The sequence below is a fragment of the Streptomyces sp. NPDC026246 genome (assembly GCF_055567995.1).
The window spans coordinates 113,242-337,684 of the sequence record NZ_JBVHPJ010000002.1; the positions used below are offsets into that span (position 1 = coordinate 113,242).

Annotated in this window: 204 protein-coding genes, 4 tRNA genes, 1 other RNA gene, 3 pseudogenes and 1 riboswitch (1 of these 213 cut by a window edge); of the genes and pseudogenes, 121 read left to right on the forward strand and 91 right to left on the reverse strand. The window is 73.2% G+C overall.

Features of this window, described 5'->3' with window-relative positions; genetic code table 11:
• A protein-coding gene (gene efeU, locus ACZ4M5_RS04585) for an iron uptake transporter permease EfeU (RefSeq protein ID WP_467733054.1) crosses the window boundary here: on the forward strand, positions 1-665 show its 3' portion. It extends 169 nt beyond the left edge of the window; the window shows 665 of its 834 coding nt (coding positions 170-834); its start codon lies off the left edge, out of view; its stop codon occupies positions 663-665.
• 50 nt (positions 666-715) lie between these two features.
• On the opposite strand, the gene ACZ4M5_RS04590 is transcribed toward efeU, so the two are convergent.
• Positions 716-1,153: a DUF6892 domain-containing protein gene (locus tag ACZ4M5_RS04590; RefSeq protein ID WP_467733056.1), complete on the reverse strand. Its 438-nt coding sequence runs from the start codon at positions 1,151-1,153 to the stop codon at positions 716-718.
• A 91-nt stretch (positions 1,154-1,244) separates the two neighbouring features.
• Here ACZ4M5_RS04590 and ACZ4M5_RS04595 point away from each other — a divergent pair, with 91 nt between their 5' ends.
• Positions 1,245-2,237 carry an SCO2278 family lipoprotein gene (locus ACZ4M5_RS04595; protein ID WP_467733058.1) on the forward strand — a complete coding sequence of 331 codons (993 nt, stop codon included), beginning with the start codon at positions 1,245-1,247 and terminating at the stop codon, positions 2,235-2,237.
• A 49-nt stretch (positions 2,238-2,286) separates the two neighbouring features.
• Here ACZ4M5_RS04595 and ACZ4M5_RS04600 read toward each other — a convergent pair whose 3' ends face one another.
• Positions 2,287-3,021: a bifunctional DNA primase/polymerase gene (locus tag ACZ4M5_RS04600; protein ID WP_467733060.1), complete on the reverse strand. Its 735-nt coding sequence runs from the start codon at positions 3,019-3,021 to the stop codon at positions 2,287-2,289.
• Positions 3,022-3,229: 208 nt separating this feature from the next.
• Here ACZ4M5_RS04600 and ACZ4M5_RS04605 point away from each other — a divergent pair, with 208 nt between their 5' ends.
• Positions 3,230-4,111: a glycerophosphodiester phosphodiesterase gene (locus ACZ4M5_RS04605; protein ID WP_467733062.1), complete on the forward strand. Its 882-nt coding sequence runs from the start codon at positions 3,230-3,232 to the stop codon at positions 4,109-4,111.
• Here ACZ4M5_RS04605 and ACZ4M5_RS04610 read toward each other — a convergent pair.
• Entirely contained in the window at positions 4,090-4,755 is a 666-nt protein-coding gene (locus tag ACZ4M5_RS04610) for a TetR/AcrR family transcriptional regulator (protein ID WP_467733064.1), read from the reverse strand. The two genes, ACZ4M5_RS04605 and ACZ4M5_RS04610, sit on opposite strands and share 22 nt — an antisense overlap.
• 104 nt (positions 4,756-4,859) lie before the next feature.
• Between ACZ4M5_RS04610 and ACZ4M5_RS04615 the strand changes: the two genes are divergently transcribed.
• Positions 4,860-5,087, forward strand: a complete 228-nt coding sequence (locus ACZ4M5_RS04615) for a DUF6243 family protein (RefSeq protein ID WP_467733066.1) — start codon at positions 4,860-4,862, stop codon at positions 5,085-5,087.
• Between the two features lie 148 nt (positions 5,088-5,235).
• On the opposite strand, the gene ACZ4M5_RS04620 is transcribed toward ACZ4M5_RS04615, so the two are convergent.
• The 3 genes from ACZ4M5_RS04620 to ACZ4M5_RS04630 form a co-directional block, all read right to left on the reverse strand.
• Positions 5,236-6,249 (reverse strand): small ribosomal subunit Rsm22 family protein, encoded by a 1,014-nt coding sequence (locus ACZ4M5_RS04620; RefSeq protein WP_467733068.1) that lies wholly within the window; start codon positions 6,247-6,249, stop codon positions 5,236-5,238.
• A 71-nt stretch (positions 6,250-6,320) separates the two neighbouring features.
• A complete protein-coding gene (locus ACZ4M5_RS04625) occupies positions 6,321-7,517 on the reverse strand; it encodes a serine hydrolase domain-containing protein (RefSeq protein WP_467733070.1) in 1,197 nt (398 codons plus the stop codon).
• The gene (locus tag ACZ4M5_RS04630) at positions 7,442-8,767 is read right to left on the reverse strand and encodes a multidrug effflux MFS transporter (RefSeq protein ID WP_467733072.1); all 1,326 of its coding nucleotides are present in this window, start codon (positions 8,765-8,767) and stop codon (positions 7,442-7,444) included. The genes ACZ4M5_RS04625 and ACZ4M5_RS04630 overlap by 76 nt, the downstream gene beginning before the upstream one ends.
• 85 nt (positions 8,768-8,852) lie before the next feature.
• Between ACZ4M5_RS04630 and ACZ4M5_RS04635 the strand changes: the two genes are divergently transcribed.
• Positions 8,853-9,887 (forward strand): Gfo/Idh/MocA family protein, encoded by a 1,035-nt coding sequence (locus ACZ4M5_RS04635; protein WP_467733074.1) that lies wholly within the window; start codon positions 8,853-8,855, stop codon positions 9,885-9,887.
• On the opposite strand, the gene ACZ4M5_RS04640 is transcribed toward ACZ4M5_RS04635, so the two are convergent.
• The gene (locus tag ACZ4M5_RS04640) at positions 9,874-11,514 is read right to left on the reverse strand and encodes an alkaline phosphatase D family protein (RefSeq protein ID WP_467733076.1); all 1,641 of its coding nucleotides are present in this window, start codon (positions 11,512-11,514) and stop codon (positions 9,874-9,876) included. The two genes, ACZ4M5_RS04635 and ACZ4M5_RS04640, sit on opposite strands and share 14 nt — an antisense overlap.
• 134 nt (positions 11,515-11,648) lie before the next feature.
• Between ACZ4M5_RS04640 and ACZ4M5_RS04645 the strand changes: the two genes are divergently transcribed.
• Entirely contained in the window at positions 11,649-12,407 is a 759-nt protein-coding gene (locus ACZ4M5_RS04645) for an SDR family oxidoreductase (RefSeq protein WP_467733078.1), read from the forward strand.
• 328 nt (positions 12,408-12,735) lie between these two features.
• On the opposite strand, the gene ACZ4M5_RS04650 is transcribed toward ACZ4M5_RS04645, so the two are convergent.
• Positions 12,736-13,062 carry a nuclear transport factor 2 family protein gene (locus ACZ4M5_RS04650; protein WP_398111308.1) on the reverse strand — a complete coding sequence of 109 codons (327 nt, stop codon included), beginning with the start codon at positions 13,060-13,062 and terminating at the stop codon, positions 12,736-12,738.
• A 161-nt stretch (positions 13,063-13,223) separates the two neighbouring features.
• Between ACZ4M5_RS04650 and ACZ4M5_RS04655 the strand changes: the two genes are divergently transcribed.
• Genes ACZ4M5_RS04655 through ACZ4M5_RS04665 form a run of 3 tightly spaced genes read left to right on the forward strand, consistent with a single transcriptional unit; the run spans position 13,224 to position 15,426 of the window.
• The gene (locus tag ACZ4M5_RS04655; RefSeq protein WP_467733080.1) at positions 13,224-13,781 is read left to right on the forward strand and encodes a DoxX family membrane protein; all 558 of its coding nucleotides are present in this window, start codon (positions 13,224-13,226) and stop codon (positions 13,779-13,781) included.
• Positions 13,782-13,825: 44 nt separating this feature from the next.
• Complete coding sequence (locus tag ACZ4M5_RS04660; protein WP_467733082.1) at positions 13,826-14,182, forward strand: MazG-like family protein; 357 nt, start codon at positions 13,826-13,828, stop codon at positions 14,180-14,182.
• Positions 14,179-15,426, forward strand: coding sequence for an NADH:flavin oxidoreductase/NADH oxidase family protein (locus ACZ4M5_RS04665; protein ID WP_467733084.1), 1,248 nt, complete (start codon positions 14,179-14,181; stop codon positions 15,424-15,426). The genes ACZ4M5_RS04660 and ACZ4M5_RS04665 overlap by 4 nt, the downstream gene beginning before the upstream one ends.
• 4 nt (positions 15,427-15,430) lie before the next feature.
• On the opposite strand, the gene rnpB is transcribed toward ACZ4M5_RS04665, so the two are convergent.
• The 4 genes and pseudogenes from rnpB to ACZ4M5_RS04685 all read right to left on the reverse strand — a co-directional run bounded on the left by rnpB (position 15,431) and on the right by ACZ4M5_RS04685 (position 18,181).
• Positions 15,431-15,833: RNase P RNA component class A (rnpB, locus tag ACZ4M5_RS04670), an RNA gene on the reverse strand.
• A 115-nt stretch (positions 15,834-15,948) separates the two neighbouring features.
• A pseudogene (locus ACZ4M5_RS04675) lies at positions 15,949-16,728 on the reverse strand (DMT family transporter); the annotation flags it as partial.
• A gap of 19 nt (positions 16,729-16,747) precedes the next feature.
• Entirely contained in the window at positions 16,748-17,578 is an 831-nt protein-coding gene (locus ACZ4M5_RS04680; protein WP_467733086.1) for an AraC family transcriptional regulator, read from the reverse strand.
• Positions 17,579-17,602: 24 nt separating this feature from the next.
• A complete protein-coding gene (locus ACZ4M5_RS04685; protein WP_467733088.1) occupies positions 17,603-18,181 on the reverse strand; it encodes a Uma2 family endonuclease in 579 nt (192 codons plus the stop codon).
• A 166-nt stretch (positions 18,182-18,347) separates the two neighbouring features.
• Between ACZ4M5_RS04685 and ACZ4M5_RS04690 the strand changes: the two genes are divergently transcribed.
• From ACZ4M5_RS04690 to eda, 4 genes are all read left to right on the forward strand, one after another.
• Positions 18,348-19,106 carry a MerR family transcriptional regulator gene (locus ACZ4M5_RS04690; protein WP_467733090.1) on the forward strand — a complete coding sequence of 253 codons (759 nt, stop codon included), beginning with the start codon at positions 18,348-18,350 and terminating at the stop codon, positions 19,104-19,106.
• Positions 19,103-19,684, forward strand: a complete 582-nt coding sequence (locus ACZ4M5_RS04695) for a hypothetical protein (protein WP_467733091.1) — start codon at positions 19,103-19,105, stop codon at positions 19,682-19,684. The genes ACZ4M5_RS04690 and ACZ4M5_RS04695 overlap by 4 nt, the downstream gene beginning before the upstream one ends.
• A 43-nt stretch (positions 19,685-19,727) precedes the next feature.
• The gene (gene yaaA / locus ACZ4M5_RS04700; RefSeq protein WP_467733093.1) at positions 19,728-20,510 is read left to right on the forward strand and encodes a peroxide stress protein YaaA; all 783 of its coding nucleotides are present in this window, start codon (positions 19,728-19,730) and stop codon (positions 20,508-20,510) included.
• 75 nt (positions 20,511-20,585) lie between these two features.
• Positions 20,586-21,239, forward strand: coding sequence for a bifunctional 4-hydroxy-2-oxoglutarate aldolase/2-dehydro-3-deoxy-phosphogluconate aldolase (gene eda, locus ACZ4M5_RS04705; RefSeq protein ID WP_467733095.1), 654 nt, complete (start codon positions 20,586-20,588; stop codon positions 21,237-21,239).
• Here eda and ACZ4M5_RS04710 read toward each other — a convergent pair.
• The 3 genes from ACZ4M5_RS04710 to ACZ4M5_RS04720 are packed head-to-tail and all read right to left on the reverse strand — an operon-like array spanning position 21,214 to position 24,413.
• Positions 21,214-22,800 carry a bifunctional RNase H/acid phosphatase gene (locus ACZ4M5_RS04710; RefSeq protein WP_467733097.1) on the reverse strand — a complete coding sequence of 529 codons (1,587 nt, stop codon included), beginning with the start codon at positions 22,798-22,800 and terminating at the stop codon, positions 21,214-21,216. The two genes, eda and ACZ4M5_RS04710, sit on opposite strands and share 26 nt — an antisense overlap.
• An 18-nt stretch (positions 22,801-22,818) precedes the next feature.
• Complete coding sequence (locus tag ACZ4M5_RS04715; protein WP_467734231.1) at positions 22,819-23,562, reverse strand: zinc ribbon domain-containing protein; 744 nt, start codon at positions 23,560-23,562, stop codon at positions 22,819-22,821.
• Complete coding sequence (locus ACZ4M5_RS04720) at positions 23,559-24,413, reverse strand: Nif3-like dinuclear metal center hexameric protein (RefSeq protein ID WP_467733099.1); 855 nt, start codon at positions 24,411-24,413, stop codon at positions 23,559-23,561. Before ACZ4M5_RS04720 ends, ACZ4M5_RS04715 begins: the two co-directional genes overlap by 4 nt.
• Positions 24,414-24,612: 199 nt before the next feature.
• On the opposite strand from ACZ4M5_RS04720, the gene ACZ4M5_RS04725 reads away from it, so the two are divergent.
• The 3 genes from ACZ4M5_RS04725 to ACZ4M5_RS04735 all read left to right on the forward strand — a co-directional run bounded on the left by ACZ4M5_RS04725 (position 24,613) and on the right by ACZ4M5_RS04735 (position 27,690).
• A complete protein-coding gene (locus ACZ4M5_RS04725; RefSeq protein WP_467733101.1) occupies positions 24,613-25,962 on the forward strand; it encodes a hypothetical protein in 1,350 nt (449 codons plus the stop codon).
• Between the two features lie 97 nt (positions 25,963-26,059).
• Positions 26,060-26,224: a hypothetical protein gene (locus ACZ4M5_RS04730; RefSeq protein ID WP_467733103.1), complete on the forward strand. Its 165-nt coding sequence runs from the start codon at positions 26,060-26,062 to the stop codon at positions 26,222-26,224.
• A 257-nt stretch (positions 26,225-26,481) separates the two neighbouring features.
• Positions 26,482-27,690 (forward strand): polysaccharide pyruvyl transferase family protein, encoded by a 1,209-nt coding sequence (locus ACZ4M5_RS04735; protein WP_467733105.1) that lies wholly within the window; start codon positions 26,482-26,484, stop codon positions 27,688-27,690.
• Between the two features lie 27 nt (positions 27,691-27,717).
• Here ACZ4M5_RS04735 and ACZ4M5_RS04740 read toward each other — a convergent pair whose 3' ends face one another.
• Together ACZ4M5_RS04740 and ACZ4M5_RS04745 are read right to left on the reverse strand one after the other, a co-directional pair.
• Positions 27,718-28,464, reverse strand: a complete 747-nt coding sequence (locus tag ACZ4M5_RS04740) for a class I SAM-dependent methyltransferase (RefSeq protein ID WP_467733106.1) — start codon at positions 28,462-28,464, stop codon at positions 27,718-27,720.
• Positions 28,465-28,706: 242 nt separating this feature from the next.
• On the reverse strand, positions 28,707-30,158 hold the full coding sequence (locus ACZ4M5_RS04745; RefSeq protein WP_467733108.1) for an MFS transporter: 1,452 nt from the start codon (positions 30,156-30,158) through the stop codon (positions 28,707-28,709).
• Positions 30,159-30,376: 218 nt separating this feature from the next.
• Here ACZ4M5_RS04745 and ACZ4M5_RS04750 point away from each other — a divergent pair, with 218 nt between their 5' ends.
• The 6 genes from ACZ4M5_RS04750 (at position 30,377) to ACZ4M5_RS04775 (ending at position 35,764) form a co-directional block, all read left to right on the forward strand.
• A complete protein-coding gene (locus ACZ4M5_RS04750; protein WP_467733110.1) occupies positions 30,377-32,116 on the forward strand; it encodes an MFS transporter in 1,740 nt (579 codons plus the stop codon).
• Between the two features lie 88 nt (positions 32,117-32,204).
• A complete protein-coding gene (locus ACZ4M5_RS04755) occupies positions 32,205-32,855 on the forward strand; it encodes a class I SAM-dependent methyltransferase (RefSeq protein ID WP_467733112.1) in 651 nt (216 codons plus the stop codon).
• 107 nt (positions 32,856-32,962) lie between these two features.
• Positions 32,963-33,250: a hypothetical protein gene (locus ACZ4M5_RS04760; RefSeq protein ID WP_467733114.1), complete on the forward strand. Its 288-nt coding sequence runs from the start codon at positions 32,963-32,965 to the stop codon at positions 33,248-33,250.
• A gap of 62 nt (positions 33,251-33,312) precedes the next feature.
• Positions 33,313-34,281 (forward strand): N-acetylmuramoyl-L-alanine amidase, encoded by a 969-nt coding sequence (locus tag ACZ4M5_RS04765; RefSeq protein ID WP_467733116.1) that lies wholly within the window; start codon positions 33,313-33,315, stop codon positions 34,279-34,281.
• Positions 34,282-34,439: 158 nt separating this feature from the next.
• Positions 34,440-35,291, forward strand: coding sequence for a hypothetical protein (locus ACZ4M5_RS04770; RefSeq protein WP_467733118.1), 852 nt, complete (start codon positions 34,440-34,442; stop codon positions 35,289-35,291).
• A 182-nt stretch (positions 35,292-35,473) separates the two neighbouring features.
• Positions 35,474-35,764 carry a hypothetical protein gene (locus tag ACZ4M5_RS04775; protein WP_333930833.1) on the forward strand — a complete coding sequence of 97 codons (291 nt, stop codon included), beginning with the start codon at positions 35,474-35,476 and terminating at the stop codon, positions 35,762-35,764.
• A gap of 75 nt (positions 35,765-35,839) precedes the next feature.
• Here the strand turns inward: ACZ4M5_RS04775 and ACZ4M5_RS04780 are convergent, their stop codons facing one another.
• Genes ACZ4M5_RS04780 through ACZ4M5_RS04790 form a run of 3 tightly spaced genes read right to left on the reverse strand, consistent with a single transcriptional unit; the run spans position 35,840 to position 39,086 of the window.
• Positions 35,840-36,910, reverse strand: coding sequence for a prenyltransferase (locus tag ACZ4M5_RS04780; RefSeq protein ID WP_467733120.1), 1,071 nt, complete (start codon positions 36,908-36,910; stop codon positions 35,840-35,842).
• Complete coding sequence (locus tag ACZ4M5_RS04785) at positions 36,907-37,656, reverse strand: class I SAM-dependent methyltransferase (protein WP_467733122.1); 750 nt, start codon at positions 37,654-37,656, stop codon at positions 36,907-36,909. The genes ACZ4M5_RS04780 and ACZ4M5_RS04785 overlap by 4 nt, the downstream gene beginning before the upstream one ends.
• Positions 37,650-39,086 carry a glycosyltransferase family 4 protein gene (locus tag ACZ4M5_RS04790; RefSeq protein ID WP_467733124.1) on the reverse strand — a complete coding sequence of 479 codons (1,437 nt, stop codon included), beginning with the start codon at positions 39,084-39,086 and terminating at the stop codon, positions 37,650-37,652. Before ACZ4M5_RS04790 ends, ACZ4M5_RS04785 begins: the two co-directional genes overlap by 7 nt.
• A gap of 211 nt (positions 39,087-39,297) precedes the next feature.
• Here ACZ4M5_RS04790 and ACZ4M5_RS04795 point away from each other — a divergent pair, with 211 nt between their 5' ends.
• The 6 genes from ACZ4M5_RS04795 to ACZ4M5_RS04820 all read left to right on the forward strand — a co-directional run bounded on the left by ACZ4M5_RS04795 (position 39,298) and on the right by ACZ4M5_RS04820 (position 45,830).
• A complete protein-coding gene (locus tag ACZ4M5_RS04795; RefSeq protein WP_467733126.1) occupies positions 39,298-39,963 on the forward strand; it encodes a TetR family transcriptional regulator in 666 nt (221 codons plus the stop codon).
• A gap of 71 nt (positions 39,964-40,034) precedes the next feature.
• Positions 40,035-40,122, forward strand: a riboswitch (adenosylcobalamin-variant (AdoCbl-variant) riboswitch).
• A gap of 121 nt (positions 40,123-40,243) precedes the next feature.
• Entirely contained in the window at positions 40,244-41,473 is a 1,230-nt protein-coding gene (locus tag ACZ4M5_RS04800) for a prenyltransferase/squalene oxidase repeat-containing protein (RefSeq protein WP_467733128.1), read from the forward strand.
• Positions 41,470-42,123, forward strand: coding sequence for an SCO2322 family protein (locus ACZ4M5_RS04805; protein ID WP_467733130.1), 654 nt, complete (start codon positions 41,470-41,472; stop codon positions 42,121-42,123). Before ACZ4M5_RS04800 ends, ACZ4M5_RS04805 begins: the two co-directional genes overlap by 4 nt.
• Positions 42,116-43,210 carry a CbiQ family ECF transporter T component gene (locus tag ACZ4M5_RS04810; RefSeq protein ID WP_467733132.1) on the forward strand — a complete coding sequence of 365 codons (1,095 nt, stop codon included), beginning with the start codon at positions 42,116-42,118 and terminating at the stop codon, positions 43,208-43,210. Before ACZ4M5_RS04805 ends, ACZ4M5_RS04810 begins: the two co-directional genes overlap by 8 nt.
• The gene (locus tag ACZ4M5_RS04815; RefSeq protein WP_467733134.1) at positions 43,207-44,919 is read left to right on the forward strand and encodes an ABC transporter ATP-binding protein; all 1,713 of its coding nucleotides are present in this window, start codon (positions 43,207-43,209) and stop codon (positions 44,917-44,919) included. Before ACZ4M5_RS04810 ends, ACZ4M5_RS04815 begins: the two co-directional genes overlap by 4 nt.
• The gene (locus ACZ4M5_RS04820) at positions 44,916-45,830 is read left to right on the forward strand and encodes an ECF transporter S component (RefSeq protein ID WP_467733135.1); all 915 of its coding nucleotides are present in this window, start codon (positions 44,916-44,918) and stop codon (positions 45,828-45,830) included. The genes ACZ4M5_RS04815 and ACZ4M5_RS04820 overlap by 4 nt, the downstream gene beginning before the upstream one ends.
• Before the next feature lie 212 nt (positions 45,831-46,042).
• Here the strand turns inward: ACZ4M5_RS04820 and ACZ4M5_RS04825 are convergent, their stop codons facing one another.
• Entirely contained in the window at positions 46,043-46,300 is a 258-nt protein-coding gene (locus tag ACZ4M5_RS04825) for a DUF397 domain-containing protein (protein WP_467733136.1), read from the reverse strand.
• The gene (locus tag ACZ4M5_RS04830) at positions 46,281-47,108 is read right to left on the reverse strand and encodes a helix-turn-helix domain-containing protein (protein ID WP_467733138.1); all 828 of its coding nucleotides are present in this window, start codon (positions 47,106-47,108) and stop codon (positions 46,281-46,283) included. Before ACZ4M5_RS04830 ends, ACZ4M5_RS04825 begins: the two co-directional genes overlap by 20 nt.
• A gap of 93 nt (positions 47,109-47,201) precedes the next feature.
• On the opposite strand from ACZ4M5_RS04830, the gene ACZ4M5_RS04835 reads away from it, so the two are divergent.
• The gene (locus ACZ4M5_RS04835) at positions 47,202-47,603 is read left to right on the forward strand and encodes an ATP-binding protein (protein WP_467733140.1); all 402 of its coding nucleotides are present in this window, start codon (positions 47,202-47,204) and stop codon (positions 47,601-47,603) included.
• Between the two features lie 15 nt (positions 47,604-47,618).
• Here ACZ4M5_RS04835 and ACZ4M5_RS04840 read toward each other — a convergent pair whose 3' ends face one another.
• The gene (locus ACZ4M5_RS04840; RefSeq protein ID WP_467733142.1) at positions 47,619-49,661 is read right to left on the reverse strand and encodes a bifunctional glycosyltransferase 87/phosphatase PAP2 family protein; all 2,043 of its coding nucleotides are present in this window, start codon (positions 49,659-49,661) and stop codon (positions 47,619-47,621) included.
• A gap of 394 nt (positions 49,662-50,055) precedes the next feature.
• On the opposite strand from ACZ4M5_RS04840, the gene proP reads away from it, so the two are divergent.
• Both proP and ACZ4M5_RS04850 read left to right on the forward strand, forming a co-directional pair.
• Positions 50,056-51,438: a glycine betaine/L-proline transporter ProP gene (gene proP / locus ACZ4M5_RS04845; protein ID WP_467733144.1), complete on the forward strand. Its 1,383-nt coding sequence runs from the start codon at positions 50,056-50,058 to the stop codon at positions 51,436-51,438.
• A 151-nt stretch (positions 51,439-51,589) separates the two neighbouring features.
• Entirely contained in the window at positions 51,590-52,261 is a 672-nt protein-coding gene (locus ACZ4M5_RS04850) for an O-methyltransferase (protein WP_467733146.1), read from the forward strand.
• Positions 52,262-52,304: 43 nt separating this feature from the next.
• On the opposite strand, the gene ACZ4M5_RS04855 is transcribed toward ACZ4M5_RS04850, so the two are convergent.
• The gene (locus ACZ4M5_RS04855; protein WP_369197271.1) at positions 52,305-52,697 is read right to left on the reverse strand and encodes a hypothetical protein; all 393 of its coding nucleotides are present in this window, start codon (positions 52,695-52,697) and stop codon (positions 52,305-52,307) included.
• An 89-nt stretch (positions 52,698-52,786) separates the two neighbouring features.
• Between ACZ4M5_RS04855 and ACZ4M5_RS04860 the strand changes: the two genes are divergently transcribed.
• Complete coding sequence (locus ACZ4M5_RS04860; RefSeq protein ID WP_467733149.1) at positions 52,787-53,194, forward strand: DnaJ family domain-containing protein; 408 nt, start codon at positions 52,787-52,789, stop codon at positions 53,192-53,194.
• An 18-nt stretch (positions 53,195-53,212) separates the two neighbouring features.
• Here the strand turns inward: ACZ4M5_RS04860 and ACZ4M5_RS04865 are convergent, their stop codons facing one another.
• Positions 53,213-54,004 (reverse strand): hypothetical protein, encoded by a 792-nt coding sequence (locus ACZ4M5_RS04865; protein WP_467733151.1) that lies wholly within the window; start codon positions 54,002-54,004, stop codon positions 53,213-53,215.
• A 5-nt stretch (positions 54,005-54,009) separates the two neighbouring features.
• Positions 54,010-54,714 (reverse strand): hypothetical protein, encoded by a 705-nt coding sequence (locus tag ACZ4M5_RS04870; protein WP_467733153.1) that lies wholly within the window; start codon positions 54,712-54,714, stop codon positions 54,010-54,012.
• A gap of 169 nt (positions 54,715-54,883) precedes the next feature.
• Between ACZ4M5_RS04870 and ACZ4M5_RS04875 the strand changes: the two genes are divergently transcribed.
• Positions 54,884-55,375 carry a GNAT family N-acetyltransferase gene (locus ACZ4M5_RS04875; protein WP_467733155.1) on the forward strand — a complete coding sequence of 164 codons (492 nt, stop codon included), beginning with the start codon at positions 54,884-54,886 and terminating at the stop codon, positions 55,373-55,375.
• A 68-nt stretch (positions 55,376-55,443) separates the two neighbouring features.
• On the opposite strand, the gene ACZ4M5_RS04880 is transcribed toward ACZ4M5_RS04875, so the two are convergent.
• Positions 55,444-57,507 carry an MFS transporter gene (locus tag ACZ4M5_RS04880; protein ID WP_467733157.1) on the reverse strand — a complete coding sequence of 688 codons (2,064 nt, stop codon included), beginning with the start codon at positions 57,505-57,507 and terminating at the stop codon, positions 55,444-55,446.
• A gap of 885 nt (positions 57,508-58,392) precedes the next feature.
• On the opposite strand from ACZ4M5_RS04880, the gene ACZ4M5_RS04885 reads away from it, so the two are divergent.
• Together ACZ4M5_RS04885 and ACZ4M5_RS04890 are read left to right on the forward strand one after the other, a co-directional pair.
• The gene (locus ACZ4M5_RS04885; protein ID WP_467733159.1) at positions 58,393-59,418 is read left to right on the forward strand and encodes a peptidoglycan-binding domain-containing protein; all 1,026 of its coding nucleotides are present in this window, start codon (positions 58,393-58,395) and stop codon (positions 59,416-59,418) included.
• Positions 59,419-59,542: 124 nt separating this feature from the next.
• Positions 59,543-60,018 (forward strand): annotated as a pseudogene (locus ACZ4M5_RS04890) (phosphotransferase-like protein).
• 183 nt (positions 60,019-60,201) lie between these two features.
• Here ACZ4M5_RS04890 and ACZ4M5_RS04895 read toward each other — a convergent pair.
• Positions 60,202-60,861 (reverse strand): HAD-IA family hydrolase, encoded by a 660-nt coding sequence (locus tag ACZ4M5_RS04895; RefSeq protein ID WP_467733161.1) that lies wholly within the window; start codon positions 60,859-60,861, stop codon positions 60,202-60,204.
• A gap of 199 nt (positions 60,862-61,060) precedes the next feature.
• Entirely contained in the window at positions 61,061-61,642 is a 582-nt protein-coding gene (locus ACZ4M5_RS04900; RefSeq protein ID WP_467733163.1) for a TMEM165/GDT1 family protein, read from the reverse strand.
• 390 nt (positions 61,643-62,032) lie between these two features.
• Here ACZ4M5_RS04900 and ACZ4M5_RS04905 point away from each other — a divergent pair, with 390 nt between their 5' ends.
• The 5 genes from ACZ4M5_RS04905 (at position 62,033) to ACZ4M5_RS04925 (ending at position 67,337) form a co-directional block, all read left to right on the forward strand.
• A complete protein-coding gene (locus ACZ4M5_RS04905; RefSeq protein WP_398111354.1) occupies positions 62,033-62,677 on the forward strand; it encodes an HNH endonuclease family protein in 645 nt (214 codons plus the stop codon).
• Between the two features lie 81 nt (positions 62,678-62,758).
• Positions 62,759-64,399: an alkaline phosphatase D family protein gene (locus tag ACZ4M5_RS04910; RefSeq protein WP_467733165.1), complete on the forward strand. Its 1,641-nt coding sequence runs from the start codon at positions 62,759-62,761 to the stop codon at positions 64,397-64,399.
• Between the two features lie 230 nt (positions 64,400-64,629).
• On the forward strand, positions 64,630-65,082 hold the full coding sequence (locus ACZ4M5_RS04915; RefSeq protein ID WP_467733167.1) for a DoxX family protein: 453 nt from the start codon (positions 64,630-64,632) through the stop codon (positions 65,080-65,082).
• 245 nt (positions 65,083-65,327) lie between these two features.
• Positions 65,328-65,924 (forward strand): DedA family protein, encoded by a 597-nt coding sequence (locus ACZ4M5_RS04920; RefSeq protein ID WP_467733169.1) that lies wholly within the window; start codon positions 65,328-65,330, stop codon positions 65,922-65,924.
• Positions 65,925-66,053: 129 nt separating this feature from the next.
• Positions 66,054-67,337 carry a phosphatase PAP2 family protein gene (locus ACZ4M5_RS04925; RefSeq protein WP_467733172.1) on the forward strand — a complete coding sequence of 428 codons (1,284 nt, stop codon included), beginning with the start codon at positions 66,054-66,056 and terminating at the stop codon, positions 67,335-67,337.
• A 13-nt stretch (positions 67,338-67,350) separates the two neighbouring features.
• On the opposite strand, the gene ACZ4M5_RS04930 is transcribed toward ACZ4M5_RS04925, so the two are convergent.
• Positions 67,351-67,581 carry a DUF2277 domain-containing protein gene (locus ACZ4M5_RS04930; protein ID WP_467733174.1) on the reverse strand — a complete coding sequence of 77 codons (231 nt, stop codon included), beginning with the start codon at positions 67,579-67,581 and terminating at the stop codon, positions 67,351-67,353.
• A 104-nt stretch (positions 67,582-67,685) separates the two neighbouring features.
• Between ACZ4M5_RS04930 and ACZ4M5_RS04935 the strand changes: the two genes are divergently transcribed.
• Both ACZ4M5_RS04935 and ACZ4M5_RS04940 read left to right on the forward strand, forming a co-directional pair.
• On the forward strand, positions 67,686-68,591 hold the full coding sequence (locus tag ACZ4M5_RS04935; protein WP_467733176.1) for a ketopantoate reductase family protein: 906 nt from the start codon (positions 67,686-67,688) through the stop codon (positions 68,589-68,591).
• 51 nt (positions 68,592-68,642) lie between these two features.
• Entirely contained in the window at positions 68,643-68,996 is a 354-nt protein-coding gene (locus tag ACZ4M5_RS04940) for a hypothetical protein (RefSeq protein WP_467733178.1), read from the forward strand.
• A gap of 10 nt (positions 68,997-69,006) precedes the next feature.
• Here ACZ4M5_RS04940 and ACZ4M5_RS04945 read toward each other — a convergent pair whose 3' ends face one another.
• Together ACZ4M5_RS04945 and ACZ4M5_RS04950 are read right to left on the reverse strand one after the other, a co-directional pair.
• Entirely contained in the window at positions 69,007-69,633 is a 627-nt protein-coding gene (locus ACZ4M5_RS04945; protein ID WP_467733180.1) for a DUF305 domain-containing protein, read from the reverse strand.
• Positions 69,634-69,726: 93 nt separating this feature from the next.
• Entirely contained in the window at positions 69,727-70,143 is a 417-nt protein-coding gene (locus ACZ4M5_RS04950; protein WP_467733182.1) for a DUF6153 family protein, read from the reverse strand.
• Between the two features lie 182 nt (positions 70,144-70,325).
• Here ACZ4M5_RS04950 and ACZ4M5_RS04955 point away from each other — a divergent pair, with 182 nt between their 5' ends.
• Entirely contained in the window at positions 70,326-70,865 is a 540-nt protein-coding gene (locus ACZ4M5_RS04955; protein ID WP_467733184.1) for a hypothetical protein, read from the forward strand.
• 63 nt (positions 70,866-70,928) lie between these two features.
• Here the strand turns inward: ACZ4M5_RS04955 and ACZ4M5_RS04960 are convergent.
• Positions 70,929-71,000 (reverse strand) — tRNA-Val (locus ACZ4M5_RS04960).
• A gap of 198 nt (positions 71,001-71,198) precedes the next feature.
• On the opposite strand from ACZ4M5_RS04960, the gene ACZ4M5_RS04965 reads away from it, so the two are divergent.
• Together ACZ4M5_RS04965 and ACZ4M5_RS04970 are read left to right on the forward strand one after the other, a co-directional pair.
• A complete protein-coding gene (locus ACZ4M5_RS04965; RefSeq protein WP_467733186.1) occupies positions 71,199-72,050 on the forward strand; it encodes a DUF4097 family beta strand repeat-containing protein in 852 nt (283 codons plus the stop codon).
• A gap of 74 nt (positions 72,051-72,124) precedes the next feature.
• A complete protein-coding gene (locus tag ACZ4M5_RS04970) occupies positions 72,125-73,525 on the forward strand; it encodes a coiled-coil domain-containing protein (RefSeq protein WP_467733188.1) in 1,401 nt (466 codons plus the stop codon).
• Positions 73,526-73,544: 19 nt separating this feature from the next.
• Here ACZ4M5_RS04970 and ACZ4M5_RS04975 read toward each other — a convergent pair whose 3' ends face one another.
• From ACZ4M5_RS04975 to ACZ4M5_RS04985, 3 genes are read right to left on the reverse strand one after another with little or no spacing between them, the layout of a single operon-like run.
• On the reverse strand, positions 73,545-74,714 hold the full coding sequence (locus ACZ4M5_RS04975; protein ID WP_467733190.1) for an amidase domain-containing protein: 1,170 nt from the start codon (positions 74,712-74,714) through the stop codon (positions 73,545-73,547).
• A gap of 47 nt (positions 74,715-74,761) precedes the next feature.
• Positions 74,762-76,060 carry a polysaccharide deacetylase family protein gene (locus ACZ4M5_RS04980; RefSeq protein ID WP_467733192.1) on the reverse strand — a complete coding sequence of 433 codons (1,299 nt, stop codon included), beginning with the start codon at positions 76,058-76,060 and terminating at the stop codon, positions 74,762-74,764.
• 55 nt (positions 76,061-76,115) lie between these two features.
• On the reverse strand, positions 76,116-78,239 hold the full coding sequence (locus ACZ4M5_RS04985; protein WP_467733194.1) for a transglycosylase domain-containing protein: 2,124 nt from the start codon (positions 78,237-78,239) through the stop codon (positions 76,116-76,118).
• A 303-nt stretch (positions 78,240-78,542) separates the two neighbouring features.
• Between ACZ4M5_RS04985 and ACZ4M5_RS04990 the strand changes: the two genes are divergently transcribed.
• Both ACZ4M5_RS04990 and ACZ4M5_RS04995 read left to right on the forward strand, forming a co-directional pair.
• A complete protein-coding gene (locus ACZ4M5_RS04990) occupies positions 78,543-78,767 on the forward strand; it encodes an FmdB family zinc ribbon protein (protein WP_467733196.1) in 225 nt (74 codons plus the stop codon).
• Positions 78,768-78,826: 59 nt separating this feature from the next.
• The gene (locus ACZ4M5_RS04995; RefSeq protein ID WP_467733198.1) at positions 78,827-79,633 is read left to right on the forward strand and encodes a DedA family protein; all 807 of its coding nucleotides are present in this window, start codon (positions 78,827-78,829) and stop codon (positions 79,631-79,633) included.
• Here the strand turns inward: ACZ4M5_RS04995 and ACZ4M5_RS05000 are convergent.
• The 3 genes from ACZ4M5_RS05000 to ACZ4M5_RS05010 all read right to left on the reverse strand — a co-directional run bounded on the left by ACZ4M5_RS05000 (position 79,554) and on the right by ACZ4M5_RS05010 (position 84,228).
• Positions 79,554-80,366: an HAD family hydrolase gene (locus ACZ4M5_RS05000; protein ID WP_467733200.1), complete on the reverse strand. Its 813-nt coding sequence runs from the start codon at positions 80,364-80,366 to the stop codon at positions 79,554-79,556. The genes ACZ4M5_RS04995 and ACZ4M5_RS05000 overlap by 80 nt on opposite strands.
• The gene (locus ACZ4M5_RS05005) at positions 80,363-82,951 is read right to left on the reverse strand and encodes a phosphoribosyltransferase (RefSeq protein WP_467733202.1); all 2,589 of its coding nucleotides are present in this window, start codon (positions 82,949-82,951) and stop codon (positions 80,363-80,365) included. Before ACZ4M5_RS05005 ends, ACZ4M5_RS05000 begins: the two co-directional genes overlap by 4 nt.
• A 110-nt stretch (positions 82,952-83,061) precedes the next feature.
• Positions 83,062-84,228 (reverse strand): HpcH/HpaI aldolase/citrate lyase family protein, encoded by a 1,167-nt coding sequence (locus tag ACZ4M5_RS05010; protein ID WP_467733204.1) that lies wholly within the window; start codon positions 84,226-84,228, stop codon positions 83,062-83,064.
• Between the two features lie 227 nt (positions 84,229-84,455).
• Between ACZ4M5_RS05010 and ACZ4M5_RS05015 the strand changes: the two genes are divergently transcribed.
• Positions 84,456-85,346: a TerD family protein gene (locus tag ACZ4M5_RS05015; protein ID WP_467733206.1), complete on the forward strand. Its 891-nt coding sequence runs from the start codon at positions 84,456-84,458 to the stop codon at positions 85,344-85,346.
• A 30-nt stretch (positions 85,347-85,376) separates the two neighbouring features.
• On the opposite strand, the gene ACZ4M5_RS05020 is transcribed toward ACZ4M5_RS05015, so the two are convergent.
• The 6 genes from ACZ4M5_RS05020 to ACZ4M5_RS05045 form a co-directional block, all read right to left on the reverse strand.
• The gene (locus tag ACZ4M5_RS05020; protein WP_467733208.1) at positions 85,377-86,111 is read right to left on the reverse strand and encodes a TerD family protein; all 735 of its coding nucleotides are present in this window, start codon (positions 86,109-86,111) and stop codon (positions 85,377-85,379) included.
• A 131-nt stretch (positions 86,112-86,242) separates the two neighbouring features.
• On the reverse strand, positions 86,243-87,388 hold the full coding sequence (locus ACZ4M5_RS05025; protein ID WP_467733210.1) for a DUF475 domain-containing protein: 1,146 nt from the start codon (positions 87,386-87,388) through the stop codon (positions 86,243-86,245).
• A 125-nt stretch (positions 87,389-87,513) separates the two neighbouring features.
• Positions 87,514-88,089: a TerD family protein gene (locus ACZ4M5_RS05030; protein WP_467733212.1), complete on the reverse strand. Its 576-nt coding sequence runs from the start codon at positions 88,087-88,089 to the stop codon at positions 87,514-87,516.
• Positions 88,090-88,208: 119 nt separating this feature from the next.
• Positions 88,209-88,784: a calcium homeostasis/redox stress adaptation protein gene (locus ACZ4M5_RS05035; protein ID WP_369197241.1), complete on the reverse strand. Its 576-nt coding sequence runs from the start codon at positions 88,782-88,784 to the stop codon at positions 88,209-88,211.
• Positions 88,785-88,931: 147 nt separating this feature from the next.
• Positions 88,932-89,390 carry a peroxiredoxin gene (locus tag ACZ4M5_RS05040; RefSeq protein ID WP_467733215.1) on the reverse strand — a complete coding sequence of 153 codons (459 nt, stop codon included), beginning with the start codon at positions 89,388-89,390 and terminating at the stop codon, positions 88,932-88,934.
• Positions 89,391-89,499: 109 nt separating this feature from the next.
• Complete coding sequence (locus ACZ4M5_RS05045) at positions 89,500-89,937, reverse strand: DUF3052 domain-containing protein (RefSeq protein WP_467733217.1); 438 nt, start codon at positions 89,935-89,937, stop codon at positions 89,500-89,502.
• Between the two features lie 417 nt (positions 89,938-90,354).
• Here ACZ4M5_RS05045 and aceE point away from each other — a divergent pair, with 417 nt between their 5' ends.
• Both aceE and ACZ4M5_RS05055 read left to right on the forward strand, forming a co-directional pair.
• Positions 90,355-93,102 (forward strand): pyruvate dehydrogenase (acetyl-transferring), homodimeric type, encoded by a 2,748-nt coding sequence (gene aceE, locus ACZ4M5_RS05050; RefSeq protein WP_467733219.1) that lies wholly within the window; start codon positions 90,355-90,357, stop codon positions 93,100-93,102.
• 84 nt (positions 93,103-93,186) lie between these two features.
• Complete coding sequence (locus tag ACZ4M5_RS05055) at positions 93,187-93,921, forward strand: potassium channel family protein (protein WP_467733222.1); 735 nt, start codon at positions 93,187-93,189, stop codon at positions 93,919-93,921.
• 103 nt (positions 93,922-94,024) lie between these two features.
• Here ACZ4M5_RS05055 and ACZ4M5_RS05060 read toward each other — a convergent pair whose 3' ends face one another.
• Both ACZ4M5_RS05060 and ACZ4M5_RS05065 read right to left on the reverse strand, forming a co-directional pair.
• Positions 94,025-94,333 carry a small hydrophobic protein gene (locus ACZ4M5_RS05060; RefSeq protein ID WP_467733224.1) on the reverse strand — a complete coding sequence of 103 codons (309 nt, stop codon included), beginning with the start codon at positions 94,331-94,333 and terminating at the stop codon, positions 94,025-94,027.
• Positions 94,334-94,598: 265 nt separating this feature from the next.
• On the reverse strand, positions 94,599-96,221 hold the full coding sequence (locus ACZ4M5_RS05065; RefSeq protein WP_467733226.1) for an MFS transporter: 1,623 nt from the start codon (positions 96,219-96,221) through the stop codon (positions 94,599-94,601).
• Between the two features lie 117 nt (positions 96,222-96,338).
• Between ACZ4M5_RS05065 and ACZ4M5_RS05070 the strand changes: the two genes are divergently transcribed.
• From ACZ4M5_RS05070 to ACZ4M5_RS05080, 3 genes are all read left to right on the forward strand, one after another.
• Positions 96,339-96,971, forward strand: coding sequence for a TetR family transcriptional regulator (locus ACZ4M5_RS05070; RefSeq protein ID WP_467733228.1), 633 nt, complete (start codon positions 96,339-96,341; stop codon positions 96,969-96,971).
• A gap of 73 nt (positions 96,972-97,044) precedes the next feature.
• Positions 97,045-98,253 carry an alpha/beta hydrolase gene (locus tag ACZ4M5_RS05075; protein WP_467733230.1) on the forward strand — a complete coding sequence of 403 codons (1,209 nt, stop codon included), beginning with the start codon at positions 97,045-97,047 and terminating at the stop codon, positions 98,251-98,253.
• 66 nt (positions 98,254-98,319) lie between these two features.
• Positions 98,320-99,180 carry a DUF4429 domain-containing protein gene (locus ACZ4M5_RS05080; RefSeq protein ID WP_467734233.1) on the forward strand — a complete coding sequence of 287 codons (861 nt, stop codon included), beginning with the start codon at positions 98,320-98,322 and terminating at the stop codon, positions 99,178-99,180.
• 84 nt (positions 99,181-99,264) lie between these two features.
• Here ACZ4M5_RS05080 and ACZ4M5_RS05085 read toward each other — a convergent pair whose 3' ends face one another.
• Entirely contained in the window at positions 99,265-100,278 is a 1,014-nt protein-coding gene (locus ACZ4M5_RS05085) for an aldo/keto reductase (protein WP_467733232.1), read from the reverse strand.
• Positions 100,275-100,739 (reverse strand): MerR family transcriptional regulator, encoded by a 465-nt coding sequence (locus ACZ4M5_RS05090; RefSeq protein ID WP_398111385.1) that lies wholly within the window; start codon positions 100,737-100,739, stop codon positions 100,275-100,277. Before ACZ4M5_RS05090 ends, ACZ4M5_RS05085 begins: the two co-directional genes overlap by 4 nt.
• Positions 100,740-100,865: 126 nt before the next feature.
• Between ACZ4M5_RS05090 and ACZ4M5_RS05095 the strand changes: the two genes are divergently transcribed.
• Positions 100,866-101,681, forward strand: a complete 816-nt coding sequence (locus ACZ4M5_RS05095) for a serine hydrolase domain-containing protein (RefSeq protein WP_467733235.1) — start codon at positions 100,866-100,868, stop codon at positions 101,679-101,681.
• Between the two features lie 175 nt (positions 101,682-101,856).
• Here the strand turns inward: ACZ4M5_RS05095 and ACZ4M5_RS05100 are convergent, their stop codons facing one another.
• Positions 101,857-102,525, reverse strand: a complete 669-nt coding sequence (locus ACZ4M5_RS05100) for a pirin family protein (RefSeq protein WP_467734235.1) — start codon at positions 102,523-102,525, stop codon at positions 101,857-101,859.
• A gap of 62 nt (positions 102,526-102,587) precedes the next feature.
• Between ACZ4M5_RS05100 and fasR the strand changes: the two genes are divergently transcribed.
• The 5 genes from fasR to fabF all read left to right on the forward strand — a co-directional run bounded on the left by fasR (position 102,588) and on the right by fabF (position 107,516).
• Positions 102,588-103,793, forward strand: coding sequence for a fatty acid biosynthesis transcriptional regulator FasR (gene fasR / locus ACZ4M5_RS05105; protein WP_398111387.1), 1,206 nt, complete (start codon positions 102,588-102,590; stop codon positions 103,791-103,793).
• 89 nt (positions 103,794-103,882) lie between these two features.
• Positions 103,883-104,812: an ACP S-malonyltransferase gene (locus ACZ4M5_RS05110; RefSeq protein ID WP_467733237.1), complete on the forward strand. Its 930-nt coding sequence runs from the start codon at positions 103,883-103,885 to the stop codon at positions 104,810-104,812.
• Between the two features lie 15 nt (positions 104,813-104,827).
• Positions 104,828-105,829 (forward strand): beta-ketoacyl-ACP synthase 3, encoded by a 1,002-nt coding sequence (locus ACZ4M5_RS05115; protein WP_467733239.1) that lies wholly within the window; start codon positions 104,828-104,830, stop codon positions 105,827-105,829.
• An 80-nt stretch (positions 105,830-105,909) separates the two neighbouring features.
• Complete coding sequence (locus ACZ4M5_RS05120) at positions 105,910-106,158, forward strand: acyl carrier protein (protein ID WP_003989952.1); 249 nt, start codon at positions 105,910-105,912, stop codon at positions 106,156-106,158.
• A gap of 86 nt (positions 106,159-106,244) precedes the next feature.
• Positions 106,245-107,516, forward strand: coding sequence for a beta-ketoacyl-ACP synthase II (gene fabF, locus ACZ4M5_RS05125; protein WP_467733241.1), 1,272 nt, complete (start codon positions 106,245-106,247; stop codon positions 107,514-107,516).
• A 157-nt stretch (positions 107,517-107,673) separates the two neighbouring features.
• Here fabF and ACZ4M5_RS05130 read toward each other — a convergent pair whose 3' ends face one another.
• On the reverse strand, positions 107,674-108,168 hold the full coding sequence (locus ACZ4M5_RS05130) for a DUF3145 domain-containing protein (RefSeq protein WP_467733243.1): 495 nt from the start codon (positions 108,166-108,168) through the stop codon (positions 107,674-107,676).
• A gap of 256 nt (positions 108,169-108,424) precedes the next feature.
• Here ACZ4M5_RS05130 and ACZ4M5_RS05135 point away from each other — a divergent pair, with 256 nt between their 5' ends.
• Together ACZ4M5_RS05135 and ACZ4M5_RS05140 are read left to right on the forward strand one after the other, a co-directional pair.
• Positions 108,425-109,312, forward strand: a complete 888-nt coding sequence (locus ACZ4M5_RS05135; protein WP_467733245.1) for an SGNH/GDSL hydrolase family protein — start codon at positions 108,425-108,427, stop codon at positions 109,310-109,312.
• A 326-nt stretch (positions 109,313-109,638) separates the two neighbouring features.
• Complete coding sequence (locus ACZ4M5_RS05140) at positions 109,639-110,871, forward strand: pyroglutamyl-peptidase I (RefSeq protein WP_467733247.1); 1,233 nt, start codon at positions 109,639-109,641, stop codon at positions 110,869-110,871.
• On the opposite strand, the gene ACZ4M5_RS05145 is transcribed toward ACZ4M5_RS05140, so the two are convergent.
• Complete coding sequence (locus ACZ4M5_RS05145; protein WP_467733249.1) at positions 110,822-111,649, reverse strand: EI24 domain-containing protein; 828 nt, start codon at positions 111,647-111,649, stop codon at positions 110,822-110,824. The genes ACZ4M5_RS05140 and ACZ4M5_RS05145 overlap by 50 nt on opposite strands.
• A gap of 191 nt (positions 111,650-111,840) precedes the next feature.
• On the opposite strand from ACZ4M5_RS05145, the gene ACZ4M5_RS05150 reads away from it, so the two are divergent.
• Positions 111,841-112,986, forward strand: a complete 1,146-nt coding sequence (locus ACZ4M5_RS05150; protein ID WP_467733251.1) for a serine hydrolase domain-containing protein — start codon at positions 111,841-111,843, stop codon at positions 112,984-112,986.
• A 69-nt stretch (positions 112,987-113,055) separates the two neighbouring features.
• Here ACZ4M5_RS05150 and ACZ4M5_RS05155 read toward each other — a convergent pair whose 3' ends face one another.
• Together ACZ4M5_RS05155 and ACZ4M5_RS05160 are read right to left on the reverse strand one after the other, a co-directional pair.
• The gene (locus tag ACZ4M5_RS05155; RefSeq protein ID WP_398111396.1) at positions 113,056-113,475 is read right to left on the reverse strand and encodes an organic hydroperoxide resistance protein; all 420 of its coding nucleotides are present in this window, start codon (positions 113,473-113,475) and stop codon (positions 113,056-113,058) included.
• 96 nt (positions 113,476-113,571) lie between these two features.
• Positions 113,572-114,594 (reverse strand): NADP-dependent oxidoreductase, encoded by a 1,023-nt coding sequence (locus ACZ4M5_RS05160; protein ID WP_467733253.1) that lies wholly within the window; start codon positions 114,592-114,594, stop codon positions 113,572-113,574.
• A gap of 102 nt (positions 114,595-114,696) precedes the next feature.
• Here ACZ4M5_RS05160 and ACZ4M5_RS05165 point away from each other — a divergent pair, with 102 nt between their 5' ends.
• Positions 114,697-115,164: a MarR family winged helix-turn-helix transcriptional regulator gene (locus tag ACZ4M5_RS05165; protein WP_467733255.1), complete on the forward strand. Its 468-nt coding sequence runs from the start codon at positions 114,697-114,699 to the stop codon at positions 115,162-115,164.
• Between the two features lie 832 nt (positions 115,165-115,996).
• On the opposite strand, the gene ACZ4M5_RS05170 is transcribed toward ACZ4M5_RS05165, so the two are convergent.
• Entirely contained in the window at positions 115,997-116,848 is an 852-nt protein-coding gene (locus tag ACZ4M5_RS05170; RefSeq protein WP_467733257.1) for an SCO2400 family protein, read from the reverse strand.
• Between the two features lie 247 nt (positions 116,849-117,095).
• Here ACZ4M5_RS05170 and ACZ4M5_RS05175 point away from each other — a divergent pair, with 247 nt between their 5' ends.
• The 11 genes from ACZ4M5_RS05175 to ACZ4M5_RS05225 all read left to right on the forward strand — a co-directional run bounded on the left by ACZ4M5_RS05175 (position 117,096) and on the right by ACZ4M5_RS05225 (position 130,522).
• Positions 117,096-118,259: a mandelate racemase/muconate lactonizing enzyme family protein gene (locus ACZ4M5_RS05175; RefSeq protein WP_467733259.1), complete on the forward strand. Its 1,164-nt coding sequence runs from the start codon at positions 117,096-117,098 to the stop codon at positions 118,257-118,259.
• Between the two features lie 64 nt (positions 118,260-118,323).
• Positions 118,324-119,328 carry a zinc-dependent alcohol dehydrogenase gene (locus ACZ4M5_RS05180; RefSeq protein WP_467733261.1) on the forward strand — a complete coding sequence of 335 codons (1,005 nt, stop codon included), beginning with the start codon at positions 118,324-118,326 and terminating at the stop codon, positions 119,326-119,328.
• A gap of 165 nt (positions 119,329-119,493) precedes the next feature.
• The gene (locus ACZ4M5_RS05185) at positions 119,494-120,462 is read left to right on the forward strand and encodes a glycosyltransferase family protein (RefSeq protein WP_467733263.1); all 969 of its coding nucleotides are present in this window, start codon (positions 119,494-119,496) and stop codon (positions 120,460-120,462) included.
• 141 nt (positions 120,463-120,603) lie between these two features.
• On the forward strand, positions 120,604-121,716 hold the full coding sequence (gene chvE, locus ACZ4M5_RS05190) for a multiple monosaccharide ABC transporter substrate-binding protein (RefSeq protein WP_467733265.1): 1,113 nt from the start codon (positions 120,604-120,606) through the stop codon (positions 121,714-121,716).
• 46 nt (positions 121,717-121,762) lie between these two features.
• Positions 121,763-123,313 (forward strand): multiple monosaccharide ABC transporter ATP-binding protein, encoded by a 1,551-nt coding sequence (gene mmsA, locus ACZ4M5_RS05195; protein ID WP_467733267.1) that lies wholly within the window; start codon positions 121,763-121,765, stop codon positions 123,311-123,313.
• The gene (mmsB, locus tag ACZ4M5_RS05200; RefSeq protein ID WP_467733269.1) at positions 123,310-124,551 is read left to right on the forward strand and encodes a multiple monosaccharide ABC transporter permease; all 1,242 of its coding nucleotides are present in this window, start codon (positions 123,310-123,312) and stop codon (positions 124,549-124,551) included. Before mmsA ends, mmsB begins: the two co-directional genes overlap by 4 nt.
• A 55-nt stretch (positions 124,552-124,606) precedes the next feature.
• Positions 124,607-125,755 (forward strand): aldose epimerase family protein, encoded by a 1,149-nt coding sequence (locus ACZ4M5_RS05205; protein WP_467733271.1) that lies wholly within the window; start codon positions 124,607-124,609, stop codon positions 125,753-125,755.
• A 197-nt stretch (positions 125,756-125,952) separates the two neighbouring features.
• A complete protein-coding gene (locus ACZ4M5_RS05210; protein WP_467733273.1) occupies positions 125,953-127,752 on the forward strand; it encodes a pyridoxal phosphate-dependent aminotransferase in 1,800 nt (599 codons plus the stop codon).
• Between the two features lie 329 nt (positions 127,753-128,081).
• Complete coding sequence (locus tag ACZ4M5_RS05215) at positions 128,082-128,756, forward strand: DUF4097 family beta strand repeat-containing protein (RefSeq protein ID WP_467733275.1); 675 nt, start codon at positions 128,082-128,084, stop codon at positions 128,754-128,756.
• A 12-nt stretch (positions 128,757-128,768) separates the two neighbouring features.
• Positions 128,769-129,734 (forward strand): ATP-binding cassette domain-containing protein, encoded by a 966-nt coding sequence (locus ACZ4M5_RS05220; protein WP_467733277.1) that lies wholly within the window; start codon positions 128,769-128,771, stop codon positions 129,732-129,734.
• A complete protein-coding gene (locus ACZ4M5_RS05225; RefSeq protein WP_467733279.1) occupies positions 129,731-130,522 on the forward strand; it encodes an ABC transporter permease in 792 nt (263 codons plus the stop codon). Before ACZ4M5_RS05220 ends, ACZ4M5_RS05225 begins: the two co-directional genes overlap by 4 nt.
• Before the next feature lie 86 nt (positions 130,523-130,608).
• Here ACZ4M5_RS05225 and ACZ4M5_RS05230 read toward each other — a convergent pair whose 3' ends face one another.
• On the reverse strand, positions 130,609-131,163 hold the full coding sequence (locus ACZ4M5_RS05230; RefSeq protein ID WP_467733281.1) for a YciI family protein: 555 nt from the start codon (positions 131,161-131,163) through the stop codon (positions 130,609-130,611).
• A 64-nt stretch (positions 131,164-131,227) separates the two neighbouring features.
• Between ACZ4M5_RS05230 and ACZ4M5_RS05235 the strand changes: the two genes are divergently transcribed.
• Positions 131,228-132,019, forward strand: coding sequence for an alpha/beta fold hydrolase (locus ACZ4M5_RS05235; protein ID WP_467733283.1), 792 nt, complete (start codon positions 131,228-131,230; stop codon positions 132,017-132,019).
• 66 nt (positions 132,020-132,085) lie between these two features.
• Here the strand turns inward: ACZ4M5_RS05235 and ACZ4M5_RS05240 are convergent, their stop codons facing one another.
• Together ACZ4M5_RS05240 and ACZ4M5_RS05245 are read right to left on the reverse strand one after the other, a co-directional pair.
• Entirely contained in the window at positions 132,086-132,742 is a 657-nt protein-coding gene (locus tag ACZ4M5_RS05240; protein WP_398111412.1) for a DUF4360 domain-containing protein, read from the reverse strand.
• Between the two features lie 408 nt (positions 132,743-133,150).
• Positions 133,151-133,609, reverse strand: a complete 459-nt coding sequence (locus ACZ4M5_RS05245; RefSeq protein WP_398111413.1) for an RrF2 family transcriptional regulator — start codon at positions 133,607-133,609, stop codon at positions 133,151-133,153.
• 127 nt (positions 133,610-133,736) lie between these two features.
• On the opposite strand from ACZ4M5_RS05245, the gene ACZ4M5_RS05250 reads away from it, so the two are divergent.
• Positions 133,737-136,622: a glycoside hydrolase family 35 protein gene (locus ACZ4M5_RS05250; RefSeq protein ID WP_467733286.1), complete on the forward strand. Its 2,886-nt coding sequence runs from the start codon at positions 133,737-133,739 to the stop codon at positions 136,620-136,622.
• Positions 136,623-136,637: 15 nt separating this feature from the next.
• Here ACZ4M5_RS05250 and arfA read toward each other — a convergent pair whose 3' ends face one another.
• Positions 136,638-138,152, reverse strand: coding sequence for an arabinosylfuranosidase ArfA (gene arfA, locus ACZ4M5_RS05255; RefSeq protein WP_467733288.1), 1,515 nt, complete (start codon positions 138,150-138,152; stop codon positions 136,638-136,640).
• A 236-nt stretch (positions 138,153-138,388) separates the two neighbouring features.
• Between arfA and ACZ4M5_RS05260 the strand changes: the two genes are divergently transcribed.
• The 3 genes from ACZ4M5_RS05260 (at position 138,389) to ACZ4M5_RS05270 (ending at position 141,839) form a co-directional block, all read left to right on the forward strand.
• A complete protein-coding gene (locus ACZ4M5_RS05260; RefSeq protein ID WP_467733290.1) occupies positions 138,389-139,000 on the forward strand; it encodes a toxin-antitoxin system, toxin component family protein in 612 nt (203 codons plus the stop codon).
• Positions 138,997-140,226 carry an MAB_1171c family putative transporter gene (locus ACZ4M5_RS05265; RefSeq protein ID WP_467733292.1) on the forward strand — a complete coding sequence of 410 codons (1,230 nt, stop codon included), beginning with the start codon at positions 138,997-138,999 and terminating at the stop codon, positions 140,224-140,226. Before ACZ4M5_RS05260 ends, ACZ4M5_RS05265 begins: the two co-directional genes overlap by 4 nt.
• A gap of 212 nt (positions 140,227-140,438) precedes the next feature.
• Entirely contained in the window at positions 140,439-141,839 is a 1,401-nt protein-coding gene (locus ACZ4M5_RS05270) for an NAD(P)/FAD-dependent oxidoreductase (protein ID WP_467733294.1), read from the forward strand.
• A gap of 24 nt (positions 141,840-141,863) precedes the next feature.
• Here ACZ4M5_RS05270 and ACZ4M5_RS05275 read toward each other — a convergent pair whose 3' ends face one another.
• Complete coding sequence (locus ACZ4M5_RS05275) at positions 141,864-142,727, reverse strand: SMP-30/gluconolactonase/LRE family protein (RefSeq protein WP_467733296.1); 864 nt, start codon at positions 142,725-142,727, stop codon at positions 141,864-141,866.
• Positions 142,724-143,497: an IclR family transcriptional regulator gene (locus ACZ4M5_RS05280; RefSeq protein ID WP_398111420.1), complete on the reverse strand. Its 774-nt coding sequence runs from the start codon at positions 143,495-143,497 to the stop codon at positions 142,724-142,726. Before ACZ4M5_RS05280 ends, ACZ4M5_RS05275 begins: the two co-directional genes overlap by 4 nt.
• A 221-nt stretch (positions 143,498-143,718) precedes the next feature.
• On the opposite strand from ACZ4M5_RS05280, the gene ACZ4M5_RS05285 reads away from it, so the two are divergent.
• Complete coding sequence (locus ACZ4M5_RS05285) at positions 143,719-145,764, forward strand: TerD family protein (protein ID WP_467734237.1); 2,046 nt, start codon at positions 143,719-143,721, stop codon at positions 145,762-145,764.
• A 39-nt stretch (positions 145,765-145,803) separates the two neighbouring features.
• Here the strand turns inward: ACZ4M5_RS05285 and ACZ4M5_RS05290 are convergent, their stop codons facing one another.
• Both ACZ4M5_RS05290 and ACZ4M5_RS05295 read right to left on the reverse strand, forming a co-directional pair.
• Positions 145,804-147,048, reverse strand: a complete 1,245-nt coding sequence (locus tag ACZ4M5_RS05290; protein ID WP_467733298.1) for a PucR family transcriptional regulator — start codon at positions 147,046-147,048, stop codon at positions 145,804-145,806.
• Positions 147,049-147,051: 3 nt separating this feature from the next.
• Entirely contained in the window at positions 147,052-147,204 is a 153-nt protein-coding gene (locus ACZ4M5_RS05295) for a hypothetical protein (protein WP_298572590.1), read from the reverse strand.
• Positions 147,205-147,419: 215 nt separating this feature from the next.
• Here ACZ4M5_RS05295 and pgfA point away from each other — a divergent pair, with 215 nt between their 5' ends.
• From pgfA to ACZ4M5_RS05345, 10 genes are all read left to right on the forward strand, one after another.
• The gene (gene pgfA / locus ACZ4M5_RS05300) at positions 147,420-148,415 is read left to right on the forward strand and encodes a cell envelope lipid trafficking protein PgfA (RefSeq protein ID WP_467733301.1); all 996 of its coding nucleotides are present in this window, start codon (positions 147,420-147,422) and stop codon (positions 148,413-148,415) included.
• A gap of 236 nt (positions 148,416-148,651) precedes the next feature.
• Complete coding sequence (locus ACZ4M5_RS05305) at positions 148,652-149,803, forward strand: glycosyltransferase family 4 protein (RefSeq protein WP_467733303.1); 1,152 nt, start codon at positions 148,652-148,654, stop codon at positions 149,801-149,803.
• Positions 149,804-150,126: 323 nt separating this feature from the next.
• A complete protein-coding gene (locus ACZ4M5_RS05310; RefSeq protein WP_467734239.1) occupies positions 150,127-150,837 on the forward strand; it encodes a class I SAM-dependent methyltransferase in 711 nt (236 codons plus the stop codon).
• Positions 150,834-155,006 (forward strand): alpha-(1->3)-arabinofuranosyltransferase domain-containing protein, encoded by a 4,173-nt coding sequence (locus tag ACZ4M5_RS05315; protein ID WP_467733305.1) that lies wholly within the window; start codon positions 150,834-150,836, stop codon positions 155,004-155,006. The genes ACZ4M5_RS05310 and ACZ4M5_RS05315 overlap by 4 nt, the downstream gene beginning before the upstream one ends.
• Complete coding sequence (locus tag ACZ4M5_RS05320; RefSeq protein ID WP_467733307.1) at positions 155,003-156,250, forward strand: condensation protein; 1,248 nt, start codon at positions 155,003-155,005, stop codon at positions 156,248-156,250. Before ACZ4M5_RS05315 ends, ACZ4M5_RS05320 begins: the two co-directional genes overlap by 4 nt.
• Entirely contained in the window at positions 156,247-156,987 is a 741-nt protein-coding gene (locus ACZ4M5_RS05325) for a class I SAM-dependent methyltransferase (RefSeq protein ID WP_467733309.1), read from the forward strand. The genes ACZ4M5_RS05320 and ACZ4M5_RS05325 overlap by 4 nt, the downstream gene beginning before the upstream one ends.
• 15 nt (positions 156,988-157,002) lie before the next feature.
• Positions 157,003-157,908 carry a hypothetical protein gene (locus ACZ4M5_RS05330; protein WP_467734241.1) on the forward strand — a complete coding sequence of 302 codons (906 nt, stop codon included), beginning with the start codon at positions 157,003-157,005 and terminating at the stop codon, positions 157,906-157,908.
• On the forward strand, positions 157,905-158,126 hold the full coding sequence (locus ACZ4M5_RS05335; protein WP_467733311.1) for a Trm112 family protein: 222 nt from the start codon (positions 157,905-157,907) through the stop codon (positions 158,124-158,126). The genes ACZ4M5_RS05330 and ACZ4M5_RS05335 overlap by 4 nt, the downstream gene beginning before the upstream one ends.
• Positions 158,123-158,950, forward strand: a complete 828-nt coding sequence (locus ACZ4M5_RS05340) for an FkbM family methyltransferase (protein WP_467733313.1) — start codon at positions 158,123-158,125, stop codon at positions 158,948-158,950. Before ACZ4M5_RS05335 ends, ACZ4M5_RS05340 begins: the two co-directional genes overlap by 4 nt.
• Positions 158,916-159,524, forward strand: coding sequence for a hypothetical protein (locus ACZ4M5_RS05345; protein WP_467733315.1), 609 nt, complete (start codon positions 158,916-158,918; stop codon positions 159,522-159,524). The genes ACZ4M5_RS05340 and ACZ4M5_RS05345 overlap by 35 nt, the downstream gene beginning before the upstream one ends.
• Before the next feature lie 24 nt (positions 159,525-159,548).
• Here the strand turns inward: ACZ4M5_RS05345 and ACZ4M5_RS05350 are convergent, their stop codons facing one another.
• The gene (locus tag ACZ4M5_RS05350) at positions 159,549-160,919 is read right to left on the reverse strand and encodes an MFS transporter (RefSeq protein WP_467733317.1); all 1,371 of its coding nucleotides are present in this window, start codon (positions 160,917-160,919) and stop codon (positions 159,549-159,551) included.
• A 55-nt stretch (positions 160,920-160,974) separates the two neighbouring features.
• Positions 160,975-161,865 (reverse strand): ATP-grasp domain-containing protein, encoded by an 891-nt coding sequence (locus ACZ4M5_RS05355; RefSeq protein WP_467733319.1) that lies wholly within the window; start codon positions 161,863-161,865, stop codon positions 160,975-160,977.
• 304 nt (positions 161,866-162,169) lie between these two features.
• Here ACZ4M5_RS05355 and ACZ4M5_RS05360 point away from each other — a divergent pair, with 304 nt between their 5' ends.
• The 9 genes from ACZ4M5_RS05360 (at position 162,170) to uppS (ending at position 171,072) form a co-directional block, all read left to right on the forward strand.
• Positions 162,170-163,615: an acyl-CoA synthetase gene (locus ACZ4M5_RS05360; RefSeq protein WP_467734243.1), complete on the forward strand. Its 1,446-nt coding sequence runs from the start codon at positions 162,170-162,172 to the stop codon at positions 163,613-163,615.
• Positions 163,608-164,948: a carboxyl transferase domain-containing protein gene (locus tag ACZ4M5_RS05365; protein WP_467733321.1), complete on the forward strand. Its 1,341-nt coding sequence runs from the start codon at positions 163,608-163,610 to the stop codon at positions 164,946-164,948. The genes ACZ4M5_RS05360 and ACZ4M5_RS05365 overlap by 8 nt, the downstream gene beginning before the upstream one ends.
• A gap of 57 nt (positions 164,949-165,005) precedes the next feature.
• Positions 165,006-165,245 (forward strand): hypothetical protein, encoded by a 240-nt coding sequence (locus ACZ4M5_RS05370; protein ID WP_467733323.1) that lies wholly within the window; start codon positions 165,006-165,008, stop codon positions 165,243-165,245.
• A gap of 169 nt (positions 165,246-165,414) precedes the next feature.
• Positions 165,415-166,452 carry a rod shape-determining protein gene (locus ACZ4M5_RS05375; protein ID WP_467733325.1) on the forward strand — a complete coding sequence of 346 codons (1,038 nt, stop codon included), beginning with the start codon at positions 165,415-165,417 and terminating at the stop codon, positions 166,450-166,452.
• 306 nt (positions 166,453-166,758) lie between these two features.
• On the forward strand, positions 166,759-167,451 hold the full coding sequence (locus tag ACZ4M5_RS05380; RefSeq protein ID WP_467733327.1) for an ANTAR domain-containing protein: 693 nt from the start codon (positions 166,759-166,761) through the stop codon (positions 167,449-167,451).
• Between the two features lie 96 nt (positions 167,452-167,547).
• The gene (locus ACZ4M5_RS05385) at positions 167,548-168,054 is read left to right on the forward strand and encodes a hypothetical protein (RefSeq protein WP_467733329.1); all 507 of its coding nucleotides are present in this window, start codon (positions 167,548-167,550) and stop codon (positions 168,052-168,054) included.
• A gap of 217 nt (positions 168,055-168,271) precedes the next feature.
• A complete protein-coding gene (locus ACZ4M5_RS05390; protein ID WP_467733331.1) occupies positions 168,272-169,036 on the forward strand; it encodes a cytochrome c oxidase assembly protein in 765 nt (254 codons plus the stop codon).
• A 10-nt stretch (positions 169,037-169,046) separates the two neighbouring features.
• The gene (locus ACZ4M5_RS05395; RefSeq protein WP_467733333.1) at positions 169,047-169,181 is read left to right on the forward strand and encodes a hypothetical protein; all 135 of its coding nucleotides are present in this window, start codon (positions 169,047-169,049) and stop codon (positions 169,179-169,181) included.
• Between the two features lie 130 nt (positions 169,182-169,311).
• Positions 169,312-171,072: a polyprenyl diphosphate synthase gene (uppS, locus tag ACZ4M5_RS05400; protein ID WP_467733335.1), complete on the forward strand. Its 1,761-nt coding sequence runs from the start codon at positions 169,312-169,314 to the stop codon at positions 171,070-171,072.
• Positions 171,073-171,163: 91 nt separating this feature from the next.
• Here the strand turns inward: uppS and ACZ4M5_RS05405 are convergent.
• The 3 genes from ACZ4M5_RS05405 to ACZ4M5_RS05415 form a co-directional block, all read right to left on the reverse strand.
• A tRNA-Ile gene (locus tag ACZ4M5_RS05405) sits at positions 171,164-171,240 on the reverse strand.
• Between the two features lie 189 nt (positions 171,241-171,429).
• Positions 171,430-171,502 (reverse strand) — tRNA-Asn (locus ACZ4M5_RS05410).
• 5 nt (positions 171,503-171,507) lie between these two features.
• A tRNA-Asn gene (locus ACZ4M5_RS05415) sits at positions 171,508-171,580 on the reverse strand.
• 158 nt (positions 171,581-171,738) lie between these two features.
• Between ACZ4M5_RS05415 and ACZ4M5_RS05420 the strand changes: the two genes are divergently transcribed.
• The 4 genes from ACZ4M5_RS05420 (at position 171,739) to ACZ4M5_RS05435 (ending at position 177,455) form a co-directional block, all read left to right on the forward strand.
• Positions 171,739-172,044 (forward strand): YtxH domain-containing protein, encoded by a 306-nt coding sequence (locus ACZ4M5_RS05420; RefSeq protein ID WP_467733337.1) that lies wholly within the window; start codon positions 171,739-171,741, stop codon positions 172,042-172,044.
• Positions 172,045-172,193: 149 nt separating this feature from the next.
• Positions 172,194-173,648 carry a xylulokinase gene (locus ACZ4M5_RS05425; RefSeq protein ID WP_467733339.1) on the forward strand — a complete coding sequence of 485 codons (1,455 nt, stop codon included), beginning with the start codon at positions 172,194-172,196 and terminating at the stop codon, positions 173,646-173,648.
• A gap of 145 nt (positions 173,649-173,793) precedes the next feature.
• Positions 173,794-175,527, forward strand: coding sequence for an ABC transporter ATP-binding protein (locus ACZ4M5_RS05430; RefSeq protein ID WP_467733341.1), 1,734 nt, complete (start codon positions 173,794-173,796; stop codon positions 175,525-175,527).
• Entirely contained in the window at positions 175,527-177,455 is a 1,929-nt protein-coding gene (locus ACZ4M5_RS05435; RefSeq protein WP_467733343.1) for an ABC transporter ATP-binding protein, read from the forward strand. The genes ACZ4M5_RS05430 and ACZ4M5_RS05435 overlap by 1 nt, the downstream gene beginning before the upstream one ends.
• 96 nt (positions 177,456-177,551) lie before the next feature.
• Here ACZ4M5_RS05435 and ACZ4M5_RS05440 read toward each other — a convergent pair whose 3' ends face one another.
• From ACZ4M5_RS05440 to ACZ4M5_RS05460, 5 genes are all read right to left on the reverse strand, one after another.
• On the reverse strand, positions 177,552-178,880 hold the full coding sequence (locus tag ACZ4M5_RS05440; RefSeq protein WP_467733345.1) for an RNA polymerase sigma factor: 1,329 nt from the start codon (positions 178,878-178,880) through the stop codon (positions 177,552-177,554).
• 146 nt (positions 178,881-179,026) lie between these two features.
• Positions 179,027-180,943 (reverse strand): DNA primase, encoded by a 1,917-nt coding sequence (dnaG, locus tag ACZ4M5_RS05445; protein ID WP_467733347.1) that lies wholly within the window; start codon positions 180,941-180,943, stop codon positions 179,027-179,029.
• 29 nt (positions 180,944-180,972) lie between these two features.
• Entirely contained in the window at positions 180,973-182,238 is a 1,266-nt protein-coding gene (locus ACZ4M5_RS05450; RefSeq protein WP_467733349.1) for an NAD(P)/FAD-dependent oxidoreductase, read from the reverse strand.
• A gap of 248 nt (positions 182,239-182,486) precedes the next feature.
• Positions 182,487-183,764, reverse strand: a complete 1,278-nt coding sequence (locus ACZ4M5_RS05455) for a deoxyguanosinetriphosphate triphosphohydrolase (RefSeq protein WP_467733351.1) — start codon at positions 183,762-183,764, stop codon at positions 182,487-182,489.
• Between the two features lie 135 nt (positions 183,765-183,899).
• Complete coding sequence (locus ACZ4M5_RS05460) at positions 183,900-184,646, reverse strand: sirohydrochlorin chelatase (protein ID WP_467733353.1); 747 nt, start codon at positions 184,644-184,646, stop codon at positions 183,900-183,902.
• A gap of 213 nt (positions 184,647-184,859) precedes the next feature.
• Between ACZ4M5_RS05460 and ACZ4M5_RS05465 the strand changes: the two genes are divergently transcribed.
• Together ACZ4M5_RS05465 and ACZ4M5_RS05470 are read left to right on the forward strand one after the other, a co-directional pair.
• On the forward strand, positions 184,860-185,549 hold the full coding sequence (locus ACZ4M5_RS05465; RefSeq protein WP_451877148.1) for a SanA/YdcF family protein: 690 nt from the start codon (positions 184,860-184,862) through the stop codon (positions 185,547-185,549).
• A 107-nt stretch (positions 185,550-185,656) separates the two neighbouring features.
• A complete protein-coding gene (locus tag ACZ4M5_RS05470; protein ID WP_467733356.1) occupies positions 185,657-188,245 on the forward strand; it encodes a molybdopterin oxidoreductase family protein in 2,589 nt (862 codons plus the stop codon).
• A gap of 30 nt (positions 188,246-188,275) precedes the next feature.
• On the opposite strand, the gene ACZ4M5_RS05475 is transcribed toward ACZ4M5_RS05470, so the two are convergent.
• A complete protein-coding gene (locus ACZ4M5_RS05475; protein WP_467733358.1) occupies positions 188,276-189,922 on the reverse strand; it encodes a M4 family metallopeptidase in 1,647 nt (548 codons plus the stop codon).
• 139 nt (positions 189,923-190,061) lie between these two features.
• Here ACZ4M5_RS05475 and ACZ4M5_RS05480 point away from each other — a divergent pair, with 139 nt between their 5' ends.
• Positions 190,062-190,478 carry a gamma-glutamylcyclotransferase family protein gene (locus ACZ4M5_RS05480; RefSeq protein WP_467733360.1) on the forward strand — a complete coding sequence of 139 codons (417 nt, stop codon included), beginning with the start codon at positions 190,062-190,064 and terminating at the stop codon, positions 190,476-190,478.
• A gap of 106 nt (positions 190,479-190,584) precedes the next feature.
• Here ACZ4M5_RS05480 and ACZ4M5_RS05485 read toward each other — a convergent pair whose 3' ends face one another.
• On the reverse strand, positions 190,585-191,199 hold the full coding sequence (locus ACZ4M5_RS05485; RefSeq protein ID WP_467733362.1) for an NADPH-dependent FMN reductase: 615 nt from the start codon (positions 191,197-191,199) through the stop codon (positions 190,585-190,587).
• Positions 191,200-191,463: 264 nt separating this feature from the next.
• Here ACZ4M5_RS05485 and ACZ4M5_RS05490 point away from each other — a divergent pair, with 264 nt between their 5' ends.
• Both ACZ4M5_RS05490 and ACZ4M5_RS05495 read left to right on the forward strand, forming a co-directional pair.
• Positions 191,464-191,985, forward strand: coding sequence for a hypothetical protein (locus ACZ4M5_RS05490; RefSeq protein WP_467733364.1), 522 nt, complete (start codon positions 191,464-191,466; stop codon positions 191,983-191,985).
• A gap of 129 nt (positions 191,986-192,114) precedes the next feature.
• Entirely contained in the window at positions 192,115-192,777 is a 663-nt protein-coding gene (locus tag ACZ4M5_RS05495) for a class F sortase (protein WP_467733366.1), read from the forward strand.
• 75 nt (positions 192,778-192,852) lie between these two features.
• On the opposite strand, the gene ACZ4M5_RS05500 is transcribed toward ACZ4M5_RS05495, so the two are convergent.
• Together ACZ4M5_RS05500 and ACZ4M5_RS05505 are read right to left on the reverse strand one after the other, a co-directional pair.
• The gene (locus ACZ4M5_RS05500; RefSeq protein WP_467733368.1) at positions 192,853-193,095 is read right to left on the reverse strand and encodes a hypothetical protein; all 243 of its coding nucleotides are present in this window, start codon (positions 193,093-193,095) and stop codon (positions 192,853-192,855) included.
• 162 nt (positions 193,096-193,257) lie between these two features.
• Positions 193,258-194,040: a sulfite exporter TauE/SafE family protein gene (locus tag ACZ4M5_RS05505; protein WP_467733370.1), complete on the reverse strand. Its 783-nt coding sequence runs from the start codon at positions 194,038-194,040 to the stop codon at positions 193,258-193,260.
• Positions 194,041-194,198: 158 nt separating this feature from the next.
• Between ACZ4M5_RS05505 and ACZ4M5_RS05510 the strand changes: the two genes are divergently transcribed.
• The 5 genes from ACZ4M5_RS05510 to ACZ4M5_RS05530 all read left to right on the forward strand — a co-directional run bounded on the left by ACZ4M5_RS05510 (position 194,199) and on the right by ACZ4M5_RS05530 (position 200,340).
• Entirely contained in the window at positions 194,199-195,413 is a 1,215-nt protein-coding gene (locus ACZ4M5_RS05510) for an NAD(P)/FAD-dependent oxidoreductase (RefSeq protein ID WP_467733372.1), read from the forward strand.
• Positions 195,413-198,019: a nitrite reductase large subunit NirB gene (nirB, locus tag ACZ4M5_RS05515; RefSeq protein ID WP_467733374.1), complete on the forward strand. Its 2,607-nt coding sequence runs from the start codon at positions 195,413-195,415 to the stop codon at positions 198,017-198,019. The genes ACZ4M5_RS05510 and nirB overlap by 1 nt, the downstream gene beginning before the upstream one ends.
• A complete protein-coding gene (nirD, locus tag ACZ4M5_RS05520) occupies positions 198,016-198,366 on the forward strand; it encodes a nitrite reductase small subunit NirD (protein ID WP_467733376.1) in 351 nt (116 codons plus the stop codon). Before nirB ends, nirD begins: the two co-directional genes overlap by 4 nt.
• Positions 198,367-198,550: 184 nt before the next feature.
• Positions 198,551-199,708, forward strand: a complete 1,158-nt coding sequence (locus ACZ4M5_RS05525; protein ID WP_467733378.1) for an alkaline phosphatase PhoX — start codon at positions 198,551-198,553, stop codon at positions 199,706-199,708.
• Positions 199,709-199,821: 113 nt separating this feature from the next.
• A complete protein-coding gene (locus ACZ4M5_RS05530; RefSeq protein ID WP_467733380.1) occupies positions 199,822-200,340 on the forward strand; it encodes an NUDIX hydrolase in 519 nt (172 codons plus the stop codon).
• Between the two features lie 175 nt (positions 200,341-200,515).
• Here ACZ4M5_RS05530 and ppdK read toward each other — a convergent pair whose 3' ends face one another.
• Positions 200,516-203,263, reverse strand: coding sequence for a pyruvate, phosphate dikinase (ppdK, locus tag ACZ4M5_RS05535; RefSeq protein ID WP_467733382.1), 2,748 nt, complete (start codon positions 203,261-203,263; stop codon positions 200,516-200,518).
• 407 nt (positions 203,264-203,670) lie between these two features.
• Positions 203,671-204,897, reverse strand: coding sequence for an ROK family protein (locus tag ACZ4M5_RS05540; protein WP_467733384.1), 1,227 nt, complete (start codon positions 204,895-204,897; stop codon positions 203,671-203,673).
• 478 nt (positions 204,898-205,375) lie between these two features.
• On the opposite strand from ACZ4M5_RS05540, the pseudogene ACZ4M5_RS05545 reads away from it, so the two are divergent.
• Both ACZ4M5_RS05545 and ACZ4M5_RS05550 read left to right on the forward strand, forming a co-directional pair.
• Positions 205,376-205,954, forward strand: a pseudogene (locus ACZ4M5_RS05545) (glycogen debranching N-terminal domain-containing protein); the annotation flags it as partial.
• A gap of 146 nt (positions 205,955-206,100) precedes the next feature.
• A complete protein-coding gene (locus tag ACZ4M5_RS05550; protein ID WP_467733386.1) occupies positions 206,101-207,951 on the forward strand; it encodes a sulfatase-like hydrolase/transferase in 1,851 nt (616 codons plus the stop codon).
• Here the strand turns inward: ACZ4M5_RS05550 and dusB are convergent, their stop codons facing one another.
• The gene (gene dusB, locus ACZ4M5_RS05555; protein WP_467733388.1) at positions 207,952-209,085 is read right to left on the reverse strand and encodes a tRNA dihydrouridine synthase DusB; all 1,134 of its coding nucleotides are present in this window, start codon (positions 209,083-209,085) and stop codon (positions 207,952-207,954) included.
• A gap of 78 nt (positions 209,086-209,163) precedes the next feature.
• Here dusB and ACZ4M5_RS05560 point away from each other — a divergent pair, with 78 nt between their 5' ends.
• Both ACZ4M5_RS05560 and ACZ4M5_RS05565 read left to right on the forward strand, forming a co-directional pair.
• Entirely contained in the window at positions 209,164-210,615 is a 1,452-nt protein-coding gene (locus tag ACZ4M5_RS05560; RefSeq protein ID WP_467733390.1) for an MFS transporter, read from the forward strand.
• Positions 210,616-210,773: 158 nt separating this feature from the next.
• A complete protein-coding gene (locus ACZ4M5_RS05565) occupies positions 210,774-210,980 on the forward strand; it encodes a hypothetical protein (RefSeq protein WP_467733392.1) in 207 nt (68 codons plus the stop codon).
• A 21-nt stretch (positions 210,981-211,001) separates the two neighbouring features.
• On the opposite strand, the gene ACZ4M5_RS05570 is transcribed toward ACZ4M5_RS05565, so the two are convergent.
• The 5 genes from ACZ4M5_RS05570 to ACZ4M5_RS05590 all read right to left on the reverse strand — a co-directional run bounded on the left by ACZ4M5_RS05570 (position 211,002) and on the right by ACZ4M5_RS05590 (position 215,794).
• A complete protein-coding gene (locus tag ACZ4M5_RS05570; RefSeq protein ID WP_467733394.1) occupies positions 211,002-211,868 on the reverse strand; it encodes a GNAT family N-acetyltransferase in 867 nt (288 codons plus the stop codon).
• Positions 211,869-211,960: 92 nt separating this feature from the next.
• A complete protein-coding gene (locus ACZ4M5_RS05575) occupies positions 211,961-212,548 on the reverse strand; it encodes a TetR/AcrR family transcriptional regulator (RefSeq protein WP_467733396.1) in 588 nt (195 codons plus the stop codon).
• A 26-nt stretch (positions 212,549-212,574) separates the two neighbouring features.
• Complete coding sequence (locus ACZ4M5_RS05580; protein WP_467733398.1) at positions 212,575-213,579, reverse strand: aldo/keto reductase; 1,005 nt, start codon at positions 213,577-213,579, stop codon at positions 212,575-212,577.
• Positions 213,580-213,662: 83 nt separating this feature from the next.
• Complete coding sequence (locus ACZ4M5_RS05585) at positions 213,663-214,277, reverse strand: LysE family translocator (protein WP_467733400.1); 615 nt, start codon at positions 214,275-214,277, stop codon at positions 213,663-213,665.
• 134 nt (positions 214,278-214,411) lie between these two features.
• On the reverse strand, positions 214,412-215,794 hold the full coding sequence (locus tag ACZ4M5_RS05590; RefSeq protein WP_369195737.1) for a glycine--tRNA ligase: 1,383 nt from the start codon (positions 215,792-215,794) through the stop codon (positions 214,412-214,414).
• Positions 215,795-215,965: 171 nt separating this feature from the next.
• Between ACZ4M5_RS05590 and ACZ4M5_RS05595 the strand changes: the two genes are divergently transcribed.
• The 4 genes from ACZ4M5_RS05595 to ACZ4M5_RS05610 are packed head-to-tail and all read left to right on the forward strand — an operon-like array spanning position 215,966 to position 219,093.
• Positions 215,966-216,928 carry a metal ABC transporter substrate-binding protein gene (locus ACZ4M5_RS05595; protein WP_467733403.1) on the forward strand — a complete coding sequence of 321 codons (963 nt, stop codon included), beginning with the start codon at positions 215,966-215,968 and terminating at the stop codon, positions 216,926-216,928.
• A 20-nt stretch (positions 216,929-216,948) separates the two neighbouring features.
• Entirely contained in the window at positions 216,949-217,716 is a 768-nt protein-coding gene (locus tag ACZ4M5_RS05600) for a metal ABC transporter ATP-binding protein (RefSeq protein WP_467733405.1), read from the forward strand.
• Entirely contained in the window at positions 217,716-218,618 is a 903-nt protein-coding gene (locus ACZ4M5_RS05605; protein ID WP_467733407.1) for a metal ABC transporter permease, read from the forward strand. The genes ACZ4M5_RS05600 and ACZ4M5_RS05605 overlap by 1 nt, the downstream gene beginning before the upstream one ends.
• 58 nt (positions 218,619-218,676) lie before the next feature.
• Positions 218,677-219,093: a Fur family transcriptional regulator gene (locus ACZ4M5_RS05610; protein WP_333930676.1), complete on the forward strand. Its 417-nt coding sequence runs from the start codon at positions 218,677-218,679 to the stop codon at positions 219,091-219,093.
• 26 nt (positions 219,094-219,119) lie between these two features.
• Here the strand turns inward: ACZ4M5_RS05610 and ACZ4M5_RS05615 are convergent, their stop codons facing one another.
• From ACZ4M5_RS05615 to ACZ4M5_RS05640, 6 genes are all read right to left on the reverse strand, one after another.
• The gene (locus ACZ4M5_RS05615) at positions 219,120-219,860 is read right to left on the reverse strand and encodes a YoaK family protein (protein ID WP_467733409.1); all 741 of its coding nucleotides are present in this window, start codon (positions 219,858-219,860) and stop codon (positions 219,120-219,122) included.
• Between the two features lie 132 nt (positions 219,861-219,992).
• Positions 219,993-221,393, reverse strand: coding sequence for an MFS transporter (locus ACZ4M5_RS05620; protein ID WP_467733411.1), 1,401 nt, complete (start codon positions 221,391-221,393; stop codon positions 219,993-219,995).
• A 93-nt stretch (positions 221,394-221,486) separates the two neighbouring features.
• Positions 221,487-222,314, reverse strand: a complete 828-nt coding sequence (locus tag ACZ4M5_RS05625) for an isoprenyl transferase (RefSeq protein WP_467733413.1) — start codon at positions 222,312-222,314, stop codon at positions 221,487-221,489.
• Between the two features lie 45 nt (positions 222,315-222,359).
• Complete coding sequence (gene recO, locus ACZ4M5_RS05630) at positions 222,360-223,106, reverse strand: DNA repair protein RecO (protein ID WP_451877170.1); 747 nt, start codon at positions 223,104-223,106, stop codon at positions 222,360-222,362.
• A gap of 46 nt (positions 223,107-223,152) precedes the next feature.
• A complete protein-coding gene (locus tag ACZ4M5_RS05635; protein ID WP_467733416.1) occupies positions 223,153-223,368 on the reverse strand; it encodes a hypothetical protein in 216 nt (71 codons plus the stop codon).
• Positions 223,369-223,766: 398 nt separating this feature from the next.
• A complete protein-coding gene (locus ACZ4M5_RS05640; protein ID WP_467733418.1) occupies positions 223,767-224,270 on the reverse strand; it encodes a protein-tyrosine phosphatase family protein in 504 nt (167 codons plus the stop codon).
• Positions 224,271-224,443: the final 173 nt, after the last annotated feature.

Sequence of the window (224,443 nt, forward strand, 5' to 3'; positions counted from 1 at the left end):
AATTCGGCTCCCAGGAGCTGACGTTCCAGGCGCAGGAGGCGCTCGGCGGTTCCCTGTCGATCCTCGCCGTGGGCCTGGTGACGTGGATGGTGTTCTGGATGCGGCGCACCGCCCGGCACCTGAAGTCGGAACTGCACGGCCGGCTGGACGCCGCCCTGGCGATGGGCACCGGCGCGCTGGTCGCCACCGCGTTCCTCGCGGTCGGCCGGGAGGGCCTGGAGACGGCCCTGTTCGTCTGGGCCTCGGTGCACGCCGCGAGCGACGGCACCCCCAGGCCGCTGCTGGGCGTCGCCCTCGGCCTGCTGACGGCGGTCCTGCTGGGCTGGCTGTTCTACCGGGGCGCCCTGCGCATCAACCTGGCGAAGTTCTTCACGTACACCGGCGGCATGCTGGTCGTCGTCGCGGCGGGCGTCCTGGCCTACGGCTTCCACGACCTGCAGGAGGCCGACTTCCTGCCCGGCCTCACCGACAAGGCCTTCGACATCTCCGGCACGATCCCGCCGGACAGCTGGTACGGCACCCTGCTGAAGGGCGTCTTCAACTTCCAGCCCGATCCCACCACCCTCCAGGTCGCCGCCTGGCTGCTGTACCTGATCCCGACCCTGGCCCTGTTCCTGGCACCGGCCAGGACGGCCAAGGAGCCGGTGGCGGACCGGGCGGCATGACCGGGGCGGGCCCGCGCCCGCGGCCCACCCCGGCCGCGCCGGGCCCGCGTTCAGAAGCGCGCGGTGATGCCCCTGGCCGCCAGGACCTCGAGGGAGCCGGGCATCATGTACTCCAGCGCGCTGCCCCCGGTGAAGAGCTTGAGGTTGGGCAGCAGGTCCAGGTCGTCGAGGCTACGCAGGTCGAAGAGGTCGTCCTCGCCGTCCCAGACCGGCGCGCATTCCATGAAGACCTGGTGCCCGCCGTCGAAGGTCAACTCATCGACAGTGGCGAGAAGTTCCTCCGGGATCTCCAACTGCGAGAAGTAGGCGCGCGGTTCGTCGAGCACGGTGTACTCCAGAGCGTTGTCCCGGACGTACGCGTCGAGGTCCTGAACCCCGCGAGCCCGCATGTGCTCCCTCAGACTGAACGCCGGTGTCAGCGTCTCGTCCCAGTACATGAGCTTCTCGACCACGAGCAGCTTGAAGTTGAAATCACGGAAGGCGGTCATCGTCCACGTATAGCAGTGCCCCGCCCCCGCCGAACCGCCGGAGGGCACCCGGTAGGGTTCGCCTCCGGAAAGGGGAAGGTGAAGGAACCCGATGAGCAGGGATCGCGACCCTCGAACGCTCCGCAGGCCCGCCCGGAGCGCCCTCATAGCAGCCTCGCTGACCGCTTTGTCACTGACGGCGAGCGGATGCGTCGTCGTGCACGGCGAACGGGAGGTCCTGCCGTCCACCACCCGGGCCGAAGCGGCCGAGGCGCTGCGGGAGTTCACCGCCGCGTACAACGAGGCCGACGCGGCCTACGACGCTTCCCTGGACGCCGACCGCACCACCGGAGCCCTCGCCGACATCGACGCGGCCCGGCTCGAGGCCGGCAAGGTGAACAACCCGGACGGCAACCCGAACCACACGCCGCTGAAGCTGACGGACGCGAAGTTCACGATCCCGAAGAAGGCCGGCTGGCCCCGCTGGTTCCTCGCCGACGCCGCCGGCAACAAGGGCGGATCCGCCCGCTGGCTCCTGGTGTTCACCCGCAGCAGCCTCGACGACCCCTTCCAGGTGGCGTACCTGACGCTCGTCGCCCCGGCCGCCGTCCCGCGGTTCGCACAGGACGCGGACGGCTGGGCCGAGTCCGTGCCCGTGGGGGCGAAGGACCTCGCGACGGCGCCCGGCGAGCTGAGCCGGACGTACACCACGTACCTCAAGAGCGGCGGGAAGGCGTTCACCGAGGGGCCGCACACCAGCCGGTGGCGGGCCCTGCGGGAGAAGAACGGCAAGCGGCCGGGCATGGTCACGCAGTACATCGACGAGCCGCTCGCCGGCGGCGACTACACGCCGCTGGGGCTGCGCACGGAGGACGGCGGTGCGCTGGTGTTCTTCGCCACGCGGCACTACGAGAAGCAGACGGCGCACGCGGGCACGTCGGTGCCGACGCCCAACAAGGCCGTCCAGGCGCTGACCAAGGGCGAGATCAAGCAGACCCTGACGATGGAGTTCGTCTCCAACGAGGTCGCGCTGGACCCGAAGGGCCCGGGCAAGGTGACGGTCCTGGGACGCATCCAGGGCCTGACGGCGGCACAGGGCTCCTAGAAGACGTCCCCCGGGGCATGCGACGCAGGGGTCGGCGAGGTCGGGCGCCTTAGTGCCGCAGGGGCCAGGCCGTACCGGCGGGGTCGCTCTCCTGGCCGGCGTAGCGGGTGCAGACCTCCGTGAGCACCTCCAGCAGGCTCAGCGGGTCGGGCAGCGCGTGCTCCGGGCCGCGCACCCACCGCACGGCCTGCCCCTCGCCGGGCAGCCGCGCCGGCGGGATGAGCACGTAGGAGCCGCGGCAGTGCCAGCGCAGCCCGGGGTGCTCGTCCGCCGTCTCGGGGTGGCAGTCCAGTTCGCAGGGCCACCACTCGTCCTCGTCCTCGGGCGTGCCGCGGGTGAGGGTGAAGAACAGCATGCGCCCGTCGTCGCTCTCGGCGACCGGTCCGACCTCGACGCCCTCGGCGAGCAGCCGCTCCAACGCGTCGCGACCGGCGTCGAGGGGCACGTCGAGGACGTCGTGCACCATGCCGGTCGCGGTGATGAAGTTGGCCTGCGGCTGATGGCGGGCCCAGCGCTCGATCTGGCCGCGGTCGGTGGTGGACTGCGTCTGCCAGGCGAAGGACACCGGGTGACGGGCCGGGGTGGGACACCCCACGCGGTCGCAGGAGCAGCGGTATCCGGCCGGATGCGCGGCGGGCGCCAGGGGCAGTCCCGCATCGGCGGCGGCGAGCAGCAGGTCCTCACGGCCGCCGTCCCCGGCGGCCTCCTTCGGCCGGCGCCCGGCGCGCAGCCACTGGGTGAGTTTGCCCTGCAGGCCGCTCCGGCCGCCGAACTCCGCGCTCATCTATCTCCTCGCCTCGCCGTCGTGCCGAACAGCATGCCTCATCGTCCCATCTTTGCGCGCACCGGGGGCCCAGAGCCCACATCCGGGGCAGGACGGCCGAGACGGGTACCGGTGGGACGAGGCATATGCCGCCGGGATGATCGGCACTCCTCATATGATCCGGTGTCATTGCCCGCTTTGCCAGGACATGGCGCCCTACCGTAACGCCATGGTCACTTGGATCGCGCTGACGGGTCTGGCCTCCGCGGCATCCATGGTCTCGCTGACCCTGACGGGACCCGCCGGCGCCGCCCCGGTCCCGCTGGAATGGGGCACGGGCCACCTCACGGCCGCGGCACTGCCCCGGATCACGTACGTCGCCCATCGCGGCGGCGCCCGGGAGGTACCGGAGAACAGCATGACGGGCCTGATGGCCGCCTACGCCCGGGGGACGGCGCAGGTGCTGGACTTCGACACCCGGATGCTGCGCGACGGCACACCCGTGGTGTTCCACGACGAGACGCTGAACCGCACCACCGCCCTCGGCGGCGAGGTGCGCGGCCTGGACGCCGGGGAGTGGCAGGGCGTCCGGCTGCGCCCGAGGGACCGGCTGCCGGGGAGCTGGCGCCCGGAGCGGCCGCCGACGGTCGCCGAGGTGCTGGATCGTTTCGGCGGGCGGATCGTGCTGATGCTGGAGGCGAAGGACCCGCGCAGCCTGGACCGGCTGGCCGGTCTCATCAAGGCCCGCGAACTGACCCGCTCGGTGTTCGTGAACTCCAACGACCCGGCGGTCGCACTGCGGGTGCACCGGCTCGGTCTGCTGACGCAGCTGTGGCGCTCGGCGCAGCAGTTGCGCACCGACCGGCCCGAGCGCTGGCGGTCGTTCGTGGACCTGCTGGACGTGGACCACCGGGCGCGCGACGCGGACCTGCTGCGGGCGGTGCGGTCGGGCATTCCGCGGGTGTGGGCGCACACGGTGGTGACGGACGCGCAGCGCGACCGGGTGCTCCGGCTGGGCTGCGACGGCGTCATCACGGACGCCCCGGGGCGGCTGGCCCGGGCCGCCCGGCGGGTCTCTCAGCGGGTCTCTCAGCGGGGCGCGAGGCCGTGAAGGGCGTAGTCGACGAGCGTGTCCGTGTACGCGTGGGAGATCGGGCCGGTGTGCTGGAGCCAGCGCTGGGCGAGCGGGGAGACGAAGAACTCCAGGGCGATGCGCGGGTCGATGTCGTCGCGGATCTGCCCGGCGTCCTGCGCGGCGCGCAGCCGGCCGATGTAGAGGTCGAGTGAGGGCTGCAGGAGCTTGGCCACCAGTTCCCGCCCGAGCTGCTCGTTGACGACGCCTTCGGCGGCGAGCGCCCGCGAGGGCGCCTCGAAGCGGGGGTCGCGCAGTTCGTCGACGGTGGCGCGCAGGACCGCCTTGAGGTCGGCGGCGACGTCCCCGGTGTCGGGGAAGGTGTGGGGCGCGGTCCCGGCCTCCTCGGTGGACCGCTCGGCGAGGTCGAGGAAGGCCTCCATCAGCACGTCCGCCTTGGACGGCCACCACCGGTAGATCGTCTGCTTGCCGACCCCGGCCCGGGCGGCGATGCCCTCGATGGTGGTCTTCGGGTAGCCGGCCTCGACGACGAGCGCGAGGGCGGCGTCGTAGATGGCACGACGGGACCGCTCGCTGCGGCGGGTGGAGTCGGGGGCGGGCTTGCCGGCGGCGGGGTGGCCGGGCTTGCGGGGAACGGGCTGGGTCGGGTTCTGGGCGGCCATGGCCCGAACTTATCAGTTGACAAGACGGTCCGTCTCGCCGACAGTGGAACACATCGATTGCGAGACGATACGTCTCGTTCACTGGAGCGAGAGGGGAGTCCGACATGTCCCGAGGCGGGGCCGGAAACATGCTGGGGGTCGGCGGTGCGCGCAGGAACCTCGGCCGCGAGGCCCTGCGGGGCGCGGGCAGGGCGGGCCGGGTCGGCGCTGGACGCGACGCGCAGGCCCAGAAGCGCGAACTGCTGCGCAAGCTGCAGGAGAGGCGACAGCAGCGAGGGGAGGGCGACGCCGCTACGGACCGGGCCACCGGGGATCGGACCTCGGCGGAGTAGACGCTGCGGTGTTGGACGGGCCGGGGGTGGGCCGAGCGGAGGGCGTCCCCGGCCGCCGGCCGGACCGGGCGGGACCCCTCCAGACAGCCGGATGGCTCGGGGTCAGGGAGCCGGATGGCACCAGATCAGGGAGCCGGGCAGCGCCGGGTCAGTCGGTCGGGCCGGAGGGCGAGGTGGGGGCGGCAGCGGGCCAGGGGTCGCCCCAGTCGGCGTCGCGGGCGGCCTTGTAGAGGTCGCCGTGCCGCTTGGTGACGGTGGCGCGGCGCAGGGACGGTTCCTTCTCGCACAGGTCGAGCAGCACCTGGCCCTTGCGGATCTGCGGGCGCCGGACGATGCGGGAGGGCGCCGGTGCGGCGGGGAGGCGGCTCGCGGCGACGTAGCTGAACTTCTCGTCCTCGTACGCGAGCGAACCGCCCTTGACCTGGCGGTGCAGGGAGGAACGGCTGACCCGGGCGGAGAAGTGGCACCAGTCCGTGCCGGGGACGATGGGGCAGGCGGCGCTGTGCGGGCAGGGCGCGGCGATGTGGAAACCGGCGGCGATCAGGCGGTCCCGGGCCTCGATGACACGGGCGTAACCGTCCGGGGTGCCGGGTTCGACGATCACGACGGCCCCGGCGGCGGCCGCGGCGGCGTCGACGAGGGCGGTGCGGTCGGCGGGCGTCAGCTCGTTGAGGACGTAGGAGACCGTGACGAGGTCGGTGCTCTCCAGGGTGAGCGCCGCTCCGATCCGGGAGCGCTGCCAGTGTGCGTTCCGCAGGGCGGGGTTGGCCCCCGCGATCTCCCGCCCGAGGGCGAGGGCGGGCTCGGCCCAGTCGAGCACGGTGACGGGCCGCTCCCCGTCCCAGGTCGCGCTCACCGCCCACGCGGCGGCCCCGGTCCCGCCGCCGACGTCGGTGTGCCCGCCCGGCGCCCAGGAGGGCACGGCCTGCGCGAACGCCTCCAGCGCGGAGCGCACCGCTTCGAAGGTCGCGGGCATCCGGTAGGCGGCGTAGGCGGCGACGTCGGCCCGGTCGCGGAGGATGGGGGCGTCGGTCGGGGTGGCCCCGCGGTAGTTGGCGATCAGCCGCTCCACGGCCTGCGCGGCCTGCCGGGGCGGAAGACCGTCGAGCAGGCCGGCAAGGGCGGCGCGGAGATTCTCGGCCGGGAGTACGGGGACGTTCACCCGGCGATTCTACGAGGCGCGGCGGGGGGCCGGAGCGGCACTCCACAGCGGGACCAGCACCGGTCGGCGGATCACCGTACCGCCCGGGCCAGCCTCGATCCCGCCGCCGCCCGGGGCGCGCTGTCCGGGCGGCGCCTGCGGGGGTGGACCGCGTTGGTGAGAAGGATCAGGAACGTGTCGGTCGCCCGGTCCAGGACGAGGGACGTGCCCGTGAAGCCCGTGTGCCCGGCCGCCCCGCGCCCGGCCAGATCGCCCATGAACCACGGCTGGTCGAGCGAGAAACCCAGCCCCGGCGGGGTGAAGAGGAGGTCGACGAAGTCGGGGCCGAGGATGCGGGCGGGACCGTAGGAACCCCCGGCGAGCAGGGTGCGGCAGAACACCGCCAGGTCCCGGCCGGTGGAGAACAGGCCGGCGTGGCCCGCCACTCCCCCGAGCGCCCAGGCGTTCTCGTCGTGCACCTCGCCCCGCACCATGCCCCGGTCCGCCTTGGCCCAGGGGCGCCGCTGGTCCTCCGTCGCCGCCGCGCCCGGGCACGGCCCGAAACCCGTCGCGGTCATGCCCAGCGGCCGGGTGATGCCGTCGCGGACGAGGACGTCCAGCGTGCGGCCGGTGAGGCGTTCCAGGAGGTGCTGCAGGAGCAGCATGTTCAGGTCGGAGTAGCAGTAGGTGCCGGGCGCGCCGACCGGCGCCTCGGCCTGGAGCAGGGCGAGCCGCTGCCCGTCGTCGGCGCAGTCGTACAGCGGGAGTTCGGGCCGCAGCCCGGACGTGTGGGTGAGCAACTGCCGGACGGTGATGCCGTGCCGGGCCGCCGCGGTGAAGTCGGGCAGGTACGCCCCGGCCTTCGCGTCGATGCCCAGAGTGCCGCGCTCGATCTGCTGCACGGCGGCCACGGAGGTGAACAGCTTGGTCAGGGAGGCAAGGTCGAAGGGCGTGCCGACGGTCATGGGGACCCGTTCCCCGGGCGGCAGTTCCACACCGGCGTCGGTGGCCGGGTCGTAGGCGGCGTAGCGGACGGCCCAGCCCGCCGCCTCCTCGACGGCGATCACGGCGCCGCGTCCGACGACCAGGACCGCGCCCGGCGCCCAGGGACGCTGCCCCGTGGTGAGGACGTTGATCTCCCGGACGAGGTGACGCAGCTCCGCGGGGTCGAGTCCGGCGCGTTCCGGCGTGCCGTCGCGCAGTCTCGGTGCGCTCAGCTCTCCGCCCCCTCCGCCGGTGCCGCTGCCGCCGCGCTCGCGCGCCGGCCTCCCGTCTTCCAGGGTCGGCACATTCCCATGAAGCAGGCCAGCGCCACCAGGGCGGAGGCCAGTTGGACGACGGCCATCGGGACGGCGGTGTCCTCGCCGGCGACACCGACGAGCGGGGAGGCGATCGCGCCGACGAGGAACGAGGCCGTGCCGAGCAGGGCGGACGCCGAGCCGGCGGCGTGCCTGGTGCGCATCAGGGCGAGCGCCTGGGTGTTGGGCATGGTGATGCCCATGGCGGACATCAGCACGAACAGCGCGACGGCGACGGGCGCGAGGCCGACCTCGCCGAACACCCCCAGGGACATCAGCAGCAGCGCGCCGGCCGCGGTGATGACGACGGCGAGGCCGATGCCCAGCACCCGGTCCAGGCTGACCCGGCCGACCAGGATCTTGCCGTTGATCTGGCCGACGATGACCAGTCCGACCGAGTTGACGCCGAACAGCAGGCTGAAGGTCTGCGGGGAGGCGCCGTAGATCTCCTGGACGACGAAGGGGGACGCGGAGATGTAGGCGAAGAGGGCGGCGAAGGCGAAGCCGCCGGTGAGCATGTAGCCGGTGAAGGCGCGGTCGGCGAGCAGGCCCCGCATGGCGTGCAGGGCCTCGCCGACGCCGCCGCTGTGCCGTCGGCCGGGCTCCAGGGTCTCCGGCAGCCGCGTCCAGACCAGGACCCCGATCAGCACGCCGATGACGGTGAGGACCACGAACACGCCGCGCCAGTTCGTGACGCGCAGGACCTGACCGCCGATCAGCGGCGCCACGATCGGGGCGACGCCGGAGATGAGCATGAGGGTGGAGAAGAAGCGGGCCATGGCCATGCCGTCGTAGAGGTCGCGGACGACGGCGCGGGCGATGACGATCGCGGCGGCGCCCGCGAGGCCCTGGGCGAGCCGGAAGGCGACCAGGGTCTCGACGGTGGGCGCGAGCGCGCACAGGACGGTGGCGACGACGAAGACCGCGAGCCCGGCGAGCAGCGGCCGGCGGCGTCCCCACCGGTCGCTCATCGGCCCCACGACGAGCTGCCCGAGCGCCATGCCGGCGAGGCAGGCGGTGAGGGTGAGCTGGACGGTCGCGGCGGGCGCGTGCAGGGAGCGGGTGACCTCCGGCAGGGACGGGAGGTACATGTCCATGGCCAGAGGCGGTACGGCGGTCAGGCTTCCGAGGAGGAAGGTGACCAGGAGCCCGGTGCGGCGGTGCGGTGCGCGGTCGGGCCGCTCCGTCCCGGCTGCGGCCTCCTGCGCGGTCTTGGATATGGACGCCCCACCCTCGGGCATGAGTCCCTCCCTCGATACGTCGATCGCCACCTATGCTCTCAGCTCGTACGCAGTGCTCGGGGTCACGAGGTGGAGGCGGGGCGGTATGACGGCGGACACGGTGCGGTGGGGGATCCTGGCGACCGGGGGGATCGCGGCGGCGTTCACCGCGGATCTGATCGACCTGCCGGACGCCGAGGTCGTGGCGGTGGCGTCGCGGTCGCCGGAGCCGGCGAAGGCGTTCGCGGAGCGGTTCGGGATACCCCGGGCCTACGGCGACTGGAACGCGCTCGCCCAGGACGAGGACATCGATGTCGTCTACGTCGCCACCCCGCACACCGCGCACCGGGCCGCGGCCGGTCTGTGCCTGTCGGCCGGGCGGCACGTGCTGTGCGAGAAGCCGTTCACGCTGAACCTGCGCGAGGCGGAGGAACTCGTCGCGCTGGCACGGGAACACGGGCGCTTCCTGATGGAGGCGATGTGGATGTACTGCAATCCGCTCGTGCGGCGGATGAAGGCGCTGGTCGACGACGGGGCGATCGGCGAGGTGCGCAGTGTGCAGGCCGACTTCGGGCTGGCGGGCCCCTTCCCGCCCTCGCACCGGCTGCGCAGCCCGGAGCTGGGCGGGGGCGCGCTGCTCGATCTGGGCGTGTACCCGGTGTCGTTCGCGCAGTTGCTGCTCGGTGAGCCGTCGGACGTCGCGGCGCGGGCGATGCTCTCGGAGGAGGGCGTCGACCTCCAGACGGCGGCGGTGCTCTCCTGGGAGAGCGGCGCTCTGGCCTCGGTGCACTGCTCCATCGTGGGCGGTACGCCCAACTCCGCCTCGATCACCGGCTCCCGGGGCCGCATCGACATCCCGCACGGGTTCTTCTTCCCGGAGCGGTTCGTGCTGCACCGGGACGGCCGGGACGCCGAGGAGTTCACGGCCGACCCGCTGGACGGCCCGCGCAACACCATGCGCCACGAGGCGCTGGAGGTCATGCGGGCCCTGCGCGCCGGCGAGACGGAGTCCCCGCTGGTCCCGCTCGACGGCACGCTCGCGGTGATGCGGACGCTCGACACGATCCGCGACCGCGTCGGCGTCCGCTACCCCGGTGAGACCCCGGCGGGGGAAGCGGCACCGGACCTCACGCCGGCTTGAGCCCCTGCTCCCCCACCTCCGTGACGAACGACGCGGCCGTCGTGACCGGCGCCCCCTGCCTGGTCACGTACGGCACGGTCTTGAAGTCGGCGCGCGCGGAGCGCTGCCCGAGGGTGACGGTGGCGTAGCCGCGCCGTCCGTTGAAGAACTTCAGGTGCGGGTTGGCGGACATGTAGGTGTCCCAGGTGGCGGGCTTGTCGGCGCCGTCCCGGCCGCTGGAGACCGACGTCGTCACGATCTCGGTGCCGAGCGTGGCGGAGGCCGGGTCGTCGAAGTCGTCCTTGATGTCGAAGGCGTAGGCGGAGTGCACGTCGCCGCTGAGCACCATCAGGTTCTCGACTCCGGCGGCCTTCGCCCCGTCGAGCACGCGGCGGCGGGAGGCGCTGTAGCCGTCCCAGGCGTCCATCGACACCCGTGCGGGGCGGGTGACGTCCATGTTCCGCCGGGCGAACAGGACTTGCTGCGGTACGACGTTCCACAGCGCCCGTGAGGAGCGCCAGCCGTCGAGCAGCCACCGCTCCTGCGTGGCGCCGGTCATGGTGCGTGCGGGATCGTCGGACTCGGGGCCGGGGACGTGCGCGGTGTCGCCGTAGGCCTGGTCGGAGCGGTACTGGCGGGTGTCGAGGACGTCGAACTGGGCGAGCCGGCCCCAGGTCAGGCGGCGGTAGAGCCGCATGTCGGGTCCGGAGGGGCGCTGGGGCCGCCGCAGCGGCTGGTTCTCCCAGTAGGCGCGGTAGGCGGAGGCGCGGCGCAGCAGGAACTCCTCCGGCGGGACGCCGTTCTCCGGGGTGTCGTCGGCGTAGTTGTTCTCGGTCTCGTGGTCGTCCCAGGTGACGACGAACGGGTGGGCGGCGTGGGCGGCGCTCAGGTCCGGGTCGGACTTGTAGAGGGCGTAGCGCAGCCGGTAGTCCTCCAGCGTCAGCGTCTCGCGGTTGAACAGGCCGGGCAGGGTGCGGTCGGTGTACTTGCGCTGCCCGCCCGTCGCGTCGACGGCGTACTCGTAGAGGTAGTCGCCGAGGTGGAGGACGAGGTCGACGTCCTCGGCGGCGAGATGGGCGTACGGGGTGTAGTAGCCGTCGTGGTAGGCCTGACAGGAGACGGCGGCCAGGGTGAGGGACGGGACGCGGCTGCCGGGCGCGGGGGCGGTGCGGGTGCGGCCGGCCGGGCTGGTCCAACGGCCCGTGCGGAAGCGGTAGTGGTAGACCCGGCCGGGGGCGAGGTGGTCCACCTCGACATGGACGGTGTGGTGGAACTCGGGGTGGGCGGTGGCGGTGCCGCGCCGGACGATGCGGCGGAAGCGCTCGTCGTGGGCCAGTTCCCAGTGCACGGTGACGCGTTCGGCGGGCAGGCCGCTGTCGGCCTGGAAGGGGACGGGCGCGAGGCGGGTCCAGAGGATCACGGAACCGGGCTGCGGGTCGCCGGAGGCGACGCCCAGCGTGAAGGGGTCGGCGGTGATCCGCGCGGCGTCGAGTTCGGCGGCGGCCGCGACCCCGGAGGCGGGCACGTTGGTCGCGAAGGCCAGCGCGGCGGCGGCGCCGGTGGTGGTGAGGAAGCGGCGGCGGCCGATGTGGCGGGCGGCGGCGCGGAGTTCGGGTGCGTGATGCGACGGGTGTGCTACGGGTGTCATCCGGTCCTCCCCTGGCGAATGGCTGCAAGGGGCATTGCAGTGGCCGGGGACGACTCCTGATTGACGCGTACACGGCACCCACATGGCGGGCGGGGGAGTTCCGGGTGACGGGCCCTCCCGTACGCTGCGGGCCCATGAACGCCAAGCAAAATGCAGTCGCGGTGGTGACGGGTGCGGGCTCGGGCATCGGGCGGGCGGTCGCGGTGGAACTGCTGCGCGCCGGCTGGTCGGTGGCGCTGGCGGGCCGGCGCGCGGAGACGCTGGAGGAGACGGCGGCCCTGGTGCCCGAGGGAGCGGCTCTCGCGGTACCGACGGACGTCTCACGCCCCGAGGACGTCACCGCCCTGTTCGACGCCACGGTCGAGCACTTCGGCCGGGTGGACCTGCTGTTCAACAACGCCGGCACGTTCGGGCCGGGCGGCGTGCCCGTCGAGGAGCTGCCCTACGACGCGTGGCGGCACGTGGTGGACACCAACCTCAACGGGGCGTTCCTGTGCGCGCAGGCGGCGTACCGGCAGATGAAGGAGCAGGACCCGCAGGGCGGCCGGATCATCAACAACGGCTCGATCTCCGCGCACACCCCTCGTCCGCACTCGGTGGCCTACTCGGCGACCAAGCACGCCCTGACGGGTCTGACCAAGTCCCTCTCCCTGGACGGGCGTCCGTACGGGATCGCGGTCGGTCAGATCGACATCGGCAACGCGGCGACCGACATGACGGCCGGCATGCAGGCGGGAGTGCTCCAGGCAAACGGGGAAGTAGCCCCGGAACCGGTGATGGACGTGGCGGACGTGGCGCGCACGGTGCGGCACATGGCGGAGCTGCCGCTGGAGGCGAACGTGCAGTTCGCGACGGTGCTGGCGACGACGATGCCGTTCGTCGGGCGCGGCTGAGGACGGGCGCGGAAAGTCAACGCGTCAACATGCACATCCGGAATATGAACGTCCGAACTATTGCGGCCGGTCGGGCGCTTATGCTCAACTCTCCTACACCAAAGCTTCACACTTGGAGCAGAGGGCTTCCACTGGCCACATCCAGGGGGGAGGCGGCAGTCGTTCCACGGCACCGGGTGGGGGTGGACCCCGCGTGGGATCGCGGAGTACGCACCGGTACGCGTGGAACGACTGCCGCTCAAGGCCTGAGGGGCGCAGGCCTTGCGGGAGGGGACGTCGGCCCCGGCGGGCCGAGGCCCCGTGACGGGGCGGCCGTCAGGCCCGGCTGTCAGGCCTGGCCGGTCTCGAAGCGGGAGATGCGGCCGTCGTCGTCCACGGTGAAGCTCCAGCGGGTGCGCATCTCGCCCCACGTGTCGTTGCTGTAGCGGGCGACGAGCGAACGGCCGCCGTTGGACTCGTTGTCGACCTCCATGTGGCCGCGCGAGGAGAAGATCTCCCGGTCGACCCACTCGGTGAGGTCCCGGTCCGTGCCGTCGTCGGCCATGGTGGCGCCGGGCGCGAGGAGCGCCATGAAGGCGTCGCGGTCGTGGTTGTTCACGGCCGCCACGAAGGCCCGGACGGCCGGGTCGCTGAGCCGCGTGGTCTGGATCGTCATACGAGCAGCGTGGTCCCGCCGGCCGGGCCCCGCCACCCGTACCACCCGAACGGCGCTCCCGGCGCCGCCGCCGGATGTCTCCCGGAGCCGTCGGTGCCACGGTGGAAGCGCGCCTTCGCACGAGGCCCTTTCCGTTCCTGCTGCCCGCTCCGGGAGACGACGTGACGCGCTACGACCGACGTGATCTGGGACTGCTGCTCCTGCGACTGGGGACGGGCGGTGTCCTCGCGGCCCACGGCGCGCAGAAGCTGTTCGGCTGGTTCGGCGGCCACGGCATCGAGGGCACCGGCCAGTTCATGGAGTCCATCGGCTACGTCCCCGGCAAGGCGAGCGCGACGGCGGCGGGCCTGGCGGAGACGGGCGGCGGCACGCTGCTGGCGCTCGGCCTGGCGACCCCGGCGGCCGGGGCGGCGGCGGCCGGCGCGATGGCGGGGGCGGCGGCGGTCCACACCCCGAACGGCTTCTTCAACCAGGAGGGCGGCTACGAGTACGCGGCGACGCTGGCCCTCACGGCGGCGGGCCTGGCCGTCACCGGCCCGGGCCGCCTCTCCCTGGACCACGTCCTCGGTCACGCGGTGAACCGCGGCTGGATGATCCCGGCGGCGTTCGCGGCGACGGCGGCGGGCACGGTGCTGGTGGTCGGCGCGCGGGCGAGGCGCCTGAGGAAGGCGAAGGAGGGCGAGCAGGACCCGCTCTTCGAGGAGGAGTACCTGGAGTAGCAGCCCTCTGGGGGTTGTCAGGCCCTCGTGGCAGGCTGCCGCCCATGACTGATCACACGCCGCCCGAGCCCGACCTGTGGGCCACGATCGAGACCTTGTCCGAGTGGCTCGACGGCCACCGCCCGGTCGAGGGCCGCGAGGGCCTGCTCCTGCGCATCCTGAAACTGTCCGAGGAGGTCGGCGAGGTCGCGCAGGCGGTGATCGGGGCGACGGGCCAGAACCCGCGCAAGGGCGTCACGCACACGTGGGAGGACGTGCAGGCGGAGCTGTGCGATGTGGTCGTCACGGCGCTGATGGCGCTGCGGACGCTGACGCCGGAGGCGCGGGAGGTGTTCGGGGCACACCTGGACCGGGTGCGGGAGAGGGCGCTGGCGTCCCACACCGAGGAAGAGCCCGTATGAACACGCTGGACACCCCCCTCACTCTCCCGAACGGCCAGGTACTGGCCAACCGCCTGATGAAGTCGGCGCTCAGCGAGTCGCTGGGCGACAAGAACAACGCACCCGACGAGCGCCTCGGCCGTCTGTACTCCACATGGAGCCGAGGCGGCTACGGCCTCATGATCACCGGCAATGTCATGATCGACCGCGAACAGCTCGGCGAACCGGGCAACATCGTCATCGAGGACGAACGTGATCTCGACGCGCTCTCGCGCTGGGCCACGTCGGCCCAGGACTCGGGCGGTGCGATCTGGGCACAGCTCAACCACCCCGGACGCCAGGCCAATCCCTTTGCCCTCGGACACACGCCGGTGGCCCCCAGCCCGATCCCGGCACAACTGCCCGGCGCCAAGACGCCGCGTGAACTGCGACCGGCGGAGATCGAGGAGATCATCGAGCGCTTCGCCACGGCCGCGGCCGTGTGCGAGGCGGCCGGCTTCGACGGCGTACAGGTGCATGGGGCTCACGGGTATCTCATCTCGCAGTTCCTGTCACCGCTGGCGAACCGGCGCGAGGACGACTGGGGCGGCGATCCGGAGCGGCGGATGCGGTTCGTCCTCGAGGTCGTCCGCCGCGTCCGCGGCCGCGTCGGACCCGGCTTCGCAGTGGGCGTCAAACTCAACTCGGCGGACTTCCAGCGCGGCGGATTCACCGAGGACGAGTCCCAGGCCGTGCTGGTCGCGCTCGCCGACGAAGGCATCGACCTCGTCGAGGTCAGCGGCGGTACCTACGAGTCCATGGCGATGAGCGGCACGGCGGCCCCCAGTACGAGGGCACGCGAGGCGTACTTCCTGGAATACGCCCGTACCGTTCGCACGCTCGTGGGCGGCATCCCACTCGCCGTCACCGGGGGATTCCGCACCCGCGACGCCATGCGGCGTGCCGTGGAGGCCGGCGAATGCGACGTGGTCGGCATCGGCCGGCCGGCGATCACCACGCCGGACGCGGCCCGGCTCATCCTCGAAGGGCAGACCGAGGCACTCACGACACGCCAGGTGCGCTACGGCATGAGAACCCTGCTGGGCAGGATCGCCGACCTCAGAACCCTGGACGGGGTCATGGACATGAGCTGGCACACCGACCAGATCCATCGGCTCGGGAACGGCCTGGACCCCGACCTGAATCGCGGCAGCATCGCGGCGACCATCGCGATGGTCCGGCGAAACGGGCGCACCTCGTTCCGCACCAGGCGGGGCGGGTGGTGAGCGGCAGACGAGTCGGGCTGTACGCCGGGTTCTGTACCCCGGGACCTCGCGGTCGTCGGGGTGACGGCCATCCATCTAGGGCCGGCGTTGCCGCCGGCCTCGTGCGGTCTACCCGCGGACTCGGGCGGGCAGCCCTCGAACGTCCGCGCAGGAGCACCGAGGTGCTCCCTCTTGACCTTGCTCCGGGTGGGGTTTACCTAGCTGCCTGAGTCACCTCAGGCACTGGTGGTCTCTTACACCACCGTTTCACCCTTACCGAGGACCGAGATCCCCGGCGGTCTGCTTTCTGTGGCACTGTCCCGCGGGTCACCCCGGGTGGCCGTTAGCCACCACCCTGCCCTGTGGAGCCCGGACGTTCCTCGGGAAGCCCCCTCACGGGGACTCCACGCGGCCGTCCGCCCGGCTCGTCTGCCGTGCCGACCATGGTACCCGGGGCGCGTCCCGCTTCGGTGCCGCGGCCGTGGCGAGGACCGAACCCGCCAGGATCAGCGTGAAGGCGACACCGATGCCCAGGGTCAGCTCCTCGTCCAGGAGGAGCGCGCCCGCGGCCACCGCCACCGCCGGGTTGACGTACGTGATCACCCCGGCCCGGGTCGGGCCGATCTCCTTGATCAGCTCCAGGAAGGCCACGAACGCCACCGCCGTGCAGACGACACCGAGCCCGGCGAGCGCCGCCAGGACCTCGCCGGAGGGCATGGCGTCGGGGCGGGTGAGGAAGGCGGCCGGTGCGTAGACGACGGCCGCCAGCGTCAGGCAGGGCGTGATCAGCTGCAGCGTCGGCACGTCCTTGAGGTGCCGGGCGGCGATCAGCGGGGCGGTGGCGTAGCCGACGACCGTCACCAGCACCTCGGCCAGGGAGCGGGCGTCTCCGCCGGTGAGGTGCGGCAGGGTGAGGACGGTGACGCCCGCGAGACCGAGGGCGAGCCCCGCGACACGACGGGCTCCCACCCGCTCCCCCGCGCCGAAGAAGCGGGCGAGGAGGATCGCGACGATCGGCACGCCCGCGATGAGGAGTCCCGCGGTGGAGCTGGACAAGTGGCGTTCGGCGTCGGTCAGGGTCCACCAGGGGCCGATGATCTCGATGACGGCGAAGGCCAGCATCGGCTTCCAGTGCGTCCGGACGGTACGGCCGAGTCCGCCCTGGCGGAGGGCGAACGGGAGCAGCAGCGCGGCACCGAGCGCGCACCGCGCGAACACCACCACGGACGGGGACAGGTCGTCCACCGCCACCTTGATCATCAGGTAGGGGATGCCCCAGACCACTCCCATCAGGGAGAACAGGAACCAGCCGCGTGCAGTCATGCGGTGATTCTCGGTCGCGTCACCGGACCGCGTCTTGAACGCTGTTGCGGTACGCCGCCGGGGTCACGCCCAGCACCCGGCGGAACCAGCGGGTGAGGTGCGCCTGGTCGGCGAAGCCCACGAGCGCGGCGGCCTCCGCCGGGCGCAGGCCGGCCTCCAGCAGGCCCCGGGCCCGGGCCACGCGGTGCTGCGCGAGCCAGGCGTACGGCGGGACGCCCACCGCCGTGCGGAAGGCACGCAGGAGCTGGTAGCGGGACAGGCCCAGCTCGGTGGCGAGGGCGGCCAGGGACGGCGGGTCCAGCAGCTCGTCGGCGAGGCGGTCGCGGACGGTCCGGGCGAGGGCGGCGGCCCCGGGCACGGTGTCGTCCGCCGCGCGGGCGGTGGAGTGGCGGCGGGCCAGGGCGGTGAGCAGCCAGGGCAGCCGCGACTCGGCTTCGAGGGGGTCGGGGCAGGCGCTGATGTCGGTGTGCGCGGCGCGCAGGGCGGCGGCGAGTTCCGGGTCGTGCAGGACGGGGTCGCGGAAGTGGGGCAGGCCGCCGAGCGTGCCGTCGCGGAGCAGGGCGGTCCCGGCGTAGAGGGCCTGGTAGGCGTAGCCGTCACAGGCGGCGGGTCCGCCGGTGTGCATCTCGCCCGGCTCCAGCACGACGATCGACCCGGGGTAGGAGTGGATGTGCCCGCCGCGGTAGGCGATGCGTTCGGACCCGCCGACGGTCACGCCGATCGTGAACTCGTCGTGGGCGTGGGGCGCGTAGACGTGCCGGTCGAAGCAGGCGGTGAGCAGGTCGAGGGCCGGGCCGTCCCGCCCCAGCCGCGCCCTGGTCCAGCTGGCCCGCTCCCGTGGTGTCGCCATGTCGTACCCCCCGTCCCCAGGGGATCAGAGGAGGTCGACGGTGTCCAGGTCGAAGGCGAAGGGGTCGGGCAGGGTGACGGTCTTGCCGAAGGGGCGGGCGCAGTGCTCGCGGTAGTCGTCGTCCTTGGGTTCGCTGAACACGGTGACCTGCGCGGTGTCGCGGTCGACGAGCAGATAGAGCGGGATGCCCGCGCGGGCGTAGCAGCGGCGCTTGGTCTCGCGGTCGGCCTGCGGTTTGGTGGAGGTCACCTCCAGGACCAGGGCGATGCCGTCGCAGGGCATCCAGGGGTCGGCTCCCCGGTAGAGACGCCGTTCCATGGGGGCAAACGTGCCGTCGGGAATGACGTGGTCCTTCGGGCAACGGCCTCCGCTGCGGAGTTTCAGCCCCTTGTTCCCCGAGAACTGCATGTCGGTACGGGAATTCCTGATCACCTGGTTCACGATCAGCCCGACGTAGTCCTCGTGATCCCCGTCCGGCGGCGGCGTCACAACGATCTCCCCCTCGATCAGTTCGGCCCGGAAACCCTCCGGTGTGTCCAGGGCGAGAAAGCCCTCCAGCAGGACGTCTTCCTGCGAGAGCGGCTCGTGGGCCATGGCAGTCATGTCACGCCCCTCCTTGTGTCGCTCGCCAGACTGGGACATCGCCGAACCACCCGCCCGTGAGATCGGGAACCGTTCCCTCGATCGTGGCACACGCCCGCCGTCCCCGTCAGAAGCCCGGGGACCCGCTGCTTGACCTTGCCGCAGCGTCAGCGTCTTCACTGGTGGCATGCGGATCGGAGAACTCGCCCGGGTCGTCGGCGTCACCACGCGGGCCGTGCGGCACTACCACCATCTGGGGCTGCTGCCCGAGCCCGAGCGGCGGGCGAACGGGTACCGGGAGTACACCCTGCGGCACGCCGTCGTGCTGGCGCGGATCCGGCGGCTGACGGAGCTGGGGCTGGGGCTCGCGGAGGTGCGGGACGTACTGGCCGACGAGGAGGGCAAGGACCTCGCCGAGGTGCTCACCGAGCTGGACGAGGATCTGGCGCGGCAGGAGGAGGAGCTGCGGGAGCGGCGGGCCCGGCTCCGGACGTTGCTGGAGGCGGAGGGCGGGCTGCCCGCCGAGGGGCCGGTCTCACCGGAGCTGGCGGCGCTGTTCGCCGGGACGGCGCATCTGTCCGTGCACTCGCCGATGGCCGCCAAGGACCGCGAGATCATCGCCTTCCTGGAGACCGCCATGCCGGCCGCGGACCGGGAGCGGATGGTCGCGTCCATCGGGGAGGCCCTCGGCGCTCCGGGGGCTGTGCAGCGGGTGGCGGCCGCGTACGCGCTCCTCGACGCGCTCGCCGGTGCCGAGCCGGACGACCCGGGGGTCGAGGAGGCGGCCCGGGCGCTGGCCGGCTGCATCCCGCCGGGCCTGTTCCCGCAGGCCGGGGAGGTCGACGAGAACGACGGTGTGGTGCGGGCGCTCTACGCCGACCTCGCCCCGGCCCAGGCGGAGGCCGTCCGCCGCACCATGCGGCTGCTCGGCGAGGAGCTGCGATGAGGACCGTGCGGCGGCTGGCCGGGCACGAGCTGCGGCTGCTGTGGAGCCTGGTGCTGTGGGCGGCCCGGCGGCACCAGGGTGCGGCGGCGGGCGGGCAGACCTTCGGGTACGCGCGCGGGCAGGGCGCCATGATGGCCGGGTTCGCATTCGTGTGCCTGGTCGAGACGGTGGCGATGTCCGTGCTGCTGGAGGACTGGCCGACCGTGCACGCCGTGGTCCTCTTCCTGGACGTGTACACGATCGTGCTGGTCGTCGCCCTGCACGCCTCGTCCGTCGTGCGCCCGCACGTGCTGGACACCGGCGCGGGCGCGCTGCGGATCCGGCGGTACGTCCACGTCGACCTGGAGGTGCCGCTGGAGCGGATCGCCTCGGTACGGCGGGAGCTGCGGATGACGCACGGACGGGCCGACGGCGAGCTCGATGTGGAGGTCGGCTCGCAGACCACCGTCACGCTCGAACTGACCGAGCCGGTCACGCACGTGACCTTCCTCGGCCGCCGTCGCGCGGTGCGGGTCGTCCGCTTCCACGCCGACGACGCCGACGGCCTGGTCCGCGCCCTCGGGCGGGCCCTGGTCTGACGCCCCCGTACGCTGGCGGCGGAGTTCGATCGAAGGAGTACCCGTGCTCGTCCTGCTGCCGCCGTCCGAGGGGAAGGCCGCTTCCGGCCGCGGTGCCCCGCTGAAGCCCGAGTCGCTGTCCCTGCCGGGGCTGGCCGGTGCGCGCGAGGCCGTGCTCACCGAGCTGGTCGAGCTGTGCTCCGGCGACGAGGAGAAGGCACGCGAGGTGCTGGGGCTGAGCGAGGGCCTGCGGGGCGAGGTCGCCAAGAACGCCGCGCTGCGCACTGCCGGGACCCGGCCGGCCGGGGAGATCTACACCGGCGTGCTGTACGACGCCCTCGGCCTGGCCACCCTCGACACGGCGGCCAAGCGCCGCGCGTCGCGGTCGCTGCTGGTGTTCTCGGGGCTGTGGGGGGCGGTGCGGGTGACGGACCGGATCCCGTCCTACCGCTGCTCGATGGGCGTGAGGCTGCCGGGTCTGGGCGCGCTCGGCGCGCACTGGCGGGCGCCGATGGCGTCGGTGCTGCCGGAGGTGGCCGGGCAGGGGCTGGTGCTGGACCTGCGGTCCGCCGCGTACGCCGCCGCGTGGAAGCCGAAGGGCGAGGTCGCGGGGCGGACGGCGTCCGTGCGGGTACTGCACGCGCCGACCCGCAAGGTCGTCAGCCACTTCAACAAGGCGACGAAGGGGCGGATCGTACGGAGCCTGCTGACCTCGGGGGCGGTGCCGCAGTCGCCCGCCGCGCTGGTCGAGGCGCTGCGGGATCTCGGCTACGTCGTGGAGGCGGAGGCGCCCGCGAAGGCGGGGCAGCCGTGGTCGCTGGACGTGCTGGTGGACGAGGTGCACTAGAGGCCGATCCACGGCTGTTGCGCTGGATGCAACGACCTTTGCGCACCGCGCATCACCGACGGCAGGATGAGGCCCATGGTCTCCTCCTCGCCTCCGCCTGCCTCCGTGCTGGATCTCGCGCCCGTCCTTCCCGTCGTGGTCGTCGAGGACGTCGATGACGCCGTGCCGCTGGCGCGGGCGCTGGTCGCGGGAGGGCTCCCGGCGATCGAGGTCACCCTGCGCACGCCCGTGGCCCTGGACGCGATCCGGGAGATCGCCCGGGAGGTGCCGGAGGCGGTGGTCGGCGCGGGGACGGTCATCGGCCCCGGCCAGGTGGCCGACGCCGTGGCCGCCGGCGCGCGGTTCCTGGTGAGCCCGGGCTGGACGGACCTGCTGCTGGACGCGATGCGGGCTTCCGGGGTGCCGTTCCTGCCGGGGGTGTCGACCACGTCCGAGGTGGTGGCGCTGCTGGAGCGCGGCGTGCGGGAGATGAAGTTCTTCCCGGCCGAGGCGGCGGGCGGTACGGCGTATCTGCGGTCGCTGGCGGGGCCGTTGCCGCAGGCGCGGTTCTGCCCGACGGGCGGGATCGGCCCGGACTGCGCCCCGGACTATCTGGCCCTGCCCAACGTGGGCTGCGTGGGCGGCAGTTGGATGCTGCCGTCGGAGGCGGTCGCCGCCCGCGACTGGGGGCGCGTCGAGAAGCTGGCCCGGTCGGCGGCGGGGCTCAGCGCAGGTACGACGTGTCGTTGAGGAGGCGGACGCTGGCGTTGCCGTCGGCGTAGTAGGCGACGACCGACAGGGACGCGGCGGACAGTTCCATGCGGAAGAGGGACTCCGGCGGGGCGCCGAGGGCCAGGCGCACCAGCGTCTTGATCGGGGTCACGTGCGTGACGAGCAGGACCGTGCGGCCCGCGTACGCCGCGAGCAGCTCGTCGCGGGTGGCGGCGAGCCGGGTGGCCGTCTCGGCGAAGCTCTCGCCGCCGCCGGTGGGCCGGGCGTCCGGGGAGGCCAGCCAGGCGTCCAGGTCGTCGGGGTGGCGTTCGCGCACCTCGGCGAAGGTCAGTCCCTCCCAGGCGCCGAAGTCGGTCTCGCGCAGGCCGTCCTCGATCTGTACGTCGAGGCCGAGGCGGGCCGCGACGATCCCGGCGGTCTCGCGCGTGCGGGCCAGGGGCGAGGACACGACGGCCTGGATCGTGCCGCGCCGGGCCAGCATCGCGGCGGCCCGCTCGGCCTGCTCCCGGCCGACGCCGGAGAGGGAGGGGTCGGTTCCGCCGCTGCCCGAGAACCGCTTCTGCGGGGTCAGCGGGGTCTCGCCGTGCCGGAGCAGGACGAACGTGGCCGGGGCGCCCATGTCGGCGGGAGCCCACCCGGGACTCGCCACGGCCTGAGCGGCCCGGGCACCGGTAGCGCCCTCGGCGTCGGCACCGGCGCCCTCCTCGGCCTCACCGGCCGGGGCATCGGCACCGGCCTCCGCATCACCAGCGGGGGCATCGCCACCGGCGGCCTCCGCGGGATTCTCGCCCCTCGGCGCGGGTGTCTCCGCGTCTGCGACGAAGGCCCCGTCGGTGGGCCCGGCCCCGGTCCCGGTGTTCGAGGCGCCGGTCCGCGCGGCCCCGCCGCCTGCGACGGCCTGCGCGTCGGTGTCAGCCTCCGTAGGGGCGACCCCCGGCGACGACGGCTCCAGGTCCGTCTCGCCCTGCGCGGGGTCCCCGGCCGAAGGACCCGCCGCACCTGCGGAAGGCGGCACGGTACCCGCCCCCGCCGACCCGGCCGCGCGGCCGGCGGCCAGGGCGTCGCGCACCCGGGCCGCGCCCGCGGCCGCATCGCCGGGCGGCTGCGGCGCCGCCGCTCGGGGTGCCGCGTCCAGTTCGGCCGTCGACGCGGACTCCGACCACTGCTGCCCCTTGGCGCCCGCGTCCATCGCCTCGTTGGCCAGGCGGTCCGCGTGCTTGTTGCGCTCCCGCGGGATCCACTCGTAGGTGACGCTGCCGGGCGGGAAGACGCGGGCGGCCTGCGCCGCCAGGGGCTTCATGTCGGGGTGCTTGATCTTCCAGCGGCCCGACATCTGCTCGACGACGAGCTTGGAGTCCATCCGGACGTGGACCGTCGCGGCCGGGTCCAGTTCGCGGGCGGCGCGCAGGCCGGCGAGGAGTCCGCGGTACTCGGCGACGTTGTTCGTGGCGACGCCGATGTACTCGGCGGTCTCCCGCAGCGTCTCCCCCGTCGCGGCGTCGCTGACGACGGCACCGTAGCCGGCGGGCCCCGGGTTGCCCCGCGATCCGCCGTCGGCCTCGACGATGAACTCCCGCACCGGCACCGCTCCCCCGACCTAGAGGCCGGACTCGGACGTGCGCACCAGGATGCGGCGGCAGTTCTCGCAGCGGATGACCGTGTCGGACGCCGCCCGCCGGATCTCGTTCAGCTCGGTGATGGCCAGCTCCTGCCGGCAGCCCTGGCAGGAGCGCGCGTACAGCTTCGCCGCGCCGATACCGCCCTGCTGCTCGCGGAGCTTGTCGTACAGCTTGAGCAGGTCCGCCGGGACGGAACCGGCGACCACCTCGCGCTCCTTGGTGACCTGGGCGACCTCGGCGTCGATCTGCTCGACCGCGGCGTCGCGGCGCGCGGTCGCGTCGTCGACCTTCGCCTGGACGGCGGACACGCGCTCGGTCAGCTCGGCCACCCGCTCCTGCGCGGACTCCCGGCGCTCCATGACCTCCAGCACCACGTCCTCCAGATCGCCCTGCCGCCTGGCGAGGGAGGCGATCTCGCGCTGGAGGTTCTCCAGGTCCTTGGGCGAGGTGACGGCGCCGGAGTCCAGGCGCTGCTGGTCGCGGGTGGCGCGCTGGCGCACCTGGTCCACGTCCTGCTCGGCCTTGGTCTGCTCGCGGGCGGTGTCGCTCTCCTCGGTCTGCGCGGCGACGAGCAGGTCGCGCAGCTGCGTGTGGTCCTTGGTCAGCGTCTCGATCTCGGCGTGCTCGGGCAGCGACTTCCGCTTGTGCGCGAGCTGCTGGAGACGGACGTCGAGGTCCTGGACGTCGAGGAGTCGGATCTGGTCGGCGGGCGCGGCGTTCAGTTCGGGGCTCCAGGGGATTCAGAGGTGGTCGAGGCCGCGTGGGCGGTCCAGGGGTCGGTGACCGTCTTCGAGACGTGGACGCGCAGGTCCCATCCGTGCCGGTCGGAGATCTCGTCGAGCTGGCTCGCGGCCAGTTCGCACCAGGGCCACTCGGTGGCCCAGTGCGCCGCGTCGAGCAGCGCGAGGGGGCTGTGGGCGACGGCCTCCGACGCCGGGTGGTGGCGCAGGTCGGCCGTGAGGAAGGCGTCGACCCCGGCCGCGCGGACCTGGTCGAAGAGGCTGTCGCCGGAGCCGCCGCTGACGGCGACCGTGCGCACGGTCGCCCCGGGGTCGCCGGCGACGCGGATGCCCTGCGCGGTGGCGGGCAGCCGCTCGGCGGCGAGCGCGGCGAACTCCCGGACGGTCAGCGGGTGGTCCAGGGCGCAGACGCGGCCCAGGCCGCGGCGGCCCGCGGGATCCGCCGGGTCCGGTACGAGCGGCCCGGTGACCCGCAGGCCGAGGGCGCCCGCGAGGGCATCGGAGACGCCCGGGTCGGCGGTGTCGGCGTTGGTGTGGGCGACGTGCAGCGCGATGTCGTTCTTGATGAGGGTGTGCACGACGCGGCCTTTGAAGTGCGAGGCCGCCACGGTCGTCGTGCCGCGCAGGTAGAGCGGGTGGTGGGTGACGAGCAGGTCGGCGCCCAGCTTCACCGCCTCGTCGACGATCTCCTGGACCGGGTCGACGGCGAACAGGACGCGCGTGACCTGCTGGTCCGGGTCGCCCGCGACGGTGCCGACCGCGTCCCAGGACTCGGCCCGCTCGGCGGGCCACAGGGTCTCCAGCGCGGCGATGACTTCAGACAGACGGGGCACGGGAGCAAGGCTACCCGCCTGATCTGTGGCGTTGCACCGCCATGGGCGAGGCCGGTCCCGCGGCGCGACGCGCAGCACAGTTGCCCCACTCTCCTCAGGCGAATCGTTCCTGGAACACCCTTATGTGTGAAGTCGGGGTCCGAGGAATTCCCCGCCCGTGCGTGCGATAACTACGTTCGTCACTGGAGGTGACCGAACGATGACGGCCTGTGCGATCGAGCCTTCGGCGGGACGCGAGGACGGGGACCGGGACGCGTACCAGGACCGGGGTCAGGGCGGGTACCAGGACGGGTGCCAGGACCGGGACCGGGACGGGTACCGGGACGGTCCCGCGCCGGCAGGCTGCACCCTCACCGCGGACGGCGCCTACGCCGCCCGTCTGGCGTCGGCCGGTGACTCCTGGTTCCCCGAGCGCTGGACCCTGGACGGTCCCGAGCCCTACGCGGTCCCGCTGCCCCGCAACCAGCCGGAGGAGCCGGGCACCGAGGTGCAGCCGATGGGCGACGGACGGGTGCTGATCCACCGGCTGGTGGCCGGGCGGCACGCCTTCTCCCTGCTCTATCCGACCGGCCCCGGGACGGGCGAGCTGCCCCTGGGCGCGGTCGAGTGCCGCGACGGCACCGCCCGGCTACGGCTGCTGCCGCCCGCCCCGGGCGGGGAGAGGGCGTACGCGCTGGCCGTCGGGCAGCGGTCCACGTCGGTGTGGCTGGTGGCCGGCGGCGCGTTCGGGCCCGAGCGGCTGGCGGAGCTTCCGGGCCGCTGCTCGGGCGGGGTGTGGCTGGACCGCGCGGGGCGGCTGCTGGCCCTGGACCGGGAGACCGGGGGGCGCACCAAGGCGGTCGTGGTGGACCTGGGGTGCGGCGGCGAGGTGTCGCCGCTGCTGCAGATCGCCGCCGACAGCGAGGACCGGGTGCTGCTCGCCGACCACGACAGCGGCCTGCTGATCGTCCGCTCGGACGCTCCCTCTCCCGGACAGGAGCGGTTGGGCTGGGGGGTGCTGGGCAGCACGCTGCCGGTGCGGTTCCCCGAGTGCCTGCGGTTGCGGGACTGTTCGGTGACGCCGTTCGCCATCCAGCCGGGGCAGGTGCTGACACCGGAGAGCTGCGCGGTGGCCCTGCGGGTGGACGGGCCGGCGGGCAGCTGGGTCGGGGTGTGGCGTCCGGCGGAGCGGCGGGTGCACCATCTCCCGGCGCCGCGGGGGTGGTTGGCGGGCACGGGACTGTGGACGGCGGAGGGGGTGCTGCGGCTGCCGTACGCGACGGAGGCCGTGCCGTGCGGGGTGGCGCAGGTGAGTCCGCCACCGGCCGCAGCGGGGGGACCGGCGGCAGCGGCGGGACCGGCCGCAGCGGAGCGCGTTCCGGTGCCGGACGCGGAGCCGGACGCGGAGCCGGACGCGGAGCCGGACGCGCCGGGTGCGGAGCTCCCCGGGCCCCTCCCGGACCCCCGGGGGACGTCCTCGGTACCCCCGCCCGACCGGGCTCCGGCGCCCGCCGCCGCCCGCCCCGTTCCGCTCGCGCAGGCACCGTTGGGACGCCTTGTAACGAGCTAGTGCCGGTCGGCGTGGCCACCTGGAATCGGGGTGCGGCGGGCCGGTTACACTCGCCCGGCTGTAAAGAAGATGATGTTGACGGGGTGAATTCCATCCGATGAGCGACGCCAGCACGAACCAGCGTATCGCCGACGTGCAGGAGACCTCCGCCGGTCACGGCCGGCACCGTGGTGAGGTGTCCACGCAGGACAGTGAGACGGCTCCGCGCGGCCGTCACCGCAAGCCGGTGGCGGAGAGCGAGCCGGCCGGGACGGCGGCCTGACGGACCGTCGGCCACCACCCGGCGCAACGGCCCTTCCCGGCGTACGACATACGCCGGGAAGGGCCGTTGCCGTGTCGCTTCGCCGGCCCTGCGCCGTTCGGGCCCGCGGCCCTGTGGGGCGACGCCGGCGTGTACGTTGGCCGGGGGCCGGGCGCCATGCCGAGGGCGCCGCCGAGCGCCCGCACGGCCCGGACGGCCCGCACGGCCCGGACGGCCCGCACGGCCAGGGGAACGAGGACCAGGGGATCAAGGGGCACATGGCACGCGTCGCCGTCATCACCGCGCCGAACATCGGGTACCGCAACACGGGCATGCTGACCGTGGACTTGGCGTTCGAGTCCCTGCGGCGACGGGCGGGCGGCGCGTTCGACGCCACCTGGTACACGCTGCACACCCCGGACACCGTGCCGCTGCGCGACTGCGCGCGCGGGACGCGGATGCCGTTCGACTTCCTTCCGCTGGCCGAGCACCTGGACGACCTCGGCGACCACGACGCGGTCGTCTTCTGGGGCGACTTCCTCCACACGCGCCATTACCTGGCGCAGGACGCGACGAACCGCCTGACGGACTTCGGGATCGCCGCGGACCGGGACGCGGCCCGCGCCCTGCTCAACCGGACGCTGCTGCTGGCGGACCAGCCGGACGCGCTCCTCGCCCGGACCCTCAGCTACGGCGGGACGATCCTGCACAACACCCAGTCCGACTACGAGGACAAGGAGTACGGCCCGCTGTTCACCCGCCTGGTGCGGCGCGCTCACCGGGTCTGGGTGCGCGACCCGCTCTCGGCGGCGAAGATCACGCACCTGCGCGGCGACCGCACCACGGACCACTTCGGTTCGGACGCGGCCCTGCTGAACCGTCCGGGCGACTTCGGCCACCTGCCCGTCACGGACTGGTCGACCTCCGTCCCGGACGGCGGTGCGATCGGCGTGTTCCTCGGTGCCCGCACACCGGTTCCGGACTGGCTGCCGGCCACCTGCGGCGAACTGTCCGACCGGCTGGGCGCCCCGTTGGAGTGGCTGCCCTGGTTCGACCGGGACGTCCCCGCCGCCCTCGCGCACATCCCGCGGCGCCCGGGCGAGCACACCGTCGGCGACCTCCTCGGGGTCCTCCCCCGCTACCGGCTCGTCATCACCGACACCTACCACCTGGCCGTCAACGCCTGGGGCGCCGGCACCCCGGCGGTGTGCGTCGGCGCCCCCGAGCCGACGCCCAAGACGCACGACGACTACCTGACGCTGAGCGACGTGAAGAAGCACGTCTTCCACATGGCGTACGACGCGACGGACTTCTACCTGTCGACCCAGCGGGGGTACGGGGGCGACGCCGAGCGCATCGTCCGGCTGGTCGAGGGCGGCGGGGCCGCGGCGGTGGCGGCACGCGTGCGCGACCACGCCGAGTACTCGGCGACGTCGTTCCTCAGCACCCTGACCTCACTGCTGGACACGCCCCGCCCCGGCGCCTGACGGGGGCCGACGGCGGGGCGCCCGGCGTCAGTTCGGGTCGCGCCGGAACAGGGCCGTCCACAGGAAGGGCTCCCCGAAGTGCTCCGACTCCTCCGGCTCGTCCCGCATGCGCCGCAGTTCCAGCTCGGTCAGGCCGGAGAAGACGTGCCGCAGGGACTCCGGCGTGTACGCGAGACCGCCGAGCAGCCCGCCGCCCTCGCGGTAGAAGCCGGCGTCGGACACCTCCGAGCCCATCCCGCCCTCCCCGGCGGCGAAGCAGGTGAGCCCGAACAGGCCGCCCGGCGCCAGCAGCCGCTCCAGCAGGGCCAGGTGGCTGACCCGGCGGTGCGGCGCCAGGTGGTGGAAACAGCCGGAGTCGTAGATCAGGTCGTACGGGCCGGTCAGTTCGGTGGCGGCGAGGGCGAAGGCGTCGCCGCAGTGGAACCGCACGCCGTCCGCCCCGACCTCGCGCACCCGCTCCCGGGCCCAGGCGAGGGCCTGCGGTGACAGGTCGACCGCGTCGACCTCGAAGCCCTGCCCGGCGAGGTACAGGGCGTTGCGGCCCGGTCCGCAGCCCAGGTCGAGCGCGCGCCCCCGGCCGGTGCCGTACCGCTCCAGGCAGCGCACGAGGTTCTCGTCGGGCTTCGCCACGAAGAACGGCACCGGTCGCGAACGGTCGGCGTAGAAGCCGTCCCACCAGTCCGCGCCCCGTCCCGACCAGCGGTCGGCCTCCGGCGCGAACAGGCCGTCGAGGAGGGCGAGTACGTCGTCGGCGGTGCGTATGGTCCGGTCCATCCGGTCCCCCTTTCCCGAGCCGCCCACGCTAGGCGCGGAGAGGAGGAATGGCCAGGTCAGCACGCTTCTGACGCAGCGTCAGAGAAGTGCTCCCCGGGCCTGCGGGGCACGCGCGGGCAGGCCCTCGGCACGTGGGTCCGGCCCGGGGCCGAAACAGCGGTGGCGTGCCCGCGAAGGGCCCGCACGGGCCGGTCGCGGAGCACCCCACCGCCGCCGTTCCACAGGGTGGCGCCCGAAGGGCCTCACCCGGTCCGCGGCTCCCGCCCCGGCCGGGGCAGCCACACCCACATCAGCACCACTCCGGCCGCCAGCACCGCCGCGCCGACCCGGAACGCCAGGGCGTAGCCCTCCGTCAGGGCCTGCGGGGTCGCGCTGCCGCCCGAGCGGGCGGCAGCCAGGGTCGACAGGACGGCCAGGCCCAGCGAACCGCCCATCGTGCGGGAGGTGTTGACGAGGCCGGAGACCAGTCCGGCCTCCTCGGGCGCCGCCCCGGACGTGGCCAGGGAGGCCAGCGGGGTCCCCGCCAGGCCCGCGCCGAGCATCATCAGGACACCGGGGACGAGGATCCCGGTGACGTAGGGGCTGCCCGGGGTCAGGGTGGACTGCCAGGCGAAGCCCGCCACGGCGATCAGCGTGCCGAGCACCGCCACCGCGCGCGGTCCGGCCGTGCGCATCAGCCGGGGTGCGAGCTTGGAGCCGAGGACGACGGCGAGCGAGCTGGGGACCAGTGCGAGTCCGGCCTTCAGCGGGCCGTAGCCGAGGACGTTCTGGGCGTAGAGGGTCATGAAGAACCACATGCAGAACATCGCCGAACCGCTCAGGAACATCGCGGCGTTGGCGGAGGACACCGACCGCAGGCGCAGCAGGCTCAGCGGCATCAGCGGGCTCGCGGTGCGGGCCTCGACGGCGAGGAACGCGGCGAGCAGGACCAGCCCGGCGAGCAGCGGGACCAGGGTGGCCTCGGCCGTCCAGCCCGCCGCCTCCGTCTGGGAGATGCCGTAGGCGAGGGTGCCGAGCCCGGCGGTGACGAGGAGGGCGCCGGGCAGGTCCAGGCGCCGCCCGTCCCCGGCCCGGCCCTCGACGAGGAACCAGGCGGCGGCACCCAGCACCACCGCTCCCACGGGCACGTTGATGAGCAGCACCCACCGCCAGGACAGCGTCTCCACGAGCGCTCCGCCGACGAGGCCGCCCGCCGCTCCGCCGCCGGCGCCGACCGCCGTCCAGGTGCCTATCGCCCTGGCCCGCGCGGCCCCCTCCGGCACGGAGGCGGTGAGGATGGTCAGCGTCGAGGGTGCCAGCACCGCGGCGCCCAGTCCCTGCACGGCCCGCGCGAGCAGCAGGTGCCACTCCTGCTGGGCGAACCCCCCGGCCAGCGAGGCGAGGGTGAACAGACCGAGCCCGACGAGGAACATCCGCTTGCGGCCGTAGAGGTCACCGGCCCGGCCGCCGAGCAGCATGAAGCCGGCGAAGGCGATGGCGTAGGCGTTGACCACCCACTGCAGGCCCTGCTCGCTCAGTCCGAGACCGGTGCGCATCGACGGCAGCGCCACGTTGACCACGGACACGTCCAGCACGACGAGGAACTGCCCGGCGCAGGTCAGCGCCACCACGAGCCAGGTCGGCGGCGTACCGCGCGGGCGCGGGCGAGGCGGGTGGTCGGTGGCGGGGCGGGCGGATTCGAGCATGGGTGTCATGCTCTCAACCCGCTTGCGCCCCTTGCATCGGGATTTCGCCGGGCCGGGGTCTCGGTCCGGGGCCCTAGGTCCGCCGACCGCCGAGCCCCAAGGGAAGGTCAAGAATTCGTTAGAGTGCCAAAGCAACGGAATAGTTGCCCGGACGAACGAGGTTCGCACTCCATGCAACCGCTCGACCCTTGTCCCCCGCGCAGTTCCCGGCCTGGAGGCCCTCCTCGATGACGCAGACGACGACAGACCGTCCCGCCGGCAGGGCGAGCGGGACCGTGGTGCCGGTGCTCGCTTTCGCGGGCATCGTTGTCGCGGTGATGCAGACCCTGCTCGTCCCGGTGATCAAGGATCTGCCGCGCCTGCTGGACACCACTCCCGGCAACGCCACCTGGGTCCTGACCTCGACCCTGCTCTCGGGCGCGGTGGCGACCCCGATCATGGGCCGCCTCGGCGACCTCTACGGCAAGCGCCGCATGCTGATCCTCAGCCTCGCCGTGATGGTCGTCGGCGCCCTGCTCAGCGCGCTCACCAGCGACCTGCAGGCGATGATCGCCGGCCGCACGCTCCAGGGCTTCGCGATGGGCGCGATCCCGCTCGGCATCGGCCTGATGCGGGACATGCTGCCCCGCGAGCGGCTCGGCTCGGCGATGGCCCTGATGAGCTCCTCCATAGGCGTCGGCGGCGGCCTCGCCCTGCCCGCCGCCGCCCTGGTCGCCCAGCACAGCGACTGGCACGCCCTGTTCTACGGCGCCGCCGGCCTGGGCGTCCTGTCCATCGCCCTCACCCTCCTCGTCGTGCCGGAGTCCCCGATGCGCGCCGCGGGCTCCTTCGACCTGCCGGGCGCGCTCGGCCTGTCGGCCGGCCTGGTGCTGTTCCTGCTGCCGATCACCAAGGGCAGCGACTGGGGCTGGACCTCCTCCACCACCCTCGGCCTGTTCGCCGCGGCGGCGGTGGTGCTCGTGCTGTGGGGCGTGATGGAGCTGCGCGTCAAGGCGCCGCTGGTGGACCTGCGCACCACCGCCCGCCCGGCCGTGCTCTTCACCAACCTCGCCTCGATCATGGTCGGCGTCTCCTTCTACGTCGTCTCCCTCGTCCTGCCCCAGCTGCTGCAGCTGCCGGAGTCCACCGGCTACGGCCTCGGCCAGTCGATGGTCGTCGCGGGCCTGCTGGTCGCGCCGCTGGGCCTGACGATGATGGTCACCGCTCCCGTGTACGCCCGGCTGTCCGCCAGGTACGGCCCCAAGGTCACCCTGATCCTCGGCCTGACGATCATCGCGGTCGGCTACGGCGCGGGCCTCGGCCTGATGAGCGCCGCCTGGCAGAGCCTGGTCATCTCGGTACTGCTGGGCGCGGGCATCGGCCTGGCCTACTCCTCGCTGCCCGCGTTGATCGTGGGCGCGGTCCCGGCCTCGGAGACGGGCGCCGCGAACGGGCTGAACACGCTGATGCGCTCCATCGGCACGTCGGTCTCCAGCGCGGTGATCGGCATGGTGCTGGCGAACACCGCGGACACCGTCGGCGGTGTCGAGATCCCCACCATGCACGGCTTCCGGATCTCCTTCCTGATCGCCACGGCCGCGGTGGCCGTGGGCCTGGTCCTGGCCTTGTTCCTGCCGGGGAACCGGCCCTCGGGCACGCCGCAGTTGCGGGCCAGCAGCGAGGAGGACGCCAACCTGGAGCGCGCCGAGCGGGCCCTGCGCGGCTTCCGGGGCCGTGTGCTCGCCCCCGACGGCTCCCCGGTGGCCCGCGCCAAGGTCACGCTGATCGACCGCCACGGCCGGCAGGCCGGCGCCACCCTCTCCGCCGAGGACGGCAGCTACACGCTGGGCGTCCCGGCCCCCGGTGCCTACGTCGTCGCCGCCCGGGCCGCCGGGCACGGCCCGCACGCCTCGTCCGCCACCCACGCGGGCGACGACCGGGCCGTCGACCTCGACCTGTCCCTGCCGGGCGAGACGGTCTCCGCCTGACCGGCGCCTCCCCGTACCCCCTGTCGGCACGCGGCAGGGGGTACGGCACGATGGGCGCCCGGACCGTCGTACGACCGAGAGGAACCCCATGCCCGCGGCCCCGAAGCCCGAGATCCTGGCCGCGTTCGAGGCGGCGAAGGGGTTCATGCCCGCCGCCGAGGGCCTGGCCCTGTACGCGGCTGCCGTCGAGGCCGGGCGGCTGGGACTGCCGCTGCTGGAGGTCGGCACGTACTGCGGGCGCTCCACGGTCCTGCTCGCCGACGCGGCCCGGCAGGCCGGGGTCAGCGCGCTGACGGTGGACCACCACCGCGGCAGCGAGGAGCAGCAGCCGGGCTGGGAGTACCACGACCCGGAGACGGTCGACCCCGAGATCGGCCTGATGGACACGCTGCCCACGTTCCGCCGGACGCTGCACCGGGCGGGCCTGGAGGAGCACGTGGTGGCGCTGGTGGGGCGCTCCCCGCAGATCGCCGCGTTCTGGCGGACGCCGCTGGGGTTCGTCTTCATCGACGGCGGCCACACCGACGAGCACGCCACCGCCGACTACGAGGGCTGGGCCCCGCACGTCGCCGAGGGCGGACTGCTCCTCATCCACGACGTGTTCCCCGAGCCGGAGGACGAGTTCACCGGCCAGGCGCCCTACCGCGTCTACCTGCGGGCGCTGGCCTCGGGCGCGTTCACCGAGGTCTCGGCGACGGATTCGCTGCGGGTCCTGCGGCGCACCGGCCCGGGCGTGTGAGGGAACGGCTGGGCGGGTGAATCGCCCCCGGTGGGGCCCCGCCCGGTCGGCCCACGGGCGGCGTGGCGCGTCGGCGCCCGGCCGCCGCTGCCCAAGGATCCGGGCGCGTGGCCCACACCTTCGAAGAGCTCGTGGAGAAGCAGCGCGCGGCGGACGAGGCGTACGCCCTCGTGCGTCAGCTGCAGGACGCGTACGGCCCGCCCACCCAGACCAAGTGGAGCGAGCAGCAGAACACCACCTGGGAGACGGCCTGGCGCGCCTGGCGCGACCTCGCCCGGGACGTGCAGGCGGCGGTGACCGCGTACGCCCGACAGGAGGACACCGCGCGCACGGAGATCGAGGCACGGGTGAAGGAGGCGGTACGGCACGGGGACGAGGGCGCCGGCTCCGGCTAGCCGCCACCCGTCGGGCCGCCTTCCGTCCGCCCGCCCCGGCGCACGGCCGCTAGGGTGGCAGCGTGTCGTACGCAGGCCCGGAATTCGAACCGTCCCCGCCCCGCCGCCCCCGTCGCGGCCCCCTGACCGTGGCGCTCGCCGCGCTGGTGCCGGGGGCGTTGCTCGGCTGGCTGGTCTACGAGACGGTCGGCGGCTCCGGGGGCGGTGACGACCCGGGGCGTGCCGACGTGCGGTCCTCCTCCCCCGCCGAGTCGCGAGCGCCCGCCGACGACGCCAAGGGGCCGGGCGCCTCGAAGGAGCCGGGCGCCTCGCCGTCAGCCACGAAGTCCGCCACGGCGTCCGCCCCCGCCGCCTCCGGGCCGCTCAAGGGCAAGGTCGTCGTCATCGACCCGGGCCACAACCCGGGCAACTTCCGGCACGCCGCCGAGATCAACCGCCAAGTGGACATCGGCACCAACCGCAAGGAGTGCGACACCACCGGCACCTCCACCAACGCGGGTTACACCGAGGCCGAGTTCACCCTCGACGTGGCGCACCGGATGCGCACGCTGCTCCAGGAGCAGGGCGCCACGGTGAAGCTGACGCAGGACGGGGACCGGCCGTTCGGGCCGTGCGTGGACGAACGGGCCCGGATCGGCAACGAGGCGAAGGCCGACGCGGTGGTCTCGATCCACGCGGACGGCTCGGGCGCCGGGAACCGCGGCTTCCACGTGATCCTGCCCGGCTCGGTCCACGCGGGCGCCGCGGACACCCGGGCGATCGTCGCCCCCTCCCGCGATCTCGGCGAGCGGGTCGCGGGCCGCTTCGTGGCGGTCACGGGCACCGCGCCCTCCAACTACATCGGCGACGGCGGCGGTCTCGTCACGCGCAAGGACCTCGGCGGTCTCAATCTGTCAACGGTTCCCAAGGTGTTCATCGAGTGCGGCAACATGCGCGATAGCAAGGATGCGGCGCTGCTCACCAGCGGCGCCTGGCGGCAGAAGGCCGCGCGGGGGATCTCCGAAGGAATCGTGGGTTTCCTGCGCGGGTAGGCGCGGACCGGAAGATCCCGGCGGACACGCCGACCGGGCGGGCGATAGGGTCCCTCTTACGATGAGGGGCCACCCCTGCGCTGCCTACCGGGGCCCGACGACGGCCCGGTGACGGCGACGCCTCTATTGACGACGAGACGACCTGCGAAGGACCTGAAGTGAATATCCGCTCCCTCACTCGGGGCGACGGCGTGGTGATCGGAGCAGCGGTGTTGCTGTTGATCGCGTCGTTCCTCGACCTCTACTCCTTCGACAATGTCCCCGACAGCGTCGACCTTCCGAGCCTGTGGGGCAGCGGCCCGGTCGTGTTCGGCGTCGTGCTGGCCGGGATCATCGGTGCCGCGCTCGTCGTCGTGGCCCGGGGCCTGCCGCAGGCGCCGAAGGTCGCGGGTCTGGACCTCGGCCAGTTCGGCATCGCCTTCACGGTGTTCGCCGCGTGGTGCGCGCTCGGCAACATCTTCGACGTGCCGGGCGGCTACGACAACATCGGCGACTTCGGGGACCGCAACGCCCCCAGCCCCGGCATCGGCATGATCCTCGCCCTGATCGCGACGCTGCTGCTGGCCGCCGCCGCCGTCGCCACGCCGCTGGTGCCGGCCCTCAAGGGCTCGCTCGTGCCGGCCCCGCGCCCGGCCGCCCCGCAGCCCTACGGCGCCCAGCCGTCCGGTGGTTACGGCTACCCGGGCGCGCAGCAGCCGGGCGGCTACGGCCACCCCCAGCCGGGCCACCCGCAGCCGGGGCAGCCGCAGCCCGGGCAGCCGTTCGGCGGCCAGCCCCAGCAGGCACAGGCCCAGCCGCAGCCCCCGGCCGGGGACTTCTCGCCGTTCTGGTTCGCCGTTCCGGTGCCGCGGCCGCTGTTCGCCGAGGACGGTTCCCCGTCGCCGATCGCCGAACTCGCGCCCGGTACCTGGTACCTGGCGGTCGAGCAGCGCGGTCAGGCCCTCGTCGCCCAGACGCAGGACGGCCGCCGGGGCGTCCTGCAGGACACCTCGGGCATCCAGCGCGGCTGAGCCGCACGGACCGCGCACGGCCCCTCGCCCTTCCGGGCGGGGGGCCGTCGCCGTTGCCCGGCACGCGTCTCGCGTCTCGCGTCTCGCGTCTCGCGTCTCGCGTCTCGCGTCTCGCGTCTCGCGTCTGAACTGCTGAGCGAATCCCCGGGTTTCATCCATGGTTCGGGGGCAAGACGGGAGTCATGTCCCCTCGATATCGCAACGGCTCGAGCGCCGGCACGGCCATCGCGGTCGTCGCCGACATCATGGCCCTCATCCTGGGCCTGTGGATCCTGATGTATCTCCTGGACGCCAACCAGGGCAACAGTTTCGTCCAGTTCATCCACGACTGCGCCCGTGTTCTGGCGGGCTGGTCCCACGACCTCTTCACGTTCGACGAGGCCTGGGCCCGGGTCGTGGCGGGTTACGGGCTGGCGGCCGTGGTCTACCTGTTCGTGGGCCACGCCATCGCCAACCGGGTGCACCGGCACTGACGCCCTCAGGGGCGCGGGGACCGCGCGGCGAAGCCGCACACGACCCGCGCCCTCGGCAACGGCGGACCCGGCCTGTCAGGTGCAGCAGTCCGACTCGAGACCGACCGGCAGTTCCGTGCCCCCGAACACCTGGCAGGTCGCCTCGTGTCCGCCCAGCGCGGCCACGGCGAGCAGCAGTGACCCGGCCGTCCAGGTGGTGAGTTCGCGCGGCCAGACCGCGTCGTCGTCGAAGACGTACCCGGTCCAGTACAGGCCGCTGTCCGCGTCCCGCAGGTGCTGGATGGACTGCAGGATCTCCAGGGCCCGGTCGGACTCCCCCATCGCCCACAGCGCGAGCGCCAGTTCGGCGGACTCGCCGCCGGTCACCCACGGGTTGGGCACCACGCAGCGCACCCCCAGTCCGGGGACGACGAACCGCTCCCAGCCCTCCTCGATACGGGCCTTGGCCTCGGCGCCGGTCAGCGCGCCGCCCAGTACGGGGTAGTACCAGTCCATCGAGTAGCGGTTCTTGTCCAGGAACCGTTCGGGGTGGTGCCGCAGGGCGTGGCGCAACGCCCCGACGGCCAACTCCCAGTCCGGTTGGGCCTCCTCGCGCTGCTCGGCCATGGCCAGGGCGCAGCGCAGGGCGTGGTGGATGGAGGCGCAGCCCGTCAGGAGGGCGTCGGCCGTGGGCGTGCCGTCGTCGTCGCGCCGCCAGCCGATCTGCCCGCCCGGCTGCTGCAGGCGCAGCACGAACTCCATCGCGGCGTACACCGACGGCCACATCCGCTCCAGGAACGTGTCGTCGCCGGTGGAGAGGTAGTGGTGCCAGACGCCGACCGCTATGTAGGCGACGAAGTTGGTCTCCCGGCCCCGGTCGGTGACGTCGGCGAAGTCGCCGTCGGCGTAGGCCGCGTACCAGGAGCCGTCGTCGTTCTGGTGCCGGGCGAGCCACAGGTAGGCGCGCTCGGCGGCCTCGTGCTCACCGGCCGTGTCCAGCGCCATGGCGGCCTCGACGTGGTCCCAGGGGTCCAGGTGGTGGCCGCGGAACCAGGGGATCGCGCCGTCCTCGCGCTGCACGGCGAGAACGCCGGCGACGGTCGCGGCGGCCTCCCCCGCGGTGAGGACCCCGGGCAGGACCAGGTGTTCCGTCCGGGGAGTGGTCACGTGGCGTCCGCCCCCGTGGCGGCCGTGCGCGGCAGGTGCGGCTTGGTCGCGTAGGCCACGAAGCTCTTGCCGATCAGCGGGTTCAGCGCCTGCTCGGCGACCCGGGTGGCCAGCGGCTTCTTCATGATGTCCCAGACCAGCAGCTTGTGGTACGCCCGCACCGGCAGCGCCTTGTCGTTGTCGACGCCGAACGCGCACTTCAGCCACCAGTAGGGCGAGTGCAGGGCGTGGGCGTGGTGGGTGCCGTAGGGCTTCAGGCCGGCCTCGCGGATCTTCCGCAGCAGTTCGTCCGCGCGGTAGATGCGGATGTGGCCGCCCTCGACCTCGTGGTAGGCGTCGGACAGGGTCCAGCAGACCTTCTCGGGGCCGTAGCGCGGGACGGTGACGGCGATGCGGCCGCCGGGCTTGAGCACGCGCACCATCTCGGCGAGGACGCCCTTGTCGTCGGGGATGTGCTCCATCACCTCGGAGATGATGACGACGTCGAAGGACTCGTCGGGGAAGGGCAGGGCGAGGGCGTCGCCCTCCATGGCCGTGGCGGTGGCGCCCTCGGGGGCCTCGCCGGCCTCCTTCATCGCCGCGAACCACTTGGCGACCTCGCGGATCTCCTCGGCGTTCTGGTCGAGCGCTACGACCTGCGCGCCGCGCCGGTAGCACTCGAACGCGTGCCGGCCGGCCCCGCAGCCGAGGTCCAGGACGCGGTCGCCCGGGGCGAGCGGGAACCGGGAGAAGTCGACGGTCAGCACGTGGCCCTGCTTTCGGAGTTGACGCCTGCTACATCTGCCGCCGCCGCGGGCACGGGCCCCGTGGCGGCGCTGTTCCCGGCCGCGGCCGGGGCGGACCGGGCGGCGCCCGCAGCGGGGCGGCCGGTGGCGCCGGTGCGGTCGATGGCCTCGCGGTAACGGGTCACCGTGCCCTGTGCGGCCCTGGCCCAGGTGAAGTGGCGGAGCACGCGGTCACGTCCGGCGGCGCCGAGGCGGGCCCGCAGGTCCGCGTCGCCCAGCAGGCGGACGAGTCCGGCGGCCAGCGCGCCCGCGTCGCCGGGCGGTACCGCCAGGCAGGTCTCCCCGTCGCGGCCGGCCACCTCGGGGATGGCCCCGCCGGTGGTGGCGAGCAGCGGGGTGCCGGTCGCCATGGCCTCGGCGGCCGGGAGCGAGAAGCCCTCGTAGAGCGACGGGACGCACGCGACCTGCGCCGAGCGCACGAGGTCGACGAGTTCCGCGTCGGAGATGCCCTTGACGAACTCGACGGCGCCGTCGAGGCCGTAGCGCTCCATGGCCTGGGCGACGGGGCCCTCGGCGGGGCGCTTGCCGACGACGACGAGATGCGCCTGCGGGTGCTCGGTGCGCACCTTGGCCAGCGCCTCGACGAGGTGCACCAGGCCCTTCAGCGGCACGTCCGCGCTGGAGGTGGTCACGATCCGGCCCGGGACGACCGGCACGGACGGGTCGGGCGAGAACAGGTCGGTGTCGGCGCCGATGTGCACGACGTGGATCCGGTCCGGGCGGACGCCGAGGTGGTCGACGATCTCCTGGCGGGAGGTGCCGGAGACGGTCAGCACGGACGGCAGGCGCCGCGCCACGCGCTTCTGCATGCGCGTGAAGGCGTACCAGCGCCGCACCGACAGACGGCGCTTGAAGCCGTCGGCCGCGTCCAGCTCCAACTGCCGGTCGACGGTGATGGGGTGGTGGATGGTGGTCACCAGGGGTGCGCCGACGTCGCCCAGCAGGCCGTAGCCGAGCGTCTGGTTGTCGTGCACGACGTCGAACGCGCCGCGGCGGGCGCGCAGATGGCGGCGGGCGCGCAGCGAGAACGTCAGGGGCTCGGGGAAGCCGCCGGTCCACATGGTGCCGACCTCGAGGGCGTCGATCCAGTCGCGGTACTCGTCGCGGCCCGGGGTGCGGAAGGGGTCCGGCTGGCGGTACAGGTCGAGGCTGGGCAGCTCGGTGAGGCTCAGGCCGTCGTATCCCTCGTCCAGGACGGGGTAGGGCTGGGAGCCGATGACCTCGACGCGGTGGCCGAGGCGGGCCAGTTCCCGCGAGAGGTGGCGGACGTAGACGCCCTGGCCACCGCAGAACGGGTTTCCTTTGTAGGTGAGGAGCGCGATGCGGAGCGGTCGCAAGCCGTCGGCGGCCGGGTCCTGCGGGGCCCCGTCCTGACTGGCCTCAGCGGTCACCCTGGGCCCCCTTCTCCCTGCATTGTCCCGCGAGATTACGCCGGGACGCTAATCTAGAACAAGTTTCAGACTTGATCGTTCGGAGGCTCCGAATCTACCGGCAGGTAGGGGCGCTGTGAGCAGTGGATCAGGTGATTCACGCCACGGCCGGTGCCGTGCCATGCTGTGTGATCACCCGTCCTCACGGACGGTCACGGAACGGGATCGACGCATGCCCGCAGGAGCCGAGGTGAGCGCTCAGGTGAACAAGGTGGCCAAGGCGGAATCCGCGGCAGCAGCCGCGGCCCTCGCCTCCCCGCCCCTGACGGAGCGGCAGGAGGCCCGCCGCCGGCGCATCCTGCACGCGAGCGCCCAACTGGCCGTCCGGGGCGGCTTCGACGCCGTCCAGATGCGGGAGGTCGCGGAGTCCTCGCAGGTCGCGCTGGGCACGCTCTACCGGTACTTCCCCTCCAAGATCCATCTGCTGGTCGCCACGATGCAGGACCAGTTGGAGCACATGCACGGCACGCTGCGGAAGAGGCCGCCGCGGGGCGAGACGGCGGCCGAGCGGGTCGCCGAGACGCTGATGCGGGCCTTCCGCGCGCTCCAGCGCGAACCGCAGCTGGCCGACGCGATGGTGCGGGCCCTCACCTTCGCCGACCGCAGCGTGAGCCCCGAGGTCGACCAGGTGTCCCGGCAGACCACGGCGATCATCCTGGACGCGATGGGCCAGGAGGATCCGACGCCCGAGCAGCTCGGCGTGGTCCGCGTCATCGAGCACACCTGGCACTCGGCGCTGATCACCTGGCTGTCGGGCCGCGCGTCCATCGCCCAGGTCCGGGTCGACATCGAGACGGTCTGCCGCCTGATCGACCCGGCGCCTCCGGGCCGCTCCTGACGCGAGCCCCCACGTCCGTCGCCCCGCGGGGCGCTTTTGACGGGCGGGTACAGTAAGCGGGTCGTCATCACACCGTACGTGGGGAAGCCGGTGCAATTCCGGCGCTGACCCGCAACCGTGAGCCGCCCCGGGGCGGTGAGCCGGATCGCCGCGTACGGTTCGTGACCGGCTCGCGTGCCCGGCAGTCCGCCGGTGCACGGCACCGTCGAGGTATACGGAGCCGAGCCGCCGGGGTGTCCCGTGCCGCCCGGCTCCCCCAAGGGAGAGGCACCCGCCGATCATGAACGTCCGCCGCAGCGCCGCGGTCCTGGCCGCCGTCGCCGTGATCGGCGCCGCCACCCCGGCCGCCGCCGACCCGTCCCCCTCGCCGTCCCCGGCGCTCCCGTCCGCCCTCCACGGCGACAAGGACCCGAAGTACGACGGTGTCTGGCGCCAGTCGCTCGCGCTGCTCGCGCAGGACACCGTGGGGGTGAAGCCCGCGGCCGGCTCGGTGCGGTGGCTGGTGCGCCAGCAGTGCGCGGACGGCGCCTTCGCCGCCTACCGCGCCGACCCGGCCGCCGCGTGCGACGGCAGGACGATGGTCGACACCAACGCCACCTCCGCCGCCGTGCAGGCCCTGGCCGCGCTCGGCGGGCACGACGAGGTCACCCGCAAGGCCGTCGGCTGGCTGAAGTCCGTCCAGAACGAGGACGGCGGCTGGGGCTACGCGCCCGGCGGCGCCAGCGACACCAACTCGACGTCGGTCGTCATAGGCGCCCTGGCCGCCGCCGGCGAGCAGCCCGGCCGCGTCGAGAAGGGCGGGAAGTCGCCGTACGACGCGCTGCTGAAGCTCGCCCTGCCGTGCGGCGGGGACGAGGACGGGGCGTTCGCGTTCCAGCCGGACAAGAAGGGCAAGCTGTTCGCCAACGCCGACGCCACGGCCGCCGGGGTGCTCGGCGCGCTCGGCAAGGGCATGGCGGCGAAGGCCGGTGAGAAGAAGCCCGGCACGGACTGCGCGAAGCCGGGCACGCCCGGGCAGGCGGCGGCGAACGGGGCCGGCTACCTGACCGCCGCGCTGGCCGCGGACGGCGACCACCTGATGTCCGCCCTGCCCGGCGCCGAACCGCAGCCCGACTTCGGCAACACCGCCGACGCGGCCGTGGCGCTCGCCGCGCACGGCGACACCGGGCAGGCCGGGAAGTCCGTGCGGTGGCTGGAGAAGAACTCCGCCGCCTGGGCCCGGCAGAACGGCCCCGCCGCCTACGCCCAGCTGATCTTCGCCGCGCACGCGACGGGCACGGACCCGCGCGACTTCGGCGGCGCCGACCTGGTGAAGCAGCTGAACGCCACCGGCCCGGCCCCGCAGGCCGCCGCCGCGAAGGCGGACGGGCAGGGCGAGAACGAGGAGCAGGACTCGAAGGACTCGGACTCGGTGTTCGGCGTCTGGTGGTACGTCGGCGTCTGCCTGGTCGCGGGCATCGGCATCGGCTTCCTGTTCAGCAACGGCCGCCGGAAGAAGCAGCAGCCGTGATCCGCAGGGCCCTGCTGTTGCTTGTGGCCGCGCTCCTGCCGCTCGCGGGCGCCGGTCAGGCGCAGGCCGCCGGCTACCGCTACTGGTCGTTCTGGGAGCGCGACGGCGACCGCTGGGTGTACGCCACCCAGGGGCCGTCCACGGCCCGCCCCTCGGACGGCGACGTGCAGGGCTTCCGCTTCGCGGTGAGCGAGGACTCGGCGGACGCGGCCCGGCCGCGCGGCGCGGCCCGTTTCGACACGATCTGCGCGCGGACGCCCGCCGAGGAGGGCACCAAGCGCGTCGCCCTCGTCCTCGACTTCGGCACGGCCGCCGACGCCCCCGACGGCGAGCGTCCGCCGCCCGCGCGAACGGCCTGCGCCCGGATCTCCCCCGACGCGACCACCGCCGAGGCCCTGGCCGCGGTGGCCGGGCCGCTGCGCTACGGCAGCGACGCCCTGCTGTGCGCCATCGCCGGCTACCCGGAGAAGGGCTGCGGCGAGCAGGTCGCGCAGCGCCCGGAACCGTCGGCGAACGGGAACGAGTCGAAGGAGGACGGGGCGGAGGGCGGCACGTCCGGCGACGGCCCGGCCCTGGGGCTGGTCGCCGGCATCGCGGTGGTGGTGATCCTGGGGGGAGCAGCCGTCTGGCAGGTACGGCGGCGTGGCTAGCACGACCCCGCCGCAGGGGCGCCCGGCCACCCTGCACCCCGGTGCCTGGTGGCTGTGGGCCCTCGCCCTGGGCACCGCGGCCACCCGCACCACCAACCCCCTGCTGCTCGCCCTCCTCATCGCCGTCTCCGCCTACGTCGTGGCCGCCCGCCGGCCCGACACGCCCTGGTCCCGCTCCTACGGCGCCTTCGTCAAACTCGCCCTGCTCGTGCTGCTGGTCCGGCTGGTCTTCGCGACGGTCCTCGGCTCCCCGATCCCGGGCACGCACACCCTGTTCACGCTGCCCGAGGCCGGTCTGCCCGACTGGGCGCAGGGCATCCGCCTCGGCGGCAGGGTGACGGCGGAGGCCCTGGTCTTCGCGCTGTACGACGGTCTGCGGCTGGCCACCCTGCTGATCTGCGTCGGTGCCGCGAACGCCCTCGCGAACCCCGCCCGTCTCCTGAAGTCGGTGCCGGGCGCGCTGTACGAGATGGGCGTGGCGGTCGTCGTCGCGCTCACCTTCGCCCCGAACCTCATCGCGGACGTGCAGCGGCTGCGCGCCGCCCGCAGGCTGCGCGGCCGTCCGGACAAGGGCGTCCGGGGCCTGCTGCAGGTGGGCCTGCCGGTGCTGGAGGGCGCGCTGGAGCGTTCGGTCGCCCTGGCCGCCGCGATGGACGCCCGCGGCTACGGCCGCACCGCGCAGGTCCCGCCCGCGGTCCGGCGTACCACCGCCGCGCTGACCCTGGGCGGGCTGCTCGGCGTGTGCGCCGGGACGTACGGGCTGCTCACCGCCGAGGGCGGCTCCTACGGCGTGCCCGTCCTGGTCCTCGGCTGCGCCGCCGCCCTGGCGGGCCTGCGGCTCGGCGGCCGCCGCTCCCTGCGCACCCGCTACCGCCCGGACCGCTGGGACGCGCGGGCCTGGCTGGTCGTGGCCTCCGGCGTGGCCGTCGCGGCCCTGCTCACGCTCGCGTCCGTCCGCGATCCCGCGGCACTGCAGCCCGGCGTGGTCCCGCTCGTGGCGCCGACGCTCCCCCTCTGGCCCGCCGCGGCGATCCTTCTCGGCCTGCTGCCCGCGTTCGTCGCCCCCGACCCGAAGGAGCCTTCGTGATCCGCTTCGAGGACGTCTCCGTGACCTACGACGGGGCCGCCGAACCCACGGTCAGGGACGTCGACTTCGAGGTCCCGGAGGGCGAACTGGTCCTGCTGGCGGGCCCGTCCGGAGTCGGCAAGTCGACCGTCCTCGGCGCGGTCAGCGGACTGGTCCCGCACTTCACCGGCGGCACGCTGCGCGGCCGGGTCACGGTCGCCGGGCGCGACACCCGCACCCACAAGCCGCGCGAACTGGCCGACGTGGTCGGCACGGTCGGCCAGGACCCGCTGTCCCACTTCGTCACGGACACCGTCGAGGACGAACTCGCCTACGGCATGGAGTCGCTGGGCCTCGCCCCGGACGTGATGCGCCGCCGCGTCGAGGAGACCCTGGACGTCCTGGGCCTGGCCGGTCTGCGCGACCGCCCGATCGCCACGCTCTCCGGCGGCCAGCAACAGCGGGTCGCGATCGGCTCGGTGCTCACCCCGCACCCGGACGTCCTCGTCCTGGACGAGCCGACCTCCGCGCTCGACCCGGCCGCGGCCGAGGAGGTGCTGGCCGTCCTGCAACGGCTGGTGCACGACCTGGGCACGACCGTCCTCATGGCGGAACACCGACTGGAACGTGTCGTGCAGTACGCCGACCGGGTCGTGCTGCTGCCGGGGCCGGGCGCCGCACCCGTGCTGGGCACTCCGGCCGAGGTGATGGCCGTGTCGCCGGTGTACCCGCCGGTGGTGGCCCTCGGTCGCCTCGCGGACTGGTCCCCGCTGCCCCTGACGGTCCGCGACGCCCGACGCCGGGCGGCCCCGCTCCGCGACCGGCTCGCCGACGCACCGGAGGCGGACGGCAGCCCGGACGGCCGGCGCCAATCCGTCACCCGTCCCACCGAGCCCACGGCCCCCGGCCGGCGCCGCCCCTGGTTCCGCCGCGACCGCACCGCCCCCGCCGGCGTCGAGGACGCCGTGCACGCCGCCGAGGTCCGGGCGCTGGCCGTCACCCGGGGCCGCGTCCGGGCCCTGCGGCACATCGACCTCACCGTCGACCCGGGCGAGACGATCGCCCTCATGGGCCGCAACGGCGCCGGGAAGTCGACGCTGCTCAATTCCCTCGTCGGCCTGGTCGCCCCCACCTCGGGCACGGTCCTCGTCGACGGCGCCACGCCCCACCGCACCGCCCCGAGGGACCTCGTCCGCAAGGTCGGGCTGGTGCCGCAGGAGCCGCGCGACCTGCTCTACGCCGACACCGTCGCCGCCGAGTGCGCGGCGGCCGACCGGGACGCGGGCGCGGACCCCGGCACCTGCCGCGCCCTGGTCGGCGACCTGCTTCCGGGTGTCGCCGACGGCACCCACCCCCGGGACCTGTCCGAGGGGCAGCGGCTCGCGCTCGCCCTGGCCGTCGTGCTGACCGCCCGGCCCCCGCTGCTGCTGCTGGACGAGCCGACCCGCGGCCTGGACTACGCGGCCAAGGCCCGGCTGGCCGCCGTGCTGCGGACCCTGGCCGCCGAGGGCCACGCCATCGTGCTGGCCACCCATGACGTGGAACTGGCCGCCGAGATCGCCCACCGGGTGGTGCTGCTCGCGGAGGGCGAGGTGATCGCCGACGGCCCGACCGCGGACGTGGTGGTGTCGTCGCCGTCCTACGCGCCGCAGGTGACGAAGATCCTCGCCCCGCAGCACTGGCTCACCGTCTCGCAGGTCCGCGCGGCCCTCGCCGGGACCGGCCGATGAGCGCCCGCACCGGCACAACCGCACCCGCCCGGCCGACGCGCCGGCGCCAGGCGCGGGCCGTCCGCCTCGGCCCCCGCTCCCTCGCCGCACTGATCCTGGTCAGCGCCGTGGGGGTCGCCGCCTTCGGCTGGCCCTTCCTCGCCCCGCCCACCTCGGGGCTCAGCGCCCACTCCCAGGACGCGCCCTGGCTGTTCGCGGGACTGCTGGTGCTGCTGGTGGCCGTGGTGGGCGCGTCGATCTCCGAGTCCGGCCTGGGCCCGAAGGCGGTCGCGATGCTCGGGGTGCTCGCCGCGACGGGGGCGGCCCTGCGGCCGATCGGCGCCGGCACGGCGGGTATCGAGCCGATGTTCTTCCTGATGGTGCTCAGCGGCCGGGTCCTCGGCCCGGGCTTCGGGTTCGTCCTGGGCTCGGTGACCATGTTCGCGTCGGCGCTGCTCACGGGCGGGGTCGGGCCGTGGCTGCCGTTCCAGATGCTGGCGATGGGATGGTTCGCGATGGGCGCGGGACTGCTGCCCGGGCCGGACCGGCTGCGCGGCCGGGCCGAACTCGCGCTGCTCGCCGGGTACGGCTTCGTCGCCGCGTTCGCCTACGGCCTGTTCATGAACATGGCCGGGTGGCCCTTCATGGGGACGCTCGCCTCGAACGTGGCTTTCGACCCCGGCGCGCCGGTCGCCACGAATCTGGCCCGCTTCTTCGCCTACTGCGTGGCGACCTCACTCGGCTGGGACCTGGGCCGTGCCGTCGTCACGGTCGTCCTGACCCTGGCGCTCGGCCAGCCGGTCCTCAAGGCCCTGCGCCGGGCCACACGCCGGGCGGCCTTCGAGACGCCGGTCACCTTCGAGGCACCCAGGCCGGACGCCGGGCGTGAGACCCCCCACATGACCGGCGTCACGTACGAAGCGGGGCCGTAGCGCGAGGCCGTGGTGACGCGGGGGGAATCCTGCCCGGTATGCGGCCGGGCCTAGTAGAGGGGTTCGTTGCACGCACCCGCTGGGCCTGTTTCGGTGGACGACCGCGCCGCGTTCGGCAGTGTGCGCGGCGCCCGGAACCGGTCACGAGCCGGTTCCCTCCGACCGGAGGCGGCGGTCCCCTGATCCCCGGGGCCGCCGCCTTCGCCGTACGGTCATTCGGCGGCGGCGGAGGCCCAGTTGACGAACGCGGTGAACGGGGCGGGACGCAGGGTCAGAACGGGCCCGGCGGGGTCCTTGGAGTCGCGCACGGCGACGGTGGCCCCAGGAATTTCGGCGACCTCCACACACTCGCCGCCCTGATCGCTGCTGTAGCTGGACTTGCGCCAAGCCAGGGCTCCGACCGGCGCGCATTCGACGCACTGGCCGCCTTGATCACCGCTGTAGGACGACTTACGCCACTGCATCTCCATAGCGTTCCTCCATCACGCGCCGGATAAGCTCCGCCGAGTCGTTGAGGGACAGCGCGGCGGCCCGCAGGTGATCGTAACGGAGCGAACACTCCCTGACTGTGTCCGGGTTGGCGGTCGGATGACCGCTGCCGTACCCCTCCGTGTAGACGATGGTGGGATCGCTCGTGAAGCGGTAGACGTCGAATGAGCCTTGCAGTCCGGCATGGGCCCCGACGGACAGCGGCAGCACCTGGATGTTGATCCGCGGGTCGTCCTCGAACGACAACAGATGGGCGAGTTGCTCCCGCATCACCTCAGGTCCGCCGATCTCCAGGCGGAGCGCGGCCTCACTGAGGACCGCCCAGAAGATCGGCGGCTCCTGCTTCACGAAGACGCGCTGCCGGGCGAGGCGTACCGCCGTCCGGTCTTCGAGGTCGGACTTGTCCAGCGCGCCGAGCACGGCCTGCGCGTACCCCCGGCTCTGGAGCAGCCCGAGGACCATGTGGGTCTGGAAGGAACAGATCTCGGTGGCCCGCACCTCCAGCTCCGCGACCTGCTGGAACCAGGCCGGGAGCCGGCTGCGCAGCACCAGTTCGACGAGCCGGGAGAAGAGACCGTCCGTACCCAGTGCCGCATCCGCTCGCTCGCTGAACTCCGGCGTCGGCACCTTCCTGGCCGTCTCGATCTGGCCCACCAAGGAGCCGGTGTAGTTGACGATGTCCCCCAACTGCCGTTGCGTCAGCCCGGCCGCCTCCCGGTGCCGGCGCAACTCGTAGCCGTAGTAGTCGAGCGGGGAGGCCCCCGGGTCGAGGGCGTTGATGTGGGTCACGCGCGAAGCCCCTCTCACGCAACTCCGTCCACTACGGGACGCGTTGTATCCGATCCGTAGCCGAGGGTAGTCACCGCACGTCAGGCTCGTCCCGTGAACGGATACATTCCCGCGCAGTACTCGATGCGCCTCACCGTCGGCGCGCACGCCCCCCGCCATGTCCGCCGTATCGTCCGCTCGTTCCTCCTGGAGTGGGGCGCGCCCGAGCTGTCGGACGCCGTGGAACTGGGCGTCACGGAACTGCTGGCCAACGTCGTACGGCACGTCCCGGACCGGCGCTGCGCCCTTCTGCTGCTGCGGCAGCGGAGCGGCGTACGGGTGGAGGTCACGGACGGCAGCGCCGAACTGCCGCGCACACCGCCGTCCTTGGACGAGGACTCGGAGGGCGGCCGGGGCCTGCTCCTGCTGGAGGCGATGGCCGACAAGTGGGGCGTGTCCCTGTGGGCGGACGGCGGCAAGACGGTGTGGTTCGAGTGCGGAACCGGGGCTCACTGAGCCTCGCGCTGGGCCTTACCCGCGCGCGGGGTCCAGGGTCGGCTTCCGGTCAGGCTCTTCGATCGCCACGCCGACCGGTGGCCTCGGTCCGGACAGCAGGTACGTCAGGCCGAACCCGGCCGCCACCACGGCCGCTCCGCCCACCGCGTCCAGCACCCAGTGGTTCCCCGTGGCGACGATCGCCGACGCCGTGAGCAGGGGGTGCAGCGCGCCGAGGGCCTTCACCCACCACCGGCGGGCCAGGACCGCGATCACCACGCCGCACCACAGGGACCAGCCGAAGTGCAGGGACGGCATCGCCGCGTACTGGTTGGTGAGGTGGGTGAGCGTGCCGTAGTCCGGCTGGGCGAAGTCCTGGACGCCGTGGACGGTGTCGATGAAGCCCAGCGTCGGCATCAGGCGCGGCGGGGCCAGCGGGTAGAGCCAGAAGCCGGCCAGGGCGAGCAGGGTGGCGAGGCCGAGGGCCGAGCGCGCCCAGCGGTACTGGGCGGGACGGCGCCAGTAGAGGAGGGCCAGGACGGTCAGCGGGACGACGAAGTGGAAGGAGGTGTAGTAGAAGTCGAAGAACTCCCGCAGCGGGTCCAGACCGGCGACGGTGTGGTTGACCCAGCGCTCGACGTCGATGTGCAGGGCGCGTTCGAGGTCGTACACCTGCATCCCGTGCTCCTCGGCCTCGGCCCGCCCCGCCGCGTTGCTGCCGCCGGTCGCGGCGAGCCTGACCTCGGAGTACCCGGCGTAGGTGACGCGGATGAGGAGCAGTTCGAGCAGCAGGTTCGGCCGGGTGAGGACCCGGCGCAGGGGCGGCACGAGCGGCACGTGGCGGAAGCGGGTGGGGACGGCGGGCGCGTACGCGGCCGGTTTCGGCTCGCGGTAGTACGACGAGGTGCGGGGCAGGAACGGCAGGGCGACGGCGGCGGCGAGGGCGGCCAGCAGCACGGCGTTCGTGCGCAGCGGGTCCAGGGACGTCATGTCCGGGAACAGCACCTTGGCCGGCAGGGTCATGACCAGCACGACGGCGACGGGCCAGACGTAGCGGTCGGAGCTGCGGGTGCCGACCCGGCCGACGGCCGCGAGGAGCACCCACAGCAACTGGTGCTGCCAGGCCGTGGGCGAGACGGCGATCGCGGCGCAGCCGGTGACGGCGACCGCGAGCAGCAGCTGGCCGTCGTGCGCGTAGCGCACGGCCCGGCGCAGTGCCAGGACGGCGACGGCCGCGCCGAGGGTGAGGAACAGGGCGATCTCCAGCGGCCCGCTGAGGCCGAGGCGCAGCAGGGCGCCGTGCAGGGACTGGTTGGCGAGGTCGTCGGCCGGGCCGCCGAGGCCGGCGCCCGCCAGGTGGTGCACCCAGTAGCGGTAGGAGTCGGCGGGCATGGCCGCCCAGGCCAGGCCGGTGCAGGCGGCGAAAGTGGCCCCGGCGGACAGGGCCGCGCTGCGGCGGCCGGTGCACCACAGCAGCGGTGTGAACAGCAGCAGGGTCGGCTGGAGCGCGGCGGCGAGGCCGATGAGCACGCCGCTGGTGCGCTGGCCGTGTGCGGCGAAGCAGCCCAGCAGGACGAGCAGGACCGGGATGATGCTGGTCTGGCCGAGCCACAGGGCGTTGCGCACCGGCAGGGAGATCATCAGCAGGCTGATGGCGACGGGGGTGGCCAGCAGGGCGGTGCGGCGGCCGACCGGCTGCGGCAGGGCCCGGGCGGCGAGCACGCCCAGGGCCACGACCAGCAGCAGGGTGCCGAAGGTCCACCCCCAGCCGAGGGCCTGCTCGGCGGAGCGGGTGAGGGGCTTGAGGGCGAGGCCGTTGAAGGGCGTGCCGGTGAAGCGGGTCGAGTCGTAGAGCGAGCCGTTGACGTGCAGCACGCCGTTCGGGCCGACCCAGGTCTCCAGGTCGATGAGGCGCTCGCCGCGCGGGGTGGCGAGGACGACGGCCACCTGCCGGGCGGCGAGCAGGGCGACGACCAGCCACAGGCCGAGGCGGGCCGCTCTCAGGCGTGGGTGGTCCCGGCCGACGGCTGTCGCTCCGATGGATTCCGCCGGTCGCCCGTCACGATTCGCCTGAGACATGCCCTTGCCGGCCTCCCGCCCCAGTTCATCCCACATGTCATGGATGTGGGAATTCCTCCGCGAACCCTACGAGGGCTCGCCTCGCCACGGGAAAGAAGACGCGGGTTACCCCCGATTCACCTGACGTCCGTCCTCCTTTTGTCCGGATGACGATAGTCCGCGCCCGTTTCGGCCGCCTCTCGTGAACGCGAGAAGGATCACAAGGGACACGGGTGGGAACCGTGCGCGGACGGGCAGAAGCCCCTGGGCAATCACGGTTTACGTGCACTGTGCAACGAAGGTCGTACCGCCCGTAGGCGGTCCAAAGCCGCCTATCGTCGCTTTTCGGCCCGTACGACAGCGCCGCCGCGCGGGACCGTGCCCCTGTCCCCGTCGAAAGGTAGGCGAGCGAGTCTTGTCGACTGCCTCAGTCGTCACCTCCCCGTCCCTGGCGAAGCCCCGCAGCGCGAAGGCCGCCGACCCCACCGTCACCGACCCCGCACTGGTCAAGCGCGCCGTGAAGGCGGCCGCGCTGGGCAACGCGATGGAATGGTTCGACTTCGGTGTCTACAGCTACATCGCGGTCACGCTGGGCAAGGTCTTCTTCCCCTCGGGCAACCCCACCGCCCAGCTGCTCTCCACGTTCGGCGCCTTCGCCGCGGCCTTCCTGGTCCGCCCCCTGGGCGGCATGGTCTTCGGCCCGCTCGGCGACCGCGTCGGTCGCCAGAAGGTCCTCGCCCTCACGATGATCATGATGGCCGCGGGCACCTTCGCGATCGGTCTGATCCCGTCGTACGCGACGATCGGTGTCGGCGCGCCGATCCTGCTGCTCGTGGCCCGCCTGGTGCAGGGCTTCTCCACCGGCGGCGAGTACGCCGGTGCCTCGACGTTCATCGCCGAGTACGCCCCGGACAAGCGGCGCGGCTTCCTCGGCAGCTGGCTGGAGTTCGGCACGCTCGCCGGCTACATCGGCGGCGCGGGCCTGGTCACGCTGATGACCGCCCTGCTGTCCGCCGACGACCTCACCTCGTGGGGCTGGCGCATCCCGTTCCTGATCGCGGGCCCGATGGGCATCATCGGCCTCTATCTGCGCATGCGCCTGGAGGAGACCCCGGCGTTCGCCGCCGAGGTCGCCAAGGCCGAGAAGGACCGGCCCAAGGTGCCGCTGCGCGAGATGGTCACCGGCCAGTGGCGCGCGCTGCTGCTCTGCGTCGGCCTGGTGCTGGTCTTCAACGTCACCGACTACATGCTGCTGTCGTACATGCCCAGCTACCTGACCAGCGAGCTGCACTACGACGAGACCCACGGTCTGCTCGTCGTGCTCGGCGTGATGGCCGTGATGATGGTCGCCCAGCCGTTCGTCGGCGCGCTGACCGACCGCGTCGGCCGCCGCCCGGTGATCGCCACCGGCTGCGCGGGCTTCCTGCTGCTGTCCGTGCCCGCCCTGCTGCTGATCCGCGACGGCAGCCTGCTCGCGGTCGCGCTCGGCATGGGCGCCCTGGGCCTGCTGCTGGTGTGCTTCACGGCGGCCATGCCCGCGGCCCTGCCCGCGCTGTTCCCGACCCGGGTCCGCTACGGCTCGCTGTCGATCGGCTTCAACGTCTCGGTGTCCCTGTTCGGCGGCACGACCCCGCTGGTGGTCACGGCCCTGATCGGCGCGACCGGGAACATGATGATGCCCGCGTACTACATGATGGCCGCGGCCGTGATCGGCGGTTTCGCCGTGTGGCGCATGACGGAGTCGGCCGGCCGCCCCCTGCCCGGCTCGGCCCCCTCGGTGGCGCCGCAGGAGCGGTGAGCCCAGGGGCGGCCCGACGGACCCGTGCTCCGGCCGCCCCTGCTCCGGCCGCTCCCGGTCCGGCTGTGCGGAACCCCCGGCCGGTCGTGATCGTTCGTCTGCTGGTGCACCGTTGGTGGACCGTTCCGGCCGGGTACAGAAGGGCAGCCGTATGAGCGAGTCGCATGTCTGGGACGAGGTCGACGCCTACTTCAGCGAGCGTCTCGCCCCGGACGACGAGGTCCTGGCCGCCGCGCTGCGCGACAGCGACGCCGCCGGACTCCCCCGCATCGCGGTCTCCTCGAACCAGGGCAAGCTCCTGCAGCTCCTCGCCCAGATCCAGGGCGCCCGGCACATCCTGGAGATCGGCACACTCGGCGGCTACAGCAGCATCTGGCTGGGTCGCGCCCTCCCGTCCGACGGGCGCCTGGTCTCCCTGGAGTACGACCCGCGGCACGCCGAGGTCGCCGCCGGCAACCTCGCCCGTGCCGGACTGGCCGAGCGCGTCGAGGTGCGGGTCGGCCCGGCCCTGGAGTCGCTGCCCGCGCTGGCCGCCGAGAACCCGCCCCCGTTCGACCTGGTCTTCATCGACGCCGACAAGGTCAACAACCCCCACTACGTGGAGTGGGCGGTCGAACTGGCCGGGCCGGGCTCCCTGATCGTCCTCGACAACGTCGTCCGCGGCGGCCGGGTGACCGACGCGGCCAGCACGGCCCCCGACGTGGTCGGTACGCGCACGGCCATCGATCTGATCGGCAGCCACCCGAGACTGTCCGGCACGGCGATCCAGACGGTCGGCACCAAGGGCTACGACGGGTTCGCCCTGGCACGCGTCCTGCCGTGACCCGGTCCGCCCGGGGCGGCTTCCGTCACTCACGCCCCGGGCGTCAGACCTCGTGGTAGAAGCCCACGTTGACGCTGCGCGGGGCGGTGCGGTCCTGGACGACGATCTCGCCGCTGCCGCCCCTCGGCAGCGGGACCGTGCCGCCGTAGGCGAGCGGCTGGGCGTACTCGCCGACCGTCAGCCGGACCTCGGAGGACGGGTCGGGCTGGGAGCCGCGCAGCCAGGTCACCTGCCAGGTGCCGTCGGGTCCGCACAGGAACTCCAGGTGGACGCGGGAGACGAACAGCCAGTCGTCCGGCGTGCCCAGCCGGCACACGGACTTGTCGCGGCCCACCCGCAGCACCGCACCCGGCTCGCTGGGCGCCTCGGCCATGAGCATGCCGGCCGTGGCCCCCTCCTCCGCCGCGGAGACGGCGGCCATGGTGAGTTCGAGCACGTGCGCTCCTCCTGGGACGTCCGAAACGAGCCTGTAAGCCCGCCGCATGATAGAACGCCCGGCTGCGCGGTGTCCGGCACAATGGGTGCATGACCGAGCGGAAGCCACCCGGCGTCGACTTCGAGTCCTGGGTCGACCGGCAGATCCGTGACGCGGAGGCGCGCGGGGAGTTCGAGCGACTGCCCGGGGTGGGCCGTCCCCTGCCGCCGGACGTGGAGAACTCCTACGACGAACTGTGGTGGGTCAAGCGGAAGATGGCCCGCGAGGGCTTCTCCGTCCTGCCGCCCGCGCTGGCCCTGCGCAAGGAGGCCGAGGACGCGCTGGAGGCCGCGCTGGCGGCCCCCTCGGAGCGGATCGTCCGGAAGATCATCGGCGAGGTCAACGACAAGATCCGCGACATGATGTTCAAGCCGCCGCCCGGCCCCCCGCTCGGAAAGAAGCCGTACGACGTCGAGGACGTCGTACGGCAGTGGCGGGAGCGCCGGGCGGAGCACTGAGCGGGCCGGCCGGCCCGGTCAGACGTGCAGCAGGCGTTCCGCGAGTTCCCGGTAGTCCTTCAGGGCCAGGCGGAGCTGCTCGGTGTCGGCGGCGGAGACGGTCTTGTCGCCGCCGCTCTCGGCGGTCTGCCAGGACCGGCGCAGCGTCCGGCGGCGTTCCGTCACGACCTCGGTGAACCGGGCCGTGATCTCTTCCAGTACCTGGTCGGCCTCCTCGACGGAGGCGCGGGGCCCGTCGACGAACCCGGCGACGGCGTGCCGCAGACGCTCGCCGAGCTTGTCGGAGGCGTCGTGCGGGAAGAGGTGCGCACCGGTGGCGCCGCCCGCGTGGCCGGCGTCGCGGTCGGTGCCGTGCGCGTGGGTGCCGAGCTTGTCGGTGCCGAGCTTGTGGGTGCCGGTCGAGGTGACGTGGTCCGCGTCGGTGCCGCGCGTGCCACCGGGGGCCGCGTCGCCACCCTGGGTGCCGGTGCCGGTGCCGGTGCCGAGGATCGTGGTGTCCTGAGTGCCGGTGCCGGTGCCGGTGCCGAGGGGGCGGGTGTCGTGGAGGCCGGTGTCGTGGGTGGCGTTCCCGGACGTCGCCGTGCCGTGGGCGTCGGTGCCCTGCGCGGCGACGCGGCCGGCGTCGGTGGCACCACCGGCGTCGGTGGCGCGGTCCGCGTCGGCGAGACGGGGGTCACCGGCGGGTGTGCCGGTGCCGGTGTGCGCCGGAGCGTGTCCGGCGGCCGGGGCGGTCTCGCCGCGGGCGTCCGGTGCGGGTGTGTGCGGCGTGTCCGGCGTGTGGTCGCCGGGCCGTCGGGGCATGTCGGTCATCGGACTCAGCTCTCCTTCGCCTGGCGTCGGTTGAGGGCCCACGGCATGCTGCCGCGCCCGGAGGCCTTGCGATCGCCGGCCGGCACGGCGTGGTCCCGGCCGTCGTGGCGCGCGGTCTCGTGCCGCCCGTGCGTGCGGCCGTCGTCGTGACGGTCCGGCCGCACCAGCTCCTCGAACAGGGCGCGGGCGGCCACCATGGCCTCGCGCATGTCCTCGGTGCCCTGGCCGCCGTCCCGGGCGTCCTGCGGGCGCAGCTGAGCCGCGCGGTGCACGCGCCGGTAGCCGTCGACGTGGTGGGCGTGGTGCACGGACAGCGCGGCAAGCTGCTCCTCGTACTGCCCGCCGTCCGGGAAGCCCCGCACGCCGGCGAGTTCGGCGATCAGCGCGTCCGCCTCGGCGACGGCGTCGCGCGGCGAGTCGACGAAGCGCTCCTGGGCGGCGGTCCAGCGCGCCTGGTACTGCTCGCGCTGCGCCGGCTCCAGCGGCCGTACGCGCAGGTCGCCGTGGCGCTCCAGACGCTCGGTCAGCTCGCGCTCGGCCGCCGTGGTGTCGCCGTCGTGCCGGGCGAGGACCCGCTCGTACTCGGGTCCGAAGCGGCGCTTGAGGTTCGGGCCGCGTCCGGTCCCGCGGGCACGCAGGGTCAGGGCGGCCGCGATGATGACGACGACCGCCGCGATCACGATCAATGCAATGATCAGGCCAGTGGACATGGATGCCTTCCGGGGTTCGGGCCCAACCGGCTCTCCTGGCGAGCCGGTTCGCGGTTCGTGTTGCCCGGAAGTCCGGCCGTAAACGACGCGCGCACGGGACGGGGCCCGTGCGCGCCCCGGGGATTATCCGGTTGCGGGGCCCGTGGGGCGGCTGCGGAGAATGCGGTCCATGACCTGGACCGTGGCCCCGGAACCGTACGACTCCCCCGTCGCCGCCGCGCTGTGGCGGGCGTACTACACGGAGGTCAGCGACCGCTGGTATCTGCTGCACGAGGGGCGGCGCACCGATCCGGACGAGCTGGAGCGGGAGATCGCCGCCCAGCCCGGCGCCGATCTCGCCCCGCCGCGCGGGGAGTTGCTCGTCGCCCGGTACGGCGGTGAGCCGGCCGGCACGGCGGGGGTGCGGCTGCTGGACGGCGTGACCGCCGAGCTGAAGCGGGTGTTCGTGCATCCCGCGATGCGCGGCAGGGGCGGTGCCCCGCTCCTGGTGGGCGCCGCCGAGGACACCGCACGCGCGCTCGGCGCCGCACGGCTGATCCTGGACACCCGCAGCGACCTCGTCGAGGCCCGTGCCCTGTACGGCCGGCTCGGGTACACGGAGACCGGACGGCACAACGACGACCCGTACGCCGAGCACTGGTTCACCAAGCGGCTCGTCTGACGCGGCCGGACCGGCGGCCCGGACGGCAGCTCACACCGGCTGCTCGAACGGCCGCTCACACCGGTCGCTCAGACCGGCTGCTCGGACCGCTGTTCGGTCCGCCGCTCCTCGCGGGGACGGTCGTTGCGGGATCCGCACAGCTCGCCGTTCAGCTCCCGGACGAGCGCGACCAGGTCGGTGGGCCGGTCGGGACCCCACCAGTCGCCCAGCAGTTCGGCGAGGGACTCCTCCCGGGCCTCGGCCAGCCGCTCGGCGTGCACGCGGCCCTGATCGGTCAGGACGAGGTCGACGCCATCGCGCACGGCGAGCCGCCGCTCCTCGACCTGACGGACGGCCTCCATGACGACGGGCAGCGGCACGGGCATGCGCTCGGCCAGGGCGGCGGGCTCGACCCTCCCGTACCTGCGGATGCGCAGCAGCAGCCAACTCGCCGCGGGCAGCAGGTCGTAGTCCGCCCGCTCGGTGATCCGGCGGTAGATCTCCCGGCGGCCCGCGCGGGTGCCGAGCACCGACAGCGCGCGGCACACCTCGTCGTACGAGGACCGCTCGACGGGGTTGCTGGCCAGCGTCTCGGAGATGTCCGGCGCGGTGACCGAGGCGCGCAACCGGTCCTCCTTGAGGAACCAGGCCAGTACGAACCCGACGAGCGCGACGGGCGCGGCGTACAGGAAGACGTCCGTGATGGCGACGGCGTAGGCGTGCAGGGCCGCCGGACGCAGGCCGGGCGGCAGGGCGGCGATGCCGCGCGGGTCGGCCTCCAGCGAGCCCGCGGAGACGCCGGCCGGGAGCGGGGTGCCGCGGAAGGCGTCGCCGAGCAGGTCGCCGAGCCGGCCCGCGAAGACGGTGCCGAAGATGGCGACGCCGAACGAGGCGCCGATGGAACGGAAGAAGGTCGCCCCGGAGGTGGCGACGCCCAGGTCCTCGTAGGGGACGGCGTTCTGCACGATGAGCACGAGCACCTGCATCACCAGGCCGAGGCCGAGCCCGAAGACGAAGAAGAACCCGCTCAGCTCGGCCGTGGAGCTGTTCTCGTCGAGCTGGTGCAGCAGGAGCAGGCCCAGCGCGGTGATGCCGGTGCCGGCGATCGGGAAGACCTTCCAGCGGCCGGTCCGGCTGACGATCTGCCCGGACGTCGTGGAGGCCAGCAGCAGCCCGACCACCATGGGCAGCATGTACACGCCCGACAGGGTGGGGCTGATGCCGTGCACGACCTGGAGGAAGGTCGGCAGGTACGTCATCGCGCCGAACATCGCGAAGCCGACGACGAAACTGATCACGGCGGAGAGCGTGAAGGTCCGCACCCGGAACAGCTTGAGCGGCAGCACGGGTTCGGCGGCCCGTCGCTCCACGACGACGAACGCGCAGGCCAGCAGGACCGCGAGGACGGCGAGGCCGATGATCTGCGGGGAACCCCAGCCCCAGGTGGTCCCGCCGAGCGAGGCCACCAGCACCAGGCAGGTGGCGACGGCGGCGATGAGGAAGGTGCCGAGGTAGTCGATGACGTGCCGCTGCCGGTTGCGTGGGATGTGCAGGACGGCCGCGATCACGGCGAGTGCCACCACGCCCACGGGCAGGTTGATGTAGAACACCCAGCGCCAGCTGGCGTGCTGGGTGAGCACCCCGCCGAGCAGCGGCCCGAGCACGCTGGTCGCGCCGAAGACGGCCCCGAACAGGCCCTGGTAGCGCCCGCGTTCACGCGGCGGCACAAGGTCGCCGACGATCGCCATCGACAGCACGATCAGGCCACCGCCGCCCAGTCCCTGCACCGCCCGGAAGGCGATCAGCTGGCCCATGTCCTGCGCGGCCCCGCACAGCGCGGAGCCGATCAGGAAGATCACGATCGCCGTCTGGAACAGCCGCTTGCGGCCGTACTGGTCGCCGAGCTTGCCCCACAGGGGCGTGGCGGCGGTCGCGGCCAGCAGATACGCCGTGACCACCCAGGACAGGTGATCCAGGCCGCCGAGGTCGCTGACGATGGTGGGCAGCGCGGTCGACACGATGGTCTGGTCGAGTGCGGCGAGCAGCATGCCGAGCAGCAGCGCGCCGATGGACACCAGCACGTTGCCGGGCACCTGCTCCCGGTCGGCGGTGCCCGCGCCTGAGGGCTTGACGGCGTTCACGTCCCCGGCCATGCGACCTCCCACGGGCTCTGTGACATTTTCCATCGTGACCGCTGTGGACCGTTATGGCCCGCCGGGCCCCTTTGGAAGCCGAGGTTCCGGGGGCTCGTCCGCCGCGCTGTGGAGAAGATCTGGATAATCTCTGGAGTTCGCGAGGGGAGGGAGGAACGCGTGGAATCTCCGGCAGGCCACCCGTGCCCGGAGTGCGGGGTACCCAGACGGCAGGACAGCACGCCTTCCTGCTCCTGCACGGACCGCGTCGCGGACGCCCTGCGCGACGCCCGCACGGCGGAGGCGGCAGCGGCGGAGGACTTCGACCCGCTCCGCATCCGCCCGTACGTGGAGCTCGACGGCGCGCGGCCCGAGGGGCCCGGGCCCGGGGACCGGGAGAGCGGCGAAACGCTTCCTCACCACGACGGGACGGCCACCCCGCCACCCGCTTCGGGACCCGGTCAGGTCGCACTCTCCCCGGCAGCCGGACGCGAGCGGCGGCAGGGTGCGGCCCGGCCGACGGCACAGCCACCGGTTGCGGCCGCGACCGACGGCAGGCCGACCACCCCCCATCCCGCTGACGCCCCTCCCCTCTCCCCCGCAGCCGGACGCAAGCGCCGCCAGGACGCGTCACGCCCGGTGGCGCAGGCACCCGTGCCTCCCGTGACAGGAAGCACGCCACCACCCGCGGACCCGGCAGACGACGCCCTCCCGCCCTCCCCCACATCCGCGAACCCACCCGACGGCAACCTCCCGCTCTCCCCCGCAGCCGGACGCAAGCGCCGCCAGGACGCGTCACGCCCGGTGGCGCCGGTTTCGGCCGGCGAGCCTCCGCAGGAGCACGCAGGAGACGCGCCCGGGGGCGAGCCCTCGCGCTCCGCACGGACCGCGGGGGCGGCAGCCGGCATGCCGGGGCCTTCCCCGGCCGAGACCACCCTGCCCCTGGGCGCGGTCGGCCCGGCCGCCGTTCCGCCGGGCCCGCAGGCCGACCCGGACGGGACCGCCGTCCTACCCGCCGCGGCCGCCCCGGCCGCCGTTCCGCCGGGCCCGCAGGCCGACCCGGACGCGACCGCCGTCCTGCCCGCCGCGGCCGCCCCGGCCCAGGCCCGGCCTGACGACCCGGTGGGCACCGACCCCACGACCGTCCTGCCGGCGGCCGAGGCCACCGCCGTCCTGCCCGCCGCCCCGGCCGCCTCGGTGGTTCCCGCGCCCCTCGTGTCCGGTGGAAGCGAACCGAGCGTGTCCGACTTGCGGCTCTTCGACGGTGCGGACGCCCGCGACCCCGGCGCGCCGGCGCCGCACGGGGCCGGTCCGCACCGGGCCGGACGGCGGCGCCGGGCGGCGATGGTCGCCGCCGCCGCGGCCGGTGCCGCCGTCGTCGCGGTGGCCGGGTACGCCAGCGGCCTGTTCTCCTACGAGAGCCCGACCCGGGACACCGCCCTGCCGGACGACCTCCGTGCCAGCGTGCCGGACGTCCCGGCGAGCAGCGTGGACTCCACGCCGTCCGCGGGCACCTCCGCGCCCGGCTCCTCGGCCCCGGCCGCACCCTCGCCGTCCCGCACGGGCAGCCCCTCGGTCTCCCCCTCGCCGTCCGCGTCGAGCGCCTCGCCGAGTCCGTCGCAGTCGCCCAGCCCGTCGGCTCCCCGCACCTCCGCGTCCGCGAGCGCCACCGGGCAGGCGCAGCAGGAGAACGACCGCCGGGGCGGCGCCACCGTCCTGCGCCTCGGCGACCGCGGCCCCGGCGTCACCGAACTCCAGCTCCGTCTGCGGCAGTTGTATCTGTACGGCGACAACGCGGACGGTTTCTACAGCAGCCGGCTGGAGGACGCGGTGCGCACCTACCAGTGGTCGCGCGGCATCCAGACCCAGAACCTCGGGGTCTACGACGAGGCGACCAGGGCCAGGCTGGAGTCGGAGACCCGGGAACCCTGAGCGGGCGGGGCCGCCCTACTGCGGCGCCGTGACCACTCAGGTGATCGTGCTCAACGGCCGTTCCGGCTCCGGCAGGTCCGGGATCGTGCTCAACGGCGGTTCCAGCTCCGGCAGGTCCGGGATCGTGCGCTGCCTCCAGGCGGTCCTGCCCGGCCCATGGCCGGCCTTCGGCATCGACTCGTTCGTGGAGGCACTGCCCGGCGGCCTGAACGGCACGGAGGAGGGCATCACGTTCGGCAGGGGCGGCGCGGTGAGCGTGGGCGCCGGGTTCCGGGAGCTGGAGGCGGCGTGGCGGGAGGGCATCGCCGCGACGGCCCGCGCCGGGGCGAGGATCGTCGTCGACGACGTGTTCCCCGCCGGCCGGGCCTCCCAGGAGCCCTGGCGCGGGGCCCTGGCCGGGCCCGACGTGCTGTGGGTCGGCGTCCGCTGCGACGGCGAGGTCGCCGCCGGGCGGGCGATCGCCCGGGGGACCGGACCGGGGGCATGGCCGCGGCGCAGGCGCGAACCGTGCACGAGGGCGTGGCATACGACCTGGAGGTGGACACGACCCGGGCCGAGTCCCTGGAGTGCGCCCGCCTCATCGCCGCCCACGTCACCTGACCGCCCGGGGGCACCGCCCCCGCCCGGCGGCGCCGGGGAGCGACCCGACCAGGCCGGCAGCCGACCGGCCGCGGCACGTCACCGAGACAGGTCACCGAGACAGGTCACCGAGGCCGGTCACCGAGGCCGGCGCCTCCCCGACGGGCAGGTCGAACCCGGCCAGAGGTGCACCCGGCCGGCAGGTCACCCGATGTGGAGCCGGATCGTCCCGTCTTCCGTCCGTTCCACCCGCACCCGGGTGAGGTCCTCCACGACCACGTCCGGGTCGTGGAAGGCGGCCCGGGGTCCGATCCCGACGACCCGCATGCCCGCGGCGCGCCCCGCGGCGATACCGGCGCCCGAGTCCTCGAACACCACGCAGTCCGCGGGGTCGACCCCGAGTTCGGCGGCGCCCTTGAGGAAGCCCTCCGGGTCGGGCTTGCTGGCCCCGACGGACTCCGCGGTCACCCGGACCTCGGGCAGCGCGAGGCCGGCCGCGGCCATGCGCGCGGTCGACAGCGGCACATCCGCGGAGGTCACCAGCGCGTGCAGCACACCGGCCAGCGAGGCCAGGAACTCCGGCGCCCCGGGGATCGCCACGACACCGTCGGTGTCGGCCGTCTCCTCCTCGAGCATCCGGGCGTTGTCGGCGTGGTTCTGCTCCATCGGCCGGCCGGGCAGCAGCAGCGCCATGGAGGCGTAGCCCTGCCGCCCGTGGACGACCTTCATGACCTCGTCGCCGTCCAGCCCGTGGCGCTCGGCCCAGCGCCGCCAGACACGCTCCACGGAGGCGTCGGAGTTGACGAGGGTGCCGTCCATGTCCAGCAGGAGGGCGCGGGCGGTGAGCACGGCGGTGGCCGTCATCGGCAGCTCCAAGGCTCGGGGCGCGTTCCAGCGCGGGCGAGGGGCGGGCGGCACAGCACGTCCGGCACACCCGGGGGGACAAGGCGGCCCCGCCCGCCGGTCAGGGAAAACGGGCGGAGGCCACTTTGTTTCTCCACGGTACAAAACAAACACGCCCTCGCGCCAGGCGCCCCCGCAGGACGTTCACCCGCTGTTCGCCTCACCCGGTCACGGCCTCCCACAGGCTCCACACCCCGAGCGCCAGCATCACCAGCGCGGCGATCTGGGTGATCAGGCGCAGCGGCACCTTCTTCATCAGGGCCTTTCCGCCGACGATGCCGATCCCGGCCACGGCCCACAGCGCGAGCACCGCGCCCAGGCCGACGGAGAGCGGGTCGTCGTAGCGGGCGGCCAGGTTGGCCGTCATGATCTGGGTGAGATCGCCGAACTCGGCGACCAGGATGAGCATGAATCCGGCGCCCGAGACCTTCCAGAACGACTGGTTCTCCGGCTTGCGGACCTCTTCCTCCTCCTCGCCCTTCTTGAGCAGCAGCACGGCCGCGCCGCCCAGGAAGAGGACGCCCGTGAGGGCCTGTACGAGCTGCTGCGGCAGCAGCGTCAGCACGCTGCCGGCCGCGACGGCGAGCGCGACGTGCAGCGCGAAGGCGGCGGCCACACCGGCGAAGACGTAGGAGGCGCGGTAGCGGGTGCCGAGGACGAGGCCGGCCAGGGCGGTCTTGTCCGGCAGTTCGGCGAGGAAGACGACGCCGAAGACGACGGCCGTCACGGTCAGGCTGATCAAGGGTTCCTCAATCGGTCGGGGCTGCCCCACCGAGAGTGCTGGATCCTCACACACGACACCTCGGCACGGCAGCACACGCGGAGCCCGCGCCGGAAGGCGCGGACGTGCACTGCTTGCCGAAGGTCTCGCTGGCCGGCCCCTGGCGGGGCCTGCCTCCGGGCGCCGGCTCAGGCTCGCTGAGCAGTATGTCGACGGTCCGGCGAAGAGCTACTCCCCTTCTGCGCCGTCCATGGTACGCGACGGTCCGGGCGTGAAAAGTTCCCCCGTGAACCTTGTCATGTCATGGACCCGTCACTACCTTCTCACCGGGCGCACACCTGTGCGCAACACGGCTGCGCGAGCATTCTCCTCGCTCGCCCGCCAACACGCCCTTCCCAGCAGGGAGTTCGCATGCCCAGGTTCTACGCGCGTCGACGGTTCAGCCTCGCCGCGGCCGCCACCGCGCTCATATCGGCCGCCACCCTCTTCAACGCCCCCACGGCCTCCGCCGCCCTCCCCACCCCCGTCAGCGGCGCCACCGCCCGCTCCTACCTCGCCACGCTCACCGTGGCGACCGAGAACCGCACGGGGTACAACCGCGACCTCTTCCCGCACTGGATCACCCAGTCCGGCACCTGCAACACCCGCGAGGTCGTCCTCAAGCGCGACGGCAGCAACGTCCAGCAGGACTCCTCCTGCGCCGCCACCAGCGGCAGCTGGTACTCCCCGTACGACGGCGCCACCTGGACGGCCGCCTCCGACCTCGACATCGACCACCTGGTCCCGCTGGCCGAGGCCTGGGACTCGGGCGCCGGCTCCTGGACGACCTCCCGCCGCCAGTCCTTCGCCAACGACCTGACCCGCCCGCAGCTCATCGCGGTGACCGACAACGTCAACCAGGCCAAGGGCGACCAGGACCCCGCCACCTGGATGCCCTCGCGGTCGGACTACCGCTGCACCTACGTCCGCGCCTGGGTGCAGGTGAAGTACTACTACGGCCTGTCGGTCGACTCGGCCGAGAAGTCGGCCCTGCAGAACTACCTCGCGAGCTGCTGACACGCACGGGATTTCGTGTCGGAACCTCCCCGCCGGTCTCCGTCGTTCCGTACCGTACGGGGCGACGGAGAGGGGAACGCCATGGCCGACCTGCGCCTCGGACCACTGCTGAGGTACACCGACGGCTCGTCCGCGACCGTCTGGATGGAGACGGACGGGCCGTGCGCCGCCGAGGTCCGCTGCGCCGACGGCGCGGGCGGGAGTGCGCACAGCTTCACAATCGCGGGCCACCACTACGCGCTGGTGCCGGTGACCGGCCTCACCGCCGGCACGACCACGTCGTACGAGGTGCTGCTCGACGGCGCCCGGGTGTGGCCGCTGCCCGGCTCGCCCTTCCCGCCCTCGGTGATCCACGCGCCGGGACCCGACGGCGCGCTCCAGATCGCCTTCGGCTCGTGCCGCTGGGCCGCCCCGCCCGCCGGCGGGGACGATCCGGCCGGCCCCGACGCCCTGGACGCGCTCGCCACCCGCCTCGCCGCCGACCCCGACGGCGAGCGGCCGCACGTCCTGCTGCTGCTCGGCGACCAGGTGTACGCCGACGAGACCTCCGACGCCACGCAGCGCTGGCTGGCCGAGCGCCGGGATGTGAAGGAGCCCCCGGGCAGCGGGGTCGCGGACTACGAGGAGTACACGCACCTCTATTACGAGTCCTGGCTCGACCCGAGGATCCGCTGGCTGTTGTCCACGGTGCCGAGTTTCATGATCTTCGACGACCACGACGTCATCGACGACTGGAACACCTCCGCCTCCTGGCTCGCCGACATGCGCGCCACCGACTGGTGGCAGGAGCGACTGCTCAGCGGCCTGATGACGTACTGGGTCCACCAGCACCTCGGCAACCTCTCCCACGACGAACTGGCGGCCGACCCCGTCTACGAGGCGGTGCGCGCGGCCCCGGACGGCACCGAGGTGCTCCGCGAGTTCGCCGCCCGGGCCGACGCCGACGCGACCACGGTCCGCTGGAGCTACCGCCGCGACTTCGGCCGGGTCCGCCTGGTGATGGTCGACAGCCGGGCCGCCCGCGTACTGGAGGAGAAGGACCGCGCGATGCTCGACCCGGGCGAGGAGGCCTGGCTGCGCGAGCAGATCACGGACCGGGGCGAGGGGTACGACCACCTCCTGCTCGGCACCTCCCTGCCCTGGCTGCTGCCGGACCTGGTGCACAACGCCGAGGGGTGGAACGCGGCGCTGTGCCGGGGTGAGCGCGGCGAGCGCTGGGCGCGCCTCGGGGAGAAGCTGCGGCGGGGCGCGGACCTGGAGCACTGGTCGGCCTTCCCGGAGTCCTTCGCGGGCCTCGCGGACCTGATCGCCGAGGCGGGCTCCGGGCCCGGCGCCCCGGCGACCGTCTGCGTGCTGTCCGGGGACGTCCACCACGCCTACATCGCCGAGCCGTCCTGGACCACCGGCCCCGGCCCGGACGCCCGGGTGGTGCAGCTGGTCTGCTCGCCCGTGCACAACTCGGTCCCGCTGTCGATGCGGCTGGCCTTCCGCATCGGCTGGAGCCGTGCGGCCCGCGGCCTCGGCCGCCTCCTCGCCCGGCACGGCCGGCTCGCGCGGCCGCCGGTCGGCTGGCGCAAGACGGACGGCCCCTGGTTCGGCAACCAGCTCATGACCCTGACGCTGCGCGGCCGTTCGGCCCGGCTCCGGCTGGAGCACGCCAAGTCCCGGCAGGGCGCGGGGCCGCGGCTGACGACCCTCCTGGACTCCGAACTGAGCCGGTGACCGCGTCCGGGCAGCCGGCCGGGTGTGGATCCGGTCACTTCCCGGGCGCGGTGGGCGGGGCGCGAGGGGCTTCACGTGCTGCTGGGACGGCGGCCGTACCCGTCACCAGGACCGAAGCCATGGCCAAATGTTGAACTTGCAAGCATCGGTTAGGTCCACCTAACGTGAGGGCGCGTCGGTTCGTCCCCGACCGGCCTGCCCCGGGCCGGCCAACCGAAGGAGCCCCCCACATGACCGCACGCCTCGACGGCGCCCAGCCGTACGCACTCGGACTCTTCCGGATCGTCGTGGGCCTGTTGTTCGCCTGCCACGGGGCCGTCGCGCTGTTCGGCGTCCTCGGCGGCGCGGACGGCAAGGGCGGTACCGTCACGACCGGTGCCTGGCCGAACTGGTACGCCGCCGTCATCGAACTGGTCGGCGGCACCCTGGTGCTGCTCGGCCTCGGTACCCGGGTCGCGGCCCTCGTCTCGTCGGGTGCCATGGCGTACGCCTACTTCAAGGTCCACCAGCCGCAGGCGCTGTGGCCGATCGAGAACAGCGGCGAGGGCGCGGCCATGTACTGCTGGGCCATGTTCCTGCTGATCTTCACGGGCTCCGGCGCGTTCGGCGTGGACCGGCTGCTGTCCCGCCGCCCCTCGGCGCGGCAGCGGCCCGCGGCGGAGCAGACGCCCGTGGCCGCCTGAGCCGTCCCGCCCCTCACCACGGCGCCTCCCCGCCCGGCGGGGAGGCGCCGTCCGCATCGCGTCGCCCGGAGGGCCCAAGCCGGGCGAGACGCCACGAGGTGAACAGTCGGTACCGAACGTACGAGCCCCCCGTGAACCGCCCGTCACACCCGCGCGTACGCTGTATGGCTGTCATGGCCACTCCTGCCGCTCCCCCCGCGTCGCCGCGGCACGGTCTGGCCCACGGGGGACCACGGGGAGTTGCGGTGCTGGAGCAGGTGGGTTCGCTGGTCGGCAGTCCATGGATCTATGCGGTGGTGGCCCTGTCGGTGCTGCTCGACGTGTTCCTGCCGGTCCTGCCCAGCGGAGTCCTGGTGATCACGGCCGCCACGGCGGCGGCCGCCGGAACGGCGACCGACGTGCCCGACATCCTCGCCCTGCACCTGTGCGCGGCCACCGCCTCCGTCCTCGGCGACCTGGTCGCCTACCGTCTCGCCTGGCGCGGCGGCCCCCGGCTGGACCGGGCGATCTCCCGCTCCCGGCGCCTGACCCGCGCACAGCAGCGCCTCGGCGCGGCCCTGGCACGCGGCGGCGGCGCCCTCGTCGTCCTCGCCCGCTTCGCCCCCGCCGGGCGCTCGGTGGTCTCCCTCGGCGCGGGTGCCGCCCGCCGCCGGGCCCGCGACTTCCTCCCCTGGTCGGCGCTGGCCGGTCTGACCTGGGCCTCGTACAGCGTCGCCCTCGGCTGGTTCGGCGCACAGCTGCTGGGCGCGACGTGGGTGGCGACGGCGGTGTCCGTGGGGGCGCTGTTCGGGGCCGGGGCGGGGGCGGCGTACCTGATGCGGCGCGAGCCGCGGCCCTCGTAGCCCCGGCGGGCCCACCACCACGACCACGGACACGATCGGGAAGCGGCTGAGACAGTGACCACTCCGGCATCGCCCCAGGCGTCAGGCATACGACGGATCGCGCAGACCGCGCGCCGTCACCCACGGGCGGTGCTGTGGGGTGCCGCGGGCGTGATCACGCTGGGGTTCCTGCTCGCGCTGGAGCTCGCCGCGCGGCACTTCGGGATACCCGGGCCCCTCACCACGCAGGTGCGCGAGGTCGTGTACGCGCCGAAGTCGGGCTTCCTGCTCTACGCCAGCATGGGCCTGACCATGGTGGTCCTGACCTGGCGGCAGCGGCTGATCGCCCTGGGCGCGGCCGTCGGCGTCGACCTGGTCTTCCTGGCCGTGCGCTTCGCGACCGGCGCCCTGCGGGGCGAGGGCCACCCCTTCGGCAACGGCGCGCTGTGGGTGATGCTGGGCCTGGTGGTCGTCGCCCTCACGCGCCGCAGCGGCCCGGAACGCCTCCTGCTGCTCAAGGGCGTGGGGCTCGGTCTGCTGCTGGTGACGGGCCGCAAGACCGGGGACACCTGGCTGCTGATCACCTCGCAGACCCGGCCCGTCACGCTCGACCCGTACATCGCCATGGCCGACCACGCGCTGGGCAACCCCTCGTGGCTGGCGGGCCGGCTGCTCCGGGCGAGCGGCCCGGTCGGCGAGCACGCCCTCGACTACGTCTACGCCCAGCTCGCGGTGGCCGCGGTCGTGGTGGCGCTGTACCAGCTGCGCCACGTGGCCGCCGAGCGGCGCTTCCCACGCCACCACCTGGTCCGGACGTTCCTGGTGATCGGCCTGGTCGGTCCGGCGGTCTACATGGTCTACCCGGTGGTCGGGCCGATCTTCGCCTACGGCCCCGAGGGCGGACACTGGGCGGTGGCGAACCTGTGGCCGCACACGCTGCCGCCGGTCACCACGCCGTTCAAGCTGCCCTTCGACGAGGTCACCCCGCGCAACTGCATGCCCAGCCTGCACACCGCGTGGGCCGTGACGATCTTCATCCACTCCCGGCAGGGGCCGCGCCGGCTGCGGTGGGCCGGTGCGTTCTGGCTGGTCGCCACGCTGGCGGCGACTCTCGGGTTCGGCTGGCACTACGGGGTGGACCTGGTCGCGGGCGTGGTGTTCGCGTACACCGTCGAGGCGGCCCTGCGCTCGTTCGACCGCGGCTGGGACCGGACCGGGGTCTGGCTGGTCGTCTACGGCACGACGGTGTTCGCGGTGCTGCTGGCGTCCTACCGCTTCCTGCCGATGGAGATGGCCCGCTACCCGTGGCTGGCCGGACCGCTGCTGCTGCTCGCGGCGGCGTCGGTGGTGCGCGGCTACCACCGGACCCTGCGGCTGTGGGAGACGGACCTCCCCGCGGCACCGCGGCCCCAGCCCCAGCCGGAACTCGTCTGAGCCCTCGCGGGCGCTAACCGGCCCGGCGGGTCGCGGCCCCCCGTACCTCCAGGCCGTCGAGCAGCTCGGCCGTGGCCTGCGTGACGGCCTCGACGGCGCGGTCGAACACCTCCTGGTTGTGGGCGGCGGGGGCGCGGAAGCCCGAGACCTTCCGCACGTACTGCAACGCTGCTGCGCGCATGTCCGCCTCCGTGGCCTCTTCGGGCAGGGCGGGCGGACGAAGCGTCTTGATACTCCGGCACATGCCCCCCAGTCTCGCCCTTCCGGCCCCCTGAGGACAGCGCCGGCTGCCATGATCCTCCCGAGGCGGCCACCACGTACGGGGCCGACCGACGAGAGGAACCCTTCATGGCGAACGACCTCACCGTGGCCGTCCTGGGCCCCGGCGGCGTGGGCGGACTGCTCGCCGCCCTGCTCTCCCGCGCCGGCCACCGCGTGATCTGCCTGGCCGGCGAGCGGACGGCCGGGATCCTGCGCGGCGAGGGCGTCCGGGTCCGCAGCGCGCGGTTCGGCGACTTCACGGCCCGGGTCGAGGCGGACACGGCCCTGCGCGAACCGGTCGACGCCTGCCTGGTCACCGTCAAGCACACCGCACTCGACGCGGCCCTGGCGCGCGTTCCCGCGTCCGCCCTGTCCGACGGGCTGCTCGTGCCGTTCCTCAACGGCGTGGAGCACCCGGCGGCCCTGCGCGCCCGCTACCGGCCCGACCGGGTCGCCCCGGCCGTCATCCGGGTCGAGTCCAGCCGCCCCGCCCCCGGCGTCGTGGAGCACGGCAGCCCCTTCGCGGAGGTCGACCTGACGGGGGCGCAGGCGCCCCGGCCGCGCGTGGACGCCCTCGCCGGGGCCCTCGGCGCGGCCGGGGTCGCCACGCGGGTCCTGGAGGACGAGACCGCGGCCCTGTGGGCCAAGATGTCGTTCCTGGCGCCCTTCGCGCTGCTGACCACCCGGTACGGCCTGCCGCTGGGCGACGTCCGTGACCGGCACCGCGACGAACTGACGGCCCTGGTCGGGGAGACGGCCGCGATCAGCCGCGCCTGCGGCGGCCCGGGGGACCCGGCCCAGGCCCTCGCCCGCTACGACGCCTTCCCGGCGGCGGCCAGGTCGTCGATGCAGCGTGACGCGGAAGCGGGCCGACCGCTCGAACTGGACGCCATCGGCGGCGCGTTGCTGCGTGCGGCCGAGCGGCACGGGGTGGCGGCACCGGTGGCCGCCCGGGTGGTGCGGGAGCTGGGCCTGGTACACCCGTTCGCATGAACCGCGGGAACGAACTCGCCCGCGTAATTCGAACAGGCGTATTATTGGGCCGTGGCTACGACCTATGACTTTCCGAGTGACCTCCTCGCCGGTCAGGAGGAACTCCATCAGGTCCGGGCCGAGTTGTCGGCCCTGCTCAAGCGGCTCCCCTGGTCCGTGGAACCCCTGGACGGCTTCAGCGACGACAACGGCTGGCGCAAGGTGGAACGCCCCGCCTCCCCCGGCTGGACGGCCGACGAACAGGCCGAGGTGGAGAAGCTGCGCCGCCGCGAGCACGAACTCGCGGTGTTCGTCAGCACCCACCGCTACTGGTCCGAGCTGACCGGCCCGGACCGGGTGGCGGCCCGCTCCGGGCTGAAGCACGCGCACGGGGCTGCGCCGGTGGAGACCGGCAAAGCCCCGTGACGCGCCAGGGTCAGCGCCCGCCGTCGGCCAGGAGCCGCTTCATCTCGGCGATCTCCGCCTTCTGCGCGGTGACGATGGCGTCGGCCATGGCCTTGGCCGGGCCGTAGCGGCCCTCCGCGCGCTCCGTCCCGGCCATCTCGACGGCGCCCTCGTGGTGCTTCACCATCAGGGTCAGGAACGCCACGTCGAACGCCTTGCCGGTGATCCTCCCCAGCCCGGCCAGGTCGCCGGCGCTCATCATCCCGGGCATGCCGGCATGGCCCGTGCCGGAGTGGTGCCCATCGCCGGCCGCCGCGCCGGGAGCCTCCTCGCCCCAGGACGTGAGCCAGCCGGTCATGGTCCTGATCTCGGGGCCCTGCCCCTTCTCGATCCGCCGGGCGAGGTCCCGGACCGCGTCGGCGGAGGCGCGGCCGTCGGCCAGCCGCGCCATCTCCAGGGCCTGGCGGTGGTGCGGGATCATGCCCTGCGCGAAGGCGACGTCCTGGGCGTTGTGAGCGGCGGTGGCGTGGTGGCCGGGGACGCCGGCGCCGGGCCCGGCGGCGCCGCCGCCGTCGCCGCAGGCGGTGAGGACGAGGGCCGCGGCGGCCGTCGCCGCCCCGAGGGCTCCGCGGCGGGTGAGGGTACGGATGCGGTTCACGGGTGAACTCCTGCTTCTGCGAGGTACGGGATCACGGACACGGCGACGCACCGCACCGCCACCGATCGTTTCGGCGCGGTGCGCGGGGTGTCTTTAGATCCGCAGGAGCTGAAGTTCGGCCAGGGAGGGCGGACCGCGCGCCCCGTCCGGCGCTCCGAGCGCCCGGGCACGCGGGGCGCCGTCGGCCGCGACGGCCGGGGCGAGGGAAGGGGTGAGCGCCGGGAGCGCCGGCCCGCCGCCCGGGGCGCCCGAGGCGCAGGTCGCGTCGGCGTGCCGGGCGTCACCGCCGCCGCAGTGCCCGTCGGCCGCGGCCTGACCGGGCACCGCGCCGGACGGATCCGTACGGAACGCCTCGTGCGTCGCGTGCGCGGCCAGGGGCGCACGCGGCGGCAGGGCTCCACCGGGCGCCAGCCCGTGCATCCCCAGCAGCCCCGCCAGCAGCCCCAGGACAACCAGCACCCGCCGCGACGGCGGCGCGGGGCGCGGGGCGGAGGGACGGGGGCTGGTCACGCCGCACAGCGTAGGGATCCGCACGGGCGCGGGCGGCGGCACCCCCCGGAACTCGCGTACGGAAGACGGGACATGCGTGCGAGCGCGCCGCCCCATCGAGTGAACTCATTCAACCTTCTACAACCGTCCACGCGCCACGGGACGTCGTACCCCCGCACGACACGATTGATCGAGGGGTACCCATGAGCCAGCAGCACCCGCAGCAGCCCGCCCAGCCCTATCCGCCGCAGCAGCCCGGCTTCGGCACCCCGGTGCCGCAACCGCCGAAGAAGCGCGGCATCGGCAAGATCGCGGGGCTCGGCTGCGCGGGCGTCCTCGCCCTCTTCGTCATCGCCGCCGTCGCCACGGGCGGCGGCGGGGACGACAGCGGCGACAGCTCGAGCAAGGACAAGGCCGTCACCGCCGACAGCAAGCCGAAGAAGGCCGGGCCGGCCGCGCAGAAGAGCCAGGCCGAGCAGTTCCGCGCCTGCGTCGCCGAGAGCGGCACGCAGACGGAGAAGGCCGCCGCCGAGCACGTCACCAAGGTGACCGGCGCGGACAAGCGCAACGACATCCTCGACGCGGCGGAGGTCTACACCGACTTCAGCGGTGGGCTGACCGGCCCGCACCAGGGCGAGGGCAAGCTCATCGCGTCCGCGTTCACGTCCTGCTACGAGTCGGACAACGGCCTGGTCACCGTCTACGACAAGGACGGCGAGATCCTGGCCAACGCCAACTACTGACCGCGCACCGGCAGAAGGAACGCCGACAGGCCCCCGGGAACCCCGGGGGCCTGTCGACCGCGGTGGGCGCGGACGGTTTCGAACCGCCGACATCCTGCTTGTAAGGCAGGCGCTCTACCCCTGAGCTACGCACCCGCGTCCCCGGGCACGCCCGGGACGAGTGGACAGCCTACCCTGCCCGGGGCGCGGTCCCGCAAACCCGTGTCCGGGCCGTGCCGGGGGTTAACCCCACCGCCGATCCGGGAGCGGCCCGGATCCTCTCGGCGGCCCCCGTTGCCTACGGTCGTGACAGCGCCCGAGAGCGCCCGTCGTTCCGTCCAGGGGGAGACCGTCATGGCCCGCACCGCACGCACCGCCCGCACGACCCGCACCGCCACCGTCCGCGCGGCCGCCCTCACCGGTGCCGTCGCGGTCCTCGTAGCCGGGCTGAGCGCCTGCGGGGCCTCCGCCGGGGACGACGAGGACCCCGACCACAAGGCCTTCGACCTGAGGGGCCGCACGCTCACCGTCGACTCGGACGACTCCGCCCTGGAGATCGTCGCCGCCGAGGAGCACCCGGTGGGCCGCATCCAGGTCACCCGCTGGTTCCAGGGCTCGGTCGTGATGGGCAGGGATCCCGAGGTGACCTGGTCCATGCGGGACGACCGGCTCGTCCTGCGGCTGAAGTGCTCCGGTGTCGTCGCGGACTGCTCGGCCAAGCACCGCATCGAGGTGCCCCGCGGCATCACCGTGAAGGTCGAGGACGGCGACGGCAGCGTCCGCGCCCGGGGCTTCCGCGACCGGCTGGACATCCGCACCGGCGACGGCTCCGTCCGCGTCACCGACACCACGGGCCCCACCGAGCTGCGCACCGGGGACGGCTCGATCCGCGTCTCGGGCGTGAGCGGCCCGCTGCGGATGCGCACCGGCGACGGCTCCATCCGGGCCGACGTCTCCTCCCGGGACGTGCGCACCCACACCGGCGACGGCTCCGTCCGGCTCGAACTCGGCGTCGTACCGGACCGGGTGGAGAGCCGCAGCGGCGACGGCTCCGTCACCGTCTCGGTGCCCCGGGCGGCCTACCGGGTGACCACCCGGACCGGCGACGGGGGCGTCGACGTGTCGGTCCCGCGCGACGAGAACAGCGGGCACGTGGTGTCCGCCGAGACCGGTGACGGCAGAATCACCGTGCGAACGGCGAACTGACCGGCCCGTGTGTTCGTCCTCCACCGGTGGGAGAATGACACCGGGCAGGGTGGACCACAGCACGGGAGAGGGATGTGACGGCGACACCAGCACAGCCGTACTCGCCGTCGGTGCCGCGCGCACAACGTCCGCGCCGCCGCCCTGACCGCGCCCCGGGCCCGCTGCGCGACACGCTCGCGCTGGCGGCGCTGCCGGTGCTGCTCGCCCTGGCGCTGCCCGCGGCCTTCGCGGGCGGCGGCACCCGGCGCTGGTTCGGCGGCCGGGCGGAGAACCAGCGTGCCGAGGCCCAGGCCGCCAAGGACGCCGTGGCCGCCGCCTTCTACGAGCTCGACACCGCCCAGCGCGACCTGCGCATCTCCATCGAGACGATCAGGGCGGTCGACGACTCCCCCGCCGCCCGGCGCGCGGTCGAGGGCTTCGACGCCCTGGGACGGCGCATCGACGAGGCCAGTCACCAGTACATCTCGGCCGTCGACGCCCACGACCTCGACCGCGACGACCTGGAGGCCTCGGCCGCTTCCCGGGCCCGGGCCGAGCTGACCGCGGCGAAGGAGGAACTGGACCGGGTCAAGCGCGACCTGGACCGGTTCGCGGAGGGCCTCGGCCCACTGCTCGGCAAGGCCGAGACCCAGCTGGCCCGCCTCGCCCCCGCGGTCGAGCGGGCCCGCCAGGCCCTGCTCGCCGCCTCCGGCGCGCTGGACGCCGTGCGCGACTCGGGCCTGAAGGCGGATGATCTCGCCGCGCGTCTGGCGGCCCTCTCGCCGGAGCTGACCAAGCTGAACCAGGGCGCCGGGCAGCACGGCGTGCCGCAGACCCTGGAGCGGGCCGAGCGGGTCACGCGCGCGGCGGAGGCGGTCCGGGTCGAGGCCGAGCGGCTGCCGGAGCGCGCCGCCGAGATCGACCACCGCCTGGTCTCCCTGCGCACCCGCGCCCAGGCCCTCACCACCCGCTCCGAGCAGGTCGAGCCGACCCTGAGCGAACTGCGCCGCCGGTTCACCGCGGCCTGCTGGCAGGACCTGCAGCAGGTCCCCGACGTGGCGGCGGGCAACGTCCGCCAGGCCGAGACGAAGCTGGCCGAAGCCCGCGCGGCCCGCGACGAGCAGCGCTGGGCGGACGCCACGGCCCTGCTGTCGACCGTGCGGGCCCTGCTGAACACCACCGACGAGGCCGTCTCGGCCGCCGGTGACCGGCTGCGCCGCCTGAACGCCGTGCAGAAGGACCCCGAGCAGGAGATCGAGCGCACGCGTTTCGCGATCCGCGACGCCCAGCGGCTGGCCATGGCCGGCCGCAACACCCCGGACCCGCGTCACGCCCGCCCGCTGGACGAGGCCGTGGCCCGGCTGGAGCGCGCCGTCGCCGCTCTGGAGGGCCGGCACCCCGACTACTGGCACTTCCTCCTGGAGACGGAGGCGGTACGGCAGTCGGTGGCCGGCGTGGTCTCCCGGATCCGGGAAGAGCGCGGGGCCGGGCACTGAACCCGGCCCCCGCCCGCCATCAGGTGCGGTAGGCGTAGTAGTACGCCGTCGGGTACGAGGCCACGAGGCTCGCCACCGACCTGCGCAGGGTGTTGTTCGAGTGGTACGTCACGTACGGCACGCCGCGGCTCTTGTACGTGACGATCATGGTGTGGTCCTTGGACCCGTCCCGGTCGAAGTCCATCTGGAGGACGTCGCCGACCTCGAGCTGGTAGACGTTCGACAGCGGCGTGGTCCGCTTGGAGTTCTGCGCGAACCAGGACCACTCGTTGACACCGATGAACGAGTGCGACTGGATGTCGGCGTTGCCGAACCACCGCGTGTAGTCGTACACGTAGCCGGGGACGTGCTTCCAGCCGCCCGCCTTCAGGGCCTGGCTGACGAAGTTGGTGCAGTCGCCGCCGGCGCCCTGGCCGTTGAAGTCCGGGTAGTCCTTGTTGTAGGCGTTCCAGTGCTTCTCGGCGTAGGCCGCCATGGCCTTGTAGTCGTACGTCGTAGCGGTCTTGGGCACCTGGACCGGGTAGCGGGTGGTCGCCGCCCGGGGGGCGCTCGGCGTGGTGGTGCCGGACGTGGCCACCTTCACGGAGGCCGGCTTGGACAGCGTGTTCACCGCGAGGCCGCCCTCGTCGCTGTCCTGGATGGCCGTCAGCCGCCAGTTGCCCTGCCGGTCGGCCTTGAAGGTCAGCTCGTGCTTGGCCTGGAAGCCGGTGGTGCGCGGCGCGTCGCCCCGGGCCCCGGCGTAGGTCAGGGTCGTGGTCTCGGTGACCGCGGCCTTGGCCGTACGGCCGGTCACCCGCGTGGCGTTGAGGGTGACGGTGGTGCCGGCCTTGCTGTACTTCTCGCCGGCCTTGGCCAGCTTCGCCTTGCGCTGCTCCAGCCCGGACAGCGTGGCGTCCTCGGTGCGGGCCGTGCCCGAGGACAGGGCGACGTCGCCGGAGAACCGGTCGGTCAGCGGCGCGTCCTTGCCGCCCCGGCCGCCGTCGAGCAGGGCGTTGGTCCGGTCGGTGAAGACGGCGTCCGCCAGCCGCTGGAACGTGGCCTTGGTCCGCGCGTCGACCGTCGGGTCGTCGGTGACCGCCGCGCCGGCGCTCCAGTTGGGCAGCAGGGCGACCCCGGCGACCACCGAGGTCGCCGCGGCCCCGATTATCGTGACGCGGCGTCGGGTGCCGGTCAGTCTTCTCGATCTCACTGATGTTCCTCTCTGGCCCGGCCTGGGTGTGCCGGGCTTGGGGTCTGTCACTTCACGACCTTCGACCAGTCGGGCGACTGGGCCGGGTCGAGGGAGCGCAGCCGCTGAAGCGTCTCGGGCTTCTGCGCGTCCAGCCAGTCGGCCAGCTCCCTGAAGGACACGCACTTGACGTCCTTCTTGGTGCACACCGTCTTGACGACCTGGTCGACGGCTCTCATGTATATGCCACCGTTCCAGTTCTCGAAGTGGTTTCCGATGAACAGCGGTGCACGGCTGCCGTAGTACACCCGGTTGAAGCCGGACATATAGGAGTTGACCGTCTGCTGCTCCCACTCGGGGTACTTCGCCGGGTCGCCCTCGGTCTCACCGTCGGACTGGTTGTACAGGAAGTTGAAGTCCATGGACAGGCCCTGGTAGTCGCCGCCCTCGTACGGGAGCATCTGCAGCGGGAAGTCCCAGATGCCGTCCTTCTTGCGGGGCCATATCTGGAAGTCGCCCGCGGAGCTCGCGTCGTAGCGCCAGCCGTACTTCTCGGCGGCCTTCAGCAGGTTGGCCTGTCCCTCCAGGCAGGGCGCACGGCCCCCGGCGACTTCCTTCCGCGGGTCGAACGGCAGCGGAGCGAGGTCCGTGAAGCCGGTGTTGGTCTTCCACTTCTCGACGAACGAGTAGAACTGGTCGATCTCGCTCTTCCACTCCTCGACGCTCCAGTCGCCGCCGCCCTTCTCCCCGCAGAAGTGGCCGTTGAAGTGGGTGCCGATCTCGTTGCCGTCCTTCCACGCCTTGCCGAGCTCCACCAGCGTGGTGCGGATGTGCTCGTCGGTGGGGAAGCTGATCGCCGCCGAGCCCTTGTCGTGCTGCGGCGGGGAGTAGAGGTCCTTCTTGCCCTTGGGCACCAGGTAGATGCCGGTGAGGAAGTAGGTCATGTGGGCGCCGTACTGCCGGGACAGCTCCCGGTAGTGCGCGAACAGCCCGTCGTCGCCCTGGAGGGCGCCGTCCCAGGAGAAGACGACGAACTGGGGCGGCTTCTCGCCCGGCTTGAGCGGGACCGGCTTCAACTGCTTCTTCGGCGGGCCGGTGTAGGAGGTGGAGCCGTCTCCGAGGACCTTGGTCTTGCCGTCCCACTGCGGCTGGTGGTCGTTCTTCTCGGAGGTGTTCTTGCGCGCCGCCCCGGAGGAGGCGGTCGGGGTGGTCTTCTCCTGTCGGGTCAGCACCAGGTAGCCCGCGACCAGGCACGCGACGACGACGAGCGCCGCCAGGGTCAGGATGCGCGGGGATATGGCGCCCAGGGCGCGGCGGGACGCGCTGGGGGCGCGCGGTGCGCGACGGCGACCGGAGGGTGACTTCATGCGCGGCTCATTCTGCGAGGGAGTGGGAAGGTCTGGGAGGCGCCGGGCGCCGGGGTCAGCCGACGCCCCGGGCTCTGGACCAGATGGTGTACGGGACGCTGTCGTCGGGGGTCCCCGCGATCCCCTTCAACGGCAGCGGTTCCAGGCTCTTGGTGAGGTCGATGCGGTAGGTGACGACGGCCGTCGACACGGACTCGGCGGTTCCGACATACCAGGACGCGGTGTCGCTCTGCGCGGTTCCCGCCTTGCCGGACACCCCGTCGGGCGTGGCCGCCCCCGGGTGGGCGGTGCGGAAGGCGTCCGTCAGGGCGGCCTGGACCGCCTCGGCCGTGGCCGTCTTCACCGCGCGGCGGGACGCCGGCTTCGCCAGCGCGACCTTGGCGCCGTTGCGGGTGATCCGGTCCACGGAGTACGGCTCGACGTGCTTGCCCCCGGCCGCGAAGGTCGCGTATCCGCTCGCCATGCGGATCGCACTGGGCGTGGCGCTGCCCAGGGACATCGCCGGCACGTTCGGGCCGAAGCTGGAGGAGAGCAGGCCCGCGGCCTCGGCGGTGCCGCGCACCTTGTCCAGGCCGGTGTCCATGCCGAGCTGCATGAACGGCGTGTTCACCGACAGGGCGAGCGCCCGGGCCAGGCTGATCTGCCCGTAGGACTTCTCGCCGTCGTTGCGGGCGGCGACCTTCTTGCCGCTGCGGTCCCAGTACGGCCCCTCGGGTGTCGTCACGGGGACGCCGTCGTCGCCGTTGTAGAGGGTCTCCGGGGTGACCCGGGTGCGGGTGCCGTCCCGGGTCTTCTGCACGCCGTGCTCCAGGGCGGCGGCGTAGACGAACGGCAGGAAGGCCGAACCGGCCGGGACGGTGGTCGCGTTGGACTCGTTGTAGCCCTGCTTGCGGTGGTCGGGGCCGCCGTGCAGGGCGAGGATGCGCCCGTCGGTGGCCACCGAGGCGGCGCCGTAGTGCACGGTCCTGGCCTTGGCCGGGTCGTCCTTGCGGGCCTGCTCGCGGGCCTTGGTCACGGCCTTGGTGAGCGCGGTCTCCTGGCCCCGGTCGAAGGTCGTGTAGATCTGGAAGCCGCCGAGGTCGAACTCCTTGTCGGAGATGCGCCCGGCCTTCTTGGCGTACTGGGTGGCCAGTTCCACGAGGTAGTCGCTCTGCTTGCCGGTGTCGTAGCCCGGCGCGTGCTTGAGCGGCTCGGGGAACTTCCGGTACTTGGCCCGCTCCGACTTCGACAGCGTTCCGACGTCGACCATGCGGTCGAGTATCCAGGACCAGCGCTCCACGGCCCGGGCGTGGTTGGCCCCGCCCAGGGCGGGGTCGTAGAGTCCGGCGCCCTTGAGGAGGGAGGCGAGGAAGGCGGCCTCGCTGACGTCGAGTTCGCGGACATCCTTGCCGTAGTACGCCTGGGCGGCGCGCTGGATGCCGTAGGTGCCGCGGCCGAACCAGCTGGTGTTGAGGTAGCCCTCGAGGATCTCGTCCTTGTCCATCTCGTTGTCGAGCTTGAGGGCGAGCATGGCCTCGGTGAACTTGCGGCCCACCGAACGGTCCTGGTTGAGGTAGACGTTCTTGACGTACTGCTGGGTGATGGTCGAGCCGCCCTGGGTCTCCCCCTGGCCCACGGTGCGCCACACGGCCCGTGTGAGGCCGCTGAAGGATATGCCGGGGTCGCTGTAGAAGCTGGCGTTCTCGGCCGCCAGCACCGCGTCGCGGACGTCCACGGGGATGTCCTTCAGGGGCATCTCCTGGCGCTGCACCCAGCCGGTGCGGGCCATGGGCGTGCCGTCGGACCAGTAGTAGACGTTGTCCTGCTGGGTGGCGTACGAGTTGAGGTTCTCGGGGACGTCGGTGGCGGCGTAGGCGACGCCCAGGAACACGACGGACAGCCCGGTGAACGTCAGCGCGGCCCCGAGCCACTGCCGCCAGGAGGGCGCCCAGCGGCGCCAGCCGGTGCGGCCGGGCCGGGGGTAGACGGGCCGCAGGCGGCGGGCGTAGGGGGCGAGGCGGGCGGCGTAGGGGGCCAGCGGGGCGAGGTACGCGGCGGGCCTGAACGTCCGGGCGGTCTTGCGCCGGCGGCGGGATCCGCGGCCGGAGGACGGTTCGGCGGCCTCGTCGGAGGCGGGGGACCCCTCGGAGGCCGCGGCCGCGCTGGTGGCGGCGACCACGTCCTCCGCCCGCAACTGCATGGTTTGATCGGGTCTGTCCGCATGTGGGGACGCGGGAGCCTTCAACTGCATGGTCTCGTCCGGTTCCCGCCCAGCCTCGGTCACGGCTGTGTCTCCCCTCCCCCGCTTACGGTGGTGCTCGCGCGAGAGCCCGGCTACCGCTGTCGACCGCGGCGCGCTCCACATCCCCCCGACCGTGTGGCTTCTCGCGACGATGGAAAGCTACCAGTGGCCTTTACAGCTTCTCCATAGCGGTTGAGGCAAGAACGGTCACATGTGATCCCGACGAGTGGTATTTCCATCGCCTCGCACTAATCTGTCCCCATGCCTCGCTACGAGTACCGCTGCCGGACCTGCGGCGACACCTTCGAACTGAGCCGCCCCATGGCCGACTCCGCCGCCCCCGCCGCCTGCCCCGCCGGGCACGACGACACGGTGAAGCTCCTGTCCACCGTCGCGGTGGCCGGCTCGGCCTCCGCCCCGGCCCCGGCGCCCCGGGCGGGCGGCGGGGGCGGCGGTGGCTGCTGCGGCGGCGGCTGCTGCGGCTGACACCGGCCCCGGGGTCCTTCCTCAGCTCTTCTTCAGGTCCGGTTTCCTACGGTGGCCGCATGACAGCCATCGCCGCGGACGCCGGACCGCAGTGGGTCAACGACCTCATGGACACGATGGGCGCACCGGGTGCCGGTCTCGCCATCGCCCTGGAGAACCTGTTCCCGCCCCTGCCCAGCGAGGTGATCCTGCCGCTGGCCGGCTTCGCCGCGAGCAGCGGGCGGATGAGCCTGCTCGCCGTGCTGCTGTGGACGACGGCCGGCTCGGTGATCGGCGCCCTCGCGCTGTACGGGGTCGGCGCGCTGCTCGGCCGTGACCGGACGGTGGCGATCGCGGAGCGGCTGCCGCTGGTGAAGGTCTCGGACATCGAGAAGACCGAGGCCTGGTTCGACAGGCACGGCACCAAGGCCGTGTTCTTCGGCCGGATGATCCCCATCTTCCGCAGCCTGATCTCCGTACCGGCCGGCGTGGAGCGGATGCGCCTGCCGGTGTTCCTCGGTCTGACCACCCTGGGCAGCGCGATCTGGAACACCGTGTTCGTGCTCGCCGGCTACTTCCTCGGCGCGAACTGGCACACGGTGTCCGACGTCGTCTCCACCTACTCCAAGGTGGTCCTGGCGGTGGTGGCCCTGGCGGTGGTGGTGTTCATCGCCGTCCGGCTCCTACGACGCCCCAAGGAGGCGCGCGCCCCAGGGGCGCGGGGAACTGCGCGACAAGCCACCGGCACGCCGCACCCGGACCGCGACCGCGACCGCGACCGCGACCAGGACCAGGACACCCGAGTTCTCAGGCGTCCCGTACCGCCCCCAGGAACTCCCTCAGGATCCGCTCCCCGGCCAGAACGCCCCTCTCGGGGAGCGCCCTGACCGAAGGAGCCGTGAAGCCGGTGTCGGCCAGCTCCCCGTGACCGGGCCGCCAGCCCCGGTCCACCGCGAGGAGCAGGTCCGCGTCGAGCAGGGAGTCGCCCGCGGCCAGCGTGAGATCGGCCCCGGTGCGCCGGGCGACCTCGCGCAGGGCCGCGCTCTTGGTGAGCGGCTTGGGGACGGCGTAGATCTTGCGGCCCTGGAGGGACACGGTCCAGCCCCGGTTCTCCGCCCACACGGCGAGTTCCTTCACCCAGTCCTCGTCGAGCAGTTCACGCTCGACGACGAGGTAGGCGAAGAGGTCGTCGGCGACACGGTGCTTGCGCACCCAGACCGGGTCGGCGGCCCTCAGCAGGTGCTCCTGCACCTCGGCCAGGGGCGCGCACTGGTCGGCCAGCCGTGCGGTCACCTGCGCGTGCCAGCCGGGGTCGGACACCCCGTCCACCAGAAGGTGGCCGCCGTTCGCGCAGATCGCGTACGTGGGCTGCGGGCCGGGCAGGTTGATGCGCTGGTACTGCTTGCGCGTCCGGGTCGTCGCCGGCACGAACACGGCCGCGTCGCCCAGCTCCGTCAGGAGACCGGCCGCGGTCTCCGTCATGTACGACAGCGGCCTGCTCTCGTGCACCTCCACGCACAGCAGCCGGGGTGCCCGGGCGTCCGGCATGGTCAGCGCCAGGGCCGCCGAGGAGTAGATCAGCGTCCGGTCGAGGTCGCTCGCGACGATCACGCGCGTCACAGGGTCACCGCCTTGCCGTCGGCGCCGGTCGCGCCCCGGGTGTACTTGGGGTGGATCAGGCCGACGCAGGTGTAGGGCAGCGCGTCGACCTCCTCCACCGGGACTCCGCGCTGCTCGGCGAGCAGGCGGACGTGGTCGAGGTCGCTGCCCGCCCCGGCCCGCGCCAGGACCTTCCAGGGCACGCGGCGCAGCATCACCCGGGTGGTCTCGCCGACGCCGGGCTTGACGAGGTTCACGTCGTGGATGCCGTACTCCTCACTGATGCGCTCGACGGCGGCCCAGCCCTCCCAGGTGGGGGTGCGGTCGGCGGCCAGCAGTTCCGCGGCCTGGGCGCAGGCCGCGTCCGCGACCTCGGGGAAACGGGCCGAGACGGCGTCCAGGAACGCCACCGAGACGTCCGTGGCGGCGAGTTCGCGGTAGAACTTGGCGCCGTGGAAGTCGTGCGGGCCGACCAGGTCCGCGCGCAGCACGGTCCGCGAAACCAGCCCCGACACGGTGGAGTTGAGGCAGGCGGAGGGGATGAGGAAGTCCTCGCGGGTGCCGTAGGTGCGCACGCAGGAGCCCGGGTCGGCCAGCACGGCGATCTCCGGGTCGAAGCCGGTGACGCCGTCGGACTTCTCGAACTCCGTCAGCGCCTGGGCCAGTTCGCGCGTGATGGCGCCCTTGCCGGTCCAGCCGTCGACGAAGACGACGTCCCGGGGGTCGTGGTGCGCCGCGAGCCAGCGCAGGGCGTTGGCGTCGATGCCGCGGCCGCGCACGATCGACACGGCGTAGTGCGGCAGGTCCAGGCCGTGCCGGTGCTGCGCCCAGCGGCGCATCAGGATGCCGACGGGGGTGCCGGCCCGGGCCAGCGAGACCAGGACCGGGCGCGGGGACCGCTCGGCGAGGACCGTCTCGGTGACGACGCCGACCGCGCGGGCGATACGGGCCGCGGAGACGGTCAGCGCGGCGTGGAACAGCTCCTGGTACTGCTCGCTCGGCTGGTACTCCACCGGCAGGGACTCCGCGTAGTGGGCGCCGCCGCTCTGGATCGCCTCCTCGCGCTCCTCGGTGGGCGCCTCCAGGGTCACGTCCGAGAGGTCCTGGAGCAGCCAGCCGACCTCCTCGGGCGCGTAAGAGGAGAAGGCGGGGCCACGGAGGGGCGCGGGCAGCATGCGGGGCCTTTCAGGGACGTACGACGGTACGACGGCGAGGAGGACCTCGGGGGTGTGCGCGGCGAGGCGGGCCAGCAGGCCGCCGGGCGCGTGCAGCGCGGGGGTGTCGGCGGCCGAGTCGACCACCACGACGACGGCGTCGAATCCGGCGCCCGCGACGTTGTAGGCGTACCGCTCGCCGGGGCCGTCGGCGGGGTCGTCGTGGGCGGGGAAGGCGAGGCGCGTGCGTATCGCGTAGCCGGGGTCGTCGAGCGCCAGGACGGGCGAGCGGGTGGTGGTGGAGTAGCGGACCTCGGCGTCCGTCGTCCGCTCCAGGGCCTCGGCGAGCCGCAGCGGGGCGTACATCAGCTCCTCGAAGCCGAGGACGTGGACGCGGCGGGCCCCTTCGGGCAGTGCGTGCGCCAGGCGGCGGGCCATCACGGGGAGGGCGGCTTCCAGGCGCTCCCGGTGCGCGGGCGTGAACCCGTGCCGGCCTCCGTCGGGCAGGCCGGCGGGCCAGTTCAGGTCGACGCGGGTGGCGTGGGGGGCGGTGCCGTCGTCGTCCGGGTGCGGGTCGGGGGGAGTCGTTCGCGCGGTTCCCCGCCCCTCCAGGGGGGCGACGCCCTCGGGGGGTGCGGGGAACCGCGCGAGCGGCCGCGACGGCGCCGCACCCGCCGGCGACCCCTCACCGGCACTGCGCGCCTCGTACCGGGCCACCAGTTCCTGCCCCTTCTCCAGCACGCCCTCGGGCAGCCGCACCGTCCCCGAGGCCGCCGCCACCAGGTCCACCCGCGCGCCGATCTCGCGGGCGAACTCCTCCAGCCGCCCCGCGTCGGCGGCGGACCGCATGTCCACCAACGCCACCACGACGTACCGCCGCCGTGGATACCGCTCGTGCAGGTCCCGGACGGTGTTCAGCACCGTGTTGCCCGTGGAGAACTCGTCGTCGACCAGGACCAGCGGCCCGTCCCCGGCGAGCAGCGCGGGGTCCTCGGGCAGCAGCAGGTGCGAGGTCGCGTGGGAGTGGGACTCCTCGAAGCCGCCGGCCGGGGCGAGGCCGGGCACGGGGCGGCGGGTGGAGTGCAGGTAGGGAGCGAGGCCCAGTCCGTCGGCGACCGAGTGGCCGAGGCCCGTCGCGGTCTCCGCGTAGCCGAGGACGACGGCCCGCCGGGCCTCGTCGTCGCCCAGGAGTTCCCGCACCCGGCGGCCCAGCGCGACCCCGTGTCCGTACACCACGGACGGCGCCTGCGGGACGTGCTTGCCCAGCACGTTCGACACCAGCAGGTGGGCCCGCTTGGGGTTGCGGCGCAGGGCCAGCCCCAGCAGGCCGGTCAGCCGGTCGTCGCCGACGAGCTCGACGCCGAGCCGCTCGGCGACCCAGTCGCCGGACCAGACGCGGCCGGTTCCGTCGCTCACCTCGGGGCGCTCCCCCTCGTTCACTGCCTTCTCCACCTTCTCGGGCTTCTCGGACTTCTCGGGCTTCTCGGCATTCTCGGGTTTCCCGGGTTTCCCGGGTTTCCCGGGTTTCCCGGCCTTCTTCATGGATGCCCGGCGCCGGACCGTCACCGCGGCAGGCCCGCCGCCAGCAGCTCCACGAAGCCGATGTCCTCGTTGGCCACGCCGAAGACCTCGGCGCGCAGCAGGGTCCGCTCGGCCCAGGCCCGATGCGGCTTCACCTCGTTCATCTTGTTCGTGTACGCCGATCTCAGCACACCCCCGCCGCCGCGCTCCGGGCGCAGGATGTCCTGGGCGTCCGAGAACTCCTCGCGGCTGACGACCGACAGGGCGTGCACCGGCAGCACGTGGGAGGGGTGGATGCAGGTCTTGCCCAGCAGTCCGTTGGCCTGGTCCAGGGAGATCTCGCGCAGCAGCCCGTCCATGGCGTGCTCGATCAGCTGGGCGCGCAGCTCCGCGGCCTGCACCTCCAGGAAGGGGCTCTGCCGCAGCAACGGCTTGAACATGCGTTCCTGCACCCGGAAGTACTCCCACACCGGCCCGGTCACGGTGAAGCCCGTCCCGTCGGCCCGGCCCAGCATGTTCACCACGTCGGCGATCACCGAGGCGACGATCTGCACGTCGTAGGCGGTCATGTCCGGGCCCCTGCGCAGCCCGTAGGAGGAGCAGAAGTCCGTGACGCCCAGGCGCAGGGCGAGGACGCGGTCGCGGTACTTGTCGACCACGCGGACGATGCCCTCCAGGGTCTCCACGCGCGACTCGCGGTAGAGCAGCTCCGGCGACTCCAGCACCGGCATGGCGAAAAGACGACGGCCGCTTCCGGCCTCGGCGGCCGCGAGGGCCTCCAGGAACGGGATGCCGCGCTCCGCGGTGAACTTGGGCAGCACGAAGCCGGACAGCAGCCGCACGGCGGGGCCCAGGCGCCGCACGAGGTCGGGTATCTGCTCGGGCGCGCGGACCCGGATGAACAGCAGCGGCAGGTCCGCGTCCGGGAGGCCGGCCAGGACCGTGAGCTGGCGGACCAGGTTCTCCTCGCCCGGGCCGACCTCGGCGTCGTCGATCGAGTCCTCCAGGCACAGCACCATGGAGACCACGCCCCGGCCGGCCTGCTTGCGGACGTCGTCGGCGAGGTGCGGGCGGGTGGCGGGGCTGTACAGCGTGGCACCCAGGGCGGCCGACAGCAGCCGGGCCGGGGAGTCCCGCGTGAACGCGCACGGCTCGCGGTGGAAGAGGCGCCGGCGGACCTCAGGGGCGATCTGCCCGAAATGACGCATGGATCTCCCCCGTGGTGGTTGCGCGACCTGCGAATCGACGAAAGCTGGCCGGTAATAGTACGTAGAAGTCCATGTCCCAGGTTCCCGTCAGGCATGAATTTCAGGTAACGCGGGCAAGCACAGCCGAACCCGGCCTTCTCGACGGTAGCCCTCGACCGCCGGGGGCGCCGCTCGTGGCGCCGTGCCCCGCGTTGTCGTGAGCAGGACCGAGAAGGCAGGATGACCGCATGACGCACGCGATGCTGAAGGGGTCGAACGTCCCGCTGGAAGCCACCACGGTACGCGCCGTGCTGCGCTGGACACCCGGGCAGGGGGTCCCGGACGTCGACGCCTCCGCGCTGCTCCTCGGCCCCGGCGGTCGTGTGCGCTCCGACGAGGACTTCGTCTTCTACAACCAGCCCCGCCACCCCTCGGGCACGGTGTGGCGGCTCGGCAAGAAGCGGGTCGCCGAGGGCCTGACCGACACGATCCGGACGGAGCTGACCGGTGTCGAGTCCGAAGTCGGCCGCATCCTGATCGTCGCCTCGGCGGACGGCGTCACCTTCGACCGCGTCCAGGCGCTGCGCATCCTGCTGTACGACGCGGCGGGCACGGACGAGGAGGCCTTGGCGTACTTCGACGTGAAGCCGGAGACGGGCGAGGAGACGGCGCTGATCTGCGGCGAGCTGTACCGCCGCGGGGAGGGCTGGAAGTTCCGGGCGCTGGGCGAGGGCTATTCGAACGGGCTGAAGGGCCTCGCGACGGACTTCGGCATCTCGGTGGACGAGTCGGAGGCGGCCGAGGAGCCCACCGCCTCCGTCCCGACGCCCCCGACCACGGCCGGCCCCGCCCCCACCACCGCCGGGCAGCCGGCCTCCCGCCCGCTGCCGCCGGAGCAGCCGCCCGGGGTGCCCGCGCAGTCCGGCTACGGCTACCCGGCGCAGCGGCCTCCGGTGACGCAGCCGGCCTACGGCTACCCCCAGCCCACGAGCCCGCCCGTCTACGGCTACCCGCAGGCGCCGGCCACGACCGGGGCCGCGGGCGCGCAGTCCGGCTACGGCTACCCGCCCCCGCCCGCCGGCGGGCCCGACCCGGACTTCCGGCTGCCCCCGCAGGGTCCGCAGTTCATCGGCCGCTGACGCCGGACGGGCCGGCGGGGCGGGCCCGGGTCAGCGATCGACCTTGGTCTTGTAGCCCCGCCCCCACTGCAGTCCCCAGCCGTAGAGCCGGTCCAGCTCGGCCTGGAAGCCGTAGACGAACTTCGCCTCGCGCCGGACGATGATCTCGTCCTTGACCTTCTCGATCATGACCACGGCGCAGGAACGGGCCTGCGGCTGGCGCTCGTCCAGGTGGATCTCGATGCGGGGACCGCTGTTGGGGTAGAGGGTGACGCTCGCATGGGTGCGGTCGAACGCGGGCGTCTGGTCGTAGATGTAGACGAACACCAGGAGCCGCTTGATGTGTTCGCGGTGGTCCAGGTTGATGTACATCGTCTCGCCGGACCCCGAGCCGAAGCGGTCGTCGCCGCTGAGCTTGACGTACGGCGGGGCGTTGACGTCCCCGAAGTAACCGCCGAGGGGCTGCACGACGCCCTTGCTGCCGTCCTGCAGCTCGTAGAGGCAGCCGAGGTCCAGGTCGACGTTGACCATGGACTGGCTGTGGCCGACGACCTCCGGCGGTTTCAGCGCCCGGAAGGGGTGGCGCAGCAGGCTCTCGCGCTGCGCGCCGCCGATGTCGGACGTGCGCATCCGCCAGCTGAGGTTGACGCGCAGATGGCCGGTGGCCGCGTCCTGCTTGGTGAGTGATATCTGTGAGCGCCGCTTGGTCAGCTCGATCGCGTTGGTCGCCGCGTTGCCCGAGTCGAACTGCGCCTCGCCGCGCCGGAGTCCGTCGAACAGGCCCATTCCGCCCCCCATGTTCACGTGAGGACCGCGGGTCACCGTCGTGCCCGCGGTCCCTGACGGCCGACGGGGCGGCCGCCGAGGAGTCGCCTCGGTGGCCGCCCCGTCGAGAGCGTTCCTCACCCGGAGGGGTGTCACACCCCGGACGAGACCTCAGTCTTGTCGCCCGATCCGGCGTTTCCCTCGGCCGCCGCGAGCGCCTTGTTGCGGCGGACGGAGGACCAGAAGGAGGCGCCGATGAGGACGACGCCGATGAGGCCGGTGATGATCTCGTTGATCTCGTACTGGATGGTGACCAGCAGGATCATGGCGAGCGCGCCGATGGCGTAGTGCGCGCCGTGCTCCAGGTAGACGTAGTCGTCCAGGGTGCCCTGGCGGACCAGGTAGACCGTCAGCGAACGGACGTACATCGCGCCGATGCCCAGGCCGAGCGCCATCAGGACGATGTCGTTGGTGATGGCGAAGGCGCCGATCACGCCGTCGAAGGAGAAGGACGCGTCCAGGACCTCCAGGTAGAGGAACATGAAGAACGCGGCCTTGCCGGCCAGCTTGACCGCCGACTTGGGCTTGCCCTCGCGCTCGGCCTTCTCCTCGGCCTCGTGCTCGCGCTCCTCCTCCTCTTCGAGCTTGTCCTCGAAGTAGCTGGAGAGACCTCCGACGATCATGTACGTGATCAGACCGGCGATTCCGGCGAGCAGGACGGTCTCCGCCTTGTCGGCGTGGGTGCCGCCGTGCTGGTGGGCGTGCGCGCCGAAGGTGATCGAGGAGATGAGCAGGACGATCAGGGCGATGCAGACCGACAGCATGTCGACCTTGCCGAGCTTGGACAGCGGGCGCTCCAGCCAGCCGAGCCACTTGATGTCCCGGTCCTCGAAGATGAAGTCGAGGAAGATCATCAGCAGGAACATGCCACCGAAGGCGGCGATCGACGGATGCGCGTCGGTCACCAGCTCCTGGTAGCGGTCCTTGTCGGTGAGGGCCAGGTCGACCGCCTCGATCGGCCCCAGCTGGGCACTGATCGCGACGATCACGACGGGGAAGACCAGCCGCATGCCGAAGACGGCGATCAGGATGCCGATGGTGAGGAAGATCTTCTGCCAGAAGGCATTCATCTTCTTCAGGATTCCGGCGTTGACCACCGCGTTGTCGAAGGACAGCGAGATCTCGAGGACGGACAGGATCGCGACGATGCCGAAAGCGGTCCACCCTCCGTAGAAGACCGCTGCGACCAAGCCGAGCGCGGTGACCGCGAACGACCACCCGAAGGTTTTCAGAACCACTGGCTACCCAATCGTGTGTGTACGGGGTACCCCCGCGCCGTACCCGGCTTTACGAACTTTTGAAGCCGCAGTCTAGTGGGCCCCACCGGGCCCGCCGCGAGGCCCCGGTTTTTGCTCATATCGCGTCAGGAGACGCTGACCCCGAAGTCCATCGCGATGCCGCGCAGACCCGACGCGTACCCCTGGCCCACCGCCCTGAACTTCCACTCGCCCTGGTACCGGTACACCTCGCCGAAGATCATGGCGGTCTCGGTGGAGGCGTCCTCGCTGAGGTCGTAGCGGGCGAGTTCCTGGCCGTCGGCCTGGTTCACCACGCGGATGAAGGCGTTGCTGACCTGGCCGAAGGTCTGGCCGCGCTCGTCGGCCATGTGGATGGAGACCGGGAAGACGATCTTGTCGCACTGCGGCGGCACCTTGGCGAGGTCGATGAGCAGCGACTCGTCGTCGCCCTCGCCCTCACCGGTGAGGTTGTCGCCGGTGTGCTCGACCGAGCCGTCCGGGCTCTTGAGCTGGTTGTAGAAGACGAACCACTCGTCCCCGAGCACGCGGCCGCCGCTGCACATCAGGGCGCTGGCGTCGAGGTCGAAGGGCGCTCCGGTGGTGGAGCGCGCGTCCCAGCCGAGACCGATCATCACGTGTGTGAGGTTCGGTGCGGCCTTGGACAGGGAGACGTTGCCCCCCTTGGCAAGCGTGACGCCCATGATGTGTCCCTCCCCGAACGATGTTTCCTAGGTGGTCCTGCGCGTCCGGCGCCGCACGTAAACCGTGCGGCGCCGGACGGGAGGTCGCGGGGCCCCGGTGCCGGGGCCCGGCGGGTGGCTCAGACGTTCACGCCGAAGTCCTGCGCGATGCCGCGCAGGCCCGAGGCGTAGCCCTGGCCGATGGCGCGGAACTTCCACTCCGCGCCGTGCCGGTAGAGCTCGCCGAAGACCATGGCGGTCTCGGTGGAGGCGTCCTCGCTCAGGTCGTACCGGGCGATCTCCGCGCCGCCGGCCTGGTTCACGACGCGGATGAACGCGTTGCGGACCTGGCCGAAGGACTGCTGGCGGGTCTCGGCGTCGTAGATCGAGACGGGGAAGATGATCTTCTCCACGTCGGCCGGCACGGTCGCCAGGTCGACCTTGATCTGCTCGTCGTCGCCCTCGCCCTCACCGGTGAGGTTGTCACCGGTGTGCTCGACGGAGCCGTCCGGGCTCTTGAGGTTGTTGAAGAAGATGAAGTGCGCGTCGCTGGCGACCTTGCCGGAGCTGTTCAGCAGCAGCGCACTGGCGTCCAGGTCGAAGTCGGTGCCGGTCGTGGTGCGGACGTCCCACCCCAGACCGACGATGACCGCGGTCAGGCCCGGCGCCTCCTTGGTCAGCGATACGTTGCCGCCCTTGCTGAGGCTGACTCCCACGAGTCCTCCATTGGTGTCCGGGGGCGGGATGCCCCGTTGTGCTCGGATGTCGGATCAACGTTTCGATCCTAGTGACGGGTTCCCGCCCCTCGCAGGCCCTGGAGCCGACATTTCCGCGGGTGTCGGGCTCGGGACGCCCGGCCGGCGTCACAGCGAGTCGAGCGCCTTCACGTAGTCGTTCAGGTCGCGGGCGTCCGGCAGGCCGTTCACGACGGTCCACCGCACGACGCCCTCCTTGTCGATGACGAAGGTGCCGCGCACGGCGCAGCCCTTGGCCTCGTCGAAGACGCCGTAGGCGCGCGAGACCTCGCCGTGCGGCCAGAAGTCGGACAGCAGCGGGTACTCCAGGCCCTCCTGCTCGCCGAAGACGCGCAGGGTGTGGATGGAGTCGTTGGAGACGGCGAGCAGCTCGGTGTCGCGGTCGGTGAACTGCGGCAGGTTGTCGCGCAGCTCGCACAGCTCGCCGGTGCACACGCCGGTGAAGGCGAACGGGTAGAAGAGCAGGACCACGTTCCTGGAGCCGCGGAAGTCCGACAGCCTCACCGCGGCGCCGTGGTTGTCCCTGAGCTCGAAGTCGGGGGCCTTGTCGCCGACCTGGATCGCCATCGCCCTGGGTGTCCCTTCCTGGTGGTGTGCCGGAAAGGTCCACCCTACGCAGGGGCCGGCGCACACCGGTGGGCGGGCCGCCGACGCGGCCCGCCCCGGGGCGTTACGACTACCGCTTCGACTTGGCGGCCTTCGGCGTCGCCAGCCGGCTGCCGCTCCAGTCCTTGCCGACGCTGACGCTCTTGGACGCCGTCAGACCCGCCGTGGTGGCGGCTTCCGAGATGTCGCTCGGCTCCACGTAGCCCGAACGGCCGGTCTTCGGCGTCAGGAGCAGGATGGCTCCGCCTTCTTCGATGTACGTGGTGGCATCCACCAGCGCATCCGTCAGGTCGCCGTCGTCGTCACGGAACCACAGCACAACGGCGTCGGCCACGTCGTCGTAGTCCTCGTCCATCAGGTCGCTCTCGATGACGCCCTCGATGGTCTCGCGGAGCTCCTGGTCCACGTCGTCGTCGTAGCCGATCTCCTGGACCACCTGCCCGGGCTGGAACCCCAGCCTGGCGGCAGGGTTCGTCCGCTCCTCCGCGTGGTCCGCGGTCGCGCTCACGGGTTGCCTCCTGATCATGTCTTGGGAATATCTCAGCCACGCGCGTGCGCGAAGCATTGGCCGTAGTCCACACGGGCGGGACCGATCGCGCAAGTACCCGGCCGTGCAGACCGCCGAAACGGTGACGATCCCGGCGGTGTCACCGCAACTCCAGGCACACCATCATGGCCCGAGGTGATGCACACCACACCTTTCTGCCCTGTTTGGGCGTTTGGGAATCGTCTGTGGGTACGAGACTCGAAGGTATTCGCCCCTGGTGTCACGGAGCCGGTCTCACGCTCGGGTTACCGCTCGGTAGAGATGACGATTCACGGCCCCGAGGTGGACCATGGGGAGCGGCGCGCCCCCCAGCGACGACGCTCCGCGACGACAGCGAAACAGCGGCCCTCGCCGGCCCTCTGACAGGTAAGGAACAGCGTGGCTTCCGCATCCGATCGCAACCCGATCATCATTGGCGGCCTTCCGAGTCAGGTTCCTGACTTCGATCCCGAAGAGACGCAGGAGTGGCTCGACTCCCTGGACGCCGCCGTGGACGAACGCGGCCGGGAGCGCGCCCGCTACCTGATGCTGCGGCTGATCGAGCGGGCCCGCGAGAAGCGCGTGGCCGTGCCGGAGATGCGCAGCACGGACTACGTCAACACCATCCCCACCAAGAGCGAGCCGTTCTTCCCGGGCAACGAGGAGATCGAGCGCAAGGTCCTGAACGCCACCCGCTGGAACGCGGCGGTGATGGTCTCGCGGGCCCAGCGCCCCGGCATCGGCGTCGGCGGCCACATCGCCACCTTCGCGTCCTCCGCCTCGCTCTACGACGTAGGGTTCAACCACTTCTTCCGCGGCAAGGACGAGGGCGACGGCGGTGACCAGGTCTTCTTCCAGGGCCACGCCTCCCCCGGCATCTACGCCCGCGCCTTCCTGCTGGACCGGCTGAGCGAGCAGCACCTGGACGGCTTCCGCCAGGAGAAGTCCAAGGCCCCGTACGCGCTGTCGTCGTACCCGCACCCGCGGTCGATGCCGGACTTCTGGGAGTTCCCGACGGTGTCGATGGGCCTCGGGCCGATCGGCGCGATCTACCAGGCGCGGATGAACCGCTACATGGAGGCGCGCGGGATCGCCGACACCTCCAAGTCGCACGTCTGGGCGTTCCTCGGCGATGGCGAGATGGACGAGCCGGAGTCGCTGGGCCAGCTGTCCATCGCCGCGCGCGAGGGTCTGGACAACCTCACCTTCGTCGTCAACTGCAACCTGCAGCGCCTCGACGGCCCGGTACGCGGCAACGGCAAGATCATCCAGGAGCTGGAGTCGATCTTCCGCGGCGCCGGGTGGAACGTGATCAAGCTGGTCTGGGACCGCAGCTGGGACCCGCTGCTCGCCCAGGACCGCGACGGCGTGCTGGTCAACCGGATGAACACCACGCCGGACGGGCAGTTCCAGACCTACGCGACGGAGACCGGCGCCTACATCCGCGAGCACTTCTTCGGGGACGACCACCGGCTGCGCGCGATGGTCGAGGGCATGACCGACGACCAGATCCTGCACCTGGGCCGCGGCGGCCACGACCACCGGAAGATCTTCGCGGCGTACAAGGCGGCCGTGGAGCACAAGGGCCAGCCCACGGTCATCCTCGCCAAGACGATCAAGGGCTGGACGCTGGGCCCGAACTTCGAGGGCCGCAACGCCACGCACCAGATGAAGAAGCTGACGGTCGACGACCTCAAGCGCTTCCGCGACCGCCTGCACCTGCCGATCCCGGACAAGGAGCTGGAGTCCGGCGCCCCGCCGTACTACCACCCGGGCCGGGACTCGGAGGAGATCCAGTACATGCACGACCGCCGCAGGTCGCTCGGCGGTTACGTACCCACCCGGGTCGTCCGTTCCAAACCGCTGCCGCTGCCCGAGGACAAGACGTACGCGACGGTGAAGAAGGGGTCGGGTCAGCAGTCCATCGCGACGACGATGGCGTTCGTCCGTCTCCTCAAGGACCTCATGCGGGACAAGGAGCTCGGCAAGCGGTTCGTGCTGATCGCGCCGGACGAGTACCGCACGTTCGGCATGGACTCGTTCTTCCCGAGCGCGAAGATCTACAACCCACTCGGGCAGCAGTACGAGTCGGTCGACCGCGAGCTGCTGCTCGCCTACAAGGAGGCGCCGAACGGGCAGATGCTGCACGACGGCATCTCCGAGGCGGGCTGCACGGCCTCGCTGATCGCCGCCGGCTCGGCCTACGCCACCCATGGCGAGCCGCTGATCCCGGTCTACGTCTTCTACTCGATGTTCGGCTTCCAGCGCACCGGCGACCAGTTCTGGCAGATGGCCGACCAGCTGTCCCGCGGTTTCGTCCTGGGCGCCACCGCCGGGCGCACGACGCTGACGGGCGAGGGCCTGCAGCACGCGGACGGCCACTCGCAGCTGCTCGCCTCGACGAACCCGGCGTGCGTGGCCTACGACCCGGCGTTCGGCTTCGAGATCGCGCACATCGTGCAGGACGGTCTGCGCCGGATGTACGGCTCCTCGCAGGAGCACCCGCACGGTGAGGACGTCTTCTACTACCTGACCGTCTACAACGAGCCGATCCAGCACCCGGCCGAGCCGGACGGCGTGGACGTCGAGGGCATCCTCCAGGGCCTGTACCGCTTCAGCGAGGGCACGGGCGGCTCGGTGCCGGCGCAGATCCTGGCCTCCGGGGTGGCGGTGCCCTGGGCGGTCGAGGCGCAGAAGATCCTGGCCGAGGAGTGGAACGTCAAGGCGGACGTCTGGTCGGCGACCTCCTGGAACGAGCTGCGGCGCGAGGCCGTGGACTGCGAGCGGCACAACCTGCTGCACCCCGAGGAGGAGCAGCGGGTGCCGTACGTGACGCGCAAGCTCACGGACGCCCAGGGGCCGGTCGTGGCGGTGTCGGACTGGATGCGCTCGGTCCCCGACCAGATCGCGCGCTGGGTGCCGCAGACGTACCAGTCGCTCGGTGCGGACGGCTTCGGCTTCGCCGACACGCGGGGCGCGGCCCGCCGCTTCTTCCACATCGACGCCCAGTCGATCGTGGTGGCGGTGCTGACCGAGCTGGCGCGTGAGGGCAAGGTCGACCGGTCGGTGCTCAAGCAGGCCATCGACCGGTACCAGCTGCTCGACGTGTCGGCGGCGGACCCGGGGGTCGCGGGCGGCGACGCCTGACCGGGGGGAGCCTCTCCCAGGGGTGGTGAGCCTCACGGACGCACCGTGGGCCCGCCACCCCTTCGGCTTTCCTACGATGCCTGCATGCAGCAGCAGTCGGCCCAGCTCCGCTGGGAGCAGCACACGCAGCGCCCCCTGTTCGCCCTGGCCCTCGCGTTCGCCGTCGCCTACGCCGTGCCGATCGTCCGGCCGGACGCGGACCCCGGGGTGGTGCGGGCGTGCGGGGCGGTCGAGTGGGTGGTGTGGGCGGCGTTCGTCCTCGACTACGTCGTGCGCCTGGCCCTCGCCCCGCACCGGCCGTCCTTCGTGCGGACGCACTGGCTCGACCTGGCCGCGGTGGTGCTGCCGCTGCTCCAGCCGCTGCGGCTGCTGCGGCTGGTGTCGACCCTGCTGCTCGTCGGGCAGCGGGCGCGGATGGCCTCGCAGATCCGGCTGACCACGTACGTCGCCGGGGCCGTGGTGGGGCTGCTGATGTTCGGCTCGCTGGCGGTGCTGTCCGTGGAACGCGACGCGCCGGACGGGAACATCCGCACACTGGGTGACGCGGTGTGGTGGTCCTTCACGACCATGACGACGGTGGGGTACGGGGACCACGCCCCGACGACCGGGCTGGGGCGCGTGCTCGCGGTGGGGCTCATGCTGTCCGGCATCGCCCTGCTCGGTGTGGTGACGGCGAACATCGCGGCCTGGTTCATCGCACGGTTCGAGAAGGACGACGTCGAGGAGCGGCGGCAGACCGAGGCGATCGTGGAGCTGACGGCGGAGGTACGGGCGCTGCGCGCGGAGGTGGCGGCCCTGAAGAGGACGCCCGTCGAGTGACAGCCGGATGAGGCGCCACAGCCCCGGTTCGCCCCCCCGGCCGCCGCGCGCACGAGCGGACCCCCGGCCGAACCGCCGGAGGCCCGTGCTCACTTCACCCGGTTCAGTAGAGGCCCAGGCCCGGTGTCATGGCTCCGGACAGCCACAACAGGGCCAGGAGGGTGTCGATGGCGCCCAGGACGAGGGCCACCACGGCCGCGGGCGGGCGGGAGCCCGACCAGGTGCGGCCCATGGCGAGCCAGCCGCAGACGATCGCGGCGGGGCCGAGGACGATCCCCAGCACGAAGAAGCCCGCGACCGCGCAGATGACTCCGACGAGTCCGAGCGTCGCGCGATCCGTCCCGGTCCTTGACCACGTCCGGCCACGTGAGCGGGGGTGCCTGCGCGTACCGTCTCCGAAGCTCGCCATCATCAACTCCCGTGATCCCTCAGTCGGTTGAGGCTCTACTCGGGTATGACACGGCGGGTACCCCGCGAACGGCCGGCCATGCACCGCTGCCTGCGCGCCACCCCCCTCCGGCAGCGCGCCGCAGCGTCCGCCCTCCATGCCCTGCGGAGGACTTGACCCACTGTGACCTGTGCGGCGGGCCCAACGGGAGGCTTCGGCGCTCCTGTTCACCCTGATGAGCGAACGCCCCCGGGAAAGCCTCTTCCCGGGGGCGTTCGGCGGCGGACCGTCAGATGTGCCCGACGCCCGCGCCTGCCTCGGCGTTCTGCCCGCGCTTGGTCAGGAACGCCACCAGCACCGCCACCGCGGCGACGCCCGCCGCCACGAGCGAGGCCGCGCTCATGCCGGAGATGAACGTGTCGTGCGCGACCCCCGTGATCTTCGCGGCGATCGCCTCCGGGGTGCCCGGCGCCAGCGGCGGGACGCCGACCTGGACCGCTTCGGAGGCCTGGTGCTGCTGCTCCGGGGTGAGCGGCGGAAGGCCCGCCTCCCGCCAGTTGCCCGCCAGGTCGCTGTTGACCTTGGAGGCCATGACGGCACCGAGGACGGCCGTGCCGAGGCTGCCGCCGATCTGCATGGCGGCCTGCTGCAGACCGCCCGCGACACCCGACAGCTCCATCGGGGCGTTGCCCACGATGACTTCGGTGGCGCCGACCATGACCGGCGCGAGGCCGAGGCCGAGCAGGGCGAACCAGAGCGACATGACGCCGCTGCCGGTGTCCGTCTCCAGGGTCGACATGCCGTACATGGCGATCGCGGTGAGCGCCATGCCGCCCGCGAGCGGGACCCGGGGACCGAACTTGGTGATCATCGCACCGGCCAGCGGCGAGCCGACGATCATCATACCGGTGAGCGGAAGCAGGTGCAGACCCGCGTCGACCGGGCTCATGCCGTGCACGTTCTGCAGGTAGAACGTCACGAAGAACAGGCCGCCCATGAACGCGATGGCCATGAGGATCATCAGCACGACACCCGCGGACAGCGCCACGGAACGGAACAGCGCGAGCGGGATCAGCGGCTCCCTGACCTTCGTCTCCCACAGGGCGAAGAGCGCGAAGCCCAGCACGGACGCGCCGAGGAAGCCCAGCGTCTTCGCGTCGCCCCAGCCCCACTCGGACGGCGGGGCCTTGATGAGCGCCCACACCAGGCAGAAGACCGAGACCGACAGCAGGGCGATGCCCGGCAGGTCGAAGGAGCGCGGGGCGTTCTCGGCGCGGTGGTCCAGCAGGATCCAGACGCCGAGGACGACCGCGAGGACGCCGACCGGCACGTTGATGAAGAACACCGACTGCCAGTTGACGTGCTCGACGAGCACACCGCCGAGGATCGGGCCGCCGGCGGTGGACGCGCCGATGACCATGCCCCAGATGCCGATGGCCATGTTCAGTTTCTCGGCCGGGAAGGTGGCCCGCAGCAGGCCGAGCGCGGCCGGCATCAGCAGCGCGCCGAACAGGCCCTGCAGGACGCGGAAGACCACGACCAGCGCGATGCTGTCCGACAGGCCGATGGCGCCCGAGGCGGCGGCGAAGCCGACGACGCCGATGAGGAAGGTCTGCCGGTGCCCGAAGCGGTCGCCGAGCTTGCCCGCGGTGATCAGCGAGACGGCGAGGGCGAGGAAGTAGCCGTTGGTGATCCACTGCACCTCGGCGAAGGTGGCGCCGAGGTCCTTCTGGATCGCCGGGTTGGCGATGGCCACGATGGTGCCGTCCAGGGCCACCATCATGACCCCTACGGCGACGGTGATGAGGGTGAGCCAGGGATGCCCGCGCAGCCCCTTGCCCGGCGTCGCGTCCACCGCGCCCGGCGTCTTGCCCCCCGACCCCGACGTGTCGATGGCGGTCTGACTAGTCATACGTTCGAGGCTAGTGACAGTCACTGACAATTGACAAACCAATTCACTAGTCGGTAACTGACACGACATCCCCGGATAGCCTGAACTGGGAGAACACTGCGCACAGGAGGACCTTTCTTGAACTTGCGCGAGCGCAAGAAGCAGCGCACGCGGGACGCGCTGCTGCGAGCCGCCCTGGAGCTGTTCGCCACGCGCGGGTACGAGGAGACGACCGTCGACGACATCGCCGCGGCCGTCGACGTGTCGCAGCGCACCTTCTTCCGCTACTTCGCCGGCAAGGAGGAGACGGCGCTGTTCGTGCCGCGCCTGGCGGAGGCCGTCGTCATCGACGCCCTGCGGGCGCGCCCGCCCTCCGAGCTGCCCCTGGAGGCGCTGCGCCGGGCCGTCCTGGAGAGCTGGGACGCCATCCACGAGGCCGTCGCCGAGCTGGTCCCGATCGAACTCCACCTGCGCGTGTACCGGGTGATCGAGTCGACGCCCGCACTGCTCGCCGTCCATCTGCGGCGGGCGGCCGAACTGGAGGAGCAACTGGCCGGCATCATCGCCGAGCGCGAGGGGCTCGACGTGGACGCCGACCCTCGGCCCCGGATCGTCGTCGCCCTCTTCGGCGGGGTGATTCGTGTCACCGAAAGACTGTGGTCCACGGGGGAGGACCTCACCCTGGAGGGACTGCGCGAACTCACCGCCGCCTACCTGGATCAGGTCGGACCGGCACTGGCGGGGAACTGGCGTCCGGGGCGGTCCCCCTGACGCCCCGACCAAAACGTGATCCCGGTCACTTGGTTGACGCGAGACCCTCTCGTTCTCCTAGTGTGTCCTTTCAGTGACTTCCTTCGACACCTCCCCGCAACTGAACGTCTGGCGCGCACTGCTCGCTCTGGCCGTGGTGTTCGTGATGCTGACGACCACCGGCTGGACCGCTCTGCGCACCCAGCGGGGCGACACACCGCTGCAGGCCTCGCTCTCCGCGTGGGAGCACGGCCGCGTCGGCGGTCACCGGCTGCCCGACCCGCAGTCCGCGCCGGGGAAGCTGACCCGCTTCTTCGCCTCGCTCGACGAGGCGGAGCGCGCGAGCCTGGCCCGCAGGTACCCGCTCGCCGTCGGCAACATGAACGGCGCCCCCGTCGAGCTGCGCTACCGCGCCAACCGGATCGCGCTCGCCAAGGAGCGCGCGGTGGAACGGGAGCGTCTGCACGACGACCGCCTCACACCGGCCGGGCGGCACGACGCCGCGCGCCGCATGGACCGCCTCGACGACCTGCTGGAGAAGGGCCGCCGCATCCTGGCCTTCGACCCTGAGGGTTCGGGCCGGGTCGCCGAGGTCCTCGGCGACCTGCGCCGGGCGGACCGGGTCTCGGTCGTCGTGCCCGGGGTGGACACGGACCTGCTCACCTTCCAGCGCACCCAGCGCAAGTACTCGGCACCGGTCGGCATGGCCCGGTCCCTGTACGACGCCGAGCGGCAGGCGAGTCCCTCGACCCGCACCGCCGTGATCGCCTGGGCCGACTACACCGCGCCCAGCGGGCTCGGCATCGACTCGGCCACGGCGATGCGCGCGGAGGAGGGCGCGGTCCGGCTGGACGCGATGGTGCGGGCATTGCCCGGCAGGGCGCCGGTCTCGCTGTTCTGCCACAGCTACGGCTCGGTGGTGTGCGGCGTCGCGGCGCACCGGCTGCCGGGCCGGGTGTCCGACATCGCGGTCGCCGGCAGCCCCGGCATGCGGGTGGAGAACGCCGGGGAACTGCGCACCGGGGCCCGGGTGTGGGCGATGCGGGACGCCGACGACTGGATCCAGGACGTGCCCTACCTGGAGCTGGGCGGACTGGGCCACGGGGCCGACCCGGTGTCCTCCGGGTTCGGCGCGCGGGTGCTGTCGGCGGCGGGTGCGAAGGGTCACGCCGGCTACTTCGAGCCGGGAACGGCAAGTCTGTTCAATTTCGCAGAGATCGGCGTCGGCGCATACCGCTCGGTGCACTGCGCGCACGAAGACGGCGTCTGCCGTACCGGTTTGTCCGGCGCGGCAGCGGCCTGACGCGCGTAGAGGCGAAGAAAGTGCGGTCTGCTCGGGAGGGGGACGGAGGAGCGCGTGCCGCATACGATGAGCCGCATGGGTGACGTACTGGCCGGATTTCATGCCACTTGGGAGTTCGAGTCCGACTCCGTGCTCATCCGCTACGAACGGGGGATCCGGACACCCAAGCTCTTCCAGGCGCTCGGGGAGCGCCGCGTGCCCCTGGAGGCGATCGCGGGGGTGACGCTGACGCGCGGCAAACGCGGCACCGTCGTGCTGCGTGCCGAGCCGCGCCCCGGGGCCGACCCGCTGATGGAGGCGGCCGCGGGTCAGCTGAAGGAGAGCTGCGACCCCTACCGGCTGGTGCTGCCCGCCGAGCGCGAGATGCTCGCCGAGTACTACGCCGACGAACTGAAGTCGCTGCTCTCGGATTCCGGGCCCGCGGACCGGTTCCTCGTGGAGCCGCCGAAGGGGCCGTCGTCCTTCAAGGCGTACGACGGGAAGGCGGCCTTCGACGGACGGACCGTCAGTTTCCGCTGGTTCTGGACCGGAGCGTCGTCGGCCAAGTGGAAGGCCGGGGACCAGAGCTTTCCGGTGGGCGAGCTGAGCGGGGTGGAGTGGCGCTCGCCGGAGGTGTTCGAGGGTCATCTGCGGCTGCTGCGCCGGGACGGGACGGCCGCCACCCCCGCGCAGGCCGACCAGGACCCCGCGGCGGTGGTGTTCGGGCTGGGGTACGGGCCGGTGCACGAGTCGCTGCCGTTCGCTGCGGCGGTGCTGGCCGCGGTGCGCACGTCCAGTCCGGTCCCGGCCGTGCCGGCCGGCGGGCCGCGTCGTGATCCTGCGGACATCGCCGACCGGATTCGCCACCTGGGCGAGTTGCATCAGGCCGGGTTGGTGACGGATGAGGAGTTCTCGGTCAAGAAGGCCGAGTTGCTCTCCGAGCTCTAGCGTCTGCCGGGTTCGGTGGGGGCGCGGGCGCGGGTCGTGCGTGGCTGAGCGCGCCGTTCCCCGCGCCCGTGGAGGGGCGCCTCCCTACTCCCTGCCCGCCGAGGTGAAGGCCATGTCCGCGTAGCGGTTGCCCGTCACCTGGGCCGCTATGCCGTCCAGGAGTTCCAGTTGCTCGTCCGTCAGGTGGATCGCGGTCGCCGCCGTGTTCTCCTCCACCCGCGACGGCTTGCGGGTGCCCGGGATCGGGACGACCGTGAGGTCGTGGACCTCGGCCCGTCGGTGGGCCCAGGCCAGGGCGATCTGGCCGAGGGTGGCGTCATGGGCCCGCGCGACCGCGCGGATCAGTTCCAGCAGGGTGGCGTTGGCGGTCGCGTTCTCGCCCGTGAAACGCGGCTGCCGGCGGCGGAAGTCGTCCAAGGACAGGTCCTCGGCCCGGGCGAAGGAACCGGTGAGGAAGCCGCGGCCCAGGGGTGAGTACGCCACGAGCGCCGCGCCCAGCTCACGGACGGCGGGCACGACCTGCGCCTCGATGTCCCGGCTGAACAGGGACCACTCCGACTGCACGGCGGCGATGGGGTGCACGGCGTGCGCGGCGCGCACTTCACCGGCCGTGACCTCGCTCAGGCCGAGGTGCTTCACCTTGCCCTCGCGGACCAGGTCGGCCATCGTGCCGACGCTCTCCTCGATCGGCACGTTCACATCGCGCCGGTGCAGGTAGTAGAGGTCGATGACGTCGACGTCCAGGCGCTTCAGACTGTCCTCGACGGCGCGGCGGATGTAGGGCGGGTCGTTGCGGATGATGCGCCGGGCCGGGTCGTCCGGCGGTATGGACAGGCCGAACTTGGTCGCGAGGACGACCTCGTCGCGGTGTGCCTTGAGGAAGGGCGCGAGGAACCGCTCGTTCTCGCCGGCGCCGTAGGCGTCGGCCGTGTCGTAGAGCGTGACGCCCAGTTCGAGGGCCCGTTCCAGGGTGGCGCGCGAGGCGTCCGCGTCCGCGGGGCCGTAGCCGAAGCTCATGCCCATGCAGCCGAGGCCCTGCACGCCCACCTCGGGGCCGTCCGCGCCGAGCTTCGCCGTCGTGATCCTGCCGTCCGTCATCGAGGCCCCTCCGACGCCGGGGCCCGCCCGGCGTCCGCGTAGAAACTGATCTTCCGGTCCAGTACGGCCAGTGTGCCCCGTAGTTCGTCGATCCTCGCCAGGACGTCCTCGCGGGTCGTCCTCAGCAGCTCGAAGCGCTCGCCGTAGGTGTGGTCGCCCGCGCGCACCAGTTCCGCGTAGCGGACCATGTCCGCCACCGGCATGCCCGTCAGCCGGAGTTTGCCGACGAGGTCGAGCCAGTCGAGGTCGCGGTTGGTGTAGCGGCGCTGGCCGGTGTGGGAGCGGTCGATGTGCGGCATCAGGCCGATGCGCTCGTACCAGCGCAGGGTGTGGGCCGTCAGGCCGGTCAGGGCGACGACCTCGCTGATCGTGTAGCGGTCCTGGCCGTCCGGGCGCCGGTTCTGCTGCGGCGGACCGGCACAGAGGTCGGTCCCGGTCCCCGTGGTCTCCATCACCGTCATGGCCCCACGCTAGAACCTTGGAGTGCGCTCCAAGCAAGCACCCACGGCGAGAAATCGGCAGGGCGCCCGCGTGACCGGCCGGACCCCTCGCCGGGGCGCACGCGTTCAGCGCATAGGCTCGCAGGCATGTCGCTCAAGAGCCTCGCGTTGATCGAGAACTGGCCGGTTCCCACCGCCGCCGCGGGTGTCGTCCGGGCGGACGGCACCGTCCTCGGCACCCACGGCCCGGTCGGGCAGCGCTTCCCCCTCGCGTCGGTGACCAAGCCGCTGGCCGCCTACGCGGTGCTGGTCGCCTACGAGGAGGGCGCCCTCGAGTTCGACGAGCCCGCGGGTCCCCCCGGGTCGACGGTCCGGCACCTGCTCGCGCACACCTCGGGTCTGGCCTTCGACGAGCACCGGGTCACGGCCCCGCCCGGGGAGCGGCGGCTGTACTCCAACGCCGGTTTCGAGCAACTCGGCGACCATCTCGCCGAGGCGACCGCCATCCCGTTCGCCGAGTACCTGCGCCAGGCGGTGCTGGAGCCGCTGGGCATGACCTCGACGTCCCTGGAGGGCTCCCCGGCCAAGGACGCCGTGTCCACCGTGGAGGACCTGCTGCGGTTCGCCGCCGAGCTGCAGGCGCCTCAGTTGCTGGACCCGCGAACGGTCGCCGAGGCGATGACCGTGCAGTATCCGGGCACCAAGGGCGTGCTGCCGGGCTACGGCCACCAGAACCCCAACGACTGGGGGCTGGGCTTCGAGATCCGCGACTCCAAGTCGCCGCACTGGACGGGCTCGTCGTCCTCCCCGCGCACTTTCGGGCATTTCGGCCAGTCCGGTACGTTCCTGTGGGTCGACCCCGACGCGGGTGCCGGCTGCGTGGCGCTGACGGACCGCGCGTTCGGCCCCTGGGCGATCGAGGCGTGGCCGGCGTTCACGGACGCGGTGCGCGCCGAGCTCTAGGTCGTGTCCGCAAAGTCCCCGTCGTTCGCCCGGAGTGCGGGCCCCGCGGCGTCTGGTGCGTGCTCTCGGCGTGCCGGGCGGAGTCCCTCGTACTGGATCGTACTTGGGGCTTCGTCCGGTGCGGCGAGAGTGCGTGCCAGGCGTCGCGGGGCAGGCGGGACTTTGCGGACACGACCTAGGGCCGGGCGGCGTCGTCCGTCATCTCCCAGATCAGCAGCTCGGCCCCGGTGACGCCTTCGGCCTCCAGGGCCTTCGCGTCGGTGATCCGTGCCGCGTCCCCGGCGCCGAGCTCCTCGCCGTCCAGGCGCACCGCGCCGCGCACGACGTGCACGTACAGGTACGCCCCGTCCGGCACCGCCGTCCGCTCCCCCGCCCCGAGCCGCCGCACGTGCAGCATCGCCCCGGCCCGGGGCAGGGCGTACGGCGTGGAGTCGGCGATGCCGCGGACGACCTCGTAGGACGGTTCGCCGCCGGGTCGCAGCGGGGCCAGCCACATCTGCACGAAGGTCAGCGGCCCGGAGCCGTCGTTGCGCTCGACGTGGCGCACCCCGCCCGCCGAGCTGAGCCGCTGCACGTCCCCGGGGCGCACGACGGACTCGTGCCCGGCCGAGTCCCGGTGCGTCAGTTCGCCCTCCACCACCCAGGTCACGATCTCCGTGTGGCTGTGCGGGTGCTCGTCGAACCCGGCACCCGGCGCCAGCCGCTCCTCGTTGCACGCGAGCACCGCACCGAACCGGAGGTTGTCCGGGTCGTAGTGCGGGCCGAAGGAGAAGGCGTGCCGGCTGTCGATGCCGGCAGCCGGATCCCCTCCCTGGTAGCGCTCGTCGGCGCGCCTGACGTCCATCACGCCGTCCACGGTAGACCCGGCGGCGCACCCTCCCGTCCGGATAAGGCAGTCTTGTCCCCGTGCCCGAACCCGAAACCGGCAAGAACCCGGCCGCAGCGACCGACCTCCATCCGCATTCCGCCACGCTGAGGCGGCTGGAGAAGTCGTCAGGATCGCTCGCCGCGCAGGCCATCGCGCGGATGGACGAGACGCTGCCCTGGTACCGGGCCATGCCCCCGGAGAACCGTTCCTGGATCGGTCTGGTCGCGCAGGCGGGCATCGCCGCGTTCACCGAGTGGTTCCGGCGCCCCGACGCCCCCCAGGCCATCTCCACCGACGTGTTCGGCACCGCACCGCGCGAGCTGACCCGGGCGATCACGCTGCGCCAGACCGTGGAGATGGTGCGCACCACCATCGAGGTCATGGAGTCCGCGATCGACGAGGTCGCGGCCCCCGGCGACGAGAGCGTGCTGCGCGAGGCACTGCTCGTCTACGCCCGGGAGATCGCCTTCGCCACGGCCCAGGTGTACGCGCAGGCCGCCGAGGCACGCGGTGCCTGGGACGCCCGGCTGGAGTCCCTGGTGGTGAACGCCGTGCTCAGCGGCGAGGCCGACGAGGGCGCGGTGTCGCGCGCCGCCGCCCTCGGTTGGAACTCCCCGGAGCACGTGTGCGTGGTGCTCGGCACCGCGCCCGACGGGGACAGCGAGCTGACCGTGGAAGCCATACGGCGCGCGTCCCGGCACGCCAAGCTCCAGGTGCTCACCGGCGTGCTCGGCGACCGGCTGGTCGTGATCGCCGGCGGCAGCGACAACCCGCTGGCCGTGGCCAAGTCGCTCATCGGACCGTTCGCGGCCGGACCTGTCGTGGCCGGACCGGTGGTGCCCGACCTGCAGGCCGCGACCCGGTCCGCGCAGGCCGCCGCGGCGGGCCTGAAGGCGTGTTCCGCCTGGCAGGACGCCCCGCGCCCGGTCCTCGCCGACGACCTGCTCCCGGAGCGGGCCATCGCCGGGGACCCCTCCGCCCGCGAGCAGTTGGTGGAGGAGATCTACAGACCGCTGGAGGAGGCCGGGGCGGCGCTCCTGGAGACGCTCAGCGTCTATCTCGAACAGGCGAGCAGTCTGGAAGGCGCCGCCCGGATGCTGTTCGTGCATCCCAACACCGTCCGCTACCGGCTTCGACGTGTGACTGACGTCACCGGCTGGTCGCCGTCCGATGTACGCTCTGCCTTCACGCTGCGGATCGCTCTGATCCTGGGGCGTCTGGTCGATGGAGATCTCCAGCCCTAAGGTTTTGTCGAGGCTCGACAAAACCCCCTCGTGTTCTTCGTCCCTGTCCCCACGGGCGGCCGTGCCCGTACCCAAGAGAGAGTGTGAGAGTGCTCGTACTCGTCGCTCCCGGCCAGGGCGCCCAGACGCCCGGCTTCCTGACTGAATGGCTCGACCTCCCCGGTGTCCGCGGTGCCCTCGAGGCCTGGTCGGACGCCGCGGGCCTCGACCTGATCCGTTACGGCACCGAGGCCGACGCGGAGGAGATCCGCGACACCGCGGTGGCGCAGCCGCTGCTGGTGGCCGCAGGACTGGCGTCCGCGTCCCTGCTCTTCGAGGACCCGGCGGACCTGCCCCGCACGGTCGGTGCCATCGCCGGGCACAGCGTGGGCGAGATCACCGCGGCCTCGCTCGCCGGGGTGCTCCCGCACGAGGAGGCGCTCCGTCTGGTCCGCACCCGCGGCCTGGCCATGGCCGAGGCGGCCGCCGTCACCGAGACCGGTATGGCCGCGCTGCTCGGCGGCGACCCGGACGTGACGCTCGCGCACCTGGAGAAGCTGGGCCTGACGCCGGCGAACATCAACGGCGCGGGCCAGATCGTCGCGGCCGGCACCCTGGAGCAGCTCGCGGCGCTGGCGGAGGACAAGCCGGAGGGCGTGCGCAAGGTCGTGGCGCTGAAGGTCGCCGGCGCGTTCCACACGCACCACATGGCCCCCGCGGTCGACGCGCTGGCGAAGGCCGCCGAGGCCCTGACGCCGGCCGACCCCGCGCTCGCGTACGTCTCCAACAAGGACGGGCGGGCCGTCGCCGCCGGCACCGAGGTGCTGGAGCGTCTGGTCGGCCAGGTCGCCAACCCGGTCCGCTGGGACCTGTGCATGGAGACCTTCAAGGAGCTCGGCGTCACGGCGCTGATCGAGGTGTGCCCCGGTGGCACGCTGACCGGCCTGGCCAAGCGCGCCCTGCCCGGTGTGAAGACCCTGGCGCTCAAGACGCCCGCCGACCTGGACGCTGCTCGCGAGCTCATCGCCGAGCACGCCTGACAAGGAGCCCGGAGCATGGCGAAGATCAAGCCCAGCAAAGGCGCCCCGTACGCGCGGATCCTCGGCGTCGGCGGGTACCGGCCGACGCGGGTCGTGCCGAACGAGGTGATCCTGGAGACGATCGAGTCCTCCGACGAGTGGATCCGCTCGCGCTCCGGCATCGAGACGCGGCACTGGGCCTCCGACGAGGAGACCGTCGCGCAGATGTCGATCGAGGCGTCCGGCAAGGCCATCGCGGACGCCGGCATCTCCGTCGAGCAGATCGGCGGGGTGATCGTCTCGACGGTCTCGCACTTCAAGCAGACCCCGGCCGTCGCCACCGAGATCGCCGACAAGCTCGGCACGGACAAGGCCGCCGCCTTCGACATCTCGGCGGGCTGCGCGGGCTTCGGCTACGGTCTCACCCTCGCCAAGGGCATGATCGTCGAGGGCTCCGCGGAGTACGTGCTGGTGATCGGCGTGGAGCGGCTGAGCGACCTGACCGACCTGGAGGACCGCGCGACGGCCTTCCTGTTCGGCGACGGCGCGGGCGCGGTCGTGGTCGGCCCGGCCCAGGAGCCCGCGATCGGCCCGACCGTGTGGGGCTCCGAGGGCGACAAGTCCGAGACCATCAAGCAGACCGTGCCGTGGACGGACTACCGCGACGGGACGGTCGAGAAGTTCCCCGCGATCACCCAGGAAGGCCAGGCGGTGTTCCGCTGGGCCGTGTTCGAGATGGCGAAGGTCGCCCAGCAGGCGCTGGACGCGGCCGGGATCACCGCGGACGACCTGGACGTCTTCATCCCGCACCAGGCCAACGTGCGGATCATCGACTCGATGGTGAAGACCCTGAAACTGCCGGAGCACGTCACGGTCGCCCGTGACATCCGCACCACCGGCAACACCTCGGCCGCCTCGATCCCGCTCGCGATGGAGCGGCTCCTGGCGACCGGCGAGGCGAAGAGCGGCGACACCGCGCTCGTCATCGGCTTCGGGGCGGGTCTCGTCTACGCAGCGACTGTCGTTACCCTCCCCTAGGCACTCCGTGCCGGATCATGCGGTCCGGGACGGTGCGTACCACCTGCCACACCTCTGGATATCTACGAAGGAGCGCCAACATGGCCGCCACTCAGGAAGAGATCGTCGCCGGTCTCGCCGAGATCGTGAACGAGATCGCCGGCATCCCGGTTGAGGACGTCCAGCTGGACAAGTCCTTCACCGACGACCTGGACGTCGACTCGCTGTCCATGGTCGAGGTCGTCGTCGCCGCCGAAGAGCGCTTCGACGTCAAGATCCCGGACGAGGACGTCAAGAACCTCAAGACGGTCGGCGACGCGACCGACTACATCCTCAAGCACCAGGGCTGATCGACCGATCAGGCCCCTGGGCTGACTGCCCCGCCACCCGGCGGTGGCGCCGCTTAATCCTCGGATCCGTTGGAGAAAGAATTCCCGTGAGCCCGACCAATCGCACCGTGGTCGTCACCGGTATCGGCGCAACCACACCGCTGGGTGGCGACGCAGCCTCTACCTGGGAGGGCCTGATCGCCGGCAAGTCCGGCGTCAAGCCCCTGGAGCAGGAGTGGGCGGCCGACCAGGCCGTCAAGATCGCGGCCCCGGTGGCCGTGGAGCCGACCGAGGTCATCCCGCGGCCGCAGGCCCGCCGGCTGGACCGCTCCGCGCAGTTCGCGCTGGTCGCGGCCCAGGAGGCGTGGAAGGACGCCGGCTTCGAGGCGAAGGCCGGCGAGGACCCGAACGTCGACCCCGACCGGCTCGGCGCGGTCATCGCCTCCGGCATCGGCGGCGTGACGACCCTGCTCGACCAGTACGACGTGCTGAAGGAGAAGGGCGTCCGCCGCGTCTCCCCGCACACCGTGCCGATGCTGATGCCCAACGGCCCCTCGGCCAACGTGGGCCTGACCGTGGGCGCCCGGGCGGGCGTGCACACGCCGGTCTCGGCCTGCGCGTCCGGCGCCGAGGCCATCGGCTACGCCATCGAGATGATCCGCACCGGCCGCGCCGACGTCGTCGTCGCGGGTGGCACGGAGGCGGCGATCCACCCGCTGCCCATCGCCGCGTTCGGCAACATGATGGCGATGTCCAAGAACAACGACGACCCGCAGGGCGCCTCGCGCCCCTACGACACCGCCCGGGACGGTTTCGTCCTCGGTGAGGGCGCCGGTGTCGTGGTCCTGGAGTCCGCCGAGCACGCCGCCAAGCGCGGGGCCCGGGTGTACGCCGAGGCGGTCGGCCAGGGCATCTCGGCCGACGCGCACGACATCGTGCAGCCGGAGCCGGAGGGGCGGGGCATCTCGCACGCCCTGCAGAACCTGCTGGAGCGCACCGACCTGGACCCGGCGGAGGTCGTGCACGTCAACGCGCACGCGACGTCGACGCCGGCCGGTGACATCGCCGAGCTGAAGGCACTGCGGAAGGTGTTCGGCGACGACGCCGACCACATCGCGGTGTCCGCGACGAAGTCGATGACCGGGCACCTGCTCGGTGGCGCGGGTGGCGTCGAGACGGTGGCGACGGTGCTCGCGCTGTACCACCGGGTGGCTCCGCCGACGATCAACGTGGAGAACCTGGACCCGGAGGCGGAGGCCAACGCCGACGTCGTGCGGGGTGAGGCGCGCAAGCTGCCCGTCGACGGCCGTATCGCCGCGCTGAACGACTCGTTCGGGTTCGGTGGGCACAACGTGGTGCTGGCGTTCCGGACGGTGTGATCTCCGAGCGTTGCGATGGCCCGGACCCTGAGTGGGTTCGGGCCATTCGCCGTTCTCTGTGCCGCGGTGTGCCGGGCGCGGGTGCGTGGGGGCTGGTCGCGCAGCTCCCCGCGCCCCCCGAGGGCGCGATCCTGAGGCGCTGTCGAGGGTGTGGTGTCTACACCACCTGGTGGAGCCAGCGGACCGGGGCGCCCTCGCCCGCGTAGCGGAAGGGCTCCAACTCGTCGTCCCAGGGCTTGCCCAGAAGCTTGTTGAGCTCGGCTTCCAGGTCCGTCTCGCCCTGCCGGCTGCGCTGGAGAGCCGCTCTGAGCCGGTCCTCGGGGATCAGGATGTCGCCGTGGATGCCGGTGACGGCGTGGAAGATGCCCAGCTCGGGGGTGCAGCTGTAGCGCTCGCCCTCGGCGGTGGGGCAGGGCTCGGCGGTGACCTCGAAGCGCAGGAGGTGCCAGCCGCGCAGCGCGGAGGCGAGTTTGGAGGCGGTGCCGGCCTGGCCCTGCCAGGAGAACTCCGAGCGCCAGGTGCCGGGGGCCGCGGGCTGCCGGATCCAGTCCAGGTTGACGCGCGTGCCGAGCACCCCGGCGATGGCCCACTCGACGTGCGGGCACAGCGCGCGCGGCGCGGAGTGCACGTACAGAACTCCACGTGTCGTCACCGGAACCTCCGGGCAGAGCGGGACATCTTGCGAACGGGCGGAACGGCTGTGACCGGGCGGGTCACGTTGATGGCGAGGCTACCGTGCGTCGGCGCAAGGAGTGTGACGTACGGTCGGTCCGGGGGCCGGGAAACTCCCGCCATTCACCCAGGGGGACGCTTGTACGGGTGGGAGGCGTTGCACCTGACGGGCCGGGAACCCTCGTGCGTTGTCATGGGTGGGGGCAGGAACCGCTCGGCGAGGGGATGGAGCAGGGATGGGGATGCGAGGCCACCGCGCCCGGGGTGTGCTGGCCGTGGTCGTGGCCGCCGTGGTCGGTGTCGCCGGGTGTGATGCCGTGGGGGGCGATTCCGCCGCGCCGTCCGGCAGCGCCCGGCCGTCCCCGAAGCCCACGCCCTTGTGGGACCGCAGCCCGCGTTCCGTGGCGGCCGTCGGGGACTCCATCACCCGGGGGTTCGACGCGTGCGACGTGCTGTCGGACTGCCCGGAGGCGTCCTGGGCGACCGGCACCAGCGCCGAGGTCGACTCGCTCGCCGTGCGGCTGCTGGGGCGCACCGGCGCGGCCCGGCGGAGCTGGAACTACGCCGTGACGGGCGCGCGGATGGCCGACCTGCCCGGGCAGATGGCCCGGGCGGTGCGCCGCAAGCCCCAGCTGGTGACGGTGATGGTCGGGGCGAACGACGCCTGCCGGTCCACGCCGTCGGCGATGACCCCGGTATCCGCCTTCCGCGCCGACTTCGAGGACGCGCTGCGCGGTCTGCGCAAGGCCCTGCCGAAGACCCAGGTGTTCGTGGCGAGCGTGCCCGACCTGAAGCGGCTGTGGTCCGAGGGCCGCACCAGCCCGGTGGGCAAGCAGGTGTGGAAGCTGGGGATCTGCCCGTCGATGCTGGGCGACGCGGACCGGCTGGACGCCGAGGCGCAGGTGCGGCGCGACACGGTGCAGGAGCGGGTCGAGGACTACAACAAGGTGCTGGCGGAGGTCTGCGCCGAGGACGAGCGGTGCCGCCACGACGGGGGCGCGGTGTACGACTACCGCTTCGGCACGGCCCAGTTGAGCCGCTGGGACTACTTCCACCCGAGTGTGAACGGGCAGGCGCGGATCGCGGAGATCGCCTACCGCTCCGTCACGGCGAAGCGCCCCTGACGAGGGCTTTCGCACGTTCCCGACGGCCGTGCCGCAGCCGGGCACCCGCCCCGGTCCGGAGGTCAGGTCCCGGACCGGGGCTGCCGGGTGGGGAACTCGTCCCGTATCAGACGGTAATCCCCGCGGTGATCCCGCGGCCGGTGATCGGGCTCCCGGCCCGGATCCCGTACGAACCCTTCACAACCCGGACCCGCCGGCCGCGAGCCGGTCACCGTGCGGTGCGGACCGCCACCTGACCTCCGGCTGCGCCCCATGGCGTGGACCACCTGGGTCAGGCGATACTGCGGCCGTCCGTACCCCCACCGCGACGGAAGGCCCGAACCCCCTTGACCTCCATACGTGTTCGCCTCGGCGTCCTCGGCCTCGCCCTGATGACCGGCCTCACCGTGCCCGCCGGTGCGAGCGCCGCCGGGACGGCCCCCTCCCCCACCGTCGAGGAGCAGCGGCTCGACCGGGCGGCTCCGCAGGAGATCTTGCGCCGCTCCGGCTTCGACACCGCCGCCCCGCGACTGGCCCGGGCGCTGGGCACGGCCGGCTCCTACGCGCAGGCCCGGCAGGCCGTCACCCGTGCGGGCACGGAGCTGTGGCGGCGGGCCGTGGACCGGGCCCAGGGGCGCGGCCCGGCCGGCGGGGACCTGAGCCGGGACGACGACCGGCCGCTGTACTGGGCGCGGCTCGGCATGACGCGTGAGGTGCGCACCTGGCAGCCGGACTTCGGCCTGACCGAGGACCGGCGCGCCGCGCTGCTGGACGAGCTGGAGCGCACCTCGCGCGGTCAGACGTCCGTCCGGTATCCGCGGGGCAAGGGGCTGAAGCGGATCCTGCTGACCGGCTTCGACCCGTTCACGCTGGACCGGGACATCCGCATCTCCAACCCGTCGGGCGCCACCGCCCTCGCCCTCGACGGCGCGGTCGTCGAGACGGCCGACGGACCGGCCCGGGTCGAGACGGCCGTGTTCCCCGTGCGCTGGCGGGACTTCGCCGAGGGCACGGTGGAGCGGGCGCTGCGGCCCCACCTGCCGAAGGTCGACCTGTTCACGACCGTGAGCCAGGGCCGCGTGGGCCGGTTCGACGTCGAGCGGACCAACGGCGCCTGGCGCGGCGGCTTCGGGGACAACGAGAACGTCGGCCGCACCGGGACCGTGCCCGTCGCCGACCCGGCCTCGCAGCCGCAGTGGACCACGACGACCCTGCCCTACGCGGCGATCGCCGCTGCGGACACCGGCCGGTTCCCGGTGTACGACAACACGAGTGTCACGGAGATCCCGGCGGGCGGCACGGACCCCGTCGTCCGCCCGGACGGGCCCACGCCGGGCTCGACCGCCCGCGCGGGCGGGGGCGGGGACTACCTCTCCAACGAGATCGCCTACCGGGCGACGCTGCTGCGGGACCGGCTCGGGCTGCACGACCGGCTGCCGGGCGGGCACGTGCACACTCCGGTGCTGCAGTTCGGCGCCGGGAACACCACCGAGGTCACCGACCCGGACTTCGTGCGGAACCGGCTGGACATCATCGCCCAGGTGCGGAGGATCCTGACGGTGGCCGCGGAGAACTCGTAACGGCCGCGTCGCCCTTGCCGCCACCCTCGGTGATCTCCTCGCCCAGCAGGTCACGCGCCATGAGGGTGGCGCCCGCGACGGCGCCCGGCATTAGGAACACGGCGACGAAGGGCACCAGGAAGGAGACGGCCAGGGGCGTGCCGAAGCCCCACACCAGCGTCTTGCGGTCGCGCAGGAGCCGCAGCCGGGAGCGCAGTTCGACGCCGCGGCGCTGGAGGGCGACGGCGGTCAGCTCCTCGGTGAGGAAGAACCCGGTGACGAAGAACCCGATCACCGGGACGGCTGTCTGCCCGACGACCGGGATGAATCCGCACGCGAACAGCAGCACGCCCCACAGGGCGGCCCGGACGACGATCCGCAGGCTGTCCCGGGCGGAGATCCACAACTCCCGCCAGAACGGCAGCCCCGATGCGGGCGCGTGACCGTCCGGGGAGACGTCGCGGTCGACCTTCTCGGAGAGGTTCTCGTAGAAGGGCTGGCCGATCAGCAGGGTCACGGCGGTGAACGTCACGACGGCGAGGAGCAGGGCGAGGGCGAACAGCACACCGGTGAGCAGGCCCCGGAAGAGGCCGCGCCAGGGGCTCGACCAGTCGTCGGCGAAGGGCGTCGCCCAACCCACCGCGTCCTCGCCCCACAACCCGAGCGCGACCAGCGCCGCCGCGTACAGGACGAGGGTGATCAGGCCCGGGAGCAGCCCGAAGCCGTACTGCCTGCCGTGCCCGGCCACCCATCGCTGGCCCTTGAGCAAGTACCGGAAACCCGTCCCCAGATCGCGCATGGGTCGACCCTATCCGGGCCGGTGTCGCGCTCTTGACGCGCTCCGGTCACACCGGTGTCACGGGCGGCGGGGCCGGCGCGCCCTCCTGGCCGTTGAGTCGAATCCGTGCGCCTCGCCGTACCGATCGGCGGGAGCTCCGGGTGAGGTTCGCGTGCGCACCACGGGACACGGCGGTTCCCCGAGGAGGGCGGATGACGCGGGAGATCCACGGCACGGTGGCCGAAGGCTTCGAGGGGGTCCGCGAGGTGTTCGCCGCGTTCGCGGCCGGTGAGCGGGACGACTACGAGGGGCAGGTGTGCGCCTACGTCCACGGCCGGAAGGTGGTCGATCTGTGGGCGGGGACCGACCCGGACGCCCTCTACGGCGTCTCCTCGTCCACGAAGGGCGCGGCCCACCTGGTCGTGGCCCTCCTGGTGCAGGACGGCACGCTCGAACTCGACCGGAGGGTGACGTACTACTGGCCGGAGTTCGCGGCCGAGGGCAAGGGCGCCCTGACCCTGCGCGATCTGCCGGCGCACCGGGCGGGGGTGATCGGCACGGCCACCGGTTTCACCCTGTCCGAGCTGGCCGACGACCGTCAGCTCGCCGAACGCCTCGCCGACCAGCGGCCGTTCTGGCATCCGGGGTCCGCCTTCGGACACCACGTCCTGGTGGGGGGCGCCCTGGTGGGCGAGGTGGTCCGCCGCGCCACGGGCCGTACGCTCCAGGACGTCTACCGGGAGCGGGTCCGGACCCCGTACGGCCTGGATCTCCACCTCGGGTTGCCCGCGTCCGCGGAGCCCCGCTTCCGCGCCGCCCAGCCCATGACGCCGACGCCCGAGCAGCAGGCCCAGCTGGACGCCGCCCCCACCGGCCCGCACACGCTGGCCTCGATCGCCCTCAACCGCCACGCCGGGGAACCTGCCGAGCCGGCCGCGCTGGCGAACGCGCCGCTGATCCGCGCCCGGGGCCCGGCCTCGGTGGGCGGGGTGGCCTCCGCCCGGGGCCTGGCCAGGATGTACGCGGCGGCGATCAGCGAGGTGGACGGGCAGGCGCCGCTGCTGAAGCCGGACACGGTGGCGGAGTTCGGCCAGGTCCACTCGGCCGGCCACGACCTGGTGACCCGGGCCCACGCGTCGTTCGGGCTGGGCTTCGAGGCCACCGCTGACACGTGGCACCCGTTCCTCGGGGCCGGGACGATCGGCCACAGCGGCGAGGGCGGCTCCCAGGCGTTCGCGGACCCGTGGAGCGGCCTGGCGTACGGCTACACGCGCCGCCGGTCCGTCTTCCCGGGCGGGGCCGCGCCGGAGAACGAACGCCTGGTGCGGGCCGTCCACCGGGCGGCACTGGGGCGGTGAGCCGCGGACGCGGGCGGAGGCCCCACCCCACGTCCAAGGGTGCGGCCTCCGCCTGTGCAACGACCGTCCTCACACGAGCGTCACGGTGATGTTCCCGCGCGTCGCCTTCGAGTAGGGGCACACCTCGTGCGCCTTCTCGATCAGCGCCCGCGCGGTGCCCCGGTCGGCCTTGGGGATGTCGGCCGAGATCTCGACGATGATCCCGAACCCGTCCCCGTTCCTGCCCAGGCCGACCTTCGCGGTGACGGTCGCACCCGTGAGGTCGGCGCCCTCCTGGCGGGCGACCACACCGAGCGCGCCCTGGAAGCAGGCGCTGTAGCCGGCGGCGAACAGCTGCTCCGGGTTGGTCCCGGTGCCGCTGCCGCCCATCTCCTTCGGCGGGTTGACGACGACGTCGAGCTTGCCGTCGTCGGTGGCCACCCGCCCGTCGCGCCCGTTCTCGGCGGTGGCGACGGCGGTGTAGAGGACGTCGGACTGCTGGATCGGCATGCGGTTGTGTTCCTTCGGTGGTCCGCCGCGGCTCGCGCCCGGGCCGGGACGGATTCGGAAACAAGTTACCGCATGTCGGAATCCTGCCGGAAGACGTTAGAGCTTGACGATCATCTTCCCGGTGTTGTCGCCGCGCAGCACGCCCAGGAACGCCTCGAGGTTGTTCTCGATGCCCTCGACGACGGTCTCCCGGTACTTCAGCTCGCCGGAGGCGACCCACGGGGCGACCTCCTGCACGAACTGCGGCTGCAGGTCGTAGTGGTCCCCGACCAGGAAGCCCTCGATGCGGCCGCGGGTCTGGATGAGGCGCGCGAGGTTGCGCGGGCCCGGGGCGGGCTCGGTGTTGTTGTAGACGGAGATCATGCCGCAGACGGCGATCCGGCCGCCCTGGTTGAGCGAGCCGATCGCCGCCTCCAGGTGGTCGCCGCCGACGTTGTCGAAGTAGACGTCGATCCCGTCGGGGGCGGCGGCGCGCAGCTGCTCGCTCACCGGCCCGTCCTTGTAGTTGAAGGCGGCGTCGAAGCCGTACTCCTCGACCAGCAGCTTCACCTTCTCGGCGGACCCGGCGGAGCCGATGACCCGCGAGGCGCCCTTCAGCTTGGCGATCTGCCCGACCTGGCCGCCCACGGCACCGGCGGCACCGGAGACGAAGACGGCGTCGCCCTCCTTGAAGGCGGCCGTGCGCAGCAGACCGGCGTAGGCGGTGAGGCCGGTCATGCCCAGCACACCCAGGTACGTCGACAGCGGGGCGGCGTCGGCGTCCACCTTCACGGCGTTCTTGCCGGCGACGACGGCGTACTCGCGCCAGCCGAAGAAGTGCAGCACGTGGTCGCCGACGGACAGGCCCTCGGCGTTGGAGGCCACGACCTCGCCCACGGCGCCGCCCTGCATGACCTTGCCCAGCTCGAACGGGGCGACGTAGGACTTCGCCGCGCTCATGCGGCCGCGCATGTACGGGTCCACGGAGAGGTACCTGTTGCGGACGAGGACCTCGCCCTCACCGGGCTGCGGTACCTCCGCCTCGACCAGGGCGAAGTCCTCCGGCTTCGGCCAGCCGACGGGACGGCTCAGCAGGTGCCACTCGCGGCTGACGGCGGGCAGGGTCGGGGTGTCGGTCATGGTGCGCCAGTCCTCACATACGGGAAGCGAACATTTCAGTACCTGAAACAACCATGCTCCTGAATATTTCAGGTTGTCAAACAACCGGGTACCCTGACCGGCATGGCCTCCCCCACATCGACCCCATCGACCACGTCGACCACCGGGAATTCCGCCGGCCGGCCCGACCCGCTGACCCTCGAGGTCGTCGAGCTGATCGGTGAGGTGGTGGCGCGCTTCCACGAGGACTACGAGTCGGCGGCGGCGGAGCATGCCCTGACGGGCGCGCAGGCGAGGCTGCTGAGCCTGCTGTGCCTGGAGGCGCTGCCGATGCGGAGGCTGGCGCAGCGGCTGAAGTGCGAGCCGTCCAACGTCACCGGCATAGTGGACCGGCTGGAGGCGCGCGGCCTCGTGGAGCGGCAGCCGGACCCGGCGGACCGCCGGGTGAAGGTCGCGGCCGCGACGCCCGAGGGCCGGCGGGTGGCCAAGAGCCTGCGCGAGTCCCTGCGGTTCGCCCGCGAGCCCCTGGCGGGACTCGCCGAGAACGAACGGGTGGCGCTGCGGGACGCGCTGCGGGTGATGCTGGGCTGAGCGCGGGGGTTCGGGGGCGGCCCGGGGGGGGTTGCCCCTCAGCGCGGTGGCGCGGGGCGGCCCGGGAACGGAGCGTGGTCGCGTGAGTGGCCCGAGTGCAGCCCAGGAGCGCGCAGGTGCGTCACCGCCCGGGGTGCAGCCCCGGAAGCGCGGTGGCCCGGGGGGCCGGGGGGCCCGGGAACGGCTGGAGGAGCGCGGTCGCGCGGGGTGGCCCGAGAGCGGCCAGCGGCCAGGGGAACGCGGTGGCGCGGGGTGGCCCGGGGGCGGCTGGAGGAGCGCGGTCGCGTGGGGGGCTCGGGGTGCAGCCCCAGCCCCAGGAGCGCGCAGGTGCGTCACAGCCCGGAGTGCGGCCCCGGAAGCGCCGTGACGTGGGGGGCCCGGGAACGGCTGGAGGAGCGCGGTCGCGTGGGGTGGCCCGGGTGCAGCCCCAGCCCCAGGAGCGCGCGGGTGCGTCGCAGCCCGGAGTGCGGCCCCGGAAGCGCGGTCGCGCGGGGTGGCCCGGGGGCGACTGGAGGAGCGCGGGGGCCCGGGGTGCGGCCCCGGAAGCGCCGTGGCGCAAGGCGGCCCGGAGGCGGCCAGAGGGGCGACCAGAGGAACGCAGCAGCGCGAGGCGGCCCGGAAGGTGCAGCCCTGGAAGCGCAGTTGACCCGGGGCGGCCCGCAGGCGGCCAGGGGAATGCGGTAGCGCGAGGTGGTCCGGAAGGTGCAGCGCAGCCCTGGAAGCGCAGTTGGCGCGGGGTGGCCCGCAGGCGGCCAGGGGAACGCAGCAGCGCGGGGTGGCCCGGAAGGTGGCGCGAGGCAGGGGGGCATGCCCTGAGGGCTTGAGGGGCGTGCTACGTGCACCACCACAGGAACCGGTCGCACGGCTCCGACGGGGAGGGTTCCGGTTGTTCCGGGGCCTTGGTGGTGGGGTCGGACGACGGGGTCGGCGCCGGGGCGGGCGGGGCCGCCGTCGTACCGGACTCCGGGCTGCTGGGGGCAGTTCCCGCCGGACCCGCCTGGGCCTCCTTCGACGGCTCGCCGCTCGGGGCCTTCGACTCCTTGTCCTCGGCGGACGCCGAGGGCGACGCGGAGCCGGACGGATCCGCCGAGGCGGAGGCCGACGCGTCCGCGGATCCGGCCGCGGCGTCCGGACGGCCCGGCCTCGCCTCTCCGGCTTCCGCCGACGCGCCGCCGTCCGCCGACGCCCCGCCGGCGGTCGCGGGTCTCGGTGTCGAGTCCGGGGCGTCCATGCCGAGTTCGGCGAGGCTCAGCCCGCCCGCCGCGAGCACGAAGCCCGCGACCACGAACAGGGTCCGGCGCCGCCGACGCCGGTGCGCGGCGGCCTTCCGGTCCCGGCGGCTGGCACCGCCCGGGCCGTCCGCGTCGGGCCCGGCCCCGCGCCCGCGCCGCCGGGCGGCCCGGCCGGAAGGGGTTCGGGCGCCCTCGTCGTCACCGTCGCCGTCGTCGGCCTCGTCACGAGGGTCGGCGGGCGCGATGTCGTCGCCGTCCTCGGCCTCGGTCAAGTGGTCCTGGGCGGCGGGCGGTTGGTCGTGGAGCTGCGCGCCCGCGCCCTGGGTCGGGGCGAGGGCGTACGCCGCGGCGGGCTGCGGAGCGGATCGCCGCAGCGCTCGGGCCGGGGCGCCGCACCCGGGGCAGGCCAGCGCGCCGTTGAGGTGCCGTCGGCACGGGTCGCAGTAGTCCATGACGCCGGAAGGTTAAGTTCCGCGCGGGTCACGTTCCTAGATCCAGCTGTGAAGGTTCTGTATGGACACCCCCTGCCCCGGGTTTCGAAACTGCCGAAACCGTTATGCGCGCGACCCATTGACACCCCCGCCGCGCCGTCCTTACTGTCACGCCAGCATTTCGAACGCATGACGAAATATCGAACAGCTCGGCACGCGGGCGAAACTGACGGAAACCGATCCGACGAAGCAGCGAGGGACAACCGCCGTGCGCATCACCGGAATCAGCACACACGTGGTCGGGACGCCGTGGCGCAACCTGACCTACGTCCAGGTGCACACCGACGAGGGGCTCACCGGAGTCGGCGAGACCCGGATGCTGGGACACACCGACGCCCTCCTCGGCTACCTGAGGGAGGCGGAGGCCAACCACATCCTGGGCTCCGACCCCTTCGCGGTCGAGGACCTCGTCAAGCGCATGAAGTACGGCGACTACGGCCGGGCGGGCGAGATCGTGATGTCGGGCATCGCGGTGATCGAGATGGCCTGCTGGGACATCAAGGGCAAGGCCCTGGGCGTCCCCGTCTGGCAGCTGCTGGGCGGCAAGGTCACCGACAAGGTCAAGGCGTACGCCAACGGCTGGTACACCACCGAGCGCACCCCGGAGGCCTACCACAAGGCCGCCCAGGGCGTGATGGAGCGCGGCTACCGGGCGCTCAAGATCGACCCCTTCGGCACCGGCCACTTCGAGCTGGACCACCAGCAGACCCTGTACGCGGTCTCCCTGATCGAGGCCGTACGGGACGCCATCGGCCCCGAGGCCGAGCTGATGCTGGAGATGCACGGCCGCTTCTCCCCCGCCACGGCCGTGCGCCTGGCCAGGGAGCTGGCGCCGTTCAACCCGGCGTGGCTGGAGGAGCCGGTGCCGCCGGAGAACCTCAAGGCGCTGGAGAAGGTGGCCGCCAAGGTCGACATGCCGGTCGCCACCGGTGAACGCATCCACGACCGGATCGAGTTCCGGGAGCTGTTCGAGAGCCAGGCCGTCGACATCATCCAGCCGGACGTCGGCCACATCGGTGGAATCTGGGAGACCCGGAAGCTGGCCGCGACGGCGGAGACCCACTACATGCTGGTGGCCCCGCACAACGTGGGCGGCTCGGTGCTGACCGCCGCCTCCCTCCAGGTCGGGTTCACCTCCCCGAACTTCAAGGTCCTGGAGCACTTCAACGACTTCGCGGACGCGGAGATCAAGAAGGTGGTCAAGGGCGCCCCGCAGGTGGACCCGGAGGACGGCTGTTTCCACCTCTCCCACGCCCCGGGCCTGGGCGTGGAACTGGACGTGGACGCCGCCGCGGAGTTCCCCCAGCAGCAGGCGCGTTTCGACCTGTGGGCGGAGGGCTGGGAGCAGCGCAAGCCCAAGGGCACCCAGTGACCGTCGTCCGGCCCCCGGCGTTCGGCAGCCGGCCCCCGATCCCCTCGACGACCGGAGGAACCAGGTGAGCACCGCGGTAGTGATCGACGCCCCGGGCGAGCACCGCCTCGTCCCGCACGAGCCGCGGCGGCCCGCGGCCGGTGAGGCCCTGGTGCGCGTCCACGCCTCGGGGATCTGCGGCAGTGACCGGGAGGTCTACCAGGGCAACCGCCCCGAGGGCTACGTGCGCTATCCGCTCACCCCGGGCCACGAGTGGTCCGGGACGGTCCAGGCCGTGGGCGCGGACGTCCCCGCCTCCCTCGTCGGCCGCAAGGTCGTCGGGGAGGGATTCCGCAACTGCCAGGTCTGCGACCGCTGCCACGCCGGGGAGACGACGCTGTGCTCGGCCGGCTACGAGGAGACCGGGTTCACGCAGCCGGGTGCGATGGCGGCGACCCTGACCCTCCCCGCCCGTCTGCTGCACGTCCTGCCGGACGACTGCGACCTCACGGCCGCGGCCCTGCTGGAACCGGCGGCGTGCATCGCGGCGGCCGCGCTCAAGGCGAACGCGCGGCCCGGCGAGCGCGTGGCGGTGGTCGGCACCGGCACCCTCGGCATGTTCGCCGTGCAGTTCCTCAGGGCGGCCTCGCCCGCGGAGCTGCTGGTCGTCGGCACCCGCCGGGACCGGGAGGCGCTGTCGCGGCGGTACGGGGCGACGGACTTCCGCACCAAGGAGCAGGACCTGCCGGACGACTTCGACGTGGTGATCGAGACGGCCGGGTCCGCGGACGCCGCCCGGATCTCCGCCGGCCTGCTGCGGCGCGGCGGGCGGCTGGTCCTGACCGGCATCCCGGCGTCCGGCGCCGAGGGGCTCGATCCGACCGATCTCGTCGTGCGGCAGCTGGAGGTGCACACCGTCTTCGGTGCGCCGCCGGACGCCTGGGCGCACACGGTGCGGGTGTTCGCCGCGGGGTTGCTCGACCCGCTGCCGCTGGTGACGCACGAGGTGCCGCTCGCCGAGTTCGCGCGGGCCATCGAACTGGTCGGGGCCGGCGACCCGAAGGTGGGCAAGGTGCTGCTCCGCCCGTAGCCGTACGCCGGTACGGGGGCGACCTGACGGTCTCCGTACCGGCGTACACCAGCCGCGCGGCCGGGACCCGTCCCGGCTCTCCCCGGGTGGCGCCGCGTCCGTACCGGTGCGCCGCATCCCGAGCCGCGAACCTCGTCCGACATATCGAACCAGAAGGACTTTCCTGTGACCGACGCTTCCGCCCCGGCCGTCCGCAGGCCCGGTGAGCAGGCGCTCACCGCGCTGGGCCTGAACGCGCCCGCCCCCGACCCCGCCGACGCCTCGCCGCACTCCTTCCCGGGCGGCGGCCGGTGGCGCACCGAGATCCCCTCGTGCGAGGGTCCGGAGGCGCTGGCGGTGGTGCTGAAGGAGGCATCCCGGCTGGACGTGCCGATCCACCGGATCAGCCAGGGCAGCGGCGTGTGGATGCTGACCGACGCCGAGATCACCGAGATGGTCGAGGCCACGGCCGAACGCGACATCGAGCTGTGCCTGTTCACCGGCCCGCGCGGCACCTGGGACATCGGCGGGTCCACGCGCACCGACTCGCGCGGCGCCGGACTGCGCGCCCGCGGCCACGACGCCGTCGCCGGCTGCGTCGAGGACGCGGTGCGGGCCACGGAGCTGGGCGTGAAGTGCCTGCTCGTCGCCGACGAGGGCGTGCTGTGGACGCTGCACCGGGCGCGGGCGGCGGGAATCCTCCCGGCCGACACGACCCTGAAGGTGAGCGCGCTGATCGGCCCCGTCAACCCGGCCGCGTACGCGGTCTACGAACGGCTCGGGGCCGACTCGGTCAACGTGCCCAGCGACCTGACACTGCATCACCTCACCGAGATCCGGCGGGTGTCGGGCGCCCCGATGGACATGTACATCGAGGCCCCCGACGACCTCGGCGGTTACGTGCGCATGTACGAGGTGGCCGAACTCATCAGGCGTGGCGCCCCCTTGTACCTGAAGTTCGGGCTGTCCAAGGCGCCCGGGATCTATCCGTACGGGCACCACATGCGGGAGCTGACGCTGGCCACGGCGAAGGAACGCGTACGGCGCGGCCGGCTCGCCCTGGACCTTCTGGCCCGGCACGGCGCCGACGGAGACATGGCGCCGCTCGGCTCCCGGCTGCCCGGCGCACTGCAACGGTTCGAAATCTCGTCATAACGTTCCGGAAACTCACCTTACAAAAGACGACACAGCCGACCACAATCCCACACAAGTTTTCTCGGTCTTTCCGGCACGACCACCCGGAGCGACTTCGCGCCTCCCAGACCGAGCCCTGCACACAGATCAAGGATGATGATCATGCATAACCGCAGAGCCGCTCTCGCCGCCGTAGCCACCGCCGCGTCCCTCGCCCTGACCCTGTCCGCCTGTGGCCAGGACAGCGAGGGCGGCAGCAAGCAGGGCGAAGGGGACGCCAAGGGCGCCACCATCGGCATCGCGATGCCGACCAAGTCCTCCGAGCGCTGGATCGCCGACGGCAACAACGTCGTCAAGAACCTGGAGTCCAAGGGCTACAAGACCAAGCTGGTCTTCGGCGAGGACGACCCCGACCAGCAGGTCTCCCAGGTCGAGAACCTGATCACGCAGGGCGTCAAGGCGCTGATCGTCGCGGCCATCGACAACAAGTCGATGAACAACGTCCTCCAGCAGGCCAAGGACGCGGACATCCCGGTCATCTCCTACGACCGCCTGATCCTCGGCACGAAGAACGTCGACTACTACGCCTCCTTCGACAACGAGAAGGTCGGCGAACTCCAGGGCTCCTACATCGTCGAGAAGCTCGGCCTGAAGGACGGCTCCGAGAAGGGCCCCTTCAACATCGAGCTGTTCGCCGGCTCCAACGACGACAACAACACCCGCTACTTCTTCGGCGGCGCGATGAAGGTCCTCCAGCCCTACATCGACAAGAAGCAGCTCGTCGTCCGCTCCGGCCAGACCAAGCTCAACCAGGTCACCACCCTGCGCTGGGACGGCGGCACCGCCCAGAAGCGCATGGACGACATCCTCACCTCGGCCTACAAGAGCGAGCGCGTCGACGCGGTCCTGTCCCCCTACGACGGCATCTCCATCGGCATCCTGTCGGCCCTGAAGTCGGACGACTACGGCTCCAAGAGCAAGCCCCTGCCGGTCGTCACGGGCCAGGACGCCGAGGTCGCCTCCGTGAAGTCGATCATCGCGGGCCAGCAGTCGATGACCGTCTACAAGGACACCCGCGAGCTCGCCAAGGTGTCGTCGAACATGGTCGACGCGCTGCTGAACGACAAGAAGCCCGAGGTCAACGACACCAAGACCTATGACAACGGTGCCAAGGTCGTCCCCGCCTTCCTGCTGGAGCCGGTCGCCGTCGACAAGGGCAACTACCAGAAGGAGGTCGTCGACTCCGGCTACATCAAGGAGAGCGACCTCAAGTAGTCCCCGCCACCCACCGACGATTCACCACTGATTGGAAGGCACGACCATGGCGGGACCCGTCCTGGACATGCGCTCGATCGTCAAGACCTTTCCCGGCGTCAAGGCGCTGTCGGACGTCACGCTGACCGTCCGGCAGGGCGAGGTCCACGCCATCTGCGGGGAGAACGGCGCCGGCAAGTCGACCCTGATGAAGGTCCTGTCCGGCGTCCACCCGCACGGCACCTACGAGGGCGACATCCTCTTCGAGGGAGAGGTCTGCCGGTTCAAGGACATCCGGGCCAGCGAGGAACGCGGCATCGTGATCATCCACCAGGAACTGGCCCTGGTGCCCTACCTCTCCCTGGCGGAGAACATCTTCCTCGGCAACGAACACGCCACCCGCGGGATCATCAGCTGGACCGAGACCCTGCGGCACGCCACCGAACTGCTGCGCCGGGTGGGCCTGTCGGACCACCCGGACACCCGCGTCGCCGACATCGGCGTGGGCAAGCAGCAGCTCGTGGAGATCGCCAAGGCCCTGTCGAAGAAGGTGAAGCTGCTCATCCTGGATGAGCCGACCGCGGCCCTGAACGACGAGGACAGCGGCAAACTCCTGGAACTCATCCTGGAGTTGAAGAAGCAGGGCATCACCTCGATCATCATCTCCCACAAGCTGAACGAGATCCGCAGGGTCGCCGACTCGGTGACGATCCTGCGCGACGGCCGGACCATCGAGACCCTCGACGTGAAGGCGCCGGAGACCACCGAGGACCGCATCATCAGCGGGATGGTCGGCCGCGATCTGGAGAACCGCTTCCCGGAGCGGTCGCCGCACGAACCCGAGGAGGGGGCGGCGCCCGCCCTGGAGATCCGGGGCTGGACCGTGCACCACCCGATCGACCAGCAGCGCAAGGTGTGCGACGACGTGTCGCTGCACGTGCGGCGCGGCGAGATCGTCGGCATCGCGGGCCTGATGGGCGCCGGCCGCACCGAGCTGGCGATGAGCGTCTTCGGCCGGACCTACGGACGCTACGCGGGCGGCACGGTCCTCAAGGACGGCGAGGAGATCCGCACCAAGACCGTCCCGGAGGCGGTCGGGCACGGCATCGCCTACGTCACCGAGGACCGCAAGCACTACGGCCTGAACCTCATCGACACCATCAACCGCAACATCTCGCTGAGCGCCCTGGGCAAGGTCGCCAGGCGCGGTGTGGTCGACGAACACGAGGAGCGGCAGGTCGCCGAGGGCTTCCGCACGTCCATGAACATCAAGGCGCCGACCGTCTTCGAGCCGGTGGGCAAGCTGTCCGGCGGCAACCAGCAGAAGGTCGTCCTCAGCAAGTGGATCTTCTCGGGTCCGGACGTGCTGATCCTGGACGAACCGACGCGAGGCATCGACGTCGGGGCCAAGTACGAGATCTACACGGTCATCGACCAGTTGGCCGCCGAGGGCAAGGCGGTCGTCTTCATCTCCTCCGAGCTACCCGAACTGCTCGGCATGTGCGACCGCATCTACACGATGGCCGCGGGACGGCTGACGGGTGAGTTCTCGCGGGCCGAGGCCTCCCAGGAATCGCTGATGCGTCAGATGACGAAGGACAAAGAGGTAACCCGATGAGCACGGACGTGACCGCCAAGAGCCCGGCCCCCGCGCCGCCGGGCCGCGAAGGGGCCGCGGGCGACGGCCTGTTGCAGCTGGTGCTGGACGGCATGCGCCGCAACATGCGGCAGTACGGCATGCTGATCGCGCTGGGCCTGATCGTGGTGCTGTTCGCCGTGTGGACGGACGGCGACCTGCTGCTGCCGCGCAACGTCTCCAACCTGGTGCTGCAGAACAGCTACATCCTGATCCTGGCCATCGGAATGATGCTGGTCATCATCGCGGGCCACATCGACCTGTCCGTCGGCTCGCTGACGGCGTTCGTCGGCTCGATGGCCGCCGTCTTCATGGTCAAACAGGACCTGCCGTGGCCGCTCGCCGTGGTGCTGTGCCTGGCCGTGGGCGCGGTCGCGGGCGCCGTGCAGGGCTTCTTCATCGCCTACGGCGGCATACCGTCGTTCATCGTGACCCTGGCGGGCATGCTGATCTTCCGCGGCCTGACGGAGATCTTCCTGGAGGGCCAGACGCTCGGCCCGTTCCCGGACGGCCTGCAGAAGGTCGCCAACGGCTTCCTGCCCGAGGTCGGCCCGGACACCAACTACCACAACCTGACCCTGCTGCTGGGCCTCGCGATGATCGCCTTCGTGATCTTCCAGGAGGTCCGCGACCGCAAGCGGCAGCAGGAGTTCGCACTGGACGTCCCGCCGGCCAAGCTGTTCCTGCTGAAGCTGGTCGCCATCGGCGCCGCCATCCTCACCCTGACGATGCTGCTGGCCAGCTACAAGGGCGCCCCGATCGTGCTGCTGATCCTCGGTGTGCTGCTCGTCGGCTTCGGCTACGTCATGCGCAACGCGATCATCGGCCGCCACATCTACGCCATCGGCGGCAACCTCCCCGCGGCCAAGCTGTCGGGTGTGAAGGACAAGAAGGTCACCTTCCTGGTCTTCCTGAACATGGGCATGCTCGCGGCCCTGGCGGGTCTGGTCTTCGCCGCCCGCTTCAACGCGGCCTCTCCCAAGGCCGGCCTCAACTTCGAGCTGGAGGCGATCGCTGCCTCGTTCATCGGCGGCGCGTCGATGAGCGGCGGTGTCGGCACCGTCCTCGGCGCGATCATCGGCGGCCTGGTCCTGGGCGTGCTGAACAACGGCATGAACCTCGTCGGCATCGGCACCGACTGGCAGCAGGTCATCAAGGGCCTGGTGCTCCTCGCCGCGGTCGGGTTCGACGTGTGGAACAAGCGCAAGGTCGGTTCGTAGGTCAGATCGGGGCTCCGCCGCACGGCGGGGCCCTCTCCTCATACGGGAGCCGCACATGGAACTGAACAGACGCACGGTCATCGCGGGAGCCGCGGCGGCGGGCATCGCCGCCGGCGCGCTCGGCGGCACGGCACACGCCACGGGAGGCAGGAAGCCGGTGAAGACGCTCTTCGGCAAGCTGGCCGACGGCACGAAGGTCCACCTCTGGTCGCTGGAGAACGGCGGGACCCGCCTGAAGGTCCTCTCCTACGGCGGCATCGTCCAGTCCCTGGAGATCCCCGACCGCCGCGGCCGTTACGCCAACGTCAGCGCCGGCTTCGACAACCTCGAGGACTACGTCGCCGAGAGCCCCTACTTCGGGGCCCTCATCGGCCGTTACGGCAACCGCATCGGCAAGGGCCGCTTCACCCTGGACGGCAAGGACTACCAGCTGTCCGTCAACGACGGCGAGCAGAGCCTGCACGGGGGCGCCCAGGGCTTCGACAAGCGCGTGTGGGACGTCGAGCCGTTCACCGAGGGCTCCGACGTCGGCCTGCACCTGTACTACACGTCCGTCGACGGCGAGATGGGCTACCCGGGCACGCTCAAGGCGAAGGTGACCTACACCCTCACCCGGCACGGCGACTGGCGCATCGACTACGAGGCCACCACCGACAAGGCCACCGTCGTCAACCTCACCAGCCACGTCTACTGGAACCTGGCCGGCGCGGGCAGCGGCACCATCGAGGACCACGAGCTGCGCATCGCCGCCTCCCGCTACACGCCCACCGACGCGGGACTGATCCCCACCGGCGAGCTGGCCAAGGTCGCGGGCACGCCCTTCGACTTCCGCACGGCCAAGCCGATCGGCCGGGACATCCGCACCGCCCACCCCCAGCTGATCACCGCCAAGGGCTTCGACCACAACTGGGTCCTCGACAAGGGCATCACCGCCCGGCCCGAGCACGTGGCCACCCTGCGCGACCCGTCCTCGGGACGCACCCTGAGGATCGCCACGAACGAGCCGGGGCTGCAGTTCTACTCGGGCAACTTCCTCGACGGCACGCTGACCGGCCCGACCGGCCGCACCTACCGGCAGGGCGACGCGCTCTGCCTGGAGACGCAGCACTTCCCGGACTCCCCGAACAAGCCGAAGTTCCCCTCGACGGTCCTGCGCCCCGGCCAGGTCTACCGCACGTCGACGGTCCACACCTTCGGCCGGTGAGGGGGCGGGAACCTACCGGAACCGCCGCGGGGGCCGGTGGTCTTCACGACAGCGGCACGCATTCCGACCGGTTCCCCGACGGTTGAACGGCCTCCGTGTGGTCTCCGTATGAGAGGGCGGCCCGTGCTCCTTGCGCGGGCCGCCCTCGCACGCCGGGTCCGGCCGCCCCCGGCGGACCCGCCTCACACGGAGGTTCCATGGCCGACAAGGTCACCTCGCTGTTCCGCAGCACCGCGGCACACAGCCCTTCGATGGCGGCGCTGACACGCGAGGGCGGCGACGGAGCCGGGCCGGTGGACTTCTGCATCCCCTGCAACCCCTACTTCCCCACCCCGGCCATGTTCGAGGACATGGCCGCCAGGCTGCGCGACATCATCACGTACTACCCGAGCAGCGCGGACACCATCACCGCCGAGCTGTGCAGCCTGCTGCAACTGCCGCCGCAGTGCGTGGCGATGGGCAACGGCTCGACCGAGCTGATCACCTGGATCGACCACCTGCTGGTGCGCGAGTCCCTCGCCGTCCCCGTCCCCACGTTCGGCCGCTGGACCGACCAGCCCATGGAGACCGGCAAGCGGGTCGACATGTTCCCGCTCCAGGAGTCCAGCGGCTTCGCCCTCGACCTCGCCCAGTACGCCGAGTTCATCCGCGCCCGCGGCACCCGGGTCGCCGTCGTCTGCAACCCCAACAATCCGGACGGCGGCTACCTGCACAAGCACTCCGTCGTGCAGTTCATGGACGCCATGGCCGACCTCGACCTGATCGTCGTCGACGAGTCGTTCCTGGAGTTCGCCGACGCCGAGGCCGAGCCGTCCGTCGTCCAGGAGGCGATGCTGCGGCCCAACGTGGTCGTCCTGCGCAGCCTCGGCAAGAACTTCGGACTGCACGGCATCCGCTTCGGCTACCTCGTCGCCAATCCGGCGCTGGCCGGCCGCGTCCGCTCCATGCTGCCCAAGTGGAACCTCAACTCCTTCGCCGAGCACGTGGTGTTCATGCTGAAGGAGCACGGCGCCGAGTACGCGCAGAGCCTGCACCAGGTGCGCCGGGACCGGCTGGACATGGCGTCCCAGCTCTCGTCCCTGCCGGGGCTGACGGTCTACCCCTCGCAGGGCAACTTCCTCTTCGTGCGCCTGCCCGTGGGCGCCGAGGGCACCGTGGTCCGCGACCGGATGCTCACCGAGCACCGGATCCTGGTCCGCGAGTGCGGCAACAAGATCGGTTCGTCCAGCCGCTTCCTGCGTCTCGTGGTGCGCCCCCAGGTGGACGTGCGTCGCCTGGTGTCCGGCCTGGAACAGGTGCTCTACGGGACGTCCAGGAGGGGAGCCGCCGTACCCGAGCCGGGCAACGGGACCAGCTACAGCTCGGGTACGGCGGCCGTGGACCGGCTGATGAGCGAGACGAACGGGTCGGGGATGCAGGGTCTGGCCGCCCATGTCGCGGCGGTGGGCCCGGGCGCGCCGGGGACCGCCGGCACCGGGGTGCCGCTCCCCGCCGCGGCGTCCGCCCTGCCGTCGGGCCACGACGGCGGGACACGGGTGCCGGCCGCACCCCAGCCGTTGGCCGCCCCCCAGCCCTCCCCCGTCCCCGTGCCGCAGCCCGCTCCCCTGCCCACGCCGCAGCCCGTCCCCCAGCCGGCGCCGCAGCCGGTGCCGCAGCCGGTGCCGCAGCCCGGCCCGGGGCAGCCGCTCGCCCCGGCGGCCTCGCCGTTCCCGGGGCAGCCGCTCACTCCGGCGCAGCCACTCGCCCCGGCACAACCACTCGCTCCGGCCCAGCCGTTCGCCCCGGCCCAGCCGTTCGCCCCGGCGGCGCAGATTCCGGCCCCGGCGCCCGCGCCCGCGCCCATGGCCACCGGCCCGACACCGCCCGGTGTGCCGGCACGTGGCGGTCTCACGGCCGCCCAGGTCCGTGGGACGAACGGCCTGTCACCGGCCCCCGCCACCGGCTGGCCCGCAGCGCAGAACTGGCCCAACGCGGCCGGCATGGGCCAGACCGGCTAGCCGCACCGCACCGCACCTTCGGCCGGCGGGCCGCGCGCCCGCCGGCCGTTCGCCGTTCCCGGGAGCGGCGCCCGCCCCGGGGCGTACTCCGCACTGCCCGCCGGCACGCGCGTCCGCCTGTGCCGCGGCAGCGGTCCCGCAGTAGCGTTCATCACCGTTCATTGCAATGCAACATGAGAGCGACGTTGCATTATCCGTCAGAACGGTTGCAACGATTTCCTGCACTTGAACTGCATAAACGCAATTCGCATGCAACAAGTACGTTGCCACTCTTGTGAATGCAACGTAGCGTTTCTCTTGCCGGAAACAGCGGTCGAAGGAGAGACGTCATGCAGCAGTTCCCCACCCCCAAGCCCGTCACCACCGTGCTGGACGTCCCTGCGGGCCGCATCCGCTTCATCGCCGCCGACCGCGACGACACCACCGTCGAGATCCTGCCCGCCGACGCGTCCAGGGGCCGCGATGTGAAGGCCGCGGAGCAGATCTCGGTCGCCTACGCCGACGGCGTCCTGCGCATCACGGCCCCCGCGCCCAAGAACCGGCTCCTCGGCTCCTCCTCCGGGGCCGTCGAGGTGACCGTGCAGCTTCCCAGCGGGTCCCACGTCCAGGCCCGGACGGCCGCCGCCGAACTGCGGGGCGTCGGACGGCTCGGCGACGTGACCTTCGAGGGCGCCCAGGGGCCGGTCAAGCTCGACGAGACCGCGGCCGCCCGGATCGGTGTCCAGGCCGGCGACATCTCGGTCGGGCGTCTGGGCGGCCCCGCCGAGGTCGCCGTGCAGAAGGGCGACATCCGGATCGCCGAGGCCGTGCGGGGCGCGTTCACGCTGCGCACCCAGCACGGCGACATCTCGGTCGGCGCCGCCCCGGGCGTCTCGGCCTCCCTGGACGCCGGCACCACCTACGGCCGGATCCACAACTCGCTGAAGAACGCCGACGGCGCCGCCGCCGGACTGACCATCCACGCCACCACCGCCTACGGCGACGTCACCGCCCGCAGCCTGTAGAGGAGACCACCCATGACCACCCCGGCGATCGCGGCGAACGGGCTGCGCAAGTCCTACGGCGACAAGACCGTCCTGGACGGTGTCGACTTCACCGTCCCGGAGGGGACGATCTTCTCCCTGCTCGGCCCGAACGGGGCCGGCAAGACCACCGCCGTCAAGATCCTCTCCACGCTCGTCCGGGCCGACGGCGGGCAGGCCCGGGTCGCGGGCCACGACCTCACCACCCAGCCGCAGGCCGTCCGGGGCGCGATCGGTGTCACCGGCCAGTTCTCGGCCGTCGACGGCCTGATCACCGGCGAGGAGAACATGCTCCTCATGGCCGACCTGCACCACCTGTCCAAGCCCGAAGGGCGGCGCGTGGTCGCCGAGTTGCTGGAGCGCTTCGACCTCACCGAGGCTGCCCGCAAGCCCGCCTCCACCTACTCGGGCGGCATGAAGCGCCGTCTGGACATCGCCATGACGCTGGTCGGCTCGCCGCGGGTGATCTTCCTCGACGAACCCACCACGGGACTGGACCCCCGCTCCCGCCACACGATGTGGCAGATCATCCGGGAGCTGGTGTCCGGCGGTGTCACCGTCTTCCTCACCACCCAGTACCTGGAGGAGGCGGACGAACTCGCCGACCGCATCGCGGTCCTGCACGACGGCCGCATCGCGGCCGAGGGCACCGCGGAGGAGCTGAAGCGGATCGTCCCGGGCGGACACGTGCGCCTCCGCTTCACCGACCCGGGCGCCTACCGGTCGGCCGCGGCGACGCTGGGCGGAGCCGTCCAGGACGACGAGGCCCTGGCCCTGCAGATCCCCAGCGACGGCAGCCAGCGCGCCCTGCGCCTGATCCTCGACCGGCTCGACGCCGCCGGTGTCGAGGCCGACGAACTGACCGTGCACACCCCCGACCTCGACGACGTGTTCTTCGCCCTCACCGGCGACGCCCGCGTCCCGCACCAGACGAACCAGCCCGAGGAGGCTGCCCGATGAGCTCGCTCGCCCTCGCCGTACGCGACTCCACCACGATGCTGCGCCGCAACCTCCTGCACGCGCGGCGCTACCCCTCGCTCACGCTGAACCTGCTGATGACGCCGATCATGCTGCTGCTGCTGTTCGTCTACATCTTCGGCGACACCATGAGCGCGGGCATCGGCGGCGGGGGCCCGGACCGGTCCGTCTACATCGCCTACATCGTGCCGGGCGTGCTGCTGATGACCATCGGCAGCACCACGATCGGCACCGCCGTCTCCGTCTCCAACGACATGTCCGAAGGCATCATCGCCCGGTTCCGCACCATGGCCATCCACCGCGGCTCGGTCCTGGTCGGCCATGTCGTCGGCAGCGTGCTCCAGTCGGTCGCCAGCGTGGTCCTGGTGGGCGCCGTGGGCGTGGCCATCGGCTTCCGTTCCACCGACGCCACCGTCCTGGAGTGGCTCGCGGCGTTCGGACTGCTGGTGCTGTTCGCCCTGGCGTTCACCTGGATCGCGGTCGGCATGGGCCTGGTGAGTCCCAACGCCGAGGCCGCCAGCAACAACGCCATGCCGCTGATCCTGCTGCCGCTGCTGTCCAGCGCGTTCGTCCCGCTCGACTCGATGCCCGGCTGGTTCCGGCCGTTCGCCGAGTACCAGCCCTTCACGCCGGCCATCGAGACCCTGCGCGGACTGCTGCTCGGCACCGAGATCGGGCACAACGGCTGGCTCGCCGTCGGCTGGTGCCTGGCCCTGGCGGTGCTCGGCTACTTCTGGGCCGCGGCCAAGTTCGGCAACGACCCGAAGTAGCGGGCGAGCCCGCACGATCCACCGCACCCCTCGAGGGCGGCGCACCCCGGCGACGGCCGGGGTGCGCCGCCCTCTTCGGCCGTTCGTCAACGGCGCCCGCCGCACTCCCAGTCGTGCACCTCGACACTGGCGTACCGCTCCGGGGTCAGCACGGCACGCGCGCCTGCCGCATCGGGGGCCCGCACCAGGGCCGCCGTCCCCAGCCACACGTCACCGTCGTCGGACAACAGCGGCCCGTACGCGATCAGTTCGTCCCGCAGGGCCTCGGACACCTCCAGGTCGGCTCCGTCACCACCCGAGCCCAGCCCGAGGACGAGGTACCGGCTGCCGCCGGTGCGCCCACCGGGGAACTGCGCCATCGTCCGGCCCAGCAGGTTGCGCCACCGCCGGAGCAGGACGTCGCGGTAGACGCCGGCCTGGTGGTTGGGCTCGCCGAAGGCGAACGCGCGGGCCGCGGCGGGGTCGGGCAGACCGACGATGTGGACGCTGCCGGTGGGGGTCTGCCCGTCCTCGGCGAACGTCGGCCCCCGCGCGATCAGTTCGGCCTCGTAGCGGTCCATGTAGGCCCAGTGCGCCTCGCCCAGTTCCTCGCGCAGCGGCAGGGAGCCGGGCCGGTCGCGGTGGTAGCAGAAGAACTCCATGGCTCATCCAACTCCAGTGGCTACCCTCGTGTCTCCCGTCGCCGTCATCACAGGAGAGCCGACCGTGCGCAGCGCCGCCGTCACGCCCGAGGACGATCGCATCCGCTGGGTCGAACTGCCCGGCCGGGAACCGGCCCGCGTCTACGTGCACGGCCTGGGGGCCACGTCGGCCGCCTACTTCACGGCGGCCGCCGTCGATCCCCGTCTGGCCGGGCACCGTTGCCTGCTGGTCGACCTGCTCGGGCACGGCATCAGCGACCGCCCGGCGCACTTCCCCTACACGCTGGAGTCCCACGCCGACGCGCTCGCCACCGCCCTCACTGCAGCGGGCGTGACGGGCGCGGAACTGATCGCCCACAGCATGGGCGGCTCGGTCGCGATCGTCCTGGCCGCCCGCCACCCCGGCCTGGTGTCGCGGCTGGTGCTGATCGACGCCAACCTCGACCCGCTCCCCCGCGTCCCGGGCGCCCCGGGCAGCAGCGGCATCGCGGCCCAGTCCGAGCGGGAGTTCCTGGACGGCGGGTGGGAGCGGGTCCGCGACCGGGCCGGGGCCCACTGGTGGTCCACCATGCGCCTGGCCGGCCGCGAGGCCCTGCACCGCAGCGCGTACCACCTCACCCGGGGGACGACCCCGGCCATGCGCGAACTGCTGCGGGAACTGCGGATCCCCCGCACGATCCTGCTCCCGGAGGCCGACGGCCCGCTGCCGGGCGGCGAGGCGCTGGAGCGGGCGGGCGTGTCCGTCGTCGCGGTCCCCGACTGCGGCCACAACATCATGCTGGACAACCCCGAGGGCTTCGTACGGGCGACGGCGGCGGCACTGGCGGCTCCACCGGCGGGCCGGGCGCGGTCGTGACGGCACCCCGGGAGTACCCGGGCGCGCGGGCCGAGCCGATCCCGCGCGCCCGGCTCCCTCAGGCCATCAGGACTTCTTCTCCGGGCACTCCTTCCACGCCATGTGGTAGACGGTGCTGATGTCCCCGTCGGTCGAGTCCATGGTCATGAAGCTGACCTTGTCGGCCGACTGCGTACCGGCGTTGACGCGGATCTCCGTGTTGATGTTGAAGTTGCGCTGCACCCCGCAGGGGGCCCAGACCAGTTGGGCCCAGTCCGTCTCGTCCGTGGCCTGCCAGTTGTCGTTGTAGGGGCCGCTGAAGGGGTGGTTGCGGTAGGCCGTGCTCGACGAGCCCTGGAAGTAGTACGACGCCCGCTGGGTCGCGCTCGCGCCGCGCTGGAGTGCGGCGAAGCCGCGGTAGTCGGCGCTGGCGATGGCGTACGTGAAGCCCGAGGGCACGTGGACGATCAGGTTGAGCTGGCAGTTCCTGCGGAAGGCGGTGGGGTCGGAGTTGCCCCCGGCCTGGGCGAGGTAGTCGCTGTAGGTCACCGTGAACGCCGTGTTGTCCTCGGAGACGGCCACCGCGGCGGTGCCCTGCGGGCAGCCGGAGCCGTTCACCGTGGCGACCTTGATGACGATCTTGTCCGGGGGCGGGTCGACGAACCCGGAGGAGGGCGGTTGTGCGGGAAGTGCGCTGGTGAGCAGCGCGGCGATCGCGCCGCTCAGGAGCAGGCCACCGGCCATGGTTCTCCCATCCGTGCGTGGGGGGTGGAGTGTGACGGACCATGCGTCTCGCATGAACATGCGCATGACAAGCAGCCCGGCGCATGCGCCCCCGGTTGTGACTGTTCCGTGGAGGAGCCGTGAAGGCCGGGGGCGGTGGCATCGTACGCAGGGCCGCAGGCACCGGCCAGGGCGCTGTCCGGCCATTCACACTGGCGGAAAGGCCACCGGCCCGCGTGCGGCACGCTCGCCCGCCGCCCGGCGGAACGGGCCCCTTCGCGCACTCCCCGGCCCGGGTCGTGCCCGAGGGCGCATAAGGTGCGTTGCACACGTGCGTCGGCGGGTGCGCACCGCACACCGGCGTCAGAGCGAGGACACCCCGGGGACGGAATGAGGATCACGCATCGCGCGGCGGACGGCCGCGGCCCCTCAGGGGTTCTCCCAGGCCGCCGGTTCCGCCGCCAGCCGCTCCACCGGCTCGGGCAGGGCCCCGGCCGCCAGGTCGGCGATCGTCACGCCCTCCAGGATCCTGCGCACGTTGGCCCGCAGCGCGATCCACAGCGGCAGCAGCGGCTCGGCGGTGCCCGAGTAGGCCAGGCCGGTCGGCCGTTCCCCGCGGACCGAGACGATCGGGCCGTCCACGGCCCGGATCACGTCCGCGACGCTGATCCGGTCCGCCTCCCGGGCCAGCCGGTACCCCCCGCCCCCGCCCCGGCGGCTGTCGACGACACCGGCCCGCCGCAGGTCTCCGAGGATGCCCTCGAGGAACTTGTGGGGGATGTCCTGCGCGGTGGCCACGGCCTCCGCCTTGACCGGCCCCTCATCCTGCCGCGCGGCCAGTTCCACGACCGCTCGTACCGCGTAGTCCGCACGTGCCGAGATCCTCATAGGACCATTGTCGCGGTCACCCTGTAGACATGGACGCACCACCGGCACCCGGGCCGGCGACGGCGGCCCCGCGGCAGCCGCGGAACACCGGCCCCACGCAAGGCATGGCACAACAGGAGGCGCTCCCTTGGAGCTCAGCAGGCGCACCTTTCACGCGCTCGCCGGCACGGCGGCGCTCGGCTTCGCGCTGACCGGCAGCGGGTCGCCGAGCTCCGCGAACCAGGGCCGGCCCGTACGCACCGGCCCGCCGCCGCCGGTACCGAGCGCCGACGGCCGGCCGCACGAGATCCGCTTCGACCGGCACTCGCTGCTGGTGGACGGCCGGCGGCTGGTGCTCTGGTCGGGCGAGATGCACCCGTTCCGGCTGCCCAGCCCCTCCCTGTGGCGGGACGTGCTGCAGAAGATGCGCGCCCACGGCCACAACGCCGTGACCGCGTGCGTCGCCTGGAACGTCCACTCCGCCGCGCCGGGGCGGTACGACTTCTCGGGCGTGCGCGACCTCGGCCTGTTCCTGCGCACGGCCGCCGAGACCGGCCTGTACGTCGTGCTGCGGCCCGGCCCCCACATCGGCGCCGACGTCGACGCGGGCGGCTTCCCCGGCTGGCTGACCGCCACCGAGGGCCGCGCCCGGACCACCGACCCCGCCTTCCTGCGGTACGCCGACGAGTGGCTGACGGCCGTCAACGGAGTCGTCGCCAAGCACCTGTTCACCCGGGGCACGGGCACGGTCCTGCTCTACGGCCTCGAGGACGCCCCCGGCGGCGCCGACGCCCCGGCCCGCAGCGCCTACCTGTCCCACCTGTACGAGAAGGTCCGCGCCGACGGCATCGACGTACCGCTGTTCCACGCCGCCGCGGCCGGCCGCGCGCAGGGCTCCGGTGAAGTGGCCCCCGTCCGAGGGTACTTCGCTGGCGGTGCGACCCGGCCCGCCGGGCGCGCACCCGCGTTCCTGCCGCAGATCCCGGGCGGCACGGCCGACCCCTGGGGCGGCTCCGTGCTCGGCGGCAAGGGCTACGCCGAGGCCCGCCGGACCCACGACGCCGCGTACGAGCGGCGCACCTGCCTCGCCCATCTCGCCGACGGCGTCACGCTGCACAACGTCCGCATGACCTACGGCGGGACCTCCTGGGGCTGGCTGCCCGCACCGGCCGTCTACACCTCCTACGACTACGGTGCCGCCTTCGACGAGGCCCGCAACGCCACCCCGAAACTCGCCGCGACGCACCAGCTCGGGCAGTTGCTGCGGTCCGTGCCCGACCTCGCCCGGCTGAACCCCGGGCGTGCGGTCCGGGCCGCCGACGAGCGGATCCAGGTGCGGCACCTGACCAACCCGGACACCGGCGCCCACGTCTACGTCCTGCGCAACGACACCGACGAGCCGGTCTCCTCCACCCTCCCGGACGCCGGGATCGACGTCCCGGTCACCGTCCCGGCCCGGGACGCCAAGCTCATCGCGGCCGATCTCCGCCTCGGCAGGCGGACGTTGGTGTACTCCTCCGTGCAGCCGATGCTGAGCCTGACCGCGGGCCGGCAGGACATCGCCGTCTTCGCCGGCCGGCACGGCGACCTGGCCCAGGTCGTGCTGGACTGCGCGGACGAGCCGACGCCCATGCGGCTGGACACGGAGCCGGCCTGGGCGTACAACCTCGGCAAGCTGAACGTCTCCGTCCCGCTGGGCGCCGGCGGCCTGAGCCGGGTACGGGTCGAGGGCGACGGCGTCGACACCCCGATGCTGCTGCTGTTCGCCGACGACGCCACCGCCCTGCGGCTGTGGCCCTACGAGACGCCGTCCGGGGCGCTGCTGGTCTACGGCCCGGCCCTGCTGCGCTCGGCCGTCCTGCGCGACTCCACGGTCCACCTCACCGGCGACACCGTCGGCGCCACCGGCCTGGAGGTCTGGGGGCCGCGCGGCATCACCCACGTCACCTGGAACGGGCGCCCGGTGCCCGTCCGCGTCAGCGCCTCCGGCAGCCTGCTGGCGCTGCGCCCGCTGCCCGGCGTGACCCGCCCGGCGCTGCCCGCCCTGACCGGCTGGCGGCGGCGCACCGAGAACCCGGAGGCCGACCCCGGCTTCGACGACGCGGACTGGGCGGAGGCCGACCGCACGACGTCCTTCAGCAGCACGCCCGTGCCGGACGGGCAGCCCGTGCTGTTCGCCGACGACTACGGCTTCCACTACGGCGACGTCTGGTACCGGGGCGAGTGGACGGGCGGTGGCGGCGCCGAGTCCGTCTCCCTGTCCTACAGCACCGGCACGCAGGGTCTGCTGATGGCCTGGCTGGACGGGGAGCCGCTGGGCACGCACCGCATGCCCGTGCCGGACCGGGAGCGCGCCGGGCAGGGCACGTGGACGGCCGAGGCCGTCTTCGCCCTGCCGGAGGGACTGCGCGAGCGGCTGCGCGCTCGGCCCCGGGCACGGCACGTGCTGTCCGTGCTCGTCCGGCCGATGCAGCACGACACGGACGAGGGCGCGCGCGACACCCACAAGGCCGCGCGCGGGCTCACCGCCGTGACCTTCCGGGGCGCCTCCCCGAAGGTGACCTGGCGCATCCAGGGCGCCGCCGTGCCCGACCCGGTGCGCGGCGCGCCGAACAACGGCGGCCTGTACGGGGAGCGGGCGGGCTGGCACCTGCCGGACCACGACGACCGGGACTGGAAGGACGCGGAACTGCCGCGGGCGGACCGGCGGCAGGGCGTCACCTGGTACCGCACGGACTTCCGGCTGGATGTCGCCCCGGGCGTGGACGCCTCGGTCGGCCTGGTCCTCGAGGACGACCCCGAGCGCGCCTACCGCGTGCAGCTCTTCCTCAACGGCTGGAACCTGGGCCAGTACCTCAACGACGTAGGGCCGCAGCACACCTTCGTGCTGCCGAACGGGATTCTGCGCACACGTGGTGCCAACACACTGGCGCTGGCGGTGCTGTCCGACGGGACGACCCCCTCCGGGCCGGGCCAGGTGCGGCTGACCCTGCTGGGCGCCGCGGCGGGAGGGGTGCCCGTCACGCCGGTGTGAGGGAGCCCGGGGCCGTCACGCAAGCCGGATCACGTTCCAGGACAGCGGCTCCAGGACGGCGTTCAGCGTGCCGTCCCGCAGGACCGTGCCGTCGACCGGGTGGGGGGCGACCCGCTCCGGGTCGGCGAGGGTGTTGCGCGCGTCGGGGTCGGCGTCGGCGAGGGCGCTGTGCTCGATCACCGACGACAGCTCGAGGGCGCCCAGGGTGACCTCCAGCGGCAGCGCCTCGGTCCGGCCCCGGTTGACGGCGAACACGGTGACCGACCCGTCCTCGCCGCGGACGGCGGTGGCGTGCAGCAGATCGGTCTCGCCGTACTTCGCCGTGTCGTACGCCGGGGAGTCCACCCGGACGTCGAGGACCTCGCCGCGGCCGTACCGCGACGCCTGCGCGAAGGGGAAGAACGTGGTCTGCCGCCAGGCCGGGCCGCCCGGTTCGGTCATGATCGGCGCGATGACGTTGACGAGCTGGGCGAGGCAGGCGACGGTGACGCGGTCGGCGTGCCGGAGCAGGGCGATGAGGAGCGAGCCGAACACGACCGCGTCCGTGACGCTGTAGTGGTCCTCCAGCAGCCGCGGCGCCTCGGGCCAGTCGTCCTGCGCGAAGGCCCGGGCGCGGGCCTCCCACTCGGGCAGGTACCAGACGTTCCACTCGTCGAAGGAGAGGCTGATCCGCTTCCTCGACTTCAGCCGCGCGCCCACGTGGTCGGCGGTCGCGACCACGTCGTCGATGAAGGACTCCATGTCGACGGCGGAGGCGAGGAAGGAGTCGAGGTCGCCGTCCTGCGGCCAGTAGTAGGCGTGCAGGGAGACGTGGTCGACGAGGTCGTACGTCTCCTCCAGGACCGTGGCCTCCCAGGCGGCGAAGGTGGGCATGGACCGGTGGGAGGAACCGCAGGCCACCAGCTCGATCCCGGGATCCTGCTGCCGCATGGCCCGGGCGGTCTCGGCGGCGAGGCGGCCGTACTCCCGGGCCGTCTTGTGGCCGGTCTGCCAGGGGCCGTCCATCTCGTTGCCCAGGCACCACAGCCGGATGCCGAAGGGGTCCTTGTCGCCGTGGGCGGCGCGCAGGTCCGACAGGGCGGTGCCGCCGGGGTGATTGGCGTACTCCTGCAGTTCCAGGGCCTCGGCGACGCCGCGCGTACCGAGGTTGACGGCGAGCATCGGCTCGGTGTCCGGGCCGATCTTGCGCAGGAGGTCCATGTACTCGGACAGGCCGAAGCGGTTCGTCTCGGTGGAGTGCCAGGCCAGGTCGAGGCGGCGGGGCCGGTCCTCGGCCGGGCCGACCGAGTCCTCCCACCTGTAGCCGGAGACGAAGTTGCCGCCGGGGTAGCGGACGGCGGTGACGCCGAGTTCACGGACCAGGCCGAGGACGTCCCGGCGCAGGCCCTTGTCGTCGGCGGTGGGATGGCCGGGTTCGAAGACGCCGGTGTAGACGCAGCGGCCCAGGTGCTCCACGAAGGAGCCGAAGAGGCGGGGGTTCACTTCGCCGACGGTGAATGCGGGGTCCAGGGTGAAGCGGGCGGCTCGCATGGTCGCCTTTCGGGTCGGGGTGAGGCGGTCCGAGTCGGGGGCGGCGGGAGGCGTTCGACATATCGAGCATGGGTCGCTTTTCCGAACGGGACCGTAGGTTCGAAGCCGGGGCGCGTCAATGGGTTCCGCGCGGCGCTCGCGCGCCTCGGGCGCCCGATCGCATGACGCGCACACTTTCGGGCGCGTAGTCTCGGACGCGCTGCCCAGCCGTCGGCCGGGGGTGAGAAGGGGGAGCGATGGACATCGCGGGCGCGCGGACGATGGCCGCCCGAGTCACCGCCGCACTCGGGCGTTCCCGCAGCGGCTCCGCCCTGCGCGGCCTGGCCGCCGAGCTCTCCGCCGCGGTCCGCAGGAGACCTCAAGCTCCCGCCAGCGTAAGGGAGTTGTGCGGGGCGCTGTGCGAGGAGATGAGTGCGCGGCGGGGTGGCCGTCCCGTGCAGCTGCGGTTCGAGCGGTTCCCGGACGAGATCGAAGTGACGGGGCTGTGGGTCGAGTTCCAGGACTTCGACCTGATCATCGTCGAGGAGCGGGCCGAGGCGGTCCAGCAACTGGTGATACTGGGCCACGAGTTGTGGCATCTGCACGCCGGGCACGGCCATCACCGCGGGGCCGGCACGGCAGCGGCCCACGCGTTCGCCGGCCGGCCGGGCTGGCAGGACGTCGCACTGGCGGTGGCGGCCCGCCACGGCTCCCGGGAGCGGGACGAGGCGGAGGCCGACGCGTTCGGACACCGGCTGGCGGCGGGGTGCCGGGCGTTGCTGCCCGGCGAGCGCGGCCCGGACGTGCCCCTGGAACCCGTGCAGCGGTCGCTGGGCTACCGGGGGCCGCGAGGAGGTACGGCACCGTGACGACGGTGGCGCTGACGCCGGTCGAGTTCGTCAACCAGTTCTATCCGAACTTCTGGTGGATCCCCGCCGGGATCCTGGCCGCCGCCCTGGCCATCAAGCTGCCCAGCATCATCCGGCTCTGGAAGGACCCGCTGCTGCGCGCGGTCGGCGGGCTGCTGCTGCTCGCCTGTGCGGTGTTCGTGTTCGTCGCGCCGTCGACGATCGCCCGGGTCAACCGGCTGACCGGAGTGGCGAACTTCTCCGGCCCGTGGGTCTACTCGCTGCTCACCGCGTTCTGCGCGTTCTGCCTGCTGCTGATCATCACCTGGCGCAACGGCCTGGCCGACCGCTCCGACCGCACGCGGCGCGCGATGCGCGGCGTCGTGGTCGTCTACTCGTGCGTGATCGCCGCGATGTGGGTGCTGTTCGCCCTCGCGGACGTGCCGGAGGAGCGGCTGCGGGATCTCGACACGTACTACGCCAACACCCCGTACATCCGCGAGATGATCGTGCTCTACCTGCTCGCGCACACCGTGGCGGCGGTGGTCACCAACGGGCTGATCTGGAACTGGATCCGCACCGACGGACTGGACTCGCTGCTGCGCTGGGGGCTGAAGTTCCTCGGCGTCGGCTATGCCGCGCAGTTGTTCTTCGACGCGGCCAAACTGACGGCCGTGGCGGCCCGCTGGGCCGGGCACGACCTGGACTGGCTGAGCACCGCCGTCGCCCCGCCGCTCGCCTGCCTGTCCGCCGTGCTGATAGCGGTCGGCTTCATCATCCCGCACGCCGGGCAGTACCTCCACGGCCGCTGGCACGTCCGGCTCGCGTACCACGAACTGCGGCCGCTGTACCAGTTGATGAAGACGGTCGACGGCGAGGGGGTCCCGTTCCTGCTGCGCGCCACTCCGGAGTTGCGGCTGGTCCGGCGGGAGACGTTCATCCGGGACTGCCTGCTGCCGCTCGCCCGGTACGTCGACGAGGACCGGCGCGAGAGGTACCAGGACGCCGCCCTCGCCCTCGGGCACCCGCCCGACCGGGCCAAGGCACTGGCCGCGACCGCGGCGATCCTGGACGCGGTCGACGCCAGGAGCCGGACGAAGGAGGACGACGGCGCCGGCGCGCGTGACACCACGGACCTGCTGCGCGAGATCGGCGCGGTGTCCCGGGCCCTGCGCCGCACGGAGGACCTCCGGGCGATCCGCGCCCGGGTACCCGACCCCGCGGACGGCAGGTCGCTCACGGGCTGACGGCCTTTGCCCGTGGCCGGATTCGGCGGGGACCCGTACCGGGGGGTGGCGGGCACGGTACGTGAAGGTACGGTGAGAGCCGTCCGGAACAGGAGCCTGCATGGCTCGAAACCGTTGCCCGCGTGGGGCGTTGCGCGGCGCGCGGCGGTGGCCGGGCGCCGGGGAGAGCCCTCAGGGCGGGGGAGCCGTCATGGCTGAGTGCGAGGAGTCGCATGTCGCGTAGAGCTGTCGTCATCGGTGCGGGACTGGCCGGCATGCTGGCCGCGGCGGCGCTGTCCGCCGTCGCGGACGAGGTGGTCGTGCTCGACCGCGACGACCTGCCCGAGGGGCCGGAGCACCGCAAGGGCCTGCCGCAGGGACGTCACGCGCATCTCCTCCTGGCCGGCGGACTGGCCTCGATGGAGGACCTGGTGCCCGGCGTGAGCATGCGCAAGCACCTGCTCGCCGCCGGCGCGCACGAGATATCCCTCGGCTCGGGCATGGTCGCCCTCACCCCCGAGGGCTGGTTCCGGCGCTGGCGCCACCCCGGGCCGCGGATGCTGACCTGCACCCGGGCGCTGCTCGACTGGGTCGTGCGGGCCGCGGTGCTGGACCACACGGGCGTGGTGATCCGCAAGGCGCAGGTGCTGGAGCTGACCGGATCACGGGAGCGGGTGACGGGGGTCCGCCTCTCGACCGCCGCCGGGGACGAGGACCTCCCCGCCGACTTCGTGGTCGACGCCAGCGGGCGCGGCTCGCGGATCGTGACCTGGCTGGAAGGGCTGGGGATCGACGACGTGCGCGCGAGGACGGTGGACGCCGGCCTGGTCAACGCCACCCGCCTGTACCGCATGCCCGAGGGCGCCGAGCGCTTCCCGCTGACCATGGTGCAGGCCGATCCGTACCGGGGGCGGCCCGGCCGCAGCGGCATGGTGCTGCCGATCGAGGGCGACCGCTGGATGGTGAGCCTGGCCGGCACCCGCGGCGGCGGCGAACCGCCCTCCGACCCGGAGGCGTTCCTCCGGTACACCCTGGACCTGCCCGACCCGATCGTGGGCCGGCTGATCTCCGGCGCGGAACCGCTCACCGACGTCCACGTCAGCCGCAGCACCAGCAACCACCGCCGGTACCTGGAGAAGGTCCGCTCCTGGCCCGAGCGCCTCGTCGTCCTCGGCGACGCGCTGGCCACGTTCAACCCGGCCTACGGGCAGGGCATGTCGGTGGCGGCGCTCGAAGTCCGGGAACTGGAGCGGGAGGTGCGGCGGGCGGGCCTGGAGGCCCCCGGACTCGCCCGGCGGGTGCAGCGGCGGGCGGCCCGGCCGGTCCAGGCCGCGTGGACGATGGCGGTGAGTCAGGACGTCTGGTTCCCCGGCACGCGCGGGGGCTCCCCCGGCCTGGTCGACCGCCTGGTCACGGCGTACAGCCGCCGCATGATCCGCGCGGCGACCGGTTCGTACACCGCGGCGTCGGCGGTCTGGGACGTGATGAGCATGACGACCGGGCCGGAGCGGCTGCTCCGGCCCTCGACGGTCCTGGCGACGCTCAGCGGGCCGCCCCTGCCGCCGGCGGTGGGGGCACCGCTGACGGAGCGGGAGCGGACGATCCTGCGCGGACTGGACCGGACGGGACGCTGAGCGGGACCGGAGCAGGAGGCTCCCTCAGCCGGCGAACGCCGGCTGGGGCAGGCCCTGGCCCGCGCCGGGCACCACGAAGAGCGAACCCGCCAGGGCGGGCGGGTCGGTGAGCCCGGTGCGCGCGGTCGTGACGTACAGGTCGCCCAGCCCGGCCCCGCCGAACGCGCAGGCCGTCACCAGGGGCACCGGCAGGTCGACCACCCGGTCCAGCCGCCCGTCGGGCGTGTAGCGCCGGACCGCGGAGCCCTGCCACAGGGCGACCCACACGCAGCCGTCGGCGTCCACGGTGAGACCGTCGGGGAAGCCGGCGCCCTCCTCGATCTCGGCCAGCGTCCGGCGTCCGGACACCCGCCCGTCCGCGTGGTCGAAGACCTCCACGCGCCGGGTGGGTGTGTCGATGTAGTACATCAGCCGCCCGTCGGGGCTCCATCCGGTGCCGTTGCTGACGGTGACGTCGTCCAGCACGGTCTCGGCCGAGCCGTCGCCGGTGACGCGGGTCAGCGTCCCGCCGCCCGGCGCCTCGTCGTAGCGCATGGTCCCGGCCCACAGGGAGCCGTCGGGCGCGACGGCGGCGTCGTTGGCCCGGCGGCCGGGGACGGGCTCGCGGCACAACCACCGGAAGCCGCCGCCGGTGTCGCCCTCCTCGGGGTCGAGGAGGCCGATCCCGTCACGGAGGTTGAGCACCAGCCCGCCGCCGGCACGCGGCTTGACCGCACCCACGTGCTGGTCGGTGCGACGGGTCGTGCGCCGTCCGGTGGCCGGGTCGTACGTGTGCACGCGGCAGCCGAGGATGTCGAGCCACAGCAGCCGGCCGGCCGCCGCGTCCCAGGTCGGACCCTCGCCCAGCTCGGACTCGGCGCGCACGGCGACCTCGTAGGGGGTCCTCATGCCACGCTCCGGTGTCCGAGGTGCTCGGACAGCTCGGCGGCGCCCTTGGCGGCCAGCTGCTCCAGCTCGGCGCGGCGCTCCTCGCTCCAGCGGATCATCGGCACGGAGATGGACAGTGCGGCGACGACCTGCCCGGTGCGGTCGCGGACCGGCGCGGCCACGCAGGAGACGTCCGGGTTGGACTCGCGGCTCTCCACGGCGATGCCCCGCTCCCGGATCCCGGCCAGGGCCTCGCGCAGCGCCGCGGGATCGGTGATGCTGTTGGGCGTCATCGCCGCCAGCTCGGCGCCGTCGGGAATGCGCGCGGCCAGCTCGGCGTCGGGGAGGGAGGCCAGCAGCATCTTGCCGACGGACGTGCAGTGCGCGGGCAGACGGCGGCCGGCCGCCGACACCATCCGCACGGCGTGCGTGGAGTCGACCTTGGCGATGTAGATGACGTCGGTGTCCTCGAGGATCGCCACGTGCACGGTCTCGTCGCAGGTCTCGGCGACGGACCGGGCGACCTGCTGCCCCTCGGCGGCCAGGTCGAGCTGCTCGGCGTAGCGGGCGCCGAGCTGGTACGGGCGCACGCCGAGCCGGTAGCGTCCCGGCTGGCCGGGCACGGGGACGATGTACTTGCGCGCGGCGAGCGTGGTGACCAGCTCGTGCACGGTGGTGCGCGGCAGTTGCAGTCTGCGCACGATGTCGGGGGCGGAGAGCGTCCCGTCCCCGTCGAGGAAGAGCTCCAGAATGTCGAGAGCCCGGGTCACTGCTGGTACGAGGCGTCCCACGACCGGCCCCCTCCCTGTGTCTCGGCGCCCGCGTTCGATATTTCAACAGGCGATCGGCATGACGAACACAGGCTAGCCATAGAGGTAGGGCCGGGCAATGGCCCGAGGGACAGCGACCCGAAAGACCCCGAGCACCCCACACATACGTGTCCTGCACATTAAAGTGCCGCTGTGCGGCACGTCACATGTGCCGCAGAGGTGGGGGGATTCCTGTGCGTGAGATGACCATGGGCTCGAACGTGTCGCTGTCGGCCCTCAGTGAGAACGTCGGTTCCGCGATCGTGAGCCTCGGCTGGTCCAGCCCGAGCGGTCAGGGCGACGCCGACGTGTCGGTGCTGCTGCTCGGCGCCGACGGCAAGGTCCGCGGCGACACCGACTTCTACTTCTACAACAACCCGGTGGCCGCCGACGGCAGCGTGCAGCTGCTCGGCAAGGAGCCGACGGGAGACGGCAGCGAGGACCGGATCAGTTTCGACCTGACCGCGGTCCCGGCCGAGGTGGAACGGATCGTCGTCGCCGCCAGCCGCTACGGAACGGCGCGCTTCGGTGAGTTGGACGATCTGCGCGTGACGCTGGCCGACGCGGTGGGCGAGGCGCTGCTGCGGTTCGTCGTGGAGGGCGCGGGCGAGGTCAGCGCGATCATCTTCGGCGAGCTGTACCGAAGGGGCGAGGAGTGGAAGTTCCGGGCCGTCGGACAGGGCTACGAGAGCGGACTCGCCGGACTGGCCACGGACTTCGGCGTGGACATCGAGGACGACGCGGCGGAGGCGGACGCCGCGGCGGAAGCGGAGGCGGAGGCGGAGGCCCTGAGGGCGGACGGGCAGGAGACGGCCGCCGTGGCCGACCCCGGCGCCCCGCCGCGCACGGTCCTCGAGGCCGTCCCCGCACCGCGGCCGCCCGCCGACGCGGAGACGGCCCCGAAGAAGCGCGCCGCCCGGCCGCGGACCGCGAAGAAGAAGGTCACGCTGCCCCGGGCGCCCGTGAAGAGCCTGGCCGAGAACGAGTCCTGGAAGCAGGCCCGGCTCTTCCCGGTCTCGGCCCTCAAGAGCGACCGGGACCGGGAGATGCGCTCGACTTCGGTGCTGTTGTCGGTGATGGCTCAGGTTCCTCGGTTCGGCAGGAGGATCACCGCTCCCTTCGGAGCACCCTCCGGTCGCATGGAGACCTTCACCGAGGTGTCGCTGCCACACGGGGACACTCCCCGGCGCCCCGACGGCGTCATCCGCGTGGAGCGTGCCGGGAAGCTGTGGACGGCCCTCGTCGAGACCAAGACGAACGGCAACCCCCTCAAGTCCGACCAGGTGCAGGCGTACATGGACATCGCGGCCAGGCGCGGCTACGAAGCCGTGATCACGCTGTCGAACGACGTGGCACTGGAGGGCCGGCCGCTGGTCGACGTGAAGATCGATCGACGTCGCAAGCACCAGGTAGCTCTGTGGCACCTTTCGTGGGCCGAAGTGGCCCATCAGGCGCAGATGTTGATTCGTCACGAGGGAGTCGGGAACGCCGCACGCACTTGGTTGTTGCAGGATCTCCTGCACTACCTGCAGCACGAGAACTCCGGTTGCCACGGATTCCAGAACATGGGCTCGGCCTGGGTCCCCGTACGCAACGGCATCAGCGACGAAACCCTCTGTCAGGGCGATCCACGCGCCATGGAGGTCGTCGAGAGCTGGGAGCGCCTCATCCGTCAGGTCTGCCTGCGGCTCGGCGGTGAGCTCGGCCAGAAGGTGCTGCCCGCCCAGCGGACCCGGCGCGGCACCGACCCGGGTGCCCGCCGGGCGCGGCTCGCGGACCAGCTGTGTCTGGAGGGCAGGCTGCAGGCCGAGTTGCGGGTCGAGGGCGCGCCCGGACTGCTCGCCGTGTGCGCCGATCTGCGCACGGCCAAGCTGCGCACCTCCCTGGAGATCCCGGCACCCGAGCAGGGGTATCCGCTCACCTGGGCCAAGCGCCTGATCCGCCGGCTGGCCGAGGCTCCGGCCGACCTGCACGTGGAGACGCTGGTGGAGGGCGAGACGGGCGGTCCCCGCGGCACCCTGGAACGGCTGCGGCCCGAGCCCGCGGACCTGCTCCCGAAGGACGGCGCCCGCATCACCGGCTTCCGTCTGTCCCTCTTCAAGGGCATGGGCAGCGGCCGCGGCAGCGCCGAGTCCGGTTTCATCCGCAGCGTCGACGACGCGGTGCACCGCTTCTACACGTCGGTGGTCGTGCACGTCGACGCCCCGGCCCCCGGCCGGGCGGCGGCGAAGGAACGGGCGGGGGTGTGACATCCGGGGGCCGGGGTCCTCGTGACGGCCCCGGTCCCTTCACCGCCGCCCCCGGGGTACCCCCAGTTCTCCCCTCAGGCGGTGGGCGCGCAGGACCAGTTCGAGTTCGAAGCGGCGGTCCGGGTCGTCGATCTCGTCGCCCCACAGCTCGCGGATCTGACGCAGGCGGTAGCGGACCGTCTGCGGGTGGACGCCCAGGCGGGCAGCGACCTCGGGGGCGCCGCCGCGGGTCTCCAGCCAGGCCAGCAGGGTCTCGGCGAGGCGGCGGCCGTGGGTGGGGCCGCAATGGGCCAGGGGGGCCAGGCAGCGCAGGGCCAGGTCGTCGATCAGTTCCTCGGGCTGGAGGAGGACAAGGGCCTCGGTGTGCTCGGTGCAGTGGAGGACCTCCCCGGAGGGGAGCAGGTCGCGTTCCATGAGACGGACCGCCGCCTCCGCCCAGCGCAGCGACTTCGCGGCGTCGGCCAGCGGGACCGGCGGGCCGATCGCGCCGGACCAGCCGGCCAGGGCCCGGTGCAGCAGCTCGGGCCGGCCGGCCGCGTCCGGCTCGGGGACGACCATGCGGGGCTGCTCGTACTCCATGTCGAGCAGGACGCCCTGGCCCACCGCGGGGGCCATGGCCTCGCGGGCCGGGCGCAGCAGGACACCGACCGCGACCTTCCCGGGCACGGGCCAGCCGATGCGGGCGGCCCGTTCGGCGAAGGCCTCGGTGGGGTCGCCCCGGTGGTGCTCGGCCAGCAGCAGTTCCATGAGGCGGCGCTGCAGCCGCAGGCGTTCACCGGCCTGGCGGGCCGCCGCCTCGGCGTAGCCGCGCACGGACTGGTCGACCAGGCCGTCGAGGTACTCGTAGCCGGCGTCGACGAGTTCGTACATCGCCGGGGGCGGGATCTGCACGCGCTGGCCGATGTCGGCGAAGCGGCGCCAGGCCATGCGTACGCCCATGCGGTAGATCGCCTGGAGGGAGTCCAGGGAGCGGCCGTTGAGTCCCTCGCCGCGGCCGAAGTCCTGGAAGACGCCTGGCGGGACGGTGGGGCGGCCCTCGGAGTGCTCCAGGTGCTGGACGAAGACCTCGATGGCCCGGCGGATACCGACCAGGGCCATCGGCTCGCCGGAGTCGTCGAGGACGACGGGCAGGTGGGGGTACTCGCGCTGGATCTCGCGGAGGATCTCCTCGGCGAGCCCGGGCGCCTCGGCCATGACGGTGGCGGCGAACCGGCGCACCTGGAGGCGCGGCACGTCGTGCCAGGCCGAGCGGGTGGTGACGGTTCCGGTGCGGGCGGCCGTCATCGGTCAACTCCCCTGCCCGGCCCGCTCGTACGTGATCAGGGGCGTGTTCGGCTGGTCGGGGGTGGCTTCGAGCAGGGCGACCACGCCCAGCGCGGCCCCCACGGCGAGGGCGGCGGCGAGCGCTACGGTCAGCGCGGCAGCGAGCAGTCTGGACATCGCAGGGTCAGCCTCTCTGTCCCGGATTCGCCCGGAGATCGTCCGGAGGTCGCCCCACCCCGGCGCCCCGTCCCTGCTGTCGCGCCCAGTCTCGACAAGCATTGACACCCCGTCAAGAGCGGCCTACGGTTCCCGGCCCAACCGCACGCGCGCATTTCCGCCGCCGTGCCGGTCCTCTCGTACGTCGAGCCGTCCCAAGCCACTGGAGTGCCCGGATGCGCCGTACAACCTCCCCGTTTTCCCTGGTCCTGCTGGGTCTCGGCACGTTCCTGCTGGTGCTGGCGCCCCTGCTCGCCTGGTACGTGCAGCCGCGTGCCGCGGTGAACCCGATCGACATCGACACCACCGCCGTCTACACCGGCCGGGGCAGTGTGTTCGACACCGACCGGATCGAGACGGTCCCCGGCCGGCGGATCACCGTGACCCAGCGCGTCCGGGGCGACGTCGAGGACAGCGAACGCAGCGGCAACGCCGTCTGGGACGTGACGACCACCGTCGACACCGATACGTCCCTGCCGGCCGCGGACCCGCACGACGCGCTGGACTTCGTGCCGCACCGCTGGGTGATGGACCGCCGGACGACCCGGCCCGTGCACTGCTGCGGGGAGAAGCCCCACATCGAGGGCGAGGCCTACCTGAAGTTCCCCTTCGACGTGCAGAAACGCTCCTACCAGTGGTGGGACAACACCCTCGGGGACACGGTCGTGCTGCGCTACCGCGGCACCGAGAAGGTGCAGGGCTACACGGGCTACCGGTTCACCGGCTCCGTGCAGCCGACCAGGACCGGCACCCGCATGGTGCCCGGCAGCCTCGTCGGCCGGCCGCAGCGCCCGCAGGTCCTGGCCGAGGAGTGGTACTCCAACCACGGGTTCGTGCTGGTCGTCGACCAGGCCACCGGACGCGTGCTGTACGCGCAGACCGGGCCGCGGCGCACCCTGCGGGCCCCGGGCGCGAAGAAGGACGCGGCGGTGCTGCTGGACAGCGAGAAGGTCGCCTTCACCCCCGCCACGCAGCGGGAGGCCGTGCGCCAGGCGAAGCGGGACAGCGGTCAACTCCGGCTCGTGGGGACCACGTTGCCGATCGGCGCAGGGATCGCCGGTCTGCTGCTCGCGGTGGCGGGTGGCGTTCTGGTGGCGCGTGGGCGGAAGGAGCCGGAGCAGCCTGTTCCGTCCGATACGCCCCCTTCGCCCCAGCCCTCCCTCACAAAGTGATGTGACGTCAGCGTCGACAAGGGCGGAAATTGTCACGTCGGTGAGTAGCCGTGGCGAACGTCCGGGCGAAAACTGTCCAACCCCACCCCGAGCACAGACCGTCCACACTCCCCTCCTGGAAAGCGCTCAGGCCCCTCACAGGCCGACCCCCGTGATCCACCACCCCACCCCCCTCACCCCACCCCCCACGTCTTCCCCACGCTGAGTTCCGCACTCCGAGACGAGTTGGAGCACCCATGCCCCAGCACGTACCGTCCCCGCTGCGCACCGCGCTCTCCGGCGGGCCGCAGCACCCTCCGGCGCTCCCCCCACAGCCGCGCCGGATCGTCTTCCTCGCCCACCGCGATCTGGACAACCCCTCGGCCGGCGGCTCCGAGCTGCTGGTCGACCGGCTCGCCGACGGCCTGACCCGCCTGGGCCACCAGGTGACCCTGCTGTGCGGCGGTCCCGCGTCCTTCCGCGACTACCGTGTCGTGTCGGCGGGCGGCCCCTACGGCCACTACCTGCGGGCCCGTTCGGCGTTCGCCCGGCAGGCCGGCGAGTGCGACCTGCTGGTCGAGGTCTGCAACGGCATGCCCTACCTGGCCCCGCTGTGGCACCGCGGGCCGACCCTCACCTTGGTCAACCATGTCCACACCGACCTGTGGGCGATGCGCTTCGGCGGGCCGCTGGCCCCGGCGGCCCGCCTGGGCCGAAGACTCGAACACTGGGCGCTGGCCGGGGCGCGGCAGCGCAACCTGCTGGTGGCGGTGTCGTCCTCGACGGCGCACGCCCTGCGGGCGATCGGGGTCGCGCGGGAGCGGATCCGGGTCGTGCACAACGGCGTGGAGGAGCCGGGGCCCGGCGCCGGGCGCTCACCGGATCCACTGTTCGTCGCCGTCGGGCGGCTGGTCGAGTACAAGCGGATCGATCTGCTGCTGCGCCTGTGGGAACGGGTGCGCCCGGTGACCGGCGGACGGCTGGTCATCGTCGGCGACGGTCCGGAGCGGGAGCGGCTGCAGCGCATGGCCGGGCCCGGTGTGGAGTTCACCGGGTACGTCTCCGAGGCCGAGAAGCACCGGCTGCTGTGCGCTGCCTGGCTGTTGCTGCACCCCTCCGCCGTGGAGGGATGGGGACTGGTCGTGACGGAGGCGGCGGCCCGGCAGACGCCGAGCGTGGCCTTCGACGTGCCCGGGCTGAAGGACTCCGTGGTCGACGGTGAGACCGGCGTGCTGGCCCGGGGCGAGTCGTCGTTCGCCGCGGCCTGGTGTGCGCTGGCCCTGTCGGCGGAGCGGCGGGAGCTGATGGGCAAGGCCGCCCGGGAGCGGGCCGCGCAGTTCCGGTGGGACCGGACGGTACGGCAGTTCCGGGTGGTGGCCGCGGAGGCGGTGCGGAGCTGGGCGCCGTGACGTCGCCCCTGCGCCGCGTCGCTGACGCGGTGTCACGTGTACGCGCCGGGCACGGCGGGTCGCACCCCGCCGGCCAGCCGGCCCCGGACCCGGCCCCACGGCGACCGGGGGCGACCCCGGGCTCGCCGGACCCGGCCCCGAGCCCGCCGGGCGCCACCCCTGGCCCGTCCAGCGCAACCCCCGGCCCGTCGGGCGCCACCCCTGGCCCCTCCGGCGCGACCCCCGGCCCGTCGGGCGCCACCCCTGGCCCCTCCGGCGCAACCCCCGGCCCGTCGGGCGCCACCCCTGGCCCCTCCGGCGCGACCCCCTGGAAGGATCCCTCGCTGCGCCGGTCCCTCGCCCTCTTCCGTGCCTTCCTGCATGAGCAGGACGACCCCGCGGCGTGCTACTCGCTGCTCGCGCGGGACGCCGCCGATCAGGTCGAGGCGTACGACGGGCCGGTCGCCGGGCGGACCGTCGTGGACGTCGGCGGCGGCAGCGGGTACTTCACCGAGGAGTTCCGGCGGCGCGGGGCGCACGCGTTCCTCTTCGAGCCGGACCCGGCCGAACTGGGCGAGGAGCCGCCCGGCGCGGCCGTCGTCGCCGACGGGTACCTGCTGCCGCTGCGCGACGGCGTCGCGGACGTCACCTTCTCGTCGAACGTGCTGGAGCACGTCGCCGACCCGGCCACGTTCCTCAGCGAGCTGGCCCGGGTGACCCGGCCCGGCGGTCTGGTCTACGTCTCCTTCACCAACTGGCTGTCGCCGTGGGGCGGGCACGAGTGGGCCCCGTGGCACTACCTGGGCGCCGAGCGGGCCCGGGCCCGCCACCTGCGGCGGACCGGCAGGCCCGCCAAGCACACGCTCGGCGAGAACCTCTTCGCGGTGCACATCGGCTCCACCCTGCGTCAGGTGCGGGCCCGGGACGACGTCACGGTCGTCTCGGCGCGCTCCCGCTACTGGCCCTTCCTCGCGGAGGCCGTCGTCAAGGCGCCCGGGATCCGCGAGTTCGCCACCTGGAACCTCCTTCTCATTCTGCGGCGGTGTCCTACATGACGACCACGGTCCAGGCTCCTCCCCCGGCAGCCGCCCCCCGTACCGCGGCCGCGGCCGGCCCTCCCGAGGGCCCGCGGTCGCGGCGCTGGCTGCTGGGCTTCTGGGCCGTGGCGTTCACGCTGTTCCTCGCGGTGCGGCCCGGCCGGCAGACCTTCGACACCAAGCTCGGGGTGACCACCGACCCGGGCCGGTTCCTCGGCGACCTGGGCCAGTTGTGGCACGACCGTGCGGGGTTCGGCGGCATCCAGGACCAGTACGTCGGCTACCTCTGGCCGATGCTGCCGTTCCACTGGCTGTGCGACCTGGTGCGGCTGCCGGTGTGGCCGGCCGAGCGGCTGTGGATGTCGCTGATCGTCTCGGTGGCGTTCTGGGGCGCGCTGCGGCTGGCCGAGCGGCTGCGCGTGGGCAGCGGGGCGTCCCGGCTGCTGGGGGCCGCGGCGTACGCGCTGTGGCCGGTGTTCACCACCGTCATCGGTTCCACGTCCGCCGCCGCGCTGCCCGGGGCGTTCCTGCCGTGGGTGCTGCTGCCGCTGGCCGACGAGCGGTACACCGCCCGGGTCGCGGCGCTGCGCTCGGCGCTGCTCGTGCCGTTCATGGGCGGGGTGAACGCGTCGGCGACACTGGCCTCGCTGCTGCCCGCGGGACTGTACCTGCTGTCCCGGCCGCCGGGCCCGCGGCAGCGCGCGCTGATCGCCTGGTGGGCCCCGGCGGTGCTCGTGGTGACGGCCTGGTGGTGGGTGCCCCTGCTGCTGCTGGGCGCCTACGGCGAGAACTTCCTCCCCTACATAGAGACCGCGCGGACGACCACGGACACCATGTCGGCCACCGAGGCCCTGCGGGGCGCCGGGAACTGGGTGGCCTACCTGCACCTCGGTGAGGCCTGGCTGCCCGCCGGCTGGACCGTGGCCTCGTCCGTGCTCGTGATCCTGTGCTCGGCCCTGGCCGCCGGACTGGGCCTGGCGGGGCTCGCCCGGCGGGACATGCCCGAGCGGCGCTGGCTGGTGCTGACGGTGCTGGTGGCGGCGCTGGTGCTGCTCGCCGGGTACGGCGGGGCGTTCGGGGCGCCGTTCCACGGGGTGGTGCAGGGCTGGCTGGACGGGTGGCTGTCGCCGTTCCGGAACATCTACAAGTTCCAGACCGGCCCGGCGCTGGCGCTCGTGCTGGGCCTGGCCCATCTGGCCGGGGTGGCCGCCGAGCCGCGCGGGGCCCGGCCGGTGCGCGGCCGGCGCTTCGCCCCCCTCGCCGCCGCCGTCCTGGTCCTGCCGGGGCTGCTGTGGCCGTACCTCAACGGCTCGATCCTCAACCCGGGTTCGTTCCCGAAGCTCCCCGCCTACTGGCAGGCCACGGCCGACTGGCTGGAGAAGTACTCACCCGACTCCCGCGCCCTGGTCGTCCCGGCGACCGCGCACGGCGTCTACACCTGGGGCTCGCCCATCGACCAGCCGCTCGACGTCCTCGCCGACTCGCGCTGGGCGCAGCGCGACTACGTCCCGTTCGGCACGCCCGGCAACCGGCGTGCGATGGACGCCGTCGAGCAGGCGCTGACGACCGGCGCCGAGGTGCCGGGGCTGGCCGACTACCTGAGCCGGGCGGGGCTGTACTACGTCGTCGTGCGCAACGACCTCGACCCCGACCAGATCGGCTACGTGCCGACCGCGACCGTCAAACGCACCCTGGAGCAGTCCGGGTACGAGCGGGTGACGGGGCTCGGGCCGGTGATGACGGGCGGCCGGATCGCACGGGACGCGCCGCTCCAGGTCGAGGGGCTGTACCCGAGGCAGCGGGCCGTGGAGATCTACCGCCCGGCCGGCCCGGACGTGGTCCGGCCCGGGCAGGCCGGGCTCACCCCGGTCGCCGGCACGGCGGCGGTGTCCGGCGGGCCGGAGGCGCTGCTGCCGCTGGCGCAGCGCCTGCGCGGGCGGGCCGCCGTCCTCACCGGCGACGGCCACCCCGGGGTCGAGACCCCGGCCGTGCAGGTGGTGGGCGACGGGATGCGACGGGCCGACACCCGGTTCGGGCTGGTCAACGCGAACACCTCGTACACGTACACCCGCGACGAGCGCAACGCGTCCGGCGCCCTGCAGGACCCGGGCGGGAAGCCGCGCCAGATCCTGCCCACCGAGGGCGTGGAGCACCAGACGGTGGCCGAACTGCGCGGCGCCGCCTCGGTGTCGGCGTCCTCGTACGGCAACTGGCTGTTCCACCTGCCGCAGTACGACCCCGTCAACGCCTTCGACGGCGACCCGCGCACCGCGTGGGCCGAGGGCGCGCCGGACACCCCGGACGGGCAGTGGCTGCGCATCGGGTTCACCGGCCCGTACGCCATGCCGTCCTCCTTCGAGGTCACGCCGCTGCCGCAGGAGAACGTGCGGGCGGCGGCCACCAAGGTGCGGGTGGAGACCGCCAAGGGCGAGCGGACCAGCTTCCTGCGGCCGAACGGCGAGCCGCAGCGGATCACGGCGCCCCGGGGCGCGACGACGTGGATGAGGCTGACGATCGAGGACTCGGCGGGGCGGCGCCCCGGGCTGACCGGTGCGGGCTTCTCCGAGATCACGCTGCCCGACGTGCGGGTGACCCGGCTGCTGCGGCTGCCGGCCGACGCCGACCGGGCCCGCGCGGACGCCACCGTCGTGTCCCTGCACCGCGCCTCCGATCCGACGGGCCTGTCGCCCACCGGCGCCGAGGCGGGCCTGCACCGCCGCTTCACCACCGCCCGGGCGGGGACGTACGAGGTGCGGGCGAGCGCTGTTCCGGTGCCGGGCGCGGCGCTGGACGAACTGCTGTACGAGGTGGCCCCGGAGCAGCGGGCCCGGATCGTCGCCACCGCCGACTCCACGGCCCGTCTGGGCGCCGGTGTCGCGGCCCGCAACCTCACCGACGGGGACCTGACGACGGCGTGGATCGCGGGCGACCGGCCGACGATCCATCTGCGCTGGCCGGGCAGGCAGCCGGTCGGCGAACTGGTCCTGGCCCCCGCGGGCGGCCTGTCCAGCCGCGCGACCAAGGTGGAGATCAGCTCGCCGGACGGCGCCGCGATCGCCGGCGTCGACGAGAACGGCTGGGTCCGCTTCCCGCCCATCACCACCGACCGGCTCGACATCACGGTCACCGGGACGGCCCCGCTGACCCTGCACAACCCCGTCGCCGACGAGAAGCTGCGCCTGCCGGTGGGCCTCACCGAGGCGTACGTCCCGTCCCTCGACCAGTACCGCACCCCGCAGCCCGACGGCACCCGGGCCTTCTCCCTGCCGTGCGGCAAGGGCCCGGAGGTGGCGCTGGACGACGAGCTGTACCCGACCAGCGTGAAGGGCACCGTGCGGGCCCTGGTGGAGCGGCGGGGCGTGCGGGTGACGCTCTGCCAGAAGGGCCGCGACGAGGCGGAGGTGCGGCTGGCGGCGGGCGAGCACCGGCTGGAGGGCGGCGACGCCGGCCCGCTCGCGCTGACGGACGTGACCCTGACCCGCGGCACGGTCGACGAACCGGCCTCCGCCGGGCGCGACCTGCGCATCCGGGACTGGCTGGGCGACCGGCGCGAGGTGACGGTCGGCTCCGGCGCGGCCTCGTACCTGACCACCTACGAGAACGCCAACGACGGCTGGCGGGCCACGCTGAACGGCGAGGAGCTGACCCCGCTGCGGCTGGACGGCTGGCAGCAGGGCTGGCGCATCCCGGCCGGGGCGGGCGGCACGGTCGAGCTGTCCTACGAGCCGGCCACGACCTACGACGCCGGGCTGATCGGCAGCGGCGTGGGCATCGCGGCCCTGCTGGGCCTGGCCCTGTGGCGTCGCCGCGCCCCCAACCCCGACGCGGCCCGGCCCGCTGTGCCGCCGCCCGGCCTGTGGCTCGGCACGGTCGCCCTGACGCTGGTGGGCGTCGTGATCGCCGGCTGGCTCGCGCTGCTGGTCCCGGCACTGGCACTGCTCGCGGCACGCCGGCCCGCGCTGCTGGTGCCGATCGCCTTCACCGCCCTCGCGGGCGCGGGCGTCGCCGCGGCGTTCGGGGCCGGGGAACCGGTCGGCGCGGGCTCGGGGGCATTCGGCCACGTGGCCCAACTGCTCGCCCTGACCGGCCTGTTCGCCGGTCTGGTGAGCCTGCGCGAGCGGCCGCCCGCCGAGGGCCCGACCCGGCCGCTGCCGAGGGCGGGCACGGGGAAGGGCGGCGCCGCATGACGGCACCGGTGCGCATCCCGTTCCCGGTGGTGGACGAGGTCTCCCGGCACTGCCTGCAGCAGGAGGAGCCGGAGACCGTCCACATCGAGGTCCACCTGCCGGGTCCCATCGACGGGGCCCGCCTGCGCAAGGCGTTCCTGGAGGCCCTGCACCGCCATCCGCGCATCCTGATGCGCGAGGCACCCGGCCCCTGGTACCGGCGCCGTTACGAGTGGGAGCTGACGCGCGCACCGGACACGGAGGCGGTGACCTTCGCCCCGCCGGGGCCGCACGCGCTGCGCGACGCCCGGGCACGGGCGCTGGCCGCGGCCCCGCCGCTGTCCCTGTCCCCGCCGGTGCGGCTGGAGGTGGTCGGCTCGGTGCTGCTGCTGACCGTGAACCACACCGCCCTGGACGGCCCGGCCTGTCTGCGCGTCCTCGCGACGGCCGCGGAACTGTACGGCGGCAGGGACAACGCCCCCGCCGCGCCCCCGGTCCGCCCCACCGAGCCCCCGCAGACCGCCCCGGACACCCGGCCCGGCCTGGCGCCCCCGGCACGGGTGGCCCCGGGCACGCCGGCCGCCAGGGGCGGCAACGGCCTCCTGGTCACCGAACTGCCGCTGCCCCACCGCCCCAAGGGCTCCCCCTACACCGTCAACGACCAGCTCATGGTCACCACCGCCCTGACCGTCGCCCACTGGAACCGGGAGCACGGGGCCCGGCCCCGCCCGCTGCGCATCACCATGCCCGTGGACGACCGCCCCCGCGACGCCTCCATGCCGATCGGCAACGGCACCCGCCTGGTCGACGTCCCCTTCGCCCCGCGGGAACTCGACGCCGGCGCCCTGCCCGACCTGCTGCGCCGCACGGCCGAACGCACCCGGGCCCTCAAGGCGCAGCCCCGTCCCCAGCTGGGCCACGGGGCCGCCCTGCTCACCGCCCCCTGGGCGCCGGTGCCCGTCCGGGCCGCCCTCACCCGGGTCCTGCGCCGGGCCGCCGCGCCCTGGACGTCGACGACCCTGCTCAGCAACATCGGCCGGATCCCCTACCCCCTGGACTTCGGCGCGGAGGCGGGCCGCGCCCACGCCGTCTGGTTCTCGGCGCCCGCCCGCATGCCCCGCGGCCTGACCGTGACCACCGCCTCCACGGCGGGCCGTCTCCACCTCGCGCTGCGCTGGTCGACGGCGCTGCTCGGGGACGGCGACGGCGAGCGGCTGCGCGCGCTGTTCGCGCACTACCTGCACACCACGGAGGTGACCGCGTGACCACGACCACCGGACCCCCGCCGCGCGAACTGCGCGACTTCTACGAGAACCCCGCCGTCCCCGTCGCCTCCGGCACCCCGCGCAGCCTCCGGCAGGCGCGCATGCTGGCCCGGGCCCTCGGCCCGGCCGGCGCCCAGGGGCCGCGGACGGTCCTCGACATCGGCTGCGGCGACGGCACCGCCGCGGCCACCGCCGCCCCGCTCCTGCCCGGCCACCGGGTCGTCGGCGTCGACTGGTCCCAGGACGCCCTGCGGCGCGCCCGCACCCGCATCCCCCACGTCGTGCGCGGGGAACTCACCGGCGGGGGCCTGCCGTTCGCGTCGGGGTCGGCGGACGCGGTGCTGTTCAGCGAGGTCGTCGAGCACCTCGTCGACCCGGACGCGGCGCTGGACGAGATCCGCCGGATCCTGCGCCCCGGCGGCCATCTGATGCTGTCCACCCCGAATCTGGCCGCCTGGTACAACCGGGCCCTGCTGCTGGCCGGGGTGCAGCCGGTCTTCTCGGAGGTCAGCCTGCGCCGCGTCCACGGCCGCCCGGGCAGGGAGGTCGTGGGGCATCTGCGGCTGTACACCCCGCGCGCGCTGCGGGAGTTCGTCGCCGCCTGCGGGTTCGACGTGGTCCGGCTGGAGGGCGCCCCCTTCCACGGGGTGCCGCGCCCGCTGCGCCCGCTGGACCGGCTGGCGTGCCTGCGGCCGCAGCTCGCCTCGATCCTGCTGCTGCACGCGCGAAGGACGTAGAGCGTGTGGTGGGGAGTGGCCGCGGCCCTGCTCGCGAACACCCTGTACAGCCTCGGTTTCGTGCTGGAGAAGCGGGCGCTGACGTCACTGCCGGAGGTGAGCATCCGCCGCCCGGCCCGGCTGCTGCGCCTCGTCCTCGGCAGCCCCTTGTGGATCGGCGGTTCCCTCGCCCTCGCCGCGGGGTTCGCGGCCCAGCTCGTCGTCTACCGCACCCTGCCCATCGCCGCCGCCCAGGGCATCTTCGTCTCCGGTCTGGTGCTGCTGGTGCTGCTGTCGTCCCGGCTGCTCGGGGAGGAGACGACCGGCCGGGAACGGTACGCGCTGGGCGGGATCCTGCTCGCGCTGCTGATGGTGGTGCTGTCGCTGCGGCAGGGCACGGACACCGTCGGGCAGGACGCCCCCTACCCGCTGGTCCTGCTGGTGTGCGTGCCGTCGCTGGCGGCCGGGGTGTGGCTGTACGGCTCCGCCGAGCGGCGCGCCCGCAACCGGCACCGGCGCCCCACGACCGGTGTGGAGTACGGCGTGGCCGTGGGACTGCTGTACGGCGTCAGCTCCCTGGCGATCAAGGGCGTCTCCGGGCGGCTGACGGCCGACGGGATCGGCGGCGCCGTCCTCGGTCTGCTCGGCTCCCCGTACCCGTATCTGCTGCTGTTCACCGGCGCGTTCGGCCTGGTGATGTCGCAGGCGGCGCTCCAGCGCTGCCGGGCTTCCCTGATCGTGCCGGTGTGCACCACCGTGACCAGCCTGTTCACGGCCGTGCTCGGCACCCTGTCGTTCGGCGAGGCCCTCCCGCACGAGCCGTTCCGGCTCGCCCTGCGGGTGACCGGCACGGCGCTGGCGGTGGCCGTGCTGCTGACCATGCCGAAGCACGACTCCGCTCCCCGACCCCACGAACCGGCCAAGGAGTTGGCATCACCGTGAAGCCCGACGACCCGCTGCTGAAGATCCTGGCCTGCCCGCTCGACAAGGGCCCGCTGCACCTGCTGCCCGCGCGGGCCGGGCAGCAGGAGGCGCTGTACAACCCGCGCCTGCACCGCCGCTACCCGGTCGTGGACGGCATCCCGCAGCTGCTGCCGTCCTCCGGCGAACAGGTGCCGGACGACGAGCACGAGACGCTCCTGAAGAGGATGGCGCCATGACCGGTGTCGCGGCCCGGCTCGCGCCCTTCCTGCCCCCGCGCCTGGTGGCCGCGACCGCGCGGGCGCTGTACCCCCGGTTCGAACCGGAGCTGGCCCGGCTGGCCGAGCTGTGCCCGCCGGGCTGCCGCACGGCGGTGGACGTCGGCGGCTGGTACGGGCCGTGGACGCACCGGCTGTCCGCCCGCGCCGAGCACGTCGTCACGATCGAGCCGGTGCCCCGGCTGGCCCGGCTGCTGACCGCGGCGGCCCCGCCGAACGTCCGCGTGGTCCGGGCCGCGGCCTCCGACCGGCCCGGCATCGCCCGCCTGTGGCTGCCCGCGGACGACGCGGGCGACCGGGGGGTGTCCTCCCTGGTCCGGCGGGACATCCACGGCCGGTCCCTGGACGTGCCCTGCGTGACGCTGGACGAACTCGGCCTGCGCGACGTCGGCTTCGTCAAGATCGACGTGGACGGCAACGAACCGGCCGTCCTGCGCGGGGCGACCGGTCTGCTGGCCCGCGACCGCCCGGCCCTGTTCGTGGAGCTGGAGGCGCGCATCCAGCCGATCGCGCCGGTGGTGACGTATCTGAACCTGCTGGGCTACGACGGCTGGGTGCTGCCCGGCGACACCTGGGTGCCGCTGGCCGCGTTCCCGCTGGAGGAGCACCAGCAGGCCGCCTCCTACGTCGTCTCCCACGGCCTGCTCCGCCGGGTCCTGCCCTCGTCCCTGCTGCGCGGGCCGCGGTACGTCAACTCCGTGCTGTTCCTGCCCGACGGCCGCCGCCCCGGTCCCGCCCCGGTCGGCGACGATGGGTCCCATGCCCTCCGGAACACACCCCGCTAGTCCCTTCACCCCGCTCGACTTCCAGCTGGTGCTGCTGCGCCGCATGGCCGACCACAATCCCGGTCTGGTGGAGGACGCCCGCCGCGAGCTGGGCGTGTCCGTCGCGGAGATGCGCGAGGCGAACAGGCGCTGGCAGGCGACGGTCCGCTCCCCGCGCTCCCGCGCGCCCCTCGCGCGCTACCGCCGGGTGCTGGGCGAGCCGGAGTCCCGGGCCGCCCGCCGGATCGGCGACCTCGACTGCGAGGCCCACCTGTGGCCGGTGCCGCTGTGGCCGTCCCTGCGCTTCGAGGTGCTGACCGCCCCGAACGGCGCGGTCTGGAACGAGTGGCTGGTCCGCGCCCCGGGCACGCCGGGGCCCGCCCTGCGCACCCTGGACGATCTCGCCCCGTGGTCCTGCACGGTCGACGAGGCGGCCCGGGCGTTCGCCCCGGTCCGTCCGCTGGAGGGCACGGCACCGACCCGCTGGGGCCTGGCGTTCAGCGCCCCGGACGCCGGGGGCGTACCGCGGCAGGTGGTCGCCGAGTTCACCTGGGGCCTGCTCCAGCGGGTGTCGGCCGGCGGCACCCGGGACTGAGGAGCGCCGGCGGTCCCGGGAGCGTCAGGCTCCGGTGGGCCGCTGCGCCCTCGGGGGTACGCACCACCAGGCCAGGACGGCCGCGGCGAGGTAGGCGAGGGCTCCGGCGAGCATGCCGGCGCGTACCCCCGTGCCGTAGGTCGCCGCGGAGGCGAGCAGGCTGCCGCCGAGGGCGACACCCGTGGCGCTGCCGATCTGCCGGGAGGTGTTGAACAGGGCGGAGGCGGCCCCGGCGTGGGCCGCGGGCGCGGCGCCCATCACGGTGGCGGTGGAGCCGGTGAGCGCGAAGGACGTGCCGAAACCCGCGGTCATCATGGGCACGATCAGCAGCGCGTACGCGGGCCCGGCCCCGGCGGCCGCCCAGCCCGCCAGGCCGAGCCCGGCCAGGAGCATGCCGGCGACCACCAGCGGCCGGTCGCCCGTACGGCGGGTGAGCCGGCCGGACAGCACGGAGGCGAACATGGTCATCGCCACCGCCGGGAACAGCGCCAGCCCGGTGCCCAGGGCGCTGTAGCCGCGCTGGTGCTGGAACTCCAGGCTGGCGGTGAACACCATGCCGTAGAAGCCGAAGTTGAACAGCAGGCCGATCAGGGCGCCGCCGCCCATCGCCCGGGAGCGCAGCAGTCCCAGGGGCAGCAGCGGGGAGCGGGCGAGACGCTCGCGCAGGGCGAAGGCCGCCGCGGCCGAGACGGCCAGGCCCAGTCCGGCGAGCACGGCCGGGTCGGACCAGCCCCGCCGCCCGGCCTCGTTGAGGGAGCCGGTCAGCAGGGCCACCGCCGCCACGACGGCGGCCTGCGCCGGCAGGTCGAGGGGCCGGTCGGGGCGGCGGGGCGAGCGGGCCACGTGCCGCAGGGTCAGCGCGAGGCAGACCGCGCCGACGGGCAGGTTGATCAGGAACACCCAGCGCCAGCCCACCGTGGACACCAGCAGCCCGCCCAGCAACGGCCCGGCGGAGGCGGCGATCCCTGCCATCGCGCCCCACAGTCCGAAGGCCCGCGAGCGCTCCGCCGGCTCCGGGTAGGCCTGCTGGAGCAGGGCCAGCGAGCCCGGCACGATCAGCGCGGCGCCGAGTCCCTCCACCAGACGGGCCACGACGAGGAAGGCGGTGTCGGGCGCGAGCGCGCAGGCGGCCGACGCGAGCGTGAACACCGTGACGCCGGCGCAGAAGACCCGCCGGTTGCCCAGCCGGTCCCCCAGCGCACCGCCCGTGAGCAGGAACCCGGCGAAGACCAGGGTGTAGCCGTCGGTGATCCACTGGATGCCGGTCAGCGAGGCCGACAGCTCCCGGCCGATCACCGGCACGGCGACGTTGATGACCGTGACGTCGAGGATCACCATGAAGTACCCGGCGCACACCGCGAGCAGCGGTGCCCGGGGCCGGTGCGCGGAGGGCATGCCCCACCACTACACCAAGAGCCGCTTCAGTGGACGAACCGCATGCCCGGGACGCTCATCCGGCGGCGGCCAGGACCTCCCGGACGACCAGAGGCACGGACTGGGGGTGCAGGTCGAGGAACAGGTTCGGTTCGATCAGCTCCAGCTCCATCACGCACGGCTTCCCGTCCGGTCCTGTGACCAGGTCGACGCGCGCGTACAGCAGTCCGGCGCCGCCGGGCACGGCGGCCAGCGCCTGCTCGGCGACGGCCAGTTCGGCCTCCGTCGGCCGCCAGGGGCGCAGGTCCGGGTGGGCGACCTTGTCGGCGTCGTACGCGGTGCCCGGCGCGAGGACGGCGCCCTTGACACTGGCGTGCAGCAGCCGGCCGCCGAAGAACTGCAGCGCCCGCTCGCCCTCGGTGTCGATGGCGGCCAGATACGGCTGCACCATCACGGTGAACCCCTCGGCGTGCATGCGTTCCACCTGCCGCAGGGCGGCGTCCCGTTCCCCGGCCGGGTAGCGGCCGGCGTAGCGGGCACCGGCCCCCGAGGCGGGCTTCACGACGTACTCGTGACCGGTGGGCAGTTCGGCGGGGACTCCCGGCGCGAAGTACCGGGTGGGCACGGTGGGCACCCCGGCGTCGGCGAGCTGCCCGAGGTAGCGCTTGTCGGCGTTCCACCGCACGACGCCGACCGGATTGAGCAGCCGGGTCGCCGTCGCGCAGGTCTCGGCCCAGGCGGCGAACTCCGCGGCACGCCAGCTGTAGTCCCAGGTGGAGCGGATGAGGGCCAGGTCGAACCCGGCCCAGTCGGCCGACGGGTCGTCCCAGGCGACGGCCCGGGCGTCGGCGCCGCCCTCCCGCAGCGCCGACACGAGCACCGGCAGGTCCCGGTCCTTGTGCTCCTGGCCGCCGGGGTCGTAGGTGACGAGCGCGATGCGCGGGCTGCCGGCCACGGGCGACTCCATCCTCGTACGGGTGATCGATCCGCTTCCCGCCGCAGGCTAACAACCCACCGTGCGACCCCCGCAGCGGGCATGGCGTGCCCGGTGGCGGCCAGGGCGGCGCGCGCCGCCGGGCCTTCCCCGCATCGGTGGCGGAAGGCAGGACCGGCCGTGCGGGTGTTTCTCCGGGCCGCCGTTGGTGTACGGAGGAATCGTGGGGGGTGTCGTCCCGGTGGTGGTGGGCCCGGTGGTGGGCGTGCGGGCCGGGGCCGGCCTCCGCGAGCCCCGCCGCGACCGGCGGGCATCCGACAGCAAGGAGACGTCGAGCGTGACCCCTCTCTTCCCGGCCCTCACCCACGATCCGGCCGACCGGCCCGCCCTGCGGTTCGGTGAACGGGCCCTGACCTACGCACAGCTCGCCGCAGCCGCCGGTGCGCTGGCGGGCCGGATCGGCGGGGCCTCGCGGGTCGCCGTCCGGGCGACGCCCACGCTGGAGACGGCGGTCGCCGTCGTCGCCGCGCTGCTGGCCGGTGTTCCGGCCGTGCCGCTCAACCCGAAGTCGGGCGACCGGGAGCTGGCGCACATCCTGGCCGACAGCGCGCCCGGCCTGCTGCTCACGGCCCCCGACGACCAGCTCCCCGCTCCGCTGCGGGACCTCACCCGCGTGGACGTCGACGTGCACGCCACCGGCCCCGTCCCCGCGGACGACCACGCCGGGGAAGCCCCGGCGCTCGTCGTCTACACCTCGGGCACGACCGGGCCGCCCAAGGGCGCCGTCCTCCCCCGCCGGGCGCTCGCCGCCACCCTGGACGCCCTCGCCGACGCCTGGCAGTGGACCGGCGACGACGTCCTGGTGCACGGACTGCCGCTGTTCCACGTGCACGGACTGGTCCTGGGCGTCCTCGGCCCGCTGCGGCGCGGCGGCTCGCTGCGGCACCTCGGCCGGTTCAGCACCCAGGGCGTGACCCGCGAGCTGAACGCGGGCGCCACCATGCTGTTCGGCGTGCCGACGATGTACCACCGCATCGCCGAGGCCGTGACCGGCGACCCGGACCTGGTGAAGGCGCTCACCGGGGCGCGGCTGCTGGTCTCCGGCTCCGCCGCGCTGCCCGTGCACGACCACGGCCGGATCGCGATGGCGACCGGACGCCGGGTGATCGAGCGGTACGGCATGACGGAGACGCTGATGAACACCAGCGTCCGCGCCGACGGCGAGGCCCGTCCGGGCACGGTCGGCGTGCCGCTGCCGGGTGTGGAGCTGCGGCTGGTGGAGGAGGACGACACGGAGATCACCGCCTGCGACGGGCAGACCGTGGGCGAGATCCAGGTGCGCGGCCCCAACCTGTTCTCCGAGTACCTCAACCGCCCCGACGCCACCGCCGCCGCCTTCACCGCCGACGGCTTCTTCCGCACCGGCGACATGGCGGTGCGCGACCACGACGGCTGTGTCCGGATCGTCGGCCGCAAGGCCACCGACCTGATCAAAAGCGGCGGTTACAAGATCGGGGCCGGTGAGATCGAGAACGCGCTCCTCGAACACCCCGGGGTGCGGGAGGCGGCCGTCACCGGGGAGCCCGACGCCGACCTCGGTGAGCGGATCGTGGCGTGGATCGTGCCGACGGACCCCCAGTCGCCGCCGCCCGCCGAGGAGTTGGCCGGACATGTGGCCGAGCGTCTCGCGCCGCACAAGCGGCCCCGGGTCGTCCGGTACCTCGACGCCCTGCCCCGCAACGACATGGGCAAGATCATGAAGCGGGCGCTGCCCCATGGCTGACCGCCTGTCCGCCCGTGGCGTCCTGGCCGCCCTCGCCGACGACTCCACCTTCGACGAACTCCCCTCCCCCGCGCGGCCGTCCCGGCCCGACGGCCCGCTCACCTGGCCGGGCTACGACACCTCGCGCTCCCGGGCCGCCGAGCGCACCGGCGAGGACGAGTCCGTGGTGTGCGGCACCGCCCGCGTCGGCGGCACCCGGGCGGTGCTGATCGCGTTCGAGTTCGGCTTCCTCGGCGGTTCCCTGGGTGAGCGCACCGGCGACCGGCTGGAGGCGGCGTACGCCTGCGCCCGTGAGCGGCGGCTGCCGGTCGTGCCGCTGGTCGCCACCGGTGGCAGCCGGATGCAGGAGGGCATGCTCGCGCTGACCCAGCTCCAGCGCGTGGCGCGGCAGTCGGCCCTCACCCGGCGGGCCGGGCTCCCCCAGGTGGCGGTGGTGCGCGACCCGACCACCGGGGGCGGCTGGGCCACCCTGGGCGCGGGCGCCGACGTGGTGCTCGCGCTGCCGGGCGCCCAGGTCGGCTTCGCCGGCTCCCGGGTGCGCCCGGCGGACGCCGACCCCTCGGCGTACACGGCCGAGGCGCAGTTCGCGGCGGGGGCGGTGGACACCGTCGTCCGGCCGGAGGAGCTGCGCGGGACGCTCGCGCGGTGGCTGCGGCTGCTGACGTGCCCGTCCCGGGTGCCCGCCCCGCCGCCCGGCGCGCTCGGCGGCTCGGCCGGACTGCCCGCCACGGGCTGGGACGCCGTCCGGCGCGCCCGCTCACCCCGGCGCCCGCGCGCCGCCGCCTATCTGGACGCCTACTTCACGGACCGGGTCGCGATCAGCGGTGACCGCTGCGGCGGCACGGACCTGGACGGCATGCTGTGCGGCTTCGGTGAGCACGAGGGCCGCACCGTCGCCTTCGCCGCGCAGACCGGGGCCGCGACGCGGCCCGCCGGGTACCGCACGGCGGCCCGGCTGGTCCGGCTGGCGGACCGGCTCGGCATCCCGGTGCTGACGCTCGTCGACACCCCGGGCGCGGCCAACGACGCCGAGGCGGAACGGCAGGGCGCGGGCCCGGCGATCGCCGAGCTGTTCGGCGCGATCGCGGCCGCCCGCACCCCCGTGACCACGCTGGTCGTCGGCGAGGGCGGCTCCGGCGGCGCCCTCGCCCTGGCCGCGCCCGGCAACACCTGGGCCACGCCCGACAGCTACTTCTCGGTGATCGCCCCGGAGCTCGCGGCGGCGATCCTCAAGCTGCCGCCGCGCGAGGTGGAGCCGACGGCGGACCGGCTCCGCATCCGCCCCCAGGACCTGGTGGAACTCGGGGTGATCCGCGGCACGGTCGGACCTTGAAGTCGGGTGCAGGTCTCACCCACGCGCCGCCGGAATCGCTCGCCGCCCCCGAGACCCGTGCCGATCGGCTTCGACGGCCCCGTGGCCCGGTCGTTCCCGGCGGCCACCGCCCGGGACGCCGTCGCCGGCCTCCTCGCGCTCGTCGCCGGGCACCGTGTCGCCGTGCGCCTCGACCCGCGGAACGCCGCGGCCGTGGCCGGACCGGCGTCCTCCACCGCACGAGAGCTGCGCGAAGCCGGCTGCGAAACGGCCGTGACCTCCCTCTCTCCCCTGCTGGAGGCCGCCAGGTCACGGTGACGGGGCCCGGTACGCCCGTTCGGCGGTGCCCCGCCCGGCCCCCTCCGGAAGGCGCGCCGGTGCCCTCACCCCCACGATGCGAAGGAGGGACGCCGTTCGGCGGCCCGACGTCCAGCGAGGCCCGCCACCTGGCGGCCCCCCACGGTCTGTGCTCTCGGGAGGACCTGCCATGACCGCCAGTCTGGAGCAGTTGCGACGCTGCCACTTCGCCGTCGATCTGGGAGCTGCCCGCACCCGCGTCTACGTCAAGGGCGCCGGTCTCGTCGTCGACCAGCCGTCCGCCGCCGCCGTGAACACGCGTACCGGGGCCCTGATCGCGGTCGGGGAGCTCGCGGAGAAGATGACGGGCCGCACCCCGCACTACATCCGGGTGGTCCGGCCCGTCTCCGGAGGCACCGTCGTCGACATCGAGATGGCGCAGCGCATGCTGCGCCACCTGCTCGGCGACAAGATGCGCCGCGCGCTGCGCCGCAAGCCGATCCTGCGGGCCGCGGCCTGCACCCCGCACGACGCCGACCCGCTCGCCCAGCGCGCGGCGATCGAGACGCTCGTCGGACTCGGTGCCCGCCGCGTCGAACTCGTCGACACGCTGATCGCCGCCGCCGTCGGCTGCGGACTGCCGGTCGAGCAGCCCGAGGCGACCATGATCATGGTGTGCGGGGCGGCGGCCACCCAGGTGGCGGTGCTGTCGCTCGGCGCGATCGTCACCGCCGAGCGCATCCCGGTGGGTGGCGACGCCGTCGACAACGCGATCGTGCAGCACCTGCGCCACCAGCACGAGCTGATGCTGCCCAGCCAGTCGGTCCGGCCGCTGCAACTGGCCCTGTCCGGCAACGGACTGACCCCGCAGGGTCCGGCGTCCACGGAGATCCACGGCAGGGACGTCGCCACCGGCCTGGCCCGCTCGGTCCAGGTGGACACCGCCGCCGTGCGGGAGGCCATCCAGACGCCGCTCACCGCGATCCTCGACGGCATCGGCAAGGTCCTGCGGGCCTGCCCGCCCGACCTGGTCGCCGACCTGGCCGACCGGGGCATCATGATGGTCGGCGGCAGCGCCCTGCTGCCCGGCCTGGACCAGATGCTGCGGCAGGCGACGGGCATGCCGGTGCACATCGCCGAACGGCCCGACGTGTGTGCCGTGCAGGGTCTCGGCGCGATGCTGGAGGGCCGGATCGAGCCGCTGGCCCTGGACCCGCTGGCCACCTGACCCGCCGGCCGGCCGGGTCGAGCCGCCCCGGCCCACCGAGCCCCGCCCCCGCACCCCCACGCCCCGCCGTGATCACGGCGGGGCGCGGGGGCGTGCGCACCACCCGCGGCCCCTCCCAGCCGTCCGCCGGTCGCCGTCCGCCGTCCGCACCACCCGCTCCGGTGACCGGCCGAGCCCCGGTCGTCCCCGGCCCGGTGTGTACTTGGCCGCGCGGCGGGCAGGCGCACCGACGGGCGTCCACGGGCGAGTTCCGTCGTGCAGTCCTACCGGGCGGCCACCACCGAGGAGGACCGACAAGGCGGTGACATGACCTCAGCGGCATCATCACATCTCACGGGAGGACTGGGCGCCCTGGTCGTCAGTGGCCGCGTGGACGGGGACCGCGCCGCACTCACCCCGCGCGGCGAGCTCGTGTACGGCTGCGCCGAGACGCTCGCGGAGGTCCTGTCCGACCTTCCGGCCGGCGTCACGCGCGTCGACCTGGACATGGGGGACGTGCACTTCATGGACACCGCCGGGCTGCAGTTCCTGGAGGTGCTGAGGGACTGCGCCGGGCAGCGGGCGCTGACGGTCACGGCCACCAACTGGAACGGCCAGCCGAGGCGGATCCTGGAGCTGGCGGGCCTGGACACGACCGACCCGGTGTCCGGCCGGGCCGCGACCGCCCCGGCCTCCGCCCTCGCGCCCCCCGCGCCCTCGGTGGTCGCCCTGGAGCGCGCGGAACGCCTGCAGGTGCTCCAGGCGGAGGTCGAGCAACTGCGCCACGCCATCGCCTCCCGCCCGGTCATCGACCAGGCCCGGGGCGTGCTGATGGCCACGCACGGCTGCACCTCCGACGAGGCGTGGCACCTCCTGCGCGAGGCGTCCCAGCTGTCGAACACCAAGCTCCGGGACGTGGCGGCGGCGGTGACGGCGAGCGCCGACGGGGACGGCCCGCCGCCCCCGCCCGGCCTCCGCTCGGCGCTGCGGCGGGCTCTGGGGAAACTCCGCCGGGGCTGACGGGAGCCGACCGCCCCGCCACCGAGCCGGTTTCACGCCGGTGGCGCCCGGGTACCCGGCGGCGGCCCGCTCCGCCCTCCGGCGAGGAGAACCCCCATGGGTGTCGATCCCCTCGATCCCCTCGAGCACCGAGGCATCCCCCTCGCACGCCGGTTCCGCAACCGGCGGGAGCCGTACGCCGAGCCGACCGACCCCGACCAGGCCGATCCGTACACGCGCTGCCGGTTCGTCACGACGAACGGCATCGAGGCCGAGGCCCTCCTGTCCAGTCACCAGTTCGCTCGCCGCTGCCCCGACCCCGAGGCCAAACGGCGGCCCGCGCAGGTCCGTTACGTCCAGGCCCAACGGCACAAGGCCGTCAACTGGCTGCTGGCCCACGCCCGCGCCGAGGAGCGCTGCGCGTTCCTCCACATCCGGCGGCGTGCCGATCCGGAGCGGCCGGCCTCCATGGCGTTGGCCGTGACGGCCGCCGAGGCCATGGCCCCGACGTATCCGCACCCCGGTACGGAGTCCGCGGCGACGCACAGGGCCCCCGGCCCGCCCGCGGCCGTGATCGACCGCACCCGCGACGCCGTCCGCGAAGCCCTGGGCGCGGGCGGGTGACCCGCCACCGCCACCCCGCCCGTGGGGCGTCGCCGGGCGCCGGCGCCGCGTCCGCCGACGAGGCCGGCTCCCTTCCGCTTTCCCACCGGCATCGTCCGCACGACGGCTGCGGCGGCGTCCGCCCCGGTCCACACGGCAGGTCCGGCGGTCTCGTCGCCGTTTTGGCGGGCCGGCCACCGGGCCGCCGCTCCCGGCGGCCGGCACCCGGGGCCGTGCGATGACGACGCCGGCACCGCTGCCCGTGCTCGCCGTACTGGGCTGCGCGCTCTACACGGCCTGCGCGGTCCGGCTCCGCCGTCGCGGGGACCGCTGGCCGGTACGCCGCGACGCCGGCTTCTGGCTGGGCGGCGGGCTGCTGCTCGCGGCGTTCGCCGTGCCGTGGGAGACGTGGCTGGCGCCGTTCACCGCGCACATGGCCGCCCACCTGCTCGCCGGGATGGCGGCGCCGATCCCGCTGGTCCTCGCCCGCCCGGTCACGCTGGCCCTGCGCACCCTCCCGCCGCCCGGCCGGCGCGCCCTGGTCCGGTTCACCCGCTCCCGCCCCGTCAGCGCGCTGGTGTTCCCGCCGGTGGCCGCGGCCCTGGACATCGGCGGCCTGTGGCTGCTGTACCGGGCGCCGGTTCCGTCCTCCTGGCACCACAGTCCCCTGCTCACCCTGCACCTCTTCGCCGCCGGAGTGCTCTTCACCTTCGCGCTGCTGGCCGTGGACCCGATCCGCCACCGGCCGGGCCTCGCCGTGCGCGGCGGCACCCTGCTGGCGGCCGCCGCGGCCCACACGGTCCTGGCCAGGAGCCTGTGGGAGACGGGCCCGCCGGGCACCGCCCACACCCCGGCCGACCTGCATTCCGCCGCCCGGCTCATGTACTACGGCGGCGACGTCGTGGAGATCGTCCTGGCGCTGGTGCTGGCGTCCCAGTGGTATCGCGCGCGGGGCCGATCGCTCCGGACCCACCGGGGTACCCGGCAGGCCGCCGCAGCGTAAGGAGAGGCACATGAGCGAGCAGACCCCGTCGCAGGCCGAGGGCGACCGCGACGACGAGCCGGACACCACGCCCACTCCCACCCCGTCCCAGGCCGAGGGCGACCGGGACGACGAGCACGACACGGACGACGACGGCACCGCGTAGCAGCACCGCCCGGCGGACGCCTGGAAGGGGAGGACGAGATGAGTGAGAGCGCCGGGAGGCCGGGCCGCGGCGACGCGGCCCCGGCCCACCTGCACGGGACGCCGCACGGCGGGGACGTAGTGTCCTGGTTGTGAGCGATCTGCCTGCCGACCCGGCCCTGCGGGCGGCCTACCGACTGTGCCGACGCCGGACCAGGGACCAGGACCCGGCGGAGTACGCCCTGATCCAGCTGGCCCCCGCCCTCCTGCGCCCGTCCCTGCACGCCCTGTGGGCCGCCGCCAACGCGCTGGACGACCTGGGCGACGACCGCACCGCCCCGGCGGCGCTGCGGGCCACGCGGGTCGCGGCCTGGATCGACGCCCTGCACCGCGAACTGCCCACCGGCACCAGCCCGGACCCGATCCGCCGCGCCCTGGTGGACACCGCGCACCGCTGGCGCCTGGACCTGTCCGAGCTGCACGCCGCCATGACCCAGGTGCAGGACGACACCGGTGGCCGCCGCTTCGCCGACTGGGCCGAGTGGCGCACCTGGGGCCGGGACAACCTGCTGCCCTGGTTCGGGCAGGTCCGCACGATCTTCGACCGCGCGGGCGTGCCCGTCGCCCTGCGCCTGGACTCCCGGGAGGCCTACGAGGAGTTCCTCGACGGCGTCCGGCTGACCGACATCCTCACCGACCTGTCGGCCGACCTGGCCCAGGGCGACCTGCTGCTGCCCGACGAGGCCCTCGACGGTCACCCCGGCTCGGCGCGGGACCTGACGCACCGCCGCTGGAGTCCGGCCGCCGCCGCCCTGGTGACGGAGCTGACCGGGCTGGCCCGGCGCTGGGTGACGCAGCCGGGTCTCACGCGCGGCATGCACCCCGGGCCGGCCACGGTCCTGGACACCATGGCGGCGCTGCTGCGCGCACAACTCGACGCCGTCGACGCGGCGGGACCGTCGGTCCTGCGCGCCCCGCCCCGGCCGTCGCTGCGGACCCGGGCCCGCATCCTCGCTCCGGCGCGCACCCGCGCGGCCCTGGCCTGGACCCTGACCCCGCTCACGGCCCCGCATCCGCACCGGCCCGCCGAGCAGGATCCGGCCGCACCGGCGCCGGGACCGCCCGCGCGGACCTTCCGCCGTCCTCCGCCGCACCCCACCGGCGAGCGGCCGCCGTCCGTCCCGGCGGCGCACCTGCCCGCCCACGTGGCGGTGATCATGGACGGCAACGGCCGCTGGGCCCAGCAGCGCGGCCTGCCCCGGCACGAGGGCCACCGCGCGGGCGCCGCGGCCGTGCGCGAGATGGTCCACGGGGCTCTGGAGATCGGCCTGCGGCACCTGACGCTCTACACCTTCTCCACCGAGAACTGGAGCCGGGACGCGGAGGAGGTCGGGGCGATCCTCGGCCTGCTGCGCGACGAGGTGGCCGACGACCCGTTCCGGGACCTGGACGTCCGCCTGCGCTGGCACGGCCGCGCCGGGCGCCTGCCCCCCGACCTGGTCGACCTGCTCCACCTGAGGGAGCGCACCACCCGCTCGCGCACCGGCCTGACGGTGACGATGTGCATCGACTACGGGGGGCGCGACGAGATCACCCGTACCGCCGCCGCCCTGGCCCGCCGGGCCCGGGCCGGCCATCTGGACCCGGACCTGATCTCCGAGGAGGTGTTCGCCCGGCACCTGCCGCAGCCGGACATGCCGGACGTGGACCTGCTCTGGCGCACCGGCGGCGAGCAGCGCACCTCCAACTTCCTGCCCTGGCACGCGGCCTACGCCGAGCTGCACTTCACCCCGGAGCTGTGGCCCGACGCCGACCGCCGCGACCTCTGGCGGGCCGTCACCGCCTACACCGGCCGGCAGCGCCGTCTGGGTGCGACCCCGGCGACGACGGGCCCGGCGGGGCACGCCGGCTGACGGGTCGTCGGGGGAACGGCGAAGGGCGCCGCCTCGAAGCGGCGCCCTGCTGGACGAACCCGGGCAGAAACGGTTCTGCGCGGGTGGCGCATGGTGGGGCGGGTGGGACTCGAACCCACGGCCGACGGATTATGAGTCCGCTGCTCTAACCGGCTGAGCTACCGCCCCATAGCGGCGTGTCGCGTACACGTGTGCGCGCCGTCTGCCGCAGCATAGCCGCTCATACGATCTCCTGCTTCGGATGGTCGGCTACGCCACGGCGCTCGTGACCATGAGGACCGCACCGGCTGCCGCGCGGTTCCCGAAGATCGCCACGGACATGAAAAAGGACCCCTGCGAGGGGTCCTCGTCCATCTGCTCCCCCGACTGGACTCGAACCAGTAACCTGCCGGTTAACAGCCGGCTGCTCTGCCAATTGAGCTACGGAGGACCGAGCTCCCCGGACTGGACTCGAACCAGTAACCTGCCGGTTAACAGCCGGCTGCTCTGCCAATTGAGCTACCGAGGAAGGTCTCGTACGCATCGAACGTACCTACCTGGGTATTCGCCAGGGGGCGCGCGCTCGCTGCGACACATACATTAGCGCAAGCAGGGGGGTGCTCCGCCAATCGGTACTCCCCGGCGCCCGCGCCGCACCGGAGACCTCTGCAAAGAAGGGTGGCAGCCATGCGTTACCGGCTCACGTTCGTCGCCGGAGTCGTTCTGGGTTACGTGCTGGGCACGAAGGCCGGACGCGAGCGCTACGAACAGCTCAAGAAGTCGGCCCGGCAGTTCGCACAGAACCCGGCCGTGCGGAACACCGCGGAGACGGCGGCCCACCAGGGCCGCGAGTTCGCGGGCAAGGCGTACCACGTGGTCAGCGACAAGGTCGGCGACCGCGTGCCCGAGTCGGTGGCCGACCGGGTCCGCCACCTCCGCGACCGCGCCACGCACAACGGCGGCCAGGACGACTGGGGCACGAGCAACACCTGAACGCTTCCTTCTGATGCCGGGTGCGACCCCGCCCTCCAGGGGCGCGGGGCGCCGCACGACCAGCCACGACGGGCCCGCACCCGGCCGCCGGGGGACCCCTGCGGCGCCCACGGCCCGACCCGGGCGGCGCGTGCGGCAGAATTTCGGCCATGGGGATAGTCGCCGGGTTGGACAGTTCGCCCGATTTCACTCGTATCGTCGTCTGTGACGCGGATACCGGAGCCGTGCTCAGGCAGGGATATGCACCGCATCCGGTGGAGAGCCCCGAGAGCGGCGGCCGGCCGTCCGACGTCGATCCGCAGGCCTGGCTGCTGTCCCTGGGCGAGGCCGCGGGCGGCGGGCTGCTGGAGGGTGTGCAGGCGATCGGCGTCTCGGCCCAGCAGAACGCCGTCGTGCCGCTGGACGCGCAGGGCAACACCGTGCGCCCGGCCCTGGTCGGCGGTGACAAGCGGACGCAGGTCGCCGCGGCCGACCTGGTCGACGCGCTCGGCGGGCGCGAGGCGTGGGCCCAGGCGGTGGGCTGTGTGCCGCAGGCCCCGCAGCCGGTGACCAAGCTGCGCTGGCTGGCCCGGACCGAGCCGGAGAACGCGCGGCGCACGGCCGTTCTGCTGCAGGCGCACGACTGGCTGGTGTGGCAGTTGCTGGGCCGGCCGGTGCGCCGGACCACCGACCGGGGCGGGGCGTCCGGCACCGGGTACTGGTCCGCGGCCACCGGTGCCTACCGGCCCGACCTCGTCGAGCTGGCGCTCGGGCACCAGGCGATGCTGCCGGAGGTGATCGGTCCCGCGGACGCCGCCGGGACGACGCCGGAGGGCCTGCTGATCTCCGTGGGGACCGGCGAGACGATGGCGGCGGCGTTCGGCCTCGGCATCGGTCTCGGTGACGCGGTCGTGTCGCTGGGCGCGTCCGGGTCCGTCATGGCCGTCCACCCCGAGGCGCTGGTCGACGGCTCCGGGATGATCACCGCGCTGGCGGACGCCACCGGCATGCACCTGCCGGTCGTCACCACCCTCAACGCCGTGCGGGCCCTGCGCGGGACCGCCGAACTGCTGGGGCTGCCCGATCTGGAGAGCCTGTCCGACCTGGCGATGAAGTCGACACCCGGCTCGCACGGGCTGGTGCTGCTGCCCTATCTGGAGGGCGAGCGGACGCCCAGCCTGCCGCACGCCGCGGGGACCCTGGCCGGGCTCAGGCGGGAGTCGATGAAGGCGGAGCACCTGGCACGGGCCGCCTTCGAGGGCATGCTGTGCGGGCTCGCGGACGCGCTGGACGTGCTGCGGGCCCGGGGCGTCGAGGTGCGCCGGGTGTTCCTGCTCGGGCCGGCCGCGGAACTGCCCGCCGTGCAGGCCGCCGCGCCGATGCTGTTCGGCACCCAGGTCGTGGTGCCGCAGCCGGCGGACTACGCGGCGATCGGCGCCGCCCGCCAGGCGGCCTGGGCGCTCGGGGCGTCGCAGGGCACGCTCGACGCGCGCACCCCGCCGGCCTGGCAGGGAGCCGTCGCGCAGGTGCTGGAGCCCGGGGAGGAGCTGGCCGTGGGGCAGGCGGTGCGGCAGCAGTTCGTGGCGGTGCGGGAGCAGACGCATCCGGGGGCGCTGCGGCTGTAGCGGCCGAAGGGTAAGAAGTCGGTGAGGACGCGGCGTTTCCGGCCGCTCGTCGGGCTGATTCGGTTGAGGTAACGCCGGTGGGGTGGTCGACGATAGGGGCCAGGGGCAACCACCTGCCCCCGTCGACCACTCCGAGAGAAGCAGCGTGCTCATACGACTCCTGCGGACCTGCCTCAGGCCCTACAAGAGACCCATCGCCCTGCTGGTGCTGCTGCAGTTCCTGCAGACCTGCGCCACGCTCTACCTGCCCACGCTGAACGCGGACATCATCGACCGGGGCGTCGTCGAGGGCGACACCGGCTACATCATGGCCTACGGCGCGCTGATGATCGGCATCTCGCTGGTGCAGGTCGTGTGCAACATCGGCGCGGTGTACTACGGCGCCCGTACCGCCTCCGCCCTGGGGCGGGACCTGCGCGGCGCCGTGTTCGACCGGGTGCAGTCGTTCTCCGCGCGTGAGCTGGGCCACTTCGGCGCCCCGTCGCTGATCACCCGGACGACCAACGACGTCCAGCAGGTGCAGATGCTGGCGCTGATGACGTTCACGCTGATGGTGTCGGCTCCGATCATGTGCGTCGGCGGCATCGTGCTGGCGCTCGGTCTGGACGTGCCGCTGTCCGGGGTGCTGGTGGCGGTCGTGCCGGTGCTGGGCGTCTGCGTGACGCTGATCGTGCGGCGGCTGCGGCCGCTGTTCCGCTCGATGCAGGGGCGGCTGGACACCGTCAACCGGGTGCTGCGCGAGCAGATCAGCGGCAACCGCGTGATCCGGGCCTTCGTCCGCGACGAGTACGAGCAGCAGCGCTTCCGCGAGGCCAACACCGAACTGACCCGGTTCGCGCTGGGCACCGGCAACCTGCTCGCGCTGATGTTCCCGATCGTCATGACGGTGGTAAACCTGTCGTCCATCGCCGTCGTGTGGTTCGGTGCGCACCGCATCGACAGCGGCGGGATGCAGATCGGCGACCTGACCGCGTTCCTCGCCTATCTGATGCAGATCGTCATGTCCGTGATGATGGCCACCTTCATGTTCATGATGGTGCCGCGCGCCGAGGTGTGCGCCGAGCGCATCCAGGAGGTGCTCGACACCTCCTCCAGCGTGGTGCCGCCGACGGCACCGGTGCGGGAGCTGCGCCGGCACGGCCATCTGGAGATCCGCGGGGCCGGCTTCCGCTATCCGGGTGCCGAGGAGCCGGTGCTGCGGGCCGTGGACCTGGTGGCCAGGCCGGGCGAGACGACCGCCGTCATCGGCTCGACCGGCAGCGGCAAGTCGACCCTGCTCGGGCTGGTCCCGCGGCTGTTCGACGCCACCGAGGGGCAGGTCCTCGTCGACGGGGTGGAGGTCGCGGACCTCGACCCGCGGCTGCTCGCGCGCACGGTCGGGCTGGTGCCGCAGAAGCCGTACCTGTTCGCGGGCACGGTGGCGACCAACCTGCGCTACGGCAATCCGGACGCCACCGACGAGGAGTTGTGGCACGCCCTGGAGGTGGCGCAGGGCAAGGAGTTCGTCGAACGGCTGGAGGGCGGGCTGGACGCGCCGATCGCACAGGGCGGGACCAACGTCTCCGGCGGTCAGCGGCAACGGCTCGCCATCGCCCGGACGCTGGTGCAGCGGCCCGAGATCTACCTCTTCGACGACTCCTTCTCCGCCCTCGACTACGCCACGGACGCCGCCCTGCGGGCCGCCCTCGGGCGGGAGACCGCCGAGGCGACGGTGGTGATCGTCGCCCAGCGGGTGGCGACCATCCGGGACGCCGACCGGATCGTCGTGCTGGACGAGGGCCGGGTGGTCGGCACCGGCCGGCACCACGAACTGATGGCGGACAACGAGACCTACCGGGAGATCGTGCTCTCCCAGCTCACGGAAGCGGAGGCGGCCTGATGGCGGGGCCCATGGGGCGGATGATGGCCGGGGGCGGCCCCGACCAGCGCTCGCTGGACTTCAAGGGATCGGGCAAACGGCTCGTCGCCCGGTTCCGGCCCGAGCGTGCGACCGTCTGCGTGCTGCTGGCCTGCGTGGTGCTCAGCGTCGGGCTCAGCGTCGTCGGGCCGAAGATCCTCGGCAGGGCGACCGACCTGGTCTTCGCGGGCATCGTCGGGCGCGGCATGCCCGCCGGGGCGTCCAAGGAGCAGATCCTGGAGCAGATGCGGCAGCGCGGGGACGGTGATGTCGCCGACATGCTGCGCGGCACCGACTTCACCCCGGGCGAGGGCATCGACTTCACGGCCGTCGGGCACGTGCTGCTGCTGGCGCTGGGTGTGTTCACGGTGGCCGGGCTGCTGATGGCGGTGGCGACGCGGCTGGTGAACCGGGCCGTGAACCGGACCATGTTCCGGATGCGCGAGGACGTCCAGACGAAGCTGTCGCGGCTGCCGCTGTCGTACTTCGACAAGCGTCAGCGCGGTGAGGTGCTGTCCCGGGCGACCAACGACATCGACAACATCGGGCAGACGCTGCAGCAGTCGATGGGGCAGCTCATCAACTCGGTGCTGACCGTCATCGGCGTGCTCGCGATGATGTTCTGGGTCTCGTGGATCCTGGCGCTGGTCGCGCTCGTGACCGTGCCGCTGTCGTTCGTCGTCGCCACGCGCGTGGGCAAGCGCTCGCAGCCGCACTTCGTGCAGCAGTGGCGGTCCACCGGCACGCTGAACGCCCACATCGAGGAGATGTACACCGGGCACACCCTGGTGAAGGTGTTCGGGCGGCAGGAGGAGTCGGCGCGGCAGTTCGCCGAGCAGAACGAGGCACTGTACGAGGCGGGGTTCAGGGCGCAGTTCAACAGCGGCGTCATGCAGCCGCTGATGATGTTCGTGTCGAACCTCAACTACGTGCTGGTCGCGGTCGTCGGCGGGTTGCGGGTGGCCTCCGGCTCGCTGTCCATCGGCGACGTGCAGGCGTTCATCCAGTACTCGCGGCAGTTCTCCATGCCGCTGACGCAGCTGGCGTCGATGGCCAACCTGGTGCAGTCGGGGGTCGCCTCCGCGGAGCGCGTCTTCGAACTGCTCGACGCCGAGGAGCAGGGCGCCGACCCCGTGCCGGGAGTACGGCCCGAGGAGCTGCGCGGGCGGGTGGCGCTGGAGCACGTGTCGTTCCGCTACGACCCCGACAAGCCGCTCATCGAGGACCTGTCGCTGACGGTGGAGCCGGGGCAGACGGTGGCCATCGTCGGGCCGACCGGCGCGGGCAAGACGACCCTGGTGAACCTGCTGATGCGGTTCTACGACGTCACCGGCGGCCGGATCACCCTCGACGGCGTGGACATCGCGCGGATGTCCCGGGACGAACTGCGCGCCGGGATCGGCATGGTGCTGCAGGACACCTGGCTGTTCGGCGGCACGATCGCGGAGAACATCGCCTACGGCGCCGCGCGGCAGGTCACCCGGGGGGAGATCGAGGAGGCCGCGCGGGCGGCGCACGCGGACCGGTTCGTGCGGACGCTTCCGGACGGGTACGACACCGTGATCGACGACGAGGGCACGGGGGTCAGCGCGGGCGAGAAGCAGCTCATCACCATCGCCCGGGCGTTCCTGTCCGACCCGGTGATCCTGGTGCTGGACGAGGCGACGAGCTCGGTCGACACGCGGACCGAGGTGCTGATCCAGAAGGCCATGGCCAAACTGGCGCACGGGCGGACCTCGTTCGTCATCGCGCACCGGCTCTCCACGATCCGGGACGCGGACGCGATCCTGGTCATGGAGAACGGGGCGATCGTCGAACAGGGCACGCACGAGGACCTGCTGGGGGCCGGCGGTGCGTATGCCCGGTTGTACAAGGCGCAGTTCGCGCAGGCGGTGGCGGAGGTGGACTGAGCCGGGTCCGGGGGTGCAGGGGGCGTGGGGCGGCTGCGGGCCCGCCGTGGCTGGTCGCGCAGTTCCCCGCGCCCCTTGAGGGACACGCACCCGGCGTCAGTCCAGATAGCCCCGCAGCTGGTCCGCGAACGCGTGGTCCCGCAGCTTGTTCAGGGTCTTGGACTCGATCTGGCGTATCCGTTCCCGCGTCACCCCGAAGATGCGGCCGATCTCCTCCAGCGTGCGCGGGCGGCCGTCGGCCAGGCCGTACCGGAGCTGCACGACCTTGCGCTCCCGCTCGCCCAGGGTGGACAGCACCGCTTCCAGGTGCTCCCGGAGCAGCAGGAAGGCCGCCGACTCCACCGGGGAGGCCGCGTCGCCGTCCTCGATGAGGTCGCCGAGGGCGACGTCGTCCTCCTCGCCCACGGGCGCGTGCAGCGACACCGGCTCCTGGGCCAGACGCAGCACCTCCCCGACCCGCTCGGGCGGCAACTCCAGGTGGGCCGCGACCTCTTGGGGCGTCGGCTCGTAGCCCCGCTCCTGGAGCATGCGGCGCTGCACCCGCACCACCCGGTTGATGAGCTCCACGACGTGGACGGGCACGCGTATCGTGCGGGCCTGGTCGGCCAGGGCGCGGGACATGGCCTGCCGGATCCACCAGGTGGCGTACGTGGAGAACTTGTAGCCGCGGGCGTAGTCGAACTTCTCGACCGCGCGGATGAGGCCGAGGTTGCCTTCCTGGACGAGGTCCAGCATGGTCAGCCCGCGGCCGACGTAGCGCTTGGCGACGGAGACGACCAGGCGCAGATTGGCCTCGATGAGGCGGCGTTTGGCGACGCGGCCCATCACCACGAGCCGGTCGAGGTCCGAGGCCAGCCGGCTGTCCAGGTCGGGGGTGAGCCGCAGCTTCTCCTCGGCGAACAGGCCGGCCTCGACGCGGCGGGCGAGTTCCACCTCCTCCGCGGCGGTCAGCAGGGGGACGCGGCCGATCTCCCGCAGGTACTGGCGGAACAGGTCCGAGGAGGGGCCGCCGGTCTCCGTGCGCACGGGCGGCGGTTCGGCGGCCTCGGCGGCCCCGGCCGTCTCGATCGTCTCGGCGGGCGGCTCCTCGGGCTCCGCTTCCGGTTCCGCTTCCGGTTCGGATTCCGGTTCCGTCTCCGGGTGCTGCCCGGCGCGGTCCTGCACAGGGACCCCGGGCAGGGCGTCGGCCTGCGCGTCGGGCACCGGAGCGCCGGCGCGGCGGGCCGGGGCGGCGTCGGTCTGGCTGAGGGTCTGGGTCTGCACGGGGGCGACCTCCAGGATGATCGCTGCCAGTGGCTGCGGCAGCGGTACGTCGGGAGCGGAGTCGGCGGCCTCGCCGCATTCCGTCCCGTACGCGATGGGCGGAACCGCGGGGGTCCGGAACCCGTCGGTGACGGATCGGCCGCGCTCCGGGGACTCAGGCACCGCACCCCAGTGTGGGGTACGACACATCACCGCCACGAGGGGCGTGCGGTGACTTTTTGCTTCCGGTCCGTGACCGGCGGTCGCCCCCGGTGGGAAACCGGATGCCTCACGTGTCCCTTACGCGTGGTGACGGCCCCGACGGCGCGTCAGAGGGCGGCGGCGCCGTGCGCGCGCAGGGTCTGGTCGTACTGCTGGAGGACCCACAGTTCGTTCTGGACGGCGGCCAGTTCGGCCGGGTCGCCGTGGTTGCCGAGGCGGGTGAGGCGGCCGGTGATGTCGCGGATGCGGCGCTCCACGGCGCGGCGGCGGACGGTGACCAGCTGGGCTCCGGCGTAGGTCTCGTCGACGCCCTTCACGCCCTTGTGCAGCATGATCGCCTCGACGGCCAGCTCCGTGACCATCGCGCGGACCGCGTCGTCGGGCGCGGCCTCGCGGACCTTGACCAGGTAGTCCTGGGGGTCGGCGACGCCCGACTCGGCGCCGCCCGCGTCCAGGATGGCCTGGCGCACGGCGGCGTAGGGCGGGGCGGTGAACTCGTCCACGCCGTACGCGTCGAAGGCCGGGGAGACCAGCTCGGGGCGCTGGAGGGCGAGTTTGAGCAGCTCGCGCTCGGTGGCGTAAACGGGGTTGCGCAGGTTGAGGGCCGGGCCGCGGGGGGCGGCGGGCGGCTGGGCGGTGTACTGCTGGGGCGACGCGTGCCGGTCGGGGGCGGGACCCTTGCCGCCGCGCTCGCGGGACCAGCGGGCCAGTTGCGCCACGCGCTTGACGACGAACTGGGTGTCGAGGATGCCGAGCATGCCGGCGAGCTGCACGGCGACCTCGTGCTGGGCGCCGCTGTTCTTGATGCGGGCGACGACCGGGGCGGCCTCGTCCAGGGCGGCGGCGCGGCCCGCGGGGGTGTCGAGGTCGTAGCGGGCCACGATCTGGCGCAGGGCGAACTCGAAGAGGGGGGTGCGGGGTTCGACCAGATCGGCGACGGCCTCGTCGCCCTTGGCCAGGCGCAGGTCGCAGGGGTCCATGCCGTCCGGGGCGATGGCGATGTACGTCTCGGCTGCGAACTTCTGGTCGTCCTCGAAGGCGCGCAGGGCCGCCTTCTGGCCGGCGGCGTCGCCGTCGAAGGTGAAGATGACGCGGGCCGAGCCGTTGTCCATGAGCAGCCGGCGCAGGATCTTGATGTGGTCGCCGCCGAAGGCGGTGCCGCAGGTGGCGATGGCGGTGGTGACGCCGGCGAGGTGGCAGGCCATGACGTCCGTGTAGCCCTCGACGACGACCGCGCGGGAGGCCTTGGCGATGTCCTTCTTGGCGAGGTCGATGCCGTAGAGGACCTGGGACTTCTTGTAGATCGCCGTCTCGGGCGTGTTGAGGTACTTGGGGCCGTTGTCCGCCTCGTAGAGCTTGCGGGCGCCGAAGCCGACCACCTCGCCGCCGATGTCGCGGATGGGCCACATCAGCCGGCCGCGGAAGCGGTCGATGGGGCCGCGGCGGCCCTCCTGGGAGAGGCCGGAGAGCAGCAGCTCCTTGTCGGTGAAGCCCTTGCCGCGCAGGAAGCGCGTGAGGTGGTCCCAGCCCTGGGGGCTGTAACCGACGGAGAAGTGCCGGGCGGCGGCCTGGTCGAAGCCGCGCTCGGCGAGGAACTGGCGGCCGGTGTCGGCCTCCGGGCTGGTCGCGAGCTGTTCCGCGTACCACTCCGCGGCGATCTTGTGGGCCTCGACCAGGCGGATCCGCTCGCCGCGCTGGTGGGAGGGGTTGTAGCCGCCCTCCTCGTAGCGCAGGGTGATGCCCGCCTGGCCGGCCAGGCGCTCGACCGCCTCCGAGAAGGTGAGGTGGTCGATCTTCATCACGAACGTGATGGTGTCGCCGCCCTCCTGGCAGCCGAAGCAGTGGAAGAACCCCTTGCTCGGGCTGACCTGGAAGGAGGGCGACTTCTCGTCGTGGAACGGGCACAGTCCCTTGAGGTTGCCGCCGCCCGCGTTGCGCAGCTGGAGGTACTCGGACACCACGGCGTCGATCGGGACCGCGTCCCGTACCGCCTTCACGTCCTCGTCGTTGATCCGTCCTGCCACGCGTGAATTCTACGGGGGCGCAGTGACACTCACGGTGCGAGGTTTTCGAGCGGAACGTGCGGATCGGCCAGATTGTCCGTGTTCACCTGGGCGCGGCTGCGGACCAGACGCTGGATCTTGTCCGTGACGTTCCACACGTTCACGTTCATCCCGGCCAGCACCCGCCCGTCCTTCACCCAGAACGCGATGAACTCGCGCTTGCCCGCGTCGCCCCGCACCACCACCTGGTCGTAGCTGCCCGGCGGCGCCCAGCCGGAGTACTCCATGCCCAGGTCGTACTGGTCGGAGAAGAAGTACGGCACCCGGTCGTACGTCACGTCCCGGCCCAGCATGGAGCGCGCGGCGGCCGGGCCGCCGTTGAGGGCGTTGGCCCAGTGCTCGACCCGCATGCGCGTGTCGAACAGGGCGTGCGGGAAGGAGACGACGTCACCGGCGGCGTAGACGTCCGGGTCGGAGGTGCGCAGCCGCTCGTCGACGACGATGCCGCCACCGAGGGCGGGGTCGGCGACCTCCAGGCCGGCCGCCTCGGCGAGGTGGGTGCGCGGGGCGGCGCCGATGGCCGCCAGGACGTCGTGGGCCGGGTGCTCCTCGCCGTCGTCGGTGCGGGCCGCGAGGACCATGCCGTCCTGGCCGGTGATCTCGGTCAGGCGGGCGCCGAAGTGGAAGCGGACGCCGTGGTCGCGGTGCAGCTCGGCGAAGAGCCCGCCGAGTTCCGGGCCGAGCACGCCGTGCAGCGGGGTCGGCCCGTGCTCGACGACGGTGACCTCCGCGCCGTACTCGCGGGCGGCCGCCGCGACCTCCAGGCCGATCCAGCCGGCCCCGGCGATCACGAGGTGGCCGTTGTCGCGGCCGAGGTTGGCCAGCACGTGCTTGAGGCGTTCGGCGTGGGCGAGGCGCCGCAGGTGGTGCACGCCCGCCAGGTCGGTGCCCGGGATGTCGAGCCGCCGGGGTTCGGCGCCGGTCGCCAGGAGCAGCTTGTCGTAGCGCACGACGGTGCCGTCGTCGCCGAAGCGGACCGTCCTGGCCGTGCGGTCGACGGCGTCGACGGTCTGGCCGAGGTGCAGCTCGATGTCGTTCGCCGCGTACCAGGCGGGTTCGTGGACGAAGACGCTGTCGCGTTCCTCCTTGCCGAGGAGGTAGCCCTTGGACAGGGCCGGGCGCTCGTAGGGGTGGTCCCGTTCGTCGCAGATCAGTATCACGCGGCCGGTGAAGCCCTCCGCGCGGAGCGTCTCGGCCGCCTTGGCGCCGGCCAGTCCGCCTCCGACGATGACGAATGTCTGATCCGCGTCGACCACTTGATGCCTCCTCGTCAGGGTGTCGCACTTGCGAGCGTCCCGCACGGAGCGTGATGCGGGAAGGGGGTGTGACCCGATCAGGCCACGCAGTGTCACCTTGGGCGGCGCTCGCGCCCCGCGGGTCCCGCCCGTCTCACGCGTGCCCCGCCCGTCTTACGCGTGCACGCCCGTCCTACGCGTGCCCGCCCGTCTTACGCGTGCCCGCCCGTCTTACGCGAGCCCGCCCGTCTTACGCGAGCCCGCCCGTCCTACGCGTGCCCCGTCAGCCGGGCGTGCAACGACCGGGCCGAGGTGTCGGTGAGGGAGGCGATCTGGTCGACGACGGCCCGCTTGCGGGCGCGGTCGTCGGTCGCCTGGTCGAACAGCGCCCGGAACTGCGGGTCCAGGCCGTCCGGTGCCCGCGCGGTGAGCGCCTCGGCGAGCTCGGCGACGACGATCCGCTGGTCGGCGCGCAGGCGTTCCTGCTCGGCCCGCTGCATCACGTACAGGTCGGCGACGGCCTTGAGCACGGCGCACTCCATGCGCGTCTCGCGCGGGACGACGAGTTCGGCGGCGTACCGGGTGAGCCGCCCGGGCCCCCAGGCGGCCCGGGTCGCGGCCTCGGCGGCCAGGCAGAAGCGGCCGATGAGCTGGCTCGTGGCGTCCTTGAGGCGGGCCTGCGCGACGGCGGTGCCGTCGTAGCCGTGCGGCCACCACTCCTGGGCGAGGAGCCGGTCGAGGGCCTCGGCGAGTTCGGCCGGGTCGGTGCCGGGCGGCACGTAGCGGCCGAGCGCGACCTGGAAGACGTCGTCCCGTTCGGGGTCCGCGTGCAGGCAGTTGGGGTCGATGTGGCCGGCGTGCAGTCCGTCCTCGACGTCGTGCACCGAGTAGGCCACGTCGTCGGACCAGTCCATGACCTGCGCCTCGAAGCAGGTGCGGGTGCCGGGGGCGTCCTTGCGGAGCCAGTCGAAGACGGGGCGGTCGTCCTCGTAGACGCCGAACTTGGGCGAGTCGGGGTCGGTGGGGTGGCCGCCGCGGGGCCAGGGGTACTTGGTCGCGGCGTCGAGGGCGGCCCGGGTGAGGTTGAGGCCGACGGACCCCTCCGGGGTGAACCGCTTGGGCTCGATGCGGGTGAGGAGCCTGAGCGACTGGGCGTTGCCCTCGAAGCCGCCGCAGTCCGCGGCGAACTCGTTCAGGGCCTGTTCGCCGTTGTGGCCGAAGGGCGGGTGGCCCAGGTCGTGGGAGAGGCAGGCCGCTTCGACGAGGTCGGGGTCGCAGCCGAGGGCCGCGCCCAGCTCCCGGCCGACCTGGGCGCACTCCAGGGAGTGGGTGAGGCGGGTGCGGGGGCTGGCGTCCCAGGCGGGTCCGAGCGTGCCGGGCGTGACCACCTGGGTCTTGCCGGCGAGGCGGCGCAGGGCGGCGGAGTGCAGGACTCGGGCGCGGTCGCGCTGGAAGGCCGTGCGGCCGGGGCGCTTGTCCGGTTCGGGGGCCCAGCGCTCGACTGACGTCGGGTCGTAGGCGGTGGGGTTCGTCGTGGTGCCTGGCATGGGTCGACAGTACGGGCACGGGGGTGCGGCGTGCCGGAGCGGCTGCCGGGTGCGGTGGTCCGGCGGGTGCGGGATCGTCCTGGCTCGTCGCGCAGTTCCCCGCGCCCCTCTAGGGGGTGGCCCCGCCGTGCGATGTCAGACCCGGGCCGGCTGCGGTGTCGCGGGTGAGCTGTGCAGGGCCTGGTCGTAGCGGTGGAGGAGGAGCCGGGCCATGGCGGGGTGGTCGCCCAGGGGGGCCGCCGCGATCCACGGGGCCGCCTGGGCGCACTCGGTGGCGAAGCGGCCGGGGGCCGTGAAGCAGGACGCGAGGGCGATGTGGCGGCGGCCCCTCGCCAGCAGGGTGCGGACCGCGGTGGCGACCGTGGGGGTGGCGGCCGAGGCGTAGGCGGGAACGACCGGGACACCGAGGCGGGCCGCCAGGAGGTGCGCCGTGCGCGCGGTGTCCGCTCTCGCGTCCGGGTCGCGGGAGCCCGCCGCGGCGAGGACCACCGCGCTGGTGCGGCGGGGTGTGCCGCCCCAGCCGGCCTCCGTCAGACGGTCCTGGAGGGCGTCCACCAGGAGGGGGTGGGGTCCGAGGGGCGGCGCCGGACGGGTGCGGGCGCCCGAGGCGGCGGCCGTCGCGGGGATGTCCCGCTTGACGTGGTGGCCGCGGCCGAGGAGCAGCGGGACGAGGACCGCCTCCCGGTCGCCGAGGGCGGCGAGCGTCTCGGGAAGCAGGGGGGCGTTCAGCTCGATGTGCCCGAGGTGCACCGGCACGTCGGGGCGCAGGGCGCGGACCCGGTCCAGCAGCGCGCTCACCGTGCGCAGCGCGCGGGGGTCGCGGCTGCCGTGGGCGACGGCCACGAGAGCGGGCGGGGTGGGCTGCGCGGGAGGGCTGGACATGCCTCCATGGTCACGGGGCCGTGTGTCCTCGCCGTTGCGCGGGGGTCACGGGGGTTTTCCGGTGGCTCACGCCCCGGGGCGGGCACGGTGTGAGCCGCTGTGAGCTGCGGTTTCGGCCGGCCGCGTGAAGATCGTCACCGGAGCCGGAGTGAACCGGGCGGTGCGGCCGGGCGTCCCTGACGGTGAGGGGCCGATCCGGGGAGGGACCGTCCGATGCGTCCAGTGACCTTGCGCAGACCGCGGCTGCCGCGCACCCGGCGGGGGCGACGGCGGCTGGTGCAGGCCGTGATGGCCGGGTGCGTGCTCGCCCTGCTGCCCGCGACCTGGATGCACCTGGTGGCGGACGGCCGGCTGCGCTCGACGGCCGACGTCCCGCGCACCGACGTCGCGGTGGTGTTCGGGGCCGGGTTGTGGGACGGCGAGCCCTCCCCCTACCTCGCCCACCGGCTGGACGCGGCGGCCGAGCTGTACCGGGACGGGCGGGTGCGGGTGGTGCTCGTCACCGGGGACAACAGCCGCGAGGACTACGACGAGCCGGACGCCATGCGCGCCTACCTGACCCGGCACGGGGTGCCCGACGGGCGGATCGTCAGCGACTACGCGGGATTCGACACGTGGGACTCGTGCGTGCGCGCGAAGAAGATCTTCGGCGTGGACGAGGCCGTACTGATCAGCCAGGGCTTCCACATCCGGCGCGCGGTGGCGCTGTGCCGCGCCGCCGGGGTGGAGTCCTACGGGGTCGGGGTGGACGCGGTGCACGACGCGACCTGGTACTACGGGGGCGCCCGGGAGATCCTCGCGGCCGGGAAGGCGGCCGTGGACGCGGCGTTGCGGCCCGACCCGCGTTTCCTGGGGCCACGCGAGCCGGGTGTGGAACGGGCGCTGGCCGCGGGCGGGCGGTAGCGGTCGCGCACCTCACGCGGGCCGGGCGGCGGCGGGGAGGTCGCCGTCCCCGCCGTGTAACAGGGGGCCCGCCCCGGGCGTAACACGGCCCGCGCACGCTGGTCGGCATGCAGAACACCGTGACGCCCACGCACTGCCCGTACTGCGCCCTGCAGTGCGGGATGAACCTCGTGCCCGCACCGGACGGGAGCGTCGAGGTGAGCGAGCGGACGGACTTCCCGGTGAACCGGGGCGCGTTGTGCGGCAAGGGCCGTACCGCACCGGCGGTGCTCGCACGGGACGTCCGGCTGACCTCGCCGCTGGTGCGCGGCGGGGACGGCACGCTCGTGCCGGCCTCCTGGGACGAGGCCCTGGACCGGATCGCGGCGGGCCTGCGGCGTACGCGTGCCGCGCACGGGCCGGACGCGGTCGGGGTGTTCGGCGGAGGCGGGCTGACGAACGAGAAGGCCTACAGCCTCGGCAAGTTCGCGCGGGTCGTGCTCGGCACCTCGCAGATCGACTACAACGGGCGGTTCTGCATGTCGTCCGCGGCGGCGGCCGGGATCAGGGCGTTCGGGCTGGACCGGGGCCTGCCGTTCCCGCTGGAGGACATCCCGAGGTCGGGTTGCGTCATCCTCGTCGGGTCGAACCCGGCGGAGACCATGCCGCCGTCGATGCGGTACTTCGCCGAACTGCGGGAGAACGGCGGCACGCTGATCGTCGTCGACCCGCGGCGGACCAGGACGGCCGAACAGGCCGATCTGCACCTGGCTCCCCGCCCGGGCACCGATCTGGCCCTCGCCCTGGGACTGCTGCACCTGGTGATCGCCGAGGGCCGGGTGGACGAGGAGTACGTCGCCGCCCGGACCACGGGCTGGGAGGAGGCCCGGGCCGCCGCCATGGCGCACTGGCCGGAGTACGTCGAGCGGATCACGGGGGTGCCCGTCCCCCGACTGCGGGAGACCGTACGGCTGTTCTGCGAGCCGGAGTCGGCGATGGTGCTCACCGCCCGGGGGCCCGAGCAGCAGTCCAAGGGCACGGACACCGTGGGCGCCTGGATCAACCTGTGCCTGGCGACCGGCCGGCCGGGCCGGCCCCGGTCCGGGTACGGCTGTCTGACGGGGCAGGGCAACGGCCAGGGCGGGCGCGAACACGGGCAGAAGGCCGACCAGTTGCCGGGGTACCGCAAGCTGGACGACCCGGCGGCCCGGGCGCATGTCGCCGGGGTGTGGGGCGTGGACCCGGACAGTCTGCCGGGGCCGGGGCGCAGCGCGTACGAGCTGCTGGACGCGCTGGGCACGGACATCAGGTCGCTGCTGCTGATGGCGTCCAACCCGGTGGTGTCGGCGCCCCGGGCCGCGCACGTGGAGGAGCGGATCCGGTCGCTGGACTTCCTGGCGGTCTGCGACGTGGTGCTGTCCGAGACGGCGGCGCTCGCGGACGTGGTGCTGCCGGTCACGCAGTGGGCGGAGGAGACGGGCACGACGACGAACCTGGAGGGTCGGGTCCTGCTGCGCCGCCGGGCGGTCGACCCGCCGGAGGGCGTCCGCAGCGACCTGGAGGTCCTGGGCGAACTGGCTGTCCGGCTGGGCGTGGAGAAGGGCTTCCCGGCGGACCCGGAGGAGGTGTTCGAGGAACTGCGGCGGGCGAGCGCGGGCGGGCCCGCGGACTACTCGGGGATCACCTACCGCAGGCTGGCCGAGGAGAACGGGGTGTTCTGGCCCTGCCCGGCCGAACCACCGGCGCCGCACGGCAGCGCGGACGCGCTGCTCGACGCCCCACCTGCGACCGACGACCTCGCCGGTCGGCCGGCGGGCGGCCACCCGGGTGCCCCGGCCGCAGGAACCACGGGCATGCACCCCGGCACGCCGACCGAGACCACGGCAGTCCCGCGACCGGGCGCGCCCACCGGGGACATGGCAGGGGCGCGACCGGGCACACCGGCCGAGACCCCGGCGGGCACGCACCCCGCCGCGACGCCCGGTGGGGCCGCGGGTGTGCACCCCGGCACGCCGACCGAGACCACGGCAGTCCCGCGACCGGGCGCGGTCATCGAGAACCCGCCGGGCGTGCACCCCGCCGCGACGGCCGTTGGGGCCGCGGGTGTGCACCCGGGCACGCCGACCGAGACCACGGCAGGCCCGCGACCGGGCGCGCCCATCGAGAACCCGCCGGGCGCGCGCCCCGCCGCGGCGGCCGGAGGAATCACGGGCGTGAACCCCGGCACGCCGGCCGGACGGGCCGAGGGCGTGCACCCCGGTACGCCGCGGTTGTTTCTCGAGCGTTTCGCCACTGCCGACGGCCGTGCCCGGTTCGTGGCCGTCTCGCACCGGGCGATCGCCGAGGAGCCCGACGAGGAGTACCCGCTGCTGCTCACCACCGGCCGGGTCGTGGCGCAGTACCAGTCCGGGGCGCAGACCCGGCGGGTCGGGGAGCTGAACGCCGCCGCGCCCGGGCCGTTCGTGGAGCTGCACCCGCGGCTGGCGGCCCGGCTCGGGGCGGCCGAGGGCGACCCGGTGGCGGTGGTGTCGCGGCGGGGCCGGGCGGTGGCGCCGGCGAGGATCACCGCCACCATCCGGCCCGACACCGTCTTCATGCCCTTCCACTGGCCGGGCGAGGGCCGGGCGAACACCCTCACCAACCCCGCGCTCGACCCGACGTCGCGGATGCCGGAGTTCAAGGCGTGCGCGGTACGGCTGGAGGCGGTCCGGCCGTAGCGGCCGCTCCGAGCGGTCCGGCCGTGGGGGTCAGCTCACCGACACGGCCTGCCACGCCGCCGCCACCGCCTCGTGCTCGGTGCTGCCGGCCCCGTAGAGGTCCTTCGCCGCGGTGAGGGTGGCCGTGCGCGCGGCCGGATAGTCCGTCGAGGAGGTCATGTAGACGGTCAGCGCGCGGTACCAGATCCGGCCCAGCGCGGCCCGGCCGACGCCGGTCACCGTCGAGCCGTCACAGGTGGGCGAGTCGTGGACCACACCGTTGATCGTCTTCCTGCCGCTGCCCTCGGCGAGGAGGTAGGCGAAGTGGTTGGCGACCCCGGAGGAGTAGTGCACGTCGAGGCCGTCGACCTTGTCGCTCCAGCAGTCGGCGGACTTGCCGTCCCTCGACGGCTCGTCCATGAAGCGCAGCGCCTCGCGGCCGAGTCCCGGGCGCACGACCTTCTCGCCGATGCGCCAGTCGCCCCGGTCCTCGGCGTTGCCGGCGTGGAACTCCACCAGCGTGCCGAAGATGTCGGAGGTGGCCTCGTTCAGCCCGCCGGACTCCCCCGAGTACCGCAGCGCCGCGGTCTTGGACGTCACGCCGTGGGACATCTCGTGCCCGGCCACGTCCAGCGAGACCAGGGGCCCCATCAGGGTGCCGTCGCCGTCGCCGTAGGTCATGCAGAAGCAGGTGTCGTCCCAGAAGGCGTTGTTGTAGTCCTTGCCGTAGTGGACGCGGTTGAAGGTGCCCTTGCCGTCGCCGGCGATGCCCTCGCGACCGTGGACCTGCCGGTAGTAGTCCCAGGTGACGTCGGTGCCGTACTGGGCGTCCACGGCCACCGTGGCCCGGTCCGCGGCGTCGCCCGTGCCCCAGTGGTTGTCGGCGTCCGTGAACGGCGTCGCGGGCGCCCGGGTCAGGCAGATGGTCAGCAGGCACTGGTCGGTCTTGTGCTGCGCGTCGCCGGTGTGGGTGCCGCCGCGTGTGGCGTCCTTCAGCGTGTACGAACCGCCGGATTCGGTGGTCCGCAGCGGGACGGTGCCGCCGTAGAGGGACCGGCCGTCGCCCGAGACCGACTCCAGGGTGTCCCAGGTGTCGATGCGGTCGCCGGTGCCCGCGTCGGTGAGCACGGTGCGCCCGACGGGGTTGCCGTCCTCGTCGTGTGCCACGGCGTCGGTCTGCCAGGCCAGCCGGGGCGTGCCGTGCAGGGCGTCGACGACCAGGCGCGGCTTGGCGGTGAGCTTCTTCAGGGTCTCGCCGAGGTGCGCGGCGCGCAGCAGGCCCGCGGCGAGGCCGGCGGCCTCGGGCGCCGCGATCCTCGGGGTGACGGTGGGCAGCGAGAGCGCGGCGGTCGTCGCGCGGCTGGTGCCGCGGTGGCTGCCGTCCGGGTTCAGGTGCAGGACGAAGTCGCCGCCGAGGACCGGGAGTCGGCGGTAGGTGCGGTCGTAGCGGACGTGGCGGGTGCCGTCCGGGTCGACGACGACGTCGCGGACCTCGGTGTCCTGGGCCGCGGTGAGACCCAGGGCGTCGGCCCGGTCCGCGAGGACCGCCGCCGCCTCCTCGGTCACGGTGGCCCGGGACGGCCGGACGGCCGCGCCCGCGGGTGGGGAGAGCACGGCCGCCACCAGGGCGGCACCGCCGGCGAGGGCCGTGCCGGCGAGGGCGAGACGGGAACCGCGGACCTGACGTATCCGACTCATCGGACTCCTCGTACGGGCGCACCCGGTCGCGTGGGGTCGACCGGGTGCGGCGTTGATGGTGGCCGCGAGTCAAGCCGTGCCGGACATGGCATGTCCATAGCACCGATGTGGAGGTGTGTGAGGGTGCAGAATCGTTCCTGTGACCCTGCCCTTCTTCGTCTACGGCACCCTCCGTCCCGGGGAGGTCAACCACCGTCTCTTCCTGCACGGCCGCACCCGCTCCGAGGAGCCGGCACGGCTGGCGGACACCGTGCTGTACGAGGGCCCGGGCTATCCGTACGCGGTCGAGGAGCCGGGCGGCGGCGAGGTGCGCGGGGAGCTGGTGACCGCACTGCCCCAGGCGTACGGGGCGCTGCTCGCCGAGCTGGACCGGCTGGAGGAGTACGCGCCGGGTGATCCGCGCAGCCTGTACGTGCGCGTGGAACGGGACGTCGTACGGGACGCGGACGGGGCGGGCGTGCGGGCCTGGGTGTACGTGGCGGGACCGGATGCGGCGAAGCGTCTGCGCAACGCCGGGCGGCGGGTCGCGGGCCAGGAGTGGCGAGGACGGCGGTAGCGGCGGGCGGAGCCGGGGCGGCGGGGCGCGGGGCCGGGTGCGGGGCGGCTGCGGACGGGAGCGGCCCTCGCGCCGATGCCGCGCCCTCGCCGGGCGTCGTCGTGGGTCAGGCAGCGTAAGGGTGTTGCGCCCTCGCCTCCCTCAAGGCGCGGCCCCACCACACCAGTTGGTCCAGCATGGTCTTGGCCGCGGCATCCGGGCCCGAGGGGTCGTGCAGGGCGCCCCGGTCGTCGAAGGACGCACCGGCGTTGTGGAAGGACACGGTGTCGCGCACCGTCACGGCGTGCAGCTCGGCGAAGACCTGGCGCAGGTGCTCCGCGGCACGCAGGCCCCCGGCCAGGCCGCCGTAGGAGACGAGGGCGACGGGCTTGGCCCGCCACTCGCCGTAGTGCCAGTCGACGAGGTTCTTCAGGCCGGCCGGGAAGGAGTGGTTGTACTCGGGGGTGAGGACCACGAAGGCGTCCGCCCGGGCCAGCTTCGGGGTGATGCCGGCCAGGGCGGCACGCGCCTCGGGGGTCGGTTCGAGGGACGTGGGCAGGTCGGCCTCGGCGACGTCGACGACCTCGGCGACCAGGTCGTCGCGGTCCGTCAGCCGGCCGCGGAGCCAGTCGGCGACCACGGGGCCGAAGCGGCCGTGGCGGTTGCTGCCGACGACGAGGGTCACCCGGAGCGGCTCGGTGGCGGCCGGGTGGACGGCGGTGTGCGCGGTGATCGTGTTCATGCGGCACAGCCTGATACCTCAACCTTTGTCGAGGTCAAGCCCGGCCGCACCGGGTCACCCGTTCACCCCTGCTCCGGGGGCATTTCCGCCTCTCGCCCGGCCGACCCGCGTGACCAGCCGAAACGCACCTGACGGGCCGTCGGGGACGGGTGTACACGACACCCGTTCACCCCAATTCTGACGCCCTCTCAGAAAGCGGCGCCGCCGGACACCCCGTTATCTCGGAAGGGCAGGCGCCCGACCGAACCGCTCGAAGGAGCACCGATGCGACGTACCGCCCGCCCGCTGACCGGTACCGCGCTCGCCGTCGCCGCAGCGGCCCTGGCCGCCGCCCCGGCGTACGGCGCGCAGGCCGGTGAGCTGGAGCTGTCACCGGCGTCGGTGGTCCCCGGCGGGCAGGTCACCGTCGGGACGGCGGCGTGTGGCGCCGGGGGCACGGCGACGGGAGACGCCGGCGCGGTCGGCGCCGGGACCCTGCCGCTGGCGGCGGGTCGGCACGAGCAGGAGGCGACCGGGCGGTTCCGGGTGCCGCCGGGCGCGCAGCCGGGCACGTACGAGATCGTCGCGACGTGCGCCGGGAGCGGGCGGCGGGTCACCGGCGACCTGGTGGTCACGCTGACGCCGGCGCGCGAGCGGGTGCACCCGCGAGGAAGTGTGAAGACGGGGGTCGGTGGCGCTCTGGGCCCCGATCCCGTGCAGACCGCGGCCGGTGTGACGGCTCTGGCCGTCGCCGCCGCGGGCGGTACCTGGCTCCTGCATCGCCGGGCGAGAGGCGACGGGATCTGACGGACATCCTCCGCTGTCCGTCGCCGGTACCGCAGCCCCTCCCCCTCCGGGTCCGACGCCCCTCGCGGCCCGGAGGGGGAACGGGGCCGAACTCCCCCGCCGCGTCCGGGGGTCGAGGAAGGGGTGGGTATGCGCAGGTTCCCCCGGCCCGGCGGCCACGCGAACGCCGCCCTGACGGCCGTGACGCTGTTCGCCCTGTGCTCCGGGGCCTGGCTGCTGCGCGACGGCGCCACGACGCACGGCCCGCCCCAGCCCTCCGCGGCGCAGGCCGGGACCGGGGCCGGGCAGGAGGGCAGGGGCGGCAAGGCGGCCCGGGACCTGTCCGTGCCCGCGCTGCCGCCGTCGCCGCCCCGGCGCGTGCGCATCCCGGCCATCGGGGTGGACGCCCCGCTGACCGGGCTCGGTCTCACCCGGACCGGAAGCCTCGACGTACCGCCCGCCTCCCGCCCGGACCTCGCCGGGTGGTACGAGGCCGGCACCACGCCCGGCGAACGGGGTACCGCGATCGTCGCGGGCCACGTCGACAACGCCGACGGCCCCGCCGTCTTCTACCGCCTCGGCGCGCTCGCCAAGGGCAGCACGATCGCGGTGGACCGCCGGGACGGCGGGGTCGCGGTGTTCACCGTGGACGCCGTCGAGGTGTACGACGCGCGCGACTTCCCCGACGAGAAGGTCTACGGCCCGGCCCCCCGCCCCGAGTTGCGGGTCATCACCTGCGGCGGCGGCTGGTCACGCGGGACCGGGTACCGGGGGAACGTCGTCGTGTTCGCGCACCTCACCGGCAGCCGGTGACCCGACGGGGACCCGGCCCTTCCCCCACGCACCCCCCGAGGCCCGTTCCACCGGGGTTTCCGCCCGGCAGCCCGCTCACTGCTCGTCGACGCGCTCGCAGACGACGAATCCGGGCTCGATCTCCGAGCACTCGAAGACGGGCTGGGTGAATCCGACCGTCATGGCCGTGCCCGCCTCCTCCCCGTGCCCGGCCGGGTGATAGGCGAGCGAGAAGTGCCCGGAGGCGTCCGGGTACTTCTCCAGCAGACCGCGGAACTCCGCGAGCAGCCCGCCGAACTCCGCCGGGACGGTGTCGCCCCGGCCGCGTTCCACTGTCATGACGGCCTCCTTCTTCGCAGAGGCGCGGGGTACGTCCGGGAAGCGGTCGCGGGTACCGGCGCCGCACCACCGCCCGGTCCCGCGCGCCGTCCCCCACCTCCAGCTTCACACGGCCGGGGCGGGCGCGCAGCGCGCCCCGAACGGCCGGCGCAGCCGCGGCCGTCAGGCCACCCACTGCTCGTAGGCGAGGTTCGCGACCAGGGCGAAGACCACCGTCAGCAGGACGACGCGGACGAATCCGCTGCCCTTCTTCAGGGCGGTGTGGGCGCCGAGGGTGCCGCCCGCCAGGTTGAACACGGCCATCAGGGCGGCCAGCTGCCACAGGACGGTGCCCTGCCAGGCGAAGGTGGCCAGGGCCCCGGCGTTGGTGCAGCAGTTGACGATCTTGGCCGTGGCGGAGGCGGTGACGAGGTCGAGGTGGAGGACGGCGGTGAGGGTCAGCACCAGGAAGGTGCCGGTGCCGGGGCCGATGAGCCCGTCGTAGAAGCCGATGCCCAGGCCCGCCAGGCCGATCGCCGCGAGGATCCGGCGGGGGCCCGCCGGGCCGGGCGCGGGGGCCGTGCCGAAGGCGGGGCGCAGGATCACGAAGGCGGCCACCCCGAGCAGGACCACCATGATCACCGGCTTGAGGACCTCGGTGCTCATCCCGGCCGCGAAGAAGGCCCCGGCCGAGGACCCGGCCAGGGCGGCCAGCCCGATGCGGATCGCCGTCCGCACGTCCACCGGGGCCCTGCGGGCGTAGGTGACCGCCGCGCCGGTGGTGCCCACGATGGCGACCGCCTTGTTGGTCCCCAGCGCGTACGCCGCGGGCGTGTGCGACGGCAGGCCCAGCAGCAGCGCCGGCAGCAGCAGGAGGCCGCCTCCGCCGACCACCGCGTCGATCCACCCGGCGGCCAGGGCCGCGACGCAGAGCAGGACGATCGTGGTCAGCGATATGTCGGGCATGACGGCGACCTTATGCGACGCCCGGGCGGAGCCTCACACCGCCCGTCCGCGCACGTCAGGAACCCTCACACGCGCCCGCCGCCGCCGCTGAGGGCAGCGTTCCCCGCGGGAAACAGGGGGGATGCGGCCGGGTAACACCGGCACCGCACGCTCAGGACATGACCTCGAACGAGCGTGTGGTGGTGATCGGCACCGGCCTGGCGGGCGTACGGCTCGCCCGGCGGCTCGGTGAGCTGGGCACGCCCGCGCTGCTGGTCGGCGAGGAGGAGCACCGGCCCTACAACCGGGTCCTGCTCGCCGAGGTGCTGGCCGGGCGGTACGGCCCGGAGGTGATCGCCCTGCCCGCACCCGCGGACGTCCGGCGCGCCCGGGTCGCCGGCGTCGACCGCGAGCGGCGGGCCGTCGTCTGCGCGGACGGCTCCCGCATCGCGTACGGCCGGCTGGTCCTCGCCACCGGCTCCAACCCCGTCCTGCCGCCCCTGCGCGGGCTGTTCACCGGCGGCGGCGAACTGCCCGAGGGTGTCCACGCGTTCCGCACCATGGACGACTGCCTGGGCCTGTCCAAGGCGGTCCGGCCCGGTGTGCGGGCGGTCGTCGTCGGCGGTGGCCTGCTCGGGGTCTCCGCGGCCCGGGCCCTCGCCCTGCGCGGCGCGCAGGTCGTGCTCGCCCAGCAGTCCGAGCGGCTGATGGAGCGTCAGCTCGATCCGGCCGCCTCACGGCTGGTGCTGCGGCACCTGACGGACCTCGGCGTCGAGGTGCACACCGAGTGCCGGGTCCGGGACGTGCGCTGCGTGGCCGGCGCGGTCCGCTCGGTGGAGCTCGCCGACGGGTACGCGCTCGACGCCGACCTGGTGGTCGTCGCCTGTGGGGTCCGTCCGCGGACCGGACTCGCCCAGGACGCCGGACTCGACGTGCGCGAGGGCGTCGTCGTGGACGACGAACTGCGCACCTCCGACCCGTACATCCATGCGATCGGCGACTGCGCCCGGCACGACGGCGTCCTGTACGGACTCGCCGCCCCGGCGCTGGAACAGGCCGAGGTCCTGGCCCGGTTGCTGGCCGGGGACCCGGCCGCCCGCTACACGGGCACGCGTTCCCTGACCCGGCTCACGCTGACCGGCGGGGACGGCCCCTTCGACCTCGCCGCGTTCGGCGAGACCGAGGCGCTCCCGGGCGACGACGTCGTCCAGCTCGCCGACGCCACCCGGGGCACCTACCGCAAGGTCGTCGTCCGCGACGACCGCCTGGTCGGCGGGGTCCTCGTCGGCGAACTCGGCACCGTCGGCGCGCTCGCCCGCGCCTGGGAGGGAGCAGAGCCGCTCCCTGCCGGCGGCCCGCTGCTCCACCTGCTCACCAACGATGGAGGCTCCTGATGACGGCCACCCCGGGGGCGACCCCCACGATCGTGCTCGTCGGCCACGGCATGGTCGGCCAGCGCTTCCTCGAAGCGCTCGCCGAGCGCGGCCTGACCGCCACGCACCGTGTGGTGGTGCTCTGCGAGGAGCCTCGCCCGGCCTACGACCGCGTCCAGCTCACCTCGTACTTCTCCGGCCGCACGCCCGAGGACCTGTCCCTGACGGATCCGCGGTTCCTCGCCGACCACGGCATCGAGCTGCGGGTCGGCGACCCGGCGGTCTCGGTGGACCGCGCGGCCCGCACGGTCACCGCCCGCTCCGGTGAGGTCGTCGGTTACGACGTCCTCGTCCTGGCCACCGGCTCCTACCCGTTCGTGCCGCCGGTGCCGGGCAAGGACGCCGAAGGCTGTTTCGTGTACCGGACGATCGAGGACCTCCTCGCGATCGAGGAGTACGCGAAGACCGCCACCACCGGTGCCGTGGTCGGCGGCGGGCTGCTCGGGCTGGAGGCCGCGGGCGCGCTCAAGGGCCTCGGACTCACGTCGCACATCGTGGAGTTCGCCCCCCGGCTGATGCCCGTGCAGGTCGACGAGGGCGGGGGCGCCGCGCTGCTGCGCACCATCGAGGGGATGGGCCTGAGCGTCCACACGGGCGTCGGCACGCAGGAGATCGTCGTCGGCGAGGACGGTGCCGTCACCGGCATGAAGCTGTCCGACGGCTCCGAACTGGCCACCGACCTGGTGGTGTTCTCCGCCGGGGTGCGCCCCCGCGACCAGCTGGCCCGGGACTGCGGCCTCACCGTCGGCGAGCGCGGCGGCATCGCGGTCGACGAGCGGTGCCGTACGGTCGCCGACCCGCACGTCTTCGCCATCGGCGAGTGTGCGCTGGCCGCGGACGGCCGGGTGTACGGGCTGGTGGCGCCGGGATACGAGCAGGCCGAGACGGCGGCGGCCACGATCGCCTCCGACGAGGCGTCCTTCACGGGTGCCGACCTGTCCACCAAGCTGAAGCTGCTCGGGGTGGACGTGGCGTCCTTCGGCGACGCGCACGGCACCGCCGGGGACTGCCTGGACGTGGTGTACTCCGACTCCCGGGCGGGCCTGTACAAGAAGCTGGTCATCGGCCGGGACGGCACACTGCTCGGCGGCATCCTGGTCGGCGACGCGGAGGCCTACGGCACGCTGAAGGCGTTCACCGGTTCCGTCCCGCCGGTCCCGCCGGAGTCGCTGGTGCTGCCCGCCGGGGCCGGGCAGCCGGCCGCGCTCGGCCCGTCGGCGCTGCCGGACGAGGCGATCGTCTGCTCCTGCCACAACGTCTCCAAGGGCACGATCCGCGGCGCGGTCACCGACCACCGCTGCACGACCGTGCCGGAGGTGAAGAAGTGCACCAAGGCCGGCACCGGCTGCGGTTCGTGCGTGAAGGTCCTCGGGCAGCTCGTCGACGCCGAGCTGGAGGCGAGCGGCGTCGAGGTCGACAAGGGCCTGTGCGGCTGCTTCCCGCAGACCCGCGAGGAGCTGTACGAGATCGTCCTCGCCCTGCGCATCAACAGCTACCGGGACCTGCTGGACCGCCACGGCCGCGAGGAGGCCCGGGGCGGTGAGGGCTGCGAGGTGTGCAAGCCGACGGTCGGCTCGATCATCGCCTCCCTCGCCCCGGCGATCGGCGCGAGTGGTTACGTCCTGGACGGTGAGCAGGCCGCCCTGCAGGACACCAACGACCACTTCCTGGCCAACCTGCAGAAGAACGGCTCGTACTCCGTCGTGCCCCGCATCCCCGGCGGCGAGATCGCCCCGGAGAAGCTGATCGTCATCGGCGAGATCGCCCGCGACTTCGGGCTCTACACGAAGATCACCGGCGGCCAGCGGATCGACATGTTCGGCGCGCGGGTCGAGCAACTCCCGCTGATCTGGGCCCGCCTGGTCGACGCCGGCTTCGAGTCCGGTCACGCCTACGGCAAGTCGCTGCGCACGGTGAAGTCCTGCGTGGGGCAGACCTGGTGCCGCTACGGCGTCCAGGACTCGGTGCGGATGGCGATCGACCTGGAGCTGCGCTACCGGGGGCTGCGCTCCCCGCACAAGCTCAAGTCGGCCGTCTCCGGCTGCCAGCGCGAGTGCGCCGAGGCGCAGTCCAAGGACTTCGGCGTGATCGCCACCGCCAACGGCTGGAACCTCTACGTCGGAGGCAACGGCGGCGCCACGCCCCGCCACGCGGACCTGCTGGCACAGGACCTGTCGGACGCCGAACTGGTGCGCCTGATCGACCGGTTCCTGATGTTCTACATCCGCACGGCCGACCGGCTGGAGCGCACCTCGACCTGGCTGGAGCGGATCCCGGGCGGCCTGGACCACGTGCGGGACGTCGTCGTGCACGACTCGCTCGGCATCTGCGAGGAGCTGGAGCAGCTGATGCGGGCGCATGTCGCGCACTACCGCGACGAGTGGGCCGAGACCGTCAACGACCCCGACAAGCTCGCCCGGTTCGTGTCCTTCGTCAACGCCCCGGACACCCCCGACCCCGTCGTCGCCTTCGTCCCGGAGCGCGACCAGATGAAGCCCGACCTGCCGCTGCTGTCCCTCGGCATGCGACCCGCCGACGACGTACTGGAAGGAAGCGCCCAGCGATGACCCTGGCACCCGAGACCACCGACCTGAAGGTCGAACTCCGCCTGGCGGGCGAATGGTTCGCGGTCTGCGACCTCAGCGCGCTGCTCCCCGGCCGCGGGGTGGCGGCCCTGCTGCCCGGCGGGCGCCAGGCGGCGCTCTTCCGCGACCGCACCGGCGCGCTGTTCGCCGTCGACAACCGCGATCCCTTCACGGGCGCGGCCGTCCTCTCCCGCGGCCTGACGGGCACCCACCGGGGCCGCCCCTTCGTCGCCTCGCCGCTGCTGAAGCAGCGCTTCGACCTGGTGTCGGGCCAGTGCCTGGACGACGAGACGGTCCGGGTGGCGGCGTACGAGGTGCGCGCCGCCTGACGTCCCGCCGCCGGGACCCACGGCGAACGGCCCGCGGCCGGGGGGCGATCCGCCCCCCGGCCGCCACGTTTTGTCCATGCTCCGTCAATCCCGTGCCCCTAGCGTTCCTCCCGCCCTCCCCTGCTCCCAGCACGACCCCGCCGTCGACCGGCGGCGGGGCGGTACGGCACTTGATGGAGTGAGAGTGGAACGTCGCAGTCTCCTGCGTGCGGCCGTCCTCGGCGGTACCTCGGCCGCCTTGGGCGGAACCCTGTGGCGCGGCGCCGCGTACGCCGCCCCCGCCCAGCCCGGCGCCGGCCCCTACGGCCCGCTCGGTTCCCCCGACGCCAACGGCATCAGGCTGCCGGCCGGCTTCACCAGCCGGGTCGTGGCCCGCTCCGGCCAGCGGGTCGGCAGCACGTCGTACACGTGGCACAACGCCCCGGACGGCGGCGCGTGTTACGCCGACGGCACGGGCTGGATCTACGTGTCCAACTCGGAGATCAACCCCTCGGGCGGCGCGAGCGCGGTGGTGTTCTCCGCGACGGGCGCGATCACCGGGGCGCACCGGATCCTGTCCGGCACGCGGCAGAACTGCGCGGGCGGCAGGACGCCCTGGAACACCTGGCTGTCCTGCGAGGAGGTGGACCGCGGCTACGTCTACGAGACCGACCCGTGGGGCGTGAAGCCGGCGGTGCGGCGGGACGCCATGGGCCGGTTCAAGCACGAGGCGGCGGCCGCCGACCCGGTCCGGCGGGTCGTCTACCTGACGGAGGACGTCACCGACGGCTGCTTCTACCGCTTCCGCCCGACGACCTGGGGCGACCTGTCCTCCGGCACGCTGGAGGTGCTGGTGGCGGGCAGCGGCACCAGCGGTCCGGTCGGCTGGGCCCGCGTGCCCGACCCGTCCGGCGCGACCGCCACCCGCAGCCAGGTCTCCGGCGCCAAGCGCTTCAACGGCGGCGAGGGCTGCCACTACGCGAACGACACCTGCTGGTTCACCACCAAGGGCGACAACCGCGTCTGGCGGTACGACGCGGCCGCGCAGACCATCGAACTCGCCTACGACGACTCGCTGGTGACCGGCGGCACCGCCCCCCTGACCGGCGTCGACAACGTCACCGGCGCCGCCTCCGGCGACCTCTTCGTCGCCGAGGACGGCGGCACGATGGACATCTGCGTCATCACCCCCGCCGACGTCGTCGCCCCGTTCCTGCGCGTCGAGGGCCAGTCCGCCTCGGAGATCACCGGCCCGGCCTTCTCCCCCGACGGCACCCGCCTGTACTTCTCCAGTCAGCGCGGCACCACGGGCAGTTCCTCGGGCGGCATCACCTACGAGGTGCGGGGTCCGTTCCGGGCGTGACCCCGGTGCGCCCCCTCCTGCACCGGGCCCGCCGGTGACCATCGGCGGGCCCGGGCGTTCCTCCGGTCGGGCAGCCCGTTCGGGCTGCCGTGCCGACGGAAGGGACATCACCCGTGGACACGACCGTGCCCGCCTCCGACGTACCGCTCGTCCTGCCGCGTGCCGAGTGGGTGCGGACACTGCCGCAGAGCATCGCCGCCTCCTGCGTCCTGCTGCTGGACGCCGAGGACCGGATGCTGCTGCTGCGCTATGCCGCGGGCCAGCCGGGGGCGGGGATGTGGGGGCTGCCGGGCGGGATGCTGGACCACGGGGAGGACCCCGTCACCGCCGCCCGCCGCGAACTGTGCGAGGAGACCGGCCTCGTGCTGGACGAGGCGCCCCGGCTCCTCGGCTACGACCACCGGTCGGACGTGCTGGGCACCGGCCCGGTGATCGACTTCTACTTCCACGGCGGCCGGCTCCCGTCGCCGCTGTCCGTGCGCCGCAGCGCCGAGCACGACGACGACGGCCTGTTCGCCCCGGGCGACCTGGCCGGCGTCTCCCTGTCTCCCGGGCTGCCCGCCCTGACGGCCCTGCACGCGGCGGCCCTGACCGGCACGGTGGTGTGCCTGCGGGAGAGCCGGCCCGTGTGAGCGGCCCGGAAGGCACCCGTGTGAGCGCCCCGGAAGGCAGGGGGAGGACATGCCCGAAGAGCGGGGACGGCACCTCCGCACAAAAGGTGCCGCCCCCGCTCTCCCCCGTGGTCCGGAGCCGCCGCGATCGGTGAGGGTCGGGGACCGTCGGCGGCTCCGGGTCCGTGGTGCCCGGCTAGCGGTGGTCGCTGCCCTGGGACTGGACCGCGGCCCGGCCCGCCTCCAGGCGGGCCACCGGGATGCGGAACGGCGAGCAGGAGACGTAGTCGAGCCCGACCTCGTGGAAGAAGTGGACCGACTCCGGGTCACCGCCGTGCTCGCCGCACACGCCGAGCTTCAGGTCGGGCCGGGTCTCACGGCCGGCCTTGGCGGCCAGCTTCACCAGCGAGCCGACGCCGTCCTTGTCGATCGTCTCGAACGGGGAGACGCCGAAGATGCCCTTCTCCAGGTACGCGGTGAAGAAGCTCGCCTCCACGTCGTCCCGGGAGAAGCCCCACACGGTCTGGGTCAGGTCGTTGGTGCCGAAGGAGAAGAACTGCGCGGCCTCGGCGATCTGACCGGCGGTCAGTGCGGCGCGGGGCAGCTCGATCATCGTGCCGATGGAGAGCTTCAGCTGCGCGCCGGAGGCGGCCTCGACCTCGGCGATGACCTTGTCGGCCTCCTCGCGGACGATCTCCAGCTCCTGGACCGTGCCCACCAGCGGGATCATGATCTCGGCGCGCGGGTCGCCCTTGGCGGCCTTGCGCTCGGCCGCGGCCTCGGCGATCGCCCGGACCTGCATGGTGAACAGGCCGGGGATGACCAGGCCGAGGCGCACACCGCGCAGACCCAGCATCGGGTTCTGCTCGTGCAGCCGGTGCACGGCCTGGAGCAGGCGCAGCTCGTTCTCGTGCGGCTCCTGGCGGGACTCGGCCAGCGCCACGCGGACGGACAGCTCGGTGATGTCCGGCAGGAACTCGTGCAGCGGCGGGTCCAGGAGGCGGACGGTGACCGGCAGGCCGTCCATCGACTCGAAGAGCTGCACGAAGTCCTGCTTCTGCAGCGGCAGCAGCTGCTTGAGGGACTCCTCGCGCTCGGCGTCCGTGTCGGCCAGGATCAGCCGCTCCACCAGCTCGCGCCGGTCGCCGAGGAACATGTGCTCGGTACGGCACAGGCCGATGCCCTGGGCGCCGAAGCGGCGGGCGCGCAGCGCGTCCTCGGCGTTGTCGGCGTTGGCCCGCACGCGCAGGCGGCGCTTGCGGTCGGCGAAGGCCATCATGCGGTGGACGGCCTCGACCAGCTCGTCGGCGTCGTCGGCGCCCGGGTGCATCCGGCCCTCGAAGTACTCCACGACCGGCGACGGCACGACCGGCACCTCACCGAGGTAGACCTTGCCGGAGGAACCGTCGATGGAGACGACGTCGCCCTCCTCCACGACGTGCCCGCCCGGGACGGTCATCCGGCGGCGCTTGGTGTCGACCTCCAGCTCCTCGGCGCCGCAGACACAGGTCTTGCCCATGCCGCGGGCGACGACGGCCGCGTGGGAGGTCTTGCCGCCGCGGGAGGTGAGGATGCCCTCGGCGGCGATCATGCCGTCCAGGTCGTCGGGGTTGGTCTCGCGGCGGATCAGGATGACCTTCTCGCCGGAACGCGACCACTTGACGGCCGTGTAGGAGTCGAAGACGGCCTTGCCGACGGCCGCGCCCGGGGAGGCGGCGATGCCCCGGCCGACCTGCGAGACCTTCGCGTCCTCGTCGAAGCGCGGGAACATCAGCTGCGCGAGCTGGGCGCCGTTGACGCGGGTGAGCGCCTCGGCCTCGTCGATCAGCCCCTGGTCCACCAGCTGGGTCGCGATGCGGAAGGCCGCGCCCGCGGTGCGCTTGCCGACCCGGGTCTGGAGCATCCACAGGACACCGCGCTCGATGGTGAACTCGATGTCGCAGAGGTCCTTGTAGTGGTTCTCCAGCGTCTCCATGATCTGCATGAGCTGGTCGTACGACTTCTTGTCGATCTGCTCCAGCTCGGCCAGCGGCACGGTGTTGCGGATGCCGGCCACGACGTCCTCGCCCTGCGCGTTCTGCAGGTAGTCGCCGTAGACGCCCTGGTGGCCGGAGGCGGGGTCGCGGGTGAAGGCGACGCCGGTGCCGGAGTCCGGGCCGAGGTTGCCGAAGACCATGGAGCAGACGTTGACGGCCGTGCCCAGGTCGTGCGGGATGCGCTCCTGGCGGCGGTAGAGCTTGGCGCGGTCGGTGTTCCAGGAGTCGAAGACCGCGTGGATGGCGAGGTCCATCTGCTCGCGAGGGTCCTGCGGGAAGTCCCGGCCGGCCTCGGTCTTGACGATCTTCTTGAACTTGGTGACGAGCTTCTTGAGGTCGGCCGCCTCCAGCTCGGTGTCGACGGTGACCTTCTTGGCCGCCTTCGCCGCCTCCAGCGCGTCCTCGAACAGCTCGCCGTCCACGCCGAGGACGGTCTTGCCGAACATCTGGATGAGGCGCCGGTAGGAGTCCCACGCGAACCGGTCGTCGCCGGCCTGCTTGGCCAGGCCCTGCACGGACTTGTCGGAGAGGCCGATGTTGAGGACGGTGTCCATCATGCCGGGCATGGAGAACTTGGCGCCCGAGCGCACCGACACCAGCAGCGGGTCGTCCGCCTGGCCGAGCTTCTTGCCCATGCGGGCCTCGAGGGCGTCGAGGTGCGCGCTCACCTCGTCACGCAGTGCCGCCGGCTCCTCGCCGCTGTCCAGGTAGGTCTTGCAGGCCTCGGTGGTGATGGTGAAGCCGGGGGGAACCGGCAGTCCGAGGTTGGTCATCTCGGCGAGGTTCGCGCCCTTGCCACCGAGGAGGTCCTTGAGGTCCTTGTTGCCCTCGGTGAAGTCGTAGACGAACTTCACGCCCTCAACGCTCTGGCCCGGCTGAGCTACGTGGGGATCTTTGTTTTCCGACACGGGTCTCGACTCCTCGAGGACGCGGTGGCTGCCCTGACGGCGAGGAACATACCCAGATCAAAGGCATCTGGGGAGGTCCACTCGCGCGTCATGCGCCTGTAACCACTCGTCCGCCAGCGGATCGAAAGTCAAGGCTGAGCAAGCGATCACAGCCGCATGTTTTCACTTCTTGAACGCAAGACGCTCCTCCCCACCCTCTAGGTGCTCATCTGAGCGAAGTTTCCGCACATTTGATTTCGCTCGATGAACGATCAAAGGGTGGCACTGAGTGCCACCCTTTGAGGAAGTGCAGTCGCCCATGATCCGCTCATCTGAGCGCAGCCCTTATCAAGGGTGGCGAGAATCACGCTGCCACAGTCGCCCGGATTTCACCATGCGGACGCGTCACGGGACGGGAAACACGGTGGTCACACGCCGAGCGCGCGCAGCCGCTCCTCGGCCCGCTCGGGTGCGTAGAGGTGCTCCACGACCATCGCACCCGCCCCCACCAGCCCGGCCCGCTCGCCCAGCCGTGCGGTGACCACGTCGAGGTGGGCGGTGGAGCGGGGCAGCGCCCGCTGGTAGAGCAGTTCGCGCACGCCGGTGAGGAAGGGAGTTCCGGCCAGATCTCCGGCGATCATCAGGACCCCCGGGTTCAGCAGGGTCACGACGGTCGCCAGGACGTCACCGACCCGGCGCCCCGCCTCCCGGGCGAGCCCGACCGCCTCCGGGTGCCCGGAGGCCAGCAGTTCGCGGATGTCCGCCGCGGAGGAGGCCGGCACCCCGGCCTCGGTGAGCCGCCGGGCGACCGCACCGCCGCTGGCGACCGCGGCCAGGCAGCCCCAGGAGCCGCACCGGCACAGCGCCTGGGCGCCCTCCGGGACCCGGATGTGCCCGATGTCCCCGGCGCCGCCGTCGACCCCGCGGAAGACGGCACCGTCGACCACGACGCCGGCGCCGATGCCGGTGGAGACCTTCACCAGGACGAAGGCGGAGCAGTCGGGGTAGCCGGCGCGCTGTTCGCCGTACGCCATGAGGTTGGCGTCGTTGTCCACCAGCACCGGGACCTCGCCGGCGCCCGCGTGCTCGGCGAGCGCCCGGGCCGTACGGCTCCTGATGTCGTAGCCGTCCCAGCCGGGCATGATCGGCGGCTGCACGACCCGGCCGGTGGCGGTGTCGACCGGACCGGGGACCGCCAGTCCCACCCCACAGACGGCCTGTGCGCCGTGCCCGGTCTTCTCCAGCAGCCCGGCGAACCAGCGGCCCAGTTCACCGAGCACGGCATCGGGACCGTTCTCGACGACGAGGGTGCCGGAGTGCTCCGCGAGGATCTCGCCGCTGAGCGACAGCACGGCCGCCCGCGCGTTCCGGGTGTCGAGGTCGGCGGCCAGGACGACCGCGTGCCGGTCGTCGAACTCCAGGGTGATGGACGGCCGCCCGCCCAGCGGGGAGTCGACCGGCCCCCCGGCTCCCTCGCGCAGCCAGCCCGCACGGAAGAGCCGGTCCAGCCGCTGGCCGACGGTCGCCCGCGACAGTCCGGTCGCCTGCTGCAGCGCGCCCCTGGTCGTGGCGCGTCGGCTGCGCACCAGTTCGAGCAGATCGCCTGCACTGCCCTGACCCGCGCTTCTTCCGGTTCTCCCGGGCTGTCCGCCCATGTACACCCCCTTGTGTTTCCCAACCGTGCCTTACATAGTGGGTTTTGCGTGTTAAGTAGACGTAACCCCACGGTAGCCGTTGCCGGGCGGGCCCGGCCCGACGTCTTACGGAGAGCCCCGAGTGGATCGCACCGCGCACGCGCCCCCGGTCCCCCCGCAGGCGGCACCTCCGTTTCCGAGCCGCCCTCCACCGCACCGCCCCCGCACGCCGGAAGCACCGCTTCGCCGCGGTCCCGCCGGACGGGTCCGGGCCCGTGGTCCCGGGCGGCGGCCCTCCACCGCCGCCGGGGAACTCGGCGTCCCCCGGGCGTGCATGCCACCAGAGTAGGGACAACGGGCCCCGCCCACACCACCGGTGGACGGGGATCACAGCGGTCCCGCCACGCGCTGGGCCCCCTCGGGCCGGCTCGACCCACCGCACCACCCGGCCCGCAGGGGACGGCCGTCGCGTCATGGTGATCAGGGAGGCGACCGGCAGGTGACGGAACGCACGCATCTGCTCGTGCACGGAGGGACGTTCGCCGCCCTCGGCGACTGCGGCGGCGACGGCGGCGACGGCGACGGCGGCGACATCAGCGGGCGCCGGGGAGCCGGCGCACCGGGCGGCATGTTCGTGTGGGACGCACGGCATCCGAGCCGCTGGCAGCTCACCGTCGGCGGGTCGGTGCCCGAGGTGCTGACGCCGGTGGCCGACGGGGGCACCGCACGCTGCGTCCTCGTCCCGCGCGGCGGCCGCGACGGACCGCCCACCTGCACCCTGCCGCGCGAACAGGCCGCCGGGGACGCCTCGTTCGTGGAGTCGCTGCGGGTCACCAGCAACCGCCCGGTGCCGACGACGGTGTGCCTGGCGGTGGCTGCGGACGCCGGCTTCACCGACCGGTTCGAGCTGCGCTCGGACCACCGCACCTACGCCGATCCCGGCGCGGTGCGCTCCCGTCAAGTACTCCCCCACGGAGCGGAGTTCGTCCACCGCCGCGGCGCCCGGCGGTCCGTGACGAGCCTGACGGCGGAACCGCCGCCGGAAGCCGTGGAGGAGACCGGCACCGGTGCGCGCCGTCCCGCCGGAGGTTTGCCGGGTGTTTGCCGAGCCGTGGCCCGGCGGGCTGAACGCACCTGGTGGGCGTCCCGTACGCAACGGTGGCGGACCCGTTCCCCCACGCGGGTCCGCCACTTCGCCGCGTTCCGCACGGGAAGGACCTCCGGGTGCCTGTCTTCACACGCTTCCAAGTGCCGCCCCAGCCGGGCGACGGCCCACCCGGGGACGCGGCCGGGACGGAGGCCCCGGGCAGGGGGGAGGGCGCGGGCGACCCGGCCGGGGAGCCCGCCGCTGCCCCGGACGGGGGCGCGGTGCGGGGCACCCCCTCGCGGTCGCTCCTCGGTCACCTGCTGACCCGTCTGCGCACCTGGCGCACCCGGTACCCGCGGACCGCCGGTGCGCTGCACCTGGCCACGACCCTGCTGGCCGCGGCCCTGGTCCTCGGGGCGCTGCTGCTGCCGAACAGGCTTCCGGCGCTGCACGCGGGCAGCTTCGCGAGGATCCCCGTGGAGGCGGTCGCCGGGGCCGTCGTGGTGCTGGTGCTGCCGCCGCGGCCCCGACTGGCCGCAGCGGTGCTGTACGGGCTGGGGCTCACCGTGCTGACCACGGTCAACCTGCTCGACATGGGGTTCAACGAGTACCTCGGCCGGGGCTTCAACGCCGCGCTCGACTGGGACCTGCTGCCGGACGCGCAGGGCTACGTCCGGGACACCTTCGGCGGGGGTGTGGCGACCGCGGCCGCTGTCGGGGCGGTCGTGCTCGTGCTGCTCGTCGCCGCCGTCATGGTCGCGGCGACGGTCCGGCTGGCCGGCGTGCTGGCCCGCCACCGGGCGCGCTCCACCAGGGGGGTCCTGCTCGCGGGCACCGCGTGGGTCGCGTGTGCCGCTCTCGGCCTGACGCTGCCGGGCGGCCCGATCGCCTCGGGGCGCGGCGCCGGCGCACTGCGGGTGCACGCCCAGCGCACGGTCGACTCGCTGCGCGACGAGGCCGCGTTCGCGAAGGAGGCCCGGGCCGACACCTTCGGCGACACCCCGCCGGGCGAGCTCCTGCCCGACCTGCGCGGCAAGGACGTGATCTTCACCTTCATCGAGAGCTACGGGCGCAGTGCCGTCGAGGACCCGGTCATGGCCCCCGGCGTCGACCGGACCCTGGACGCGAGCACCGCGGCGCTGCGCCGGGCCGGCTTCGCGGCGCGCAGCGGCTGGCTGACCTCGGCGACCTACGGCGGCAGCAGCTGGCTCGGTCACTCCACGACCATGTCCGGGCTGTGGATCGACAACCAGCGCCGCTATCGCACGGTCACCGCGGGCGACCACCTGACGCTCACCAAGGCGTTCCAGCGGACCGGCGCCTGGGACACGGTCGGCGTGATGCCGGGTGTGCAGAAGGGCTGGCCGGAGGAGAAGTGGTACGGCCTGGACAAGGTCTACGACGCGTTCGACCTGGGCTACAAGGGGCCGAAGTTCAGCTGGTCGACCATGCCCGACCAGTACGCCCTGGAGGCGTTCCAGCGGCAGGTGCACGGCAGGGAGCGGGACAAGCCGCTGATGTCCCTCGTCATCCTCACCTCCAGCCACCAGCCCTGGGCGCCGATCCCGAAGCCGGTCGGCTGGGACGAGCTCGGCGACGGCTCCGTCTTCGACGCGATCCAGCAGGCCGGCAACAAGGCCTCGGACGTCATCACCGACACCACCAAGTCCCGCGAGGAGTACGGCAAGTCCATCCAGTACTCGGTCACCAGCCTGACCGAGTGGCTGCAGCGCTACGGCACCGACGACACCGTCCTGGTCTTCCTCGGCGACCACCAGCCCATCGCCCGGGTCAGCGGCGACCACGCCTCGCGCGACGTGCCGGTGTCGATCGTCGCCAAGGACCCGAAGGTCCTGGACAAGGTCGCCGACTGGAACTGGACGGAGGGCCTCAGGCCCGCCCACGACGCACCGGTGTGGCGGATGGACTCCTTCCGCGACCGCTTCCTGAAGGCGTACGGCTCCACGCCGCACCCCTCGACGGGCTGATCAGCCGCCGGAGGTGTCGAGCTCGGCGTCCTCGCCGACGCCGGCGCAGTCGTAGGGGTCCTTCAGCCAGCCGTCCGGCAGCACCACGCGGTTGTTGCCGGACGTACGGCCGCGGGGCCCATCGGCGCCGGTGGGCCAGGGCTGGTCGAGGTCGAGTTCGTCCAGGCCGGAGCGCAGCTCCTCCAGGGACGAGGTGATCGCGAGACGCTTGCGCATCTCGGAGCCGACCGCGAAGCCCTTCAGGTACCAGGCGACGTGCTTGCGGAAGTCGACGACGCCCTTGGACTCGTCGCCGATCCACTCGCCGAGCAGCGTGGCGTGCCGGACCATGACGTCGGCGACCTCGCGCAGGGCGGGCCGGGCGATGTCCTCGGGGCGGCCCTCGAAGGCGGCCACGAGGTCGGCGAAGAGCCAGGGCCGGCCGAGGCAGCCGCGGCCCACGACCACGCCGTCGCAGCCGGTCTCGCGGACCATCCGCAGGGCGTCCTCGGCGGACCAGATGTCGCCGTTGCCCAGCACGGGGAGCTCCGGCACGTGCTCCTTGAGCCGGGCGATGGCCTCCCAGTCGGCGGTGCCGCCGTAGTGCTGGGCGGCGGTGCGGCCGTGCAGCGCGATGGCGGTGACGCCCTCCTCGACGGCGATGCGGCCGGCGTCGAGGTAGGTGATGTGGTCGTCGTCGATGCCCTTGCGCATCTTCATCGTCACCGGCAGGTCACCGGCGCCGCTGACGGCCTCGCGCAGGATGGCGCGCAGCAGGTTCCGCTTGTACGGCAGCGCCGAGCCGCCGCCCTTGCGGGTGACCTTCGGCACGGGGCAGCCGAAGTTGAGGTCGATGTGGTCGGCGAGGTCCTCCTCCGCGATCATGCGGACGGCCTTGCCGACGGTCGCCGGGTCGACGCCGTAGAGCTGGATGGACCGGGGCCGCTCACTCGCGTCGAAGTGGATGAGCTGCATCGTCTTCTCGTTGCGCTCGACCAGGGCCCGGGTGGTGATCATCTCGCTGACGAACAGGCCCTTGCCCCCGCTGAACTCCCGGCACAGGGTGCGGAAGGGAGCGTTGGTGATCCCGGCCATCGGGGCCAGGACGACGGGGGGCCGGACGGTGTGCGGGCCGATCTGGAGGGGCGTGGACATTCCTCCATTGTGCCGTGCAATGAACGGGTAAAGTTCTTTAGTTAGGCACACTATCGAAATCGGCGTACGATGGAGTCCATGCCCGAGCCCAGTCCCCGCCGCCGCATGCTGGTGCTCGCGATCTGCTGCATGAGCCTGCTGATCGTGAGCCTCGACAACACGGTCCTCAACGTCGCCCTGCCGTCCATGCAGCAGGACCTGCACGCGAGCACCTCGGGCCTGCAGTGGACGATCGACGCCTACACCCTGGTCCTGGCCTCGTTGCTGATGCTCGCCGGTTCCACCGCCGACCGGATCGGCCGCAAACGGGTCTTCATGGCGGGCCTGGTCGTCTTCACCCTCGGCTCGGTCCTGTGCTCCCTCGCGCCGGACCTCCCGGCGCTGGTCGCGTTCCGGATGGTGCAGGCGGTGGGCGGCTCGATGCTCAACCCGGTCGCCATGTCGATCATCACCAACACGTTCACGGAGCCGCGCGAGCGGGCCCGGGCGATCGGCGCCTGGGGGGCCGTCGTCGGCATCTCGATGGCCGCCGGCCCCCTCGTCGGCGGTGTGCTGGTGGAGTCGGTGGGCTGGCGCTCGATCTTCTGGATCAATCTGCCGGTCGGACTGGCCGCCCTGCTGCTCACCCTGCGCTTCGTCCCCGAGTCCCGCGCGCCCCGGGCCCGCCGTCCCGACCCGGTCGGCCAGGTGCTGGTGATCGCCCTGTTCGGCTCTCTGACGTACGCGATCATCGAGGCGCCGAGCACGTCCTTCGCCTCGATCGCCCCGCTGGCCGTCGTGGCCCTGGCCGCGCTGACCGGCCTGCTCCTGTACGAGCCGCGCCGCGAGGAACCGCTGATCGACCTGCGGTTCTTCCGTTCGGCGCCGTTCAGCGGGGCGACGGTCGTGGCGATCAGCGCTTTCGCGGCGCTCGGCGGCTTCCTGTTCCTGTCGACCCTGTACCTGCAGGGCGTGCGCGGGCTGACGGCACTGGAGGCGGGCCTGTGGATGCTGCCGATGGCGGTGCCGACGTTCCTGTGCGCACCGCTGTCGGGCCGCCTGGTCGGCACGCGCGGTCCTCGCCTGCCCCTGCTGATCGCGGGCGTGGCGATGACGGTGAGCGGGGTGCTGTTCGCCGCGTTCGAGGCGGAGACGTCGAACACCACGCTCTTCCTCGGTTACGTCCTGTTCGGCGTCGGCTTCGGCTTCGTCAACGCGCCCATCACCAACACGGCCGTGTCCGGCATGCCCCGCGCCCAGGCGGGCGTCGCGGCGGCCGTCGCCTCCACCAGCCGCCAGCTGGGGCAGACGCTGGGCGTGGCCGTGGTGGGTGCGGTGCTCGCGGCGGGCGTGGGCGCGTCCTCGTACCGTGCCGCGTTCGTCTCCGCCGCGCGGCCCGGCTGGTGGATCCTCGCGGCGTGCGGCTTCGCGGTGCTGACGCTGGGCGCGCTGACGACCGGGCGGTGGGCCCGGCGCACCGCCGAACGGGCCGCGGAACGGCTGCGGTCGGCGGAGGTGCGGGACGTCGTGGTGACGGCGGAGCGCGCCTGACACCCGCCGACCGGCTTCCGTTCGGCCGCCGCGCCTGGGCCGGCGACTCCTCTCCGGCCCGCCGCCGCACACCGCGTGGCCTGAGGACGCGTGGCCGGGGTAGCAGTTCCGTTGCCGCGGACGGACCGTGAGCAGCCGAGCGCGACCCGGGGGGCGTCATGACGCAGACCGACACGAGCAGCGTCTGCCGGTGGGACCAGCACGGGCGGCGGCACGTGGTGCGCCTGCGGCGCACCGGCACGCAGCGCACCATCCGGTGCGACACCTGCGGCTGGCGCACCGCCGCCCCGCTGCTGCCCGGCCTGAAGGCCGAGGAGCACCTCCTTCTGGCCCACCAGGCGACGGTGGACCCGACCGCGGCGTGAGCGCCCCGGGCGGGAGAGGCCCTAGTAGAGGATCGAGGGCAGGTACGCGCCGTCCGGGCTGTTGTAGAGGCCGATGGTCATCAGGCTCAGCAGCTGCACGACCCTGAGGCCGTGGGACAGGCACCACCGCAGCAGCAGGTGATCGCTCACGGGGACCAGGATGCCCGGGCCGCCGAACTGCGGGGCGGCCGCGATCAGTGCCTGGAGGTCCGGGGTGGTCTCCCCCGCGGCGTGCGCGAAGAACGCCAGGTCGGTGGCATAGCCGGTGACGCGTCCCGCGCGCTCCACGACCCTGGCCGTGCCCTGTTTCAGCGCGTCGGCCACTTCGCCGCCACGGTCGACGCCGTGGACCTGCCGGCACACCTCGTTGCAGGCGCCCAGATCCGCGTCCACGGCCTCTCGCACCGTGTACCCGGGCAGTGCCTGCCGCAGCGCCGGCCCCTGCACACACGCCACGGTGGCGCGGTGGACGAAGCCGAGGCGCACGTACAGGGAGAACGACCGGTTGTGGTAGCCGCTCTGCAGCAGACGGATGCCCGGTGCCCCGCGCTCGTCCGCCCGCTCCAGCACGTCCCGCATCAGACGGCGGCCGACGCCCGCGTTCTGCACGGCCGGGTCGACGGTAACGGGTCCGACCCCGACGACGGCCGAGCGTTCGTCGAGGAAGTTGCTGCCGACGATCCGCCCGTCGAACTCGGCGACGACACCGTAGAACCCCGGGTGCGTCAGGGCACCCTCGATCAGTGCGACACCGACCTCGGGGCTCGGGACGTCGGGAGGGAACGCGTGCTCCCCGGCGACTCCCGCGAAGGCCTCGTAGCAGATCCGGCCGCACTCCGCGGCGTCGTCCGGGGTGCCCGGGCGGAGTATGAGATCCACGGTCGCCATCCCCTTCTGCGCGCATTGCCCGCGGCGGCCCGCCCCTCGCCTCCCATCCTGGCCCCCACGAGGCCCGGGCGCACCTGGCACGGCCCTCGTCCTCAGGCCCGCAGTCCACGCACCAGCAGGTCGACGACGGCCCTGAAGTCGGCCTCGGCGCCCGGCTCCGTCCACTCCCGGGCGTGAGCGGGGTCGTGGAAGCGGCCGGTGGCGTGGAAGACGGCGCGGGCGGCGGCTTCGGGGTCGGCGGCGGTGAAGGCCCCGGCGTCCACCCCGTCCCGCACGATGGCGGCCAACTGGGCGGTCAGGTCGGCGATGTGGTCGCCGACCGCCGTGCCGGCCTCGTCCGTGAGGACCGTGTAGGTGGCGAACAGCTCCGGATCGTCGCCCGCCTTGCGGCGTTTGGCGGCGAACAGCGCGCCGAGCCAGTCCCGCAGCCGGGCCTCGGGGTCGCGGCCCGCGGCGGCGATGCCGGACAGCTCGCGGGAGGTGCGGTCCAGCCAGCGCTTGGTGACCGCCTCGCGCAGCGCCGCCTTGGTGCGGAAGTGCCGGTAGACACTGCCGTGGCTGACGCCGAGCGCGCGGGCCACGTCCACCACGGTGGCCTTGGCCGGTCCGTGGCGGCGCAGCACCTCCTCCGTCGCTTCGAGGATGCGCTCGGCGGTCAGGGTCTCGCTGGTCGGTGCCATGCCCCCGACCGTACCCGGAGCCCGGTTCAGCTCTCGAGGTGCGCCATCTGGGCCGCCGGGTAGCGCTCGCCGGCGGCCGCCCCGGCCGGCACGGCCTCCTCGATCGCGGCGAGGTCGGCGTCGTCGAGGGTGACCTCCAGGGCGCCCAGCGCCTCGTCGAGCCGGTCGCGGCGGCGGGCGCCGACCAGCGGCACGATGTCCTCGCCCCGGGAGAGCACCCAGGCGATCGCGATCTGCGCGACGCTGACGCCCTTCTGCTCGGCGATCTTCCGCAGCGCCTCCACGAGGCCCAGGTTGTGCCGGAGGTTGTCCCCCTGGAAGCGGGGCGACATCGCGCGGAAGTCGCCCGGGCCCAGCTGCCGGTCGGCCGTGAAGTGACCGGAGATCAGCCCCCGGGAGAGCACCCCGTAGGCGGTGACGCCGATGCCCAGTTCGCGTGTGGTGGGCAGGACCTCGGCCTCGATGCCGCGGGAGATCAGGGAGTACTCGATCTGCAGGTCGGAGATCGGCGCGGTGGCGGCGGCCCGGCGGATCGTGGCGGCGCCGACCTCGCTGAGGCCGATGTGCCGCACGTACCCCGCCTCGACCAGTTCCGCGATCGCCCCGACCGTCTCCTCGACCGGCACGTCGGAGTCGAGCCGGGCGATGCGGTAGACGTCGATGTGGTCGACGCCGAGCCGCTGCAGGGAGTAGGCGGCGAAGTTCTTCACCGCGGCGGGCCGTCCGTCGTAGCCCGACCAGCTGCCGTCCGGGCCGCGCAGGGCGCCGAACTTGACGCTGACCAGGGCCTGTTCGCGCCGGGCTGCGGGGGCGGCGCGCAGGGCCTCGCCGATCAGCATCTCGTTGTGGCCCATGCCGTAGAAGTCGCCGGTGTCGAGGAGGGTGACGCCCGCTTCGAGCGCCGCGTGGATCGTCGCGACGGACTCCGCCCGGTCCGCCTCGCCGTACAGGGCGGACATGCCCATGCAGCCGAGACCGAGGGCGGAGACCTGGGGGCCGGTGGTTCCGAGGGAACGCGTTCGCATCGTCATGCCCTCCACGATGGCATGACAGCTGACAGATTTCAATATCTGTCATTCAATACTTGTCAGTGCCGTCGCTCCGGTGGTCGCCGCTACCGGGCCGTCATCGCGAGCTTCGCGCCCAGCGCCACGAACGACCCGGCGAAACCCCGGCGCAGCCACGCCATGACCCGCGGCCGGCTCAGCACCCGGCCGCGCACCGCCCCGGCCAGCAGCCCGTACGCGGCGAACACCAGGAAGGTGGCCAGCATGAACACCCCGCCGAGCCCGGCCATGCGGACCACCGCGTGCGGCTCCCCGGGGCTCACGAACTGCGGCAGGAAGGCGAAGAAGAAGACCGTCAGCTTCGGATTGAGGATGTTGATCAGCACGCCCCGCACGATCACCCGCCGTGCGGACGGGGGTGCGGCCTCGCCCTCCTGCGCCGTGAGGGTGTCCTTGTCGCGCAGGGTGGCCCAGGCCATGTACAGCAGGTAGGCCACGCCGGCGTACTTCAGCACCTGGAAGGCGGTCGCACTGGCGTGCAGCAGGGCGGCCACGCCGGTGACGGTGGCCAGCAGGTGGGGCACGATGCCGAGCGTGCAGCCCACGGCCGCGACGACACCGGCGCGCGGGCCGCGGGAGAGCGCCGCGGCGAGGGTGTGGAGGGCGCCGGTGCCCGGCGTGGCGACGACGATCAGGGTGGTCAGCAGGAAGGCGAGGCTCATGACCCCACCCTCACGTCGCGGTCCTGGCGGCAACAGGGCCAATCGGCACACCCCTTGGGGGGCCACCACCCCTGGACGCGACGATGCCGGGCCCCCTCGGGAGGGACCCGGCACCGTCGTACGGGGAAGAGGCGTCAGCAGCCGATCAGGCGGGCCGCCAGGTAACCCTCGATCTGGTCGAGGGAGACGCGCTCCTGCTTCATCGAGTCGCGCTCGCGGACGGTGACCGCGTTGTCCTCGAGCGTGTCGAAGTCGACGGTCACGCAGAACGGCGTACCGATCTCGTCCTGGCGGCGGTAGCGGCGGCCGATGGCGCCGGCGTCGTCGAACTCGATGTTCCAGTTCTGCCGGAGCGCCTGGGCCAGGCCCTTGGCCTTCGGGGACAGCTCGGGGTTGCGGGACAGCGGCAGGACCGCGACCTTGACCGGGGCGAGGCGGTGGTCCAGGCGCAGCACGGTGCGCTTCTCCAGCTTGCCCTTGGCGTTGGGCGCCTCGTCCTCGACGTAGGCGTCCAGCAGGAACGCCAGCATGGCGCGGCCGACACCGGCCGCGGGCTCGATCACGTAGGGGGTCCAGCGCTCGCCGGCCTCCTGATCGAAGTACGTCAGGTCCTGGCCGGAGGCCTTGGAGTGGGCGCCGAGGTCGTAGTCCGTGCGGTTGGCCACGCCCTCCAGCTCACCCCACTCGCTGCCGCCGAACTGGAAGCGGTACTCGATGTCGGCGGTGCGCTTGGAGTAGTGGGAGAGCTTCTCCTTCGGGTGCTCGTACCACCGCATGTTCTCCTCGCGCAGGCCCAGGCCGGTGTACCAGTTCCAGCGCTGCTCCATCCAGTACTCCTGCCACTTCTCGTCCTCGCCCGGCTTGACGAAGAACTCCATCTCCATCTGCTCGAACTCGCGGGTGCGGAAGATGAAGTTGCCGGGCGTGATCTCGTTGCGGAAGGACTTGCCCATCTGGGCGATGCCGAACGGCGGCTTGCGGCGCGAAGTGGTCTGCACCTGCGAGAAGTTGGTGAAGATGCCCTGCGCGGTCTCGGGGCGCAGGTAGGCGACGGAGCCGGAGTCCTGCGTGGGGCCGAGGTGGGTGGACAGCAGGCCCGAGAACTGCTTGGGCTCGGTGAACTGGCCCTTGTTGCCGCAGTTGGGGCAGTTGACGTCGGCCAGGCCGTTCTCCGGCAGGCGCTTGTGCTTGGCCTCGTAGGCCTCCTCCAGGTGGTCCGCGCGGAACCGCTTGTGGCAGGAGGTGCACTCGGTCAGCGGGTCCGTGAAGGTGGCGACGTGGCCGGAGGCGACCCAGACCTCGGGGGCCAGGATCACGGACGAGTCGATACCCACGACGTCCTCCCGGGACGTCACCATGTAGCGCCACCACTGGCGCTTGAGGTTCTCCTTGAGCTCGACACCGAGCGGGCCGTAGTCCCAAGCGGCGCGCTGACCGCCGTAGATCTCACTACAGGGGAATACGAAGCCACGGCGCTTGCTCAGGCTGACGATGGTGTCGATCTTGTCGGCGGCCACGGTGCTCTCTTCATTACGACGACGGGCGTTGAAGCGAGATGCTTCCAGCGAATGATTCAGGTTACCGGCGGGGGCGCCCCCTCAATCAAATCGCTCCCCCTGTGCGGGCCTCAAGGCCCTGGTGAGACCGTTTGTTGACAACGGTTTCCATATTTGTTGAAAATGACTGTCATGAACGTACGACGACGCCTCATACCCGCCGCCCTGGCCTCCGCTCTCGGCCTCGGCGCCCTCACCGCCTGCTCCAGCGACAGCGCGGCGACGGGCAACACGGACAAGTTCGACGTCGTCGCCTCCTTCTACCCGATGGCGTTCCTCGCCGAGCAGATCGGCGGCGACCACGCCCACGTCACCAGCCTCACCGAGCCGGGCCAGGAGCCGCACGACCTGGAGATCAGCACCCAGCAGCGCGCGCAGCTGGAGGAGGCCGACGCCGCGCTCTACCTCAAGGGCCTGCAGCCGGCCGTCGACGAGGCCGTCGCCCAGACCGGCGTCGAGACGAAGATCGACGCGGCCGGCCTCACCCACCTCGAGGACCACGGCACCGGCGGCCACAGCCACGAGGGCGAGGAGGGCCACTCCGAGGAAGGCCACTCCGAGGAGGACGAGCACGGCCGCGACCCGCACGTCTGGCTCGACCCGGTGAAGTACGCCGAGATCGCCCGGGGTGTCGGCAAGGCCTTCGAGAAGGCCGACCCCGACCACGCGGCCGACTACGAGAAGAACACCGCGGCCCTGGTGAAGAAGCTGAACGCCCTGGACGCCGACTTCGAGGACGGCCTGAAGAACACCCGGAGCAAGGTCTTCTTCACCAACCACGCCGCCTTCGGCTACCTCGCCGAGCGCTACGGCCTCACCCAGGAGGCCATCTCCGGCGTCGACCCCGAGAGCGAGCCCAGCGCCGCCCGGGTCAGGGAGCTCCAGCAGGAGGCCAGGGCCGACGGCGTCACCACCGTCTTCTACGAGACACTGGTCTCCGACAAGACCGCGAAGACCCTCGCCCGCGACGCGAACCTGAAGACGGACGTCCTCGACCCGCTGGAGGGCATCACCGACAGGTCCCGCGGTGACGACTACTTCCAGGTCATGGAATCCAACCTCAAGGCCCTGCAGAAGGCCCTGGGCGCCAAGTGATCGACCCATCGGAGGACGGCATGACCGAGCCCGTCGTATCCCTGCGCGGAGTCCGCGCGGACCTGGGCTCGCGCCCCGTGCTGCGCGGCATCGACCTCACCGTGCGCAGCGGCGAGGTCGTCGCGCTGCTCGGCGCGAACGGCTCGGGCAAGTCCACGGCCGTGCGCAGCATCATCGGCCAGGTGCAGACCGGCGCCGGCGAGATCCGGCTGTTCGGCACCGACCGCGCGCGCTTCCGCGACTGGCACCGCGTGGGCTACGTCCCTCAGCGCACCACGGCCGCGGGCGGCGTGCCCGCCACGGTGACCGAGGTGGTGTCCTCCGGCCGCCTGTCGCGGACCCGCTTCGGCGTGCTGCGCAAGGCCGACCACGCGGCCGTACGGCGCGCCCTGGAGCTCGTCGGCATGGCCGACCGGGCGAAGGACCCCGTCGACGCCCTGTCCGGCGGCCAGCACCAGCGCGTCCTGATCGCCCGCGCCCTGGCCTCCGAGCCCGAGCTGCTGATCATGGACGAGCCGATGGCCGGCGTCGACCTGGCCAGCCAGGAGGTCCTCGCGCACACGCTCACCGAGCAGGTCTCGCAGGGCACCACCGTGCTGCTCGTGCTGCACGAACTCGGCCCGCTGGAGCCCCTGATCGACCGGGCGGTCGTCCTGCGCGACGGCTGCGTCGTGCACGACGGACCGCCCCCGAAGGCCGTCGGGCAGCACGCCCTGCCCGGCCACGACCACGTGCACCCGCACGCACCCGCGGGCGCCGAACCGATCCGCACGGGACTGCTGAGCTGATGGACTTCCTCGACTACGCCTTCATGCAGCGGGCCCTGCTCGCCGCCGTCCTGGTCGGCATCACCGCCCCCGCGGTCGGCATCTACCTGGTCCAGCGCCGCCAGGCCCTGATGGGCGACGGCATCGGCCACGTCGCGATGACCGGCGTCGGCCTCGGCTTCCTGCTCACCTGGTCCCCGGTGTGGATGGCGACCCTGGTCTCCGTCCTCGGCGCGGTCCTCATGGAGCTGATCCGCTGGTACGGCCGCACCCGCGGCGACATCGCCCTCGCGATGCTCTTCTACGGCGGCATGGCCGGCGGTGTGATGTTCATCAACCTCGCGCCGACGGGCTCCAACGCCAACCTGACGTCGTACCTGTTCGGTTCCCTGTCGACGGTGTCCGAGTCGGACGTGACGGCGATCTGCGTGCTGGCCGCCTTCGTCGTCCTGGTCACCCTGGGCCTGCGCCGGCAGCTCTTCGCGGTCAGCCAGGACGAGGAGTTCGCCCGGGTGACGGGCCTGCCGGTGCGCGTGCTGAACCTGCTGACCGCGGTCACCGCGGCCGTCACGGTGACGGTGGCGATGCGCGTGGTGGGCCTGCTGCTGGTGAGCGCGCTGATGGTGGTGCCGGTCGCGGCCGCCCAGCAGATCGCCCGCAGCTTCGCCGCGACCTTCGTGATCGCGGTGGCCATCGGGGTGAGCGTGACGATCGGCGGCACGGTCACCTCGTACTACCAGGACGTGCCGCCCGGGGCGACCATCGTGCTGCTGACCATCGGCGCGTTCGTCGTGCTGACGGCGCTCGCCGCCCCGCTGGCACGCCGTCGCGCCCGGGCCCGGGCGGCCGCCCGCGGCGCGGCCGATCCCGCCGAGTGCGCGATCCCGGGCAGCCGTCAGTCGGCCGACGAGGTCGGCGTCTGACCGCCCTCGCACCGGGCTGGCACAATGGCCCGGGCAAGGCAGACGTGAGGAGGCAACGGTGACGACCGCTGGACCGTCCGTGAAGGGCCGCGCCACCAAGCAGCGCGCCGCCGTGGCGGCGGCCCTGCAGGAGGTCGACGAGTTCCGCAGCGCGCAGGAACTGCACGACATGCTCAAGCACAAGGGCGACTCGGTCGGGCTCACCACGGTCTACCGCACCCTGCAGTCCCTCGCCGACGCCGGCGAGGTCGACGTCCTGCGCACGGCCGACGGCGAGTCCGTCTACCGCCGCTGCTCCACCGACGACCATCACCACCACCTCGTGTGCCGCGGCTGCGGCAAGGCCGTGGAGGTGGAGGGCCCGGCCGTGGAGACGTGGGCCGAGGCCATCGCCGCCGAGCACGGCTTCGTGAACGTGGCCCACACGGTGGAGATCTTCGGCACCTGCGCGGAGTGCGCGGCGGCCGCGAAGTAGGCAGCCGGGCCGGGGATCAGCAGACCTCAGGAACCCCCGGGTCTCCCGGCCCGCTCCGGCAGCGCCGACGTGACCGCGGCGAGGAGCAGCACCGCTGCGGCGATGACGAGCAGCGCCCGCCCGGTGCCCAGCGGCACCAGCAGCAGCGTGCCCAGCACTCCGCCGGCGAAGATGCCGCCGACCGTGGCCGTCCAGCGCGTCCGCGCCAGCCGCTGCTTCACCGGTACCCCGCGCAGCGCCGTCCGCGGGCGCCTCAGCACGTCGTTGACGAGCTCGGCGATCGCCGTCTGGCTCAGCAGCGTCGGCATGCCCGGCACGTGGACGCGCAGCGCGGTCGAGGCCCGTACCCCCATGGCCAGGGCGACCAGCGCGATGACAACGTGGTCCTGGCCGGCGTCGGCGGCGGCCTGCGTGCCGTGCCGCCACAGCGTCACCGCGCCGGCGGCCACCAGCAGCACGGCCTCGCACACCAGCCCGGCCGGGAACCAGCCCCGCCCCCGGTCAGCCACCGCCTTCAGGGCGAGAGCGGCGAGAGCGGCTCCGGCGATGAACGCCCCGATGGCGGTGACGGGCCGCGCCACCGGGACGTCCCCGTCCCCGGCGAGGGCGAAGGACAGGAAGAGCACGTTGCCGGTGGCCAGGGCGCAGAAGACCTTCCCCATGGTCAGGAAGCTGACGGCGTCGACGGCGCCGGCCAGCACGGTGAGGACGGTCATGACGGCCACCCGCCGGGTGTCGGTCGCGAGGGCCGGGGAGGCATCGGGCATGCGGCCAGTGTGAGCACCCCGCCCCGGACCCGGCGGGATGCGCGGCCCGGACACGCGGCCGTACGCCCCGCGCGGCCCGGGGAAGACGCCCGCGCCGGGCCCGCGGCAGCGGCCGGTCGACCGCCGGGACGCCTACCCGGCCGCCACCAGCCCACGCGCGTCGAGCCGGTGGCGGATCAGCAGGGCCAGGCCCGAGGAAGCCAGGATGACGGCTCCGCCGACGCGCAGGAGGAGGTCGTAGGCGCGCTCCGGGCCCGTCTCGGGGGTGAGGGAGGTGATCGCCGCGGCGACGGCTGCCAGGGCGATGGCGCCCAGGGTGACCAGTGCGGTCAGCACCACCCCCGAAGCCTCCCCGGCCCGCGTGGGGGAGACCACCTGCTGCGTGGCGACGCTGGCGAACGTCCAGCCCAGCCCGAGCCCGAGCGCGCACCAGGTGAACACGGGCAGGTAGAACCACCAGGACCAGGCCCAGCTGAGCCCGATCATGCCGGTGCCGGCGATGGCCCCGGCCAGGGCCATCACGCTCGTGGCCCGCATCCGGGTGGACAGCCAGGCGCCGATCGGCCCGGCGCAGGCGACCATCACGGCCGGGGCGAGGAAGACCGTGCCGGACAGGATCGCCGACAGTCCCCGCACCTGCTGCAGCTGCAGGGTGGCCAGGAACACGGTGACCGCGTAGCCCATGTTGGCGACCGAGCCCATCACGGTGACCAGGTCGAAGCGGATGTTGCGGAAGAGCCGGAAGTCGACCAGCGGGTGCCGGCAGCTCCGCTCGCGCAGTACGAACAGGGCTCCGGCCACCACGGCGACGGCGAACAGGGTCAGCGTGCGGGCGTGGTCCCAGCCCCAGGCGCTCCCCCGCTCCACGGCGAGGGTCAGCGCGGCCAGGGAGGTGACGACGGCCAGGCAGCCGGGCAGGTCGATCTGGCGGGGTGCGGCCTCGTCCCGGGAGTCGGGCACGAAGCGCAGCGCGATCAGCAGGGACAGCGCGCTGAGCGGTGCCAGCAGCCAGAAGATCCACCGCCAGCCCGGCCCGTCGCTGAAGCCGCCGCCGACGAACGGCCCGAGGGCGGTGCCGACGTTGGCGATGCCGAACATCGCGCCGAGCGCACGGGCCCGCCCCTCCCCGGGGAAGGCGTTGCTGATCACGGACACCGACACGGGGAAGACCAGTGCCGCGCCGGCGCCCTGCACGATCCGCGCCACGACCAGCACGCCGAGGCCGGGCGCGAGGGCGCAGCCTACGGAGGCGACGGCGAACACCCCGATCCCGGCGAGCAGGACGGGGCGCCGGCCCAGCAGGTCGCCGAGGCGTCCGCCGACGATGAACAGGCAGCCCACCGCGAGCATGTAGGCGGACAGGGTCCACTGCGCCGCGGAGACGGTGGTGCCGAAGTCCGCGGAGATCCCGGGGATCGCCAGGTTGAGCGCGAAGAAGTCCAGCTGGATGCAGAACAGGGCCAGCGAGGCCGCGGCGAGGGCCCCGGACCGGTTCGTGGTGGTCCGCGGTGCGCCGGCAGTCGTCGTACCCATGTCACCAGGACACCGCCGCCCCGGCCCGGCTGCCACCGGGAAGCGGCGCCGGGCCGGACGGGACCGCCGGGACCGCCGGACCGCCGGGACCGCCTACTGCCTGCCCTCCATGGCCAGCAGTTCCTCGTTCGGGATCGCCCCGCCGAAGCGCCGGTCCCGGGAGGCGAACTCCAGGCAGGCCCGCCACAGGTCACGCCGGTCGAAGTCGGGCCACAGCACGTCCTGGAAGACCATCTCGGCGTAAGCGCTCTGCCACAGCAGGTAGTTGGAGGTGCGCTGCTCGCCGCTGGGGCGCAGGAACAGGTCAACGTCCGGCATGTCGGGGTAGTACAGGTACTTGGCGAAGGTCTTCTCGGTGACCTTGGACGGGTCGAGCCGGCCGCTCCTGACGTCCTCGGCGAGCGCCTTGGCCGCGTCGGCGATCTCGGCCCGGCCGCCGTAGTTCATGCAGAAGTACAGGGTCAGCCGGTCGTTGTCCTTGGTCTGCTCCTGGGCGACCTGGAGTTCCTTGGCCACCGAGCGCCACAGCTTGGGCATCCGGCCGACCCAGCGCACCCGGATGCCGAGTTCGTCGAGCTGGTCGCGGGTCTTGCGGATGAAGTCCCGGTTGAAGTTCATCAGGAAGCGCACCTCGTCGGGCGACCGCTTCCAGTTCTCGGTGGAGAAGGCGTAGAGGGAGATGGCGCCCACGCCCATCTCGATGGCGCCCTGCAGCACGTCCAGCACGCGCTCGGCACCCACCTTGTGCCCCTCGGTGCGGGGCAGGCCGCGGTCCTTGGCCCAGCGTCCGTTGCCGTCCATGACGATCGCCACATGCCGCGGCACGAGCTCCCCGAGCTTCGGGGGCCGCGCGCCGGACGGGTGCGGCTCCGGCGTCCTGTACTCGCGGCGCTGGCGCCCCAGGATCCCGCGTACGGCCATGTGTGTCTCGTCTCCTCGGCTTGCTTGCTTGTGACTTCTCGCTTGTTACTTCTCGACGTAGCGCAGCGAGCGCAGGCCGCGCTCCATGTGCCAGTGCAGGTAGGCGGACACCAGCCCGCTGCCCTCCCGGACGTGGCGCGCCTCGCACGCGTCCGCGGTCTCCCAGTCCCCCGTCAGCAGTGCGCCGAGGAGTTCCAGGGCCTGGGGCGAGGGTACGACGCTGCCGGGCACCCGGCAGTCCGCGCAGACGGATCCGCCCGAGGCGACCGAGAAGAAGCGGTTGGGTCCGGGCATCCCGCACCTCGCGCAGTCGCCGAAGGTCGGGGCGTACCCGTTCACAGCCAGTGAGCGCAGCAGGAAGGCGTCGAGGACCAGGTGCGGGGCGTGCTCGCCCCGGGCGAGGGTGCGCAGGGCGCCGACGAGCAGCAGGTACTGCTGCACGGCCGGCTCGCCCTCGTGGTCGGTGAACCGCTCGGCGGTCTCCAGCATGGCGGTGCCGGCGGTGTACCGGGCGTAGTCGGTGACGATCCCGCCGCCGTAGGGCGCGATGGTCTCGCTCTGGGTGCACAGCGGCAGCCCGCGGCCGACCAGTTCGCTGCCCTTGGCGAAGAACTGCACGTCGACGTGGGAGAACGGTTCGAGGCGGGCGCCGAACTTGGACTTGGTCCGGCGCACGCCGCGGGCCACGGCCCGTACCCGCCCGTGACCGCGGGTGAGCAGCGTGATGATCCGGTCCGCCTCACCCAGCTTCTGGGTGCGCAGCACGATGCCGTCGTCGCGGAACAGACTCATGCGCCCATTCTCGCCTACGCGCGCACTCCCCCGGCCGTGAGGTGGGTCAAGGCACTTCGCCCCTGCTGCGCGCGTCGGCGTGCGCGGTCGCCGCACTCAGCCGCTCGGCCGGGGTGGCGTGCCGGACGGCGCGGGGGTCGGCGTCCCACTCCCGGCCGCCCCCGTACGGCCTCAGCTGGACGTAGGGCCCCTCGTGCCCCATGACGATGCCGATGCGCCCACTGCGGGTGTCCACGACGTGCGCGCCGACCGGGGGCCTCACCGCGGCACCGCCGGGAGCCGGCGGGCGCCGCGCGAGGTGATCCGTCCCGTCCCGGGGCCCGTTCCGAGGGCCGTCCCGGGGCCCGTTCCGAGGAGCGGACAGGGCGCCTTCCGCGCGAAACCCGCCGGGTCGGGGCCCCATGACGGCCGGTTGTTTCCGGCCCCGGCGCGTGCTGCCCGCAATTCCTTCACCGCGTCCTCCGCTTCTGTGGCGCCGAGCGCCGCTGACCTGCCCTTACGTGCTCCCCTCCCTTCGCCGCTTTCACTCTTCGCATCCCTTCGGTGACGCTCCGCGTCTATACTCGGTGAGGTTTGTGCCGTGCAAATGCGGGCTGGCACAAGGTGGTTCGGCACCCGTGCGCGCCTCGCACCGGCGGTGCCTCCCCCGGCCGGTTCCTCCTACGGCCGACCCGGACCGTGTCCGGCCCGGCGGGCTCCGGACGGCTCGCCGAACCGGCGTACGTACCGCCGCTGCCAGGGCGTCTCCACCGCGTGGCGGTCGTAGTGGCGGCGCACGTACGCCACCGCCTGCGGGCCGGGGACGCCGTCCAGTACGGCGATGCAGGCCAGGGCCGTACCCGTACGGCCCCGGCCGCCTGCGCAGGCGATCTCCACGCGTTCGCCGGCGGATCGTTCCCACGCCCGGGTCAGTGCGGTGCGGGCCGCCGCCCGGTCCGCCGGGAGGCGGAAGTCGGGCCAGCGGATCCAGTCCGCCGCCCAGGGGACCTGCGGTGGCGGTCCGCCCAGCAGGTACAGGCCGTAGGCGGGAGCGGGGGCGGCCGGATCGAGCGGGCGGCGCAGGCCCCGGCCGCGGATCAGCCGGCCGGAGGGCAGGCGCAGGACACCGGCGCCGCCCTCGCCCCACAGGTCGTCCGTCGCGTCCCCGCCGCCCGTTCCGTCCATGCCGCCCCTTTCGTCCCCGTCGCTCCTCGGCTTTTCCGGTGGTCCCATCCCAGCCCCGCCTGCCGGGCCCGGCAAGCCGGTTCACCGTCAGCCGAAGCGGAGGCGGACCTCCGCGGCCGGGGGTGGATGCCGGGGTTCTGCGCCGCGTCGGCGCCCGCGCACCGCTTCGACTG

Excerpts from the sequence above, each read along its gene's own strand:
- ACZ4M5_RS04590 (WP_467733056.1), bottom strand. The coding sequence starts at position 1,153 with ATGACCGCCTTCCGTGATTTCAACTTCAAGCTGCTCGTGGTCGAGAAG.
- ACZ4M5_RS04595 (WP_467733058.1), top strand. The coding sequence starts at position 1,245 with ATGAGCAGGGATCGCGACCCTCGAACGCTCCGCAGGCCCGCCCGGAGC.
- ACZ4M5_RS04600 (WP_467733060.1), bottom strand. The coding sequence starts at position 3,021 with ATGAGCGCGGAGTTCGGCGGCCGGAGCGGCCTGCAGGGCAAACTCACC.
- ACZ4M5_RS04605 (WP_467733062.1), top strand. The coding sequence starts at position 3,230 with ATGGTCACTTGGATCGCGCTGACGGGTCTGGCCTCCGCGGCATCCATG.
- ACZ4M5_RS04610 (WP_467733064.1), bottom strand. The coding sequence starts at position 4,755 with ATGGCCGCCCAGAACCCGACCCAGCCCGTTCCCCGCAAGCCCGGCCAC.
- ACZ4M5_RS04615 (WP_467733066.1), top strand. The coding sequence starts at position 4,860 with ATGTCCCGAGGCGGGGCCGGAAACATGCTGGGGGTCGGCGGTGCGCGC.
- ACZ4M5_RS04630 (WP_467733072.1), bottom strand. The coding sequence starts at position 8,767 with ATGCCCGAGGGTGGGGCGTCCATATCCAAGACCGCGCAGGAGGCCGCA.
- ACZ4M5_RS04635 (WP_467733074.1), top strand. The coding sequence starts at position 8,853 with ATGACGGCGGACACGGTGCGGTGGGGGATCCTGGCGACCGGGGGGATC.
- ACZ4M5_RS04640 (WP_467733076.1), bottom strand. The coding sequence starts at position 11,514 with ATGACACCCGTAGCACACCCGTCGCATCACGCACCCGAACTCCGCGCC.
- ACZ4M5_RS04645 (WP_467733078.1), top strand. The coding sequence starts at position 11,649 with ATGAACGCCAAGCAAAATGCAGTCGCGGTGGTGACGGGTGCGGGCTCG.
- ACZ4M5_RS04650 (WP_398111308.1), bottom strand. The coding sequence starts at position 13,062 with ATGACGATCCAGACCACGCGGCTCAGCGACCCGGCCGTCCGGGCCTTC.
- ACZ4M5_RS04660 (WP_467733082.1), top strand. The coding sequence starts at position 13,826 with ATGACTGATCACACGCCGCCCGAGCCCGACCTGTGGGCCACGATCGAG.
- ACZ4M5_RS04665 (WP_467733084.1), top strand. The coding sequence starts at position 14,179 with ATGAACACGCTGGACACCCCCCTCACTCTCCCGAACGGCCAGGTACTG.
- ACZ4M5_RS04680 (WP_467733086.1), bottom strand. The coding sequence starts at position 17,578 with ATGGCGACACCACGGGAGCGGGCCAGCTGGACCAGGGCGCGGCTGGGG.
- ACZ4M5_RS04685 (WP_467733088.1), bottom strand. The coding sequence starts at position 18,181 with ATGACTGCCATGGCCCACGAGCCGCTCTCGCAGGAAGACGTCCTGCTG.
- ACZ4M5_RS04690 (WP_467733090.1), top strand. The coding sequence starts at position 18,348 with ATGCGGATCGGAGAACTCGCCCGGGTCGTCGGCGTCACCACGCGGGCC.
- ACZ4M5_RS04695 (WP_467733091.1), top strand. The coding sequence starts at position 19,103 with ATGAGGACCGTGCGGCGGCTGGCCGGGCACGAGCTGCGGCTGCTGTGG.
- eda (WP_467733095.1), top strand. The coding sequence starts at position 20,586 with ATGGTCTCCTCCTCGCCTCCGCCTGCCTCCGTGCTGGATCTCGCGCCC.
- ACZ4M5_RS04725 (WP_467733101.1), top strand. The coding sequence starts at position 24,613 with ATGACGGCCTGTGCGATCGAGCCTTCGGCGGGACGCGAGGACGGGGAC.
- ACZ4M5_RS04730 (WP_467733103.1), top strand. The coding sequence starts at position 26,060 with ATGAGCGACGCCAGCACGAACCAGCGTATCGCCGACGTGCAGGAGACC.
- ACZ4M5_RS04735 (WP_467733105.1), top strand. The coding sequence starts at position 26,482 with ATGGCACGCGTCGCCGTCATCACCGCGCCGAACATCGGGTACCGCAAC.
- ACZ4M5_RS04740 (WP_467733106.1), bottom strand. The coding sequence starts at position 28,464 with ATGGACCGGACCATACGCACCGCCGACGACGTACTCGCCCTCCTCGAC.
- ACZ4M5_RS04745 (WP_467733108.1), bottom strand. The coding sequence starts at position 30,158 with ATGACACCCATGCTCGAATCCGCCCGCCCCGCCACCGACCACCCGCCT.
- ACZ4M5_RS04750 (WP_467733110.1), top strand. The coding sequence starts at position 30,377 with ATGACGCAGACGACGACAGACCGTCCCGCCGGCAGGGCGAGCGGGACC.
- ACZ4M5_RS04755 (WP_467733112.1), top strand. The coding sequence starts at position 32,205 with ATGCCCGCGGCCCCGAAGCCCGAGATCCTGGCCGCGTTCGAGGCGGCG.
- ACZ4M5_RS04775 (WP_333930833.1), top strand. The coding sequence starts at position 35,474 with ATGTCCCCTCGATATCGCAACGGCTCGAGCGCCGGCACGGCCATCGCG.
- ACZ4M5_RS04795 (WP_467733126.1), top strand. The coding sequence starts at position 39,298 with ATGCCCGCAGGAGCCGAGGTGAGCGCTCAGGTGAACAAGGTGGCCAAG.
- ACZ4M5_RS04800 (WP_467733128.1), top strand. The coding sequence starts at position 40,244 with ATGAACGTCCGCCGCAGCGCCGCGGTCCTGGCCGCCGTCGCCGTGATC.
- ACZ4M5_RS04820 (WP_467733135.1), top strand. The coding sequence starts at position 44,916 with ATGAGCGCCCGCACCGGCACAACCGCACCCGCCCGGCCGACGCGCCGG.
- ACZ4M5_RS04825 (WP_467733136.1), bottom strand. The coding sequence starts at position 46,300 with ATGGAGATGCAGTGGCGTAAGTCGTCCTACAGCGGTGATCAAGGCGGC.
- ACZ4M5_RS04840 (WP_467733142.1), bottom strand. The coding sequence starts at position 49,661 with ATGTCTCAGGCGAATCGTGACGGGCGACCGGCGGAATCCATCGGAGCG.
- ACZ4M5_RS04850 (WP_467733146.1), top strand. The coding sequence starts at position 51,590 with ATGAGCGAGTCGCATGTCTGGGACGAGGTCGACGCCTACTTCAGCGAG.
- ACZ4M5_RS04860 (WP_467733149.1), top strand. The coding sequence starts at position 52,787 with ATGACCGAGCGGAAGCCACCCGGCGTCGACTTCGAGTCCTGGGTCGAC.
- ACZ4M5_RS04865 (WP_467733151.1), bottom strand. The coding sequence starts at position 54,004 with ATGACCGACATGCCCCGACGGCCCGGCGACCACACGCCGGACACGCCG.
- ACZ4M5_RS04870 (WP_467733153.1), bottom strand. The coding sequence starts at position 54,714 with ATGTCCACTGGCCTGATCATTGCATTGATCGTGATCGCGGCGGTCGTC.
- ACZ4M5_RS04875 (WP_467733155.1), top strand. The coding sequence starts at position 54,884 with ATGACCTGGACCGTGGCCCCGGAACCGTACGACTCCCCCGTCGCCGCC.
- ACZ4M5_RS04880 (WP_467733157.1), bottom strand. The coding sequence starts at position 57,507 with ATGGCCGGGGACGTGAACGCCGTCAAGCCCTCAGGCGCGGGCACCGCC.
- ACZ4M5_RS04885 (WP_467733159.1), top strand. The coding sequence starts at position 58,393 with ATGCCGGGGCCTTCCCCGGCCGAGACCACCCTGCCCCTGGGCGCGGTC.
- ACZ4M5_RS04895 (WP_467733161.1), bottom strand. The coding sequence starts at position 60,861 with ATGACGGCCACCGCCGTGCTCACCGCCCGCGCCCTCCTGCTGGACATG.
- ACZ4M5_RS04905 (WP_398111354.1), top strand. The coding sequence starts at position 62,033 with ATGCCCAGGTTCTACGCGCGTCGACGGTTCAGCCTCGCCGCGGCCGCC.
- ACZ4M5_RS04910 (WP_467733165.1), top strand. The coding sequence starts at position 62,759 with ATGGCCGACCTGCGCCTCGGACCACTGCTGAGGTACACCGACGGCTCG.
- ACZ4M5_RS04915 (WP_467733167.1), top strand. The coding sequence starts at position 64,630 with ATGACCGCACGCCTCGACGGCGCCCAGCCGTACGCACTCGGACTCTTC.
- ACZ4M5_RS04930 (WP_467733174.1), bottom strand. The coding sequence starts at position 67,581 with ATGTGCCGGAGTATCAAGACGCTTCGTCCGCCCGCCCTGCCCGAAGAG.
- ACZ4M5_RS04935 (WP_467733176.1), top strand. The coding sequence starts at position 67,686 with ATGGCGAACGACCTCACCGTGGCCGTCCTGGGCCCCGGCGGCGTGGGC.
- ACZ4M5_RS04955 (WP_467733184.1), top strand. The coding sequence starts at position 70,326 with ATGAGCCAGCAGCACCCGCAGCAGCCCGCCCAGCCCTATCCGCCGCAG.
- ACZ4M5_RS04965 (WP_467733186.1), top strand. The coding sequence starts at position 71,199 with ATGGCCCGCACCGCACGCACCGCCCGCACGACCCGCACCGCCACCGTC.
- ACZ4M5_RS04980 (WP_467733192.1), bottom strand. The coding sequence starts at position 76,060 with ATGAAGTCACCCTCCGGTCGCCGTCGCGCACCGCGCGCCCCCAGCGCG.
- ACZ4M5_RS04985 (WP_467733194.1), bottom strand. The coding sequence starts at position 78,239 with ATGCAGTTGCGGGCGGAGGACGTGGTCGCCGCCACCAGCGCGGCCGCG.
- ACZ4M5_RS04990 (WP_467733196.1), top strand. The coding sequence starts at position 78,543 with ATGCCTCGCTACGAGTACCGCTGCCGGACCTGCGGCGACACCTTCGAA.
- ACZ4M5_RS04995 (WP_467733198.1), top strand. The coding sequence starts at position 78,827 with ATGACAGCCATCGCCGCGGACGCCGGACCGCAGTGGGTCAACGACCTC.
- ACZ4M5_RS05010 (WP_467733204.1), bottom strand. The coding sequence starts at position 84,228 with ATGCGTCATTTCGGGCAGATCGCCCCTGAGGTCCGCCGGCGCCTCTTC.
- ACZ4M5_RS05015 (WP_467733206.1), top strand. The coding sequence starts at position 84,456 with ATGACGCACGCGATGCTGAAGGGGTCGAACGTCCCGCTGGAAGCCACC.
- ACZ4M5_RS05020 (WP_467733208.1), bottom strand. The coding sequence starts at position 86,111 with ATGGGCCTGTTCGACGGACTCCGGCGCGGCGAGGCGCAGTTCGACTCG.
- ACZ4M5_RS05030 (WP_467733212.1), bottom strand. The coding sequence starts at position 88,089 with ATGGGCGTCACGCTTGCCAAGGGGGGCAACGTCTCCCTGTCCAAGGCC.
- ACZ4M5_RS05040 (WP_467733215.1), bottom strand. The coding sequence starts at position 89,390 with ATGGCGATCCAGGTCGGCGACAAGGCCCCCGACTTCGAGCTCAGGGAC.
- ACZ4M5_RS05055 (WP_467733222.1), top strand. The coding sequence starts at position 93,187 with ATGCAGCAGCAGTCGGCCCAGCTCCGCTGGGAGCAGCACACGCAGCGC.
- ACZ4M5_RS05060 (WP_467733224.1), bottom strand. The coding sequence starts at position 94,333 with ATGATGGCGAGCTTCGGAGACGGTACGCGCAGGCACCCCCGCTCACGT.
- ACZ4M5_RS05065 (WP_467733226.1), bottom strand. The coding sequence starts at position 96,221 with ATGACTAGTCAGACCGCCATCGACACGTCGGGGTCGGGGGGCAAGACG.
- ACZ4M5_RS05080 (WP_467734233.1), top strand. The coding sequence starts at position 98,320 with ATGAGCCGCATGGGTGACGTACTGGCCGGATTTCATGCCACTTGGGAG.
- ACZ4M5_RS05085 (WP_467733232.1), bottom strand. The coding sequence starts at position 100,278 with ATGACGGACGGCAGGATCACGACGGCGAAGCTCGGCGCGGACGGCCCC.
- ACZ4M5_RS05090 (WP_398111385.1), bottom strand. The coding sequence starts at position 100,739 with ATGACGGTGATGGAGACCACGGGGACCGGGACCGACCTCTGTGCCGGT.
- ACZ4M5_RS05095 (WP_467733235.1), top strand. The coding sequence starts at position 100,866 with ATGTCGCTCAAGAGCCTCGCGTTGATCGAGAACTGGCCGGTTCCCACC.
- ACZ4M5_RS05100 (WP_467734235.1), bottom strand. The coding sequence starts at position 102,525 with ATGGACGTCAGGCGCGCCGACGAGCGCTACCAGGGAGGGGATCCGGCT.
- ACZ4M5_RS05115 (WP_467733239.1), top strand. The coding sequence starts at position 104,828 with ATGGCGAAGATCAAGCCCAGCAAAGGCGCCCCGTACGCGCGGATCCTC.
- ACZ4M5_RS05120 (WP_003989952.1), top strand. The coding sequence starts at position 105,910 with ATGGCCGCCACTCAGGAAGAGATCGTCGCCGGTCTCGCCGAGATCGTG.
- ACZ4M5_RS05135 (WP_467733245.1), top strand. The coding sequence starts at position 108,425 with ATGGGGATGCGAGGCCACCGCGCCCGGGGTGTGCTGGCCGTGGTCGTG.
- ACZ4M5_RS05145 (WP_467733249.1), bottom strand. The coding sequence starts at position 111,649 with ATGCGCGATCTGGGGACGGGTTTCCGGTACTTGCTCAAGGGCCAGCGA.
- ACZ4M5_RS05150 (WP_467733251.1), top strand. The coding sequence starts at position 111,841 with ATGACGCGGGAGATCCACGGCACGGTGGCCGAAGGCTTCGAGGGGGTC.
- ACZ4M5_RS05155 (WP_398111396.1), bottom strand. The coding sequence starts at position 113,475 with ATGCCGATCCAGCAGTCCGACGTCCTCTACACCGCCGTCGCCACCGCC.
- ACZ4M5_RS05160 (WP_467733253.1), bottom strand. The coding sequence starts at position 114,594 with ATGACCGACACCCCGACCCTGCCCGCCGTCAGCCGCGAGTGGCACCTG.
- ACZ4M5_RS05165 (WP_467733255.1), top strand. The coding sequence starts at position 114,697 with ATGGCCTCCCCCACATCGACCCCATCGACCACGTCGACCACCGGGAAT.
- ACZ4M5_RS05170 (WP_467733257.1), bottom strand. The coding sequence starts at position 116,848 with ATGGACTACTGCGACCCGTGCCGACGGCACCTCAACGGCGCGCTGGCC.
- chvE (WP_467733265.1), top strand. The coding sequence starts at position 120,604 with ATGCATAACCGCAGAGCCGCTCTCGCCGCCGTAGCCACCGCCGCGTCC.
- mmsA (WP_467733267.1), top strand. The coding sequence starts at position 121,763 with ATGGCGGGACCCGTCCTGGACATGCGCTCGATCGTCAAGACCTTTCCC.
- mmsB (WP_467733269.1), top strand. The coding sequence starts at position 123,310 with ATGAGCACGGACGTGACCGCCAAGAGCCCGGCCCCCGCGCCGCCGGGC.
- ACZ4M5_RS05205 (WP_467733271.1), top strand. The coding sequence starts at position 124,607 with ATGGAACTGAACAGACGCACGGTCATCGCGGGAGCCGCGGCGGCGGGC.
- ACZ4M5_RS05210 (WP_467733273.1), top strand. The coding sequence starts at position 125,953 with ATGGCCGACAAGGTCACCTCGCTGTTCCGCAGCACCGCGGCACACAGC.
- ACZ4M5_RS05215 (WP_467733275.1), top strand. The coding sequence starts at position 128,082 with ATGCAGCAGTTCCCCACCCCCAAGCCCGTCACCACCGTGCTGGACGTC.
- ACZ4M5_RS05220 (WP_467733277.1), top strand. The coding sequence starts at position 128,769 with ATGACCACCCCGGCGATCGCGGCGAACGGGCTGCGCAAGTCCTACGGC.
- ACZ4M5_RS05225 (WP_467733279.1), top strand. The coding sequence starts at position 129,731 with ATGAGCTCGCTCGCCCTCGCCGTACGCGACTCCACCACGATGCTGCGC.
- ACZ4M5_RS05230 (WP_467733281.1), bottom strand. The coding sequence starts at position 131,163 with ATGGAGTTCTTCTGCTACCACCGCGACCGGCCCGGCTCCCTGCCGCTG.
- ACZ4M5_RS05240 (WP_398111412.1), bottom strand. The coding sequence starts at position 132,742 with ATGGCCGGTGGCCTGCTCCTGAGCGGCGCGATCGCCGCGCTGCTCACC.
- ACZ4M5_RS05245 (WP_398111413.1), bottom strand. The coding sequence starts at position 133,609 with ATGAGGATCTCGGCACGTGCGGACTACGCGGTACGAGCGGTCGTGGAA.
- arfA (WP_467733288.1), bottom strand. The coding sequence starts at position 138,152 with ATGCGAGCCGCCCGCTTCACCCTGGACCCCGCATTCACCGTCGGCGAA.
- ACZ4M5_RS05260 (WP_467733290.1), top strand. The coding sequence starts at position 138,389 with ATGGACATCGCGGGCGCGCGGACGATGGCCGCCCGAGTCACCGCCGCA.
- ACZ4M5_RS05270 (WP_467733294.1), top strand. The coding sequence starts at position 140,439 with ATGTCGCGTAGAGCTGTCGTCATCGGTGCGGGACTGGCCGGCATGCTG.
- ACZ4M5_RS05275 (WP_467733296.1), bottom strand. The coding sequence starts at position 142,727 with ATGAGGACCCCCTACGAGGTCGCCGTGCGCGCCGAGTCCGAGCTGGGC.
- ACZ4M5_RS05285 (WP_467734237.1), top strand. The coding sequence starts at position 143,719 with ATGACCATGGGCTCGAACGTGTCGCTGTCGGCCCTCAGTGAGAACGTC.
- ACZ4M5_RS05290 (WP_467733298.1), bottom strand. The coding sequence starts at position 147,048 with ATGACGGCCGCCCGCACCGGAACCGTCACCACCCGCTCGGCCTGGCAC.
- ACZ4M5_RS05295 (WP_298572590.1), bottom strand. The coding sequence starts at position 147,204 with ATGTCCAGACTGCTCGCTGCCGCGCTGACCGTAGCGCTCGCCGCCGCC.
- pgfA (WP_467733301.1), top strand. The coding sequence starts at position 147,420 with ATGCGCCGTACAACCTCCCCGTTTTCCCTGGTCCTGCTGGGTCTCGGC.
- ACZ4M5_RS05305 (WP_467733303.1), top strand. The coding sequence starts at position 148,652 with ATGCCCCAGCACGTACCGTCCCCGCTGCGCACCGCGCTCTCCGGCGGG.
- ACZ4M5_RS05315 (WP_467733305.1), top strand. The coding sequence starts at position 150,834 with ATGACGACCACGGTCCAGGCTCCTCCCCCGGCAGCCGCCCCCCGTACC.
- ACZ4M5_RS05320 (WP_467733307.1), top strand. The coding sequence starts at position 155,003 with ATGACGGCACCGGTGCGCATCCCGTTCCCGGTGGTGGACGAGGTCTCC.
- ACZ4M5_RS05340 (WP_467733313.1), top strand. The coding sequence starts at position 158,123 with ATGACCGGTGTCGCGGCCCGGCTCGCGCCCTTCCTGCCCCCGCGCCTG.
- ACZ4M5_RS05345 (WP_467733315.1), top strand. The coding sequence starts at position 158,916 with ATGGGTCCCATGCCCTCCGGAACACACCCCGCTAGTCCCTTCACCCCG.
- ACZ4M5_RS05350 (WP_467733317.1), bottom strand. The coding sequence starts at position 160,919 with ATGCCCTCCGCGCACCGGCCCCGGGCACCGCTGCTCGCGGTGTGCGCC.
- ACZ4M5_RS05355 (WP_467733319.1), bottom strand. The coding sequence starts at position 161,865 with ATGGAGTCGCCCGTGGCCGGCAGCCCGCGCATCGCGCTCGTCACCTAC.
- ACZ4M5_RS05365 (WP_467733321.1), top strand. The coding sequence starts at position 163,608 with ATGGCTGACCGCCTGTCCGCCCGTGGCGTCCTGGCCGCCCTCGCCGAC.
- ACZ4M5_RS05375 (WP_467733325.1), top strand. The coding sequence starts at position 165,415 with ATGACCGCCAGTCTGGAGCAGTTGCGACGCTGCCACTTCGCCGTCGAT.
- ACZ4M5_RS05380 (WP_467733327.1), top strand. The coding sequence starts at position 166,759 with ATGACCTCAGCGGCATCATCACATCTCACGGGAGGACTGGGCGCCCTG.
- ACZ4M5_RS05385 (WP_467733329.1), top strand. The coding sequence starts at position 167,548 with ATGGGTGTCGATCCCCTCGATCCCCTCGAGCACCGAGGCATCCCCCTC.
- ACZ4M5_RS05390 (WP_467733331.1), top strand. The coding sequence starts at position 168,272 with ATGACGACGCCGGCACCGCTGCCCGTGCTCGCCGTACTGGGCTGCGCG.
- ACZ4M5_RS05395 (WP_467733333.1), top strand. The coding sequence starts at position 169,047 with ATGAGCGAGCAGACCCCGTCGCAGGCCGAGGGCGACCGCGACGACGAG.
- ACZ4M5_RS05420 (WP_467733337.1), top strand. The coding sequence starts at position 171,739 with ATGCGTTACCGGCTCACGTTCGTCGCCGGAGTCGTTCTGGGTTACGTG.
- ACZ4M5_RS05425 (WP_467733339.1), top strand. The coding sequence starts at position 172,194 with ATGGGGATAGTCGCCGGGTTGGACAGTTCGCCCGATTTCACTCGTATC.
- ACZ4M5_RS05435 (WP_467733343.1), top strand. The coding sequence starts at position 175,527 with ATGGCGGGGCCCATGGGGCGGATGATGGCCGGGGGCGGCCCCGACCAG.
- ACZ4M5_RS05455 (WP_467733351.1), bottom strand. The coding sequence starts at position 183,764 with ATGCCAGGCACCACGACGAACCCCACCGCCTACGACCCGACGTCAGTC.
- ACZ4M5_RS05460 (WP_467733353.1), bottom strand. The coding sequence starts at position 184,646 with ATGTCCAGCCCTCCCGCGCAGCCCACCCCGCCCGCTCTCGTGGCCGTC.
- ACZ4M5_RS05465 (WP_451877148.1), top strand. The coding sequence starts at position 184,860 with ATGCGTCCAGTGACCTTGCGCAGACCGCGGCTGCCGCGCACCCGGCGG.
- ACZ4M5_RS05470 (WP_467733356.1), top strand. The coding sequence starts at position 185,657 with ATGCAGAACACCGTGACGCCCACGCACTGCCCGTACTGCGCCCTGCAG.
- ACZ4M5_RS05475 (WP_467733358.1), bottom strand. The coding sequence starts at position 189,922 with ATGAGTCGGATACGTCAGGTCCGCGGTTCCCGTCTCGCCCTCGCCGGC.
- ACZ4M5_RS05485 (WP_467733362.1), bottom strand. The coding sequence starts at position 191,199 with ATGAACACGATCACCGCGCACACCGCCGTCCACCCGGCCGCCACCGAG.
- ACZ4M5_RS05490 (WP_467733364.1), top strand. The coding sequence starts at position 191,464 with ATGCGACGTACCGCCCGCCCGCTGACCGGTACCGCGCTCGCCGTCGCC.
- ACZ4M5_RS05495 (WP_467733366.1), top strand. The coding sequence starts at position 192,115 with ATGCGCAGGTTCCCCCGGCCCGGCGGCCACGCGAACGCCGCCCTGACG.
- ACZ4M5_RS05500 (WP_467733368.1), bottom strand. The coding sequence starts at position 193,095 with ATGACAGTGGAACGCGGCCGGGGCGACACCGTCCCGGCGGAGTTCGGC.
- ACZ4M5_RS05505 (WP_467733370.1), bottom strand. The coding sequence starts at position 194,040 with ATGCCCGACATATCGCTGACCACGATCGTCCTGCTCTGCGTCGCGGCC.
- ACZ4M5_RS05510 (WP_467733372.1), top strand. The coding sequence starts at position 194,199 with ATGACCTCGAACGAGCGTGTGGTGGTGATCGGCACCGGCCTGGCGGGC.
- nirB (WP_467733374.1), top strand. The coding sequence starts at position 195,413 with ATGACGGCCACCCCGGGGGCGACCCCCACGATCGTGCTCGTCGGCCAC.
- nirD (WP_467733376.1), top strand. The coding sequence starts at position 198,016 with ATGACCCTGGCACCCGAGACCACCGACCTGAAGGTCGAACTCCGCCTG.
- ACZ4M5_RS05540 (WP_467733384.1), bottom strand. The coding sequence starts at position 204,897 with ATGGGCGGACAGCCCGGGAGAACCGGAAGAAGCGCGGGTCAGGGCAGT.
- dusB (WP_467733388.1), bottom strand. The coding sequence starts at position 209,085 with ATGTCCACGCCCCTCCAGATCGGCCCGCACACCGTCCGGCCCCCCGTC.
- ACZ4M5_RS05560 (WP_467733390.1), top strand. The coding sequence starts at position 209,164 with ATGCCCGAGCCCAGTCCCCGCCGCCGCATGCTGGTGCTCGCGATCTGC.
- ACZ4M5_RS05565 (WP_467733392.1), top strand. The coding sequence starts at position 210,774 with ATGACGCAGACCGACACGAGCAGCGTCTGCCGGTGGGACCAGCACGGG.
- ACZ4M5_RS05570 (WP_467733394.1), bottom strand. The coding sequence starts at position 211,868 with ATGGCGACCGTGGATCTCATACTCCGCCCGGGCACCCCGGACGACGCC.
- ACZ4M5_RS05575 (WP_467733396.1), bottom strand. The coding sequence starts at position 212,548 with ATGGCACCGACCAGCGAGACCCTGACCGCCGAGCGCATCCTCGAAGCG.
- ACZ4M5_RS05580 (WP_467733398.1), bottom strand. The coding sequence starts at position 213,579 with ATGACGATGCGAACGCGTTCCCTCGGAACCACCGGCCCCCAGGTCTCC.
- ACZ4M5_RS05585 (WP_467733400.1), bottom strand. The coding sequence starts at position 214,277 with ATGAGCCTCGCCTTCCTGCTGACCACCCTGATCGTCGTCGCCACGCCG.
- ACZ4M5_RS05595 (WP_467733403.1), top strand. The coding sequence starts at position 215,966 with ATGAACGTACGACGACGCCTCATACCCGCCGCCCTGGCCTCCGCTCTC.
- ACZ4M5_RS05600 (WP_467733405.1), top strand. The coding sequence starts at position 216,949 with ATGACCGAGCCCGTCGTATCCCTGCGCGGAGTCCGCGCGGACCTGGGC.
- ACZ4M5_RS05605 (WP_467733407.1), top strand. The coding sequence starts at position 217,716 with ATGGACTTCCTCGACTACGCCTTCATGCAGCGGGCCCTGCTCGCCGCC.
- ACZ4M5_RS05615 (WP_467733409.1), bottom strand. The coding sequence starts at position 219,860 with ATGCCCGATGCCTCCCCGGCCCTCGCGACCGACACCCGGCGGGTGGCC.
- ACZ4M5_RS05620 (WP_467733411.1), bottom strand. The coding sequence starts at position 221,393 with ATGGGTACGACGACTGCCGGCGCACCGCGGACCACCACGAACCGGTCC.
- ACZ4M5_RS05625 (WP_467733413.1), bottom strand. The coding sequence starts at position 222,314 with ATGGCCGTACGCGGGATCCTGGGGCGCCAGCGCCGCGAGTACAGGACG.
- recO (WP_451877170.1), bottom strand. The coding sequence starts at position 223,106 with ATGAGTCTGTTCCGCGACGACGGCATCGTGCTGCGCACCCAGAAGCTG.
- ACZ4M5_RS05640 (WP_467733418.1), bottom strand. The coding sequence starts at position 224,270 with ATGGACGGAACGGGCGGCGGGGACGCGACGGACGACCTGTGGGGCGAG.